The following is a 226,085-nucleotide window of genomic DNA, read 5'->3' on the forward strand; positions in this document are numbered from 1 at the left end:
TCAACCAATTGATAAAACAATCGGTATCAACAAACTTGGCACACTATTGAGTTCTCAAACAACAGGTCACTATTCCAGAGCAGTACCACCAGCCTCAGCTGGATCGCTCCGGAGCAACTTTTCAAACTTACCCGATCAACCAGTCTTATGCAAATCAGCGTTTCCGCGTCCGCAGGCCAATCAATCGCCCCCACCCGACCATGGCGCACTCGGAAGCACACCATATTTTCAGGCTGTTTTGAAGGGGGTTGGCCTCCGCGGCTTCCAGCTCCAGGCTGTCTCACTCGCGGCGACTCAGAAGACATTACACGTCAACGACCCCCCACACAAATCGCCCCAACACCAAGCTCCTCCCCTGCAAACAAAGGCCAAAACCCCCCAAACCGCCTCCCAACCACCAAAAACAACCCCACAACAGAAGAAGTGAAGCCCGTCACAAAAGTCGCCGCCCACCACACCGCACGCCAACAGCGAACCACCCCACCGCCGTCGAACACCAATAGACGTGAAAGAGCATCCGGCCCAAACCGGCGGGACGTGAGAGAGCGTTGCTCGGAAGGGGCCGGGACGTGAGCGAGCGTCCGGCCCAAACCGGCGGGAAGTGAGCGAGCGTTGCTTGGAAGGGGCCGGGAGCTGAGTGAGCGTCGGAAGACGGCGGCGGTTATCCGGCAGCGCGCGTCCAAGGGAGGAACGACCGAGCGCGCCGAGGATCACCGCCACCGTCGTCCCAGCCCCGGCACACGAAAGCACGCTTAAACACAAAAAAGGCCGGCAACCATAACGGTCGCCGGCCCTTTCAGAGCTGGATTACTAAGCGGATCTAGGCCGAAACCTCAATCGTGGCCAGGTTTTTCTTGCCACGTCGGAGCAGCAGGTACCGGCCGTGAAGCAATTGGTCGTGCGCGATGACGGCGTCGGGATCCGAAACCTTGGTGTTGTTCACGTACGCACCACCTTCGCCCACGGTTCGGCGAGCGGCGGACTTGCTGTCGGAAAGACCCGAGGCAACCAGGAGGTCGATGATCCCCAGGCCGTCCGCGCCGATGGTGGCCGAGGGAAGTTCCGCGGTGGCGGCTTCCAGGGTGCGTTCGTCCAGAACGGTCAGGTCACCGTTGCCGAAAAGCGCAGCCGAAGCGGCAATCACTTTTTCGGTGGCCTCAACGCCGTGTACCAGTGAAGTGACTTCGAAGGCGAGCTTCTTCTGTCCTTCCCGGGCAAACGGACGTTCCGCAACGGACTCCCCCAGCGCCTCAATCTCTGCACGCGAAAGGAAAGTAAACACCTTGAGTCGGTCCACGACGTCGGCGTCAGCGGTGTTCAGCCAGAACTGGTAGAACGTGTACGGGCTGCACATTTCGGGATCGAGCCAGATGGCGTTGCCCTCGCTCTTGCCGAACTTGGTGCCATCGGAGTTGGTGATGAGCGGTGTGCCCAGGGCGTGCACGCTCTTGCCCTCCACCTTGCGGATGAGTTCCGTGCCGCTGGTGAGGTTGCCCCACTGGTCCGAGCCGCCGGTCTGCAGTGCGCAACCGTAGTCGCGGAAGAGCTGGAGGTAGTCCATGCCCTGCAGGATCTGGTAGCTGAACTCGGTGTAGCTGATGCCTTCGTCGGAGTTCAGGCGTGAGGCGACAGCGTCCTTGCGGAGCATGGTGCCCACACGGAAGTGCTTTCCAATTTCACGCAGGAAATCGATGGCGCTCAGCGGTGCGGTCCAGTCAAGGTTATTGACCATGCGGGCGGGGTTCTCGCCCTCGAAGCTCAGGAAGCGGCGCACCTGGCCTTGAAGGTAGCCGACCCACTCCGCAACGGTGTCCTTGGTGTTCAAGGTGCGTTCCGCCGTCGGGCGTGGGTCACCGATCAGGCCGGTGGAGCCGCCGACCAGGCCGAGCGGCTTGTGGCCGGCCAACTGTAGGCGGCGCATGACCAACAACTGAACGAGGTTGCCAAGGTGCAGCGACGGTGCGGTGGGATCGAAGCCACAGTAATAGGTGATCGGGTCCCCGGCGAGCAGCTTTTCCAGTTCCGTTTCATCAGTGGAAACGTGGACAAGGCCGCGCCATTTGAGCTCCTGCCAGACGTTGGCAAAGGCGGGATCGTTGTGCTGGGACTCGAGGTTGTTTACGTGTGACACGAGATCTAAGTTAGCAGGATTGCAGGTCGCGTTTTGCCTAGCGTTCGATGCCGGCCGGTACCGGAGCGGCGGCAATGAGGCGCAGCCGCTGCGTGGCCCGTGTCATGGCAACGTACAGGTCACCCACCTTGCCGTGTTCGTGGTTCAGCATGGCTGCCGGTTCCAGGACCACAACGCCGTCGAATTCCAGGCCCTTGGCTTCCTTGGGGCTGATCACAACGATGTCCTGCTCGTAGCTTCCGGCGCCCGTGCCGATACGGCGCCCGTAAACCTTCCGCAGCGCAGCGGTGGCCTGTGGAAGCAGGGGCCCGTCGGCTATGACGGCCAGCAGGCCGCCGTCGATCGCTTCCACTTCCTCCGGCAGGACCTCAACCAGGCGCGAGACGATTCCGTCTGCCTCGACGTGGTCGACGATGGGCGACCATTTGCCCTCGCGGACGGCCTTCGGGGCCGAGACCACAAGGCCTGCCCGGTTGGCCATACGGACGGCGGCCTCCGCGATCTGCGACGGCGTGCGGTAGTTGACGGTGAGTTCTTCCAGCGTCCATCGTTCACCGAACGACGGCGCCAAGGCGCTTTGCCACGAATTGGCGCCAGCCGCGGCGCTTGTCTGGGCGATGTCGCCCACAATGGTGAATGACTTCAGGGGGCAGCGCCGCACCAGGAGACGCCACTGCATCGGCGAGAGTTCCTGGGCTTCGTCAACCACGATGTGGCCGAAAGCCCATGAACGGTCGCTGGTGGCACGCTCGGCTGCCGTCAGGCGTCCCTCGCGCTCCTGGTTTTGCTCGGCAAGCTCCTCGGCGGTCACCAGGACGTCCACGCCCATGGCTTCCATGTTGGCGAGGGTCTGCTTGGCGTTGGCAAGGTCGCGGGCCCGATCTGCTTCCTGTTGGGCCAATCCCCTGCCGGCGGCCGGGTCCAGTTCACCCAGCAGCTCGGCCGCTTCGTCCAGCAACGGAACGTCCGCTTCGGTCCACGGGGCGTCAACGGGCCGCTGCAGGAGTGCGCGCTGCTCCGGCGTAAGGTCCGGAGTGCAAGCCTCCAGGATGGCGGGTTTGCTGAACAGCTCGGAGATGAGTTTCTCCGGCGTCATCGGCATCCAGCAGAGATTCAAGGCGATGCGGACATCGCGTGCGGAGCGGACGTCTTCGGCGAGGTAGGCGCGGTCAGCGTTGTTGCCGATGTTCGATTCTTCGACGAGGTCCGTCAACTGCTCGGTGAGTTCGCGAAGGAGGATCTTGACGAAGGTGAGCCTGGCTTCGTTGTGCGGCTTGCCCGTTGCCCGCGCCTTTTCCCGGGCACGACGGACCTGGCGGACCGTCAGGGTGAGCTTCCGGGAATCAACTTCCAGGATGCGGTCTTCGGCGGGAGTCCGTTGCCGGTTGGCCACAGCATTGGCAACAACTTTGGCCATATCCAGTTTGCCCTTGAGGGCAGCAACATCCGCGTCTTCCTCGGGAACGGCGTTGATGCCTGGCATCAGGCGGCCCAGGCTGGCCATCACCACGCCGGTTTCGCCCAGCGAGGGCAGCACGCGTTCGATGTAGTGCATGAATGACGACGACGGGCCAACCAGCAGGACGCCGGCGCTCTTGAGCCGATCCCGGTGCGTGTAGAGCAGGTAGGCAGCACGGTGCAGGGCGACGGCAGTCTTGCCAGTGCCGGGACCGCCCTGGACCACCAGGGCGCCGGAGATGGAGGAGCGGATGATCCGGTCTTGTTCGGACTGGATGGTACCCACAATGTCCGACATGCGCCCGGTGCGCTTGGAGTTCAGTGCAGCGAGGAGGGCCCCCTCGCCCTGGAGGGAGTCGTTGTCGGCGAGCATGCCGGCGTCCAGGACGTCGTCTTCGATCGCCTTGACGTCCCGGCCCTGCAGGATCAAGTGCCGACGACGGCGCACACCTTGGCGGTCGAAGGCGGTCGCCTGGTAGAAGTGGCCGGCTTCGGGCGCACGCCAGTCAACCATGAGCCGTTGAAGGTCGGCCGTGGACAGGCCAATGCGGCCGATGTACTGGGCCTCCCCGGAGTCCAGATCCAGCCGACCGAACACCAAACGGTCATCGACGGCGTCGAGCTGTGCCAGGCGGTCTTCGTACAGTGCCGCGAAGGCATCACGTTCTGAAACGTTCTGCATGGTTCCCACTGCGCCGGTCTTGCGCACCTGCGCCAGCTGCTCGCGCTTTTCTGCGCGCAGCTCATCGAGCCGGGCGTACAGCCCAGCCACATATTCCTGCTCGTGGACCAAATCAGCGTCGTGCATCGAACCGTAACCCCTATCGCAAAAGACAGACCTACCATTCTACAGCGATTTCGGTAAACGTGTGGGGTCGAAGTCATCTGGCGGATTACGTCAGGTAGCGGGCGTGCGGTTACGAACCTTTGCTGCCTTGTAGCGCGACACTGTGGGATCATCCTCGATCCAAAAACGCCATGGATACTCCGTGCTTCCGCCCGGTCCGGCAACCCCCACCCTGGGCCCGCTGGCCACTGCAGCCGCAGGGGTCCTGGGCAACCAAAGGCTGAACGGTTCCGCGAGCGCGTCACGGCCGGTGTCCGCCGTCGTAAGTCCCAGGGCCGAGGCGAGCCTGGCAGGTCCGCTGGCCAAATCCTTGTGCGCCTTGGAAGCCGGCCTCCGGACGGCGGCGAGGCCCTCGCCTTCCACGATCTCGCCCGCTCGCAGGAGCAGCGCGGACGCAGCGCCGTCGGGACCGCAGACAATGTTGGCGCAGTAATGCATGCCGTAGGTGAAGTAGACGTACAGGAACCCGGCAGGGCCGAACATGGGTGCGTTCCGCGGTGTGGGGCCGCCAAAGGTGTGGGATCCGGGGTCCGGGTGTTCCGAATCCCGCGGTCCCATGTAGGCCTCCACCTCCGTGAGCCGGACCGCCACAGGACCGGCTTCGGAGTGGTGCGTCAGGACAGCCCCGAGGATCAGAGGAGCGATGACGCGGGGATCGCCGGCAAGGAATTCACGGACCTTGTTTGGTTTGAGAACATAGTTCTCCACGGACGGACTCATGCCCAGACACTAGCAAAGTCGCCCCAACGGCCATGTCCGATTTCCGCTAGCAGTTGACGTGGCCCGCTGGCAGGATGGAGCTATGGACTTCTGGCAGCGGTACAGGGCAATTGATGCCCGCGACATCCGGTTCGACGGTCAATTCTTCACCGCCGTCAGCTCCACCGGCATCTATTGCCGGCCGTCGTGCCCCGCCCGCACGCCGAAAGCCGAGAACGTCACGTTCTATGAAACCTCAGCTGCTGCGCACGAGGCCGGTTACCGCGCGTGCAAGCGTTGCCTCCCCGAGGCCGTCCCCGGAACGCCGGCGTGGAATATCCGCTCGGACATCGCCGGCCGGGCAATGCGGCTCATCAACGACGGCGTCATCACCCGCGAGGGCGTCGACGGCCTGGCGCACCGGCTGGGCTACTCCGCCCGGCAGCTCAACCGCATCCTCAGCCACGAGCTGGGCGCCGGTCCCCTCTCGCTTGCACGGGCAAGCAGGGCGCAGACGGCCAGGACGTTGTTGGTCTCAACGGAAATGCTCCTCGCGGATGTTGCCTTCGCTTCCGGATTCAACAGCGTGCGGCAATTCAACGACACTATCGGCGAAGTGTTCGCGATGACCCCGACGGCGTTGCGCGCCGCCGGCGCAAAGTCGATGCAGCGCCGGGGTGCTGGGGCATCAGCGGGCGTAGCTCCCGCAGCACTGACGTTGAACCTGCCCTACAGGGAACCATTCGATCCCGGGATTTTCGATTTCCTCGCAGTTCGCGCCATTCCAGGCATCGAAGATGCAACCACCTCGGAGGACGGCACCAGGACCTATGCGCGGACGCTGCGCCTCCCCCGGGGTACCGCGTCGTTCTCGGTTTCCTACAAGCCCTCCGCACCTGGCGGACTTTTGCAGCTTAACGCCAGCGCCGTGGACCTCCACGACCTCCCAACCCTCTTGAGCCGCGTCCGGAGGCTGTTCGACCTGGACGCTGATCCGCAGGCGATCGATGACGCCCTCGCCGCGGACCCCCGTCTCGCGGCAAGTGTCACAACGATCCCCGGAATCCGGGTGCCCGGAGCTGTGGACCCCCAGGAACTGCTGGTGAGGGCCATGATCGGCCAACAGATCACCGTGGCCGCCGCCCGCACCGCACTGACGCAGCTCTCGGCGGCGGGCTCCAACGCGGAAGGGTCCCGGCCGAGGCTGGAGAGGCTGTTTCCGACGGCGGCGGAACTCGCCGAAAACGGTCGGGCACTGCTTCGCGGGCCCCAACGCCGGATCGACTCGATCATGGCAGCCAGCGAAGCAATGGCCACGGGCAAACTTGATTTCGGCTATGGCGACGACCTTGAAAGCCTCGAACGCAAACTGCTCCCCCTGCCGGGCGTGGGGCCATGGACGGTTGGGTATGTTGCCATGCGCGTGCTTGGCGCCCCCGATGTCTTCCTTGCCAACGACGCCGCCGTGCGGAACGGATTGAAAGTCCTGCCGGCCCTCTCGGGGCTCAGCACCGATTTCAGCGAAGTCAGCCCGTGGCGCTCCTACGCGACCATGCATCTGTGGCGGGCCGCAGCCAAGCGTCCTGTTGCAGCCGCCGGGAAGTGAGAGAGCGTCAGCGGATAGCGGGCGGAACGTGAGAGAGCGTCAGCGGTTAGCGGGCTGCCGGCTGTGCTGCGGGCCAGGGCAGGAGTTGGGGCAGCTCGACTCCGTCGGCCGCTGCGGTGGCACGCAGGCTTCCGAGGCTGGGCTCGCGGCCGGCCAGCCAGGCGGCTATGTCCGTCAGCATGCCGGTGATGGCGATCGAGGTGCTGCCGGTTCCGATGCTCATTTGGGGAAGGCCAGTGGGCTGCAGAACAAATTTGTAGGAATCCGGAACACGTGCTGCCAGGAACCCGATGAGGTGCTCACAGAACGGCCGGCTCCACGTCTCTGGTCCGAAGCCCAAACCGAGGTCCGACGCGTGGATGGTGAGTTCGCGCCACAGCGCCAGGCCGCCGTCGAGCACTGTGCCGTCCCTGTAGGCGATGCGCGCATGCCAATCGTCCGGTCCCAACGCGTCAAAAGCGGTGATCGCCGCTCCCACGGCAGCGGTAACAGCCTCCGTATGTTCCTCGAGGCTGTGTCCGGCGGCAAGTTCGATCGCCTTCGTGCGGCCGTCCATGCCGCCGTCGTACAGTTCAATGGTTTCGCCGCGGGCGGCATACTCGAGTTGGCGCGCCATCGCGTTCGAAATTCCTTCGATGTGGGCCAGCACGTGGCCGCGGGTCCAGCCGGGGAGTTGGGACGGCCCAGCGACCGAGTCATCGTCGAGTTTGGCAAGGAGGCGGGTGACGGTGCCGGCGGCTTTGTGAAGCTCTGCGGGCAACGTCCCAGGGGTGATCTGAGTCATAGCGCCATGCTAACGCACGCTTAAACACCTGTGGGACAGCACGTGATGTGCCGTCCCACAGGAGTGTTCAGTGTCTAGCCTGCGTAAGAACGCGCTGTGTCCAGTTCCGCTTCCAGGGCCGCCAATTGGCGTTCGACGGCGGCTGGGGCGGTACCCCCCTGGGAGTTGCGGCTGTTGAGCGAACCCTCGGTGCTGAGCACGCTGCGGACCTCGGGCGTCAGGTGCTCCGAGATCGCCGCGTATTCCTCGTCCGTGAGGTCCCACAGCTCCACGCCACGGCCTTCGGCCTGCTTGACGGCAGCACCGGACAGCTCGTGGGCTTCACGGAAGGGCACACCCTGGCGGACCAGCCATTCGGCGATGTCGGTTGCCAGAGCAAAGCCCTGCGGAGCCAGCGATTCCATGCGTTCGGTGTTGAACGTGAGCGTGGCGATCATGCCGGACACGGCCGGGAGCAGCAGCTCCAGAGTGTCGGCGGCGTCGAACACCGGCTCTTTGTCTTCCTGAAGGTCACGGTTGTACGCAAGCGGCAGGCCCTTGAGCGTCGCCAGCAACCCGGTCAGGTTGCCGATGAGGCGTCCGGCCTTGCCGCGTGCGAGCTCGGCAACGTCGGGGTTCTTCTTCTGCGGCATGATCGATGACCCCGTGGAGTACGAATCATGCAGCGTGACGAAGGAGAACTCCTTGGTGGCCCAGAAGATGACTTCCTCGGAGATCCGGGAAAGGTCCACGCCGATCATGGAGCACACCCACGCGAACTCGGCGAAGACGTCGCGCGAAGCGGTGCCATCGATCGAGTTGTGGACGGCCGAGAAGAAACCCAGGTCCGCGGCTACAGCTTCAGGGTCCAGGCCCAGCGATGAACCGGCCAGGGCACCCGAACCATACGGCGAAACACCGGCGCGCTTGTCCCAGTCCTGGAGCCGCTGCACGTCGCGCAGCAGCGCCCAGGCGTGGGCCAGCAGGTGGTGGCTTAGCAGCACCGGCTGGGCGTGCTGCAGGTGGGTGCGGCCCGGCATGGCCACACCGTGGTGCGCCTTGGCCTGCTCAATGAGGGCATCGATGGTGGCAACGACACCGCCGGCAATGATGCGGGCGTGATCGCGCAGGAACATGCGACCAAGGGTGGCCACTTGGTCGTTACGGGAACGGCCCGCACGGAGCTTGCCACCCAACTGGGTGCCGGCACGCTCGATCAGTCCACGTTCCAGTGAACCGTGCACGTCCTCGTCGCTCTCAGCCGGCAGGTAGGCGCCGCTCGCGACGTCCTCGTCCAACTGGGTGAGGGCGGCGAGCATGCCTTCAAGCTCAGCGTCATCCAGCAGTCCGGCCTTGGCCAGCACGCGGGCGTGGGCCTTGGAACCGGCGATGTCATAGCGGGCCAGCCGCCAGTCAAAGTGCGTGGACTTGCTCAGCGCGGCCAGCGCATCCGCAGGGCCGCCGGCGAACCGGCCGCCCCACAGTGCGCCTTCGTTTGTTGCGCTGGTCATTCCCCTGCAACCCGGAGGTCGCGGCCCGAAGCAACCTTGGAGGACATGCCCCACAGCTCGATGAAGCCGCGTGCCATGGACTGGTCGAAGGTGTCGCCGGTGTCGTAGGTGGCGAGGTCGAAGTCGTACAGCGAAGTCTCGGAGCGGCGACCGTTGACGATGGCCTGGCCTCCGTGGAGAACCATGCGGATGTCGCCGGAAACGTACTTCTGGGTGTCCTCGATGAACGCATCCAGGGAGCGCTTCAGCGGGGAGAACCACTGGCCGTCGTAGACCAGCTCGGCCCAGCGCTGGCCGACTGTGGCCTTGAAGCGGGCCTGCTCGCGCTCGATGGTGATGTCCTCGAGGTGCTTGTGCGCGGTGATCAGCGCCATGGCACCCGGTGCTTCGTAGATTTCGCGGGACTTGATGCCCACGAGGCGGTCCTCAACGACGTCGATCCGGCCGACGCCCTGGGCGCCCGCACGGCGGTTCAGTTCCTGGATGGCCTGCAGCGGGGTGACCTTCACGCCGTCGATCGCTACCGGCACGCCGGCCTGGAAGGAGATGGTGACCTCATCCGGTGCCGGCGGGAATTCCGGGGTGGCGGTGTAGTCGTAGATGTCCTTGGTGGGTGCGTTCCAGATGTCCTCAAGGTAACCGGTCTCGACGGCGCGTCCCCAGACGTTCTGGTCGATCGAGTACGGGTTCTTCTTGGTGGTCTCGATCGGCAGTCCCTTTTCCTCCGCGAAGGCGATGGCCTTGTCGCGGGTCAGGGCGAGGTCGCGGACGGGTGCGATGCACTTCAGGTCCGGGCCGAGGGTCTGGATGCCCACTTCGAAGCGGACCTGGTCGTTGCCCTTGCCGGTGCAGCCGTGCGCAACGGTGGTGGCGCCGAATTCGCGGGCAGCCTTAACGAGGTGCTTGACGATGACCGGACGCGAGATCGCCGATACCAGCGGGTAGTGGCCCTGGTAAAGGGCGTTGGCCTTCAAAGTAGGCATGGCGTACTCGTTGGCGAACTCGTCACGTGCATCAGCGACGTAAGCCTCGACGGCGCCGCAACCGAGGGCGCGCTGGCGGATGGTCTCCAGGGACTCGCCGCCCTGTCCGACGTCGACGGCCACAGCGATGACCTCGGCGCCGGTGGCTTCACCGATCCAGCCGATGGCTACGGACGTATCAAGGCCACCGGAGTAGGCCAGAACAATGCGCTCAGTCACGAGAGTGCTCCTTTGTTGTTGCTTGGTTCATTCGAATCAATGCTGTGTGAATTAGATGCTTGCTGAATCAATACTGTTAGTTGCCCGGGCCGGCTTCTTCGGCCATCCGCAGGAATCTGGCTGCCAGTTCCGCTCCGCCGTCGGGGTCCCGCGCCACCAGCAACAAAGTGTCGTCGCCTGCGATCGTACCCAATACGGAGGGCATCACGGAGTGGTCGACGGCCAGTGCCAGGAAGTTCGCCGCACCCGGAGGCGTGCGCAACACGACGATGTTTCCCGATGCTTCCGCCGTCACCAGCAGTTCGCCGCAGAGCCTGGAGAGCCGTGCGTCCAGGATTTCCTGGGTGACCCCGCTCTTGGCATTGCGGTCGCCGCCTTCGCCCGGCACGGCGTAAACCAGTGCGCCTTCCTTGCCACGTACCCGCACCGCGCCCAGTTCCACGAGGTCGCGGGACAGGGTGGCCTGGGTGACCTGGACGCCGTCGTCCGCCAACAGGGCTGCAAGCTCTGCCTGGGAACGCACGGACTCACCCGTCAGGATCGCGGTAATACGCGCCTGGCGGGCAGTCTTGGTGGCCGGGCTTGCGCCTGGCACGGACGGATTGGTGGACACTAGAACGTGCTCTCCCCGGTGCCCTCGATGGGGGAAAGCCCCTCCACGAACGCGAGCCCGGACTGGTGCATCAGCCACGCCATCAGCGCTTTCTGGGCGTGGAGGCGGTTCTCGGCCTCGTCCCAGACAATCGACTGCGGGCCGTCAATGACACCGGCGGAAATTTCGTAGCCCCGGTACGCCGGCAGGCAGTGCAGGACCACGGCATCCGGGGCGGCCTGCGCCATGGCGGCTTCATCCACGGAGTAGTCGCGGAAAAGCTGCAACCGGGCTTCCTTTTCGGACTCCTGGCCCATGGAAACCCACGTGTCCGTTGCCACGACGTCTGCACCTTTGAGGGCTTCGGCGGCGTCGCTGGTGATCAGGACGGAACCGCCGGTCTCTGCGGCGCGCTCCTCAGCGGCAGCAACGATTTCCGGCGCCGGCAGGTAGCCTTCAGGGCCTGAGATGCGCACGTGCATGCCGGCGGTCACGCCAGCCAGCAGGTAGGAGTTGGCCATGTTGTTGGCCGCATCCCCCAAGTAAGCCATGGTCAGTCCGGCCAGTTCGCCCTTGTGCTGCTTGACGGCCAGAAGGTCGGCGAGGAGCTGGCACGGGTGGTAATCGTCGCAGAGGGCGTTGATCACGGGGACCTTGGAGTTTTCAGCCATGGCCACGAGGCCCGAGTGCGCGCCGGTGCGCCACACGATGGTGGAGACCATGCGCTCCAGGACCTTCGCGGTGTCTTCCACGGATTCCTTGTGGCCAATCTGCGCTTCGCCCGGGTTGATGATCAGGGCGTTGCCACCCATGTCCGCAATGCCGGTGGCAAAGGAGACACGCGTCCGGGTGGAGGTCTTGTCGAAGATCACGGCGACGGTCTTGCGGCCGTTTCCGTCGGCGGCGAAGGGCTGCACGCTGTACGGGGCGGCTTTCATCCGGACGGCGAGGTCCAGGACTTCGGCTTGCTCGGCCGGGCTCAGGTCCGTGTCCTTGAGGAAGTGACGGGTGGTGGAAGTACTCACTGTGCGTCCTTAGCTGTGTTGGCTGTAGCCGTAGCGATCAGCGTGGGTAGGGCGGCCAGGAAACGGTCCGCCTGCTCGATGGTCAGGATCAGCGGAGGGGCGAGCCGGATGGTCCGCGGCCCCGGGCTGTTGATGATGAAACCAGCGTTCAGGGCTGCGGTGACCATGGCCGGGGCAACGTCGGCATTGACGTCGAAGCCGATCAGCAGGCCCTCACCTCGGACCTCGGTTACGGCCTCGACGGCGGCAAGGCCCTCGCGCAGGTGTGCCCCGACGGCCAGCACGTTCTGCAGGACGCCCTGGCTTTCGATGGCGTGCAGTGTGGCAAGTGCGGCCGCCGTCGCCACCGGGTTCCCGCCGAAAGTGGTGCCGTGCTGTCCTGCGGTGAGCAGGGCCGACGTCGTACTTCCGAAAGTGATCAAGGCTCCCACCGGGAAGCCGCCGCCGAGTCCCTTGGCGAGCGTCACGGCGTCGGGCACAATGCCCGCATCCTCGCTGGCCAGCCACTTGCCGGTGCGGCCGATGCCGGTCTGGACTTCATCCAGGATGAGCAACGCCCCTGCAGCCGTGGTGGCCTCGCGGGCCGCCTGCAGGTAGGCGGCACTGAGGGGACGGACGCCCGCTTCGCCCTGGATGGGTTCCAGGAAAACAGCTGCAGTGGAATCGTCGACGGCGGCACGCAGGGCGTCGATGTCGTCGAACGGAATGTGGACCACGCCGCCGGGCAGTGGTTCGAACGGGGCCCGGTACGCTTCCTTTGCGGTGAGCGCCAACGCGCCCATGGTGCGGCCGTGGAAGGCACCTTCGAGGGCGATGACCTTGGTGCGCTTGCCGTCGGAATTGTTGCGGCGGGCCAGCTTGAACGCGGCTTCGTTGGCCTCCGTGCCCGAGTTTGCAAAGAACACCTTGGAACCAGCGGGAGCCTTGCTGAGGGCCAGGAGCTTTTCCGCCAAGGCAATCTGCGTGGGGCTGGTGAAGAAGTTGGAGACGTGGCCGAGTGTGGCGAGCTGGCTGGAGATGACCGACGTGACGAACGGGTGGGCGTGGCCCAGCGCGTTGACGGCGATGCCGCCCAAGAGGTCAAGATATTCCTTGCCATCGGCGTCCCACACCAGGCAACCCGCACCCCGGACCAGGACCCGCTGCGGAGTGCCGAAGACGCCCATCAGCGAGGAGTTGTAACGGGCAAGCCAATCTGCACCATTACTCACCCCAGTTATGACGGAAGCTTTGGCATCCGATCCGGCGATGGGACCCCGGGTGTGGTCGGGCACCGCGAAGCGGGCGGGGGTTCCATCGCCGGTCGGATGGATGCCAACAGTTTCGCTCATGCGTTCACTTCCTCATCAGGTACTACTTGGGTGCCGATGCCCGCTGTCGTGAAGGTTTCCAGCAGCATCGAGTGCGCGAGGCGCCCGTCCACGATGTGGGCGCGCTGCACGCCTTCGTCGATTGCTTTGAGGCAGGCGGCCATTTTGGGAATCATTCCGGACTCCAGGCGAGGCAGCATTTCACGGAGCTCCGTGGCGGTCAGCGAAGAGATCAGCGAGGACTTGTCCGGCCAGTTGGCGTAAAGGCCCTCGACGTCGGTCAGGATGACGAGCTTGGTGGCGCCCAGGGCAGAAGCAACAGCTGCAGCGGCGGTGTCCGCGTTGACGTTGAGTACCTGGCCGGTGGTGGAGCCGGTTCCGTCCCCCGCGTCCAGGATTTCCGGGGCGACGGTCGAAATCACGGGGATCCGACCGGCGTCGAGAATGTCCTTAATACCTGCGGGATCAACGCCCACAACCTCGCCCACCAGGCCGAGGTCCACTTCCTCGCCGTCAACAACGGTGCCGGTGCGCACGGCGCGCAACAGGCCGCCGTCCTCGCCGGACATGCCCACGGCGTACGGTCCGTGCGAGTTGATAAGGCCTACAAGTTCACGGCCCACCTGGCCGGTGAGGACCATGCGGACCACGTCCATGGCCTCGGGCGTGGTGACCCTGAGGCCTCCCTTGAACTCGGATTCGATGCCGAGGCGGCTGAGCATGGAGTTGATCTGGGGGCCGCCGCCGTGAACCACCACGGGGTGGATGCCCACATGGTGGAGGAACACGATGTCCTCGGCGAAGGCACGGCGAAGGTCATCGTTGACCATGGCGTTGCCGCCGTACTTGATCACCATGGTGGTGCCGGCGAAGCGTTGGATCCATGGCAACGCCTCGATCAGCGTTCCCGCTTTATCCTGGGCTGTTTCGGCTGAGACGTGGCCCCTGGAGGTAGTTTCCCGCGTGTTGGCAGTCATCGTCTTCCGCTCAGCTTGAGTAGGCGCTGTTCTCATGCACGTAATCGTGCGTGAGGTCATTCGTCCAGATGGTCGCCTCGGCGTCGCCGGCCTGCAGGTCGATTTCGACCAGCACTTCGCGCGGCTCAAGGTCCACCAGGTTACGGTCCTCGCCGATGCTGCCGTTGCGGCAGATCTGGACGCCGTTCATGGCGACGTTGAGTTGATCGGCTTCGAACACGGCGTCCGTGGTTCCCACAGCGGAGAGGACACGGCCCCAGTTGGGGTCCTTGCCAAAGATGGCGGCCTTGAAAAGGTTGGACCGGGCAACGGACCGGCTGACGATCTCGGCGTCCCGTTCGCTGGCGGCGTTGAACGTCCGGATGGCGATGTCGTGGCTGGCGCCCTCCGCGTCCCCGATGAGCTTGCGGGCCAGTTCAGCACAGACCCTGGTCACTGCATCGCTCAACTGGTCGGTTGAAGGCAGGGCTTCAGAGGCACCTGATGCCAGCAGCACAACGGTGTCGTTGGTGGACATGCAGCCGTCCGAGTCGGCGCGGTCAAAGGTGACGCGCGTGGCGTCGCGGAGGACGACGTCGAGCTCGTCAGCAGGCACTTCGGCGTCCGTTGTCAGGACCACCAGCATGGTCGCCAGGCCTGGCGCCAGCATGCCGGCACCCTTGGCAATGCCACCCACGGTGAACTGCTTGCCTTCAGCATCGGTTCCCGTGAAGACTGCTTCCTTGGAGACGCTGTCCGTGGTCATGATGGCCGTGGCGGCCGCGGAACCGCCGTCTTCCGAAAGCCCGGCAGCAGCAGCCTCGACGCCGGGGAGGATCTTCTCCATGGGCAGCTGCTCGCCGATCAGGCCAGTAGAGCAAACCACGACGTCGGAAGCTGAGACTCCCAGAACCTCTGCCACCTTCTCGGCGGTGGCGTGGGTGTTCTGGAAACCCTGTGGACCGGTGCAGGCGTTGGCGCCGCCGGAGTTCAGGACCACGGCGTCCACGCGACCGTCGCTGACCACTTGGCGCGACCAATGCACAGGAGCGGCCGCAACGCGGTTGGACGTGAACACTGCAGCGGCGGCCTTGGACGGTCCGTCGTTGACGACCAGGGCGAGGTCCGGGTTGCCTGATGCCTTGATCCCTGCTTTGACGCCTGCGGCGCGGAATCCCTTGGGGGCGGTAATGGTCACGGTGCAACTCCCTGCAGGTTCAGGCCGGCGGTTTCGTCCAGGCCGAGGGCAATATTCATGGACTGCACGGCGCCGCCGGCGGTCCCCTTGGTGAGGTTGTCGATGGCGCAGGTCACGATCACGCGGCCTGTGTGCTGGTCGAATGCCAGCTGCATGACGGCGTGGTTGGATGCCTGGACAGACTTGGTGGTGGGCCACTGGCCTTCCGGCAGCAAGTGCACGAAGGGCTCGTCTTCGTACGCGTCTGCCCACGCCTGCCGAAGTTCGGCTTCGGTCACGCCGTGGGCAACTTTGGCCGTGGCAGTCGTGAGAATGCCGCGGCTCATCGGAACCAACGTGGGCGTGAAGGACACGGTTACCGGCTCCCCCGCAGCATTGGAGAGGCCCTGTTCGATTTCCGGCGTGTGGCGATGACCGCCACCCACACCGTAGGGGCTCATGGAACCCATGACTTCGCTGCCAATCAGGTTGACCTTGGCTGCCTTGCCGGCGCCTGAGGTACCTGAGGCGGCAACAATAACGACGTCGTCCGTCAGGAGGAGATTCTTGGCGAACCCGGGCGTCAAGGCGAGCAGGGCCGACGTCGGGTAGCAGCCGGGGACAGCGATGCGGGTGGCGCCCTTGAGCGCCTCGCGCTGGCCCGGCAGTTCAGGCAGGCCGTAAGGCCAAGTGCCCGCATGGGCTGAGCCGTAGAACTTTTCCCACGCTCCGGCGTCCTGGAGGCGGTGGTCCGCGCCGGCGTCGATCACTACAGTGCCCTCGGGCAACTGGGCAGCGATCTCGGCGGAAGCACCATGGGGCAGGGCCAGGAACACCACATCGTGGCCGGACAGGTTTTCCACCGTGGTGTCTTCAAGAATCCGGCTGGCCAAACCATGGAGATGCGGCTGCAACTCCCCTAGTCTGGAACCGGCGTTGCTGTGCGCCGTGATCGCACCGATGGTGACGTTCGGATGGCCGGCAAGCAGGCGCAGCACTTCTCCCCCGGCATAGCCGCTGGCACCGGAGACGGCAACAGAAATAGTCATGGCTCCAGCATACAGCAAAAATATTCATGTATGCCGATATTTATGCATGCGTTTGTGATGCGTCTCATTATTTTGGAGATTGCCCGTATGCTTAGTGAAGGGTGATCCAGACCGTGCAGTCCGAACGTCGGCTGCAGCGTTGCCCGTTAGCGATACGGGGCACATTAATGTCACCCACGTCCACCGCTGAGCGCCCCAAAGCTCGCGCAATTCAACCAAATCCAGTCGTTCAGAGCTACTCAGAGCTCCTCAAGAGCGTCAAATCAGCCGGACTCCTGGAACGCCGCAGCGGCTTCTACATCTGGGTCTTCGTGGCCCTGGTCCTCCTCATGGCAGGCACGTGGCTCGGGTTCGCCCTCATTGGCGAATCCTGGTACCAGCTCCTCATTGCCGCGGCTGTCGGCATTCTCTGCACGCAGTTGAGCTTCCTGGCCCACGAGGCCGGACACAAGCAGATCTTTGCCTCCCGCCGGGCCAACGACTGGTCGGCGCGTCTCCTGGCCACCGGCATCGCCGGCATCAGCTATTCCTGGTGGGAGCAGAAGCACGGCGCCCACCACAACCACCCCAACGTCATTTCCAAAGACCCTGACATCCGGAACAACGCACTGGTGTTCCACGAGGACGCCGCGGCCGAGCGCAAGGGCCGCCTGGCATTCCTCACCCGCCGGCAGGGCTGGTTCTTCTTCCCGCTCTTGACCTTGCTTGGTCTGAGCCTGCAGTTCGATTCAATCCGCTTTGTCTTCGGCAAGCAGAAGGTCCGACACCGCTGGGTGGAAACCCCCATCCTCGTGGCACGCCTGACGGCATTGCCGGTGCTGGCTTTCACCTTCCTGCCCATCGGAATGGCATTCGCTTTCCTCGGCGTCCAGATCATGGTTTATGGCTTCTACATGGGCGCATCCTTCGCCCCCAACCACAAGGGCATGCCCGTGCTGCCCAAGGACAGCCGCGTGGACTTCCTTAACCGCCAGATCCTGACCTCCCGCAACATCTCCGGCGGTCGCTTCATGGACTTCCTCCTGGGCGGACTGAACCGGCAGGTAGAGCACCACTTGTTCCCGGACATGGCACGTCCGCACCTTCACAAGGCCGCCGGCATCGTGAAGGAATTCTGCGCCAAGCACTCGATCCCCTACACCGAAACCACCCTCATGCAGTCGTACGGGATCGTGGTCAGCTACCTCAACGAGGTGGGCCTCGCAGCAGGCCGCGGCTTCGACTGTCCCGTGGCTTCGACGCACGGACGCCGCTAGCCGTTCGACATGGGAGGCCCCAACCTCCCTAGGATGGATTCTGAAACCGGGCACCGGAAGGACCGCCCCGGAGTGAGGAGCCACCATGACGCACGCCATTGTCGCAAAGCAGCCCGGAGGACCTGAAGTCCTCGAATACGCCTCCGTGGAAGCACCATCCCCCGGCCCCGGCCAGTTGCTGATCAAGGTCGCAGCTGCCGGGGTGAACTTCATCGAAACCTATCAGCGCAACGGAACCTACAAGGTTGACTACCCCTTCACCCCCGGCGCAGAAGCCGCCGGCACGGTGGAGGCGGTGGGTGAGGGCGTGGAGGACATTGCCGTAGGCGACCGCATTGCCACGGCTGAAGGGTCCCGCACCTACGCCGACTACACACTCGTGGATGCAGCCAAAGCGCTTCCGGTTCCGGACGGCGTCGACGACCACACTGCGGCTGCCCTTCCACTGCAGGGCATCACAGCGCACTACCTGATGAATTCATCCTTCCGCGTCGAGCCAGGACACACCGTCCTGCTGCACGCGGGAGCCGGGGGCGTCGGCCTCCTGCTGACCCAGCTCCTGAAGGCCCGCGGGGCACGTGTCATCACCACCGTTTCCTCCGACGAGAAAGCCAAGCTGTCCACGTCGGCCGGAGCTGACGAAGTCCTCCGCTACGAGGGTTTCGCCGACAAGGTCCGGGAACTGACCGACGGCGAAGGCGTCAACGTGGTGTACGACGGCGTCGGCAAGGACACCTTCGACGAATCCCTCCGAAGCCTCCGCATCCGGGGCGCCATGGTGCTCTTCGGTGCCGCCTCCGGCCCGGTGCCACCGTTCGATCCCCAGCGCCTGAACGCCGGTGGCTCCTTGACACTGACCAGGCCCACCATGGCGCACTTTGTGCAGAACACGCACGAACGCCGGTGGCGCTCAGCCGAAATTTTCGACGCCGCCGCCAACGGAACCCTCGCCGTCAGGGTCGGCGCAACCTACCCCCTGGCCGAAGCAGCACAGGCCCACCGTGACCTGGAAGGCCGCCGGACCACCGGCAAAGTCCTGCTTCTGCCGTAACCCCTAAGCCCGGCTCCCGAACAACTGGCGACCTACAGGCAAACAGTGGTGCAAGAAAATGTGACGAACAGGAAACGTCAGACACCTTTTGTTCACCTTTCTGCGCAAAGCTAGGCCTGTGAGCACAGAACATCCCGTGGGGGCCGGGCCGGCGCCTGCCCTGACCACCTACCGCCCCCAGTTGCCGGGCGGCGCTGCGGCACCAGCCGAGCGCACGCTCGTGGACATCCTGGAGGAGACCACAGCATCCTTCCCCGAGGCTTCGGCCTTGGATGACGGGCAAAAATCCCTCAGTTACACCGAACTCCTCACGGCGGTCCGGACCTTCGCCGCACAATTGAACGCTGCGGGCCTGGGACGTGGCGAGAAAATCGGCGTCCGCATCCCCTCCGGAACCAATGAGCTGTACATCGCCATCCTGGGAATCCTCATGGCCGGCGCGGCATACGTTCCGGTCGATGCCGACGATCCCGAGGAGCGGGCACGCCTGGTGTTCGGGGAAGCCAAAGTTGCTGCCGTAATCGGGGCGGGGCTTGATATCCAAGCTGCCGGGGCCCCACGCGAACCTGTCCCCAGCCCCTGCACGCCCGGGCTGGATGATGATTCCTGGATCATCTTCACCTCCGGATCCACTGGCACGCCCAAGGGCGTTGCGGTGAAACACCGTTCCTCCGCCGCGTTCGTTGACGCAGAGGCGAGGATTTTCCTCCAGGCCGAACCCATCGGCCCCCAGGACCGTGTGCTGGCGGGCCTGTCGGTAGCCTTCGATGCTTCCTGCGAAGAGATGTGGCTCGCCTGGCGCCACGGTGCCTGCCTCGTCCCGGCTCCGCGGGCGTTGGTGCGGACCGGCATGGACCTGGGCCCCTGGCTGATCAACCACGGCATCACCGTGGTCTCCACGGTTCCCACCCTTGCAGCGTTGTGGCCGGCAGAGTCCCTCGAGAACGTCCGCCTCCTCATCTTTGGCGGCGAGGCATGCCCGCCGGAGCTGGCCGAACGGCTCGCCGTCGATGGCCGCGAAGTCTGGAACACTTACGGACCCACCGAGGCCACCGTCGTCGCCTGCGCCGCACCGTTGGGCGGACCCGGCCCGGTCCGGATCGGACTGCCGCTGGACGGCTGGGACCTCGCCGTCGTCGATTCTGCTGGTGTCCCGGTCGCGGAAGGCGAAGTCGGTGAACTGATCATCGGCGGCGTCGGACTGGCCCGCTACCTCGATCCCGCCAAGGACGCCGAGAAGTACGCGCCCATGACCACCCTGGCCTGGGAGCGGGCCTACCGCTCGGGCGACCTGGTCCGTTACGAAGCGGAGGGCCTGATCTTCATGGGCCGTGCCGACGAACAGGTCAAGCTGGGTGGACGCCGCATCGAATTGGGCGAGGTGGACGCGGCACTGCAGGCACTCCCCGGCGTGGCGGGCGCGGCCGCCGCAGTTCAGACCACGGCTGCCGGAAACCAGATCCTGGTGGGCTATCTTGCACCCGTTGACGGCTACGAGCTGAACATGGACGAAGCCCGCCGTCTCCTGGGCGAGAGCCTCCCGGCAGCGTTGATCCCCCTGCTGACGGTAGTGGATTCGTTGCCCACCAAGACCAGCGGAAAGGTGGACCGGCATGCCCTGCCTTGGCCGCTGGCGGGAGCCGGTGCCGCTGAGGCCAGCAACGCGCCCCTGAACCTGCCGGACGACGCCCGTTGGGTGGTGGACCAGTGGGAGTCGGTATTGGGCAGTCCTGTCAGTTCCCTCGACGCGGATTTCTTCGCCTACGGCGGCGGGTCCCTGGCCGCGGCGCAGCTCGTTTCTGCCCTCCGGGTCCGGTACCCCACCATCACTGTGGCTGACATTTACGCGACGCCGCGCGTCGGCGCCCTGATCGACGCCGCCCGCCAATCACTGCCCGACGGCGGTACGGCAGGTCCCGCTGCCGAGCGCACCGTTCGTCCCACAGCCTTGAAGTCGCAGATCTTCCAGGTCCTTATGGGCGTGCCGCTGCACATCCTGGTGGGAATGCGTTGGCTCACCTACCTGATGGCCGCCAACAGGTTACTGGCAGACTTTGCCGGATTCGCGGCAGCTCCTGTGGTGTCCTGGTGGTGGATCGCGGCATCCTGGCTGGTCTTCGTCAGCCCGCTGGGCCGAATGACCATTTCGGTGATTGCGGCCCGCGTGCTGCTCGGCAAGATCGAGCCTGGCACCTACCCCAGGTCCGGCAAAACCCATCTTCGGCTGTGGCTCGCCGAACAAATTCAGGACCTCTCCGGGGCCATCGGCCTCGCCAGCGCCCCGTTCGTCCCCTATTACGCGCGCGCCCTCGGCGCCAAGATCGGCCGGGACGTGCACCTGCACTCCTTGCCGCCTGTCACAGGTTTGCTGTCATTGGGCAGTGGCGCCAACATCGAGCCGGAAGTCGATCTTTCCGGATGGTGGGTGGAAGGCGACTCGGTGCATATCGGCCAGATACACGTGGGAGCCGGTGCCGTCGTCGGTGCACGAAGTACCCTCATGCCCGGCGCCACCATTGGCGCGGGCGCACACGTCGACGCCGGATCCGCCGTGCTGGGCAAAGTGAAAGCCGGGCACCTGGTCGCCGGATCCCCCGCCGAACGACGCGGTAAGGCAAAGCACGACTGGCCTGAGTCGTCGGGCCGTCCTTCCGCTGTGGACCGGCTATGGTTCTCAGCCTTCGCCAGCGCTTCGGCGCTTCTGGCCCTGATCCCGTACATCTCCGCATTCGCTGCTGCGCTGGTGGTTCTGGCTTTCATCCAAGGCCACGATTCGTTGGAGACCGCGCTCCCCCAGATAGCCATGGCACTCCCACTGGCGGCGTTGGCGTGGTTCTTCGGAAACCTGGTGCTCATCCTCCTTGTTGCCCGGCTCCTCGGCCTCGGACTCAAAGAGGGGTATTACCGTGTCCGCAGCCGGATTGGCTGGCAGGTGTGGGCCACAGAACGCCTGCTGGACATGGCACGTGACCTCCTTTTCCCCATCTATGCCAGCCTGTTCACGCCTGTTTGGCTGCGCTTGCTCGGCGCCAAGGTGGGGAAGAACGTGGAAGCGTCCACAGTGCTGCTGGTGCCCAGGATGACTACCATCGGCGACGGCGCGTTCCTGGCTGACGACACCATGGTGGCGTCCTACGAACTGGGCGGTGGCTGGATGAAAATCGCGCCGGCCAAGATCGGAAAGCGGTCATTTCTCGGCAACTCCGGCATGACGGCCGCCGGGCGGAATGTGCCCAAGAACTCCCTCGTGGCGGTCCTGTCGGCCACCCCTGCCAAGGCGAAGTCAGGCACATCGTGGCTTGGCAGCCCACCGGTCAGGTTGCGCCGCACCGCCGTCGACGCCGACCAGACGCGGACTTTCCAGCCACCCCTCAAGCTCAAAATTGCGCGTGCGCTGTGGGAGCTGTGCCGCCTGCTACCTGTCATCCTGACTGTTGCCATCGCCGTCGGGGTCATGCTGGTCCTGGATTGGGTAGCCCGTGGTTGGGGCTACTGGATCGCTGCGGTCCTCGGTGGCGTGGTGATGCTGGCGGCCGGAGGCGTGGCTGCCATCAGCTCCATCGTCGCCAAGTGGGTCCTGGTGGGAACCATCCGCGCCGGCGAACACCCGCTATGGAGCTCGTTCATCTGGCGCAACGAGGTTGTGGATACATTCATCGAAATGGTCAGCGCTCCATGGTTTGCCCGGTCCGCTGCAGGAACCCCCGCCTTGGTGTGGTGGTTGCGAGGGCTCGGCGCCAAAATAGGCCGCGGAACCTGGTGCGAAAGCTACTGGCTCCCCGAAGCCGACCTCGTGACCCTGGGCGAGAACTCCACCGTCAACCGTGGCTGCGTTGTCCAGACACACCTGTTCCACGACCGCGTCATGAGCCTGGACACCGTAACGCTCGGGAACGGAGCCACCATGGGCCCCCACGGCGTCATCCTCCCTGCGGCCAGCATCGGCGACGGCGGAACCGTCGGCCCGGCGTCGTTGGTCATGCGTGGCGAAACTGTCCCCGCCGGGACGTACTGGATGGGCAACCCGGTGAGCCCGTGGGTGGGTCCGTCTGCACAAGCGCCCCGTCTCAAGTAGATTGGGCAGATCATGACCGCACCAATCACTACCCCCATGACCGAAGCCGACCCCTACACCCTGGACCACGGCAGCACCAGCTACCGTGTGGACCGGTACGAGTTGGACCTCGATGTCAGGCTGGGCAGCAACAAGCTGATCGGCAAGGCGGTCCTGCGCTGCACGGCTTTGGAACCGACAGCGCAGATTGTCCTGGACCTGGTGGGTTTGCGTGCCAGCAAGGTCCAGCTGGACGGCAAGAAACTCCAGAAATTCAGCCACAGGGCCCAGCACCTGGTATTGACTCCCCCGTCCGCACTCAAGCCCGGCCAACAGTTTTCACTGGAGATCCGCTACGACGGCAACCCTCAGCCCCGCCGTGGACTGTGGGGAGATGTTGGCTGGGAGGAATTGAACGACGGCGTACTGGTCGCCGGCCAGCCCAACGGAGCAGCGTCCTGGTTCCCCTGCAACGACCACCCCCGTTACAAATCGAGCTTCCTCATCTCGGTCACCACCGATGACAACTACCGGCCTGTGTGTAACGGGCGGCTCGTATCGCACTCCCGCAAGTCGAGCAGGGAAACGTGGGTCTACGAACAGGCTGAGCCCATGGCCACGTACCTCGCTACCGTACAGATCGGCCGTTACATCAAGGTCCCGCTGCAGGCCGACGATTCCCACCACAGGGTCCCCCAGTTCGTCGCCGTCACTCCCGAAATGGCAGCAGACGCCCTGCAGGGGCTGGGACGCCAGCCGGACATGATGCGGACCTTCGAGGATTGCTTCGGACCCTACCCCTTCAGCGATTACACGTCCGTGGTCACCGAAGACGAACTGGAAATTCCGTTGGAGGCACAAACGGTCTCCATTTTCGGTCGCAACCATATGCGTGACGCCTGGGACTCGCAGCGGTTGATCGCCCACGAACTCTCGCACCAGTGGTTCGGGAACTCGCTCACCGTCAACAGCTGGAAGGACATCTGGCTGCACGAAGGCTTCGCCTGTTACGCCGAGTGGTTGTGGTCCGAGGAGTCCAGGACCATGACTGTTGCAGCGCGGGCAACGGCCGCGTGGAAGAGGCTCGACGTCGGGCCGCAGGACCTTCTGGTGGGCGACCCCGGCCCGGAGCTGATGTTCGACGACCGGGTTTACAAGCGTGGGGCTTTGGCGGTTCACGCAGTGCGGATGGCGGCCGGTGACGAGGCGTTCTTCGGTTTCCTGCAGCATTGGACGGCCTTGAACCGGCACGGATCAGTGTCCACGGAATCGTTCATCGCAGCTGCGGACGCGTTCATTCCGGGGTTTGATGCTGATGCGATTCTCCGGCCATGGCTGTACGAGGCGGCGCTTCCCGCCCTGCCTTCACCGCGTTAGCCGACGGCCAGGGCGGCCACGAGACCGTCCGGCAGCGCCCGTCCGCCCACGGTGCCCAGGTCCTGTACACCGTGGCGCCCCAGCACATCCAGGTCGCTGGGATCGTTTCGCAGGCCCTCACCGGTCATCTTCAACCACGCCTCCTTGCGTGCCCACAGTCGCGTCCGCTGCTCGTCGCGCAGCGTCGCGGGGGTTGACGCCAGGTAGCGCTTCTCATTCTCGGTCAGGACGACGTCGTCGAAACCCGCGAACGCTGCCCGGTCCGTTGCTTCAAGGTCCACTCCCAGCCGGAGGCCTCCTTGTGGATGCACGACGCCGGCCAGCAGCACCCAGCCCGACGCCCGGGACGCGCTGAGCGCGAGAGGTGCGGGGTCGCCGTCGAGCATGAACCCGGGGCGGCCGTGGTCCTGTCCGGAGCCGCACAGGGGGCAACGATAGTCGGGCACCAGCTGGTGGGGTTCCACGTCGAGGAGGGAAGCAGCGAACTGTTGGAGGGCGAGCCGGCCTGCCACGAAGGCGTCCCGGTCTTGGGCGCGGGCGAACCTGGCTGCACGGTGCTTGGCAGGTTGCCCTATGAGCCCTAAGCGCTCGTCCGGGACCAGCCGGACCTCAAGCTGACGCAACTCCAGTACAGGGGTGTCCATCATGCCCTCGCCCCGCTCTCGATTGCTCCAAGGAACAAGGGAAGCAGCGGGTTGGTGCTCTCGCGAAGCCAGGCAACTCCTATGTCCCAGACCGCGGACTCCAGGTCGATCGCGATAAGCTGCACGCCGTCGGGGAGGATAGCCGAGGTGCTGGCGGGGACCAGAGCCGAGCCCGCTCCCGCGGCTACGAGTGCCACGACAGTCAGCAGGTCGGACGTTTCGTAGACCGTCGTCGGGCTGCATTTCAGGTCCATGAACAGCTGGTTTGTTTGCGCGGCCATGCCCGGTCCGCGGGCCGGGACGAGGCGGACCAAAGCCTGGTTCTGGAGCCAGTCCCGCAGGCCCTTCCGGCCAGGCTCGGGAACCGTCCCGCCGGAAGGGATGGCGAGTGCCAGCTGATCGCGCCGAATGACCTGCGCGGCAATGTCCTGCGGAACAGGCATGCGAACGAATCCCACGCTTAGCGTGCCGTTGCGGAGTGCGGCAAACTGCCGGGCGGAGGACATATCTTCGAGCTTGATGTCGATCCCGGGGTGACTTGCGCGGAAGGCAGCGACAGCCCGCGGGGCTACGTCGATCGCAGACATCCCAAACCCCACATTGAGCACGCCTTCCACACCTGCTGCCACCCGCTCCATACGCTGGGTCAAGGCATCTGCCCGGCGCACAAGGTCGACCGCGTCGACCAACAACGCCTCTCCCGCGGGCGTCAGTGCTGCACCGTGGCGCCCACGCGTGAACAGCGTGCTTGCGGTCTGCCGTTCCAATACCTGGATCTGCTTGGTCAGGGCCGACTGGGTTGTTGACAGCGCCTTGGCAGCAGCTCCGAAGTTCTGGTTCATGGCAACCGCGATAAACGACCGCAAAAGGCGTAGTTCCATTTCCTAACACTATCGAGAGGATCATGCCCGATCACACACACGTTGCTGCGGCTCGCCGCCACCGAGGAGTTTCATTCCCAAAAGGAATCGATTATGCGAAAAAATTCATTAGACAGAATGTTTTTCCGCAACCAGCATTGAAAGAGGTCACTACCAAGGAGAACCAATGCCCCATGATTCACAGCCCACACTTCGCGCCTCGGCCGTGCAGTTCGAAGCGGTACCGGACCGCCCGGACCTTAACCTCGAGACCATTCGCCGGCTGGCGACCGCTGCTGCAGCCGAGGGAACACAATTGATCGCGTTTCCCGAGATGTGCCTGATCGGCTACTGGCACCTTCGAAGGCAAACGCCGAAACGTTTGGCCGAGCTTGCCGAGGCTGAGGGTGGTCCGAGCATCCGTGCCGTCCAGGAACTCGCCCTTGAGCTGGGCGTCGGCATCGGCGTCGGCTACCTCGAGGTGGACGGCGACGGTCGACTCTACAACTCCTACACGGTATGCCTTCCCAACGGGGCCCTCCACACGCACCGCAAAATCCATGCCTTCGAACACGGGTCCATCGAAAGCGGCTCGCAATTCACTGTCTTCGATACGCCTTGGGGCATCAAGATCGGAATCCTGATCTGTTGGGACAACAACCTCGTCGAAAACGTCCGGGCGACAGCCCTCCTGGGTGCAACAGTTCTCCTGGCCCCCCACCAAACCGGCGGCACCAACTCACCGAGCCCACGGGGAATGAAACCGATCCCTGTCGGGCTGTGGGAAAACCGGCGAGCAGATCCCGCGGCACTTGAGGCGGCATTCCGCGGACCCCACGGACGCGAATGGCTGATGCGCTGGCTGCCTTCCCGCGCCCACGACAACGGCCTTTTCATCGTCTTCAGCAACGGCGTGGGCCCAGACGATGACGAGATCCGCACGGGTAACGCAATGATCATCGACCCATATGGCGCCATCATCGCCGAAACCTGGATCGCAGGCGAAACGATCGTTACCGCCGACCTGGACCTCGGCCTTGTGCCTCTATCAACCGGCCGCCGATGGATACGGGGCCGCCGACCAGAGCTCTACACCACTCTGACCCAACGTCAAGGACATGAGCTCGACGCCCGGGCCGCGCGATTCTCAGAACGCCCCGTCGAGACCCCGTAGCGGCCCGCCCGCCAAGACTTCGCTTCCACGGCTTGGCCAGTCCGGACAGCAGTGTTCCCCGCAGCCAGGACCACGCTGCGGGGAACACAGATGCGGATTAACCCAACCGGGCTACTTCACCGAGGTCAGGTAGTTCGCCAGGGTCGGGGTGATGCGGGTACCCGAGTTTGAACTGCCGCCGTTGGTGTGGATGGCAACGATGCTGTTGGAGCTGTTGTACACAGGCGCTCCGCTCTGGCCGCCGAAAGTGTCCATCTTGTAGTAGACCTTTTCGGTTGCGGTGCTCTCAATGGCGCCCGTCATAGACCACATGGTTCCAAATGCCTTGTCCCCCGGGTAGCCGCGGACGGTTGCGCTGGTTCCGTTCAGGCTGGCCGTGGTACCGGCGTAGTTAAGCCACCCGGTGGTGTTCCCGATGGTGCAGTCGAGCTTGATGACACCCCAATCCGCGTTGGTGTTGGCCGAGTCAATCCAACGCTGGTCCGTGAGGAGTTGGGTAGCGCCACAGGTACCGTACGGATCCGTCGATCCATTCCGGCCCGGCGCTACTTTGACCCCCCAGGAGTAATCAGCTGTGGAACCCGTGCCGCCCGTGTGGACACAGTGCCCAGCGGTCAGCACGGTGTCGTCGGAGATGAGGGAGCCGGAACAGATGTAACCGCCATTGAATTCAATCTGCACGATGGAACGGTTGGGCGCCGCCGTGGTGTTGGTGATCCGCACCCGGCCATCAGCGCCGATGACCGAGTCCGTGGAGTATCCACCATTCTTGGTGGGCGCGGCGATTGCATAACGGTCAGCCAAAGGGGATGCAGCGGAGCCGGACGTCTGCGTCTTATCCACCGTGTGGGATACGGGCTGGACCTCGGCGGCCGCGGGCTGGGGCGTCAACTCTGACGCGACTGCGGCTCCGCCAAGCGAGGACGTCAAAGCCATGACTGCAGCCCCGACAAGCAAAGCAACGTTGTGCTTTTTCATGGGTACCTTTCAAGGGACGGCTCCGGGAGAACCGTGCAAGGGATGTGATACACACGTTTCACATGTGCATGACAAAACTGTCATACATGTGTGAATACTCTGTCAAGATGCTGGGAGTGCAATCTCAATAAAAACGAAAATCCCCGGAACCAGGGAGGTTCCGGGGATTGCCGTGTATCTGTTCGATCAGCGCTGGACAGCTCCGAAGCGCTCAGCGGCAACTGCGACGGCGGATGCGCGTGCTTCTGACGCCTCATCGGCAGTCAGCGTGCGGTCGTCGGCGCGGAAACGCAGGCCGAAGGCCAGCGACTTCTTACCATCATCGATGCCGGGCCCCACGTAAACGTCGAACAAGGCGACATCCTCAAGGAGTTCGCCTGCGCCTTCGCGCAGGGCAGCCAGCACCTGATCGGCTGTTACGTCCTCCGGAACCACCAGCGCAACGTCCTGCGTCGCAACAGGGAACCCGGAAATGTGTTTGGCAACAATCACGTCGGCAGCTGCTTCGAACAATGCCTCAACATTGACTTCCAGAGCCACAGACCGGGCAGGCATGTCGTGTGCTGCCAGGAGCTTCGGGTGGAGCTCGCCGGCGTAACCCACCACATCGCCGTTGCGCAGGGAGAGCTCCGCGGCACGCCCTGGGTGGAACGCCTGGTGGCTACCTTGGCTGACTACCAGTTCAACGCCAAGAACGTCGGCAATGAGGCGGGCAATATCCAAAGCGTCAGCCCAGTCCCAGGCACGGGGCTGGTGCGTTGCGGCAGCCGGTGAGTCGTGGCCGGTCAGGACAGCGCCGATGTGCAGCGGCTGGTGCGGGACGCCGTCGTACAGCGCATCCAGCACCTCATCGGAAGGCTTGACGCCCAACGGCGGGATGGATTCCGTGCCGAGCTTTTCACCCGGGAGGAAGACCGAACCTGCTTCGTACAGTGCCAGGTCGCGGAAACCACGCGAGTGGTTGCGGCGGGCTACCTCGATGAGGCCGGGCAGGATGGAGGTACGGAGGTAGCCGTTCTCCTCGCTGATCGGGTTTGCCAGCTTTAGTGCCGGACGTTCCGCGCCTTCCTCCGCAACACCGAAGGTGTCGTTGGCGGCCTTGGAAACGAACGGGTAGGACAGCACCTCGGTGAGCCCTGCATCCGCCAGCGCCTGGACAACACGACGCTTCTGCTGCTGGCTGCGGCTCAAGCCACGGCCCGGAGGCGCCACCGGGAGGGTGGACGGGATGTTGTCGTAGCCCACCAAACGAGCGATTTCCTCGGAGAGGTCTTCCTTGGTTTCGAGGTCATTGCGCCAGCTCGGAGCAGTCACCCGGTAACCGGTAGCGGTCTTCTCCACCATTGCGCCAAGATCCACCAGCGATGTGGTGATCTGCTCTTCCGTGAAGTCGATGCCGATACGCGCAGCGGCGAATTCTGCGGGCAACTCGATGGTCACCGCATCCGGCGCGGTACCGACGTCGGTCCCGGCCTCATCTGCGGTCCCACCGGCAAGTTCCACCAGGAGGTCCACGACGCGCTGCGCGGCGACGTTGGCCACCTGCCAGTCAACGCCACGTTCAAACCGCTTGGAGGCCTCGGACGGCAACTTGTGGCGGCGACGCGACCGCGCAATGGAAACTTCGTCGAAGTGCGCGGCTTCCACCAGGATGTTGGTGGTGGAGTCCGACACCTCCGTGTGGGCGCCACCCATCACGCCGGCAATGCCAATGGCCCCGGAGTCATCGGTGATCAGCAGGTCCTCGACGTCGAGCGTGCGCTCCTTGTCATCGAGAGTGGTGATCTTCTCCCCTGCAACGGCCCTGCGGACCACGATGTCGCCCGAGAGCTTGTCGAGGTCGTAGCAGTGGTTCGGCTGGCCGAGCTCGAGCATGACGTAGTTGGAGATATCAACGGGCAGCGAGATGGAACGCACGCCGGCCAGGCGAAGGCGCGAGGACATCCACGGCGGGGTGGGGCGCGAAGCATCCACACCCCGGACCGCGCGGGCCACAAAGCGGTCGCATCCCGGCTTGCCGTAAATGGGGGCGTCATCGTTGAGCTTGACGCCGTATCCGCCTTGGAGGGTGGCCGGCGCGTTGACCTTTGAAGCCGGGTCCACGAACAAGGTTCCCGTGGCGTGCGCGTACTCGCGGGCAACTCCACGGATGGAGAACGCATATCCGCGGTCCGGGGTGACGTTGATTTCCGCTGCCTGGTCGTACAGGCCCAGCAGCTCCATGGCGTCCGTACCGATTTCCGGGTCCAGGCCAATGCGGGAAAGTACCAGGATGCCGTCATGGTCGTCGCCGATGCCCAGCTCGCGCACCGACGCGATCATGCCGGCAGAGAGGTGACCATAGGTTTTGCGCGCTGAGATCCGGAAGTTCCCGGGCAGGACAGCACCTGGCAGGGTGACAACCACTTTGTCGCCCTCAACAAAGTTGTGGGCGCCGCAGATGATGCCCTGCACGCCGGAAGGGTCGATGCCCTCGCCGGTGAGGGTCTGTTCTTGTCCCTCCGGAACCACGCGGACCTGGCACCAGTTGATGGTCTTGCCGTTGGATTGCGGCTCCTTGACCAGGCTCAGGACCTGGCCTACGACGATCGGGCCGCTGAGTTCGTCCGTGGGACGGTGGACTTCTTCTTCTTCAAAGCCGACCTTGACCAGGTCGGCCATCACGTCTTCGGCCGTAGCATCGGCCGGAACCTGCGCGAATTCACGCAGCCAGGAAAGTGGGATACGCACTGTTAGATCTCCATCCCGAAGTGCTCGCTGAAACGTACATCGCCTTCGATCATGTCGCGCATGTCGCCGACCTCATTACGGAACATGAGGGTCCGCTCGATGCCCATGCCGAACGCAAAACCTGAATAGACATCCGGATCGATGCCGGCTGCCCGGAGGACGTTGGGGTTGACCATGCCGCAGCCGCCCCACTCGATCCAGCGCGGACCGCCCTTGGCGCCCGGGTGCCAGATGTCCAGCTCCGCTGACGGCTCCGTGAACGGGAAGTAGTTGGGGCGCAGGCGGATGGAGGCTTCGTCGCCGAACATCTGCCGGGCGAAGTGCTCCAAAGTGCCGCGAAGGTCCGCCATGCTGAGATTCCTGTCAATCGCCAAGCCCTCGAACTGGTGGAAGACAGGGGTGTGCGTGGCATCGAGTTCATCGGTGCGGAACACCTTGCCGGGGCACAGCACGTAGATGGGCACCTCGCGTTCCAGCATGGAACGGACCTGCACCGGCGAGGTGTGGGTACGCATGAGCAGGTGCGCCTCGGGGGGTTCCACGAAGAAGGTGTCCTGCATTTCGCGGGCCGGGTGGTCCGGCTTGAAGTTTAGGGCATCGAAGTTGAACCACTCCGACTCCACCTCGGGGCCTTCGGCAATTTCCCAGCCCATGCCCACGAAGATGTCCGAGACACGGTCCTGCAGGGTGGACAGGGGGTGGCGGGCACCGGCGCGGCGACGACGCGGCGCGGCAGTGACATCCACGGTTTCCTCGACGAGGATGCGGGCGTCGTTCTCTGCTTCCAGCACCTCGGTACGGGCTGCGAGCGCCTGGTTGACCCGTCCGCGGGAGGAACCCATGAGCTTGCCCGCAGCAGCCTTGTGCTCCTTGGCCAGGCCGCCGATTTCGCGGTTGGCGAGGCTCAGCGGCGACTTCTCGCCGGTGTGGGCGAGGCGGACAGCCTTGAGTTCTTCGAGGGAGGAAGCTGCTGCGATGGCAGCGAGCGCGTCCTCGACGGCGGCGGTGATGGCGGCTTCATCCAGCGGATTCGGGCTGGCAGCGCCTGGCAAAGTGTCAGTCATCTACTGTTCTTAGCTACGAGTAGGGAGCGGCCAGCAATGCCGGCCTGGAAAACGAAAAGGGCAGTGCTCGCCGCGGACGGCAGGCACTACCCTTCAGTCTAGTTGAACGTCACGGACCTGATTTAACGCCTGGGTTCCCAACAACCTCCGCCTGGCCGACGGGTCTAGCATGGCTTCATGACTCCCGCGCAGCGCCTGAGGCAGATGGCAAACGTCATCAACCTGTCCACGCCGCTGGGACTTGCGGTGGCAGTAGCGTCACGCTCCACCCTCTCGCGAGGGCCACGCGGCCTCGTCATAGCCGCCGGGTATCACTGGAAACTGCCCTACGCGGGAGCGTTCACCCTGGGAAATGTGATTCTTTACCGGGCGCCCCAAGGTATGGCGGGCAGTGACGCCACCCTCCTGGGACACGAGGAGCGGCACAGCACCCAGTACGCGTATTGCCTTGGCCTGCCCTTCTTCGCCTTCTACGGCGTCGCCGCCGGGTGGTCGCTGCTGCGCAGCGGGGACCCGGCGTCGAGGAATTTCTTTGAACGCCAAGCCGGCCTCGTCGCCGGTGGCTACGTTGACAACCACAAGCGTCGGCAAGGCGGACCAGCCGACCAACGGATCGAGGCTTAGACATGAAGCGAACCATCACCGTCACCGGCAACGGCAGCGCCAAGGCTGCCCCCGACCTGGTCACGCTGACTCTCGGTGTGGAGACCCGCCGCGAGACTGCGGGAAAAGCATACGACGACGCCGGGAAAGCGGCCGCCGCTGTCGCTTCGGCTCTTCGGGAAGCCGGCGTCGCAGGCGTTGACTTGCGAACGAGTGGCCTGAACCTCCGTGCCGACATCGCATGGGTGGAGGGGCAGGGCCAGAAGGTGACCGCCTACGTCGCTTCCACCACCCTCAATGTGGGCATCCGCTCCCAGGCAGATGCCCCGGCTGCCATCGCTGCCGCGGTTGCGGCCGGTGGTGACGACATCAGAATCAACGGCATCGAGCAGGGCTTCGTGGACACGGCCCCCATCACTGCCCGGGCTCAGGAGGCTGCCTGGCAGGACGCCCTGGCCCGGGCGGAGCACTACGCCACCCTGGCAGGCGCCCGGCTCGGAGCTGTTCGATCCATTGCCCAGCAACCAGTTCCCGGCACCCCCATTCCCGTGGGCGGACTGGTCCGGGCGTCCTTTACCGCCGAAGCGCTTCCGGTGGAGGCCGGGGAATCGTCCGTTCCTGCCTCTGTCACGGTGGAGTGGGAACTTCTTTAGTGGATGGCTCCTGCAGGCAGCCGTATATCCGCCGTCGTTTCCAACGCCGTGCGAACAACCAAGGCAACACCTTCGGCCATCGTTTCCAGGGGCATTGACGGGGTGGCAGTGGCTGGCGGCAGTTGCTCCGGAAGGTACGGGACGTGGATGAACCCGCCGCGGACGCCTGGCCTGGAGGCCAGCGCATGCATGAGCGCGTAGAAGACGTGGTTACAGACGTAGGTACCGGCCGATTGTGAAACTTCGCCCTTGATGCCTGCGATCTGGAGATTCCTGAGTGCTGCTTTGATCGGCAAGCTGGAGAAGTAGGCCGCAGGCCCGCCGTGGACGACTTCCTGGTCGATGGGGCGCTGGCCGGCGTTGTCCGGGATCCTGGCGTCATCGCAATTGATAGCCACGCGTTCCAACGACACGCGCCCACGCCCTCCGGCTAGGCCCACGCAAACCACCACATCAGGGACGATGCGATCCAAGGCCGCGTTGAGGGATGCTGCCGACTCGCCAAAGATGCAAGGGAGCTCGACGGCTTCCACTGCGTAGCCGTCGTTCTGGAGTATCTCCGCGGCACGCTGCACGGCCAGCCACGACGGATTGACCGTGTCGTCGCCAAAGGGTTCGAAGCCAGTCAGGAGAATCATGGGCCAACCCTAGCAACGTCCTTGTCCCCGTGTCCGGGCCTGCCATCGAAGCCTTGACATTTATTCGAACATACCTTCGAATAGAGATCATGAGATGGGACGCACAAGCACTTTCACCGGCACGTGGGTTGGCGTCCGAGAACACCGGCAACACGTTTCCCGGCCCTGCCCCGGCCATGGAGGCGCTGCTGCCGCTTGCCGGGCTTGTGCGTTCCGTCTCGACACCCGAATTCTCCGGAGTCACCTTCCATGAGGTCACCGCAAAGTCAGTGCTCAACAAGGTGCCTTCCGGTTCGGCCATGCCCTTCGAATGGACGGTGAATCCCTACCGCGGCTGCAGCCACGCCTGCGTCTACTGCTTTGCCCGCAAGAGCCACACCTACTTGGAATTCGACGCCGGCCGGGACTTCGACTCGCAGGTGGTGGTCAAGATCAACGCCGCTGAGGTCCTCCGCAAGGAGCTGGCCAAGCCTTCCTGGCAACGACACCAAGTTGCCCTCGGCACCAACACGGACCCCTATCAAAGGGCCGAAGGCCGTTATGCGCTCATGCCGGGGATCATCAGGGCATTGGCGGATTCCGGAACACCTTTCTCGATCCTGACCAAAGGCACACTGCTGGCCCGGGACATCCCCTTGCTCAAGCATGCGGCAACCCAGGTTCCCGTGGACCTCGGCATCTCCCTTGCCATGACCAACGAAGACCTTGCAGGGCTCATTGAACCCGGGACACCCTCCCCCCGTGCGCGGCTGAAACTCATAGCACGCCTCCGCGATGCCGGCCTGGGATGCGGGGTCATGGCGATGCCCATCCTGCCCTGGCTGACGGATTCCGATGCTGCCCTCGATGCCCTGTTCACCGAACTCGCCAAGGCGGGTGCCACGGGAGTCACAGCCGGAGCCCTTTACCTCAAACCGGGGACGCGCGAATGGTACATGAGCTGGCTGGCCGCGCAGCATCCCGAATTGGTGGGTAAATACCGCCGCCTGTACGGCCAGGGTTCCTACGCTTCGAAGGAATACCGCAGCTGGCTGGCAGGCAGGATCAATTTCTTCAAGGCCAAGCACGGCTTCAGTGGAAGCTCGGGATTCAGCCACCGGAATGCCCGCCCCGCCGACGGTTCGGCAGCTCCTTCCGAGGCCACTGCTGCCTCGCCGTTGCCAGGACAAGAGGCGCTTTTCTGAGAAGGCCCGCTGGTGGCGCTGCTGAAGGGGCCGCGGCGCAGATCTCCTACGCTGCGGCGGAGACCCGATCAAGCAGTGCCTGGACAATCGGCAGGTCCGCCGGAATCCATGGAAGTCCCAGAACGTCGTCAAAGCCATTCAAGGACATCCACCGCAGCTCGTCGTGATCTTCCAGCGGGCGAGGCTCCCCCGCGGTCAGCTCCGCGAACCAAACCCGCATGACCGCACGCTCGTTGAGGGTCCACCCGGCGCTGTTTCCGGATTCAAGCTCCTGGCCCAAACGAACCTCAACCCCGAGCTCTTCGGCGAGTTCCCGGTGCAGTGCGGCCTCTGCCGTCTCTCCCACTTCCACTTTGCCGCCGGGGAACTCCCACATCCCTGCGAACTGGGGAGGAGCGGTGCGGCGTGCGGCGAGAAGACGGGTGGGGGCTTCCAGGGAGTCGACGACGGCGGCGCCAACGACGTTTATGAGTCCAGTCACCGGAACAGTCTATGGCCGTAGCGTCCATGGGAGTCGTCACATGCTGACGCCAAGTCGCCCGAGCACGACTAAACTTGTTATCGGATTTTCTCCGCGTTTCCCGGCCGATCAGGCGCCCCTCAAGAAGCAGGCATATGACTACCACCGTGTCCCCGTCCGCCACAGCGAAAGCAAGCAAACGCCACCTCGGCATGGCCATCCTGGCCCTGGCCATGGGCGGGTTCGCCATCGGTACCACCGAGTTCGCCATGATGGGCCTCCTGAAGGAAATCGAGGAAGGGCTGGGCATCAGCACTCCGCAAGCGGGCAGCCTCATTTCCGCCTACGCGTTGGGCGTCGTCATCGGTGCGCCCATTTTCGCGGCCTTCGGCGCGAAACTTCCCAAGAAGCACCTTGCCTTGGGCCTCATGCTTTTTCTGTCCGTGGCAAACCTGACATCGTTCATCGCTCCCGATTACGGTTTCATGCTGCTCTCCCGCTTCGCTTCGGGCCTCCCCCACGGCGCCTTCTTCGGAGTGGCAGCTGTCATCGCGGCGGGCCTGGTGGCTCCCACCAAACGCGGTTGGGCGATTTCCATGGTGATGGCCGGCCTTACGGTGTCGAACGTCATCGGCGTGCCGCTCGCCACCTGGGTGGGTCAAACCTTCGGTTGGCGGCTGCTGTTCATCATTGTCGGCGCCATAGGGCTCCTTACCGTTGCCATGGTGTGGAAGTTCGTCCCGTTCGAAGCGGCCCACCCGGACGCGAGCATCCGGCGTGAGCTGGGAGCCCTCAAGCGCCTCCAGGTGTGGCTTGCGCTGTTGATCGGCATCATCGGCTTCGGCGGTTTCTTTGCCGTCTACACCTACATCGCCCACACGATGACGTCGGTGGCAGGTATCCCCGAAAGCCTTATCCCTGCCGTCGTGGCCCTCTATGGCCTTGGCATGGTGGCAGGCAACATCATCGGCGGACGAATCGCGGACAAGTCCGTCATGGGGACCATTTACTGGGTCATGCCGGGAATCGCCGTAGCCCTGGTGGTTTACGCCGTCGCCGCGCACTGGGCGTGGGCGGCCTTCATCATGGCATTCGTCGTTGGCGGCGTGGGATCCATGCTCACCCCCGCCCTGCAGACACGGCTCCTGGACGCCGCTCCCGGTGCCGCGTCCCTGGCCTCTTCCTTGAACCACTCTGCCCTGAACATCGCCAACGCACTGGGTGCCTTCCTCGGCGGCACCGTCATCGCCTGGGGTTGGGGCTACGTCGCTCCGGCACTCGTGGGCGCGGTCCTGGCCATCCTCGGCCTCGGCGTTGCCGTGGTGAGCGGCCTGCTGGAACGGAAGAAGCCGCTGGCAAGCTGATAGCCGCTGGCCAGCGCGTACAGCGCCCAGCCAGCTAACGAAGGGTCCTTAAACGACGAACGGCTCCGCCGGTGCGGAGCCATTCGTCGTTTAAGCCCTAGGCCTGCTGCGCCTGAACCCGCTCGATGTCCGGTTCGAGGTAGATGACCCGAGCGATCGGAACGGCCGCGCGGATCCGCTGCTCGGCGTCGTCGATCCCCTTTGCGATCTCCTGGCCGGTCTCGGAGGCACCCATGGAAATCTTGGCGGCCACCAGCAGTTCCTCCGGGCCCAGGTGCATCGTCTTGAGGTGGATGATGTGGGTTCCGTCGGCCTCCAGGGCTTCGGTGATCCGCTGCACGTCCTCCTTGGTTGCGGACTCCCCCAGCAACAGGGACTTGGTTTCCATTGCCAGCACAATGGCGATGGCTACCAGCAGCAAACCGATCATCGCGGTGCCGAAGGCATCCCAGATACCGTCGCCGGTAACCAAAGTCATGCTCACGCCAAACAGGGCGAACACCAAGCCCAGCAGCGCACCGAAGTCCTCCAGGAGGATCACCGGCAGCTCGGGCTGCTTGGCATTACGGACGAACTTGACCCAGGTCTGCTTACCGCGGATGTGGTTTGACTCGATGATTGCGGTCCGGAAGGAGAACCCCTCGGCGATGATGGCGCCAACGAGGACAGCCAGCGGAACCCACCAGAAGTCGCCTTCGATGCCGTGCGGGTGCTGGAACTTCTCAAAGGCTTCGTACAGGGCGAACAGGCCACCGACACTGAAGAGGACGATCGACACGATGAAGGCGTAGATGTACCGCTCACGGCCGTAGCCGAACGGGTGTTCCGGGCTGGCCGCCCGTTTTGCGCGCTTGCCGCCCACCAGGAGCAGGAGCTGGTTGCCGGAGTCGGCAACGGAGTGAATGGCCTCTGCGAGCATTGACGATGACGCCGTCAGGAAGAACGCAATGAACTTCAATACAGCGATGGTCAGATTGGCTGCGAGAGCCGCCACGATCGCTTTGGTACCGCCACCTGCAGCCACGAAAGCTTCACCTCTTCGGGTTGGGGAAAGTTTGGAATGGGTCAAGAAGAGTCGTCATCGCCTGCCCTTGCAAGCAATACCGTACCCGGCCAGGCGTTGTTTACGCATTCCCCACTCGGACGCCCTGCTGGGAGCGTGCACTGGCGTACAGGCAGACCGTGGCCGCCGTGCCGAGGTTGAGGCTCTCTGCGGCCCCGTAAACAGGCACAGCCACGCGGTGGTCAGCAAGGGCCAGTTCCGCATCGGACAAGCCTTGGGCCTCGTTGCCGAACAACCACGCTGTGGGCTCCTCAAGGGCGTATTCGGAGGCCACCGACTCGTTGCCGAGCCTGCGCGCCGCGTTTTCGTCCTGGAGCTTGTCCAAATTGACCGTTCCATACCCGTCGGCGGCCAGGACACCAATGCCCAGCTCCCGGCAACGGGCTACCAGTTCGTCAACGTCCACACCCAGGACCACGGGCAGGTGGAATAAGGAACCAGCGGTGGACCGGACTGCTTTGGGATTGTAGATGTCCACACTCGATCCCGTCAGAACCACAGCATCGGCGCCTGCGGCATCAGCGGCACGCAGCACCGTTCCGGCATTACCGGGGTCCCGCACCTGGCACATCACGGCAATAAGGCGGGGACCGGCGTCGAGTACTGACTCCAGGCTAACGTCGACAAAACTGCAGACCGCCACAATCCCCTGCGGATTGACGGTGTCCGCCATCGCGGACAGGACCTCGTCGCTGGCGAGCCTGAGCTGCGTGCCCTGCGCGAGGTCGGCGAGTTCGGGAAGCCGCTCCAGGCACGCTTCACTAGCGAAAACTTCATGCACGACGGCGCCGCCGCCTGCCGCTGTCCGCTCACGGTGCAGGCTCAACGCCTCGCGTACGGCCTGTGGCCCCTCGGCCAGGAAGCGTCCGCGCTTTAAACGCGCCGGGCGCCCGGCAAGCTTGGCGACGTCCCTCACCCGATCAGCTCGGGGGTTGGTCATCGAAAAGTCTTGCGGGCGCCCGGTTTCGTTCATATAAGAACTTTAGTGGCAGTTGCGACTAGTTCTTGATCTGCTGGCGAGCTTCGCCGCCGGCCGGCTCAAAGCCGGCAGCCTTTGCAGCCTCAACCGTGGAGAACCAGTATTCGGCAGCAGTGGTGTTGTACCAGGTGGAACCCGGCACGTGGTACTTCTTGGACTCGGCGTTGCCCTTGATGGCGTAGCCTTCCGGAGCTTCGTCGCCATCAGCAGCAATTGCGCCGTCGATGGCCGGCTTCTCGGAAACGACAGCCTTGACAGCCGTAGCCGTGGCGGCAGCCGGAGCAACCTTTGCAGCCTTGGGAGCAGCTTCGGCCTTTGCAGCCGGAGCAGACGTGTCAGCCGGCAGTGCAGCCTTGGCAACGTTCACCAGTGCGGCGAAGGCGTTGGCGTCGGAAACGGCCAGTTCGGCCAGCATGCGGCGGTCAACCTCGACCTCAGCGGCCTTCAGGCCCTGGATCAGACGGTTGTAGGTGAGGCCGTTGGCGCGGGATGCAGCGTTGATGCGCTGGATCCAGAGGCGACGGAAGTCACCCTTCTTCTTGCGGCGGTCACCGTAGCTGTACACAAACGAGTGCAGCAGCTGCTCTTTTGCCTTGCGGTACAGGCGCGAACGCTGACCGCGGTAACCCTTGGCGCGTTCGAGAACAACCCGGCGCTTCTTGTGGGCGTTTACCGCCCGCTTCACACGTGCCACGTGCGTACTCCTTCAGAAATCTTTATCCCAAGCTGCTACTGCCGGAAGTCCGGCGGGCCTGAGAAGGCTTTTGGTGTAGTCGGTTCCTGCCGGTTGGCAGACCCCAGAGAACTTGGAACTTAGACGCCGAGCATCTTCTTGATGACCTTGGCATCGCCCTTGAAGACGATCTTGTCGCCGGCAAGGCGACGGGTCAACGTGGAGGACTTGTGCTCCAGGTAGTGGCGGCGGTTGGCCTGCTGGCGCTTCAGCTTGCCGGTACCGGTCAGCTTGAAGCGCTTCTTAGCACCGCTGTGGGTCTTCATCTTCGGCATGGGAACCGATCTCCTTACGTATCCACGGACGAGTCCGCGATTCTTTCGCGCAGCCGGCCTACAGGGGCCAGCGTGCTGGTTGCTTGCCAATGGAGGACAGGCCTCCGCGGCGTTGAACTAGTTGGTCTTGCGTGCAGCAGGCTTCGGCGTGGCCTTGGGGGCCGCGGGACGAGCTGCCGGCTTGGGAGCTGCCGGCTTGGCGACGGGCTTCGGAGCCGCAGGAACTGCGGGCTTCGGAGCCGCTGCCGGTACAACCGGCTTCGGAGCTGCCGGAGCAGGTGCCGATTCCGTCTTGGCCGGGGCGGCCTTGGCCGATTCCGTCTTGGCTGGGGCGGCCTTTGCTGCCGGGGCCTTCTCGGCCACAGCTTCCTTGGCTGCCGGCGCGGGAACGTCCTCGACTACGGGAGCTTCCTCAACAACAGGGGCTTCCTCAACAACCTCGGGCTCGCTGGCTGCCGGGGCTTCTTCAGCTACGGGAGCCTCGACCTCGGGAGCTTCCACAGTTTCCTGCGTGGGCTCTGCTTCGCTTACCTGGAAGCCCTCGGGAAGAAGGTCAGCCAGGCTCTGCGTGAGCGGCGCCTGCTCCCCCGTGGTGTCCACGCGTCCTGCCGCCTTGGCCTCGTTCTGGGCCTTGGCTTCTGCACGCTGGGTTGCACGGCGGGCTTCAGCCTTGGCTTCGGCCTTGTTCTTCAGCGGACCGATCACCATGACCATGTTGCGGCCATCGATGCGCGGGCTGGACTCAATGATGCCAACCTCGGCAACATCTTCCGCGAAGCGCTGCAGCAAGCGGATGCCCATTTCGGGACGCTGCTGCTCGCGGCCACGGAACTGGATCATGGCCTTGACTTTGTCGCCGGCACCGAGGAAGCGAAGTGCATGTCCGCGCTTGGTCTCGTAATCGTGCTTGTCGATCTTGAGGCGGAAGCGGATTTCCTTCAGAACCGTGTTGGTCTGGTTCTTGCGCGCTTCACGGGCCTTGACGGCTGCCTCGTACTTGTACTTGCCGAAGTCCATCAGCTTGCAAACAGGGGGCTTGGCCTGCGGCGCAACTTCAACGAGATCGAGATCGGATTCGGCAGCAAGACGCAGGGCGTCCTCAATGCGGACAATTCCTACCTGTTCGCCGGCAGGGCCGACCAACCGCACCTCGGGGACGCGGATACGCTCATTGATTCTTGGCTCGCTAATGTTAAAGCTCCTGTGGTTGTGGTGATGTCACCGGCAAATAGAGAAGGCCCCCAATTGCTGGCGCAATCGAAGGCCTCGAAGATCGGGGGCACTCCCCTAAGGGAAGTACGCACCTCGGGGTTTTCACCCTCAAAGTGTCCGACCAGGTACCCGGCAACCTCTTGTCCTGTGAAGGAATCCTGTCCCCTAAGGGAAACGGCTGACGCGGGTGGGAGAGAACTCCGCTTGCTAACTGAAAGTCAATTCTACAGAAACAACCCGCCAAGCGCACATTGCGGGCGGCGGGATCATTGACTGCAAATAACGACTTCCAGTCGGTCTGTGACAAGCTTACCAGTATGAGCACTGAAGACAGCAATTCCCGCAACTCCTTTGGCGAAGACGCCGTCCCGGCCGTTGATGCCGGCGTTTCCCAGCAGATCCGCGACATCGCGGAAGTACCGGCCGTGGAGGTCATCACCACCGGCGCCGTCCATCTGATGAGCGCAGCCGCCGTGAAGGTCGGCCTCGCCGACGATCCCCATGCCGAGGACCTCAAGGACCTCGACGAAGCCCGCAAGCTGATCACGGCCCTCGCCGGACTGGTATCCGCTGCTGCCCCGGAGATCGGCTCCCAGCACGCAGGTCCGTTGCGCGACGGCCTTCGTTCGCTGCAACTGGCCTTCCGTGAGGCCTCCCTCATTCCCGACGCCCCGGGCAAGGGCCCGGGCGAGAAGTTCACCGGACCCGTGAACTAGCCCCCAACAGTCTCAAGATTCGACGACGGCGACCCAACCACATCAGGTTGGGTCGCCGTCGTCGTTTCCGTCTTTTTCGGTAAGTCTCAGACGCGAGCGGATCTCCGACGCATCGACATCAGTGCCAGGCCGGCAACGCACAGAACGACTCCCGCCGCACCGATCGCCGCGAAGCCGGCTGAAGGGCCCACGTTATCGATGAAGATACCTGCCAGCGGCGCGCCGAGCGCTACCCCGGCCGTGAGGGCCGACCCATACCAGCCCATGGCCTCGCCGCGACGTTCCTCATCCACGAGGTCGGCCACCTTCTCCGACGATGCCGACAACACAGGAGCACAGAGCAATCCCGGAAGAAGCGACAGGAAGGCAAGGCTCCAGGTGTCCTGGGCAAAACCCATCGGAATGGTCAAGGCAGCCATGCCCAGCAGCAACAGCATGGGTGAGATCTGCCGCTTCATGGAACCGTAGATCAGCCCGCCAACAACTGACGCGGCGCACCAGAAGAAGAACACAATGCCGATCTGGTTCTGGTGGCCGCCCCGCTCCAGCAGGCCCACGATACTCACGTCCGAGCCGCTCAGGACCATGCCGGATCCGGCCGCCACGGCGAAGAGGGCAACAACGGAGACCGTAAACCAACTGAAGTTCCGGGCCACCTTGCTGCGGATAGCCGCCGTCCGGGAGGTGGCAGGCGCCATCTCCGAGGCCGCCTCCTGGACGTGGGCCGGAGCGGACGCCACCATGGCAGCCTCGGCGGCCGCCAGGTCTGCTGCAGCCCGATCGGCCGACTCCTTCGGTGTGCAGGCGACATCGCTTCGTGTTGGCGGGTTGAACCACATGAGGAAAAGCCCCGCCACGGAAACCGAGATGCCCACCGCGGTCAGCCCCAGCGCCGAAAAGCCGGCAGTGGCCACGACGGCGCCGACGGCCGGGCCGATCATGAAGACCAATTCGGTGGCGATGGAATCGAGGGCGAAGGCCGAACGGCGCTGCTCACCATCCACCATGACGCCCAACGACTGACGGACCACGCTGAAGATGGGGAGGGTGAAGAGCCCGCCAACAAAAACCAGGGGCAACAACCACTCATAGGAGACGTGCGGAACAATCGTCCAAATGACCGTTTCGGACACAACAGAAGGAATCAACGCCCGGCGCAGGCCCACGGTATCCACCCGGCGGCCACGCCACGGTGCGCCCACCGCAATGCCGATCGTCATGACGGCGGCAGCAGCGCCCGCTGCGGCGTATCCCTGCCCCAGGGTCAGGACAATGTGCAAGGTCAGGAGCACGCCGGCCGCCGAATGCGGAATGCGGGCAATCATGCCCACCACCAGCAAGCGCCGGACAGGGCGGATGGACAGCATCTCTTTATAGAGAGCGAAATTCACTGGCAAATCCTCTTGTTCCCCCGGGGCAGCCCGGAGGGACCGGTACTGCCGTTAGTGCCGCCCAGGCTCCTGTGCTGCACGCTGCAATTTCACTTCAACGGAGTCAACGCTTTCGGCAAACAACTCCATCCGCGCCCACGCTTCGTGCAGGCCACCAACCAGCGACTGGACGGCCGCGGCGTCAAGTCCATCCTCAAGGAAGAGCACCACCTGGAGTTCCGGGCCGGGGCCTCCGCCGGCGACTACGCTGCCATCCGCCGCCAACGAGGACACGCCACCGCCGGGCCGCGTCTCAAGACCGCGCACGGCCGGAAATTCCAGGGCTACTGAAGCGAGAGCAGACTCCAGTTGATCATCAAGGTATGACGGCGTCCAGTCCCGTTGCTGGGCCAAAGCCCACATTGCCGGCCGCCGCACCACGAACGTGTACGCCGAGCCGGGGTCCAGTACCAGCAGTTGGGCATCTTCCGATACCGCGGACAGGGCTGCCCGCGCCGCATAGACAGCTACCGGACGGGCTTCGGAATGCCACGCTTCCAGGGCCGCCGTGGACGTAAAGACGGGCATCGCAGTTCGGCCATCAGGGGCCTTGAGTGTGATCAAAGCCATATCGGCCTGCTTGTCCGCGTGCAAGCCTTCGACACCCTCAGCTTCCTCAGCGAGTTGCGCGACAACCGGAACAAAAACCCTGGCCGTGGCCAGTGATGCCACCACGTCGGCCTCGGTGCCGGTACCACTGACGAGCGCTGCAATAGCCGCGGTATAGCCGGGATCGGCCGTGCCGTCGTCGTCCTCGAAGTTGTGGATCTTGGCGTCATCCCCGCTGAGGCTTCGGCCGGCCCAAGGGCGGCCCGCTGAATCGCCCGCTCCTCCGGCACCTTTCAGAGCGGCCGCGATGTGCCCAGGAAGCTGACGCCCACCGTGGCCATGTTCATCGTGCTGGGGTCCTGCGTCGTGCGGCATCAGCGGCGACCGGCGACGTCCAGGGCCTCAGGCAACGTGAAAGCACCGGCATACAGGGCCTTGCCCACAATGGCCCCTTCGACGCCCAGCGGCACGAGTTCCCGCAGCACGCGGAGATCTTCGAGGCTCGAAATACCACCCGAGGCCACCACGGGCTTGCCCGTCTTCTCCACCATCTGGCGCAGCAACTCGACATTGGGGCCCTGCAATGTTCCGTCCTTGGTGACATCCGTGACCACGTAGCGGGCGCACCCGGCGTCCTCGAGGCGCGCCAGCACCTCCCAGAGGTCGCCACCCTCCTTGGTCCAGCCACGACCGGCGAGGGTGGTGCCACGGACATCAAGTCCGACGGCGATGTGGTCACCAAAGCGCTCGATGGCGCGACGGGTCCATTCCGGATTCTCCAGCGCGGCCGTGCCAAGGTTTACCCGCGCAACACCCAAATCCAGGGCCCGCTCCAACGACTCGTCGTCCCGCAAACCGCCGGACAACTCCACCTTGACGTTAAGCTGCGACACCACCTCGCTGATGAGTGCGGCGTTGTTTCCCCGACCGAAGGCGGCGTCCAGGTCCACCATGTGTACCCATTCAGCACCTGCCTCCTGCCAGTTCAAGGCAGCTTCGAGGGGCGTTCCATAGCTGGTTTCCGAACCCGCTTCGCCCTGCAGGAGGCGAACCGCCTGGCCATCGACAATATCGACGGCGGGAAGGAGTTCCAGAACGGACTGGGTGGAGGTGCTCATGAGTGTCCTTGAAATTGTGGGGGCGCGGATTAGTTACCGGGCAGCGTCAGGAGATAGGCAGCCAGCAGGGACATCCCTGCCAACACGTAGAAAGAAACTGAAACCCAGGTGGGCTTCTTCTGCTGATGGAAGGAAATTCCCCCTCCCACCAGCACACCGGCGAGGCCCATGAGGACAACCGACCACATCTAGGCGGCACCGCTTTCAGCGGTTTCCACCGTGGAGGCAGGCTTGCGGAGGCTGTCCACCCAGTTCCGGAGGAGCCGCGCTCCGGCGTCACCGGACTTTTCGGGGTGGAATTGGGTAGCGCAGAGGGGCCCGTTCTCGACGGCGGCGATGAAGCGGGCGCCGTGCTCGGACCACGTGACCATGGGAGGGGCCATGCGAGGCTGCACGACGTCGAAGTTCCACTCCTGGACACCGTAAGAGTGCACGAAGTAGAAGCGCTCCTGTTCAACGCCGGCGAAGAGCTTGGAGCCCTCCGGGACGTCCACAGTGTTCCACCCCATGTGCGGAACAACGGCCGCGGGAAGCAACTCCACCTTGCCGGGCCATTCGGCCATGCCCTCGGACTCCGTGCCGTGTTCAACACCGGCTTCGAAAAGGACCTGCAGGCCCACGCAGATGGCAAGCACGGGCCGGCCACCGGCCACCCGGCGACCAATCATGCGGATGGCATCGACGGCCTTGAGTTCCTTCATGACAGTCTCGTAGGCGCCAACACCGGGAACTACCAGGCCATCGGCGTTGAGAACGTCCTCGGGCTTGGCGCTCAACAGGACGTGGGCACCGGCGCGTTCCAGTGCGCGGACAGCGGAACGGACGTTGCCCGAGCCATAGTCCAGCACCGTTACGGTGGGCTTGCCTTCCGGTGATTCCGGCTTGATGGCGGCCACGGTGTCGGTGACAGCCCCGTCCTTCAGGACCTGGCCGCTCATAGCGCTCCCTTCGTGGAGGGGATTCCCTCGACCCTCGGATCAGATTCCACAGCAGCGCGCAGCGCCCGCGCGAACGCCTTGAACTGGGCCTCCACGATGTGGTGCGGGTCGCGCCCCGCCAGAACCCGCATGTGCAGGCAAATACCGGCGTGCAGGGTGATGGCTTCAAAAACGTGACGGGTCAGCGAACCCGTGAAGTGTCCGCCAATGAGGTGGTATTCCTGGCCCGCAGGCTCGCCGCCGTGCACCAGGTAAGGACGTCCCGAAACATCCACTACCGCGTGGGCCAGGGCTTCGTCCAAGGGAATGGTTGCCTCGCCGAAGCGACGGATTCCGGCCTTGTTGCCCAGCGCTGTCCGCAGGACCTCGCCGAAGGTGATTGCCACGTCCTCCACCGTGTGGTGGGCGTCGATGTGGGTATCCCCCGTAGCCTTGACGGTCATGTCAATCAGCGAATGCTTGCACAGCGCCGTCAACATGTGGTCGTAGAAGGGAACCGAGGTGCTGATGTCCGAGACACCGGAGCCGTCCAGGTTGATTTCCACCAGGACGGAAGATTCGCTGGTGGTGCGCTCCATGCGCGCGGTGCGGGCAGCGTTCGGCGTGGCGCCGGTTTCGCTCATTGGGACGTCCTTATACACGGAGGATGGGTTGGGTCTATTGACAAGTTTAGGCGGGCTGTGAAGCTTGGCCGTCCAAAAGGGCTTCCAAGGCAACCAAGAAGGCTGTGGTTTCCGGCTCGGTCCCAGCCGTCACCCGCAAGTGGCCCGGGATCCCTACGTCGCGGATCAGCACTCCGGCATCGAGCAAACCCTGCCAGATGGCGTGCGGGTCCTCGAGACCGCCGAAGAAGACGTAATTGGAGTCCGATGCGGCAGGCTTGAGCCCCATCCGGAGCAACTCGGTGACAATGCGGTCGCGTTGCACTTTGATGTCCTCGACATCGGCCATCAGCGCTTCCCTGTGGCTCAGCGCCGCGAGGGCGGTTGCCTGGGTAATCGCCGAGAGGTGGTACGGAAGCCGGACCAGCCTGATCGCGTCCGTAACCTCCGGGGCAGCAGCCATGTAACCCAGCCGGGCGCCGGCCAAGGCAAAAGCCTTGCTCATGGTGCGCGAGACGATCAGCCGTTCACGGCCGGGCAGCAGCGTCAGCGCGCTGGGCGTGTTGTCGTGCGCAAACTCGTGGTAGGCCTCATCAACGATCACGATCGCTTGGCTCGCTTCACCGGCTTCGTAGACCGCCTCAACGACGTCCAGTCCGAGCCCCGTCCCGGTGGGGTTGTTCGGAGAGCACAGGAAGACGATGTTGGCGCCGGTCTCCCGGACCTGGGCGGCGGCCGATTGCGCGTCCAGTCCGTAGTCGTCGGCCCGGACTCCGCGCAGGTACTCAGTATCCGTGCCGCTGGCCAGCAGCGGGTACATGGAATACGTGGGAGGGAAACCCAGCGCCTTACGGCCGGGTCCACCAAATGCCTGGAGTATCTGCTGCAGGACTTCGTTTGATCCGTTGGCCGCCCAAATGTTGTCCCGGGAAAGGCCGTGGCCCAGGTACTCGGCCAGGGACTCGCGGAGTTCCGTGAACTCGCGGTCGGGGTAGCGGTTCAAACCAGTGGCGGCGGCGGCAACGGCCTCGGTGATGGCGGCCTGCACATCCGCGGGGACTCCATGGGTGTTCTCGTTGACGTTCAGCAAAACGGGGACTTCAAGCTGCGGTGCGCCGTAGGGGCTCAATCCACGCAGGTTGGTCCGGAGGGGAAGTCGGTCAAGTCGTTCAAGCTGCTCACTCACTACGTCAGTTTAAGGGGCCGCTGCGACTGCAAACTAACTGTGACGCCGCGCCACCTCCGTTTCGGGGCGGCAGCCGACACTTAGTTGGCGGGTACGTAAAGCTGCTGACCGGGCTGGATACGGCCGCCACGAAGATCATTGAGCTGGATGATTTCCGAAATGACGTCGCGGGGATCCCGTTCAGGAGCTGCCGCACCGGCGATACCCCACAGGGACTGGCCGGGCTGGACTGTGACAGTGACCGCGACCGGCGGCCGAAGCTCGGCCTGTGAGTCGGAGGCCTTCGCAGGGGAGGTAATGAAACCGGCAAGGCTCAACAGCGCAGCCGCCAGCAGCATGGCGGGAATGCCGAAGAAAACGATCCGCCCCCGCCGGGTCAGACGCAGGCGGGCGGGTGCCTGGGTGGTGCGGAAATCAGCGAACGTAGTGATTGCGGACATGAGCTGAGCCCTTCTGAGCTATTGCCACCGAGCCGGATTCCCGGTACGTGGCTGCCAATTCTTGGTGTTCCCTTCCGCCAACCCCCGGCGTTCGAACACTTTCTTCGAACATCGGGCCCCAGCGTCAGGTTTATAGAACACATATTCGAACCTTGCTAAGACATTTTTAGCACTTATCAACGAACGGTGTCGAGACTCGCTAGAACAAATGTTTGATAAACGCCTTTGGCTGCCCTACGTTTGAGTGAAGAAACAGCACTGTTTCAGTGGAACAGGAGGGTCTGACATTTTTGCAGGCCCGACATCCCCGGACACGCTCCGGGGACGGAATGGAAAGGCATTGGCGAACATGGCAGCGAAAGCCACAGGCGGCGGGGTACCCCTGCGGAGCCAACAGCCTCAAAAGAGCCCCAAGAGCCTGACCGTCCGTCAGAAGAAGATCCTGGAGACCATCCAGAGGTCCGTGAACGACAACGGCTATCCGCCCAGCATGCGCGAGATCGGCGACACCGTCGGCCTTGCCAGCCTCTCGAGCGTCACCCACCAGCTGTCCCAATTGGAAAAGCTCGGGTACCTCCGCCGCGATCCGAAGCGGCCGCGTGCCATGGAAGTCCTGATGCCCTTGACCCTCGACGGCGGTCCCATCCCCGGGGTCGAGGCGCCCACGGCACTCCGCAGCACTGGCGGACTCGCTGTGACGGAACTGGCCAGCGCCAGCGACACCGCCATGGTTCCGTTGGTAGGCCGCATCGCTGCAGGTGGTCCCATCCTGGCCGACCAGACCGTGGAGGACGTACTCCCCCTCCCGCGGCAGCTCGTGGGGCATGGCGAATTGTTCATGCTGAAGGTCGCCGGCGACTCCATGATTGACGCGGCCATCTGCGACGGTGACTGGGTGGTGGTGCGGCGCCAGAACGACGCCATCAACGGAGACATCGTGGCCGCGCTCCTGGACGACGAGGCAACCGTCAAAACGTTCCGGCAGCGCGACGGCCACACGTGGCTGCTCCCCCAGAACACCCAGTACGAGCCCATCCTTGGCGATCAAGCCACCATCATGGGCAAGGTCGTCTCGGTCCTGCGCTCCCTCTAGCCTCCTGAGGCCTTTAGGAGGCCTTCGCGGACCCCAGCCGCTCAAGGACGCCGCGTACTACCTTGCGGTCGGTTGTAGCCCAGAAGGGCGGCAGCGCGGCCCTGAGGAACCCACCGTAACGTTCTGTGGAAAGCCTGGAATCCAGTACCGCCACCACACCCTTGTCACCCGTTGAACGGATGAGGCGTCCGGCCCCCTGCGCCAGCCGAATGGCTGCGTGGGTGGCCGATACGGCCATGAAGCCGTTTCCGCCGGACTGGGCGACTGCCCGTGAACGGGCGGTCATCAGGGGATCGTCGGGGCGCGGGAACGGAATACGGTCTATGACAACCAGCCGGCAGGAACCGCCTGGAACGTCCACACCTTGCCACAGGGACATGGTGCCGAAAAGGCAGGTGTCCGGTTCGTCTGCGAACTGCTTGACCAACGCCGCCATGGTGGACTCCCCCTGGCAAAGGATGTCCACGTCGAGGCGGAGCCGCATGGCATCGGCTGCTTCCTCGGCGGCCCTCCGTGAGGAAAACAGGCATAGCGCTCCCCCACCCGAGGCCCGGATCAGGTCTTCCAGCTCGTCGAGGGCCTCTGGTGATGTTCCGCGGCCTGGCTTGGGCAGGTGCTTGGCCACATAGAGCACGCCCTGCTTGGGATAGTCGAACGGCGACCCAACATCGATCCCCGTCCAGCTCGGGGCCCCGTCCCCGATCAACCCCAACCCGCCGGCGGCCGGTTCAAAGGCCGAGCCTATGGCCAGCGTCGCGGAGGTGAGGACCACTGTGTGGCCGGCAAAAAGTCCGTCACGCAAACGGCCCGCGACGCTCAACGGTGCAATGTTAATGAGAGCGGGTGCTGTTTCATCAGGCTGCGAGTAGCCCTGTTGGGGGTCGAAGTTGCTGTTTCGCGAGAACCACACAACTTCCCGGTTCTCCTTGGCGGCGAGCATGCGTTCGCACAATTCCAGGATGAGCATGAGCCGTGAGCGCGCCAGCTGCCGTCCGCCGTCGACCGCGTTTGAAGAGTCGGTCTTCGAATCGGACAGTGCCGCGCGCGTGGCATCCCGCAACTGGTCCAGGCAGTCGAGCTGTTCGTCGTTGAGCCCGTTGGGCAACAGGCCGTTGGGCACGCCTGCGATGGCCATATCCAGCCGGTCCGCCGCGGCGTTGAGGGCATCCACCGTGATGGCCGTGTGCTTGCGCGCACTGGACGCTGCGGCATGGACCATGGCCACTGAGAGCTGGCCGGATACCGCTCCGGTGACACGGTCCTGTAGTTCGTGGGCTTCGTCGACGACCACGACGTCGTACTCGGGGAGCACGGCCAAGCCCTCAAAGGCACTCACGGCCAGCATCGCGTGATTGGTGACGACGACGTCGGCCTCAGCCGCCCGGGACCGCGCCAGTTCGCTGAAGCATTCCTCAGCCAACGGGCATTTCTGCGCGCCGAGGCACTCCATGGACGTGACCGAAACCTGCCGCCACGCACGGTCGGTGACTCCCGGCATGAGTTCGTCGCGATCACCGGTGGATGTCTTTTCGGCCCACTCGCGAAGCCGGACCACTTCCTTGCCGAGCTGCGATTGCGGCCCGCCCATGGAGGCAGTGAAGTGCGGAACGCTTGTGTCCTCACCCAGGGAGAACAGTTGCCCTTCGGAGGGCTCCTCGCTGGGGAAGCCGCCCTCAAGTTTCTGCCGGCAGACATAGTTTGCCCGGCCCTTCACCAAGGCCACGTTGACGGGGCGTTCAAGGGCGGGGTTAAGGCTCTCCAACAGCCGGGGAAGGTCGCGGCCGACAATCTGGGTTTGCAATGCCAAGGTGGCGGTGGACACGAGGGTTGGTTTGTTGCTGTCCATCGAATGCGCGATCAACGGAATCAGGTACGCCAACGACTTACCTGTTCCGGTCCCCGCTTGGACGAGCAAATGCTCCCCGGTCTCGATCGCCCGGGCAACGTGTTTTGCCATCTCGTGCTGGCCGGCACGGCTTTGTCCGCCCATGCCGGCAACAGCCCGGTCCAACAATTCGAGAGTGGCCTTTTCGCCCACCGACTCAACGGCGTCCGCCGCCACCTTCTCAACCATTGCTGACGAATGACTCCAGTTCGGCTGCGAGTCCTTCGCGGACCATGACAACCACACGCGTCCCGGATTCCTCGTGGTCAAGGCTCAGGATTTCCGAGTCGGAGCTGTGCAGCTTGCTGATCATGTCGCCGCGGTCGTAGGGAATGAGCAACTCAAGGCGCACACCCGGCCGCGGAATGGACCGGCTGATGTCCTCCAGCAATTCCGCGATGCCCTGGCCTGTACGGGTGGAAACCACGGCATGGCGGGGCTCCTTCTGCTTCAGGCGCTCCACGACGAAGGGATCGGCTACATCCACCTTGTTCAGGACGATGATCTCCGGGACCTTGCGCGCATCCACTTCGGTGAAGACTGCCCGCACCGCGGCGATCTGTCCCTCGGGATCCGGGTGGGAAGCGTCGACGACATGCAGGATCAGGTCCGCATCCGCCACTTCCTCCAGCGTGGACCTGAAGGCCTCGATCAGCTGGGTGGGCAGCGAACGGACAAACCCCACGGTGTCGGCGAGGGTGTACCCGATGCCATCCGGAGTCTGCGCCTTGCGGACGGTGGGATCCAGCGTGGCGAACAGGGCGTTCTCCACCAGGACACCGGCGTCGGTCAGGCGGTTCAGCAGCGAGGACTTACCTGCGTTGGTGTACCCGGCGATAGCGACGGACGGAACGGCATTACGACGGCGGTTGGCACGTTTGGTCTCGCGCGCCGGCTTCATCGCGGCGATTTCACGCCGAAGCTTGGCCATTCGCGTGCGGATTCGACGACGGTCCAGCTCGATCTTGGTTTCACCAGGACCACGTGAACCCATGCCTGCTCCGGCACCACCCACCTGGCCACCTGCCTGGCGGGACATGGAATCGCCCCAACCACGAAGACGCGGAAGGAGGTATTCCAGCTGGGCCAACTCAACCTGGGCCTTGCCTTCGCGGCTCTTGGCATGCTGGGCGAAGATGTCCAGGATCAGTGTGGTGCGATCCACCACCTTGACCTTGACGATGTCTTCCAGGCCGCGTCGCTGCGAAGGTGCCAGTTCCGTGTCAACCACCACGGTGTCGGCGCCCGTCGCTGCCACGATGTCCTTTAGCTCCTGGGCCTTGCCTGATCCAAGGAAAGTCCCTGGGTCCGGCTTGGTGCGGCGCTGTACCAAGCCATCCAGCACCTCCGAGCCTGCGGTCTCAGCCAAAGCAGCGAGTTCGCGCAGCGAGTTCTCTGCATCGGCGAGCGTTCCCTCGGTCCAGAGGCCGGCGAGCACGACGCGCTCAAGGCGCAACTGCCGGTACTCAACCTCAGTGACGTCTTCGAGTTCCGTGGAAAGCCCGGCGGTACGACGCAGGGCACGGCGTTCAGCCAGATCTTCCTGGTCGCCGTCGTAAATGCTGTGTTCCTGGTCCAGCGTGGAGATCGCCTGCGCCTTGCCAAACACACTGTTGGCATCGTTGTCGCTGGATGCCTGCGCAGGTACATCCTTGGAAAGAATCCGGTCGATGACGGCCTGGATTTGTTCAGGACTCATGTCCTGGGCGTCGGAATCGGATCCGGAGTGCTTCTGGGTGGTCATGGTCTCCTTAGACTGTTCGGCTATTCCAGAATAGTGCTGTTTGCTGTTTGATGGGGCGCTATTCGCGCTGGGCTGACGGGCTTGGGCCAAAGGGGCCTCCTGTGTGCTGGGCGGCCACGCCTCAAAGGCAGTGGTGGCCGCTGCGATTCAACGGAAAAGGATCCGCAGGAAGGTCCAGGGCAACCAAGGAAAGGGACATCCGTTCTTCTGGCCAGCCGGCGTCAGCGGTGGCGGAGAGTAACGGGTGGTGTGATCTTCGGAGCGCCGGTCGACTGCGTCATGCAGTGGACTGACATTGCCATGTGGGACCTGCCGGGCGGAAAGGCCATGCGGTTGGCTCGGAGCCAAGCTGGCCTGCGTCGCGGGCGGTACCGGGTTTCGGCAGATTACTCGAAGATCAGGAACATGACTTCCACATTAGCAGCCAGTGTCAACCCACCTGTGGGATGCGGCAGTTTCCCATGACGCCGTCAGCCCACTAATCTGGCAAATTATGGAGTCTGCACACTATTTCACTGCCCAGCCAGCTGGACCCTTCACCCGCAAACCCCTCACGGTGGAGCTCGCCGGCGCTACACGCCAACTGCAGACCTCCTCTGGCATCTTCAGCCCCGACGGCGTGGACAAGGGCACGGCGATCCTCTTTTCCGAGGTTCCGCCGCCGTCACCGCAAGGCAACCTGCTGGATATCGGCTGCGGATGGGGTCCCATAGCCCTGACCCTCGGCTTGAAGGCCCCGCATGCACGTGTTTACGCCGTGGACGTGAATGAGCGATGCGTGACGTTGACCAACGAGAATGCTGCGGCGCTGGGTCTCGGCAACGTCACTGCCAGCCTTCCCGACCAGGTGGATCCTGCCGTCGAGTTCGACACCATATGGTCGAATCCGCCGATTCGCATCGGCAAAGAAGAACTTCACTCGCTGCTTTTGACGTGGCTCCCGCGCCTCGCACCAGGCGGAAACGCCTGGCTGGTGGTCCAGAAGAACCTGGGGTCGGACTCGCTCCAACGCTGGCTTGCCAACGAGCTGGACGGCACCTTCACAGTTTCCCGCGAGAGCACGTCCAAGTCCTTCAGGGTCATCAGGGTCAGGAAAGCGTCCCAGTAGCTACGATCACGGCGGGGCCGCTGAGCTCTACGTGCTCGCGGCCGCCGGCGCCTGGGAAGAACTTCACCCCGACGACGCCGCCCGGTACGTTGACATGCCAATCGTTCGGTGCCGTGCTTCCTGCCCAGTGACGAATGGCCACAGCTGCGGCGCAGGCGCCCGTGCCGCACGACTGGGTCTCCCCCACGCCACGTTCGTGGACGCGCATGGTGATGGTTCCCACGCCGTCTTCAACCAGGGGCTCGGCGGGAACGACGAATTCTACGTTGGTTCCGTTGGCAGGCTTGGGATCCACCACCGGAGGCTTGAACAGTTGCGTGGCCGCCAGCTCGCTGAGCTCCGCCAGGGCTACCACTGTGTGCGGATTTCCCATGCTGACGGACAGGCCCGGCCGGGCGACTTCAAGGCCGTCGGCGCTGACCAGCGCATCCATGGCTTTGCTGGTTGCTTCCCGCGGGAAAATGAACTCCCAGGGCCCCATGTCCACGGCGTAACCCGTGGCAGTGCGCACCACCTTCTTGACGCCGCCACGGGTGCCAATGGTCAGGGTCTCGCCTGGGCCCAGTTCCACCAGTTTTTCGGCGATGAGGAAATGAACGAAGACACGCACCCCGTTGCCGCACATCTCTGACAGGGAACCGTCGCCGTTGCGGTAGTCCATGAACCACTCTGCGGCCGGGTCCTGCTCTAGCATGGCGCGGCCCTCGGGAAGGAACCGTGAGGGCACCGCACGGATGAGGCCATCTCCCCCGACACCAAGGTGCCGGTCGCATAGCTGGGCAACCTGTTCCGGAGTGATCTCGTGGGCGTCGCCCGGGTCAGCGATAAGGACGAAGTCATTACCCGTTCCGTGGCCCTTGGAAAACGCCAGCCCGGACAGGCTGGGGGCGGTCACAGCGGCGCCGGCAGCTGCTGGCTGCTGGGCGGAAAGGGAAGCGGTTTCATCCATGGGTCTAGGCTACCTGCCACGGCTCGTCGGCCCGAAATTGCGGGAGTCAGGCCGCAGCTGCCGCCTTGGCTACGAGCTGGGGGTCCTGCCAGTCCAACCAGGTGATCCGCGGATCCGCGCGGAACCAGGTCAGCTGGCGCCTGGCGAACTGCCGCGTAGCGACGATGGTCTCTTCAGCGGCAGCGGCGACATCAGCCTCGCCGTCGAGCACTTTCAGGAACTGTGCGTACCCCAGTGCCCGGGAAGCCGTCTTGCCCTTCCGCAGCCCGGCGGCGTCGAGGCGTGCAACTTCTTCCTGCAGCCCGGATTCAACCATTCGATGCACCCTTTGGGCGAGCCGTTCCCGGAGGACCTCCCGGTCCACTGAGAGGCCGATTTGGATGGCAGGCCGGAAGTACTCGCGTTGGGGCATGAAGGAGCTGAAAGGCCGGCCGGTTATCTGGTGGACCTCAAGTGCGCGGATCACGCGTCGGGCATCGCCCAGCCGGGCCGCAGAAACGGGATCAACTTCTTCCAGCCTGGTCCGCAGCGGCGCCAACCCGTGGGTTTCGCATTCCTGCTCGAGTTCCTTCCGAACCAGTGGATCGGTCCCTGGGAATTCCAGGACGTCCAGCGCCGCCCGGACGTAGAGTCCGGAACCGCCCACGAGGATGGCGCGTTTGCCCCGGGAATGGATCTCCTGGATGGCAGCGCGGCACTCCGCCTGGAAGTCCGCAACGCTGGCCTCCTCGGTGACATCCATGGTGTCAAGAAGGTGATGGGGAACGCCTTTGCGTTCTTCCACAGTGATCTTGGCCGTTCCGATGTCCATGCCCCGATAGAACTGCAGGGCATCTGCGTTGATCACTTCACCGTCCAAGGCCAACGCAAGATTGACCCCGAGATCCGATTTGCCGGAGCCGGTGGGGCCAACGACGGCGATGACGGGAGGGTGCGGTTCAGCGCTGGAGGTGGACACGTCGCGTTGCCCGGCGCTAGGAGCGGCGCACGGGCAGCGTGGGCATGCCCAGCGATACGCCGCCCTTGCCGGGAGCTGCCCCGGGTGCCGGGACGCCGCAGGAATCTGCCTGTGCCCTGTCCCAGGCATCGCCCGCACGGGACCGGCGCAGAAGGTAGTCTCCCGCGGTGGCTGGGTCCGCCACGAGGTGGAAGGCCGCGGCTTCGGTGATAGTCACAGTGACGAAGTCACCGGGACGCGGGGTTTCAGCACCCGCTGGGACAGAGAAGTGGACCAGCCGCTGATCCTTGGAACGACCCGACAAACGATGCGTTTCCCCGGCTTTGCGACCGGACTGGGCCGTCACCAGAATTTCGACCTGACGGCCGAGTTGGCTTGCGTTCTCTTCTGCCGCAATGCGGTCCTGGAGGGCGGTGAGGCGTTCGAACCGCTCCTGGACAACCGCCTTGGGGAGCTGGTCCGGCAAATCGGCAGCAGGTGTACCGGGGCGCTTGGAGTACTGGAAGGTGAACGCCGACGAAAAGCGTGACTTTTCCACGACATCCAGCGTCGCCTGGAAGTCTTCTTCCGTTTCGCCGGGGAAGCCAACGATGATGTCGGTGGTGATCGCGGCGTTCGGGATGCGCTCCCTGACCTTGTCCAGGATTCCGAGGAATTTGCTGGAACGATAGGAACGGCGCATGTCCTTGAGGACCTTGTCCGAGCCGGATTGCAGCGGCATGTGCAGCTGCGGCATGACGTTAGGTGTCTCAGCCATGGCGTCAATGACGTCGTCGGTGAAAGCAGCGGGGTGGGGGCTGGTGAAACGGACGCGCTCCAGCCCTTCAATGTCGCCGCAGGCCCTGAGCAGTTTGGAGAACGCCTGCCGGTCGCCGAACTCCACCCCGTACGAGTTCACATTCTGCCCAAGCAACGTCACTTCAACTGCGCCATCGTCCACCAGTGCCTGGATCTCGGCGAGGATCTCGCCGGGACGGCGGTCCTTTTCCTTGCCTCGGAGTGAGGGAACGATGCAGAACGTGCAGGTGTTGTTGCAACCGACGGAGATGGACACCCAGCCGGAGTACACCGAGTCCCTCTTGGTGGGGAGCGTCGAAGGGAACACATCCAACGATTCGAGGATCTCGAGCTGTGCCTCATTGTTATGACGAGCACGGTTCAGCAGTGCCGGAAGGGCACCAACGTTGTGGGTGCCGAAGACAGCGTCCACCCATGGCGCCTTCTTGACGATGGTTTCGCGGTCCTTCTGGGCCAGGCAACCACCAACGGCGATCTGCATCCCCGGGTGCGCTTCCTTGACCTGCCGCAGCTGGCCCAGGTTGCCGTAAAGCTTGTTATCCGCGTTTTCCCGCACAGCGCAGGTGTTGAAAACCACGACGTCGGCTATGTCACCGTCCGCTGGTACATAGCCCGCGTCTTCGAGGAGCCCTGCCATCCGCTCGGAATCGTGGACGTTCATCTGGCAGCCAAAAGTCCGGACCTGGTATGTCCGTGGCATGGCAGAAGGAGTGGCGGAAGCTGTTGGGGAAGGAATGGTCAAACTCACTACTCAAGGGTACCGGCTTCTGCCAGCACCTCACCGACGATCCTGAAAGCCAGGGAAGGCGCGTAGCCCTTGCGTGCGAGCATCGAGGCCAGGCGGCGTGTGTACTTGTCCCGTTCCGCGCGATCGGCCAGGTCCATGCCAGGCCGGAGCTTGCGTTGAACGAGCTCACGGGCTGCCAGTTCCTCATCCTGATCGCTCAGCTGGGACAGTGCTTCCTCTGCGTCCTCCAGCTCAATGCCTTTGTCCGAAAGTTCACGACGAAGTGCACCCTTGGCCAGCTTCTTGCTTTGCGATCGGCTGCGGACCCACATCCGGGCGAACTCCGCGTCGTCGATCAGCTGAACCTCTTCGAACCGATCCAGGACTGCCTCCGCCACATCCTCAGGAACGTTGCGCTCGGCGAGCTTCCGGGACAGCTGCAGCCGGCTCCGCGGCGCCATCGTCAATTGCCTCAGGACGATGGCACGCGCCACGGATTCAGGATCTGGTTCGGGATCAGCCGCAACGGAGGAGTCCGGGTCCGGCCCTCTCCTAACCGTCAACGGCCTTCAGCTTCGGGGAGTCTTCCTCCGGCTTGACACCCACGCCGAGCTTTTCCTTGATCAGGCGCTCCAGCTCCTGCGCCAGTTCAGGGTTGTCCCGCAGGAATCGTCGGGAGTTCTCCATGCCCTGGCCAAGCTGGTCCCCGTCATAGGTGAACCACGAGCCGGACTTCTTGATGATGCCGTGTTCGACACCCATGTCGATGATGCCGCCCTCGCGGGAGATGCCCTGACCGTAGATGATGTCGAACTCGGCGATCTTGAACGGCGGTGCCATCTTGTTCTTGACGATCTTTGCCTTGGTGCGGTTACCTACGGAATCCGCACCTTCCTTCAGGGTCTGGATACGCCGGACATCGATACGCACGGAAGCGTAGAACTTCAGGGCCTTACCACCGGTGGTGGTTTCCGGGGAGCCGAAGAAGACACCGATCTTTTCACGGAGCTGGTTGATGAAAATGGCGGTGGTCTTGGTCTGGCTCAAGCGGCCTGTGATCTTACGCAGGGCCTGGCTCATGAGGCGGGCTTGGAGACCCACGTGGGAGTCGCCCATTTCGCCCTCAATTTCGGCGCGCGGAACCAAAGCAGCAACGGAGTCGATGACGACGATGTCGAGCGAGCCGGAGCCGACCAGCATGTCCATGATTTCCAGGGCCTGTTCACCGGTATCCGGCTGCGAGACCAGCAGGGCGTCCGTGTCGACGCCGAGTTTTGCGGCGTAGTCAGGATCAAGCGCGTGTTCGGCGTCGATGAAGGCCGCAATGCCGCCGGCGCGTTGCGCGTTGGCTACGGCGTGGAGGGCAACGGTGGTCTTACCCGAGGATTCCGGGCCATAGATCTCAACGACACGCCCGCGGGGCAGGCCGCCAATTCCCAGGGCCACGTCCAAGGCAATGGAACCGGTAGGAATGACCTCGATGGGCGCACGGGTGTCGTCACCCAGGCGCATGATAGAGCCTTTGCCGAACTGCTTGTCGATCTGGGCAAGCGCTGCTTCGAGCGCCTTCTCACGATCCGGGGCTGCCGCCATGGTTCACACCTCTGATGCTTTCTCGCTGTGGAGTGGCCCGAAGGGCCGCTTTCCTGTCATGACTGACGCTATTACGGTGCCCGGACATTTTTACCGGCCGACCCCGGCTATGTGGATAAACGGGACTGCAGGATGCCGTGGATGCGTCTTTCAGGATCAATTTTCCTCTTTCAGGAGCATATCCCCATCCGAACAGATATTCGAACAACGGTTCGGCGTGTCACGCTGCCGACACCTCAAAGCACTCAGCTTGAAGCCGGCTTAATGTCCCTGCCCAGCCTGCGCTCGAGGGGAACGTCCTGGACTTCGCACATGGCAAGCCAGACGTCGCGGGGCTGGTAGCCGGCCGCGAGGGCCTCCACCGCGGTGCGTCCACCGACACCGGCGAGCACCAGGGAGTTGGCCAGGACCCGGGAGTAACCTGCCCCGAATTCGTCGTCCATCAATCGCCAAAAGTCACTTGCCCTCACGGATAGAGTCTCTCATGCCGCCGGACTCTAGAATGGTTGCCATGAGCAATCCTCTCCAGAGCGCGCCCGATACGGTCCCGCTAGGCGACACCGTGGACGACGCCGTGGACGACGCCCTCCAGCAGGTGGAACACCAGCTGAGCCTGCTCTGGCGCCGCGCCCGTTCGATCTCCCACCAATTGTCGCGGCAGGTCCATCCGGACATGGAGCCGGCCGCGTACGGGCTCCTCACCGTCATCCGCAGGGAAGGCCCCATTCGGCTCACAGAGCTCGCTACCTGCATCGGCGTGGGCAAGCCGTCGGTCAGCCGGCAGATCGCTTTCCTGGAAAGTATCGGCCTCGTTTACAAGGAAGCGGATCCGCAGGACGGTCGCGCGCAGTCCATCCGACTGACGGACAAGGGCGAGGAGAAGATGCACCAGGTCCAGGACGCCCGCAGGCAAGTGTTCCGTGAACGGCTCGGTGAATGGCCCCTGGAGGACGTCCAGACGCTCGCCGACTACATGGGCAGGCTCAACGCCATCTACGGCGATGGGGTACTGAAGGATGTCACCCTGAAGGAAACGAGCCCGGCCGACCCAGCCTAGTACCCACCAGGGCGCACTAGGACCCACCAGCGCGTACCACCGCACTCCCCTTAAGGAACCCGGTGCCCACACCAAAGAAGGGTCCCCAGCCGATGGCTGGGGACCCTTCCTTTAATTCCTGCGTAACGGTTACCGGGCTCCGGAGAGCATTCCCTGCGGGAAGTCGTCCGTGAGGTCCAGGTCGCGACCGTAGCGCTGCGAAAATTCCTGCGGAACGGTGTCCGGCACGGACACGCCTTCAGCAACGGCTACGCGGTCGCTGACTTCGCGGAGCATGTGGGACAACGGAACATCCAGGGCTGTGCAGATTGAAGACAGGAGCTCGGAGGAAGCCTCCTTCTGGCCGCGTTCAACTTCACTCAAGTAACCGAGTGAAACACGGGCGCTGTGCGAAACCTCGCGGAGGGTACGGCCCTGACGCTGGCGGACATCGCGCAGTACATCACCGATCTCGTGGCGTAGTACAACCATTTTGCGCTCCTTCTGTTCGCTCTGTGTCTGATCAGCCAAGCCCACATCCTTCCAGCGGACAACGCCGTTCACGGATACGGGCTGCTTTACCATCTGTATCGCCTTGCTCCCTCGTTCATCCGGTTCGCTGGCTGGCGGACCGGGTTGGTTTCTACATCCTAGGCGCCCCGGCTCTTCCGAAGCGACACAATGACACAACTATTGGCAATCAGTTTTTGTTCCCGGCTACTTTACGAACGGTAACCAACGTCACTCAACGCGGCAAGGAGACGCGCCATCGCGGCCTCGCAGGCCTGCTCGCGGATGGCTTGCCGGTCCCCCGAAAACCGGTACTCGAATGAGGAAACCGCCGCTGGCGTAGCCACGCCAATGAAGACCGTTCCCACTGCTTTGCCGTCATGGGGCTCCGGCCCGGCTACTCCAGTGGTAGAGATCCCGACGTCGGATCCGCAAGCCCGCCGCGCGCCGTCGGCCATTGCTCCGGCGACTCCCCCGTCAACGGATCCGACGGCAGCAAGCAAGTCGGCCGGTACCCCCAGGACGTCTGCTTTGACTGAGTTCTGGTAGGCCACCACACCGCCTTGGAGCATCCCGGACGCTCCGGGGGTATTTGCCAGGGTGGCAGCTACCAAACCGGCCGTGAGCGACTCCGCCGTGGCCACCGTCAGGTGCCGTTCGATCGCCAACGCAACTACCGTCGTCGCGGCCTGGGCGCTGCCGGGGGCGGGCGTACTCACGCGCGGCGTCCGGCTGCCCGAAGCCTCATGGCCTGGATGACGTATTCCACGCCGGTCCACAGCGTGATGGCAAGTGCCAGCATCATGACCCAGAAAGCAACGTCTCCCAGCCACGGCGCGATCGCCTTCAGAGGCAGGATGTACAGGAAAATGGCTACGGTCTGGATGACTGTCTTGAGTTTGCCGCCCCGGGAAGCCGGCATGACTCCGTACCGGATCACGACGAATCGGAGGGCGGTGATGCCCCACTCCCGGACAAGGATCAGGATGGTGACCCACCAGGGCAGTTCGCCCAGGATGGACAGCAGAACCAGCGCGGAACCGATGAGGAGCTTGTCGGCTATGGGATCGGCAATCTTGCCGAAGTTGGTGATGAGGCCCCGTGCCCTGGCGATGTCGCCGTCGAGCTTGTCTGTGTAGATGGCCACCCCGAAAGCAACCACTGCGGCCCAACGCCAGATCCCATAGTCGCCGTCGTCCGCCACAAGGAACCAGACGAAGAACGGCACCAAAACGATGCGAAGCATCGTGAGGATGTTGGGCAGGTTCCAGATGTCGGAACTGCTGGAAGTCGCGTTATCACCCTCGGCTGTAGTCACCCCTCTAGGCTACCGTCTTTGGCACCGGCGCCCGGGGCGTTACCGTCCGGTGAGGGACCAGGCGTCTTCGCCGCCTTCGTCGTCATCGGGACCGTCAGCGCCGTCGTAGTACTCAATGGCCTGCGTCCGGTTGTCCAGGTCCGCCTGTACCAGGTCTTCGGCATAACCGCCGACGGCGATGTTTGAGTTCGCGTTGTCGCTCAGGGCCGCGGTGTGTGCGTCGGGCGCGGCCGGCGACTCCTGGCCCTTCATGGCTGCCAGGACGGCGGCGAGGTCGTCGGGCTTGACCAGGACATCGCGTGCCTTCGAACCCTCGGAAGGGCCCACCACGCCGCGGGACTCCAGGAGGTCCATGAGGCGACCGGCCTTGGCGAAGCCCACCCGAAGCTTGCGCTGCAGCATGGAGGTCGAACCGAACTGCGTCGTCACCACGAGCTCGGTGGCCTGCAGCAGTACGTCGAGGTCGTCTCCGATGTCGTCGTCGATCTGCTTCTTCGGCGCCTCGGCAGCAACGTCGTCACGGTAGACGGCTTGCAACTGACCCTTGACGTGCTCCACTACCTTGTGGATCTCGGATTCGGTCACCCAGGCACCCTGGACACGCATCGCCTTGGAAGCACCCATCGGCAGGAACAGCGCGTCACCTTGGCCGATGAGCTTCTCGGCGCCCGGCTGGTCCAGGACCACGCGGGAGTCTGTCACGGAGGACGTAGCGAACGCCATGCGGGATGGGACGTTCGCCTTGATCAGGCCCGTGACGACATCCACCGACGGCCGCTGCGTGGCCAATACAAGGTGGATACCGGCGGCACGGGCCAGCTGGGTGATCCGGACAATCGAGTCTTCAACATCACGTGGGGCCACCATCATGAGGTCGGCGAGCTCATCGACGATCACCAACAGGTACGGGTACGGCTTGATGACCCTCTTGGAGTCGACCGGGGGTACCACCTTGCCGGCCCGCACAGCCTTATTGAAGTCGTCAATGTGCTTGTAGCCGTAGTTGGCGAGGTCGTCGTAGCGTGCGTCCATCTCACGGACCACCCACTGCAGGGCCTCCGCGGCCTTCTTGGGGTTGGTGATGATGGGCGTGATGAGGTGCGGGACGCCTTCATAGGCCGTGAGTTCAACGCGCTTGGGGTCAACCATGACCATGCGCACTTCGTCCGGCGTGGCTCGCATGAGGATGGAGGTGATCATCGAGTTCACGAAGCTGGACTTACCGGCACCGGTGGCACCCGCTACGAGCAAGTGCGGCATCTTGGCCAGGTTCGCCACCACGTAGCCGCCCTCGACGTCCTTGCCGACGCCCATGACCATGGGGTGGTCCGTGCGCCGTGCGTTCTGGCTTCGCAGCACATCGCCCAAGGAGACCGTTTCGCGGTCCGTGTTGGGAATTTCGATGCCGATGGCTGACTTGCCGGGAATCGGGCTCAGGATCCGCACGTCACTGGACGCAACGGCATAGGAAATGTTCTTCGACAGGGCGGTTACCCGCTCCACCTTGGTTCCCGGCGAGAGCTCGATTTCATAGCGCGTCACGGTCGGACCACGGCTGAAGCCTGTGACCGCCGCGTCAACATTGAACTGCGTGAGGGTATCGGTCAGCGCAGCGACGACGGCATCGTTGGCTTCCGTGCGCTCCTTCGGGATGGAACCCGGCGTCAGGTAGTCCGAAGCCGGCAGCGTATAAGTGACATCGCCTGCCAAGGACAACTGCTCCGTGCGCTGCGGAATAGGTGTTTGGGGAAGCGGCGCTCCTGCCGGTTTCGCCGGTACCTGGGCGATCGCGGGTGCAGGCGCAGTCATTTCCGGAGTCAGGACGGGAATGGCTTCGGTGGGGTTCTCGATGCCCGGCGTTGCCCCCGCCAGTCCTTGGGCGGCCTTGATTTTCCCGACGGCGATCTCGGCCTGGGTAGGGCGGCGTACGCCCGGCGGTACGCGCGGTTCTGACGGACGGGGAGTTTCGTCGTCGTCCACTATGGCGTGCTCGAAGGCCTCGTCCCCGACGTAACCTTCCAGGCCGGCGTCGTTCTCCTCGTCCTTGCCGAAGAGGCGCATGCGCTTCTTCTTCCGGGGCTTGGGCGCCTCATTCTCGTACAAGTAGCTGCGGTCGTGGTCGTCCTTGCCGGAGCCATCCATGAGGTCGACGCCCATGAGGTGGTTGTAGGCCCCGCGGACCCGGGTCGGGATGGCACCAAAGGGCGTCGCTGTGACGATCAGCAGCGACACGAACGCCAGCAGGCTGTAGAGAATCACGGGGATAGCCACGTGGATTGCCGCGAAAGGTGCGGCCGCCAGGAAGCCGAGCATCCCGCCCGCCTTGCGCAGGCCATCGAAGCCGTCCCCCACAGTGGGCAGGCCGCCGATGACGTGGGCCAGCGCCGATCCTGCAAGGGTCATGATCATGAAGCCGATGCCTACGCGGTTGTTGCCGCGGCCATCCTGCGGCTTGCGGAACAGGCGGAAAGCGCAGATGAACAGCATGAACGGCAGGATCAGGGACATCCAGCCGAACGTCCCGTTGACCACGCTGTAGACGATGTCAGGCAGCCAACCGGTGAGGCCCCACCACGCGAAAGTGGCAATCGCCACGCCCAACACCAGGTTGAACAACGCGGCACCGTCCCGACGGTCCTCGGGTTCGAGGTCGCTGACGTCATGGCCGATACGCCGGACGCCGGCACCGACCACGTGCCCGATGCCCTGCCACGCTCCTGCCAGGAGGCGCAATGGGAGCGGAGCCTGGGGCTCGACGGCGGCAGCTTGCTTGGTGCGCGCAGTGCTGCCCCGGCCGCTTTTGGCCGCCGTTGCACTGCTTTTGGGGGCAGCCGCGCCTCGGCCTGTGCCGCCGGATTTACTGCTGGAGCTGCCTCGTGGCGTGGAGGTAGTACGGGTCGCCATAAGTGCCACGCTACCCCAAGGGGGCCTGAAATCCGCGGATTTCAGGCCCCCTTGGGCATGCATGTTGCTGGCTGGCGAAGCTTACGCTTCCAGGACCACCGGGATGATCATGGGCCGGCGGCGAAGCTTGCGGTTGACCCACGTGCCAATAATCCTCCGCACCACCTGTTGCAGCTGGTGGGTGGTGTGGTCCGCGTGGTTCAGCACGGCCTCTTCCAGGGCGGCATTGATCTTGGGAATGATCTCGTCGAAGACCGAGTCGTCCTCGGCCACGCCGCGGGCATGGATTTCCGGACCTGAGACAATCTTGCCCGTGGTGCGGTTGATGACCGTGATGATGGAAATGAACCCCTCATCGCCCAGGATGCGGCGGTCCTTCAAGTCGGCATCGGTGATTTCACCGACGCTGGAGCCATCCACGTAGACGAACCCGACCTCCACCTGGCCGACGATGTTCGCCTTGTGGTCCCTGAGGTCGATGACCGTTCCGTTGTCGCTCAGGATGATGCCCTCGGAGGGCACACCGGATTCCAGGGCAATGTTGCCGTTGGCGATCAAGTGCCGGGTCTCGCCGTGCACCGGCATGGCATTGAGCGGCTCGAGGATGTTGTAGCAGTACAGCAGTTCGCCGGCGGCGGCATGCCCCGAGACGTGGACTTTTGCGGTGCCCTTGTGGATGACATCGGCTCCGAGCTTAAGGAGGCCGTTGATGATGCGGAAAACGGCGTTCTCGTTGCCCGGGATGAGGCTCGACGCCAGAATAACGGTGTCACCCTTGCCGACGATCACGCGGTGATCACCGTTGGCCATGCGGGAAAGTGCCGCCATCGGCTCACCCTGTGAACCTGTGGACATCAGGACCACGCGGTCATCGGGCATGTTATCGATGTTCTTGATGTCAACCAGAATGTTGTCCGGCACATCAAGGTACCCAAGCTTCGCGGCGATGGCCATGTTGCGGACCATGGACCGGCCAACGAACGCCACCTTGCGGCCATGCTTGGCCGCAGCGTCGAGAACCTGCTGCACGCGGTGGACATGCGAGGAGAAGGAAGCCACGATGATGCGCTTCTTGGCCTGGCCGAACAGCCGGTCAAGGGTAGGGCCGATTTCCTTCTCAGCCGTAGTGAACCCCGGGACGTCCGCGTTGGTGGAATCTGCCATGAACAGATCCACGCCTTCTTCGCCCAGGCGCGCGAAGTGCCTGAGGTCGGTGATGCGGCCGTCCAGCGGCAACTGGTCCATCTTGAAGTCACCGGTGTGGAGGACGTTGCCGCCCTCGGTTCGGATGAAGACTGCAAGGGCATCCGGGATGGAGTGGTTGACGGCCACGAACTCACACTCGAACGGACCGAACTGCTCCACCTGGCCCTCGGTGACCGTGAGGGTGTATGGCTTGATGCGGTGTTCCTGGAGCTTTGCTTCCACCAGGGCAAGCGTGAGCTGGGAACCGATCAGCGGGATGTCGGCTTTGAGGCGCAGCAGGTAGGGAACGGCACCAATGTGGTCCTCGTGACCGTGGGTCAGTACGACACCCACGACGTCCTGGAGCCGGTCCTCAATGTAGGAGAAATCGGGCAGGATCAGATCAACGCCGGGCTGGGTCTCCTCGGGGAAGAGCACGCCGCAGTCAACGACCAGCAGCTTGCCGTCGATTTCGAAGACGGCCATGTTACGGCCGATCTCTCCCAGTCCACCGAGCGGAACAATCCGCAGCGTGCCATTGGGCAGTTTAGGCGGAGTAACCAGTCCGGGAAGGGCGGTTTGGGTCATATTTTGCTACTTTCCGGCGGAACCGTCCTGGACGTCGAAGTCCATTCCGGCTTCCGCCAAATCCCCGCGGATGATTTCGATCTCGGCCGCGTCCGGCTCCACGAGGGGCAAACGGACAACCGAGTTGGGCAGGACTCCCTGCCACTTGAGAATCTGCTTGGCGGCTACTGCGCCTTGGACCCGCGTCATGGTTCCACGAACCACGGGTTCCAGTTCAAAATTGATGGCCCTTGCCGTGGCGAGGTCGTTGGCGTTGACGGCGTCGATCAGCTCGCGGAAGCGGCGCGTGGCCACATGCGTGGTGACACCCACCAGCCCGACGGCGCCCAGCGCCATCCACTGAAGGGTTAGTCCGTCGTCGCCCGAGTAGAAGACCAGGTCTGTTTCTGCCATGACGCGCGTCGCGGCAGCAAAATCGGCCTTGGCGTCCTTGACGGCCACGATGTTCTGGTGCTTGGCCAGGCCGATCATGGTCTCGGGGGCGATCGCGATGGAGGAGCGGCCCGGGATGTCATAGAGCATGACGGGCAGGTCCGTGGAGGAGGCAATCGTCTCGAAGTGGGCGCGGACGCCCGCCTGGCTGGGCTTGTTGTAGTACGGGGTGACGATCAGCAGGCCGTCAACGCCTACCTCTGCGGCACGCTGTGAAAGGTGCACGGAGTGGGCGGTGTCGTTGGTGCCGGTCCCTGCAATGATGGCTGCCTTGCCACCGACGGCTTCTTTGACGGCACGGAACATGCCAAGGTTTTCATCGTCTGTGAGGGTGGAGGTCTCGCCGGTGGTACCGGTGACGACGAGGCCGTCGCAACCGTCCTGGACGAGCTTCTCTGCCAACGCTGCGGCTTGGTCGTAGTCAACCTTGCCGTCCTCGGTGAACGGGGTGACCATGGCGGTCAGCAGGGTACCAAGGGCGGGAGTGTGGGCGCGCAAGTCAGACATAAGAAAAACGTTACCCTGTCAAAGGCTTGTTACAAGAATGCGTTCCGCGTGATGGCCCTCATGCACCGCGGCCGGACCTGTATCCATCCAGGCTGGATCGGACCAGGTTCACCATGACAGTTTCGGTTCCCGTGCCGGCTGCCTTGGCCAAAGCTGCACCTTCCGGACCCCACCCACCGCTGAGGCCGCAGGAGGCGCCCAGCGGGGTCTTTCCGCCAAGGTTGGCCAGGAGCCCGAACATCCGGTGGTCCATGGACCGGGAACCCAGGTGCAGTCCGAGGCGCAATTCCTCGCCGGACACGTACAGGGCTGAAACAGCATAGACGTCGGCCCCTGACTCTGCGGCAGCCGCGGCGTGGGACGGCTGGGCGGCGTCGGCGCATACGGCAAGAGCCACGCGCCATCCGTCCACCACCAGGATTTCGGGGCCCTTCCCAGCGACGAACAGCTCACGCTCTTCGCCATGAAGATGGGTCTTGAAGGCCGGTCGCAGGGAGCCATCCGGGCCGACGATGAGTGATGCCAACCGGGGAGTGCCGTCAGCTTCCCGCCAGCCTGCACCGATCACCGCTGTGGTCCGGGTGCGGGCACAGGCATCCCGAAGAGGCTGGAGCCTTGGATCGCCGTCCGTCAACCAGGCGGAAGGTTGGCTTTCCTGCTCCGGGGTGTTGAATGAGCCCAGCTCATACCCCGTCAAGGAGAGCTCTGGAAACAACACCAGCCGTGCGCCGTCAGCGTGGGCCTTTTCCACAAGCTCCACGTGGGCGGCGACGTTCCTGGCGACAGCCGCTCCCCCACTGCCGGCTCCCAGCGCTTCGTACTGAACGACGGCGGCCAGCAGTGTTGCTGACACCGGCGCAGGCCCGGAGGGTCGCGGCATGGTCAACAAGGATTGTGATTGCGGGTGCGGTTGGGTCACCCGGCCATCCTATTCCGGCGCACGGCGGAACCAACAACGTCAGGCGGATCCGGGCGTCCGGGCCGGCTGCTCCGAACAGTACTGCGCCACGGCCCGCTCCTTGAGTTGCTCCGCCCACGCCACCAGCCGCTGGGAGGCGCGCACGTACTCGAAGAGTTCGATCGGCGTGAGCGAATCAAGGTCGGTATCCGCCAGCCTGCGGGCGAGTTCAGCTCCCGGTACCTGCTCGGACAGCACGGTACCCTCGCTCCGCCACTGGGTGTCCTCCGGGGGTGCGCCGGTTACAAGTTGCCTGAAGAGGAAGTCGACCACACCAGGACTCATTGCTTTCATGGGTCCACAGAGGGGGTTCGGCGGCTTTGGAACATCGTTCATGACGCAATGCTATTCGAACATATATTCGAAGACAAGGAGCGCCCCGCAAGCCGGTCCGGGACGGGTTGCCGCGCAGCAGCTATGAGACGATCGCTGCATGACTTCGCACGGGACGGCCCCTCAGCAGGAGGCCGCAGGGGCCGGCCCGGTTTCAGCCCGGCTCAAGGGGATCGATGCCGCCCGGGGCGCGGCCTTGCTGGGCATGATGTCCACCCACCTGATGCCGACATTCGGGCCTTCTCCGCAATGGGAGCCGACATTCGTGGGATTGGTTTTTTCCGGTCGGTCTTCGGCCCTTTTCGCCGTACTTGCCGGCGTCGGATTGGCCCTCAGTACAGGCAAGCAGGAGCCCCGGAGCGGTGCCGGGCTGCGGGCCGCAAGGGTCGGAGTGGCCCTGCGCGCCCTGGTGATTGCCGTCGTCGGATTCGTCCTGGGCGGGCTTGATGTCAACGTCGCAGTGATTCTGGTCCACTACGCTCTCTTGTTCCTCTGCGTCCTGCCGTTCCTTGGCCTGCGCCTGAAAGCGCTCTGCTTCCTGGCACTCGGCTGGATCCTGGCCTCGCCGGTCCTGGCGTACCTGGTGCGGCCATTGCTGCTGGACGCGACCCCTCCCCTGCAGTTGGGCCACAACCCGAAGGCCGAAGACCTGGAGACACCTGGAAGGCTCCTGGCCGACCTCTTCTTCACCGGCTACTACCCCGTGTTCCAGTGGATTTCCTACCTTCTGGTGGGGCTCGCCATAGGCCGCCTGGCCCTTACGACGGCGAAGGTACAGCTCCTGCTGTTGGCTGGCGGAACCGTTGTGGCCGTCGTCGCGAAAGCCGCTGGCTTCCTGGCCATGGAATCGTGGGGCGGGAGGGCGGCCCTGGAAGCGCTCCCCGGTACCCGCGGATACCCGTTGGAAAGCATGCTGCAGGTCAACCTCACCGGCCTTCAACAAGTCGATTCATGGTGGTGGCTGGCCACCGCAGCGCCGCACGCCGGCACCACCCTGGACTTGCTGCACACCGGGGGCACGGCTGCCGCCGTCGTGGGGTTGTTCCTGCTGCTTGGCATCGTGGCTGAACGGACTAAGGTCAACTTCCTGATCCTGCTCAGCGGTCCGGGCGCCATGACACTGAGCCTCTACTCGGCACACGTGTGGGTGGTATCCGGTTTCACCAATAAGCCCCTGCCGGCCGGCTGGACCCCGGAAGGGATGTACTGGGCCCAGGCCATTGCCGCGATCATCATCGGGGCCTGTTTCGCCGTGCTCCGACGGCGGGGACCACTGGAGTGGGTGGCCCACCAGGCGTCCAGGCTCGGCAGTTACCGTCCAGCGGCGGTTGGCTGAGAACGGAAGAGCTTCACCGCGTCCCGCATGGAAGCGCGGGCCCGCTTGCGGTCACCGGAGGCGTCATAGGCGCAGCTCAGCCGGAACCAGGAGCGCCAATCTTCCGGGGCGGCCTCGGCTTCCGCCCGGTACTTTTCGAACTCTGCGTCGGCAGCGGACCGGACAATCCTGCCGCCGGGTGTTCGGGGAAGCGTGTCCTCCGGCAGCCCGCCTTCGGCTTCCAGGACTTTGGCCATCTGTTCGGTGCGGGCACCAAAAAGGAGTTCGCGGATGAGTGCCCACGCGCCCACTACCGGCAGGACCAGGTAGGCGGCACCTATGCCCTTGGCCACCAGGTTGGGGTCGCCGAGCAGGAGGAAGGAGCGTTGAACGGACACCACCAGGTACAGCACCAACAACAAGGTGATGGCACCAACCCAGATTTTGGTGCGGTTCTTCTTCAGTGCTGTCCAGAAATTCCCCATGTCCTAGAGCCCCAGATCCAGGTAGCCGTCCAAGCCGACCGTCAGGCCGGGGTTGGCTGCTACCTTGCGCAGTCCAAGGAGGACGCCGGGCATGAAGGAGGCGCGGTCGAAGGAATCGTGGCGCAACGTCAGCTGTTCACCGGGGCCGCCAAAGAGGACTTCCTGGTGGGCAACAAGGCCGCGGAGGCGGACACTGTGCACCCGGACCCCGTCCACGTCACAGCCGCGCGCGCCCTCCAATGACGTCTCGGTGGCGTCCGGGCTGGCCGGGACCCCTGCTTCCTGGCGGGCTTCGGCGATCAACTGAGCCGTGCGCACGGCCGTGCCGGAGGGCGCATCCACCTTGTTGGGGTGGTGCAGCTCGATGATTTCAACCGACTCGAAGTACTGCGAGGCCTTGGCAGCGAAGGCGGACGCCAGCACCGAGCCCAGGGCGAAGTTGGGCGCAATGAGCACGCCTGTTTCCGGCTTCGACTCCAGCAGTCCGCGCAGGGATTCCAGCCTGTCGGCGTTCCAGCCTGTGGTACCCACGACGGCGTGGATACCGTGCTCGACGGCGAACCGGACGTTGGTCTCGGTGATGTCCGGGACGGTGAGGTCAACAACGTACTGCGCACCGGCGTCGAGCAGTTTCTCCAGGGAATCACCGCGGCCCAAGGTGGCCACCAGCTTCATGTCTTCGGCTGCTTCAACAGCCTTAACGGCTTCAATTCCCATGCGCCCGTTGGCGCCCAGCACTGCAACAGCAAGTTGTTCGGTCATGCCTTTAACCCTACCGCCGGGCCGGGCACGGGCAGGAAACGTTACCTGCGCCTACTCCCCTGCCCCGACCCATTCCACGGTGCCGTCACTGAAGAACTGCTCTTTCCAAATGGGGACCTGCTCTTTGACCCGGTCCACCAATTCGGAGCAAACGGCGAAGGCTTGGCCCCGGTGCGCGGCTGCAACGGCGCAGACCAGCGCGGGATCACCGATTTCCAGGGTGCCGATCCGGTGCGCGGCCCAGATGCGCACGGGTTGGTTGGCTTCACCGGAGTGCTCCGCGACCAACTGTGCCACCACGTCGGACATGACCTGGTGGGCGGTGGGGTGTGCGCTGTAGCTCAACCGATCAACAGCTTTGCCGCCGTCGTGGTTACGCACCACCCCACTGAAGCTGACCACCGCACCGGCTGTGTCCGATTCCACTGCCCTGATGGCCTGGTCCACCGAAATCGACTCGGCGCTGAGGACAGCGCTGACAACTTCGAAATCTGTTTCAATGCCCATGGTTGCCTTCCAATTGCTCACAGAGATGCCCGATCACAGGGTCCAGGACTGCCAGTCCATCCATGACCCCTTTGGGGGAACCGGGAAGATTGATGATGAATGACTTGCCCGCCGCACCTGCATGGCCGCGGCTCAACATTGCCATGGGGGTCTTCGTAGCTCCTGCGCGCCGGATGCCCTCCATGATTCCCGGTATTTCGCGATCAAGGAGCGGCAGCGTCATCTCCGGCGTGCGGTCATCGGGGCTAAGGCCGGTTCCGCCGCTGGTGATGACAACTGCGGGTTCCTGCGTCAGGAGCGCCCTCAGCGCAGCGCCTACAGGTTCACCGTCCGGCACCACCATGGTGGGAAAAGTGTCGAATCCGTGCTCGTTCAGCCAGTCAAGGATGATGGGGCCGGTCTCGTCGGCGTAGATCCCGGCCGCAGCCCGGGTGGAAGCAATCACGACGCCGGCCTTCCGCGGTCCATGCGCGCTGGGCTCGCAGGCGCTCATGCTCCAGCCTCCCCATGCCGTGGTTCGGCGGAAACGTCCCAGTCGCCGCTTTTTCCGCCGCTTTTGGCGAGCACGCGGATATTGTCCAGGACGGCATGCTTGTCCACGGCCTTGATCATGTCGTAGACGCTGAGCGCCGCAACCGAAGCGGCAGTCAGGGCTTCCATTTCGACGCCGGTGACGCCCCGGGTCTTGACCGTCGCCAGGACTCCCACCGAGTCCGCGCCCAGTTCAAAGTCCACAGTGACCTTGGAGATGGGCAAGGGATGGCACAGCGGAATCAGATCCGGGGTCTTCTTGGCCGCCATGATCCCCGCTACCCTCGCCACGGCGAGCGCGTCGCCCTTGGGAAGTTCGCCGGCACCCAACAGGGCCAGGACTTCGGCGGTGCTGCGGACAGTAGCCGTGGCGGTGGCCTCACGCGTGGTTACGGCTTTCTCGGAGACATCCACCATCTGTGCGGTGCCGTCTTGCCTGAGATGCGTCAGGCCTGCTGGGTTTTCGGGAGTGTGGTTCACAGCATCCATACTTCCACTTCGTCCCCTTTGGCGAGTTCCGTGACGTCGCTGGGAATCTGGACCAGGGCGTTGGCGCGGGCCAGGGCGTGCACCAGGTGGGAGCCAGCCCCGCCTTCCATGCGCAGTATGCCGTCCATGACCACGCTTCCGCGGCGGACCTGGTGTTTGCCGTCCGGTGAGGTCAGTGGCTCAGCGAGGCGGGCTTTCTGCACGGGCCGGGGCGCAGGTGTTCCCTGGACCTGGGAAAGTGCGGGCCTGAGGAACATCTCGAAGGACACGAGGCAGCTGACGGGGTTTCCGGGGAAGCCCAGGAAGGGTGTTCCCTCGAAGGTTCCCAGGCCCTGTGGACCGCCCGGCTGCATGGCGACCGGCAGGAAATCCACTGGCTGGCCGGACATCGCTTGGCGGACTACCTCGTAGGCGCCTTTGCTCACGCCACCGGTGGTGACGATGATGTCCACCGGGTTCCGGGGATCCTGGGTGTAGTGGTGGAGGACTGACAGGAGGGTGTCGGGGTTGTCGTCGGAGATGCCTGTCCGCATCACCTCCATGCCGGCTTGGAGCATGGAGGCTTCAAGGAGCGTTCCGTTGGAATCGTAGATCTTGCCGGGCGCCAGTTCCTGCCCTGGCTCCACCACTTCGTCGCCCGTAGTGACCAGCAGGACGCGGAATGGTTCGCGGACCTCTACGGTGTCCAGGCCCAATGCGGCCAGCAAGCCAAGTTGGGCGGGCCCCAGGAGCGTACCGGCGGCCAGCGCCAAGTCGCCTGTTTCGATGTCGCTGCCGCTGTGTCGAACATAGGTTCCAGCAGCGACCGGCGGCAGCCGGACCATGGCGTCTTCGGCTGCCGGCTCGGGAAAGGTGTTTGGCGTCGCCTTTTCAATTGGCACGACGGCGTCGGCCCCTTCCGGGATCATGGCGCCGGTCATGATGGGGGCGGCGAAGCCGGCCTTCAGTGTTGCTGGTGAGGCACCTGCCGGGACTGGCGCCGCGACCCTGAGCTCCGCACCGCCGTCGGGAATCCCTGCGGAACGAACGGCGAACCCGTCCATTTGGGAATTGGGGAACGGCGGCAAGGAGAGCGGCGCGTAGACGTCGCCGGCGAGCGCCTTTCCCAGCGCTTCGAGCAACGGCAGGCGGAGGTTGCCCTTGGCAGCCCTCGCAGTGGTCAGCAGTTCCACCACGGCCTGGCGATGGGCTGCAACAGATCGGGGCACGGACATCCTCCTGTGGATACGTTGGCGTGCGGGAATTACCCGGACGTACCCAGACTAGGTCCTCAGGCGACCTTGACGCTGATGGTGTGGTAGCCGGTGGCACCATCGGGAGCTACTGGGGCCTTGTCTTCTGTCTGGGGTTCGCCGGTGGAATCGGTAGCCCGCACCTGGATTTCGTAGTCGCCCGACGTGAGGTCGATGCCGAGCTGCCACTGGTACCAGGTGTCGGTGGAAATGCCGTTTGCGAGGGTGGCCTGTTGCCAGGGGCCCCGGTTGACGCGAAGCTCTACCCGTTTGATGCCGCGGTGCTGGGCCCAGGCCACGCCGCCGAATTGGATCTTGCCTGCCTTAACTGTCCGGCCATTGCGGGGTACGTCGATGCGGGACTGGGTTTTGATGGGCCCGTGGTCGCTCCAGCCGCGGGGTGTCCAATACCCGATGTCGTCGGCGAAACGGGTGACTTTCAGTTCCGTCAGCCATTTGGTCGCGGACACAAATCCGTAGAGTCCGGGCACGATCATGCGCACGGGGAACCCGTGTTCCAGGGGCAACGGTTCACCGTTCATGCCGATAGCGAGCAGTGCATCCCTGTCGTCCGTGAGTGCTTCCAGGGGCGTACCGGCAGTCCAGCCGTCGTTGCTGGTGGAGAGCACCATGTCCGCGCCCGCTTTGGGGCCTGCCATGGCGAGCAGTTCGCGGACCGGCCAGCCCAGCCAGAGTGCGTTGCCAATGAGGTCGCCGCCGACGTTGTTGGACACGCAGGCGATGGTGATGTGCCGCTCCGTCATGGGCTTGGCGAGGAGTGTCGCGAAATCCAGTTCGACTTCCCGCTCCACCATTCCGGTGACCTTCAGCTTCCAACCAGGCGGGTCGATGGCAGGTACCGTCAAAGCGGTGTCGATCCTGTAGAAGTCCGCATTGGGGGTCACCAAGGGGCTGATCCCGTCCACAGCAAGAGTTGCGCCCGCAGGGATGGCTTGGCTGGGCGTCGTGGGTTGCGGCAGCGCCAACGATTTCCGGAAACCCGACGCTGCCGCTGTTGCACGCGTCAGGACGGCGGTGACCGTTCCGGCCACGACGGCGGCGATGGAGGTCCCCGCAAGGGCGTTGAGGAAGCTCCGCCGGGCCAGGGGTGCGGGCTCGCCTTCGTCCTGCCCGGGTGTTCCCCGGGAAGGAGCCCAGGTGGCCAGCCTCCGGATCAGGGTGCGCAGCAGCAGCATCGTGACCACAGCCGCGACGATGGGAGCGAGGGCGGCTTGCGGTCCCGCCTGCGCGCGGGTCACGACGGCGGTCAGCCCGGCCACGCCGGCCAGCCCGGCCAGCACCAGGCCCCATCCGGTCCGGCGGTGCTCCAAGACCCCAGCCAAAGCGGCAAGTATCCCCGCGACGAGCCCGATGGAGGCGATCAGCACGATCTTGTCGGCCGTGCCGAACAGTTCCACGGCCAGGTCCTTGACGCCAGGTGGCACGGCATCGATGACAGCTCCGCCCAAGGCAGTCACCGGCGAGACCAACGGGCTTGCGAGTCCAGCGGTGAGTTCCCCCGCAGCTATCCCGGCTGCCCCAGCGGCAACCCCGGCCGCCGCGGCCCAGAGGCGCGGGTGGATGCTGCTGCGGCGTAGAAGGGACATTTCGGGGTCCGGCGGGTCCACGTGCGGACTGGGTTTGTTCATGCTGCTGGGCATGCTCATGATGCGCCTCCTGGGCGATTGTCAGCTGAAGTAAGGGTGGCGGCCGACGGGCTGCCATCGCGGGTGGATCCGGCGGGGAGTGACAGCGCGAAGCGGCAGCCGCCGTCGAGGTTGGTGACGCCGACTGTTCCCCCGTGGGCCTTGACGATGCCTGCCACCATGCTCAGGCCGATGCCGGCACCGCTGTAGCTGCCCTGCAACTCGGCGGGTGTTCCGCGCGCCGGGTTCTTCTGCCAGCCGGTTTCAAACAAGTGGGGTAGGTCGTCTTCGGGGATGCCACCGCACTGGTCCTGCACAGCGACCACGGCGTTCCCGTTGTCCCGGCCGACGCTAACGTGCACTTCGCTGTCCGGCCGGCTGTAGATGATGGCGTTGAGCAGGATGTTCCGTACGGCCCTCGCGAGGCTGGGCCCATCGGCGACGGCCATGCATTCGCGGTCCCCACCGCCGTCGAGCTTGATACCCCGCTTCGCCGCCAACGGGGCCAGGTCAGAGAGGGCATCGCTGACCAGGTCGTAAAGGTCCAGTGGTTCGGCGCGGAGGCGGAGGCTGCCCGCCTGGATCTTGGACAGTTCCAGCAGGTCGTTGACCATCGCAGTCATCTGTTCGGTCTGCCCAATGATTTTCCGGTAGTAGCCGGGGACATCGGACGCCATGCCGTCCTCGAGCGCTTCGGTCATGGCGCGCATGCTGGCCAGTGGTGTGCGCAGGTCATGCGAAATCCAGGACACGAGTTCACGCCTGGCTGTCTCGATGGCGGCTTCGCGTTCCCTGGACTCGGCAAGGCTACGGCTGCTCGCTTCAAGTTCCTGGGCAAGTTCGGCTAGCTCGGAGGTCATGGCGGGAGCGCTTCCCCGGCGGGACTCCATGGTGTTGTCCAGGGTCTCGCCCCGCCCCAGCCGGCGGGCCGCGTCCACTAATCGGGCCGCGTTACGGGAGACACCCGCACCGAGCATCAGGGAAAGCGCAACGGCAACAGCGGAGGCGGTGGCCAGGATGTACCACATCACCTCGAGGTCCCTGGCGGAGATGAACATGGCGTTGAAGGCACTGACCATCCCGGCCACCAGGACAGCCACCGTAGCCACCACCACCAGGCAGATCTGCGCGAGCACAGAGGCGCGGCGGAGCAACCGCAGGAGCACCAACGTGGTGGCACCGATGAGGACGGCCCAAAACAGGACCCAGGCGAGGATGGTCCACAGTTCACTGCCTTCCATGTCCACCTCCCGTGTCATCGAAACGGTAACCAACGCCCCAGACCGTCTTGATCAGCTCCGGCGTCGTGGGATTGGCTTCGATCTTTTCCCGCAAGCGCCGGACATGCACGGTGACGGTGGACAGGTCACCGAAGTCCCAGCCCCAGACGGCCTTGATCAGTTCCTCCCGGCTGAATACCTGGTTTGGCCGGCGCATCAGGAACGCCAGGAGGTCGAATTCGCGGACCGTCAGCGCCAAGGGAGTGCCGTTGTGGGTGACCGTCCTGGACGCGGGATCGAGTTCGAGTCCGGCGGCCTCCACCGATGGTTCCGGCGCAAACTCCTTGACGCTGCGGCGGAGGACCGACTTGACCCGAAGGACCAGTTCCCGGGGCGAGAAGGGCTTGGTGACGTAGTCGTCCGCGCCCATCTCCAAGCCGAGGATCCGGTCGTCTTCGGTTCCCAGGGCCGTGACCATGATGACCGGCACGCTCATGGTCTGGCGCAGCCGCCTGCAGACCTCAACACCGTCCAGCCCGGGCAGCATGCGGTCCAGGATCACCAGGTCCGGTTGCCGGGACGCTGCAACCTTGAGCGCGGTGAAGCCATCCGCAGCCATGTCCACCTGGAAGCCTGCCTTCAGCAGGTAGTCGCGGACGACATCGGCGATGGTCTGTTCGTCCTCGACCAGGAGGACGCGGCGGTTCCCTGGTTCCGCTGCTGATGCCGTATTTATGGTCACGCTTTCAGCATAGGTTTGCCGGCGTCACCCGGCACCCGATCGTGGCGTCGGCCGGGGAAGCGTATTGAATCCGTAAGAACTCTGTGACTGTAACTGGTGTCACTGATCCGGCTGGGGTGGCGTAGCCTGAATTTATGACTGTTCAGCTGGGCATGCCGGTGCCCCCGTCGGGTGCCGCCGCAGGCAGCAAGGAAAGTGGCGTGGGGGTTCCGCCGCCGCGTCCCGCGGGCACGCCCGCAGGGTTGTGGGACCGTTACGGGCGGCGCGCCACGGACATGCGCCTGTCACTGACGGACAAGTGCAACCTGCGCTGCACCTACTGCATGCCCGCCGAGGGCCTGGAGTGGTTGTCCAAGCAGGCCGTGATGACCAAGGATGAAATCATCCGCATTGTGCGCGTCGGGGTTACGGCCCTGGGTGTGCGGGAACTCCGCCTTACCGGCGGCGAGCCCTTGGTGCGCGCCGACCTGGTGGACATTATCTCCGGCATTCGTAGCAATCATCCCGACCTCCCCATCTCCATGACCACCAACGGCGTCGGGTTGGACAAGAAAGCCGCAACGTTGAAGGCCGCCGGGCTCACCCGGATCAACGTCTCGCTGGATTCCCTGCACGAAGAAACGTTCACCAAGCTCACCCGCCGCCCGTTCCTGGATCGCGTCCTGGCCGGCGTCGATGCTGCCTGGGCGGCCGGCCTGGGCCCCGTAAAGCTGAACGCCGTGCTGATGCGCGGCATCAACGACGCCGAATCGCCGGACCTCCTGGCCTGGGCCTTGGGCCGCGGTTACGAACTTCGCTTCATCGAGCAGATGCCCTTGGATGCCGATCACGGCTGGACCCGGCGCAACATGATCACGGCCGCCGAGATCCGCACGCTGCTGTCACGCGACTACGTCCTGGACCACGACCCCCGTGAACGGGACGGCGCCCCAGCGGAACGCTTTGAAGTACGACGCCGGGACACGGCTTCCGGCCTTGCCACCGGTCCGGTCCTCGGTACCGTCGGCATCATCGCCTCGGTCACCGAGCCGTTCTGCTCCGACTGCCGCCGCACGCGGATCACAGCGGAAGGCAAAATCATGAGCTGCCTCTTCTCCCGCGAGGAATTCGACCTCCTCGGCATCCTTCGCGAGGGAGCCACGGACGAGGAACTTGCGCAGCGATGGCAGGACGCCATGTGGGTCAAGCCCAAGGCCCACGGAATGGACCACACCGGTCTCGGCGCAGCGGACTTCGTCCAGCCGGACCGCAGCATGAGCGCAATCGGAGGCTGAAACCTTGCTTGTCCGTTACTTCGCTGCCGCACGCTCGGCCGCAGGAGTCGAAGAAGAATTCCATCACCTTCCGGAAGGGACCAGCCTGGAGGCGCTGCTGGAAGCCGCCCTCGCCGTCGAACGTCCAGTGCCCCCGGAAGGCACGCCGACCCTGGCGCGTGTCGTCGCACGCAGTAGCTTCCTGCGCAACGAAGTGGCTGTCCGCGACCGTTCGGCTCCGCTGAGCCCGCATGACGTCATCGACGTCCTGCCGCCTTTTGCCGGGGGCTAGGCGCCGGGCGTTGCAACCCTCCGGAAGACGCTTTTCAGCAACGGACTGAAGCCGGATGTTCCTTCGAGCCGCAGATCGGCTGTGTGCACCAGCACCCCGTCCTCGACCCGGAACGTGTGCCTGGCAACGCCGTCGGCCGTCCGCCGGTCGAGCGTCAGAATGCCTGCGCTCCACGAACCCCTGACGGGACTCGCCGGCGGCCTTCCCATGCTGTCCACGTAGTACCAGAGCGTGTCACCGTGTTCGCGGTCAACAGTGAACATGCCATGACCCTCGAAGTGTGTCCCATCCGCTTCACGGTGCCGGTAGCTCTGCACGACGGCGTAGCCGCTGGCGGCCCTGCTGAACACCACCTCGGCCTCGGCAGTCCGGGCACTCCCCCACGGCGATGGGGCGATCTCCGTGATGCCACGCCAATGGCCGATGAAGTCCTGCAGCATCTCCGCGGCGTGGCCGCGTGGGGGCAGTTCCATCACATCTCCAACGTCAACAGGGCAGCATCATCACTGTGTGATCATGCTGCCCTGCCGGGAGTGCGCTAGTCCAGAGTCAGAGACAGTCCAGAGTCAGAAGCGGTCCAGAGTCAGAGACCGAACGTCTCGGTTTCCTCAAACGGACCCACAACGGTGATGGTGCGCGGAGCTGCTGCGAGTTCGCGGGCGAGCTCCTGGACGTCGTCCACGGTGACGGCCTGGATCCGGGCCAAGGTCTCGTCGATGTCCTGGAACTCTCCGGAGACCAGTTCAGCCCGGCCCAGCCGGGACATCCGCGAACCGGTGTCCTCAAGGGCCAACACGATGCCACCGCTGAGCTGGCCCACGGCCTTCCTGAGCTCTTCCTCGGTAATGCCGTCCTTGGCGAGCTTGTCCAGCTCCACGCCAAGGAGTTCCAGCACCTGGCGGACCTTGGACGGGGTGCAGCCTGCATACATGCCGAAGTACCCGGCGTCCGCGTAAGCGGCGGTGAAGGAGTACGTGGAGTACACCAGGCCCCGCTTCTCGCGGATCTCCTGGAAGAGCCTGGAGGACATGCCCCCACCCAGGACTGCGTTGAGCACGCTCATGACGAAGCGGCGATCATCCGTGGCGACGATCGTGGGGCAGCCCATGATGATGTTCGCCTGCTCCACGGGACGCTTCACGACGTGGAGGCCGGAGGTGCCGGTGATGACAGCCCTCTCTGTCCCACGGCGCTCCACGGGCGCCGCACCGGGATCCAGTTGCCAACCGGCAGCCTTCAGCGCATCAAGGACAAGTTCACAGACGACGTCGTGGTCCAGGCCGCCTGCTGCGGTGATGACCAGTTCCTCGGGACGGTAGTAGCGCTGGTAGTGCTCCCACACCGAGTCCCTTGCCACAGCCTTGATCGCATCCGGTGTTCCGCCGATCGGCCGGGCCAGCGGGTGGCTGCCGAGCACTGCTGCGACGAATTTCTCGTGGGCCACATCGGTGGGGTCGTCGCTGTCCATGGCGATTTCCTCGAGGATGACGTCGCGTTCCTGCTCCAGTTCGGCAGGGTCAAGGACGGCGCCGGTGATCATGTCGGCGATGACATCAATGGCCATGGGAAGGTCCGTATCGAGGACCCGGGCGAAGTAGCAGGTGCTTTCCTTGGCGGTGGCTGCGTTGGATTCGCCGCCCACCTCGTCGAACGCCGACGCAATCTCCAGTGCTGTGCGCCTCTTGGTGCCCTTGAACAGCAGGTGTTCAAGGAAGTGTGTGGAACCATGCTGGCCGTCCGCTTCGTCGCGCGAACCCACTGCCACCCAGAAACCTATGGTGGCCGAACGCTGCCCGGGCATCGCCTCGGTCAGGACGCGTACGCCGCCGGGAAGGACGGAGCGCCGCACGACGGAACCGCCCTCGGCACCATGGATCAGTTCGCCGCCGGGAAGGGTTTGCTCCAGCGGCAAGGGTACGACAGTCATTAAGGCCTTTCAGGGTTAAGGCCGGAAGGGCCGGTGGAGCTTTTTCAAGCCCACCGGCCCCGCCGGGTGTACTGCTTACAGACTACTCTGCGGACTCTTCAACGACCTCGGCCGAAGCGTCCTCGGAAGCTGCGCCTTCTTCGTCGGCAACAACCGGGGAGAGGGAGAGCTTTCCGCGGTCGTCGATCTTGGTGATCTCGACCTGGACCTTCTGGCCCACGGAGACGACGTCATCAACGTTGTCCACGCGCTTGCCGTTGGCCAGCTTGCGGAGCTCGGAGATGTGCAGCAGGCCGTCCTTGCCCGGGGTCAGGGAAACGAAGGCGCCGAAGGTGGTGGTCTTGACGACCGTACCCAGGTAACGCTCGCCGATTTCCGGAACCTGCGGGTTGGCGATGGCGTTGATGGCGGAACGTGCTGCGTCAGCAGACGGGCCGTTGGTGGCGCCAATGTAGACCGTGCCGTCATCTTCGATGGAGATGTCCGCGCCCGTGTCTTCCTGGATCTGGTTGATCATCTTGCCCTTGGGGCCAATGACCTCGCCGATCTTGTCAACGGGGATCTTGACGGCGATGACGCGCGGTGCGAACTCGGAGAGCTCATCCGGGGTGTCGATCGCTGCGTTGATGACCTCGAGGATGTGGAGGCGGGCTTCGCGGGCCTGCTTCAGTGCTGCTGCCAGCACGGAAGCGGGGATGCCGTCGAGCTTGGTGTCCAGCTGGATGGCCGTGACGAACTCGGACGTACCGGCAACCTTGAAGTCCATGTCGCCGAAAGCGTCTTCGGCGCCGAGGATGTCGGTCAGCGCTGCGTAGCGGGTCTGGCCGTCAACCTGGTCGGAAACCAGGCCCATGGCGATACCGGCAACAGCTGCCTTCAGCGGCACGCCAGCGTTGAGCATGGAGAGCGTTGAGGCACAGACCGAACCCATGGACGTCGAACCGTTGGAACCGAGTGCCTCGGATACCTGGCGGATGGCGTACGGGAATTCTTCACGGCTGGGCAGAACCGGAACCAGGGCGCGCTCTGCGAGGGCACCGTGGCCGATTTCGCGGCGCTTCGGGGAACCGACGCGGCCGGTCTCACCGGTGGAGTACGGCGGGAAGTTGTAGTTGTGCATGTAGCGCTTGCGCGTAACCGGCGACAACGAGTCGATCTGCTGCTCCATCTTGAGCATGTTCAGCGTGGTGACACCCATGATCTGGGTCTCGCCGCGCTCGAAGATGGCCGAACCGTGAACGCGGGGCAGAACCTCTACCTCTGCGGTCAGCTGGCGGATGTCCGTCAGGCCACGGCCGTCGATGCGGACCTGGTCCTTGAGGATGCGCTGGCGCACGACGTGCTTGGTGACCGAGCGGAACGCTGCGGAGAGTTCCTTCTCGCGGCCTTCGAAGTCGCCTGCAAGTGAGCCAAGGACTTCGTCCTTGAGTGCGTCGGAGGCGTTGTCGCGCTCCTGCTTGTCGGCGATCTGGAAGACAGCAGCAAGCTTGTCAGCGGCAGCGGCTTCGACAGCTGCGTAGACGTCGTCCTGGTAGTCAAGGAAGACCGGGAACTCGACGGTCGGCTTGGCGGCGCGTGCCGCCAGGTCTGCCTGTGCTTCGCAGAGTGCCTTGATGAACGGCTTGGCAGCCTCGAGGCCCTCGGAAACAACCTCTTCGGTGGGAGCTGTTGCGCCCTGTTCCTTGATGAGGTTCCAGGAGTTGTCGGTGGCTTCGGCTTCCACCATCATGATGGCGACGTCGTCACCGGCAATGCGGCCGGCAACAACCATGTTGAAGACGGCGTTCTCAAGCTGGGAGTGCTTGGGGAAAGCGACCCACTGCGAACCGTGTTCGTCGGCGATGAGGGCGACGCGGACGCCACCGATCGGGCCGGAGAACGGGAGGCCGGAAAGCTGCGTGGACATCGAGGACGCGTTGATGGCGACGACGTCGTAGAGCTCGTCCGGGTTGATCGCCAGGACAGTGACGACGATCTGGACTTCGTTGCGCAGGCCCTTGACGAACGCGGGGCGCAGCGGACGGTCCATGAGGCGGCAGGCCAGGATGGCTTCCGTGGACGGGCGGCCTTCGCGGCGGAAGAACGAACCCGGGATACGGCCGGCTGCGTACATGCGCTCTTCAACGTCAACCGTCAGGGGGAAGAAGTCGAAACCTTCGCGCGGCTGCTTGCCTGCGGTGGTTGCGGAGAGCAGTGCGGTGTCTTCGTCGATGTAGACCATCGAGGCGCCGGCTGCCTGCTTGGCAAGGCGGCCGGTTTCGAAGCGAATGACGCGCTTGCCAAAACGGCCGTTGTCGATAATGGCTTCGGAGAACTGGATTTCGGGACCCTCCATAGAGAGTCACCTCCGTTTCTGTTAGCGGAAGTCCGCCGCATCAACCCAGGCCTCTTCTTTTTTCCTGGCCTGTACGACACCCGGTCATCGATCGAGATCCACGGGCCTCATCACCACAGATGAGCTTCCCGGGAATCACTACCGAGGACCGCGAATGCGCGATGCGGTTGATTCCTGTTTTTAGTTGTTGGTGAAGAAGGCGGCCCGTTCCGGAATGGAGCGGGCCGCCCCTAAAGGCAGACTAGCGGCGCAGGCCGAGGCGCTCGATGAGCGAACGGTAGCGGGCGATGTCGGTGTTCTTCAGGTAGGAAAGCATGCGCTTGCGACGACCAACCATGGCCAGCAAACCGCGCTGGGTGTGGAAGTCGTGCTTGTGCTCCTTCATGTGCTCAGTCAGATCCTTGATCCGCTGGGTCAGAACTGCAACCTGGACCTCGGGCGAACCGGTGTCGCCTTCAGAGGTTGCGTATTCCTTGATGATGGACTGCTTTACAGCGGCGTCAAGTGCCACGTGAACTCCTAGAGTTGTGCCGTGCGTCCCGGTGCAGCGCCTCGCTGACGGGTTGCCCTTGGTGCATTGCCGCACACAAAAACAGGTCCAGCTGCCACGGACTGCGGCCGGATCCATTCACCAGTTTACCGGCAGGTCAGCAGTGTTGTCGAAATCCGCCTAGCGCCGGGTCAGCAGCTCGTGCGCCTGGGCTACGTCCAGGCACATTTGCTCCACCAAGGCCTCAGGCCCACGGTAGGCAACCATACCGCGCAGGCGCTGCGTGAATTCGACAGCCACGGTCTGCCCGTAAAGGTCGAAGTCCTCCACTTTTTCCTCGGGCCGATCGATCACGTGGGCCTCCACCTGGCGGCTCACACCGTCGAAGGTGGGGTTGGAACCAACGGAAATGGCGGCCGGCCACCGCGTCCCGGACTGGTCGATCAACCAACCCGCATAGATGCCATCCGCGGGAACGTACCCTGTGGAATCGTGGGCAAGGTTGGCTGTGGGGAAGCCGAGATCGCGTCCGCGGGCAGCTCCGTGCACCACTTCGCCGCGCATGCGGTGCGGGCGGCCAAGCACAGCGGCGGCGGTCACGACGTCGCCTTCGGACAAGGCTTCCCGCACCCAAGTGGAGGAACAGCGGCGGTCAGTGTCGCCGTCGTCGTGGACGGGAAAGCCTCCCGCCCCGTACTCGTTGACAACCTGCACGCCGAACCCGAGCTCCTCACCAAGTTCCTGCATGGTGACCACGTCGCCGACGTTCCCGGCACCAAAGCGGAGGTCATGGCCGACAACGACGTGTGCTGCGTGAAGTCCGTCAAGGATGACTTCGCGGACGAACTCGATGGGAGTCATCGCCGCCAGGTCCAAGGTGTACTTCATGACCAGCACGGCATCGACGCCGGTTTCCCCGAGGGCATCGAGCTTGTCCTGGAGCCCCATGATCAGCTCGGGAGCGGAATCCGGCCTGTGGACCTGGGCCGGGTGGGGATCGAAAGTCACGGCAACCGATGGAATGTCATGCCGCTTGGCGGTGCCGGTCAGTTGGGAAAGGACATGCTGGTGCCCGCGATGGACGCCGTCAAAGTTCCCGATGGTAACGACAGTAGGTCCGAAGTCCTTGGGGACTTCAGTGGGATCGTTCCAGATGTGGACCATCAACCTCGCCTTTTACTGCAGATGTTCGGTGCGCCCGGCAACCTCCCGGCGCCGGAACATTCTAAGGTTACCCGCAAGGGCGGTTGGCTCAGGACGGGCGGCGCTTGTTCAGCCACAGGAGGCCAAGGATGGGCAGGACAAGCGGGACGAACCCGTATCCGCGGCCGAACAGCGACCACACGGTATCGTGCGGGAACGCTACGGGGTCGAAAAGGCTGATGGCGCCCACCACCAGCACGCCGATGAGCTCCGTGAGCACGGCGGCCACTGAGACCTTGAACCACGTGCGGCCCGGCTTGGCCAGAGAGATGGTCGCCACGATATAGACGACGGCGGCAAAGGCCGAGAGGATATGCGCCAGCGGTGCTTCGGCGAACTTCGTAGCGATCTGATAGCCGGCGCGCGCGGTCGCCGAGAGGGCGAAAACGGCGTACACCGCGATCAGGAGGCGGCCAGGCCCTGTGTTCCGGGTATCCTTCTTCGGCTGCGGGGTTGCCGGATTGGTCTCAGTTCCAGTCACGATGGGTTCTTCTTTCAAGGTCAGTACCAAATCTGGTTCATGCGCGCGCCCATGACGAGGACCGTGACGCCTACCGCAGCGAGGACGAAGTTGCTCCAGCGGGTGCGTTCAAGGATGGCCCAGTACACAGCACCCAGCGGGATCATCAGGGCCGTTATCAAGTAGCCCCAGAATTCCCATGCTTCCCCGGCAATCTGCTCGCCCATGGCAACCCGGATGATGGAACCCACCAGGTACACCACCAGCACCACTTCAACGGCAAGTACCGAGTAGATGGTGGGGTCGTTGGGGGCCTTCTTCATCAGCCCGGCCACCACGCACATGATGGTGGACACCAGTCCGATCACCAGGAGGGCGTAAAAGTATCCGTCCATGACTACTTCGCCTCCCCTGAACCGGTTCCCGGGGCGAACACCAGCACGGGCTTGGCGAAGCTCCCGGTGTCAGCCAGCAATGCCACGAGTTCACCCGAGGGCGCGAAGGCTGCTGCGGGGTTTTCGGCCGTGGCAGCCTCGGCGGTGCCTGCTCCCGGCCCGGCCGCAATCCGGCGGCCGAACGAGATCTCCGTTGTTTCGTCCTCGGTGAGCTCACGGTTTGGCATGAGGGACCGGGCAGCGAGGGACATGTCCAGGACGTTGAGCTCTTGCGCCAGTTCCTCCAGGGTCCTGGCCTGCTCGAGGGTATAGGGACCCACCTGGGTCCGGCGCAGGGCCGTGAGGTGGCCGCCGACGCCCAGGTCGTTTCCAAGGTCCCGGGCCAGCGCCCGAATGTAAGTTCCTGAAGAACATTCCACGGTGACGTCCACGTCAACTACCCTGCCGCCGTCGAGCCTGTTGATGGCGTGCACGTCAAAGCGGTGGATCGTCACCGGGCGCGCTGCGAGCTTCACTTCTTCACCGGAGCGGACGCGTGCGTAGGAGCGTTCGCCGTTGACCTTGATGGCACTCACGCTGCTGGGCACCTGCTGGATAGGGCCCGTGAGCGCGGCAACTCCGGCCGCTATGGCTTCATCGGTGACGTCCGCGGCGCTGCGGGCCTCCGTGACGTCGCCCTCGGCGTCGTCCGTGATGGTGGTTTCGCCGAGCCTGATAGTGGCTGTATAGGTCTTGGAGGTCCCCACGATGTAAGTCAGCAGGCGCGTCGCCTTATTGATGCCAAGCACCAGGACGCCGGTGGCCATGGGATCGAGCGTCCCCGCATGCCCCACTTTCCGGGTACCAGCCAGCCGCCGCATCCGGCCAACCACATCGTGGCTGGTCCATCCCTGCGGTTTGTCAACGATTACCAGTCCAGAAAGCACGCTTACCAGTATATGGGTGGCTAGGATGGCTCCCATGCCTGAGCTTGCCTTGCACGTCCGTGACGTCCCCGTGAACCAGATCCGCGAAATCACCGAGGCCGCATGGGCCACCCCCGGTGCGATCATCCTGAGCATCGGCGAACCGGGGTTTGCGCTGCCACGGCACGTCCTCGACGCCGGCATTGCCTGCCTGGACCGGGATGAGACCAACTACACACCCAACGCGGGGATACCCGCTCTCCGGGAAGCGTTCGCAGCCCGCTTCCGCGAACAGCAGGGCGTTGAAATAGGTGCTGAACGGGTTTATGTGGTGGACGGCGCCCAACAAGGGCTGCATTTCGCCATGAGCCTTCTCCTCTCCCCCGGCGACGAGATCCTCATCCCGAACCCGGGCTACCCCACGTTTGCCATGACCAGCCGACTGCTTCACGCCGTGCCTGTGCAGTATCCGCTGTATCCCAAGAACGACTTCCAGCCGCACATCGAGGACATCGAAGCACTTATCACGGCGCGGACCCGTGTCCTGGTGCTGAATTCTCCGTCCAACCCGTTGGGGGCGGTCATCAGCGCAGAAGCCACCCGGGAATTGGTGGACCTGGCCGTCCGGCACGACCTCTGGATCATCTCGGACGAATGCTACGAAGCCTTCACCTTCGACGTCCCGCACGTCAGCCCGGCGCGCTTCGACAGCAACGTCCCGGGGGAAGCCCGCGTGTTCACCTCGCTGACGCTGTCCAAGACGTACGGACTGACAGGCCTGCGCATCGGGGCTCTGATCTGCCCTCCGGGGATTGAGCAGAAGATGAACAACGTCATGGAATCGATCGTCTCCTGCGTCGCGTCTCCGTCGCAGTACGCTGCGTTGGCCGCATTGACCGGGCCGCAGGACTACGTTTCCCAGGCCCGCGATCATTACCGGAACAACCGCGACGCAGCCTCGGCCGTTCTGGAAGCCAAGGGTATTCCGTTCCTCGGGGCACAAGGCGCGTTCTACCTCTGGGCCGACGTATCGCACGTAAGCGGCGGGGACGTCCGCACGTGGGTGCGCAAGTTCCTGGCGGAATCGGGAGTCTCGTTCGCGCCGGGCACGGCGTTCGGGTCGATCGGCGAGGGCTGGATCAGGATCGCCCTCTGTGGCGGTCACCAGGACCTGCTCGACGGCGTCAATCGCCTTCCAGCGAAGGTTTAGCTGCCGCCGGACCTAGTACCTAGTACCTAGTCCGGCGCGTATGGTGCTTCCATGCCTCGAACGGGTCCTCCGCCGCGGCCAACTGGGCGTGCTCCACGGGGAGCAGCTCCGGCCTGCTGCCGGCGAAGTACTCATAGAACACCGCGTCGTCGAAGCCGGCCCGCGCCGCGCCGTGCCTGTCCGCGGCAAAGTAGACACGTCCGATCCTGGCCCAAAGCGTCGCCGACAGGCACAACGGACAAGGCTCACAGCTTGCGTAGAGAACGGAACCGGTGAGGTCGAACTTCCTCAGCTCGGCAGCCGCTCGACGAATGGCCACCACTTCTGCATGCGCCGTGGGATCGTGGTCGCGTGTGACCCGGTTGACCCCCTCATGGACGGTTCCGTCCGCGGTGACCACGACGGCGCCGAAAGGGCCGCCGCCGTCGGAAACGTTTTGCACCGCCAACCGAATGGCCCGGTTCAAATATTCATCCCGCTGCTGAGCATCGTGCGCCGACATGCTCCGATCCTAACCAGTTTGTAAACGGATAATGCCCCTAAGAGCGTCTCTTAGGGGCATTATCTGAACAAAAAACTCTGAGGTCTTAGCGGTTGGCGTCTTCGTCGAGTTCGTCGTCGCCGGAGAGGTCGATGTCCTCTTCGTCGAAGTCGTCTTCGTCGATGTCGGCCGGGGAGTCGCTCTTGTACGGGTCGGCCTCGCCTGCCGGCTTGGCACCGGCAGCCAAAGCAGCTACCTCAGCGTCGCGACGCTTGGCCTCGCGCAACAGTTCCTCAAGGTTCGAGGCGTTAACCGGAATCTGGTCGGCGACGAACTCCAAGGTTGGGGTCAACCGGACGGTGATGTTGCGGCCAACTTCCTGGCGCAGCACACCCTTGGCCTTCTCCAGCGCCTTGGCGGCGTCGGTGTGGGCCACTTCATCGCCAAAGACGGTGTAGTAGATGGTTGCGTGCTGAAGGTCGTTGGTGACGCGGGCGTCGGTGACCGTAATGGACTCGACGCGCGGATCCTTGACCCGACGTCCGAGGGCCTCAGCAACGACGACCTTTATCCGCTGTGCCAACTTGGCAGCGCGTGCGGGATCAGCCATGACTTCCTCCTGGAAAGTAGAAAAGGGTACGGAACGGGTCCGCCGGGGCTACCCGACGGACCCGCTCCACAGGGAACCTAGACGCGCGGCTTTTCGCGCATCTCGAAGGTCTCGATGATGTCGCCTTCGCTGATGTCGTTGAAGGAACCAAGACCGATACCACACTCGAAGTCGGTGCGGACTTCGGTGGCGTCATCCTTGAAGCGCTTGAGCGTCTCAACGGTGAGGTTGTCACCGATGACCTTGCCGTCGCGGCTGACACGTGCCTTGGAGTTACGGCGGATGATGCCCGTGCGGACGATCGAGCCTGCGATGTTGCCGAACTTGGAGGAACGGAAGACTTCCCGGACCTCGGCGGTGCCGAGCTGGACTTCTTCGTACTCCGGCTTGAGCATGCCCTTGAGGGCCATCTCGATGTCGTCGATCGCAGCGTAGATGACCGAGTAGAAGCGCATATCCACGCCTTCACGGTCAGCCAGTTCCGCAACGCGCTCGGCAGGCTTGACGTTGAAGCCGATGATGATGGCGTTGTCCACCGTGGCGAGGTTGACGTCGTTCTGCGTGATGGCACCCACACCGCGGTGGATGACACGGAGCTGAACGTCGTCGTCTCCGACGTCGATCTTGAGCAAGGCGTCTTCGAGGGCTTCCACGGCACCGGACACGTCACCCTTGAGGATGAGGTTGAGGGTGTCGATCTTGCCTTCGGCGACGGCCTGGTCGAAGTCTTCCAGGCTGATGCGCTTGCGACGCTTGGCCAGCGCGGCGTTGCGGTCTGCTGCTTCACGCTTTTCGGCGATCTGGCGGGCCGTACGCTCGTCAGGAGTCACCAGGAAGGTGTCACCTGCACGCGGGACGTTGGACAGGCCCAGGACCTGGACCGGACGGGACGGCAGGGCGACATCGAGTGCCTCGCCGTTCTCGTCGAACATGGCGCGGACGCGGCCGTGGGCCGTACCGGCCACGATCGTGTCGCCAACGGCCAAGGTACCGGACTGGACCAGGACGGTAGCAACAGCACCGCGGCCCTTGTCCAGGTTCGCTTCGATGGCAATGCCTCGAGCGTCCTTGTCCGGGTTGGCACGCAGGTCCAGTGCAGCATCGGCCGTCAACAGGACAGCGTCGATCAGTTCGTCGATGTTGAGGTTCTGGCGGGCAGAGACCTCAACGAACATGGTGTCGCCACCGTATTCCTCGGGAACCAGGCCGTACTCGGTCAGCTGGCCCTTGACCTTGTCAGGGTTGGCGCCTTCCTTGTCGATCTTGTTCACTGCGACAACGATCGGCACGTTGGCTGCCTGTGCGTGGTTGAGTGCTTCTACCGTCTGCGGCATAACGCCGTCGTCGGCTGCGACAACCAGGATCGCGATGTCAGTGACCTTGGCACCACGTGCACGCATGGCCGTGAAGGCCTCGTGACCGGGGGTGTCAATGAAGGTGATGTCGCGGGCGTTGCCCTCGTGGACGTGGCTGATCTGGTAAGCACCGATGTGCTGGGTGATTCCACCATGCTCGCCGGCCACAACGTTGGAGTTGCGGATAGCGTCGAGCAAGCGGGTCTTACCGTGGTCAACGTGACCCATGACGGTGACAACCGGTGCGCGGGCCTCAAGGACGTCATCGCCTTCGGCGTCCAGTTCGTCCTGGATGTTGATGTCGAACTGGTCGAGGAGTTCGCGCTCTTCGTCTTCCGGCGAAACAACCTGGAGCTTGTAGCCAAGTTCGGCGCCAAGCAGGCCAAAGGTGTCTTCGTCGAGGGACTGCGTAGCCGTGGCCATTTCACCGAGGTGGAACAGAACGGTCACCAGCGACGCGGGGTTCGCATCGATCTTCTCGGCAAAGTCCGTGATGGACGAGCCACGACGCAAGCGGATGATGGTCTCGCCATCGCCGCGGGGTACCGATACGCCACCCAGCGACGGAGCACTCATCTGCTCCAGTTCCTGGCGCTTTGCACGCTTCGACTTGCGCTGCTTGCCACGACCGGCGCCGCCCTTGCCGAAGGCACCCTGGGTACCACCGCGACCGCGCCCACCCTTGCCGAAGCCACCGCCGGCGGGAGCTCCGCCACCGGTACCTGCACCGGGTGCGCCACCGGGACGACCCGGTCCGCCACCCGGACGGCCTGCGCCACCGGGACGGCCTGCGCCACCCGGAGCCGGACGCTCAGTGCGGTTGGGCATCATGCCCGGAGTAGGACGGTTTCCGCCACCGGGACCACCGGCGGGACGCGGAGCGCCCGGACGGGGTGCACCCGGACGCGGGGCGCCCGGACGGGGACCGCCAGTGCCTGCTGCCGGACGGGGTCCACCGGCACCAGCTGCGGGACGGGGACCACCGGGACGTTCGCCGTCGTTGCGACGCTCGCCACGGGGCATGCCCTGCGACGGAGCAAACGGGTTGTTACCCGGACGCGGCGGACGGTCTCCATCGCCACCACGGCCACGGGGCATGCCCTGGGACGTAGCAAACGGGTTGTTGCCCGGGCGGGGACCGCCGGGACGAGGAGCCTGGCCGCCTTGGCGTGCCGGAGCCGGAGTCTCTGCCTTGGGGGCAGGACGGGCACCGGGCTTGGCCGAAACCGGGTTGGAAGCAGCGGGCGCTGCCGGGGCTGCCGGAGCAGGTGCCGCGGGAGCCGGAGCGGCCGGTGCCGGGGTTGCTGACGACGGGGTTGCCGACGACGGAGCAGCAGGCGCCGGGGCCGGAGCCTTCGGTGCTGCCGGGCCCGGTGCCGGAGCGGCCGGGCGGGATGCTGCGGGACGGGTTGCCGCGGGAGCGGCTGCGGGGGCGGCGGACTTTGCAGCGCCGGCACCCGGGTAGGCGTCGCGAAGCTTCTTCACGACGGGGGCCTCAATGGTGGAAGAGGCGGAGCGAACGAATTCGCCCAATTCCTGCAGTTTTGTCACTGCATCTTTGGAAGTAATACCGAGCTCTTTGGCGAGCTCATGTACGCGGACCTTGGCCACATTTCTCCTGTCTCGGTCCGCACCGAGCCAGGCACGAACCGTCTACTTCTTTATGCGGGCCTCAGCCGTTTGCACGGCGGAAAGGCCCATTGCAGAGCGCAACAAAGTTGTCATCGTTACGCACTCATCGCTGGGAACTCATCGGGTTTCCATCAGTTTTCTGACCCGCTTTCAGGTTTGGACGGTTTGCCAGTGGAAGCGTGGGCCTCCACGAGTGGCGCGCCCGGCATCAGGTAGCGTTCGACGGCGGTTGTCTCGGTAGCGCCCGCAAGGGCCCTTCCGAAAGCGCGCCGCTTGATCGCCAATGCCAAGCACTTTTCGCTGGGGTGCAGCCACGCACCCCTGCCGGCCATCCGGCGTCGTTCATCCACCACGACGGTGGACGAACTGGCGCCTTGGGCGACCAGCCGGACAAGCTCGGACCGGGAGCCTTGCTTCCGGCATCCGATACACGTGCGAACAGGCCCATGGCCGTGCTCAAGCAGTTCAGCCACGACGTGTCCAACCTGCCTTACGCTACTGGCACCCGACGGGCCCCGGTCCTGCGAATGCAGCTGAGGCACGCCAAGGCGCGCGGATACCGGACGTAAGCCCGGTTCCATCTAGTCTAGCCCCCGGCTCCGGACTCCCGAAACCGGGCACACCGCCAGCGCGGCGTTAAGCCGACCCCGACTGGGACGCTATTCGGCCTTGGCCGGCGCTGCGTCGGAGACGATGTCGATCCGCCAACCAGTCAGCTTGGCTGCAAGGCGTGCGTTCTGGCCTTCCTTGCCGATCGCCAGGGAGAGCTGGTAATCCGGTACCACTACGCGTGCCGAGCGGGTCGACTCGTCGGTGATAGTGACGGAATTCACTCGCGACGGCGACAACGAGTTGGCAATGAACGTCGCGGGGTCGTCGCTGAAGTCGACGATGTCAATCTTTTCGTCGTTCAGTTCGGTCATGACTGCACGGACACGCGAACCCATTTCACCGATGCAAGCACCCTTGGCATTGACGCCGGGAGTGTTTGCCTTGACGGCGATCTTGGTACGGTGGCCGGCTTCGCGGGCAAGCGCAACGATCTCCACGGAGTGGTCCGCGATCTCCGGGACTTCCATTTCGAAGAGTTTACGGACCAGGCCCGGGTGTGAACGGGACAGCGTGATGGACGGGCCCTTGGCGCCACGGTGGACGTCCACCACGAAGGCACGCAGGCGGCTTCCGTGCAGGTACTTCTCACCGGGAACCTGCTCGGGCGGCGGCAACAGGGCCTCAACAGCTCCAAGGTTGACCTGGATCATGTGAGGGTTGTTTCCCTGCTGGATCATGCCGGCGACGAGTTCGCCTTCACGGCCCTTGAATTCGCCCAGCACGTTGTCATCCTCGACGTCGCGAAGGCGCTGCAGGATGATCTGCCGTGCCGTGCTCGCTGCGATACGGCCGAAACCGGCAGGGGTGTCCTCGAATTCGCCGATCGGCTCGCCGTCGTCGTCGATTTCCGTGGCCCAGATGGTCACGTGGCCGCTCTTGCGATCCAGCTCAGCGCGGGCCTTTTCAAAGGCGCCGGGCGTCTTGTGGTACGCCACCAGCAAGGCCTGCTCGATGGTGGGAATCAGGAGATCCAGCGGGATTTCACGCTCACGCTCCAGGAGTCTCAGTGCGCTCATGTCAATATCCATTAGGCCTCCTCGGAAGGTCCATTGTGTTCGTCTTCCAGCGCAGCCTCGTGGAGGTGGCTGAATTCAATCTCGACTTTTCCTTGGCGGATCCTGTCGAAAGGAATAGTGATGGGGTCGCCCTGCTTGGGCTTCATGCCCTTCTTGACCTCGTGCTCCGGGATCAGCGTCACGGCGTCGTCGCCCACTGAGGCGATCCGGCCCAGGAGGTTGTCGCCCTGGATGACGTTGACCCTGACCATGCGGCCCCGGGCGCGATGCCAATGCCGCGGTTCCGTCAGGGGACGTCCAACGCCGGGCGAGGAGACCTCGAGGTCGTACGGGCGGCCGTCGTCCTGGGGATCGTTGTCCAGAATATCGGACAGTCCGCGCGAGACGTCGGCTATGGCGTCAAGGCTGACGCCGCCGGTCTCCTCTTGCGGCAGGTCCACGACGACGTGGACCGTCCGGTGTGAGCCGGCAACGTGGATGGAAACATCCTCGAGGTAGAGCCTGCTGGCAAGGACGGCCGGTTCGAGCAGTGCTTTAAGCCTGCTCTCTTCCGGGTTGTGGATGGTGGCCGTTGAGTTCGATTCAGAACGGTCCGGTGAAGTCGTGGCTTCCGAGTCACTCACGTTGCCCGCCGCCTCCCGATAGATGTTGTTGTGACTACTAGCCTAACGATTTTCGCGGGAACTTGCGTGCACGGACTTCGCCGCCCACATGACACCATGGTGTGTTGTGGACGAGCAGAGAACCAAAAAGCAACGAGTACCGGCGTGGGGCAGGCTCGTGCTCGTTTCCGTGGTGGCTCTGCTGGTAGTCGGCACCGGCATGGTGCTTATTCCGCGTGATTCCGGGACTCCCCCAGCCCGGTCCTTCTCCGAAAACGCACGGATTGCGGCTCTGGAAGACACCCTGCTGCTCCGTGATACGGCCGCTGCGCTGGCTGACGCCGCCGGACTGGATGCCGCGAAGCCTGCCTCCGCCGATGCTGTGACTTTGCTGACAACCCACGCCCGGGCCCTGCTGGACCCGGCCGGCCTGCTGCCCACGTCCCCTGCCGCGGCATCACCAACGGACCCCGTTTCGTCTGCTTCGTCCGCGAAGGCGTCCTTGTTCGTCACGGAGTTGTCACGGAGCGGGCAGCAACGCTTGGACGACGCCCGCGCGTCCGACGGCGGCATGGCGCGCCTGCTGGCCGCAGTCGGATCCGCCCAGCTGCTGTCCGCCGAAAAGTTGGCCGACGCGTGGAAGCTGCCGGAACCTTCCCGCCCCAGCACCAGCGGGGTTCCCGTTTCTCCGCCGGCCGCCGGATCCTGCCCCTCCGCCAGCCCCACGCCGGACCCGGATTCAGCAACCACGGACACGGCCTTGGCGTCGCTGGTGCGCGCCCAGCACGAAGCGGTCTATGTCTACCAGGTCGCGGTCAAACGGCTCGGCGCTTCCAGTGTTTCTGCGGCTGCCCGTGACCTCGAGGTGCACGAGGTGTTGCTCCGGCAGGCCGAGGACCTGACCCGCGTGAACTGCGGAGATGTCCCGGCCGGTGAGGCGGGATACCGGCTCCCGGCGAAGTTCGCCAAAGACCCGGCCGCGGCATTGGCTGACCTCGAATCATCCTCGTTGCCGCGCTTCGGTGATCTTGTGGCCATGTCCGCCGACGGGACCCGCGATTGGGCCATCGACGGCCTGCTGGCCGCTTCCCGGCGGAGCGCCGCGTGGGGCGCCGGTTTGCCGGCGCTCCCGGGCTTGGAGCTCGACGCCGGCGACCTGCCTTCGCTGCCGACGCCCAGTGTCGCCTCCTCCCCCACTTCCAGCAGCAGATAGGGCAGCCTAGCCATGCTGGTCAAGGCCGTCCCGCGGTGCTTGGCTTGGTCTATGGCTTCCACAGAAACTGCGACCATGCATGAGAACGAACCCCACCGGGACGATCTGGCGCACCGCCTGAACTGGTTGCGGGCCGGGGTCCTGGGCGCCAACGACGGAATTGTCTCCGTCGCGGCGATCGTGGTGGGCGTGGCGGGAGCTACCACCAGCTCCGGGAGTATCCTCGCCGCGGGCATGGCCGGCCTGGTGGGCGGTGCCATCTCCATGGCGTTGGGTGAGTACGTATCCGTGAGCAGCCAGAGCGACACGCAGAGGGCCCTGATTGAAAAGGAACGCCGCGAGCTTGCCGAGGAACCCGAGGAAGAACTCAACGAGTTGGTCGCCATTTATGAGTCAAAGGGGCTCAGCCCCAAGACTGCCCGGACGGTGGCCGAAGAACTGACGGAGCACGACGCACTGGCCGCCCATCTTTCCGCCGAGCTGAACATCCACGAGGACGACATCGTCAGCCCGTGGAATGCCGCACTCGCCTCGGCGGTGGCGTTCACGCTGGGCGCCGTCCTTCCCATGCTGGCCATCCTGCTTCCGCCGCCGGAAATGCGCGTGCCGCTCACCTTCGCAGCGGTCTTGCTGGCCCTGGCGATCACCGGCGCAGTGGGCGCCTGGATCGGTGGCGCTCCCCGGTTCCGCGCAGCAGCACGCGTGGTTGTTGGCGGCGCACTTGCCTTGGCGGCAACGTTCTCCATCGGAACCCTCTTGGGTGCCAGCGGCGTTTTCTAGGAGGCTGGCGTTGCAGCGGCGTTAGGCTGATCGCGTGACCCTTCACGCGATGATTCCGATGCCAGGCGACCTCCACGCCCGGTACAACCGTGACTCAGCGGGCCGGGACTGGTTGGCCAGCCTCCCCGGGCTTATTTCCGATGCCCTGGACCGCTGGCAGCTGACGGTGGACCTCGCTCCGGGCGCCGAGCCTTGGAACGGCCACGGAGCCTTGGTGGTACCTGTGTTGCGGCACGGGCAGCCCGCAGCCCTGAAGATCGCGTTTCCGCACGACGAAGCACGGGTGGAACGCCACGCTCTCACGCTGTGGGGAGGACGGGGAGCGGTCCGGCTCCTGGAAGCCGATGCCCTGAGTTGCTCCATGCTGCTGGAACGGCTGGACGCTACCCGCTGGCTCCAGGACGCTCCGCTGGTGGAGGCGCGGGATGCGTGGGGAAACGTCATGCGTGAACTGTCCATCACGCCTGACGACAGGCCTGAATGGCGGGACCTGGACCATATTGCCGCCACCGCCGAACGGTGGAGCGACGAGCTACCTGCCGAATGGGAGCGGCTGGACCGGCCCTTCCCCCGATGGCTGCTGGAGGCTGCACTGGAGGTGTGCCAAACACGGGGTGCCGTGGGGCGTCGCGCCGGAAAAGACGTCCTGGTCCACACAGACCTGCATTTCATGAACATCCTGGCCACCCTGGACGCAAGCGAGGCCGGACGCGGCGCCTACCTGGCCATCGACCCGCAGCCCCAGATTGGTGAGGCCGAATTCGCCGTCGCACCGATCCTCTGGAACCGCATTGGCGATCTTTCACGGACTGACCCGGAGGCCGCGTTGCGCGACCGCTGCCACGAATTCAGCCTCGCTGGCGGGCTCGATCCCGAGGCCGCCCGGCAATGGAGTATCGCCCGTGAGGTGGAGAATGCTTTGTGGTACGCCGGCAAACCCGCGCACGGCGGGGATCTGGCCCGTTCCCTCTGGGTTGCAAGCACCCTGGCTGGCCGGACATTGAATGGCCTTCCCGCCGCGCACGATCTCCCCGGTCCAGGGGAATCGGCTTAGGGACGGGGCTACCCTGCGAAGTTGTCGTTCCAGACGTCCATGCCGAGCTTGATGATGAGGGCGGCCACCACGATAAGGAAGACAACGCGCACGAAGCCACTCCCCCTGGCTACTGCCGTGCGGGCGCCCAGGTAGCCACCTGCCATGTTCGCCAGGCCGAGGACCAGGCCCACGCCCCAGAGCAGGGAGCCATGCGGGAGGAAGAAGATCAAGGCTCCGGCGTTGGTGGCCATGTTGACGATCTTCGCTTTGGCGCTGGCTTCGAGGAAGGCGTAGCCCATGGCCGAGACCAGGGCGATGATCAGGAACGAGCCAGTGCCAGGGCCGATCAAGCCATCGTAGAAGCCGATCACGGCGCCGATCAGGCACGCAACGACGTAGTGCTTATGGCCATCGTGGCGGAGTGCTGTCAGCTCGCCGGCGGTGGGACGCAAGGCGGTGAAAATAGCGACGGCGATGAGGGCCGCCACGATGATGGGCTTGAAAACACTGGCCGGAAGCGACGCTGCCAGGATCGCCCCGCCGAAACTCCCGGCTAAAGCGATGACGGCCATGGGTACGGCCGTTTTCAAGTCGGGACGGACCCGGCGATAGTACGTGACGGCACTGGTGGTAGTTCCGAAAATGGAACCCATCTTGTTGGTCGCCAAAGCCTGGACGGGCGTGATGCCGGGCACCAGCAGCAGGGCGGGGAGCTGGATCAGTCCCCCGCCCCCAACCACTGCATCCACCCAGCCGGCTGCGAATCCAGCCACCACAATCAGGATGAGAGTGGTGAGCTGGATCGACTCGAAGCCGGAGATCACCGGTTTCGTACGGCGTTGACCACGTAATCCACGGCTTTGTCCACCGTGACGTTCTCGGCTTCGCCGCTACGGCGGTCCTTGATTTCCACGACGCCGTCCACCAGTCCGCGGCCAACGGCCAGGATGGTGGGTACGCCTACGAGCTCGGCGTCGCCGAACTTGACGCCCGGGGAGACCTTGGGGCGGTCATCCAGGATGACGTCCAGGCCGGCAGCCTCCAGCTCCGCGGCGAGCTTCTCGGCGGCCTCGGAAATTTCGTCACCACGGCCAACAGCCACTACGTGGACGTCAGCGGGAGCAACGGAGCGCGGCCACACAATTCCGCGGTCATCATGATTCGCTTCAGCCAGGGCTGCCACGGCGCGCGTGACACCCACGCCATAGGAGCCCATGGTGACCACTACCTGCTTGCCGTTCTGGTCCAGGACCTTCAGGTCCAATGCAGCAGCGTACTTGCGGCCGAGCTGGAAAATGTGTCCCATTTCGATGCCGCGCGCTGTTTCCAGCGGGCCGGAACCGTCCGGAGCGGGATCGCCCGCACGCACTTCGGTGCTTTCGATGACGCCGTCCCAGGTGAAGTCGCGACCGGCAACCAGCCCGAAGACGTGCTTTCCCTCGGCATTGGCGCCGGTGACCCAGCTGGTACCCGAAACGACCCGGGGGTCCACCAGGAAGAGGACCTTGGACGATCCTTCGAGCCCCAGGACCGGCTCGTCGAGTGACAGGCCGGGGCCAATGTAGCCCTTGACCAGCCACGGCAGCTTCTTGAGGTCTTCCTCGTTGGCGGCCTCGAGTCCGATTTCGCCGGCGATCGGCAGGAACGCGCCGATGTTCGCTTCCACGCGCTTGAGGTCCACTGCACGGTCGCCTGGTACGCCGATCACCACGATCTGGCGTTCACCGGTGGGCAGCGTTACGGCGAGCACCACGTTCTTGAGCGTGTCAGCGGCGGCCCATGCGCCGCCGTCGGACTCGCTGCGGGGTGCCAGCTGGTTGGCTGCGTCCACCAAAGTATCGATGGTGGGGGTGTTCGGCGTGTCCAGGACCCGGGCAGCGGGTGCGTTGGTGAAGTCGATGTCGTCCGGGACCACGGTGGTGACGGCCTCGACGTTGGCGTAGTAGCCACCTGCCGAGCGCACGAAGGTGTCCTCGCCGATCTCGGTGGGGAACAGGAACTCTTCGCTCTTGGAGCCGCCCATGGCGCCGGCGGTCGCCGCAACGGGAATGACTTCCAGGCCGAGACGGGCAAAGATCTTCAGGTACGCGGCGCGGTGGGCAGCGTAGCTGGCATCCAAGCCGGCGTCGTCGACGTCGAAGGAGTAGGAATCCTTCATGATGAACTCGCGGCCGCGGAGGAGGCCTGCCCGGGGACGGGCTTCATCGCGGTACTTGTTCTGGATCTGGTACAGGCTCAACGGCAGGTCCTTGTACGAGGAGTACAGGTCCTTGACCAGCAGCGTAAACATTTCCTCGTGCGTCGGCGCGAGAAGGTAGTCCGCGCCCTTGCGGTCCTGGAGTCGGAACAGGCCCTCGCCGTACTCGGTCCAGCGGTTGGTGGCCTCGTACGGTTCACGCGGCAGCAACGCCGGGAAGTGGACTTCCTGGGCCCCGATCGCGGACATTTCCTGGCGGATGATCTCTTCGACCTTGCGCAGGACGCTCAGGCCAAGCGGAAGCCACGTGTAGATACCGGGTGCCGCGCGGCGGATGTAACCGGCACGCACCAGCAGCTTGTGGCTGGCGACCTCGGCGTCGACGGGATCTTCACGCAGGGTGCGCAGGAACAACTGGGAAAGGCGAAGGACCACGGGTACGTATCCGTTTCTATGGCAGATGTGGCAAAAACAACTGCCTACTAATCTACCGGCTCACCGGACTGCGCCTTGAACATGCGCGGCCGCCACCCCGGCGGAAACAGAAGAGCCACGCCGTCGCGTTGTGGAAGCCCCTGGCCGCTGTGGGCTGGTCATCCTGCGATGGCGTGGCTCAGCGGCCGGCTGGCCGCAGACTCTGTCCGGGGACTACTTCCCCGTTCCCTCCAGCGGAACGGGATCGCCTGCGGCTGGGAGGTAATGGTCATTGCCGAACACACGGATGATGCGGGCGCACACGGCACCCTTCAAGGTCATTGTCACGATTCCCCCTCAACCACCCGCACCCCAACGACACGGCTTGGGAAGAACTTATGTGATAGCCGACACGTTTTCAAGGATTTTCAGTCCTTGACCTTTTCGCTCCACCCCTTGACCGGCCAACTGGAGCGTTCTACTTTTATTTCATCACCTGATGAATTATTAGCATCGCCGGAGGCCATCATGTCCCCTGCTCCAGCGGCCATCGAGGCCACGGAACTACACATCTTCCGCGGGCAGACAAAAATACTCCGCGGCCTGGACTTCACCGTTGACTCCGGCCGGATCACCGGACTACTGGGCCCTTCCGGCAGCGGCAAGACCACGCTCATGCGTGCCATCGTGGGCGTCCAGCGGATCACCCGCGGTGCCGTCGCCGTCATGGGCCGCCCGGCGGGCAGCGCCTCGCTAAGGCACGACGTCGGATATGTCACCCAAGGTGCCAGCGTCTACGGGGACCTCAGCGTCGAAGCGAACGTCAGGTACTTCGGAGCCATGCACGGCGCGACGGCGGCCGACGTCACGGAGGCGATCGACGCCGTCGGGCTCGCCCCGCTGGCACGGCAGAAAGCCGCGGACCTTTCGGGGGGACAATTCAGCCGGGTTTCGCTGGCGTGTGCGCTGGTGGCCCACCCCAAGCTGCTCATCCTGGACGAGCCCACCGTGGGCCTGGACCCGGTGCTGCGCGCCGAATTGTGGGAGCGCTTCGCGGCGATGGCAGCGTCGGGCACAACGTTGCTGGTGTCCAGCCACGTCATGGAAGAAGCGTCCCACTGCTCCTCGCTCCTGCTGCTGCGGGAAGGGCTCCTGCTGGCGCAACTCACTCCGGCCGAGTTGGCGGCACGCGGAGGCAGCGACGACCTGGAGCGGGCGTTCCTGACCATCATCAAGGCCGCTGACCGCGGCCAGGCAGAAAGCGAGGTGGCATCATGAACGTGCGCATGACCATCGCAACCACCCGGCGGGTCCTTGAACAACTGCGGCACGACCACCGCAGCGTCGCGCTGATCCTGGTGGTCCCCGCCTTGCTGCTGGCAGCAGTCTATTTCCTGTTCGAAAACGAAACGCTTCCACCCGGATTCCCGCGGACGTTCGACCGTGTAGGCCTCATGATGCTGGCCATCTTCCCCTTCGTGGTGATGTTCCTGGTCACCTCGATCACCATGCTGCGGGAACGGACATCCGGGACCCTGGAACGACTCCTCACAACGCCCATCCACAAAGCCGACCTGCTGTTCGGTTACGCGCTGGCCTTCTCCATCATGGCCGCCCTGCAATCCCTGGTGGCCACCGCCGTGGCGTACTGGATCTTCAACCTCGACATCAAGGGAAGCCCCGGCTTCGTGGTGATGATCGCCGTCATCAACGCTGTCCTGGGAGTGGCCTTGGGGTTGCTGTGTTCCGCGTTTGCCCGAACCGAGTTCCAGGCCGTGCAGTTCATGCCCGTCGTGGTGGTGCCACAGATCCTGCTGTGTGGCCTATTCGTGGCAAGGGATGACATGAACCAGGTCCTCGAAGCCATCTCAGGCGTCCTGCCATTGACGTTCTCCGTGGATGCACTCAAGGAGATAGCCGGGAACGCCGAAGCCACAGCAGCACTCTGGCAGGACACGCTGATCATGGGCGGGATCGTGGTGGGCGTCCTTGTCCTGGCATCGTTGACCCTCCGGAGGCAGACCCGGTGAGCCTCCCCCAGGTGCGGCGCGGCCGTCGAAACGCCGGCGACCATTCACGCGAAGCCATCCTCGCTGCGGCCCGCCAGCTCTTCGCCGAGCGGGGTTTCGAGGGGACAAGCCTCCGCCAGGTCGCCCGTGACGCGGGAGTGGACCCGGCCATGGTCCACCACTTCTTCCGTGGCAAGGACCAACTGTTTGCCGCCAGCGTTGAGTTGCCCGCCGATCCTGCCGAGGTGCTGGCCGGCGTCGAGGTCCTGGACCCGGCGGCGCGGGCTGAGGCGATCGTCCGTGCGGTACTTCGCCTCTGGGAAGGGCCGGCACAGCACGGCCTGATGGCCTTTGTCCGCGGAACCATCGGGTCCACAGCCAAGACGGCGCTGATGCGGGAAATGGTGAAACGCACCATTCTTTCCAGGATCATGGCCGACGTTCCGGGAACCGCCGAGGAGGTCCGGATGCGGGGCAACCTGGTGGCAACACAGGTGGTGGGACTGATGCTGGTCCGCTACGTGATCCGGCTTGAGCCCCTGGCTTCGGCGAGCCGGGAGGACGTCGTCCGGCTGGTCTCGCCAAATATCCAGCGCTACCTCACCGGCGACCTGGGTGGCGAAAAGCAGCCGGCAGTCGCGGACGTCGCCCCGGCGGCAACGGCCACGACTGCCGGCTGACCTGCTGCTACTTGATGAGCTCAGAGGCTTGGTCAAGCAGCCCCGTAACGCTCGCCAATGCCGCTTCCTCGGACTTGCCGCCCATGCCCGTGACGGAGATCAGTACGTTCTGGTCAACCGCTTGGGAAAGGATGACCGAAGTCTTGCCGCCGGTCGAAAGCTCAGTGTCCATGCGGTAGGCAAACAGTGCGTTTGCCGGCTTCTTGGCTTCCAGATCCGTTACGGTGATGGTGCCGCTGACTGTGGGGCCCGTCATGGTCATGGTGCCGCACTGGGCTACCTGGTTCTTGGCCTCCTGCGCCCTGGCGGCTATCCGGTCGCCGAGGCCCGTACCAAGCGAAATCGTGCTGATGACCCCGGAAGCAGCATTCTGGCTGACGCCGATAGCTGCTTTGACGCCTTCAATTGGCTGCGCCGTGGAACCCATAGCCATCTCTTTGCAGGCCGCGGGCTGGATGTCCATTTGTGCCATGACGGCCTTTGACTGTTCCATGGCACCGCTCAAGTCGGCGCTGGACATAACGCTGAGCTTTGCGCCCTGCTGATCCTTGATCTGGCCGAGGACGGCTGTGAGTTCCTCGAGTGTGTAAGCCTTGGTGGGTGTGGCAGTGGGCGTCGCTGATTCGCTGGCCGGTTCCGACGCTGCGTCGGTGGAGGTAGCTGCGCCGCCACAGCCTGTGAGGCCCGCAACCAGCAAACCTGCTGCGGCAAATCCACGCAGAGCATTCTTATTCATTTGTTCCCCAGGGAATTCGAGTGATGAGCTGACAGGCGTCAGCCGAGACAAGAGTACAAGTCCCGAGCGCCGGAACGGGTAGCGGACTTAGAAAAGAACGGTTGCGAACGTGCCCACTTGTTCGAAGCCCACCCGCTCGTAAGTGGCGCGGGCTTTGGCGTTGTAGTCGTTCACATACAGGCTGGTCACCGGTGCGAAGGTGCGGGAAAGATTCACGACGGCGGCCATGTACCCGGCGCTCTGGCCGCGTCCACGCAGTTCCGGATTCATCCACACGCCCTGGACCTGCGTAACGTCCTGGGTCACGGCGCCCAGTTCGGCTTTGAAGACCACCGTGCCTGTGGCATCGATGTGGACCAGTGAGTGTCCCTGGCGGATGAGCCCGGCCACCCGCCTGCTGTAAAACTCCTGGCCGCCCAGGAACGGCGAATAGCCAACCTCTTCCTCGAACATCGCCGCGCAGGCGGGCAGGATGCGGTCGAAGTCCTGCATGCTGCCGAAAGTCAGCGAAGGATTGGGGCTTGTGGCCGGTTTGCCGGAAATCGTAAGGAGCGGCTGCTGGGAGCGGACTTCATGGGCGGCGTGCCCCAATTGCTCGAAACGGGAGTACAGCGCGTGCACCGTGTCGGCCGGGCCAAAGATGGACGCGTAACGTCGACCCGTCTGGTGGGCAGCGTTGGCTACGTACCCAGCCAGTCCGGGATCGAGTTGCACGGGCACCAGGTTGGCTCCCGCCCAACAGGCCCCCAGGAGGGTCCCGTCGTCGAACACTCCTAAGACACTGGCGCCCCCGCTGGTGGGCGCCGCCGTGCCGGTACTGTCCAAGTGCGAAAGAATGAAGACGTTGGCTACGACGTCCTCGCTCGCAAGCTCGCGAAGAGCCAGGGTGTCGGCACTGCCGAGCACCCTGACTCCCAAGCCGGTCCCGTTACGAGACGCTAACCACGGGGCTACCCTTGACAGCATCTTCGCCATCGGCCTCCCCCATCTCTTCGGCGATGCGCATGGCCTCTTCGATCAGTGTCTCAACAATTTCGCTCTCAGGCACAGTCTTGATGACTTCGCCCTTCACGAAAATCTGGCCCTTGCCGTTGCCGGAGGCCACGCCGAGGTCCGCTTCGCGTGCTTCGCCGGGTCCGTTGACGACGCAACCCATGACGGCGACGCGCAGCGGGATCTCCATGCCCTCAAGGCCGGCCGTGACCTGTTCGGCCAGCGTGTAGACGTCAACCTGGGCGCGGCCACACGATGGGCAGGACACGATCTCGAGCTTGCGGGGGCGCAGATTCAAGGACTGCAGGATCTGGTTGCCAACCTTGATCTCTTCCACCGGCGGTGCCGAGAGGGAGACGCGGATGGTGTCACCGATGCCGCGGGACAGGAGCGCACCAAAGGCTGTTGCCGATTTGATGGTGCCCTGGAACGCGGGCCCGGCCTCGGTTACCCCGAGGTGCAGGGGCCAGTCGCCCTTCTCGGCGAGCATCTCGTAGGCGGCCACCATTATGACGGGGTCGTTGTGCTTGACCGAGATCTTGAAGTCGTGGAATCCGTGCTCTTCGAAGAGGGAGGCTTCCCAGACAGCGGACTCAACCAGTGCTTCCGGTGTGGCCTTGCCGTACTTCTTCATGATGCCGGGCTCGAGGGAGCCAGCATTGACGCCGATGCGGATGGACGTGCCGTGGTCCCGGGCGGCCGCGGCGATTTCCTTGACCTGGTCATCGAACTTACGGATATTTCCGGGGTTCACGCGGACTGCTGCGCAGCCAGCCTCAATGGCGGCGAAGACGTACTTCGGCTGGAAGTGAATGTCTGCGATCACGGGGATCTGGGACTTGCGGGCAATGATGGGCAACGCTTCGGCATCATCGGCGGACGGGCAGGCGACGCGGACAATGTCACAGCCCGATGCTGTGAGCTCCGCGATCTGCTGCAGCGTGGCGTTGATGTCCGTGGTGGGCGTGGTGGTCATTGACTGAACGCTGATGGGCGAATCAGAACCAACGCCCACTGAACCCACTTTGATCTGCCGCGTCTTACGTCGCGGGGCAAGAACGGGTGGTGGGGCTGCTGGCATTCCCAGGCTGACCGAGGTCACGTGGACTCCTTGGGTTGGGGTGGGGCGATGTAGTGGAGGACGGCCGTGTCAGGACGTGTGGGCGGCCAGGACACCGATGATCGGGGACCATTCCGTGGTTCGGATGCCGGCGATAACGCCGGCGGCAGCGAACGGATCCTCCTTGAGGAGGTCGTTGAGCTGGGTTTCACCCGCAGACTTGAAGATCAACAGGGCACCGGCGCCGTCACCGTACGGGCCGCTGGCAAGCAACGTGTTTTCCTCAGCCAGTCCGCCGAGCCAGGCACGGTGCGCAGGCCGGGCTTCATCACGAAGGGCATCGGAATCGGCGACGTATACGTACTCAACAGCGAAAACAGTCATGGAGCTAGCCTATCCCGCCCGCTCAGCCAAAGATGTTCACGGGCTTGACGATGTCTGCGTAGATCAAGAGCGCACCCATGGCCATGAGCAACGCGGCCACAACGTAGGTGGCAGGCAACAGTTTGGCGATGTCGAAGGCCCCGGGGTCCGGTTTCCCCCTCAGCCTGGCCACCTGGCGGCGTGCGCCCTCGTACAGGGCGCCGGCAACGTGGCCGCCGTCCAAGGGCAGGAGCGGGATGAGGTTGAAGATGGCCAGCGCGAAGTTAAGCCCCGCCAACAACCCCACCAGGGTTCCAATACGCGCCTGCATGGGCACCTGTTCCATGGCTGCGACTTCGCCGGCCACCCTGCCGACACCCACCACGCTGATGGGACCGTTGGGGTCCCGGGGCTCCTCGCTGAAGGCCGCTTTTGCGACGCCCACCACCCTGGCGGGCAGGTTGAAGATCACACCGGCGATCTGCTTGATGTTCTCGCCTGCCATGGGAAGGACCGCCGACGCCGGTTGGGGAACCAGGGCGCTTTGCGCACCGATCCCCAGGAATCCGACTTCCTGGTATTTGAGGACACCGTTGGCGTCCTGCTCGGCACGTCCATCAGCTCCAACTACTGGCCGGGAGGAGAGCACCGGTGTCACAGTGGTCTCCACTGACTCGCCGTTGCGTTGCACCGTGATGGGAACGTCCTTGCCAGCAGATGCCCGGATCCAGCTGGTCAGCTCGTCCCAACTGGTCACGGCCTTGCCGTCGAAGGAGGTGATGGTGTCGTTCGGTTGGAGTCCTGCGGCCGCTGCAGGGGTGAGCTTGCAATCCGCGGAATCGGGGTCAACGGTTTGGCCTGCAGCTACCTGGCATTTGGAAACGTCGGCAATGGTGGTGGTTGATTGGGCCACACCGAATCCCATCAGCAGCACTGCCAGGAGGATGAGGCCGATGATCATGTTCATTGCGGGACCGCCGAGCATGATGATGATCTTTTTCCAGACAGGCAGCTTGTAGAACACGCGCTTTTCGTCGCCGGGACCCACTTCTTCGTGCGCCATCGAACGCGCCTCGGTGGCGAGTGTCTGGAACATCCCCGTACTGGAGGGCCGGACGGCGCCGTCGTCCTTGTTGGGCGGGTACATGCCGATCATGGCCACATAGCCTCCCAGGGGAAGGGCCTTGAAGCCGTACTCCGTTTCGCCCTTTTTCCGGGACCAGAGGGTAGGCCCGAAGCCGATCATGTACTTGGTGACGCGCACCTTGAAGAGCTTCGCGGGCACCAGGTGGCCTACCTCGTGCAACGCGATGGAGACAGCAACGCCAATAGCGACGAAAACGACTCCGAGAATGAAGAGAAGGACGGGACTCATGCCGGTGGGACTGCTTCCGTAGGGGTTTGTAGGCTACAGGGCGCTGCTGCTGGCTAAACGATCGTGGGTTCGGGCGCGTGCCCACTTCTCAGCATCCAGCACTGACTCCACCGTTAGCTCCGAAGAGCCTGAATGTTCGCTGAGGACGGACTCCACCGTGTCCACAATGTCGGTGAACCTGATACGTCCGGCATGGAAAGCCTCAACGGCCTCTTCATTGGCTGCGTTGAACACGGCAGGGAACGTACTTCCTTGCTTCGCGGCATCCTTGGCGAGGTCCACGGCGGGGAAAGCCACGGTATCAAGGGGCTCGAACGTCCAGCTGGTGGCTTGGCTCCAGTCGCAGGCCTTCGCGGCGTGCGGGACTCGATCAGGCCATCCCAGGCCCAGCGCAATGGGCAACCTCATGTCCGGAGGTGATGCCTGGGCAATGATGGAGCCGTCCACGAACTGGACCATCGAGTGCACCACCGACTGGGGGTGGACCACCACCTCAATCCTGTCCAAGGGAACATCAAAGAGCAGGTGGGCCTCGATCACTTCCAAGCCTTTATTGACGAGGCTGGCTGAATTGGTGGTGACCATCAGGCCCATGTCCCAGGTGGGGTGGGCAAGGGCTTCCTGCGGCGTGACGCCATGGAGCTGTTCACGCGTGCGGCCACGGAACGGGCCTCCCGAAGCGGTCAGGATCAGTTTTTCGACTTCCTGCTCAGTGCCTGAGCGCAGGCATTGGGCGATGGCCGAATGCTCGGAGTCAACAGGGACAATCTGTCTGGGGCGGGCTGCGGCCTTGACCAGCGCGCCGCCGACGATCAGTGATTCCTTGTTCGCCAGGGCCAGCGTGGCTCCCGTGCCGAGCGCGGCCAGCGTTGGTGCCAACCCTATGGAACCTGTGATGCCGTTCAGGACCACGTCGCAAGCGATGGCTGCGATCCGGGTGGACGCGTCCGGGCCAACGAAAATTTCCGGCGCGAATCCCCTGACACCTTCGGAGGAGGCCGCGGCATCAATCAGCTGCCGGAGCATCGCCGGGTCCCCGTGGGCAATGCCCACCGCCTGGGCCCGGGTGTGGACGGCCTGCTGCGCTATGAGTCCAAGGTTTCCGCCGCCGGCACTCAGCGCCACCACCTCAAAACGATGAGGGGCGGCATCGACGACGTCAAGCGCCTGTGTGCCGATGGAACCGGTGGACCCGAGGATGACGATCTTGCGCGGCTGCATTCCTTAAGTATCCCAGCCACCGAGGAGGGCAGCGACCGGACCCGGACGTATGTGGAGAACCTCCGGCCGGGCGTACCGTGGAACCGTGGAGTGGCTGTCCTGGTTTGATGCTCGGGACTACGAGTTCGCGCGGCAGGTCCTGCAGCGCGGCACGGCCGCGCTGTACCTGGTTGCTTTCCTGTCCACGCTGAACCAGTTTCCGGCCCTTCTCGGCGAGCGCGGGTTGCTTCCCGTGCCGGCGTTTCTGGACATGGCGCGCCGGCTGGCCCGGCCCACCCTTTTTCGCTGGCGCTACTCGGATGGGCTCCTGCGGATGGTGTGCTGGGCGGGCATGGCCGTAGCAGCGTTGTTGGTTTGGGGCCTCCCCCAGGCCGGGCCGCCGTGGCTGCCGTTGCTGGCATTCCTTGCCCTGTGGCTGCTCTACATGTCCATTGTCAACGTCGGCCAGACGTTCTACGGATTCGGCTGGGAGATCCTGCTCCTGGAAGCCGGGTTCACCGTGGCTTTCCTGGGCTCGGACCAGACGCCCCCGCCCACAACCGTCCTGCTCATGATCGTGTGGCTGGTCTTCCGGCTCGAGTTCGGCGCGGGGATGATCAAGATCCGTGGCGGCCGTGAATGGCGGGACCTGACCGCGATGTTCTACCACCACGAGACCCAGCCGATGCCCGGCCCGCTCAGCAGGCAGGCGCACCTCCTGCCGCGTCCCCTGCACAAAGTCGAGGTGTTGGGCAACCACTTTGCGCAGCTCGTGGTCCCGTTCTTCCTGTTCGCTCCGCAGCCCCTGGCCAGCGTCGCGGCCGGCATCATCATCGTGACCCAGCTCTGGCTGGTGGCAAGCGGGAACTTCGCGTGGCTGAACTGGGTGGCGATCGTTTTGGCCTTTGCGGCCGTGAGCGATCCTGTGGCACACGCCGTCTTTCCGTCCATCCCGCTGGAGTGGCACCCAGGTGCCGAAACCGCGCCGTGGTGGCTCGCCGTCGTCGTGCTTGTTACGGCGCTGCTGCTGGTGCTGAGCTACCGCCCCCTGCTCAACCTGTTCTCCCGCCGCCAACTGATGAATGCCAGCTTCAACCGCTGGCGGCTGGTTAACGCCTATGGCGCGTTCGGTACGGTCACGAAGCAGCGGATCGAGATCGTGGTGGAAGGCACCACGGCCACGGAGCCCGACGCTCCTGATGACCGCTGGCTGGAGTACGGTTTCAAGGGCAAGCCAGGGGATGTCCGGCGGCTTCCGCGGCAATGGGCCCCCTACCACCTTCGATTGGACTGGCTGATGTGGTTCCTGCCGCTGCGGACCGTCCACGAGGACTGGTTCTACGCCTTCCTGGACAAACTGCTGGAGGCCGACAAGCCGACCCTTGGGCTGCTTCGCCGGGACCCGTTCGACGGCGGGCGCCCGCGGTGGGTCCGCGCGCGAAGCTACCTGTACCGCTTCGCGAGTCGGGCGGAGTTCCGCGAAACCGGGGACCGATGGGTGCGGGTGCTGCTGTATGAGGCCATCCCGCCACAGCAGCTGAACCCACGACGGCGGGACCTACCGTAGCGCTGTGGCCCGTGGCGGCGCAGTGGACTCGCGGACAACGAGGTGGGTTGCCAGTTCCACCCTTCGGGAGTCGATTTCTTCGCCTTGCATTTGGCGAAGGATGAAGTTCAACGCGGATCGGCCTATTTCCTGCAGCGGCTGGCTCACCGACGTCAGTGGTGGAATGGACTCTTCTGCTTGGTAGGTCCCGTCGAAGCCCACCAGGCTCATCTCTTCGGGAATCCGCACGTCCTGTCGCCGCGCCTCAGCCAGGACGCCCAGGGCGATACTGTCGCTGCCTGCGAAGATCGCCGTGGGTGGGTCCTCCAAAGCCAGCAGCGCCTTGAAGGCAGCGGCACCATTCTCCGGCCGGAACTTGCCGGCCGAGACGTACTCGTGTTCCACCGTGATGCCTTCGGCCATGAGGGCAGCCATGTAGCCATGCAGGCGGGCCTGGCTGCACTCTGCCGTGTCCGGACCGCCGATGAACGCAATCCGGCGGTGGCCAAGTTCGAGGAGGTGCATGGCAGCTGCTTTGCCGCCGGCCCAGTTGCTCGCACCCACGCTGAACAGGTTCGAAGGTGGCGGATTGAGGGGGTCGATCACCACGATGGGAATCTGACGTCGCTGGAATGCTTCGAGCTGCGTCGCCCCGAAAGCCGAGGTGACCACGATCATTCCGCTGCGACCTTCATCAATCATGCGCTGCGCCCGTTCCTCGGGCCCCAGGGACGGCGGAGCCTGCAGGCCTGTCACAGAGAGGACCACTTCCATGCCGGAGAGATTGGCCTGCTCCATGACACCGTTGAGGATCTCCATGTTGTAGGCGGAATTCAACGAGTCGAATACCGCTTCCACCGTCCTTTGCACGGGTTTGCCCTTGCGTTGGAGCGGCGTCTTATAGCCCGTCCGCTGGAGCGCTTCCAGGACCCGCGTACGGGTTCCCTGGGCCACGTCGGCACGCCCGTTGACCACCTTGGAGACCGTGGGGACCGACACTCCGACCTCTTGGGCCACGGCGGACAGTGTCATTTTTGAGGGTCGGTCGTCGGGGACCACGGCAGCCTGCTTTCGAAAAGTTTCGGATGTGTTTAGTGTGCAGCAGCGTCCTCCACGGCGTCAATCTCGAAAGCATGGCGGGAAATATCCGCAAAAACACCCTTGACGGTGACGTGCCTCACGGCTAAATTTGGTGGGCACTTTCGAAAGGACTTCCGAAACATTTCGAAAAAGCTTTCAGGGTACTGGCGATCGAAGTTGATCCCTACCCGCAGAGTGCGGCTTTTTATACGAGCAGCCGGGCCATCAGCGTCGAGCCCGTAGGACGAATGGAAACAGCACATGAATAATCTGAAGTTGCGCACCGCCGGAATGGCGGTCTCGGCAGCCGTCTTGTCAATCTCGCTCGCAGCCTGCGGCTCCTCGGGCCCTGCCGGAAGCGGAGCCTCCGCGGATTCGGCCACCATGTGGGGGCTGACAGGCGGTGACCAACCAGTCTTCCAGGCCTCCGTGGACTCCTGGAACAAGGCACACCCCGATTCCTCCATCAAGCTCGATTTCTTCGCAAACGATGCCTACAAGACCAAGGTGCGCACGGCCGTCGGCGCCGGGCAGGGTCCCACGCTGGTCTACGGCTGGGGAGGCGGCGTCCTCAAGTCCTACGTCGACGCCGGACAAGTGGATGACCTAACCGGATTCCTCAAAGAGAACCCTGATGTCCAGAGCCGCTACCTCCCGTCGATCCTGGAAAGTGGCGTCATCGATGGCAAGACCTACGCCCTGCCCAACAACAAAGTGCAGCCGGTGGTCCTCTATTACAACAAGGAAGTCTTCGACAAGATCGGCGCCGAAGCACCCAAGACCTGGGATGAACTCATGGCACTGGTGCCCAAGTTCAAGGCCGCAGGCGTAGCTCCATTCTCGCTGGGCGGGCAGTCGAAATGGCCGGACCTCATGTGGCTCGAGTACCTCGTAGACCGCATCGGCGGACCCGAAGTCTTCGCCAAGATCGCAGCCAACAAGCCGGATGCCTGGTCCGATCCCGCAGTCATCGAGGCGCTGACCAAGATCCAGGAGCTGGTGGACGCTGGCGGCTTCATCAACGGGTTCTCCTCGATTGCGGCGGACAGCAACGCAGACCAGGCCCTCCTTTACACCGGCAAGGCGGCCATGATCCTGCAGGGCAGCTGGATCTACCAGGGAATGAAGAAGGACGCCGCCGACTTCGTCAAGAGCGGCAAGCTCGGTTACACCCCCTTCCCCACCATCGAAGGCGGCAAGGGAGATCCGGCAAACGTCGTGGGAAATCCTTCCAACTTCTGGTCGGTTTCCTCCAAGGCCACCGAGGAACAAAAGAAGACAGCACTGGACTACGTCAAGGACGGGATGTTCAATGACGAGAACGTCAAGGCCTTGATCGACTCCGGAGCCGTGCCGGTGGTCACGGGCATCGAAGACAAACTTGCCGCATCCCCGGACAAGGACTTCCTGACGTACGTCTACGGCATGGCCAAGGACGCCCCCGATTTCACCCTGTCCTGGGACCAGGCCCTCAGCCCGGCACAGGGCGACGCGATGCTGGCTAACCTTGACCAGATTTTCCTGAAGAAGATCACGCCCGAGCAGTTCGCCTCAACCATGAACGCGATGATCGGGAAGTAATCCGTGTCGACCATTACTGCAACTACCCGGGAGCAGACCTCCCGGCGGGAGCAGCCGTCCCGACGGACCCTCGAAAAGGGTCCGTCGGGGTGGCTGGCAGTCCCGGCCCTCGCTTTCTTCACGCTTTTTGCGATTCTTCCCCTGCTGGGCGTCCTGTTCCTGAGCTTCACCCGCTGGGACGGGCTCGGCGAAATTAAGCTCGATGGACTCTCCAGCTGGCAAACCGTCCTGGCTGACCCCGTTACGGGTAACGCCCTGCTGGTAACGGCCAAGATCATGTTCTTCTCGTTCATCGTCCAGGCCCCCATCAGCCTCCTGCTGGGTGTCTTCACCGCTGCCAGCCAGAAGTACCGTGCCGCTTTGGCAGTTCTCTACTTTGTGCCGCTGCTTCTGTCCTCCGCGGCCGTGGCCATTGCCTTCAAAGCGCTCCTGGATCCGAACTTCGGCCTCGGTCCTGGCCTGGGCCTGCCAGTCCTGGCCCAGGACTGGCTGGGCAACTCGGACCTCGTGCTGTTCGTGGTGGTCTTCGTGATCGCCTGGCAGTTCGTTCCGTTCCACACCCTGATCTATCAAGGCGGAGTCAGGCAAATACCCACTTCGCTGTATGAAGCCGCGCAGATCGACGGTGCCGGGAGGGTCCAGCAGTTCTTCAACATCACCCTCCCCCAGTTGAAGTACACGATCATTACCTCGTCCACCCTGATGGTGGTTGGTTCCCTGGCCTACTTCGACCTGGTCTTCGTCCTCACTGCCGGCGGCCCGGGGTATTCCACCCGCTTGCTGCCACTGCACATGTACCTCACCGGATTCAAAGCCAACGACATGGGAGCGGCGAGCGCCCTGGGAGTGATCCTCGTGGTCATCGGCCTGGCGTTGGCCCTGTTCCTCCAACGACTCGGCGGCAAGAACCGCAATGCCAGCCAATTGGAAGGTGCGTAATGGCTTCCACCACACAACTCCCCACGTCACCGGCAGCACCGCCAACGCCAGCCGCCACCCGCCGTCGGACTCCGCCGCCCGGCAGGTCGCGGCCCAACATCCTGGGCGGCCTGGGCGGTTGGGCCTGGCTCGCGGTGATCATAGTGCCGGTCTACTACGTGGTCATTACCAGCGTGAAGAACCAAGCAGGCTTCTTCACGTCCAACCCCATGCTGCCGCCCGCCGAACCGACGTTGGACAACTACAAACTGGTTCTGGAAAACGACTTCGCCAAGTACTTTGCCAACAGCCTGATCGTCACGTTGGGCAGTGTGGTTCCGGCTTTGCTGGTCTCCTTCATGGCGGCGTACGCGATCGTCCGCGGCAAGGGCAAATTCCTCGGCTTGACCAACAACATCTTCCTGCTGGGCCTGGCCATTCCGCTTCACGCCACGATCATCCCGATCTACTGGATGATCACCAAAGCCCACATGTACGACACCTTGCTGGCTTTGATCCTGCCGTCCATTGCCTTCGCCATTCCCATTTCGGTGCTGATCCTCTCCAACTTCCTGCGGGACGTTCCCAACGAGTTGTTCGAGTCGATGCGCTTGGATGGCTGCTCGGACTGGGCCATGCTGTGGCGGCTCGCCTTGCCGATGACCAAGCCGGCCGTCATCACCGTGGGGATTTACAACGCACTCAACGTCTGGAACGGCTTCCTGTTTCCGCTGATCCTCACCCAGAGCCCCGATACCCGGGTCCTCCCCCTGTCGCTGTGGACGTTCCAAGGTGAGTTCAGCGTCAACATTCCAGCGGTGCTCGCCTCCGTTGTCCTCGCTACCCTGCCGTTGCTGGTGGTCTACGTGGTGGCACGCCGCCAGCTGCTCAGCGGTCTGACCGCAGGCTTCAGCAAGTGACTGGCACCTGCCAGCAGAAAGGAATCCGTCATGACTGAAACGAAACCGCTGCGGGTCGGCATGGTCGGCTACGCGTTCATGGGTGCCGCGCATTCCCACGCCTGGCGTACGGCGCCGCGGTTCTTCGACTTGCCCCTCGTCCCTGAACTCACGGCAGTGGCCGGCAGGAATGCCGACGGCGTCCGGGCAGCAGCCAGCAAATACGGTTGGAACAGCGTGGAGACCGATTGGCGCAAGTTGATCGAACGGGACGACATCGACCTCATCGATATCTGCACCCCCGGCAACACCCACGCCGAGATCGCCATCGCCGCGCTTGAGGCCGGCAAGCACGTCCTCTGCGAAAAGCCCCTCGCCAACACCGTGGAAGAGGCGGAGAAGATGACGGCGGTGGCCCAGGCCGCAGCCGAGCGCGGTGTGCTGTCCATGTGCGGCTTCAGCTACCGCCGCACACCTGCACTGGCCCTCGCCAAGCGGATGGTGGATGACGGCCGTTTAGGCGAGATCAGGCACGTCCGCGCGCAATACCTGCAGGACTGGCTCAGCGACGCGGACGCCCCGTTGACCTGGAGGTTGGACAAGTCGAAGTCCGGGTCCGGTTCGCTGGGTGACATCGGTGCGCACAGCATCGACGCCGCACAATGGATTACCGGGCTCAACATCACCGGGGTCTCCGCACTTTTGGAGACGTTCGTGAAGGAGCGCCCAGTGGGCGGCGACTTTGTTGGCCTCGGCGGCCACGGTGGCGCGGACGGCCCCAAGGGCCCGGTCACCGTGGACGACGCAGCGCTGTTCACCGCCCGCTTCGAATCAACCCACGACGACGGTGCTGCCGCCGGCCCTGTCGGTATCTTTGAGGCCACCCGGTTCGCCTTGGGACGCAAGAACGCCATGCGCCTGGAGCTCAACGGCACCAAGGGATCAGTAGCCTTCGACTTCGAGGATATGAACTCGCTGCAGTTCTACGACGCTGCACTGGAACCCGATGCGGGTTTCCGGAAGATCATGGTCACCGAACCCTCCCATCCCTACACCGCCAACTGGTGGCCCACCGGCCATGGGTTGGGTTATGAGCACGGGTTTACCCACCAGGTAGTGGACCTCGTGACGGCCATCGGCGCGGGCGAGCAGCCGTCGCCGTCGTTCGCGGATGCCTTGCAGGTACAAAAGGTGCTGGCCGCCGTCGAGGCTAGCGCTGACAACGCAAGCCGCTGGCAGAACGTCTGAAAGGAACATCATGACCCGACCCATCACCCTCTTCACCGGACAGTGGGCCGACCTGCCTTTCGAGGAAGTGGCGAGGCTGGCTGGAGAGTGGGGCTTTGACGGTTTGGAGATCGCCTGCTGGGGCGACCATCTGGATCCACAGCGCATTGTCGAGGACGACGCCTACCTCCAGGCAAAACTGGACGTCCTGGATAAGCACCATCTCAGCGTGCACGCCATCGCCAACCACCTGACCGGACAAGCAGTGTGCGATGACCCGATCGATGAGCGGCACCGGGATATCCTTGCGCCAGCGGTGTGGGGCGACGGCGAGGCGGAAGGCGTGCGGGAGCGGGCCGCCGAAAGCATGAAGACCACGGCCCACGCTGCCGCCAGGCTGGGAGTCAAGACGGTCACAGGGTTCACGGGCTCGTCCATCTGGAAATGCGTGGCGATGTTCCCGCCGGCATCGGACGCCATGATCGAGCGCGGCTACCAGGATTTTGCCGACCGCTGGAATCCCATCATGGACGTGTTTGATGAGGTAGGCGTCCGTTTTGCGCTGGAAGTCCATCCATCCGAGATTGCCTACGACTACTGGACGGCGAAGCGCGCCCTCGAAGCGATCGGACACAGGGAAGGTTTTGGCCTGAACTTCGATCCCTCCCATTTCCTGTGGCAGGACCTGGACCCCGTGATGTTCCTCCAGGACTTCGCGGACAAGATCTTCCATGTCCACGTCAAGGAATCCGTCCGACAACTCAACGGCCGCAACGGACGCCTTGGATCCCACCTGCCGTGGGCTGATCCCCGCCGCGGATGGGACTTCGTCACTGCCGGGCACGGGGATGTGAACTGGGAGCCGATCTTCCGCACACTGAACGCCATTGGCTACGAAGGACCCACCAGCATCGAATGGGAGGACGCTGGCATGGACCGGCTGGTCGGCGCTCCCCAGGCGCTGGACATGGTTCGGGGGCTCGCCGCCATACGTCCCCAAGCGGCAGCTTTCGATGCTGCGTTTGCGACGCGCTGACAGCAACAAACCCGACTCCAACGACACAACGCCCCGAAACGAAGGAAACCATGAAAAGCAACAATAAGACAGCGCTGGTGGTTCGCGGCGGCTGGGACGGACACCAGCCGGTGGAAGCCACCGAACTGTTCATCCCCTACCTGCGGGACAACGGCTACGACGTCCGGGTGGAGGAATCCCCCAAGATCTACGCCGATCCGGACTACATGGCGGGCGTCGACCTGATCGTGCAGTGCATGACGATGACAACCATCGAGAAGGACGAGTTCGAGGGTCTCCGCACCGCCGTCGAGAATGGCACGGGACTCGCGGGCTGGCACGGTGGCATCGCCGATTCCTACCGCAACAACTCGGATTATTTGCACCTGGTCGGCGGCCAGTTTGCCTGCCACCCGGGCAAGCACCCTGACGAACAAACGGGAGAACAGTCCGACAATTACGTCCCGTACACGGTGAACATGCTTCCAGCGGCCGCCGAACACCCCATCACCCAGGGCATCGGAGACTTCGACCTCGTCACCGAGCAGTACTGGGTCCTGTCCGACGACTACATCGATGTCCTGGCAACCACCACCCAGAAAGTCCGGGAATGGGATCCGTGGAACCGTGAAGTCACCTCTCCGGCTCTCTGGACCCGCCAGTGGGGCAAGGGCAGGATCTTCGTCTGCACCCCCGGCCACCGCGTGGAAATCCTCCAGGACAGCAACGTCCGCACCATCATCGAAAGGGGCATGCTGTGGGCAAGCCGCTAAATGTAGGAATCATCGGCTGCGGTGCCATCATCGCGCAGTACCTGAGCAACTTCCGTCGGCTGGATGCCATTAATTTGGTAGCCGTTGCCGACCTCGATCCTGCCCGTGCGCAGGCCGTCGCCGAATCCTACGACGGCGTCCGGGCCCTCACGGTGGACGAGCTCCTGGCCGCGAATGACGTTGAGCTCGTCCTCAACCTGACCATTCCCGCCGCCCACGCCGACATTGCCTTGAAGGCCATTGCCGCGGGCAAGTCCGTCTACGGCGAAAAGCCGCTGGCAGCAACGACGGCGGAGGCCCGTGAAGTACTCGATGCGGCAGCAGCTGCCGGGGTGGTGGTTGGCTGCGCGCCGGACACCGTGCTGGGAACCGGCATCCAGACTGCCCGCAAGGCGATCGACGACGGCCTGATCGGCGCACCCATCTCAGCCACGGCGACCATGGCGACTCCCGGGCACGAGCGGTGGCATCCCAACCCCGATTTCTATTACCAGCCCGGCGGTGGGCCGCTCCTCGACATGGGCCCGTACTACGTCTCGGCGCTGGTCACACTGCTCGGCCCCGTGGTTTCGGTGGTCGGCGCGGCCAGCCATACCCGCGACGAACGGATCATCGGCTCAGGGCCGCGGGAAGGCCAAAAAGTGCCCGTTGCCATTGACTCGCACGTCACGGGAGTCCTGGTCCACGCCTCCGGCGCCCTGTCCACCCTCTTCATGAGCTTCGACGCGGTCAAAACCAAGAGCCCCAACATCGAAATCCACGGCGAAAAAGGTTCGTTGGTTGTGCCCGACCCCAACTACTTCGACGGCGATGTACAGCTTTTCGCGCTTGGCGCCGAGGACTGGGAGACGCTCCCGGTATCGGCAGGCTATGTGGACTCGGGACGCGGCTTTGGCATTGCCGACCTCGCGGCCACACCGGCCGGACAGGAACCGCGTGCCGGTGGACAGTTGGCGTTCCATGCCTTGGACGTCATGGAATCGGTGCTGGAATCTGCCCGCAGTGGGCAAGCAGTAGCCATCAAGAGCACGGCCGCGCGGCCTGCCACGGTGGAACTGGCGGAACTCTCGACGGCAGTACGCGCCTAGCGACACACGGCGCCTACGCGCACACGAAAGCTGAGTCCCACCATTCCGGCCCTTGTTTGCCCACCCCGCCGTTCCACGGCGGGTGTGGCGAACAGGGGCCGGCTCAGTGGTTAGCGTCCGGCCCGGCGAAGGGTGGCTTCGGCGTGCTTGAGGATGGGGCCGTCGATCATCTTGCCCTTGAACTGGAACACACCAGTGCCGGCCGCTGCGGCTGCGTCGAGCAGCTCAGATGCCGCCTCGACTGCTTCGGGAGTGGGGGCATACGCCTCCCGGACCACGGCCACTTGGTTGGGGTGGATGCAGGCCTTCGCCCCGAAGCCACTGGCCACAGCGTCCTGCGACTCAACCGCGAGACCGTCAAGATCCGGGATGTTGACATACACCGAATCAATGGCTTCCTTGCCCGCAGCCTTAGCGGCAAGCAGCACAGCGGAACGTGAGTGCAGCGCGACAGCCCGGTACCCGCCGTCGTCGTTCCTGCTGGACAGGCCACCCAAGGAGGCCAGCAGGTCTTCGGCACCCCACATCAGGCCGACGACGTTCGGTTGCGCCGCGATCGCGGCAGCGTTCACGATGCCTGCAGCCGTTTCACACAGCGCTATGACCTGGTACCCCGCCAACGCCGCAAGCTGCGCAGCGCTTTCCGCTTTGGCCAGCATCACGGTGCGGTACGGGGTTGCGGCCAAGGCTTCCAGATCTGCCTCAAACCCGGGCGTGCCCACCGGGTTGACGCGGACGATGGTTCTCGCGGGATCCAAACGCTCCCCGTCCGGCTGCCCGATGATAGCGTCGCGGGCCCGGGGCTTGTCCGCTGGAGCCACCGCGTCCTCCAGGTCCAGGATCACGGCATCGGACCGGTCGGCGGCCTTCCCGAAACGTTCCGGCCGGTCGGCTGGGCAGAACAGGAGTGCCGGGCCCATTGTGAAAGGCGCTGCAGCTTGGTGGGGAGACGAATCGGGAGAAGGCATGCGGATTCCTAGGTGGTGGCGGGCTGACACGGACGGAGGGCGACTAGGATTGCGCGGCGTGCGCTTCCTTGGTCCACATGAGGCAGGTACGGGTGGCCGATGCCACCACGGTCCCGTCCTGGTTGCGGCCGGTGTGCTGCATGGTCACCACGCCCTGTCCGGGGCGGGAGGACGACAACCTTTTTCCGATAATCATCGTCTCCGTGTACAGCGTATCCCCGTGGTACAGCGGGTGCGGAAAGGTGACATCGGTCAGCCCCAGTTGCGCGATGATGGTGCCCTGGGTCAGCTGCGTGACGGACTGCCCCACCATGGTGGAGAGCGTGAACATCGAATTCATGAGCCGCTGCCCGAAGGGCTGCCCTTCGCTCCACGCGGCATCCAAATGCAGGGCCTGCGTGTTCATGGTCATGGTGGTGAAGAGGACGTTGTCCGTTTCGGTGACGGTGCGGCCGGGCCTGTGCGCATAGACCACGTCCTCTTCAAGCTCATCAAAGTAGAGCCCCCGCTGCTCGACTACCCGGGTCATACGGTCAGTTCCTGGTCTTCTTCGAACAGCTCGGCCCCGGTAGCGGCAACGACGTCGTCGAGGGTGACATTGGGGGCCAGTTCGCGCAGGACCAGACGCGGGTCGCCTTCGTCCTTGACGACGTCGATCACCGCGAGGTCCGTAATGATGCGGTCCACGCAGCCCTTGCCTGTCAGCGGAAGGGTACAGTTTTGGACGATCTTCGGCCTGCCGCTCCGGTCCACGTGCTCCATCATCACGATGACCTTCTTGGCGCCGAACACCAGGTCCATGGCGCCGCCCATCCCCTTCACCATCTTGCCCGGAATCATCCAGTTGGCGAGGTCACCGTTGGCAGCCACCTCCATGGCGCCCAGGACAGCGACGTCCACATGCCCGCCGCGGATCATGCCGAAGGACGACGCCGAATCGAAAAACGCCGCACCCGCGTTGGTGGTGACGGTCTCCTTGCCGGCGTTGATGAGGTCCGGGTCCACTTTGTCCTCTGCAGGGTAGGGACCGACGCCCAGGATGCCGTTCTCGGAATGCAGGATGACTTCCACACCGTCCGGGATGTAGTTGGGGATCAAGGTTGGCATCCCGATTCCCAGGTTCACGTACTGGCCGTTGGTCAGCTCCTGGGCGACGCGCGCTGCCAGTTCGTTGCGGGTCCAGCCTTTGGCTTCGTGATGTTCGACGTCGGCGCGCCGGTACTCGTGGCGCACGGCTTCCGGGCGGGGCGGGATGTCCTGGAGGCTGTTCGATTCCATAGCTAGGCTCCTGCCTGTTCGCTCGTGCCGTTGGCCGCTGGTGCCGCCAAAGCCACGGTCCGCTTCTCGATCCGCTTCTCCGTTTCCGGCGCCACCACCACGCGCTGCACGAAGATGCCCGGTGTGTGGATGTGTTCCGGATCCAGTTCGCCGGGTTCCACGAGCTCCTCCACCTCGGCGATGGTGGTCCTGGCCGCCATCGCGCACAGGGGATTGAAGTTCATGGCCGTCGCATGGAACACAAGATTGCCGTGCCGGTCGCCCTTCCAGGCATGGACCAGGCCGAAATCGGGAGTCAGCGATTCCTCCAGGACGTAGTCGGCGTCGTTGAAGGTGCGCACCTCCTTCGGCGAGGAGGCGATCGCGACGTTCCCGTCGGCGTCGTACTTTTGCGGGAGACCGCCTTCGGACACCTGGGTTCCCACGCCGGCCTTGGTGAAGAAAGCCGGGATGCCCGCACCGCCGGCGCGAAGCTTCTCAGCCAGCGTGCCCTGCGGGGTGAGAACCACTTCCAACTCCCCCGCAAGGTATTGCCGAGCGAACTCCTTGTTCTCGCCAACATATGAGCTGATGGTGCGGCGGATGCGGCCGTCCTTGAGGAGGATACCCAAGCCCCAGTCGTCCACCCCGCAGTTATTGCTGACGGTCTCCAGGTCCGTGGTGCCCTGGCTGTGGAGCGCATCGATCAACGCGACGGGAATACCGCACAGGCCAAAACCGCCGACGGCGAGCGAGGCGCCGTCCGGGATGTCCCTCACCGCTTCAGCGGCGCTGGCAACAACCTTGTCAATCATCCTTGATCCTTCCCGTACGGTTACAGACCCAGCTCGCGGGCGATGAGCATCAACTGGACCTCGGTGGTGCCTTCCCCGATTTCAAGGATCTTGGAGTCGCGGTAATGGCGTGCCACCGTGAATTCGTTGATGAAGCCATAGCCGCCGAACACCTGGGTGGCGTCCCGCGCGTTGTCCATGGCTGCCTCGCCTGCGACCATCTTAGCGATGGCCGCTTCGGTCTTGAACGGCTTGCCAGCCAGCATCCGTGAGGCCGCGTCGTAGTACGCCAGGCGGGCTGTGTGGGCCCTCGCCTGCATGCGCGCGATCTTGAACTGGATGGCCTGGTACTTCCCGATGTTCTGCCCAAAAGCGCTGCGTTCCTTGGCATATTTCACGGACAGGTCCACGCAACCCTGGGCTGCGCCGGTGGCCAAGGCAGCAATGGCGATGCGTCCCTCGTCAAGGATGGAGAGGAAGTTCGCGTAGCCGCGGCCGCGCTCCCCCAGCAGGTTCGCTTCCGGGACGCGGACGTTGTCCAGGGTGAGCGGGTGGGTGTCGGACGCGTTCCAGCCCACCTTGTTATACGGCTTTTCGGCGGTGAAACCGGGCGTGTCGGTGGGCACAAGGATGGTGGAGATTTCCTTCTTGGTGCTGCCGTCCGCGTTCTCTTTTTGGCCGGTGACGGCGGTGACTGTGACCAGCGTAGTGATGTCCGTACCGGAGTTGGTGATGAACTCCTTGTTGCCGTTGATGACCCACTCGCCGTTCTCCGTGTGCGCGTGGGTCTTGGTGCCCCCGGCATCGGAACCGGCCTCACGCTCCGTCAAGCCAAAACCAGCCAATGAGCGCCCGGATGCCAGCTCCGGGAGCCACTGTTCCTTTTGCGCATCCGTGCCGAAGCGGTAGACGGGCATGGCCCCCAAGGAAACACCCGCTTCCAGGGTGATGGCGACGGATTGGTCCACTCGGCCCAGCTGCTCCAAAGCCAACGCCAGGGCGAAGTAGTCTCCGCCCATGCCACCGAACTCTTCCGGGAACGGCAGCCCGAAGAGCCCCATCTCCCCCATCTGCTTGACCACTTCATAGGGAAAGCTGTGTTCTTCATCGTGCTTTGCGGAGACAGGAGCTACCACCTCATCCGCGAACTCGCGGACGGAGTCGCTGAGGTCCTGGTATTCCTCGTTGAGTTCAAAGGTGCTCATGGCTGGACTTCCTTGTCTGTGCTGGTCTGGTCTGTGCCGGCCTGGTCGGTAGCGGCTACGTGGATGGTGGCGAGTACCTGGTCTGCTTTGACCAGGTCCCCGGGTTTACTGGTGAGGTGGACGGTTCCGGCGACCGAGGCCACCAGTTGGTGTTCCATCTTCATGGCTTCGACGGCCAGGAGCACTTGGCCCTCTTCCACGGTGTCGCCATCAGCCACGGACACGGACACCACGGTTCCGGGCATCGGCGAGCGCACCTCCGGGTCGGCGGCACCCTCTTCGCGCTGGATGCCGGCGAGTACCCGACGCAGCCGTTCGGCACGGTTAAGGACCTCAAACCGACACGACCAGCCGTCGTTGCCCACGAACAGCTCCGGGGCTACGCCCGGCGCCATGCCCACCACGTAGGTGAGGACACCGCCGTCGAGCTCCAGGACGATACTGTCGCCGCTGCGGTCCACCACTGCGACATTGACGGGGTCGCCGCCGTCGAGCTTTGCCGAGAGGACACCGTCGTGTTCGGTGATCGACACCGTCGCCATGGCGCCACCCGGAACGCCCAACGTCGCGGTCCAGGCGGCGGGAGCCCCGACGCGCCAGGAGTCAGGAGTCTTCCAGGCGTTGCCTGCGAGCGCCGGCCCGGTGCGATCCAGCCACAGCGTGAGCGCGGCAGCGATGAGTTCGCTCGGCCCGGCGTGCCTGAACGTCATGGACGGGAGTTTCCGCTCGATCAGCCCCGTATCCAAGTGCCCGGCGCGGACTTCGGAATCGTTGATCAGCAGCCGCAGATACTCGACGTTCGTATCCACACCCAGCAGCGTGTAACGCTCCAGCGCCGCATTGAGGGTGTTCAGCGCCGTCGCGCGGTCTTCGCCCCACGCAATGACTTTGGCAAGCATGGGATCGTAGTCGCCGGTGATCTCCAAGCCCTCACGCATGGCAGAGTCGATCCGGACGTTGGCATGCCCCTTCTGCCGCCCGGACACGGCGGCGTCGTCAGCACCCTGCTCGGCCAGCGCGACGATGCGGCCCATCGATGGCATGAAGTTCCGCTCGGGCACCTCGGCGTAGACACGCGCCTCAACGGCGTGACCCTTAAGCACGACGTCGGACTGCCCGACGGTGAGCACCTCACCGGCGGCGATCCTCACCTGCCATTCAACGAGGTCGACGCCGGTGACCATTTCCGTGACGGGGTGCTCCACTTGCAGCCGGGTGTTCATTTCCATGAAGAAGAACTCGTCCGGGTGCTCATCCGAGACCAGGAACTCCACCGTGCCTGCGCCGCTGTAGTTGACACTCCGCGCCGCCTGGCATGCTGCCTCGCCGATCCGTGCCCGCTGCGCCTGGCCATCAGGCAGCGCTTCGAAGAGGGCCGATGGGGCTTCCTCTATGACCTTTTGATGCCGGCGTTGCAACGAGCACTCGCGCTCGCCGAGGTGGATGACATTGCCGTGGTTGTCGGCCAGGACCTGCACCTCAATGTGCCTGGGAGCCCGGATGAGGCGTTCCAGGAAGAGGGTGTCGTCCCCGAAGGCAGATGCAGCCACACGCCTCGCCGTGAGGAGGGTGGAGGGCATGTCCTCCAGCCGTTCCACCACGTGCATACCCTTGCCGCCACCGCCCGCTGACGGCTTGATCAGGAGGGGAAACCCCACTCCCGGAGCAGCGTCAATGAGTTCCTGGTCCGCGAGTCCGGGTTTGGCGATCCCGGGCACGCACGGGACGTCGTAGGCCATCACGTGGTTCTTCGAGCGGATTTTGTCGCCCATCACCTCGATGGCACCGATCCCGGGGCCGATGAACGTGATGCCCGCGGCGTCCAGCGCTTTGGCGAACTCCACGTTCTCTGACAGGAAGCCGTAACCGGGGTGGACTGCATCGGCCCCACTGCGACGGCACGCATCGATGATGGCGTCAATCCGGAGGTAGCTTTCTGCGGGCGCGGTGCCGCCGATGCCGACGGCAGTGTCAGCGAGCGTTACATGCTTTGCATCTTTGTCGGCGTCCGAATACACGGCGACGGAGCGGATGCCCATCTCCTTCAGCGTACGGATGACCCGGCAGGCAATCTCCCCCCGGTTGGCCACCAAGACGGCGTTGAAGGTGCGGGGTGCGGTTGTTGACGGGGTTGGGCTTGTTGACTGGGTTGGGCTTGCGTTCACGGTTTTGGTTGGTGTCGGGAAGGTCATGGTCACATCCTGAAGAGACCGAAGGAGGTCTCGGGCAGTTGTTGGCGGGAGACGACGTCCAGTGCCATGCCCAGGACACGGCGGGTGTCAGCGGGATCAATGATGCCGTCATCCCACAGCCGGGCGGTGGAGTAGTACGGACTCCCCTGGTCTTCGTACTGTTGCTTGATGGGCGCCTTGAAGGCCTCTTCGTCCTCGGCGGACCATTCCTGGCCTGCCGCCTCGTACTGGTCCCTTTTGACCGTCGCGAGGACACTGGAGGCCTGGTTGCCGCCCATGACGGAGATTCGGGCGGCCGGCCACATCCAGAGGAACCGTGGCGAGTACGCCCGGCCGCACATGGAGTAATTGCCGGCGCCAAAGGATCCGCCGATAACCACCGTCAGTTTCGGTACGCGGGCTGTTGCCACCGCCGTGACCATCTTGGCGCCATTCTTGGCGATGCCACCTTGCTCATAGTCCTTGCCCACCATGAATCCGGAGAGGTTCTGCAGGAAGATCAGGGGGGTTCCCCGCTGATCGCAGAGCTCAATGAAGTGGGCGCCTTTGAGCGAGGACTCACTGAACAGGACACCATTATTGGCTACGATGCCCACCGGATGCCCATGCAGATGCGCGAATCCGGTGACCAGGGTGGTCCCGTAGTTCTTCTTGAATTCGTGGAACTCAGAACCGTCCACGAGCCGGGCGATCACTTCGCGGACGTCGTACTGGGCGTTGACGTCCGTTGGAACCACACCGTAAAGCTCCGCCGGTTCCACCAAAGGCGGCAGGACGACGTCGAGCACGTCCCACGCCGGCTGCGCCGGCTTCGGCAACGTCGCAACGATATCCCGAACGATTTCCAGCGCATGCTGGTCGTTCTCCGCCAAGTGGTCGGTGACCCCGGAAATCCTGGAGTGCACGTCACCGCCGCCGAGCTCTTCCGCTGTGACGATCTCGCCGATGGCTGCCTTAACCAGGGGCGGCCCGCCCAGGAAGATGGTCCCTTGGTTTCGGACAATCACCGTCTCGTCACTCATTGCAGGGACGTAGGCCCCACCCGCGGTGCACGAACCCATCACGGAAGCGATCTGTGGGATCTTCGCCGCGGACATCCGGGCCTGGTTGTAGAAGATCCGGCCGAAATGCTCCTTGTCGGGGAAGACCTCATCCTGCTTGGGCAGGAACGCTCCGCCTGAATCCACCAGGTAGATACACGGGAGCTTGTTCTCCAACGCGATCTCCTGGGCCCGAAGGTGCTTTTTCACAGTCATCGGGTAGTAGGTCCCGCCCTTGACCGTCGCGTCGTTGGAAATGACCAGGACGTGGCGGCCATGAACGAGTCCAATGCCTGCAATGACACCTGCCCCAGGCGAATCGTCGTTGTACATCCCGTTTGCGGCCAAAGGTGCGATCTCCAGGAACGGGCTTCCTTCGTCCAACAAGTAGTCGATGCGTTCCCTCGGGAGAAGCTTGCCCCTCTTGATATGGCGTTCGCGGGACGCTGCGGGCCCGCCCAATGCCGCTGTTGCCAAGCGGTTCTTCAACTCCTCAACCAGGGCGCGCTGCGCCTCCTGGTTGGCCTCGAACGTGCCGCTGGCGGTTCCCGTCAAGCTGGCGATTGTCTCCATCGACCCCTGTTCCATTCCCGGCCACAGGCCATTTCGGTTAGTGCCACGTAACTGAAATTTAGGTTAGTCTTTATTAACTGTGATGTCCAGCACAGCAACGCCCGCCCTGCCGGCGTGGGCGCCAAGGAGGAGAACGTGACCGTAGGCCCGGAAACAAGCACCGACGGTAGCCGTACTGCCATGACGCAACGCAGCCACGCAAAGGAGCTTCGCAGGTTGGCTTTGCTGTCCGCCGCCGCAGGGCTCTTCGCGGAAAACGGCTTCAGCAGGGTATCCCTTGAGGACCTCGGCGCGGCAGCAGGTGTCAGCGGACCCGCGGTGTACCGCCATTTTCCCGGCAAACAGGCCGTGCTTGGCGAACTGCTCCTCAGCGTTAGCCGGGACCTCCTCGACGGCGGACTGCGGGTGGTCTCGGACGCTGGAACTCCCACGGAAGCCCTGCAGGGATTGATCCGGTTCCAAGTGGACTTTGCCCTGAGCAACCCTGACGTCATCCGTGTCCAGGACCGGGATTTCAGCAGCCTCGGCGATGCCGACCAGGCCGAAGTACGGCAGTTGCAGCGCTCCTACGTCGAAACCTGGGTTGGAGTCCTCGCCCGCATTCATACGGATGAAGATGTTCCCGGCCTACGGGTGCGGGCCCATGCGGCCTTCGGCTTGATCAACTCCACCCCACATTCGGTGCGCCACCACGGGAGGAAGATCGCCGCGAAATCAGCCCGGCCCATCCTCGAACAGATGGCATTTGCAGCGCTGACCGCGTAGGTAGGTGGCCGCACCAACCTGGACTTGCCGTTTGGGGCTGTGTCTCCCGCGCGCTGCTGGGCACGGCGTGGGATACGCCGGCAGCGATGGGGGTTTTCCACATACGCGAATCAGGGGCTGATCTGTGGGAGCCCGGCGTGACAGGGTTTTCGTATGGAAAGCGATGGGCAGGTATTGGAGCGGCGGCCGGGTTCGTCGGGCGCCGGTACGCTGCTTGTTGCCCCCGATGAAGGCCCTGCAACGATGCGGCTCGAAGGTCCGGCCGGAAGAGCCACAGCCTCCGCTAGCAAAGGGACATCGGATAGGCCAGACACCATCGCTCCGCTTGGCTGCCTTTCAGAAGCGTTGGAGGACAGCGCCACGGCTTTGGAAGAGCTGCGCGCCTCCGCGATGGCAGAGTCCGGGCTGCTGGGATTGGTGGAGGCGGCGGATTTTGCTGGGCGGGTCGATGAGCTTTCGCGGTCGTTGGAGTATTTGCAGGTGGTCGCGGCACAGGCTGTGGAGCGGACCAGGAATGAAGCTCGAGGTGCCCCGTCCTCCGCCGACCACGACTGGCGCACCGGATGGACCGCCGCCCCGGGAAACACACCGGACCGGGCTGCCACCAGCCAGGCCAGTGCTGCTGCCCAGGTTGCCCGGGCCGGGGACGCGGCCCTGCTCGATGACGGCTACCGGAACACGGCACAGTTCCTCCGCGCCCGATTGCGGATCAGTATCAGCGAAGCCCGCCGCAGACTCGCCCTCGCCGCCGAGGTCCTCCCCCAGCCCGGAATAGCCGGATAGCCCCTCCCCGCGCGACGGGAAGCCCTCGCCGACGCGATCGGATCAGCCCAAATACCCTCCCGCTCAGCCACGATCATCAGCACCGCCCTGGATAAAGTCCGGCACCTCACCGACACCGAAACCATCACCCGCATGGAACACGCCCTGACCAGAACCGCAACCGAAAGCGACCCCGACTTCCTCACCAAAACGGCCCAACGCTGGACCGACAGGATCGACCAAGACGGAACCGAACCCTCCGAAGAAGCCCTCCACCAACTCCAAGGCACCTTCCTCCGCCGCAGACGCCGCTACGGACTGCACCACCTCGAAATCTTCGCCACCACCGAACAATACGAAACCCTCACCACCGTCATGAACACCGCCACCAACCCCCGACACACCACCCAACCCACCAACCCGGACCTGGACCGACGCTCCCGGGCACAAAAACTCCTCGACGGCCTCGTCGGCGCCTGCAACCTCGCAATGACCACCGGCAAACTCCCCACCAACGGCGGCCTCCGACCCCAACTCACCGTCACCATCAGCCACCAAGACCTCCTCGACCAACTCACCCAACCCACCGGAAACGACCAACCAGCCCCGCACACCCAACCCCGTGGGACCGGCCCCCTGCCCTGCCTCCGCTCAACACCAGCACCAGCACACCATCGCTCGGCACCGGCACCGGGATAGCGACGTTCACCGGCCCCCTCCACCCCAACACCATCCGCAAAATCGCCTGCGACGCCGACATCATCCCCGTCCTGCTCGGCACCGACTCCCGCGTCCTGGACATCGGCCGCACCACCCGGATCTTCCCACCCCACATCCGCAAAGCCATCACCGCCCGCGACGGCGGCTGCGCCTTCCCCGACTGCACCATGCCCGCACCCTGGTGCGAAACCCACCACATCACCTACTGGTCCCACGGCGGAACCACAGGAACAGAAAACGGAACCCTCCTCTGCTCCCACCACCACCACCTCATCCACAAAGAACAATGGACCATCACCAACACCAACGGCACCCCCTGGTTCATCCCCCCACCCCACATCGACCCCACACAAACACCCCGCCGCAACCACCACCACACACCCCTCAGAACATAAAAACACCTCCCCAAGCGGCAGGGACAAGGACAACGGCCCGAGCAGGTGGACAATCAAACAGCGCTGCCTTGGTCCCGGAGTGAAGGTTTCATCCCGGAGCCAAAGTCTCATCCCGGGGACTGGTTTAAGCCGTTGAGGGCCGAATTGAACGCGCCCGGACGGTTCTCCGAACCAGACGATGGCCTCAGGCTGGATGACATTGCCGAACCGGGTGACCTTGGGCTGAATGACCTTGCCACGCCGGGCGCCCATGCCAAGCCGGGTGACCTAGCCAAGCCGTTTGACCTTGCAGGACCTGCGTCTGGGGGGACCTGGTGTCCATGCAGGCCCCGGCGCCTGGGTGGGAACGGGAGACCTAGGTTCCACAGGGCCAGCCCCGGGGCTGGGCAGCCAACCACCCGCCACATACGCTGGGAGCAGTCCCATCCACCTACTGACATCGACCAGGAGCTCACTATGAAGATTGCCGTCACGGGCGGAAGCGGAAAGCTGGGCAGGAGCGTGGTCCGGCGGCTGACGCAGGATGGTCACCAAGTCCTTAACATGGACAGAGTTGGCGCTCGTGGCCGCGGCTATGTCAATGTAGACCTCCGCAATTATGGGCAGGTCGTTGACGTCATCATGGGCTTGGACGATCAACACAGCGGCTTGGACGCAATCGTCCACTTGGCTGCTATCCCGGCACCGGGTTTGGCACCGGACGCCGCTATATTCGAGAACAACATGGTCTCGACGTACAACGTCTTCCAAGCCGCTCGTAGAGCCGGGATCAAGAAGGTCGTCTACGCCTCAAGCGAGACGGTGCTTGGCCTGCCCTTTGACGTCGACCCACCCTACATTCCAGTCGATGAAGAGTATGCGGCGCGCCCCGAAAGCACGTACTCGTTGGTCAAGCACCTCGAGGAGCAAATGGCCATCCAACTCACCCGCTGGGACCCGGACTTGAGCATTACGGCGCTGCGCTTTTCCAACGTCATGGACCCGGAAGACTACGAGGCGTTCCCGTCTTTCGACTCCGATGCATCCTTGCGTAAATGGAACCTCTGGGGCTACATCGATGCCCGGGATGGCGCCCTCGCGGTGGTCCGGGCCCTGGAACATGCGCAACCGGGCTTTGAGACCTTCATAATCGCCGCCGCCGATACCGTGATGGGTCGGAGCAGCGCCGAGCTGGCCGCGGAAGTCTTCCCCGGCGTCGAGGTTTTGAAGGATCTTGGCGAGCACGAAACGATGCTCTCCATCGACAAGGCCCGCAAACTCTTGGGATTCGAACCCGAGCACAGTTGGCGTGACGTGCACTCGAACCGGACCACACCCACCGAAGACTGAAGCGTCCTAAAGAGGCCCGACGCGCGACGGCCCACCCCTTGGCTGCAGTTTCCTGCAAGCACTCGTAAAGGGATGGGCCGGCGCAGCTTCAGGGGCTTCAGATCATGGTCATGACCATGGCCGGGTCGGACAGGATGGCACCAAGATCTGCGAGGAACCGCGAGCCCTGTTCGCCGTCCACCAGTCGGTGGTCGAAGGACAGGCTAAGCGACATGACCTGGCGGATCGCAAGTTCGTCGTTCACAACCCACGGAGCCTTCCGCACAGCCCCGAGGGCGACAATGGCGGCCTCCCCCGGATTCAGAATGGGCGTTCCGGCATCGATCCCGAACACTCCAATGTTGGTGATGGAAATGGTCCCTCCTGAAAGATCCGACGGAGACGTCTTGCCTGCACGTGCGGTGTCCGTCAGTTCAGTCAGCGCGGTTGACAGCTCACGCAGTGTCAACCGGTCCGCATCCTTGATGTTCGGGACGGTCAGGCCGCGTGGCGTTGCGGCGGCGATGCCCAGGTTCACGTAGTTGAACTGCACAATCTCCTGACTGGCCTCATCCCACCGCGAGTTCAACGTGGGATTGTTCCGGAGCGCTACGAGCACGGCCTTGGATGCGATGGTCAGCGGCGTCAGCTTGTAGCCCTCGAATGCCTTGTTGCCCTTGAGCCGGGCCAGAAGGTCCATGGTCGCTGTGACATCAACCGTGAGGAATTCGGTCACATGGGGTGCGGTGAAGGCGCTTTGAACCATCGCAGCGGCAGTGAACTTCCGAACCCCCTTGATTGGCGTCCGGGTTTCCCTTTCCCCCTGCGCTGCTGGAGCGCCGACAGTCGGTTCCGGTGCACCCAGGAAGTTCTGGACATCCTCCCTGGTAATGAGTCCCCCGGGCCCGGTCCCGGGAACCGACTCAAGGTCCACACCCAGGTCGCGGGCCAGCTTGCGGACAGGCGGAGTGGAGCGGGGCCGCTCAGCGATGACCGCCCCAACTTCCGGCGCGGCGACGGGCACCGCTCGCGGCTGCTGGGGAACTGCAGGTTTGGACACGGCTTCACGAATTACGCCGCGGGCGCGACGGGTGGGACGGCCCGTATGTTCGACGACGGCCCCATACCCCACCAGGTTGGGCTCGCGTTTCGCCGGGCTCACCTCCGTGCCGGCAGTTTCCGTCGGGGCACCACTTCCGGCAGCTTCACCACGTCCGACGGCGGCCGCGCCACTGCCGCCGGTGACGGCGCCACCGGTGGAGGACCCGACGTCGTCCACCTCGAAGGACACGATCGGCTTGCCGACTTCCACCACAGTGCCGGGCTGCTCATGAAGGGCGGCCACGGTTCCGGCGAAGGGCGAGGGCAACTCCACCACAGCCTTGGCTGTTTCCACCTCGGCGATGACCTGGTTCAGCGTGACGGTGTCCCCCACGGCCACCTTCCAGCTCAGGATTTCCGATTCGGTCAGGCCTTCGCCAAGGTCCGGTAGCCTGAATTCCTTGATCATGGTGGCGGTCATCCTTCCAGTCCACTCAGGGAGTTGGGGCGGCCCAGGGCCCGGTCTACACCGTCGAGGATCCTGTCAAGGTCGGGCAGGTGGTGCATTTCGAGCTTTGAGTACGGGTATGGAACGTCGAAACCGGTGATCCGAACCGGGGCCGACTCCAGGTAGTGGAAGCAGCGCTCGGTGATACTTGCAGCGATCTCTGCGCCGAGACCACCGGATTGGCCGGCTTCATGCGTAATGACCAGGCGGCCCGTCTTGCGGACTGATGCCTCCACCACGGGATAGTCCACGGGGGCCAGGGAACGGAGGTCGATGACTTCCACGGAAAGACCGTCGTCGGCGGCGGCCATGGCGGCGTCCTTGGCCGTCTTGACCAGAGGACCGTAGGCCACCAAGGTCACGTCCGATCCGGAGCTGACCACGGCAGCCTTGTCCAGGGGAAGCGCAGTGGAGAGATCGATGGTCTCGTCCACGTCACCTTTGTCGTGGTAGCGGCGCTTGGGCTCGAAATAGAGGACGGGGTCGTCAGAGGCGATGGCCTGCTGGATCATCGTGTAGGCATCCTGCGGATTGGAGACCGCCACTACCCGCAAACCGGAGGTGTGGGTGAAGTATGCTTCGGGCGATTCGGAGTGGTGCTCCGGAGAACCGATGCCGCCGCCGAAGGGAACGCGGATGGTGATGGGCATCTTCACCCGCCCCTGGGTGCGGTAGTGCATCTTTGCTACCTGGCTGACGATCTGGTCGAAGGCGGGGTAGATGAAGCCGTCGAATTGGATCTCGCAAACCGGCCGGTAACCGCGGTAGGCCAGGCCCACCGCGGTGCCGATAATGCCCGATTCGGCCAGTGGCGAATCGATGACCCGGTGCTTTCCGAAGTCTTTCTGCAGTCCGTCCGTGACGCGGAAGACACCGCCAAGGGAACCAATGTCCTCGCCCATGAGGATCACCTTGGGATCGTTTTCGAGGGACTTCCGGAGGCCGGCGTTGATGGCACGGGCAAAAGTGAGCTTGGACATCAGAGTGCACCTTCCTCGACGGGTTCGTTAAAGCTGTTCAGGTACCGCGAGTAGTGGTCCTTCTGGCGTTCTATCCAGGGATTGGGCGTGCTGTAGACGTGGTTGAAGACGTCCAGCGGCTGCGGATCGGCCATCCCGATGCAGCTGGAGCGAAGTTCCGCAGCCACAGCGTCGGCCTTCGCCTTGACGCGGGCTTCCACGTCGTCGGTCAGCAGTCCCTTGGCTTCCAGGAGCTTTCGCAACCTGAGGATGGGGTCCTTGGCGGCCCAGTCCTCCAGCTCGATGGGGTCGCGATAGCGGGTGGGGTCATCGGCTGTGGTGTGCGGGCCCATACGGTACGTAACGGCCTCGATGAAGGCGGGGCCGCCGCCGGAACGTGCCCGGTCCAAAGCGACGCGCGTTGCAGCCATGACGGCGAGCACATCGTTGCCGTCAACCCGCATGCTCGGGATTCCGAAACCCGTGGGCCTGTCAGCCAACTGGACGTGCGACTGGATCCGGACCGGCTCTGAAATGGCCCAGTGGTTGTTTTGGCAGAAGAACACCACGGGTGCTTGGTAGCTGGCCGCAAAGACCATGGCTTCGTTGACGTCGCCTTCACTGGTTGCACCATCGCCGAAGTAGGCAAGGACCGCCGTGTTTGCGCCGTCCAGCTGTACACCCATGGCGTAACCAGTGGCGTGCAGGCTCTGGGAACCGATGATGATCTGGGGTGTCGCCAGGTTGATGCGCTGGGGGTCCCACCCGTAGGAGGCGTTGCCGCGCCATACCCTGGCGATTTCGGAGAGGTGGGCTCCACGCACGTAGGCTACTCCGCTTTCGCGGTAGCTAGGGAAGACGAAGTCGTCGTCGCGCAACGATCGGCTCGACCCTATCTGGGATGCTTCCTGTCCAAGCAGAGGGGGCCACAGTGCCAGCTCTCCTTGTCGCTGGAGCGCCGTTGCCTCGGCATCTATGCGGCGGATGACCGTCATGTCCTCATACAAGGAGCACAATTGCTCATCACCGACGTCCTTGACCCAGACATCGAACTCGGGATGGCTGATCCGCTCGCCTTCCGGAGAAACCAGCTGGAGCAGATCGCCGCCAGTCCTCAGGGGATTTTGTGCACTTTGTCCCGGGCCCGGAGTGTCGTGGTGCACTCCCTTGCCCGCCTGATCCGTCAACACAGGTGATCGCAACCTTCCGGCTCGTTTTTGTCGGCGCTGGCTGGACTTGTGGTCCTGCCGCAGACCGGCCCTCCGGCACCTTCGCCGGAGTTAATTGTGACCCTACTCACAAGTTACATGGGGTACAACTACCCTCGCCAAAGTTGAGCAATGTGCCCTATTTTGGGATCCGGTGCCGTGCTAATCTTGCGCATTATGCAACCTTTGGATGGCACTGACACCCGGCTCCTTTCTGCCATGGCGAAGGATCCCCGCGGGACCGTCGTGGCCCTCGCACAAAAATTGGGGTTGTCCCGCAATACGGTTCAGGCCCGCATGGCCCAGCTTGAAAAGAAGCATGCGTTCCTCTCCTTCGAGAGGCGCATCAATCCGGTCGCGCTCGGCTATCCACTGACGGCGTTCATCACCGTCCATGTGCAACAGCAGAAGCTCGCGTCCCTTGCCCAGGACCTGGCCGACATCCCGGAAATCCTTGAAGGATTCGGCTTGACGGGATCAGCTGACCTCCTGCTCCGGGTCGTTGCCTTGGATGCCGAAGACCTCTACCGCATCAACGGCAAAATCCTGGGTTGTGACGGTGTGGACCGGACGGATACAGCGCTGGCAATGCGGGAGATGATCCCCTACCGCGTCCAACCATTGCTGGGGCGTCGCTCCGAGTCGTGAAAGCGGGTTAGCTGTACACAAACTGCCGGATGCGCTTTGATTCAAGTGGACGAACCGGGGGCCGTCCAGAGGTCCCCGGTCAGGTGGTGGCGTTGAAGAGGCTGCCGAAAGGGGCACTACCGTGAGCAACCCGCAAGAACCGAACCTAAACCAGCCCGGACAGGCACAGCCGCCGGTTCCCCCGAGCCCGGGCTACCCACCACAGACCGGTGCTTCGCCGCAGTGGCAACAGCCGCCGTCGTCCGCCCAGCCGCCGTCGTCCGCCCAGCCGCAAGGCAACACCCCACCGTACGCGGCACCCGGCGAACAGTACGGCCAGAACCCGTACCCGCAAGGCCAGAACCCCTATCCGCAGGGCCAGTACTCCCCTGGTCAATATCCCGGTCAATACCCCGGGGGTCCCTACGGCCAGCTGCCGCCAAAAAAGAGCCGGAACGTCTTGTGGATCGTCCTTGGCATCGTTGCCGGCGTCATCGTCCTGGCAGTTGTTGGCATCCTGATTTTCGTGAACCTCGTGGGCAACGCTACGTCCAAGGCACGGTCCCTGGCGGACGAGTTCACCAGCCTCGTGGTGTCCGGCCAAACGGAGCAGGCCTACGACAACTACCTCAGCCAACCGCTGAAGGACGAGTTGGACAAGCAATCTTTCATTGACGGCATAGCAAGCCTGCGGCTGGACAGCTCCTGCAAGCCGAACTACAACTCCGTGAACGTGAAATCCACCAACGGCAACAACACGGCAGACCTCGCAGGCAAGCTGCAATGCGATGGCAAGACCATCGACCTCCAGTACGTTTTCGAGGGCAGCAACGACCTCAAAATGAGCAGTATCCGGCTGCGCCCATAGCTGCTTGAAGTTTTTTCCAACCGCCACCCATCCGAACAGGCACATGGTCCGAATCACTGCTTGAGATCCCCACTTGGGGATCAGCAGGACGGCCGGGGTTTCCCGGCCATCATCGGAAGGTTCGGACCAATGCGTACTTCGCCCAATCGCTTGATCGCCACCATCTTCGGAGCCGTTTACCTCTTGGTAGGCGTACTCGGATTCTTTGTCACCTCGGGAATCGGCTTCTTCGCCACCGAGGGCGCCAACCTGATCATCTTCGCTGTGAACCCGCTTCACAACATCATCCACCTGGCCATCGGCGCCGCGTTGCTCTACGCAGGCATGAACGGTGTCACCCTCTCCAAGTCGGTCAACACCACGGTTGGTGGCGTCTACTTGCTGGTGGGTATCGTTGGCCTCTTCCTGGTCGGCAGCTCGCTGAACATCATCGCCCTCAACGGCGCAGATAACGTGCTGCACCTCGCCAGCGCCGTGGTTCTGCTCGGCGTAGCCCTCTCCCAGGACAAGGCCGCCGTAGCCTCCGCCCGCGCCTAGGCACCAACACTCACGAGCTGATGACCGAGCAGCTGATCACCGACTCCGGAGCGAGAGGACCCATGACCATGGAGAGCAAAAACCACCCCACGCTAAGCGCGGCAACCCTGTTGTTCGTGTATTTCGCCGCCATGGCAGCGGGAATGGTCGAACTCTCCCTGGCCGCCGGGTACCTCACCGGAGCCGGATCCGCGGCACCGGGACTTATGGTCTCCGGTGCCGCGACCCTCGCGGCCGGCTTGGCCTTCCTGGCTTGGTCGCTGTGGGGCCTGCACCGCAACTCCCTGGTGTTCACCCGCTATGCGCTTCCGGCCTTGGCCGCAGCCGCCCTTGCGCACGTCGCGGTCGTGGCGAGCGGAATCAGCATCCAACGCTCGTTGGACGTGAGCCACTTTGCCGCCCTCGGCCTGACCCTCATGGCACTCGCCGGAGCGGGCTGGCTGAGGCGGCAACACAAGACCAACGACGGCGGCGCCCACGGCCAGCCAAGGACCGGGCGGCTTCTGGCAGCCGCGTTCGGAGCCGCCGTCGTTGTTGCAACAGTTGCTACTCCGGGACTGGCGGCGTCGATGGCGGGACAGCACGCCGTGCCTCACGGTGAGCATAGCCAGGGCTCCAATCCCGCCCTGGAGCAGGGTCACCACCACTAGGCGGTGACCGGACCGGCGCACCATCGACACTGCCCACTGTTGATGGTGCGCTTGGTTCGTGGATCATGGAGCCATGGATCCCATCGAGGCGCTCGACGAAATTTCCTTTTGGCTCGAACGCAGCCAAGCACCCACCTTCAAGGTCCAGGCCTTCCGCAAAGCGGCCGACGCCGTTCGGCAGTTACCGCCCGACGATCTCGCAAAGCTGGTGGCCGCCGGCCGGATCACCAGCCTTAAAGGCGTAGGCAGCCGCAGCGCGGAGGTCATAACCCAGTCGCTGGAAGACAAAGTCCCCGAGTATCTGGCAGATCTTCGGGAGCGTGGCACCGAACCACTGGCCCAAGGCGGCGACACACTCCGGGCAGCGTTGCGTGGCGATCTTCACAGTCACAGCAACTGGTCCGACGGCGGATCCCCCATCGAAGCGATGGTGGCCGCAGCACGCACCCTTGGCCGCGAATACCTGGCCCTCACGGACCACTCCCCCAACCTCACCATAGCCAACGGCCTGAGCATCGAACGTCTCGAGGATCAGTTGCGCATAGTGGAGGACATCAATGCCTCCCACGACGGGTTCCAATTGCTCAAGGGCATCGAGGTGGACATCCTGGAAGACGGAACCCTGGACCAGGCACCGCACATGCTGGACCGGCTGGACGTGGTGGTGGCCAGCGTCCATTCGAAGCTTCGCTCGGATAAGAAGACCATGACCGCGAGAATGCTCGGCGGCATCAGCGACCCGCACACCAACGTCCTGGGCCACTGCACGGGACGGCTCGTCCAGGGGTCCCGGGGCACCCGGCCCGAGTCCGAGTTCGATGCGGCCAAGGTCTTCAGCGAGTGCGCGGAGTGGGGAGTGGCAGTGGAAATCAATTCCCGCCCTGAACGCCAGGACCCGCCGGACAACCTCATCAAAATGGCCCTCGACGCGGGATGCCTGTTCAGCATCGACAGCGACGCACACGCACCCGGCCAGCTCGACTTCCTGCAATACGGGGCTGCGCGCGCCGAAGCGCTCGGAGTACCGAAGGAACGCATCGTCACCACCTGGCCACTGGAACAACTGACTGAGTGGCTCAGCCTCAAGAAGTGACCCGTGCACAAGGGCCCCTCCTGTTACGACAGGAGGGGCCCTTGATGTTTTCCGACGAAGTGGGCCTAGTGGTCCACTGCCTTCTCAGCTCCGATTCCGGTTAGCGAGCGCACCTCCATCTCTGCCTGCTTGGCCGGGTCTTCGCGCCGCTTGTCCAAGACCGTTCCGAGCCAGCCCAGGAAGAAGGCCAACGGGATGGAAACAATGCCCGGGTTGCTGAGCGGGAAGATCGCGAAGTTAGCGCCCTGGATCATCGATGTCTTGGCACCCGAGACTACGGGCGAGAACGCGATGAGCAGGATCGCCGCGGCGAGCCCGCCATACATGCTCCATACGGCGCCCTGGGTGGTGAACTTCTTCCAGAACAGCGAGTAGACAATGGTGGGCAGGTTGGCGGAGGCCGCGACCGCGAAGGCCAGCGCCACCAGGAAGGCCACGTTCTGGCCGTTGGCGAAGATGCCACCGAGGATGGCGAGGACGCCGATCACCACAACAGTGCGCCGGGCAACCTTCACCTCGGCAGTAGCGTCGGCTTTGCCCTTCGAAATGACGTTCGCGTAGATGTCGTGGGCGAAGGACGCGGCTGCGGTGATGGTCAAGCCGGCGACGACGGCGAGGATCGTGGCGAAAGCGACCGCTGAGATGAAGCCAAGAAGCAGCGGGCCGCCGAGGTGGAAGGCCAGCAGCGGTGCAGCGGAGTTGACGCCACCGGGTGCCGACTTGATGGTTTCTGCACCTACCAGGGCGGCTGCACCGTAGCCCAGCACCAGGGTGAAGAGGTAGAACAGGCCGATCAGCCAGATGGCCCACACCACGGACTTGCGGGCTTCTTTGGCGGTGGGAACCGTGTAGAAGCGCATCAGGACGTGCGGCAGGGCTGCTGTTCCGAGGACCAATGCCAGGCCCAATGACATGAAGTCGAGCTTGGATGTTTCGGTTTTGCCGTACTGCAGGCCCGGGTTGAGGACGGCCGGGTTTTTGGCAGCCTCTGCGGCCGATCCCAGCAGGCTGGAGAGGTTGAATCCGTAGATCGCAAGCACCATGGCCGTCATGACTGCGGCGCCGGCGATGAGCAGGATCGCCTTGATGATCTGTACCCAGGTGGTGCCCTTCATGCCGCCGATGAGCACATACATGATCATCAACGCGCCGACGACGATGATCACCAGCGCTTGCCCGCCCCAGCCGCTGATTCCCAGCAGGAGCGAGATGAGGCTGCCTGCGCCGGCCATCTGGGCCAGGAGGTAGAAGAAGCAGACTGCGAGCGTGGACAGTGCAGCGGCGATGCGGACAGGCCGCTGGCGCAACCGGAAGGAGAGGACGTCGGCCATGGTGAACTTGCCGGTGTTGCGGAGCAGTTCGGCGACGAGCAGCAGGGCCACCAGCCAGGCGACCAGGAAGCCGATGGAGTACAGGAAGCCGTCGTACCCGTTGATGGCGATTGCACCGGTAATGCCGAGGAACGACGCCGCCGACAGGTAGTCGCCTGCGATGGCAGTTCCGTTCTGGGAGCCCGTGAAAGAGCGGCCTGCGGCGTAGTAGTCGGCGGCTGTCTTGTTGTTCCGGCTGGCCCGAAAAACGATGACCATGGTGACCGCGACGAACAAGGCAAAGATGCCCATGTTCAACAGGGTGGTGTCCTTGAGGGCAGCGACCTCGACTGCCGGGACCATGGTGGCGTTCATTTGGCCTCCCCTTGGATCATGTTGCCGTCCTTATCGAATTGGTGGCCTTCGATCCCGTTGCGGATCTCGGCCGCGATGGGGTCCAGCTTCCGGTTGGAGTAGCTCACGTACCAGGCCGTGATGCCGAACGTGGTGACGAACTGGAGCAGCCCAAGGATCAGGCCGATGTTGATGTTGCCCCAGACCTTGGTGGACATGAAGTCGACGGCGTAGGCGGCCAACAGGACATACGCGAAATACCAAAGCAGGAATATGACGGCCATGGGGAAGACAAAGCTGCGGTGCCGCTTGCGCAGTGTCTTGAACCGTTCCGTTTGTTGGACTTCCTGGAAGTCCACGGACGCCGCAGCGTCGTGGGGGTGGGCCTCATTACCCATTGGTTCCTCCTGGTTGTTATGTGCCCACATCAGCTCCGCCCTCGGCGCCGATGTGACTGCAATCACTATCGAATGCGCTACGCTGCCTGTTCCAGTGGTTCGCCCGGGGGTGTCGCTCAACGGTCGCACCCCTGCGCCGAACGGCAGGATGCAAGCACGTTCATTGGCTACGCTGGCTGTATGCCCGACTCCCCGCTTTTCAGTGCCGCAGCCATCGCCGTGATCGTGCTGGCTGTCGCCGTCGTCGTGGGTGTTGGCTTGAAGGTCATCCGATCATTCCGCGACCTTGGCACCGACGCCGAACGTGCCACCTACAACACACTGCATGCAGCGTCCAGGGCCGGGCAGCACCTTCGCGGCGGCCTCCAACCCGCCGGGGCAGCCAAGGCCAGCAAGCAATTGCGGGTACTGCTGGGCTGTGATGCCCTGGCCATCACGGATACCGACGCCGTACTCGCCTGGGACGGTGCCGGGGAGGAGCTCCGGCCATCGTTGATGCACCTCGCGGCGGATGTGCTGGGTACCGGCCGAACCGTGGTGGTCCCCCACGCCGGGGCCCACGGCGCCGACAAGGCGGCACACGACTTCAGCGCCGTAATTGCGCCTATCCGGGCCGGGTCCCGGGTGGTCGGATCGGTGGCAGCCTTGGCACCTGCCGCGGGGGCGGGCCTGGTCCGCGCCACGAGCGAAGTGGCTGACTGGATTGCCGCCCAACTGGAACTGGCGGAACTCGAAGCGTCCCGGACCCTCCTGATGGAGGCTGAGGTCAGGGCCCTCAGGGCACAGATCAGCCCGCACTTTATCTATAACTCACTGAACGCCATTGCCTCGTTCATCAACACCGATCCGGCCAGGGCCAGGGAGCTCGTGGTTGAGTTCGCCGACTTCACCCGGTACTCGTTCCGACGGCACGGCGATTTCACCACTGTGGCGGAGGAACTGCGCTGCATCGACCGCTACTTGCTCTTGGAAAGGGCCCGCTTCGGCGAGCGGGTCCAGGTAAGCCTGCGGATCGCGCCGGAGGTATTGAGCACGGTCATCCCGTTCCTCAGCCTCCAGCCGTTGGTGGAAAATGCGGTTCGCCATGGCTTGGAAGCCAAGGAAGGCCCGGGCCACATCACTATCTGCGCCAATGACTCCGGCGCGTTCGCCGAAGTCACCATCGAGGACGACGGCGTTGGCATGGACCCGGAACACCTGCGGTCGGTGCTGGCCGGGCACACGGACGGCGACCACGTGGGCTTGCGCAACGTCGACGCCCGGCTGCGGCAGGTTTATGGGGACGAGCACGGGCTGATTATCGATACGGCACCTGGCGAAGGGACCCTGATCACCCTTCGGGTACCCAAGTCGCAGCCGGGCCACGACGCCTGAACCGCGGGCTAATCTATAAGCATGATCAACGTGCTCGTCGCCGATGACGAACTGCCCGCCGTCGAAGAACTCGCCTTCCTCCTGGGACGGGACGAGCGGATTGGGGCCATCCACCGCGCATCATCGGGGGCCGAGGCCCTAAGGACCCTGGAAACGGAACCTGTAGACGCAGTTTTCCTCGACATCCACATGCCCGCCCTGTCGGGACTGGACATCGCCCGCGCCATATCGCGCACCAGCAACCCGCCCGCCGTCGTGTTCGTCACCGCGGACGAGGACTGTGCCCTTGAGGCCTTCGACCTGGCCGCCGTCGACTACCTGCTGAAGCCATTGCGGGCCGAACGGCTGGCGCGATCCGTGGACCGGATCAGCGAGTTGATCAAGGACGGTACACCGGCGCCTGAGATGATCACCGTGGATCTTGGCAGCACCACGCGCATGATCCGGCGTGACGACGTCACCTACGTGCAGGCCCAAGGCGATTACGCGCGCCTGCACACCGCCGAGGCAAGCTACCTCATCCGGGTGCCCCTCAGCGACCTGGAGCAGAAATGGGCGGAAGCCGGTTTCATCCGGATCCATCGTTCGTACCTCATCGCCCTCAACCACGTCCAGCACCTGCGGCTTTCCGCCACAGGCCCCAGCGTGGCTGTGTCCGGGGCAGAGTTGCCCATCAGCCGGCGCCATCTTCCCTCGGTCAGGGACAAACTGCACTCCACGCGCATCCGGCCCCAAGGATGACCAGGGTCCGCGTCACGGCGCCGCGACAGTCCGCTCCCCTCGCCCCCGGACGGTTGCCGAGCCACCGTGAGATCCCGGAAGATTCCGACTCCGGCCGCCTTTTTGTTCGCTCGCTCATCCGGTCGCAGCTGCGCCTCGCGTTGGTGGTGGCCTGCGGGTTCCTGGTCATCCTGAGTGTGTTCGCACTGATCCTTGTCTACGGCCCGGGTGTGGCTGAAATCCGCATTGTGGGCATCCCCCTTGATTGGCTGGCACTCGGGGTGGGCGTCTACCCGGTGATCGGGCTCAGTGCCTGGCTTTATAACCGCGCCGCGGCCCGCAATGAGGCCCGCTACCGGGACCTTGTGGAGGACAAGTGAACCCTGTCGTCAGCCTCGTCGCGTTCCTCGCCGTATCCATTACGACGGCGGTCATCGGCTTCTACGGGCTGCGCATCTCCCGTACAACAGGCGACTTCTACGTCGCCTCCCGTACCGTCCCACCATGGTGGAACGCCTCGGCGATCGGGGGCGAATACCTTTCCGCGGCAAGCTTCCTGGGTGTGGCCGGGCTGATCCTGCTCTCAGGCACCGATGCTTTGTGGTTCCCGGTGGGCTACACCGCCGGCTACCTGATGCTGTTGCTCTTCGTGGCCGCTCCCCTCAGGCGTTCCGGCGCCTACACCATCCCGGACTTCACCCAAGCCCGCCTGGATTCGGCGCTGGTCCGACGCGTGACGAGCCTGGTGGTGGTAGCCGTCGGGTGGCTGTACATCGTCCCGCAACTCCACGGGGCGGCCCTCACCATCAGGATCACCACTGGCCTGCCGTCCTGGGTAGGTTCGACGGCGGTCGTAGTGGTGGTGTGCCTCACGGTGGTGGCAGGCGGGATGCGTTCCATCACGTTCGTCCAGGCGTTCCAATACTGGTTGAAGCTGACAGCGCTGGCAGTGCCCGTAGTGTTCGTCCTGCTGGTGCTGGCCGGCAAAGGCACTGCGCCACAGGCACCGCTCACCCTCAACCCCACCAGCCAAGCACCCGCAGGTGCTTACCAACACATCTCCCTGTTGGTGGCCCTGCTGTTCGGAACCCTTGGGCTGCCGCACGTGCTGGTCAGGTTCTATACCAACCCGGATGGCCAGTCCGCGCGGCGGACCACCTTGATCGTGCTGGGACTACTCTCCGTTTTCTACCTTTTCCCCACACTCTCCGGCGCACTCGGGCGGATGTTCGCTCCCGAACTGGCACAGTCCGGGCAAGCTGATGCCCTGGTCCTGCTGCTGCCAGGAAGGCTGATCGGTGGAACGGCGGGTGATGTCCTCTCGGCCCTGGTCGTGGCAGGAGCCTTCGCAGCCTTCCTGTCCACAACCTCGGGCCTGGTGGTGTCCTTATCGGGCGTCATCAGCCAGGACGTCTTTGGCGGCAGCGTCAGGGGTTTCCGGTTCGCGGCGGTGCTCGCCGCCGTCGTGCCTTTGGGCTTTGCCTTCATGACCGACACCCTGGCCCTGGCCGGAAGCGTTGGCCTGGTCTTTGCCTTCACGGCCTCCACCATTTGTCCGGTGCTCTTGCTGGGAATCTGGTGGCGTGGCCTCACCGATGCCGGGGCTATCGCGGGGATGCTGACCGGCGCGTTGCTCTGCGGCGGCGCCATGGTGGCCAGCACGTTGATGGGCGGCGGGAACGCTCCTGCGTGGCTGGCCCAGCCCGCGGCATGGAGTGTTCCGGCGGCATTCGCGGTAACCGTGGCCGTGTCCATCATGACCAAGGGCCGCGTTCCGTCCTCCGTTGACCGCGTCATGTCCCGGCTGCACGTGCCCGAACGCCCGGTCGCGACCGAACGCTAAGGCGGCCCCGCCCTGTTGTTCGCGCATCATTCAGGGTGGACAATGACGCCATGTCCGAGGAACCACTGCCGGCCAGCCCCGATCCACCGGCTACAACGGCGGATTTGCCGCCCGGCGTCCGGGCGCAGTTGTTGGCCACCGAGCATTGGAGCCTGCTCGCTTCCAGGAGCACCACCCAAGGCGAGGTCCTCACCCGCATCAGCATGTTCCTGACCTTCACCTCAGCCAGCCTGCTCAGCGTGGCACTGGTGGGAAACGCCACCCAGTTTTCGGATGCGTTCAGGGCCTTCGCGCTCACCATACTCAGCATCGACGTAGTGGTTGGGCTGCTCACGCACATACGCGTGATGAGCGTGGGTATGGAAGACCTGATGTACGTCATCGCCATGAATCGACTCCGCGCCGCGTACGTGGACCTCGACCCAGGGGTGGCGCCGTACCTCATGGCCAGCTTTCACGACGACGAAGAAGGGGCCAAACGGACCTACTACTTTTTTGGTGGCCGCCGCGACTTCAGCCAAGTGGCCGGGAGCAGCATGGTGTTCATGGGGACGGTCAACTCCGCCCTCATCGCACTGCTTCTGGGGTCCGCGATGCTGGTGGGAGGCTTGCCGGTGGCCCTGTCCGTAGGGTCTGCAGTAATAGCCGCCCTGGCCTTCTTCGTGATCTCACTCGCCAGGGGACATCGCAGGTACCTTGAGGTCTGGAAAAACAACCCGCCGATCTCGCGATCTCCCGAAAAAAGGGCCTAGTCGATCGCAGCCATGAGTTCCACGACACGCGCCAGGAACGCGTCCACCTGCGCTTCTTCATAACCTTCGTCGCCCTTGGCTGCACGAAAGACCGCCCGGCGGACAGTGTCCACGCTGAGCGTCTGGTCGTGCTCGAGGTAACCAATGAGTTCAGCGCACAGGGCGTCGACGTCCTGGACGTTGTAGCTGCGGGCCCGCTTTTTGGACGGGCGGCGGAACCGCTCGCCGTCGGGCCGGTGCAGCCTGCCCCGGAGGATGCCGGAGAGCTTGCCAATCTGGCGGAGCCAGGCTTCCTCGCCCTCCTGGTTGATGAGGTCGTCACGCTCGCGGCGGGCGAAAGCGTCCTCCAGCCGATCCAGTGCGGCGTCGACGCTGTGCGCGTCGTATCCGCCCTTGACGGGGTCGAAAGCCACGTCACGGACGTCGCCACTGGCTATCTGGTCAGCAGCTCCTACAGGACTCTCGAACGACCTCTTGGCGCGCTGGAGGAACTCATCCACCTGCTTGGCGTTGTAGCCGTACTTGCTGCGCTCCACACGGTCGAACGTGGCGGGAATCTGGCGTCGTATATCCACTGACACTACTTTTCCTTCATTGGTTTGTCAGACGCCGCTCAGCAGCGCGAACAGAACATAGGCTACAGGGGCCGCGAACACGATGGAGTCCAAACGGTCCATGACGCCGCCGTGGCCGGGCAGGATGCTGCTCATATCCTTGACGCCAAGCTCACGCTTGACCATGGATTCGGCGAGGTCTCCCGCGGTAGCTGCGGCCACCATGCCGAGAGCCAGGATGAGCCCCACCCACCACGGCCTGTCAAGGATGAAGATGCAGGCCAGGACACCGATCACCATGGCCCCGCCAACCGATCCGGCGAAGCCTTCCCAGGATTTCTTGGGGCTGATTTTCGGGGCCATGGGGTGCTTCCCAAAGGATGCCCCGACGATGTAGCCGAACGTGTCATTGGAGACGACCAACAGCAGCATCGAAGCGATCTGCCACGCCCCGTCCGGAATGCCGTCCGGCCAGAAACCCACCGGGGTTGCCCCGCCGGTTGCGTGCAACGGCAGCGCCGCGAAGCTGATCAGGAACGGAATCCAGGCAAGGGTGAAAACGCCGGCGAACACGCTCCGGGGCGCCCCCGCCGCGCTCTCGATGGAACGCCACAGCAGGACGGCCACGGAGCTCGCCGTCATGGTGAACAGCAGCCCTTCAAGGCCGCCGAAATAGGCAGAGACCGGCATCACCAGGCTGCCGACCATCACGGGGATGATCGGCATCCGGGTGCCCTGTGCCTCGAGCGCCCGGAAAACTTCCCAGACCCCCAGGACCGCAAACGCGGTGGTCAGGAGGACGAATCCCAGCGGGAGGAACAGCAGGCCACCCAAAACGGCCAACAGCATGGAAAGCCCGACGCCGATGGCCGCCGGAAGGTTGCGTCCCGCCTTGGGGGTGGGGTTTGCCCGCACACGCCTGGCGCGTTTGGGGGTGTCGCGTGTCGGGACCCGCTCAGCGGGCGCCGGCTCTGCCTGGTTCATCAGACCTCGAGCAGCTCGGCTTCCTTGCGCTTGAGCAGTTCGTCGATGCTGTCGACGTGCTGCTTGGTCAGGGCGTCGAGCTCCTTCTCAGCGCGGGCGCCCTCGTCTTCGCCGGCTTCGCCGTCCTTGACGAGCTTGTCCAGGCTGTCCTTCGCCTTGCGGCGGATGCTGCGGATGGAGACCTTGGCGTCCTCACCCTTGCCCTTGACGATCTTCACGTATTCCTTGCGGCGCTCCTTGGTGAGCTCCGGGATGGTCACGCGGATAACGTTGCCGTCGTTGGAGGGGTTGGCGCCCACCTCTGAGTCGCTCAGTGCCTTTTCGATGTCACGCAGTGCGGTCTTGTCGTAAGGCGTGATGAGGATGGTGCGGGCGTCGGGCACACCGAAGGAAGCCAACTGCTGGAGCGGAGTGGGTGTGCCGTAGTACTCGACGATCACCTTGTTGTACAGACCGGGGTTGGCCCGGCCCGTGCGGATCGTGGCGAAATCGTCCTTGGCTACCTCAACCGCCTTGTCCATCTTCTCGCCGGCTTCGAGCAAGGTCTCTTCGATCACGGGTTTCTCCTCAGAAAGTAGTTGCTGCCCAACATCAGGCGGCAATGCACGGTAAAGAAATGCATAGTAAAGATCCGCCACGTGGGGCGGACGGTCCTAGAAATATCCTAGCCCTTGCTAGGGAGTAACCAGGGTTCCCAGCGTTTCGCCGAGGATGGCGCGGGTAACGTTGCCTTCGCCTTCCATGCCGAAGACCACCATGGAGAGCTGGTTGTCCTTGCACATGGTCATGGCTGTCTGGTCCATGACCCGGATGTCGCGGCGCAGGGCATCGTCATAGCTGAGGACGTCAAGCTTTTCCGCTGTGGGGTCCTTCTTGGGATCGGCGGTGTAGACGCCGTCCACGCCGCTCTTGGCCATGAGGACCACGTCCGCGTGAACCTCCAGGGCCCGCTGGGCAGCGACAGTATCGGTGGAGAAGTACGGCAGGCCTGCGCCGGCACCGAAGATGACCACACGGCCCTTTTCCATGTGGCGGATGGCCCGGCGCGGAATGTAGGCCTCCGCTACCTGGCCCATGGTGATGGCGCTCTGGACGCGGGTCTCAACGCCGGCCTGTTCCAGGAAGTCCTGGAGGGCGAGGCAGTTCATGACCGTGCCCAGCATGCCCATGTAGTCGGCACGGGAGCGGTCCATGCCGCTCTGGGACAGTTCGGCGCCCCGGAAGAAGTTGCCGCCGCCCACGACGATCGCAACTTCGACGTCGGACACGGCTGCCGCGATCTGCTTGGCGATGGCCCGGACGGTCTCAGGATCGACGCCGAGCTTGCCTCCGCCGATGACCTCGCCGGAAAGTTTCAGAAGTACACGTCGGCGGGTCTTCTCGGGCTGGATTGCAGTGTTGACGGTTTCCATGGTGCCTTCCCGTTGGTGGACTCTGGCTAGATTATCGTGCTGTGGGTCCGCGCAGGTACTACCCGGACGGGTGCATGAAAAAGGGGCGGCCACCGAAGTGACCACCCCTTTTCATGAATTACTAGTTTCCTACGCGGAAACGCGTTACTGCGGTTGCCTTGACGCCGGCTTCTTCGAGGACCTGTGCAACGGTCTTCTTGGAATCCTTGGCGAATGCCTGGTCAACCAGAACTTCACCCTTGTAGAAGCCCGTCACGCGGCCTTCCACGATCTTCGAAAGAGCAGCTTCGGGCTTGCCTTCAGCCTTGGCGGTCTCTTCGGCGATGCGACGCTCGGACTCGACCAGTTCGGCCGGGACGTCTTCGCGGGTCAGGTAGTTCGGAGCCATGGCTGCAACGTGGACAGCGATGTCGTGAGCTGCGGTGGCAGCGGCTTCGCCTTCACCGTCAACAGCGAACAGGACGCCGACCTGGGCCGGGAGGTCCTTGGACGTCTTGTGCAGGTAGGCGTCAACCGTGGTTCCCTCAACGCGGGAGATGCGGCGGACAACAACCTTTTCGCCGAGGACAGCGCCCTCTTCGACGACAACCTCGGACAACGGCTTGCCGTCGACCTCGGTGGCCAGCAGGGTTTCGAGGTCGGCTGCGCCGGACTCGACTGCAACGTTGAGGACCTTGTCAGCCAGCTGGATGAACTTGTCAGACTTGGCAACGAAGTCGGTCTCGCAGTTGACCTCGATCATTACGCCAACGCCACCGTTGACCTTGGCAGCAACCAGGCCTTCAGCGGTGGAGCGGCCTTCGCGCTTGGTAGCGCCCTTGAGGCCCTTGATGCGGATGATCTCGATGGCCTTTTCGGCGTCACCGTTGGCTTCGTCAAGAGCCTTCTTGACGTCCATCATGCCGGCGCCGGTGCGCTCGCGCAGGGCCTTGATGTCAGCAGCAGTGTAGTTCGCCATGTGAACCCCTCTGTCTAGAAATTTGTGTGTTTACGGACTGACAGGACGGCAGCCCACGCGGTGGGCTGCCATCCTGTCAGTTGCCCCCGAGGCTGTTTCCAACATCAGGGAAGGTCCAGATTTACTTGGCTGCTTCGGCTTCGCCGTCTGCAGCTTCAGTTGCTGCGGGAGCCTCGGCTGCCGGAGCTTCTTCAGCGGGAGCCTCTGCTGCTGCAGCTTCTTCGGCCTTGCTGCCTTCGAGGAGCTCGCGCTCCCACTCGGCGAGCGGCTCTTCCGGAGCTTCGGTGGTGCCCGTTGCGCGCTGGTTGCGGGCGATGAGGCCCTCAGCTACGGCATCGGCAACAACGCGGGTGAGCAGGTTGACGGAGCGGATGGCGTCGTCGTTACCCGGGATCGGGAAGTCGACTTCGTCGGGATCGCAGTTGGTGTCCAGGATGGCAACAACCGGGATGTTCAGCTTCTTGGCTTCGTCAACAGCAAGGTGTTCCTTCTTGGTGTCAACAACCCACAGGACCGAGGGAGCCTTGGTCAGGTTGCGGATACCACCGAGGTTGGACTCGAGCTTGGTGAGTTCACGCTTGAGGAGCAGGAGCTCCTTCTTGGTGTAGGCCGAGCCTGCGACGTCGTCGAAGTTGATCTCTTCGAGTTCCTTCATGCGCTGGATACGCTTGGCGACGGTCTGGAAGTTGGTGAGCATACCGCCCAACCAACGCTGGTTGACGTACGGCTGGCCAACACGGGTAGCCTGCTCGGCAATTGCTTCCTGAGCCTGCTTCTTGGTGCCGACGAACAGGACGGTGCCGCCGTGGGCGACAGTAGCCTTGACGAACTCGTAGGCGCGGTCGATGTAGGACAGCGACTGCTGGAGGTCGATGATGTAGATGCCGTTGCGCTCCGTGAAGATGAAGCGCTTCATCTTCGGGTTCCAACGACGGGTCTGGTGTCCAAAGTGGACGCCGCTGTCAAGCAGCTGGCGCATAGTTACGACGGGCATGCCGACGCTCCTTCCGGCAGGTCATTCATGAGAGAGCCCATGGGGCTGCTCTTACCCTGCCAATAGTTGACGGTTGTTTAGCCTGTGGCCCGGACGGGCCTGGCTCCTGGCATCCATTGCGCTTCTCATCCGGCTCAAGCCAACAGGCTTCAGCGGACCGCAAGAGGCACAATCCTCCACAGCCTGAAGCCATGAGGCTTCGCTGGTGGAGGGCTGGATACGCGTAGTCAGCCTGGGACCCCCACATATCTGAATGAGACATGCTCCTGAACAAGCTTGAGGGCACAGCAAACTGCTCCAATAAGTGTACTACAGCGACCCTGCAGCTTTGACCGCGGATCACATCCGTTGTCCACATAGGACAGCCCGGGGATCGACCCATCCAGGTTGCCACGGAAGGCTGGATCCATGACCCTTTTGAAGCTCACACTGTCCGCGATCCTGGCCCTCGCACTTTCGGGCGGAGCCGCGGATGCCACGCCCTCGGCCCAAGGGCACTGGAGTTGGCCGCTCTCCCCCAAACCGTCCGTCCTGCGGACGTTCGACCCGCCGGACAAGCCGTGGATGAGCGGGCATCGCGGCGTGGATCTAGGACCAGCGCCCGACGGCGGACAGGTCACCTCGCCGGCGGACGGCGTGGTGACCTTTGCCGGCGTCGTGGTCGACCGGCCGGTCCTGACAATTGATCACGGCGACGGATTGCGGAGCAGCTTCGAGCCACTGACCAGCGGACTGAAGCCTGGCGATGCCGTGCGCAAGGGGCAGGCCCTTGGCACCATTGAGCCTGGCCATTGCGGCAGCGTCACTTGCCTGCACTGGGGAGTGCGGCGCGGCGAGGACTACGTCAATCCGCTGGACTTCGTGCAGGACATGCGGCCATCCGTCCTGCTGCCACTGGAATGAGCCCCCGCCGCTTCGTTGGGGTAGCTAGACGATCGCCGATACTCCGGTGATTGCCCTGCCGGTCACCAGGGTGTTGATTTCGTGCGTGCCCTCATAGGAGTAGATGGCCTCGGCGTCAGAGAAGATCTTGGCCATGCCGTAGTCAGTGACGATGCCGTTGCCGCCCAGGATGCTGCGCCCCAAAGCGACGCTTTCACGCATGCGGGCAGTGGCGAAGGCCTTCGCCAAAGCGGATTGCTCGTCCTTGGCCACTCCCGCGTCCTCAAGCTGGGCCAGCCGGACCATCATGCCCATGGAGGCCACAGTGTTTCCGAGGATCTGGACCAACTGGTTCTGCACCAGCTGGAACGCAGCCAGCGGGCGGCCGAACTGCTGGCGCTCCACGGCGTAGCTCCGCGCGACGTCAAAAGCCGCCATCTGGAGTCCGACTGCCTGCCACGCGACGGCCAACCGGGTGACCTTCAGGACCTTGTTGGTGTCGCGGAAGCTGTTACCGTTGGCCAGCTTGAAGAAGTCCGGAACCACTACATTGTCCAGCGTGATATCCGCGTTCTGCACGGTGCGCAGCGAGATTTTGTTCTCGATCTTGCTGGCGGAGTAGCCGGGCAGCGTGGTGTCCACCAGGAACGCCTTGACTTGGTTGTCGGCTACGTCCTTGGCGTAGATGACTACCCAATCAGAGAAGGTGGCATTGCCGATCCAGCGCTTGGCACCGTTGAGGATCCAGTGATCGCCGTCGCGCCGGGCGGTAGTGCGGGTTCCACCGGCTACATCCGAACCGCCGAGGGGCTCAGTCAGGCCGAAGGCACCAATCTTCTTGAGGGAATAGATATCCGGCAGCCAAGCATCCTTCTGCTCCTGCGAGGCCAGCGCCTCAATGGACCCGGTGAAGAGCCCGTCGTGGACACCCATGAACGTGGCAATGGAGGCGTCCGCACGTGTCACCTCCGCGTGGAGCATGCCTGCGAACAGATTGGAGTAGCCCTGCCGCCGTACCGGGCTCACCAGGTCGAGTTCGCCAAGCTTCGGGATGAGGTCCATAGGGAATTCGCCGCGGTTCCAGCAGTCAACCGCAATGGGCTTCACCTCGCGGGCCAGGAAATCGCGGACCTCCGCGAGGCGGTCCTGCTCCTTGGCCGTCAGCATTTGCTCGAAGGCGTAGAAGTCACCATCGGCATACGGGAGGGTGGTGGCATCGAATGCAGCGTTGGACATGTGGGCTCCTTCAAGGTGGTCACCTGCGACCACGTCTGGATTCCGGAGAGGCCGCACGATCCAGGGGTCAGCTGGGCGGCCATGTTACCGGCGGGTAATAAGTTACTGAGCAGTAACTTACCGCAGGTGCTCCGGTTCCCGCAATGCTCGGGCTACTTTGCGTGACGGGCTGTGCTACAGGAGTCGGCTGCGCGGAACCACGGGCCACGCGACGGGACACTGCTGCGCAGAACCACGGGCCACGCGACGGGACACTGCTGCGCAGAACCACGGGCCACGCGACGGGAGTCGGCTGCGCGGAACCACGGGCTAGAAGGCCTTAAGCATGAAAAAGCCGCAGCCCACAATCCAGGATTGTGAGCCACGGCTTCAGTGCTAAATGTAGGGCTACTCGGACTTGAACCGAGGACCTTAGGATTATGAGTCCCGCGCTCTAACCAGCTGAGCTATAGCCCCGTGAAACCCGGACCATCCGCCAATAAACGGCTGTTCCGGGCAAAGCACTCCAGCAATTCTAATAGGTGCCAGGGTGTGCTTTGGTCACACCACCATGTCCTCGTACGAAGCACCCCGGTAGAGGTCCTCGAACGTCTGGAGGGTGCCGTTGATGCTGTGGGGCTCCACCATCTCGCGGCTGAGCTTGCCCATGGCCTTCAGTTGGTCCTCGGGCAGTTGCAGGAGCTTGGTGATCTTGGCTGCGAGCTCACCGCTGTCGTTGGGCGTGAACAGGTACCCGTTTTCACCGTCGCGGACCAGGTGCGGCAGCGCCATGGCGTTGGCCAGCAGCACGGGCGTGGAGGCGGACATGGCCTCGAGCGTCACCAGCGACTGGAGTTCGGCAGTTCCGGGCATGCAGAAGATGTCGGCCTTGATGTAGGCCTCGCGCAGGTCTTCGTCGCTGGCGAGCCCAAGGAACTTCACCCTGTCCCCCAGCCCAAGCTTGGCCACCTGCGCCTCGAGCGCCGGACGGACCTCACCGCCGCCAACGATCTCCAGGTGCACATTGAGCTCACGGGGCGTCTTTGCTACGGCGTCGATCAGTACATCAACGTGCTTTTCCTCGGCCAGGCGACCCGCGAAAAGGACCGTGGGGTAGCTGTTCGGTTCAATCGATTCGCCCGGCTGGAGTTCGTAGGCGGCCGAGTCGATGCCGTTGGACAGCGGCAGGACCTTGCGCAGGAAGGCGTGCTGGTGCATGGCCTTGGCAGCAAGCGGCGTGGGCGTGGTGACGACGTCGGCCTGGCCCATGACCTTGCCCATGTCCTTCCACGAAATGCGGCCCACGATGTCCTTGAACCACTGCGGGAACGGCAGGAAGGGGTTCAGGTTTTCGGGCATGAAGTGGTTGGTTGCCACGATGCGGATGCCGCGCTTCACGGCCTCGTACAGGACGTGCTCACCAATCATGTAGTGGCTTTGGATGTGGACCACGTCCGGCTGCACCTTGTCGAACAGCAGGCTGATTTCCTTCTTGATTTCCCACGGGAAGCAAATACGGAAGTACTCGTGCGTGAAGACGCCGTGGGAGCGAAGGCGGTGGACCGTGGCTTCGTCGCGGAACTCCGTGTAGCTCTTGCCCTTGTCCTGCCGGCAGGCCAACACGTGTACGTTGTGTCCTCGTGCCGTCATTCCCTTGGCCAAGCGGTAGCCGAACTGGGCGGCGCCGTTGACGTGCGGCGGATAGGTGTCTGCCGCGATCAAGATGGTGAGGGGTTTGTTGGTGTCGGGAATGGTCACGTGGAGAACTCCTGATGGTCACGGTGCGGACAGCGTTGCTTGTGGCAATGCTGCGGTGTCGCCGGGTTGCCGCCCGCAAAAGCGGTGGCGCAAGGGCAAGACTTTGCCCTAAGCCTTCCGGTTGGCCGCTGCCTTCGCGTCCTTCTTGCGTTTGGTGACTTCCGGATGGTGCCTGCTCAGGGCAATAACCCCAACGATAGCAAGCGTTGCCGCTGCAGCCATGGCTATCGCCATCACGGCGTGCACATCGGGACGAAGCTCACCCAGGATCACAATGCCGATGGCGATGCCCACCATGGGGTCGATAACTGTCAGTCCTGCGATCACCAGGTCCGGCGGCCCTCCGGAGTAGGCACTTTGGACAAACCAGGAGCCCAGGCCACCGGCGGCAACGATGGCAATCAATGTGTACCACTGGACGTTGAGCAGGAAGAGCCCGTTGGGGTCCAGCAGGTGCTTGCCGATGATGCGGGTCAGCACCGCCACGAACCCGAAGAGGACGCCGGCGCCCAGGATATAGACGAACGCGTTCATGCGGTGCTTGAACAACACGGCGAGCGTTCCAAAGATGCCCACAGCCAGTGCGAGCAGCAGCACGATGGTGAGCTCGTCCTCAGCGTTCACATGATGGTTTTCCTGGGTCACGAATACTGCAAGCAGCACGAAGAGCGCGGAACCGGTCACGCATGCGCTGATGGCCACCACGGTGGCACGGTTGATGGTGAGGCCCTGGTCCTTTGCATTGACCACGGTGGTGATAACCAGCGCGATGGCCCCGATCGGCTGCACCACTGTCAACGGGGCCGACACCAGCGCTATAGCGTTCATGACCATGCCGAGGGCAAGGAACAGCAGCCCCAACATCCAGCGTGGGTTGCGCAGGAGCCGCAGGAAACCGTTGGAACTAAGGGCCAGCCCGCCGGTATCCGCCTTGACCGCGCTGCCCTGCCGTTGGGCACCAATGGCCAGGAAGAATGCGCCAAGTACCGCCAGGAAAACGGCTAGCCACACCATCAGCCGTGTCCGCCGTCGTTGGTTTTCAGTTCTTTACCCTTACGCAAGATGGCCCAGAAATAGTTGTAAGCAGCAATCCAGTGGCCTACCAGTCCGAGGCCGAGGAAAGTCCACGCCCCCACGAAGTAGACCTCTGTGAACGGGACAGGGAGCTTGGACAGGACCAGCAACGGCGTACCCACCAGCAACAAAGCCGTTCGGATCTTTCCGATGATGCTGACCGGCAGGTCGGGGTGGCTGCGGAAGTAGATCAGCGACGCGATTGCCAGGATAGCGTCCGGCACCAGCAATGCCGCGAGGTACCACCACTGCACGACGCCGGCGATCGCCAAGGTGAAAGCGACGGCCAGGAGCGCGGCCCGGTCCGCCATGGGGTCAAGGATCCTGCCAAGCTTGGACGTCTGGTCGAAGCGCCGGGCGATGTACCCATCCACCCAGTCCGTGCTGCCCATGATGATCAGCACCAGGACAGCGAAGCCATACTCCTGTTCGGAGAGCACGAGCCACACGAACAGGGGCACACCCATGAAACGCAGGACGGTGAGGATGTTGGGGACGGTGACGATGGAATCATGGTCCACCTGCGGCCGATCCGGGTGCGAGCCGGCACCGATCAATTTCATCTTGTCCCCCTTTCCTCATGTCCAGTGTTCGGTGCTGCCGGCTGCTGCTACTTCTGCAGCAACTTCCTCAATGCAACAACGAAGACGACTGCAGCCGTGGCGAATGCTGCGAGGTCCTTCCAGCGGGCGGCGAGCCGCTCGCCCAGGCTCTGCGGTACGGAAGCGTTGATGTCCGCGAGCTTGGCAGCAGCGAATTCCCTGCCCTCCTGGAACTTGCCGTTGGCGCTTTCCAGCAAAGCCTGGCCTTGCTTCTTGACGTCCAACTGCTCGCCCAACTCGTCGCGTACACCCGTAAGGTGCTGGCGGCGCTTCTTCAGGCGGGACCGAAGTTCGGCTTCCGTGGGAGCCTTGACGGCGTCGGCTTCCTTGGCAGCTTCCTTCGCTGCCTTCTCTGCCTTGGCCTTCTGCGCGGCGGCTTCCTTCTCGGCCTTGGCAGCCTTTGCTGCCGGGGAGTTCGGATCCAGGATGGACTCGTCGAAGGCCGAGCCTTCCTTGGCGATGCCGAGATCATGCTTGAAGCCGCGGATGGTGTCTTCAGGTACCAACGGCATGGCCTTCTTGAACTTGGCGATGCCTATCAGCGCAGCGATGGCAACCACCACCAGGAAGAACGCCGCAACGATCAGTGCGGCGAGCCAGCCGGGCATGATGGTGGCCAGGCCAAGAATCGCGGCAACTACCAGCGCGATCACCAAAAGTGCCAGGAAAACCAGTGCCACGCCAAAGAAGGCGCCTGCGACGCCAACTTGCGTTGCCTTGCGTTTGAGTTCCACCTTGGCCAAGGCAATTTCGTCGTTGATTTGCCTGGGGGCCAACCGCGCAACGAGCTTGAGGGTCTTCGGCAAAGTACGAATGGCTGGTCCTTGACTGGTCCGGCCGGTGTGACGTCCACTCATGGGTTCCGCCTAACTGCTTCCTCTGGGCATCGTGAGGGCGAACGCGGCCGGATAGGGATCGCCGCGCGCACCTGTCCACAAAACTATCATTCAGGTTCCTTCTCAACTTTCGGAGCACGCTCCGGCGCGCCCGTCATAGGCCCAATAAATATGATCTAGGCCATAGGATTGATGATCGTGACCTCTCCAACAGCTCCGGGCGATTCCCTGAGCCGACGCGAAAAACTTGTCTACATCCTCCTGCTGGGGGCCCTGACTGCTTTGGGTCCTTTCACGATCGATCTCTACCTCCCGGCTTTCCCTGCCTTGGAAAAGAGTTTCGACGTCTCAGCAGCTGCTATCCAGCTCACCCTGACCGGGACTACCGTTGGTTTTGGTCTGGGCCAGTTGGTAGTGGGACCTTTCAGCGACAAGGTGGGTCGCCGACTGCCGCTGATCCTGGCCACGGCCGTCCACATCGGTTCCTCCCTGGGCGCCGCCCTGTCGACGGACATCGGCATGCTGTCCCTGTTCCGGGTGCTCATGGGCATTGGTGCCGCCGGTGGTGGCGTGGTGGCCATGGCGATGGTCCGGGACCTTTTCCACGGCTATTCAATGGTCAAGATGTTCTCCCGGATGTCACTGGTCAACGGCCTGGCCCCCATCCTCGCGCCCGTTATCGGCTCCCAGTTGTTGTTGGCGTTTCCCTGGCCGGGCATTTTCTACTTCCTGGCGTGTTACGGCCTACTGGTGATCCTGGCATCGATCTTCTTCATCCGTGAGACGCTTCCGGCTGACCAGCGGGGCAAGTCCAGCAGCACTGTGGTCCAGCGCTACAAATCGGTCCTGGGTGACAGGATCTTCGTTGGCATGGTGATGGTGGGAAGCCTGAACTTTGGTGGACTCTTCGCGTACCTTTCGGCCTCCACTTTCCTGTTCCAAAAGGTCTACGGCTTCTCCCCCCAGGAGTATGGCCTGCTCTTCGGCATCAACTCGCTGGGCATTGTTGCAGGTGTCCAGATCAGCTCACGACTCATTCGACGCGTGGCTCCCCAGTGGATCGTGGCCGGAGCAACCCTCTTCATGGTGCTGATGGCCGCCCTGATCATCGTCCTTGATCTGTCCCATGTTGGATTGTGGGGCATCCTGATTCCGCTGTGGTTCTACATTTGCGCAACTGGTTTCATGTTCCCCTGCGTCCAGGTGCTGTCCTTGGCGAAACACGGTGCACAGGCCGGCACCGCGGCGTCCCTCTTGGGCGCTTCCCAGTTCATGATGGCCGGCATTGTCCCTCCCATCGTCGGCTGGCTCGGCGTCGGCTCCGCAGTGCCCATGGGATCAGTGATGGCTGTGTGCCTCAGCGGGTCCATCGCGGCCCTGTGGCTGGTGGTCCGTCCCCGGACGGTCCCCTCCATCCACTAGCAGCGAGCCCGTAGGCTGTGAACATGACCAAGAAACCGCACCGCAACGGCCGTGGCCTCTTCCTCGGCGCCATGCTCGGTGCTGTCGCCGGTGCCCTGATCGGCCGCGCCGCCGGGAGCGCACTGTTCGGTGCCATTCTCGGCGCAGTCATCGGCGCTGCCGTGCTGTACCGCGTCAATCCGGGCCCCTGGAAGCGGGACTAGGCCGACAACCGAAGGCCGCGACACCCCCGACCTCTCCCCCTGCGGCTTCCCGCAAGGCAGAATGGTGGCCAACCGGGCTAACCGGTGCCTGACCGGTGAAGGGGACATCACATGAGCACGGCTGTGGCATTCAGGGGTACCCTTCGCGGCGTGGCCGCCTTGCGGAGGTTGCCACTGACGTTGGCTCTGGCCGCCCTGCTGTGGCTCCTGGGTATTGCCACGGGGAGCCTGCTCAACGGCCCCAGCGTTGACCTCCTGGATCAGGTGGGCCTCGGCCTGGCCGTGGAGCCCGGGCCTTGGTGGTCCGTTTTCACTTCCGGGTTCTTTGCCTCTTCCCTGCTTGACTACGTTGCCTGCACGGCGGCGATCTTGCTGGGCGTGGGAATCGCCGAGCGCGTCATGGGCCCCTGGCTTGCCCTTGCAGCTTTCGTCGCGGGCTCAGCCCTCAGCGCCTTGGTGCTGGTGGGGCTGGTGACCTTCGGAACCGATGCCAGCGACCAATGGCTCAGCTTCCTCGGCGGCGAATACGCGGTTGGCGCCTATGGCGGGGCTGCCGCCGCCTTGGGATGTTCGACGGCGGCCCTCGACTCCCTGTGGCGTCGGCGGCTGCGGACGTGGTTGCTGGCCGCCACGCTGATGTTCGCGCTTTTTGTCGGCGTCGCCCAGACCCTCCAGGCTCTTGCCGGTGCCGTGATCGGTATCCTGGCTGGCTGGGCCATCCAGTCCCTGGCACTCCGCCGCAGGGAAGGATCCTTTCATTCGTCCAGCCTTCGGGAGACCAGGTTCCTGATCGGCACTGTGGTGGGGGTCTTCGCCGTCGGGCCTTTGCTGACGCAACTGACCGGCACGTGGGAGGTCGGGCCGCTCTCGGTGGTCTCCGAAGTCATGCTCCAGGCAAGCCCGGACGCGGACGAAGTCCAGGAAGCCTGTGGCAACGACAGGAACTGCGTGACCCTGCAGGGGATCGTGGGTGTCCAAAGTTTCGGCGCGGCCATACTGACCCTGATCCCGGTCCTGCTTCTGCTGGTCTGCGCTGAAGGGCTCAGGCGTGGCCGTCGGCTCGCCTACCGCCTGACGTTGGTCATCCAGGCGTACTTGGCCGCTGTTACCGTCCTGTCGATTCTTCAATACGTGACAGATCCCGAGGTCACCATGGGTGATGACGACTTCGGCTACCTGCTGCTGTACGCAGTACCGGCAGTCCTGGCCCCGGTCATCATCCTGACGCTGCTCCTGGGAAACCGGCACAAGTTCCGGGTGGAGTCCAGCGATGCCGGATACCGCACCCTGGGGCGGACCACGCTCGCCCTGGCCGTCGCCGCCGTCGTGCTGTACATCGTTTTTTGGTTCCTGGAGGGCAACCCGGGACGGTCCACCCTGCTGGACCTGGCCGGGCAACTGACCCATATCCTGGTTCCGTTTCCCGTGCCCTTCGTTGTCGCCCTGCCCCAGGGGCTGCTGAGCACCGTCCTTTACGGCTTGGGCGGAGACATTATTTGGCTGTGCATCCTGGTGCTGGTTCTGAACAACTTCAGGCGGTTCCGGGCAATAGCCACCGATCCTGCCGCGGACCTGGGACATGCCCGCGAACTGCTGCATGACGGTGGCGGCACCCTGTCGTGGATGACCCTGTGGGACAACAACCAGTACTGGTTCACTCCGGACCGGCGCGCCGGCGTGGCCTACCAGGTCCACAACGGGGTCGCTTTGACGGTAGCCGGGCCGATTGGGACCAAGGAACATCACGGGGAGGCAGCCACGGGATTCCTTGGCCATTGCTCCCGGCTGGGGCTGATCCCCTGCTTCTACTCGGCGACGGATGAGCTGGATGCAGCGCTTCTCCCGCAGGGCTTCAGGAAACTTGAAGTGGCGGAGGAGACACTACTGAACGTGCAAGCGATGACCTTCAAAGGCAAAGAGTGGCAAAACGTCCGCACGGCATTGAACCGTGCGGACAAGCTGTCCATCAAGGATTACTGGTACCACTACCGGGACATGCCTCCCGGGATCAGGGCGCAACTGGCGGAGATCTCCGAGGAATGGGTCGCAGACAAAGCCCTCCCCGAGATGGGGTTCACCCTTGGCGGCCTGAACGAACTCAAGGATCCGGAGGTCCTTTGTTGCGTGGCGGTGGACGACGACGGACTGGTCCATGGAGTGACCAGCTGGCTGCCGGTCTTCAGCAACGGCTCCATCACCGGGTGGACCCTGGACTTCATGCGGCGCCGCACCACGGGATTCAAGGGCGTCATGGAGTTCCTCATCGCCTCTGCAGTCACCCATGTCAAGGAGAACGTCCCCAGCATTTCGCTGTCCGGGTCGCCCCTCGCCAACAGCGGCGCGGGCACGGACGACGGCGACCACAGCGCGTTGGACCGGGTCCTGGCGCTGCTGGGCAATGCGCTGGAACCCATGTACGGCTTCAAGTCCTTGGCCGCCTTCAAGTCCAGGTTCCAGCCCGAACACCGGACGTTGTACATGTACTACCCGGACCCGCTGGCCCTGCCCGCCATCGGCATCGCCGTAGGCTCGGCCTACCTGCCGGGCCTCTCCCCCTCCCAAAGCGCGGGACTTCTCCGCCAGATGGTTGCCAGGGAGCCAGCAGCATGACATGGAGGAGGGTAGGACGACGATGAATACCATCCTGAAGATCGAGATCAGCGGCCCTGCCGTGATGACAATCGCCGCGGTGATCGGAATGGCCTTCTTCCTGGTGCTTTTCCTTAAGCCATCGGCCCGGTGGGCCCTCACTGCGGTGCTCGCCGTCGCCGTCGCCGTCCTGGTGGGCTGGTTGACGGTGTGGATCGTAGAGGACGTCATGGACGTGTTCCACGTTGGACTCACGCCACGGGTATGGTTCTGGGCACTGGCCTGCTTCGGTGGGCTGGGTCTGGCCGTGGTGAGCTTCCGGCGCAGCCGACCCTGGCGAAAAGTAGTGGCAGCGGTATCCATTCCCGTGTTTGCCTTGGTGGCCGCCCTCGGCATCAACACCGAGTTCGGACTGAACAAGACGTTGGGTTCGGCGCTGGGCATCTCCACTGAGGGCACCATCCATCTCAGCAAACCTGACCCTAACGCCTCCAATCCGGCCGGTCCCCTGTGGCAAAACTGGAAACCGCCGGCCAACATGCCTGCCCACGGTAAAGCCGGAACCCAGGTCATCCCTGCCACGTCTTCAGGATTCAATGCACGTCCTGCGGGGATCTACCTGCCTCCCGCAGCCCTGACGGAGAATCCGCCCAAATTGCCCCTGTTTGTGCTGATGATGGGCCAACCAGGGCTCCCCGACCCGCAATACGTCTCTGCGGCCCTGGACGAGTTCGCTGCAAAAAACAACGGACTGGCCCCCATCGCGATCGTCGCGGACCAAATCGGCCCGGATCAGGATGACACGCTCTGCCTGGACACCGCCAAGTATGGGAACGTCCAGAAGTACATCAACGAGGACGTCGTCAACTGGGCCAAGGCCAACCTGAACATCCTGACCGACCGCGACCACTGGACCATCGCCGGGTACTCCAACGGAGGGCAGTGCGCAATCTCGTTCGCGGTCAAGTACCCCGATTTGTGGGGCAACGTGGTGGACATCTCGGGCGAGGAATTCCCCGGGGCAGAGGATCCTGCCGGCAACCTGGCCGAGATCTTCGGAGGCAACCAGGCCGCCTATGACGCACAGAAGCCCATCAACATCATGAGTGGCAAGCAATTTCCGCATACAACGGCGGTCTTCACGGCCGGCTCCGACGACATCGCCTACGTGGCGGCGGCCAAGGCCGTCTCCGCTGCGGCCCAGGCTTCCGGCATGGCGGTCACCTACTATGAGGTACCTAATGGCGGACACGTGGGAATCGCGCTGAACGATGGCCTCACCAAGGGCTTCGAGGTCCTCTATCCCCGGCTGGGGCTGTCCCGGTAGCGTCTGCCCTTTTCCGGGCATCGCCCTGGCGATAAAGTTAAGGTGTGCCACATTGGCAAGAACTGCAGCCGCTTCCGGCACCGTGGCAGCGGCGGGATGAGCGCATCCTGCCCCTGTGGTGGGACCGGCTGTGCTCGGTCACCAGTGCGCAGTCGGCAGCCCTTTACGCGGCGGGACTCTTCACGGACGACCGCCGGAGACCCATAGCCCAGTGGTACAACCCGGAAACCGACGCCGCGTTGCTGGTTGCCCCCGAAACCTCGCCCGAGTGGCCTGTCCAAAGGTTCGGCATCTTCTACGCGCCACCGGGGGGCGGCTTCACCCGCGTGTACTCCGCCCCGCACGAATGGCATCCCCGTGAACCCAGGACACCGCCCACCGAGCAGGAATCGTTTGCGGCGGCTGTCACCGAGGCTGCGCGCTTCCTGCAGGTGGAAATGGATTTCGTCTGAAAAAAGCGGACCCCGCACCAGCGGTAAGCCGGTACGGGGTCCTGATGCTCCTCCGACTGGACTTGAACCAGTAACCCTTCGATTAACAGTCGAATGCTCTGCCAATTGAGCTACGGAGGAATGAAGCGCCTATGACTTTAGCAAAGGTTTTACCCGAATGCGAAATCGGCTCCCGATACCCTCCCGGGGTATGAAAAATACCCCCGTTCCGGCTAACCGGAACGGGGGTATTGCGCGCTCCTCCGACTGGACTTGAACCAGTAACCCTTCGATTAACAGTCGAATGCTCTGCCAATTGAGCTACGGAGGAATGAAGCGGTTACTAGCTTAACAGGGCCTCGCTGGAAAACGAAATCGAGCCCTCAGCCGTCCGCCCGGAGCGCCCGGCGCTCCATTTCCAGCTGCATCAGCTCCCGGTTCAGGCGCTGGAAGTCCTCGGGGTTGGAAGCAGCATCGAGCCGCTGGAGCTGGCCCATCTTGTCCGCTTTAATCCGCGTGATCTGCAGTTCGAAGAGCCTGGCCAGGATATCCCGGCAGTACCGCTGCATGGCCTCCGGAGTGCTGGCCGGCAACGGCGTTACAGCGAGTTCCGAGACCAACGAGCGCAGCGGCTCGGGAACTTCCTGGCGGATCTGCTCCACCCACGCCACAGGATCCCCCGCGTGCGCGAGGCCGGTGGCCCTGATGGCCGCATGGACCGCACCGTACGCAGGGGTGGAGAAGTGCGATGCCTCGAAACGTTCCCACGCACCGCCGCCCAGCACGGATGGATCCTGGAGGACAACCTCCAGGGCCTGGCGCTCCATGCCAGCCACGGGGTCCCGCGGGTCGGGACGCTGGAAAACGGGACCGGACGACGGCGGTGCTGCCGCCGTCGCCTGCTGTTCAGTTCCGGCTGTTGGGCTACCGCCGGGTGCTCCCCGTTTGGCGGCCGCCCCAACGTACCGGCTGACCTCCTCAATGGGCATCCCGAGCCAGCCTGCGAGTTCGCGGGTGTAGCCGGGCCTCGTGGCGGAGTCGCGGATCTGTGCGACCACTGGAGCGGCCTCGCGCAGGGCTGCCACGCGACCCTCCACGGTGTCCAGGTTATGCCGGCGGAGCGATGCCTTGATGGCGAACTCGAAGAGTGGCTTGCGGCTGAGGATGAGGTCACGGACAGCAGCGTCACCCTTGAGCTGGCGCAGGTCGCAGGGGTCGGCCCCACTGGGCTCGACAGCCACGTAAGTCTGGGCCTGGAACCGCTGGTCCTCTTCGAAGGCCCGCAGGGCAGCTTTCTGTCCGGCAGCGTCGCCGTCGAAGGTGAACACCACTTCCCCTCCGGTGCCGTCGTCGGAAATGAGGCGTCGCGCGATCTTGATGTGCTCGGTGCCGAAAGCAGTACCGCAGGTTGCCACCGCCGTCGAGACTCCCGAGAGGTGGCAGGCCATGACGTCTGTGTAGCCTTCCACCACCACCAGTTGCCGTTCCTTGGCAACGTTCTTCTTGGCAATGTCGATGCCATAAAGGACCTGGGACTTCTTGTAGAGCACGGTTTCGGGGGTGTTCAGGTACTTGGGGCCCTGATCGTCTTCGTAGAGCTTGCGCGCGCCAAAGCCGATGGTGTCCCCCGCGATGTCGCGGATTGGCCAGATCAGTCGGCCACGGAAGCGGTCATAAATCCCCCGGTTGCCTTCGGAAAACATGCCGGTCAGTTTGAGCTCCGCATCGGTGAAGCCGCGGCCACGTAAGTGTTTCAGCAGCGCGTCCCAGCCCTGCGGGGCGTACCCGACACCGAAGTGTTCAGCAGCGGCACGGTCAAAGCCGCGGCCGTCCAGGAAGTTTCGGCCCTCCGCCGCCCCGGGCGTCAACAGTTGGGCACGGAAGAATTCGTCAGCGATTTTGTGGGCGTCCAGCAGCCGTTGACGCTTGCCGACTTCCTCACGGCTGGGTCCGGTTCCGCCGTCCTCGTACCGCAGCTCGTAGCCAATCCTGGCGGCCAGTTTCTCCACGGCCTCATGGAAGGAGCTGTGGTCCATTTTCTGGATGAAGGAGATGGCATCGCCGTCCTCGCCGCAACCGAAGCAGTGGTACCGGCCCACTTGCGGGCGGACGGTGAAGGAGGGCGAGCGTTCATCGTGGAAGGGGCACAGTCCCTTGAAACTGCCCAGTCCCGCGCCCTTCAGGGTGACGTAACCGTCAACGACTTCCTTGATATCCGTGCGCTGGCGTACTTCGTCGATATCTTCACGTTTGATCAGGCCAGCCACGTCACCATCCTAGTCGCTCGGGCGTGGGCTCCCGGCTTCACCAGAGTGACGGCAGGCTGCCCACCAGGCGCTCGTACATGGCCAAGGCAGAGGCGTCGGTCAGCGAGGCCACCTGGTCGATCACCACGCGCAGCCGGGCACCGTCGTCGACGGCGTCACGCCAGTCGGACGCGAACATCGGCTCCAGGTGCCGGTCGCCGGTCGCGTTCAGGACGCCCACCAGCGCGTGCAGCACTTCCCGTTGACGCTCGTACACCGGCTGGCGGTGGTCCGTGGAAATGACGAAAGTGGTGGCGAGGCCCTTGAGGACTGCGATCTCCGCGACTGTTTCGTCTGGGACCATGAGTTCGGCGTCGTACCTGGTGAGGTTGGCGGGCCCGAAATGTCCCCTGGTTGTCTCCATGGCGCTCTGGCAGAACCGGCCAATCAGCTGGCTGGTCATGTCCTTCAGCGCGGCCATGGACTTCCGGCTGCCGTCGGCTTCACGGACCCACACCTTGGTGGCTTCTAGCCGGGCCAGGGCAGCGTCGATCTCCGCGGGATCGTGGTGCGGCAGGTACCACTGCTTGGTGTAGCCCACCACCCGTGCACGGTGGTCGGGGTTCTCCATCCATTTCAACTGGAAGTGGCCGGCAACGATCGCGTCCTCCACGTCGTGGACCGAGTAGGAGATGTCATCCGCGAGGTCCATGACCTGCGCTTCGATGCAGGAACGGTTTCCGGGCGCACCTTCGCGCAGCCACTCGAACACGGGAAGGTCGTCCTCGTAGGCTCCAAACTTGCTGGTGCGGTGTCCGTGGATGACAGGGGCGTCCACGGCTGACCACGGGTACTTGGATGCAGCATCCAGGCTGGCCCGGGTGAGGTTCAGCCCCGCCGGACGGCCGTCCTCAGACAGCACCTTGGGCTCCAAGCGGGTCAGCAACCGCAAGGTTTGCGCATTGCCTTCGAACCCACCGATGGTGTGCGCCACTTCGTTGAGCGCGGACTCGCCATTGTGGCCGAAGGGCGGGTGGCCGAGGTCGTGGCTGAGGCACGCTGTGTCCACGACATCGGGATCGCAGCCCAGGGAGCGCCCAAGCTCACGGCCTACCTGGGCCACTTCGAGGCTGTGCGTCAGCCTGGTTCGCACAAAGTCGTCGGTGTCAGGAGCCACTACCTGGGTCTTCGCACCGAGCCTGCGCAGGGCCGAGGAATGCAGGACCCTGGCCCGGTCCCGTTCGAAGTCCGAGCGGTAGTTGCTCTTGCGGGGTTCTTCGACCCAACGCGCGGAATCAGCGTCGACGTAGCCGGGAATTGCCTGCACGTAATCGTGTGCGGTTCCGTTGTGGCCAATCATCGCTTCGGTTCCCATGGGTATCTGCCTCCTTCAAGCGCCGGGTGTGGTGCTTCTTGAGCCAGTCTTACACGTGTGAGGCTAGCCGCCCGACACGTCCAGCTCCGCGGCCGAGATATCGGCGCTCTGTTCAGCGTTCAGCTGACGGCTTTCCAGCCAATCCTTGGGGAGGGCAGGCTTCTTGGGCGAGCCGGCCCGGCCTCGGGGGCCTTCTGAATCGACGCCCGGGTAGGGCGAGTCCATGTCCAGTTCGTCAAGGTATCCGCGGAGGACTTCCAGGGTGGGGACGGTGGCGAGTTTAGTGCGCAGTTCGCTGCCAACCACATATCCCTTGAAGTACCAGGCCATGTGCTTGCGGATCTCGCGCAGCGCCTTGTATTCGTCGTTACCGAACGTCTCAACCATCAGCTCGGCGTGGCGGTAGACGCCCTCAGCCACTTCCCGGAGTCCGGGGCGGTGCCTTTGGTCGCTGCCCTCGAACGCTGCCTGGAGGTCTCCGAACAGCCAAGGGCGGCCCTGGCAACCACGGCCCACCACTACGCCGTCCACACCGGTTTCACGGACCATGCGCACTGCGTCCTCGGCCGACCAGATATCGCCGTTGCCCAGCACCGGGATATCGGGCAGGGCTTCACGGAGGCGGGCGATGGCGGACCAGTCGGCCTGGCCGGAGTAGAACTGCGCGGCTGTCCGACCGTGAAGGGCGACGGCGGCCACGCCCGCGTCACGGGCGATGCGGCCGGCGTCGAGGTAGGTCAGGTGGTCCTCGTCGATGCCCTTGCGCATCTTGATGGTCAGCGGAATGCCGCCTTTGGACGCTTCCTTGACCGCTGTGTTGACGATGGACGTGAAGAGGTCGATTTTCCACGGCAGCGCGGACCCGCCACCGCGGCGGGTCACCTTGGGCACCGGGCAGCCGAAGTTGAGGTCGATGTGATCGGCGCGGTCTTCCTCGACCAGCATCCGCACTGCGGCGCCCACTGTTACCGGATCCACGCCGTAGAGCTGCACGGAGCGGACCTTTTCGTCGTCGTCGTGCGAGATGATGCGCAACGATTCCGGCGTCCGCTCCACCAGGGCACGCGATGTCACCATCTCGGCCACATACATGCCGCCGCCGTATTCACGGCAGAGCCTGCGGAAGGCAGAGTTGGTGATTCCGGCCATCGGGGCAAGGATCACCGGGGTGTCCACGGTGATCCCGCCGAGCTTCAATGGCGGGAGCTCGAGCTTTGGTGCGGGGGGCGTTGCTACTACAGTCACCCATCCATTGTTGCAAACGCGGGCAAATCGGGTACCCGGGCCCTCACAGAAGCCACCCGTTCTCGTGGGCCAACCGCACGGCTTCGGCCCGCGTCCGCCCACCGGTCTTGGCCATGGCCGCCGAGAGGTAGTTCCGGACGGTGCCTTCGGAAAGCATCGCGGCCCTGGAAATGTCCGCCACCGTGCCGCCGTCGGACGCCGCCTTCAGCACCTCCGCCTCACGTTCGGTCAACGGACTGTCTCCTGACATCAACGACTCAGCTGCGAGCGAGGGGTCCACCACACGCAGTCCGTGGTGCACCCGCCGAACGGCCTCTGCCAGCTGCCGCGCCGGGGTGTCCTTGACCACGAAACCTGACGCACCGGCCTGCATGGCCCTCCTGAGATATCCCGGCCTGCCAAACGTCGTGACCATCAGGACATGGCACGACGGCGCCGCATGGCGAACGGCGGCCGCCGCGGAAATACCATCCAGGCCTGGCATTTCGACATCCAGCATGGCCACGTCAGCCGCATGCTCCACCACGGCCGCAACAACACCGGTCCCATCCCCCAGCTCAGCCACTACTTCGATGTCCGCTTCAAGCCCCAACAAGGCAGCGAGGGCACCCCGGACCAAGGCCTGGTCGTCCGCGATCACTAACCGGATGGTCATACGTCTACAGCCAATCTGAACCCTCCCAGGTCGCTCGCACCAATACTTACCGTTCCGCCGGCGGTGGCCGCCCGCTCCCGGATCCCGGCCAGCCCGCTGCCGGGTACGCCCGGCCCCGGCCCCACGCCGTCGTCCTCCACCAGAACGGTCGACGCCGTCAACCGGACCCGGCACTGGACGGCGCCTGAATGCCGCACAACGTTTGTGACGCCCTCCCGCAGCACCCAGCCGAACAGTTCCCGGTACTTGGCCGGCACCTGCTCCACTGTCAAGGGAAGGTCGGCTTGGATACCGGCCGATTCCAAAGCCGTCCTCGCTGCCGCAAGCTCGGCAAGGACATTGACCCCGCGGTAGCCGGCCACCGTGGCCCGGACGTCGGCGAGCGCACCACGGGCCAGCTCCTGGACCTCACTGATCTCCCCCACTGCCCTGTCCCTGGCCGGGCTGTCGGGGGTTGCTTCCATCATGCGGCCCGCCAACTCCGCTTTGACGGCTATGACGGTCAGGGAATGTCCCAGGATGTCGTGCATGTCCCGGGCCACCCGGCTGCGTTCGGCTGCCACAGCGGCATCTGCCAGTTCTGTTTGGGCGGCCCGCAACTCCGTTGTTTGGCGGATCAGCCGCGCGAAGGACGACATCATGAATCCGAGGGACATGATGAGCGCCGGCTGGAAGAATGCCTGCTCCGGGTTTCCCTCAGCCAACTCCGAGGCCAGGGAAATACCGGAGAGCGCCATGATCAGGGCGAAGTCAACGCGGGGCGGCAGCGTGGTCATTCCTATGGCGCACGCAAGGAATGGCCAGGTCCACAGCGCTTCCTTGCCCACCAGAAGAATCACCAGGCCGTTGAGTGCCAGAAGCACAGCGACGCACGCCAAACCCGTCCGGACGTCCCGGCGTCGGCTGAACATCGGCAGGATGGCATATGCCGCAAAGAACGCCACCAACGACGCCGAGGCCAGAACCTTCCAACTCACGGGCTCGTCCACGGACCATACGAGGTTCCAGGTGGGCCAGGCCCACAACACAATGGAGAACGCTGCGCCGATGAACCACTTGCGGGGTCCGGGACCGCGGAGTGTCTCCCACAAGGACGGGCTGCTCATGGATCCCACCTTAGTCACGGGCGGGCAGCTCAGACACGGTTGGTGTCACGACGGAAGGCCATGGCAGCCCCACCCACGAAAATCGCCAGCCAGACCAGGACATTCACGATCCACAGGGCATCGAACTCCCCGGTGATGGGGCTTCGTGCCAGCTGCCCGATCCCGTAGGCCGGCGTGAATTTGGCGATGGCACCAAACGTTTCGCCCATGATCTCAATCGGCATGAAGAGCCCTCCGAGCATGGCCAGGATCGCCAGTGCCGGGCCCAGGATCTGCATGACGTTCTGGCTTGGCATGAGGTATCCCACGAAAAGACCCAGGGCTGCGAACACCAGGGAACCCACCCAGGCCACCAGTCCGGCAGTCAGCCATGTCTGGGCGTCCATGGTCACCCCGGCGAGGGCACCGATCACGAACTGGGCGATCACAGCCACCAAAGAGAGAGTCAGCGCGGCGGCGGCCTTGACGGCAATGTACGCACCGGGCAACAGGGGCGTGAGGCGCAACTGCCTGCTCCAGCCCTGGGCGCGTTCCACGGCCACCTGGCTGCCCGCACCCGTTGCTGCTGTCATGGCCGCATAAACGGTGAGGCTGATCAGGATGTATTGCCCGTAGCTGTGTCCGTTGGGCAATTGCTGGTTCTTGTTGGACAGGCCGAAGATGAAAAAGAAGATCGCCGGCATGAGCACCGTGAACATGATGGTTCGCCGGTTGCGGAGCATCCTCTTGATCTCAATCCAGAGGAAAGTGGGGTTGACGCCGCCCGCGGAGGGCCTGCGGTCCTGCATTGCTGTTTCCTGGCTCATGTCCGGTTCCCTTCCATGGCCGTGGGGGCCGTGGGGGCCGCGACCGGTCCGGCCTCGTCTGCGGTGAGGGCCACGAAAGCTTCCTCAAGGTTGTTCGCAACGACCTCAAGATCATGGGCGCCGGTGTTGGTGAGCAGGAAACGGACCACGGAATCCGAGTCGGCAGAGCGGACGGTGACGCGACCGCCGTCGAACTCCACGTGGTCGGCCGGCGGCAGTCCTGCCAGCAGGGCACGGTCATTGGGAGGAAGTGACGCCCGGACGGTCCTTCCGGAAGCCAGGTTCTTGATCTGGGCTGCGGTGCCGTCGGCAACCACTGTCCCCTGGCGCACCAGCACGATCCGGTCTGCGTAGGCGTCGGCTTCTTCCAGGTAATGGGTAGCGAAAATAACGGTGCGCCCCTTCGATGCATCGGCGCGGATGGCGGACCAGAAGTCGCGGCGTCCGGCGACGTCCATTCCCGTGGTCGGCTCATCCAGGATCAGCAGTCCGGGGTCCGAGACCAGCGCCATGGCGAAGCGGAGTCGTTGCTGTTGCCCGCCGGAGCACTTTTCAACCCGGCGATCGGCGATGTCCAGGATACCTGCGCGGGTCAGGACCTCGTCCACCGGCCGGGCCGAATCGAACATGGCCGCCGTTAGCTGCACTGTTTCCCTGACGCTGATGTCCCGCAGCAGGCCTCCGGTCTGCATGACGGCCGCTACCTGCCCGCGGGCTATGGCTCCCCTGGGCGCGTGCCCGAAGATGGAAACCTCGCCGGCATCCGGCGTGCTGAGGCCCAGGATCATGTCGATGGTGGTGGTCTTGCCGGCCCCGTTCGGCCCAAGGAACGCCACCACTTCCCCTTGCTCCACGGTGAGGTCCAGGCCGCGTACCGCCTGGACCTTGCCAAATCTCTTATGCAGTCCGGCGGCGCGAACGGCCGGCACTCCGGGTGTTGTCATTGCTCTCCCTGGAATAGGTCTTGTACACCCATTCAAGCCGGGGAACCGTCCGTGCACCCGTAGCGGGTGTCATCGGTTCGACATGACAAATGTCATCCGGTCAATCGCTGCTCCGGCGCTCCGCTTCGCGCTGGGCCCGACGACTCCCTGGCCGGGCCGGCCTGATCCCGGCGGCCGGTTCAGGGTTGGCACTTTGCCGGTCACCGGCGTCGTTCGTTCCGTCCTGCCCGGAACCCACGACGACGGCGGCCGCGGCCAGCGCGCCGGTATCCTCAAGGTCGTCGGCACTCACGGCCGGTCCGCCGGCGGCGGCAAGGCGCTTCATGCCGGTGGCCTTGACCACCAGGACGGCGATGAGGGTAGTGACCGGGATCGCGAGGACCAACCCGATGGAACCCACCAGGGTGCGGATGACTTCCTCCGACAATTCGGCGCTGGTGAGGGCCTCTGCCAAGGGGCGGTCGTACAGCATCACAATGATCAGAATGGGAAGTGCCGCACCTGCGTAGGCAAACGCGATGGTGTACACCGTGGAGGCGATATGGTCCCGCCCAATCCTCATGGCAGAAGAAAACAGCTTCCGGGCGCTGGTGTTCGGTGCGAGCTCGTACAGCTCCCACACCGCCGACGATTGGGTGATGGTGACGTCGTTGAGGACGCCCAGGCCGGAAATGATGAGGCCGCAGAGGATGATCCCCGAAATGGATATCTGCGGTGACATGTTGACCAGCGTGGAAGCATCGTGGCTGCCCACACCGGCCAGGTTGGCTGCGTCAGTGGCCCACGCCGCCAGGAGCGCCGTGATGGCCAGCCCAAAAATGGTTCCCAGCAACGCCGTGGACGTTCTCGCAGAGAATCCATGGGCAAAGTAGAGGACGCCGATCATGATCACTGTGGACCCTACCAATGCCAGCAAGAGTGGCGGCTTGCCCTCCACCAGACCGGGCAGGATGAAACTGACCAGGACGAAGTAGGCTCCCACCAGGCCCAGGAGCGCACGGAAGCCGCGCCACCGGGCCACCGCAATCACCACGACGGCGTACAACACTGCCAGGGCCGCAATGGGGATGTTGCGCACAAAGTCGACGAAGACGTACGACGGCGCCCCGCTGCCCGCGCTGTTGCCCTGCACGCCGGAGAGATTCAGGTACCGGATGGAGTCACCAACGTCTACGCCATGGGACATCGCCACATCGGGGTTGATGACCACTTTGACGGCCTCCCCACCCTTGTCCGGCACGGTGAAGGCGAAGGTGCACTGTGAGCCGCCGGCCTGGTTCTGGCCTGTGGTGGGCTGGCTCGTGTCTGACTGGCTGGTGCTCTGCTGACCCGTCTGGCTGCAGCTTTCCACCACGACACTTTGTATTTTGCCGGTGTCGAACGTGACCCCCGGGGCAGCCTGGTAGGGACTTGAAAAGTTGATCCCTTCCCGGCTGCCTGAGGGCCACATGAGCAACATCGCCACAAGGGTGAGCACGCCCAGGGGAACCAGGACTGCCGCCAGCAGCCAATTGGCCCTTTTACGGGAAGCGACCGCCTGCGGGGTTGGTTCCGAACCTTCAGGATGACCGTGGGAGTGACTGTGGCCCATCAGCTGCAAAACCTCATGGGCTTAAGCCTACGTGGACCCGGAGGACTCCCGGCTCATCGTGGAGGGATGTTCTGGTTGACGCGGAAGAGGTTGTCGGGATCGTACTTGGCTTTGACCGCTACCAGCTTCTCCCAGTTGGGTCCGTAGTTGTCCGCGACCCGGTTTTGGTCTTCCGAGTCCATGAAGTTGATGTAGCCACCGGCTTCCGAGTGTGGTGCCAACGCGGCTGCGTACCCGCGGGCCCAGGCGATGTTGGCTTCGTTATCAGCAGGATCGGGCCATTGGGTCGCGATGACCGGAGAGAACTTCATGTCGCGGTGGGCGAAGGCTGTGTCCTCTACGGCTACCCGGGACACGGCGCCATCGATGGGATAGACGTGGACGGCGGTGTTCATGCTGGTCACGGTGGCCCCGAACTGGGCGTGGGCAGCGATGGCGCCATCGTTGAGTTCGCGCAGGAAGTTGGCCTTCCAATAGCCCTGCATGCCCTTTGGGTTGAGTCCGTCAAAGGCGACGTTCAGTGCCGGATATGGCATGGGCCCCACCATGGATCCCGCCACCGGTGCGGCCTCCAGGAACGGCTGCCAGCGTGCGTCCCCTTCAGCGGGGTCTCCCGTCCACATTCCTACTACCACGCACACTGCCTTGCCGTGCCACTCTTCGGGGAGGAAAGGCACGGGCGGTCCTTGGTGGAAGCCCAAGAACGCACCGAACTCTTCAGGCGCCGAGGCTATGTAGTCACGGTAGAACCGGGCGACGGCAGGGATGTTCTCAGCGCCGTAAATGATGATTCCCGCATGGACCATATCCACGGGATGGAGTTCGAACTCCAAGGATGTCACCACCCCAAAGTTGCCTCCACCGCCCCGGATCGCCCAAAACAAGTCTTCGTTCTGTTCGTCGCTGGCGATCAGGAACTGGCCGTCTGCCGTCACGACATCTGCCGAGACAAGGTTGTCGCAGGAGAGTCCGTACTTCCTGGCGAGGTACCCTATCCCGCCGCCCAAGGTCAGGCCCGCCACGCCAGTGGATCCAACGATTCCACCGGTGGTCGCAAGCCCGAAAGCGTGCGTGGCGTGGTTGAAGTCAGCCCAGGTGGCTCCGGCTTCGGCCCGGGCCCTGGAATTTTGGGGATCCACCCTGACCCCGGTGCGACTAACGAAGTCCAGCACCAGTGCGTCGTCCCACGTCCCGAATCCAGGAGCGCTGTGCCCACCGCCCCTGATGGCCAAGGGCATGGAGTTGTCGCGGGCGAAGCTGACGCCGGCGATGACGTCGGAGACCTGCGCTACACGGATGACACCGGCAGGACGCTTGTCCACCATCGCGTTGAAAACGGCGCGTGCTGCGTCGTAGTCAGGATCTTCAGGAGTGACGAGTTGCCCGCGCAACTGTTCCCGCAGCCCGTCGAGGGCGATCTTGTTCATAGTGCATACCATCGATTCAGACGTGAGACCGGACTTTCCACACGCTTCTCCCCCCGGATGTGATGGCGTGGGGGCTTACTTCGATAGGACTACTCCTGAGCCTGGGCCGCGTCAAGAACCTCTGATAAGGACCCGAAAACAACGAATCCTGCCTGGCCCGTGAAAGAGGGCCAGACAGGATTCGCAGCGATTTAACGACGTCCGTGGGTTCCGGTCAGTCGCTCACGATCAACGTATCAGCACCACGCACGTGGGCTTTTCCGGACTCCAGCAGTGGTCCAAGGACCGCGCGCAGGGCCGTCATCGATTCGTCGACTTCCAGCAGGACCGGGTGCTGGTAAGCGATCAGTGCCAGGAGGTCACGTACCGCCGCTTCAGCGTCTTCGGACGAAAGGCTGGGGTCGTGTCCCAGGAAGACATCCGACGGTTCATCGGAGTTGCCTTGCGCGTAGCTGATGGCGAACGCCTGGATCTTGCCCTTGCGGCTCGCCGGAACGCCTTGGCCGAAGGCACTGGCTTTCGGTGCCCGCAGGACGATCGCACCATGGGCGCCTGTCAGGTCATGCAGGAACAATCGCTGAACGGTGGCGATGCTGAGTTCACCCGGGCTGTCCCAGTGGTGGACGTGTGAGTAGTACTTACCCACCACGTCACTCAGCTCGACGGACCCTGTTGCCAAGTCTTCCACTCGCTCAGCGGCGGCTTCCTCGGAACCATCCCCGAAACGCGGCAGTTTCAGCGGCTCGGGTTCCACCACAACCAGTTGTGAACGCTGGATGGGGGAAAGTCCCGCTGCAGCGGCAAACGCAGCGCCGGCGGTGTCCGGTTCCACTTTGCTGCGGAGCTTTGAAACGCCCGACGGCGAGTCCCCGGCTTCGCGGCGCAGCATGGCCAGGAGGGTGGAACCGACCCCGCTGCGACGATGGTCCTTGGCGACCTCGATGTAGGCCCACAGGCGTTCCGGGTGCAGCGACGCTTCATGGACGACGCCAGCGGCAACGGGAATGCGCCCACCGTCCACGACGTCCTCGGCCACGATGCAACGGCGCCACGGCTGGTTGCTGGACGGTGCCAGGGCAGCACGGAACTGCTCAGCGGGAAGGGTTTCCGGGCCACCCCAGATCTCCAGGAGGGCGAGGTCGTCGCCTTCCTTCCATTCGCGGTACTCCAAAGCCACGGTCAGGCGCCGATCAGGCGTGCGGCAAGGTAGCCCTCAACCTTGTCCAAGGACACACGTTCCTGGCTCATGGTGTCGCGCTCACGGATGGTGACGGCCTGGTCCTCGAGGGTGTCGAAGTCAACGGTGATGCAGAACGGAGTTCCGATCTCGTCCTGGCGACGGTAACGGCGGCCGATGGCACCGGCGTCGTCGAAGTCGATGTTCCAGTTCCGGCGCAACTGGGCACCCAAGGCCTTCGCCTTCGGGGAAAGGTCCTCGTTGCGGCTCAGCGGCAGGACAGCGGCCTTGACGGGGGCCAGGCGGGGGTCGAGCTTCAGCACAGTGCGGACATCGACGCCGCCCTTGGCGTTGGGGGCCTCGTCTTCGGTGTACGCGTCAATCAGGAAGGCCATGAACGAGCGGGTCAAACCGGCGGCGGGCTCGATCACGTACGGGGTGTAGCGCTCGTTGGTGGCCTGGTTGAAGTAGCTCAGGTCCGTGCCGGAAGCCTTGGCATGGGTGGAGAGGTCAAAGTCGGTGCGGTTGGCAATACCCTCAAGCTCGCCCCACTCCGAGCCTTGGAAACCGAAGCGGTACTCAATGTCCGTTGTGCCCTTGGAGTAGTGGCTGAGCTTCTCCAGCGGGTGCTCGAAGAAGCGCAGGTTGTCCTCACGGATGCCCAGGCCCGTATACCAGGACATGCGTTCCTTCATCCAGTACTGGTGCCACTCTTCATCCGTGCCGGGCTCGACGAAGAATTCCATCTCCATCTGCTCGAACTCGCGGGTGCGGAAAATGAAGTTGCCCGGCGTGATCTCGTTACGGAAGGACTTGCCGATCTGGCCGATGCCGAACGGGGGCTTCTTCCGGGACGTGGTCAGCACGTTGTTGAAGTTCACGAAAATGCCCTGCGCGGTTTCCGGACGCAGGTAGTGCATGCCTTCCTCGCTGGCCACCGGGCCCAGGAAGGTCTTCAGCAGACCGGAGAATTCCTGGGGTTCGGTCCACTGGCCGCGGGTGCCGCAGTTGGCGCAGACGATGTCGGCGAGGCCGTTTTCTGCCGGACGGCCCTTCTTTTCCTCGTACTCTTCTTCAAGGTGGTCTGCACGGTAGCGCTTGTGGCAGGACAGGCATTCAACCAAAGGGTCGGAGAACACTTCGACGTGGCCGGAAGCTTCCCATACCTGGCGGGGCAGGATAACCGAAGAATCCAGGCCAACGACATCTTCGCGGCCGCGGACCATGCTCTGCCACCACTGGCGCTTGATGTTTTCCTTCAGTTCCGCACCGAGGGGGCCGTAGTCCCATGCAGATCGGGAGCCACCATAGATTTCACCGGCCTGGAAGACAAAGCCCCTCCGCTTGGAGAGGGAAATGACCTGGTCAAGGACGGATTTTGCTGCCATGGGTAACTCCATTTGTTCTACAGGGCCGCTGGGTGCGGTCCGCGGTGGTTAGCCCCGGATTCCGGACGAGGTTGTCCGCGGGGTGCTGGGGGAAATTGCTGTCTCCTACCCTACCGGCCTTTAGCCGCACCCCTTCGTGCGAAAGCCCCTCTGGGCCATGGCAGGGTGCCCACGATGATCGCGGCGAGCGTCAGGACGGTACCCAGCACCGTGGGCAAGGCGACCACCGCGCCGGGACTGGGGATCACGACGTCGAGCACCAACGACCCCACCAGCTGGCCCGCAATCATGCCCAGGCCGGTGATCAGTACCCCGAGGCTGCGGACCAGCAGCGCCGCCAGGCCGATGAAGAGGCAGCCCATGGGACCGCCCAGGTAGTACCACCACTCGGACGGAAGCGGATTGCCGGGCCCTGCCACGGCGAGCTTGATGAGCCAGGCGATCCACAGGATGGTGGAGCCGGCGATGAAGTTGACCAGCGTGGCAGCGACGGGTGTCCCGTAATGCACGGTGGCGGTTCCGTTCATGGCCTGCTGGAAGCTCATCAGGAATCCTGCGGCGAGCGGCAGGAGCACGGGCAACAGCAGCGAAGCGACGTCTGCGTCACCGCCGAACCGGGGCGAAACAGCCCACGCGACGGCGGCAACCGTCAGCACACTGCCCAGGACGCGAACGCCCGTGATGGCCCGTTTCCCTCCGGGGCCGATGCCCATGCGGTCCACGAGCAGTCCGCTGAGGGTCTGCCCCGTCACTGCGGCGACCGTAAACAGTGCCACGCCAAGGAGTGCCACGGTGAACGACTGGGCAAAGACGAACAGCGCGCCAATAGCGCCCGCCATCACGTAATAACGGGGGAAGCTGCGGTTCCGGACAGCAGGCATGATGCGTTGAAGGCCGGCCCTGCCTTTGGGCGTCGCCAGCGAAATGGCACTGATGAGCAGCAGGCCTGTGGTGAAGCTCACCACGGCAGCTGCTATGCCGTCGTTCAATCTGGCACCGAGGGCCCCATTGATCCTTCCTTGAAGCGGAATGACCAAGCCCGTTGCTACTGCAATCGGGAGCCCAAGGGCAAGCGGGAAGGCGGAACGGGAGGAAGGCTGCGGCACTGTCACCACACTACTTCAGGCATCATTGCTGTATGAGCAACCCGGAAATCGAAGAAATCCCCATCCGCGACGACATGATCCGCCTGGGCCAGCTGCTGAAGCTCGCCAACCTGGTGGAGGACGGTGTGGAGGCCGCGGAGCTCATCAAGAACGGCCTGGTCAAGGTCAACGACGAGATCGACGAACGCCGCGGACGCCAACTCCACCCCGGCGATACTGTGACGGTCAACGGTCAGACCGTGAAGATCACCGCCGCCTAGCCTTGGAGCTCAATCGGTGAGCACTTTGTGGGTGAGGAACTCCCCCACATGCCCGATCTCCTGCTGGTTGATACCGTGCCACATCCCGGTGTACAGCACCTTGGTGAGGTCCACGTGCTTGCGCACCCAACCCATGGTGTATTCGATCTTGTCCGGGGTGATGACCGGATCCTGCTGGTCACGGCCCCAGAACATCGGCATGGTGCCATCCAGTTCGTCGTCGCGGAAGGCGGCGTCAGCGCCGGCGTCGATCACAAAACCGGAAAGCCCGACGACGGCGGCAAAGTCCGCGGGCCGGTACCGGAGCATGGTGGTGGCTATGGCCATGCCCATGGAGAACCCAAGGAGCGTCACTGAGGAGTGGTTGGCCTTGACGGTGTCGAGCCACTCCAGCGCGTACTCGGCAGCGAGTTTGACGGCCTCGACGGAGTAGTCGATGGACGCCGTGAGCGGGAACCACGTGTAGCCGGGACCCATCGGCATGGGCGCGCGGAGGGCAGCCACCACAAAACCGTCCGGCAGCATCCCGGCAAGGCTGAAGAGGTCCTCCTCGTTGGAACCGTAACCATGCAGCAGGACCAGCAGGGGCTTGCCTGCACGCTCGGCTTCGTCGTGGGACCACAGGACAACGGGCGCGGGGAATGCGGGAGCTTCTGTCATGGTTCTATTCTTGCAGTTACCCACAGGTAACAACTTACGGTCGCGTAGGGTCGCAGACACGAGGCAGGATATGAGCGTGAGTGACAACAATCCTTTGCTGAAGCCGGGAGCCCCGGTACAAAAACACCCCTGGAGCCGGTATGTGGCGCTGGGTGATTCCTTCACCGAGGGCATCGGCGACCCCGAGCCCCTCAACCCCGGAGGCTACCGCGGCTGGGCGGACCGTGTGGCCGAAGAACTGGGCCGCGGGCACGACGACTTCGCTTACGCCAACCTCGCCATCAGGGGCCGGCTGCTGCAGCAGATCGTCGACGAACAAGTAGGCCCGTGCCTTGAGCTCCAGCCCGATCTCGTCTCGATTTCCGCCGGCGGCAACGACCTCATCCGACCGGGCGGCGACCCCGACCTGCTCGCCGAAAAGCTTGACGCCGCCGTGGCTGAGCTCGGCTCCGGTGGTGCCACGGTGGTTCTTTTCAACGGCCCCGACACTGCGTCCTCTGTCTTGGGCCGCATCCGCGGAAAGGTAGCCATCTACAACGAGAACCTCCGGACCGTGGCCGCACGGCACGACGCGATCATCGCCGATATGTGGTCCCTTCGGCAGTTATCGGATTCCCAGATGTGGAACGTGGACCGGCTGCACTTTTCACCCCTGGGCCACCACACCATCGCGATGATGGTCCTGGAGGCCCTCAACGTCGAGCACACCCTTGAGCCTTTGGTGCCCAAGGCCCTTCCGCCGCGGACCTGGCGTGAAGCCCGCTCTTCGGACCTCGTCTGGGCGCGCGAGTATTTTGTTCCCTGGGTCCTGCGGCGGCTTCGGCACCAGTCCTCTGGCGACGGCATTACGCCAAAGCGCCCGACGCCGGGTCCCGTCTTCGGCGCCAACGGCACCTTGCTGCCGCGCAGCTAGGATGCGGCTCACCCCCGGGGAGGGACACCATGCCGGATGACGGTTCCCTCCTGGCCGGGAAGGTCCGGCAGGTTCGCATGAAGCGCCAGCAGTTACGCGCCCCTCATGCGGCCTCCGCGGCCGAAGCCCTCAGCAACCTGCTGGCAGTCCAGTCACAGGAATTTCCGTACGCGCGATGGACGCTTGCACAGAGGTGCCAGTCCCTGCCCATGGTCACCGCTGCCGACGTCGAACAAGCCGTGGCGGACGGCACCATCCTGCGCACCCACATCCTCCGTCCCACGTGGCATTTTGTTCACCGGGACGATCTCGGCTGGCTGATGGGGTTGTCCGCCGGCAGGCTCCATCAGGGAAACAAAGGCATGTACCGGCAAACCGGCATCAACCAGGAAACCGCAGTCCGAAGCGGACACGTCCTGGAGCGTGCCGTGGAGGGCGGGGCGCACAAGACCCGGGAAGAGCTCGCCGCGATCCTCGGCGCGGCCGGTTTGCCCAGCAAGGGTTTGGCGTTCATTTACCAACTCATGCACGCGGAAATCAGTCGGATACTGGTCAGCGGCACCCCCGTCCGGTCCGCGGGTGGTGCACTGAAGCAGACCTATGCCCTGTTCGACGAACGGGTCACGGGCACCGCGGGTGGGCCGCTGACAGGCACGGACCGTGAACAAGCCCTTGGCCGGCTGGCCCTGCGGTACTTCGCCAGCCGTGGACCTGCCACAGTCAAGGACTGTGCAGCCTGGTCGGGCCTCACCATGAAGGACGTGAAGCTGGGTCTGACCGTTGCCCACGAGGTCTCCCCCGGGACGCTTGACTCGGTTTCTTTCGATGGCCTGGAATTTCACCTCGCATCCGAAGATGTCGAAGCGCTGTCCGGGCTGGCCCAGCACGAGGCACTCCCCCGGGTGGACCTCATCCAGTGCTACGACGAGTACGTGATGGGCTACTCCCAGTCCCGGCACTATCTCGGCGGAACGGCACCGCACTTCCCCGAGGACAACAGCCCGCTGCACGTTGTCCTGGTGGACGGGCGCCTGGCAGGGTGGTGGCGGCACGCATTCACCAACGGCGTCTGCGAACTCGACATCAGGATGAACCGGCCCACGACCCCGGATGAAGACATCGCACTGGACGCCGAGGTGCACCGTTACGGGAGTTTCGTTGGCCTCCAGACCAAACTGGTGTGATTCAGCAGACCAAAACTGGCGTGATTTATCGGGTCTAAGCTGGGAGGAGACCTAGGAGGCCTGCACTTTGAACAATCTGATCTTCTGGATCATCGTCTGCTCGTGGCTGATTCCGCTCGGAATCCGCATGTACAACCGCTCGCGCGCCCGCCGGCTCCAGGACAACAACTTCCCCGGCCCGGGCTACCCACCGCAGAATCTTCCCGGCCCCGGATACCCGCAGCAGGGGTACCCTCCCCGCAACTACCCTGCCCCGAACTACCCGGGCCAGGACTACCCCGGATACCCCACTGACCCAGCCGACATCCGCCCGGCTGATCCGGCACCGCAGGCGGCTCCGCCGTCGAGCCCTTCATCCCCCATCCAAACTCCCGCCGCCAACGTTTCGGAGCCGCAGGGCTACCGGGCGCGGAAGCTGGCCGAGCTTGACGCGAAGTTCAGCAACGGCGAGATCGCCATGGAGGACTATATGAAGCAGCGCGGCGACATCATGAATGGCTGAGCAAGCGCTCCACGCTGTGGCTTACGAGAAGAACGCCTGCCGGAGCTGTGCCGACAGTTGGCCGATTTCGGTCAGGAAGCCGTCATGGCCAATCGGTGCTTCGATGACGTGGACCGGCACGTCCCCCGGAAGCGCGGCCGCTAGTTCCCGCGACTGCGCGGGGAAGTAGAGCCTGTCGCTGTCCACCGCCGCTACGAAGAACTCTGCCGTGGTCCGGGACAGCGCGTCTTCGAGTGAGCCGCGGCCCCTGGTCACGTCGTGGGACATCAGCGCTTCGGTGATGGCGACGTAGCTGTTCGCGTCGAAGCGTCGGACGAGCTTGTTCCCTTGGTGGTCAAGGTAGCTCTCCACTTGGTAGCGGCCCCGCTCCGCGAGCACGGCGGCAGCAAGTGGCGTCTCCTGGTGCTGCGGCTCCCGTCCGAAACGGTAATCCAGTTCCAGGGCCGAGCGGTAAGTGATATGCGCGATCCGGCGGGCCAATGCCAGGCCGTCTTCAGGGGCTGCGCCACCGTAGTAGTCGCCATTGTTGAAGTTCGGGTCCTGCCGGATGGCGAGTGTTTGGGCCTGTGCGAACGCGATCTGTTCGGCCGTGCTGTACGCACCCACCGAGATCACGGCGCATCGTTTCACGCGCCCGGGAAACGTCACAGCCCATTCCAGGGCCCTGGCACCTCCCATGGAACCGCCGAGTACGGCATGCCACGCCTTGATTCCCAGGGCGTCCGCGAGCCTCGCTTCAGCCTCAGTGCTGTCGCGCAGGGTGATCAGGGGGAAACGCGATCCCCAGGGTTTGCCGTCAGGCGCTTCGGAGGACGGGCCCGTGCTCCCGTAACAGCCGCCCACGATGTTGATGGAGACCACGAAATACCTGGTGGTATCGATGGTGCCGCCAGGTCCAACGAGTTGCTCCCACCACCCTTCCTCGTCGGTCGCCCCGCGTGCCACATGCGTGCTGCCCGTGAGCGCATGCTCGATGAGCACGGCGTTGGAGGCATCCGCGTTGAGCCGCCCCCACGTTTCATAAGCCAGGACGACGTCCGGGAGGAATCCACCTCCCTCGAGTTCGAGCGAACCGATGCTGACGTACTTGACCGTGCCGTCTGCTTCTTCGGATGTGGGTACGGCTGTTGCAGTGATGGTCATTCCTTTGACACCTATCCTCGCGCTTGCCCGTCGCCTTGCGCGCGAACGGGCCAGGTCTTCACCCGGGGCACCCCACCGCGGAGGAGGGTTGCCGGCCAGCAAGCCGGGGCTACATGCTGGCACTCGTGACCTATAGGAAGAGTGTAGGAAAAACAGGGCCGATCTGGCGAAGAATATGACACCACTGTGACGGTTTGGGGTCACATCCTTCGAGAATGAGCACTTTGTAGCACCGCCCTGCGAATATCCTGCGGCGCGGGGCGGTGCTCCAAAATGTTGGTGGAGATGAGATCCGGCAGCTCGCTAGGCGCCCTTGGCTGCCCGGAAGCCCGCTTCAAGGTCGGCGATGATGTCGTCCACGTGCTCGATGCCCACGGACAGGCGCACCAGGCCCGGATTGACGCCGGCAACCTCCTGCTGCTCGGCGGTCAACTGGCTGTGCGTGGTGGAGGCGGGGTGGATGACCAGCGAACGGACGTCGCCGATATTGGCCACGTGGGAGTGAAGCTCCAGCCCGTCCACAAAGCGCTTGCCGGCCTCAACGCCACCCTTGATGTTGAATGCGACGATGGCGCCGGTGCCGTTGGGGCCGTACTTCTTGCCGCGCTGGTACCACGGACTGGACGGCAGTCCTGCGTAGGCGACCGATTCGACGTCGTCGTGGGCTTCAAGCCACTCGGCCACCTTGGTGGCGTTGGCGACGTGGCGTTCCACGCGCAGGCTCAAGGTCTCCAGGCCCTGGGCGATCAGGAAGGCGTTGAAAGGCGCGACGGCGGAGCCCAGGTCCCGGAGCAACTGGACACGGGCCTTGAGGATGTAGGAGAGGTTTGCGCCGAGCGCACCGTCCTTGCCGAGGTCGCGGGCATAGACCAGGCCGTTGTAGCTGGGATCGGGGGTGTTGAAGCCCGGGAAGCGTTCAGGGTCCTTGCCGAAGTCGAAGTTGCCTGAGTCGACGATCACCCCGGCAATTGCCGAGCCGTGTCCGCCGAGGTATTTGGTGGCGGAGTGCACCACGATGTCGGCGCCCCATTCGATGGGACGGATCAGGTAGGGCGTGGACAGCGTGTTGTCGACGATCAGGGGCACACCGGCCTGGTGCGCAACCCCTGCGATACCTTCGATGTCCAGCACGTCCTGGCGCGGGTTGGAGACGACTTCACCGAAGAGGAGCTTGGTGTTCGGCTGCACGGCGTCACGCCACTGGTCAAGGTTGTCCGGGTCCGCCACGAAGGTGACCGAAATGCCGAACTTCTTCAGCGTGTGCGCGAGCAGGTTGTAGGTACCGCCGTACAGGCTTGGGCTAGCCACAATGTGGTCGCCGGCCTCCGCGATGTTCAGGATGGCGAAGGTCTCCGCCGCTTGCCCGGAGCTGAGCAGGAGTGCTCCGAGGCCACCTTCAAGGCTGGCGACCCGCTGCTCCACTGCGTCCTGCGTGGGATTGCCGATTCGGGTGTAGATCGGTGCGAGCTCGGCCAGCGCGAAGCGGTTGGCTGCGCTCTCGGCACTGGGGAACACGAAGGACGTGGTCTGGTAGATCGGCAGCGAGCGCGCTCCCGTAGCGGCGTCAGGCTCCTGGCCTGCGTGGATCTGGCGGGTTTCGAAAGACCATCCTTGGGACATGGAGTTCTCCTGTTCGTGGCACATGGGTTCAAGCGAATGTATGGAGTGGTGTGAACTGGGGCCAGTCTAGGAACACCCTGCGGGCCTTGGACAGCTTTGTGACGCTGGCGGAATGATTCGGTCCCACTGCGTACGTTTGTGACGCTGCCGCACCCCTGCCAGTAACATCCCATGTTAGTTAGGCATGGCTTAGCTGAGACACCGATCACAAAGTGCCAAGATGATGCCATGCGCATGGATCACGTCTCTTACGCCTGTGAACGAGATGGCCTTCTGGCCACTACCGAACGAATTTCCGCGGCATTGGGAGTGGACGCAGTCCGGGGCGGAGTGCACCCGCGCTTCGGCACCCGGAATATGATCATTCCCCTCGCGGATAACAAGTACCTGGAGGTTGTGGAGGTCCTGGACCACCCGGCTTCCGATAAAGCCCCCTTTGGCCAGGCAGTCCGTGCACGCTCGGCTGCCGGTGGTGGCTGGATGGGCTGGTGCGTCGCCGTTGACGACCTCGCCCCCTTCGAAGAGCGCCTTGGCCGCGCGGCCGTACCCGGCAACCGGAAGTTCCCCGACGGCCGCGAACTGGTGTGGCAGCAGATCGGAATTCTTGGCCTGATCGCCGATCCCCAGGTGCCCTACCTCCTCAAGTGGGAGGGCGACCCTACCCTGCATCCTTCAAAGGTCTACGAGAGTGACGTGAAGATGTCCAGCCTCACCATTGCGGGCTCGGCGGAACGCGTGACCGAGTGGTTGGGCGAACCGGTGGAAAAGCCGCTGGAGGATGTAGCAGTCCAGTGGATCGCACCGCGGGGTACTCCGGGAATCATGGCTGTTACTTTCGAAACAGCCTCCGGAGCCGTCACCATCTGACCGTTCCACAAAGCTTCGGCCGCCATCAGCGGGTGCCAATGACGTCACCCACCGATGGCGGCCGGATATTTTTAAGGGCCGCCTACCCCAGGCCCACTGCCTTCCCGAACAGGCTGAAACCAACGAAAGCCACGATGTCCAGCAACGCGTGGGCTATCACCAGGGGCATCACCCGCTTGGTTTTGGTGTAGATCCAGGCAAAGACCAAGCCCATCACGACGTTGCCAATGAATGGCCCAAAGCCTTGGTACAGGTGGTAACTCCCCCGCAGTACTGCACTGACACCGATGGCCACTGGGGTGCTCCACCCGAATTTACCGAAGCGGTCCATCAGGTACCCCACCACAATCACTTCCTCCACGATCCCGTGCCGGATCGCGGACAGGATCAGCACGGGGACCGTCCACCAGTACGCGTCCAGGCCACTGGGCACGATCGCCGTCGTGATGCCCAGGGCCCTGCCGGCCGCGTAAAGGCCCAATGATGGGATGCCGATGGCTGCTGCCAGTCCCAGGCCGTGGAGCAGGTCCTTGCCCGGTCGGGCGAAATTGAACCCCAGCCGGGCGAACGCCGATCCGTTGTCGCCGTTCCGGTTTGCCTGGACCTGCGTGGACAGGAAGTAGAACACCAGGGCCACGGGCACCAGGGCGAACACGATGTCCAGCAACTGGTACGTGAGGTCGAAGTATTCGCGGGTGCTTTGGGATCTGTTCAGCGTCGACGTCGCATCCGCCAACGGCGCCCGCGTCATCTTGTCCAGCAGTTGGACCACCGAATAGACGGCCGACTGGCCCAGGGACAGACCAAGGACGATCAGCACTTCGGCGCGAAGCCGGCGTCGGGAAGCAAGGAACATGTACCTATTTTGCCTGCAGTTCCTGCCACTTTGCCGGGAACCGCCGCCCTATGCTTGGTGGGATGGGTGCCCCTGAGCGAATTTTCATGATCCGGCACGGCCAATCCGCCGCGAATGCCGACACGTCCATTTACAACCGCGTACCGGACTATCGGATCCCCTTGACGGACCAAGGGGTGGAGCAGGCACGGATTGCCGGTGACGATCTTCGCCGGAAGCTCGACGGAGAGCAGGTCTGCGTGTACGTGTCACCGTATTTGCGCGCCTACCAGACACTCGAGGCGATGAACCTTGGGTCCCTGGTGGAGCGCGTGATCGAGGAGCCACGGCTGCGCGAACAGGACTGGGCCAACTTCCAGATAGCCGGGGACATCGAGGACCAAAAGGAACTGCGCAACCTCTATGGCCATTTCTTTTATCGCTTCCGCGAGGGCGAGTCAGGCTCGGACGTGTACGACCGCGTGTCCTCGTTCATGGAGACGCTCTACCGCCACTGGCAAAAGCCCACATATGTACCGAACACGCTGCTGGTGACACACGGCCTGACCATGCGCCTGTTCTGCATGCGCTGGTTCCACTGGACGGTGGAGTACTTCGAGTCGCTAAACAACCCGGAAAACGCCGCGTTACGCACGCTGATCAAGGACGACGGCGACCAGTACCGTTTGGACCTGCCGTTCACCCAGTGGGTGCCCAGGGACGTGGACGATTCAGTGCTCCACGCGCCGAGGATGCGGTTCTAGGAGCAAACCCTAGCTGGCAGGCGCAACGATGACTTCGGTGCCCTTGGCCTCGAATGCGGCCTTGTCCTCGGCGCTGATGCCCGAGTCGGTGATGAGGTGCCGGAAGTCGTAGCCGGACATGGCGGCAAAGGAGCGCCGGCCCACTTTGGAGGAGTCTGCCACGACGTAAGACTCCGTGGCCCGGCGTGCCATCACTGTGTTGACCATGGCTTCGCCTTCGTCGGTGATAGTGGGGCCGAGGTCCGGGTCCACGCCGTTGACGCCGATGAAGGCTATGTCCAGGGCGACTTTCTGCATGATGACATCCGTGTAGGGGCCCACGAGTTCGTAGGACCGGGGATTCAGGATGCCTCCGGTGACCATGATCTTGATGTTGGGCCGGACGGCCAGTTGCGAGGCGATGTTGATGGCGTTGGTCACCACGGTCAACGTAGGCCTGTTTGACGGCGCGTTGAGGTCCTCGCGGGTGGAGAGAAGCTGGGCCAGGGCCGTGTTGGTGGTACCGCCGCTGAGCCCGATCACGGCACCGGGTCGGATCAACGACGACGCGGCCACCGCGATTTCCTGCTTCGCCTCGGCGTGGTCGTCCCGGTTGTATCGCCCGGGGAGGTCGTAGGCAACGGACCCGGTGGTGGCGCCGCCCCTGGTCCGGCTGAGCAACCTTTGCTTGGCGAGGCTGTCGAGATCCCGGCGGGCCGTGGCAGGCGACACGCCCAAACGCGTCACGATGTCCTCGACTTCCACATGGCCGGACTCGGCCAGGAGGTCAAGGATGGCGGTCAGCCGATCGGTGCGGGTCATGACGAGCCTTTCGCGGGTTCCTTGCTATTTCGCTTTGGCGAACAGCGTCAGCATACGTGCGGACTCCAGCACCAGGGCATCCCGGCCGGCCTTGATGTACTTCCGGGAATCCACCACTGCAGGGTTGGCATCGAGGTACTCACGGACGGCGCGGGTAAAGAACCCGTTCAAATGTGTGGATACGTTGATTTTAGTCATACCTGCGGCGATAGCAGCTACGAGCACCTCGTCTGTGACGCCGGAGGAGCCGTGGAGGACCAGTGGTTTGCCCACCGCGGACTTCAATCGGGAGATCAGGTGCAGGTCCAGGGCGGCACTGCGTTCGGTCATGGCGTGGGATGAGCCAACAGCCACCGCGAGGGCGTCCACGCCCGTAGCTTCGACGAAAGCCTGGGCTTCTGCGGGGTCCGTTCGGACGCCAGGGGCGTGGGCTCCGTCCTTGCCTCCCACCTTGCCGAGCTCGGCCTCAACGTAGACGCCCTGTTCGTGGGCGTATTTGGCCACCCGCTGAGTGACTTCGACGTTCCACTCGTAGGGCAGGTGCGCGCCGTCGTACATCACCGAACCGAAGCCAAGATCGACGGCGGCGAGCGCGAGGTCCTCGGACTCGGCGTGGTCCAGGTGGAGGGCAACGGGAACAGCGGCGGAACGGGCGATCGCGAGGGCGGCCGAGGCGATGGGCTCCAACCCACCGTGATACTTCGCACAGTTTTCGGAAATCTGCAGGATGAGCGGGACGCCTGCGGCTTCGGCGCCGGCAACCAGGCCCTCGGCTGTCTCTATGTGGATGATGTTGAACGCGCCTTGGCCCGTGCCGTTGGCTGCGGCTGTGTCCATCAGCTCCCGTGTGTTGACCAGGGTCACCGGGTCTCCTTCCATGTCACGATCAGTTGGTCTTGAAGTTCCTGGTAGCGCGGCGAAATTTCGCCCGCTGCGGGCATGAGCACCGCCGCGGCGGACCAGGCGGTGGCCCGCCGGAGGATTTCGCGTGGTTCGGTGACGCCTTCGGCGAGTGCGACGGCGGCAGCTGCCACACCGGCGTCGCCCGCCCCTGTGGGGTTGCCGCTGAGCGCCTCCGGCAAGCGGGCGCTCCAGTAGCCGCCCGGGGCGGCGTGGTCGAAGGCGAGCATGCCGTCCGCGCCGGCACTGACCAGCACCGTGCGGGCCCCCATGGCAATCAGTGACAGCGCAGCTGCCTCGAGGCTGGACTCGCCGGTGGCCTCGGCAAGTTCATGGTGATTCGGTTTGAGGATGTCGGCGCCTGCTTTGGCGGCGGCGATGATCCCGGGACCGGAAGTGTCGATGATGGCTGGTATGCCGGCGTCGTGGGCCAACCGCACCAGTTCCGGGTAGAAATCCGCAGGTGCGCCCGGCGGCAAGCTGCCCGAGCCGACCAGGACGGAGGCCGGAAGGTTTCGGTTACCGCTCACGGCTTCCACCACGGCGATCCGGAGCGAGCGCCAATCGTCGGGCAGCAGCGCCTGCCCTTCCTCATTGAAGATGGACGTTTCTCCGGCGACGGTGTCCACCAGTGCAATGCTTCGCCGCGTCTCAGCGGCAACTCCCACCAGGGTGTGCGGTACCCCGCTGGTCCATAGTTCGGCGGCGAGGGTCTGCCCCGCCGCACCCCCGGTCGGGGCAATCGCGAGCACCGGATATCCCAGCTGGTGGGTGACGCGGGCGACGTTGATGCCCTTGCCTCCGGCCCGGCTCAAGGGGGTTGGGACGCGGTGGCTGGAACCTTCGGTGATCCCCTGGACGGTGTAGGTCATGTCGATGGCCGGGTTGGGGGTGACGGTAATAATGCGGTTCACGGCAGCGCGATTCACTGTTTGCCTCCCAAGAGCGCCCGGGCGTTCAAAGCCGCACCCAACAGGCCCGCGTCCTGTCCCAATTGGGCACGGATCAGTTGTGGACGTCGCTGGAAATCGAGGATGTGGTCAACCCTGGCGCGGAGGGGCTCCAGGAGCTCCTCACCGGCTTCCGCGAGCCCACCGCCGATCACGACGGCTTCGGTACCAATGATGTTGACGCATTGACAGATGGTGAAGGCGAGGGCGTCCACGGCGTCGGCCCAGATACGGGCTGCGAGCGCGTCGCCCGCGTTCGCCCGGAGCAGTACACCGTGTGCCCCGTTCACCCTGTTTCCCGAGGCGCGGTGGTAACGCTTGGCGATGGCCCCGGCCGAGCCGACGGCTTCGAGGATAGTGGAGCCCGCGCCGCCGGCGGAGGCGTCAGGGTCCGGGACCTGGGCATGGCCCAGCTCTCCTGCGAAGCCGCCCGCTGTCACGGGCTTTCCCCCCGAGAAGACGGCAGCGGCGATGCCTGTGCCTACCACCATCACCACAACGTCGTTGAACTCCCTGGACCCACCCAGGCTGTGTTCCACGGCAGCGGCGGATCGGACATCGTGGTCGAATGCAACGGGGATGCCCAGCCGCTTCTCCGCTTCGGCAGTGAAGGGGAAGTCGCGCCAGCCAAGGTTGGCGGAGTAGACACCAACCCCGGCCACGGAGTCGACGATGCCCGGAACGATGATCCCGGCGGCCCGCGCGGGCGATCCCGGGAACTCGGAAGCCAACTCGGCAGCAAGCTCCGCGAGCCGGTCCAGCACTGCCTCCCCCGGCCGGGAAGAGTCCAACGGCGTAGGGACACGGCGCATGCCCAGGACATTTCCCCGGGCATCCACCAAACCCGCTTTGATATCGGTTCCGCCAACGTCAAAGGACAGGACGGGTGATTCTGCGGCTCCGAGAACCATGACGGGTGCCTAGGCTGAGGCGTCGAGAATGACGGAGCGTGTCAGGTTGCGGGGCAGATCCGGATTGAGTCCACGGACGCGTGCACGCTCAAGGGTTACTTTGTGTACGCGGGCCAGTTCGGCCAGGGGGTGCTTGCCTGTGTGGACGTAAAGGGCGCCGGTCACTGCCATGTCGTTGTCGAGACCTTCAGGCTGGGCACCGAACAACCAGGTGACGCGGCCGGGTGCAGCAATGGAAATGGGGCCGTGGCGGTATTCCATGGCGGGGTAGGACTCGGTCCAGCCCTGGACTGCCTCGCGCATTTTCAAGCCTGCCTCGTGGGCAAGGCCCACCGTCCAGCCGGTGCCAAGGAAGGTGAACTGCTCCGCGTCCAGCAGTTCCTGGGAGACGGGGGCGCTGACTGCGTCCCGGGCGTCCTCGATGGCCTGCTGCACGTTGATTTCGAGGCTGCTGAGCAGGTAGACCAAAGCCGTGGTGGCGAACCGGGTCTGGACGACGGAACGCTCATCGGCGTATTGCAGGCCAATCACAGCGTCTGCCAGCTCGATGATCGGAGACGTGGTGTCACCAATGATCGCGACGGTGGGGACGATCCCCTTCAACTCGGCCAGGATCTCAAGTACCTCGGTGGTGGTGCCGGAGCGCGTAATGGCCACAACGGCGTCGTACTGGCGATCTGCGCTGTTGTGGTTCAGGAAAGCCTCGGAGGCGGCGAATGCATCGGTGACGCCTTTACCGGCGGATTCGCGGGCGGCCGCGTAGCTCTGGGCCATGAACCAGGACGTTCCACAGCCGATGACGGCGATGCGCTTGCCATCGGCGGGGAGCAGCTGCTCCGACCCCGCCTGCTCAACAGCGCGCTGCCAAACGTCCGGCTGGGAAACCAGCTCTTCCTCCATGAAGGCGCCCAGTGTGTTCTCGCTCATCGTTGTTCCCGTTCCCGCTCAAGTTAATGACGTTTTCTGATCTATAGAAACACTAAACGATCATTTTCGATCTCACAAGGATCATCAAGCAGAGAAGACTGCGCATTATCCGCGCATGACTACGATGCGCGCGGAACGAACAAAACCGTGTGCCTTGATGTGCTTTTTAGTTAACTACCTGTTAACTCTTGTCAACTTCTGTCCGATGAAGCAGTCTTATTGTGGTCCGCAAGAACATGACTGTTACTAGCTCGGAATAATCAAGAAGGAGCATCATGCCCCGCTTGTCATCCCCCAGACGGCTCGCCTCGCTGAGCTTGGCGTGCGTCGTCGCCTCATCATCGCTGGGCCTGCTGGCCCTCCCACCCGCAGCGGCCTCCTCCGCCACCCAACCCGCGGAGACCATCAGCCCCACCGACACCACCACCATCTCCTCCGGGCAGCTCCGGGTGGACGTTGCCACCAATTTCCCGCAGGTCCTCGCCTACACCGACACCACTACCCGGGCCCGGCTGGACGGGACCACCGCCCGGCTCACCACCGTCACTATCAACGGCACGGAATACACGGTCACTGGTACGTCCGCCGCCTCGGGGAAAGATGCGCGGGACTACGTCCTCACCGTTCCGGAATTCGGCAACGCTGTCATCAAGGCGCGACTCTCGGTGAAGAAGAACGTGGTCTCGTTCAACGTCACGGAGATCAAGGACACGGCGGAGTACCAAGTGAAAACCCTGCAACTCCCCCGATTGAACCTGGTGACCGTCGGCTCCACGCAGCCGGGCGCCCAGGTGTCCACGGCCAACCTCTCCGTGGACCGGAGCACCACGGGCGACGAGTTCACCCCGATCACCGCCTCGACGCCCCTGGATGCTGTTGCCAAGAGCTCCGCCTACGCACTGGCCAACACCGCGTCCCTGGGCGCCGCGGTTGAATCCAACGCCCTCTACGACACATCCTCCGGGCCGGGCGCCAAAGATCGCGGACGCTTCTGGCGCCAAGCTGTGAGCGACGGTGCCGGCGGGGTTTCCATGGGCTTGGCGAGTGGCCAATGGCTCTACCGGGCCGAAGGCTCCGACAGTACCGAGGAACTCCCGTGGACCCGGGTGGCGATCACAGCCGACGCCAACGCGGACGGTGGCGTGGACTGGCAGGACGCGGCCATCGCCATGAGGTCCATCCAAGTCAGTCCCAACAAAGGCGAACAGACGCCGGACAACGTGATCACCCACATCCCCTTCAACTTTGCCTCCCAGGCGACCCACCCGTTCCTCCGCACCCTCGACGACGTCAAACGCATCTCCCTGGCAACGGACGGGCTGGGGCAGGTGGCGATGCTCAAGGGCTACACCAGCGAGGGCCACGACTCGGCCAACACGGACTACGGCAACAACTTCAACACCCGCGCCGGTGGGCTCGAAGACCTCAACAAGCTGGTCAAGGAAGGCAAGGACTGGAACGCCAGCTTCGGTGTCCACATCAATGCCACTGAGATCTACCCCGAAGCGAAGTCCTTCAGCGAAGACCTCCTGAGGGCGGACAAGGGCCTCGGCTGGAACTGGCTGGACCAGTCGTACTACATCAACCAGCGCCAGGACATCAACTCCGGCAAGCTCGCCCAACGCATCAAGGAACTGCGCGAAGCCACCGATAAGAACCTGGACTTCGTGTACGTGGACGTCTATTACGAGTTCGGCTGGCTCGCCGAACGCCTGCAGCAGGAGCTCGTCAAGAACGGCTTCCGGGTGGGCTCCGAATGGGCAGACCACCTCTCCAGGAACAACACCTGGTCCCACTGGGCCAACGACGAAAAGTACGGCGGTTCCACCAACAAGGGAATCAACTCCCAAATCCTGCGCTTCATCAACAACACCCAATCAGATGTCTGGAACCCGGACCCCAAGCTTGGGGTCAGCCACATTGTGGAGTTCGAAGGGTGGACCGGCCAGAACGACTTCAATGCGTTCAGCGAGAACGTGTGGACGGCTAACCTGCCGGCCAAATTCCTGCAGCACCACCCGATCACCAAGTGGACGGCCGACCGGATCGACCTTGCCGATGGCGTGGCCGTGACCGGAAACACCGCTGCCGAGCGCAACATCACCGTCGGTGGGGCATCGGTCCTCCAGGGCGGAACGTACCTGCTTCCGTGGTCCTCCAAGGAAGACGGCAAGGCTGACAAGCTGTACCACTACAACCCGGCCGGCGGGGCCAGCACGTGGACCCTGACCAAGGAGTTCGCCAAGTCCGGCACGCTTGAACTGTTCAAACTGACCGACAACGGCCGCGTCAAAGTGTCTGACGTGCCAGTGGTCAACGGCCAAGTCACCATCACCTCCGCAGCCAAGCAGCCCTACGTCCTCACAGCCAAGGACAACGCACTCCCCAAGAAGGCGGACTTCGGCGAAGGCACGGCTTTCAACGATCCCGGTTTCAACAGCACGGACCTCACACCGTGGAAGCCCACCGGCAACGTCACGCAGGTCCGCGACGACAAAGGGCGCCGCTACGCCCAACTGGGTGCGACGCCGTCGTCGATCAGCCAGGAAGTGAAGCTCGACGCCGGAACCCAGTCCGTCAGCGCATGGGTGGAAATCCAACCCGGTAAGGCCCGGCCCACCACTCTCACCGTAGACATCGACGGTACAAGCGAAAGCGTCACCATCGACTCGTCGAACGCCGAAAACTATGTGGCCGGGGACGAAAAGCACGGGACGGCATTCCAGCGCGTCCGGGTCTTGGTTGATGTGCCGCGGAACGACACCAAAGCCACCGTCAGCGTCAAGGCGGCCGACGGCGATGCCACAGTGCGCGTCGACGACTTCCGGGCGGTGAAAACCACCCGGGTGGCCACAACAGGCGTGCTCAGCGAGGACTTCGAAAACGTAGACCAAGGCTGGGGACCGTTCGTGAAGGGCGACGCCGGCGGCTCCACGGACCCGCGCACGCACATCACCGAACGCCGCGAACCCTTCACCCAAAAGGGCTGGAACACGAACGTGATCGACGAAGTGCTGGGCGGTAACTGGTCACTGATTGCCCATGACGAAAACCTTGGCCCGAACGGCGGACCGGGCATGGTGTACCGCACCACCGAGGCAACCCAGCCGTTCCAGGCCGGCCACAAGTACAAGGTGTCGTTCGACTACCAGAACTCCAAGGCCGGACAGTACGCCTGGGTTTCGGGCTACGACTCGCAGGCCGGCCCGGCAGTGACGGGAGGCCAGGCGATCGACGCCGCCACGTCCACCACCCGGTTCGAGCAAACCCTGGACACCGGCTTCTGCGGGGACTACTTCGTCGGCCTGCAGCGAACGGGCAGCTCCAACGGTTCGGACTTCACACTGGACAACCTCCTGGTGGAGGACCTCGGCGCTTCCGAAGCCGTCCCGGCCTGCGCGCAACTCTCGGCGGCACTTCAAGGCGATGTTGTCCAGCAAGGCAAGGCCCAGGACTTCGTCACCACCTTCGCCTCCGACGAACCAGCTCCCGTCAGCGGGGTGGCCGTCTCGCTCGTGCTGCCCGCCGGGTGGACGGCAACCCCGACCACTCCCGCAACGGCGGCAACCCTGCCCGCTGGCGGTACGCTGACCACCACCTGGAAGGTCACAGCACCGGCTTCGGCGGACGGCGACTACCCCATCACCGCGAGCGCCACGTATTCAACCACCACAGAGCCGGCGGGGAGCCGAACCCTCAGCACCACCACCACGGTCCGGACCTTGCCCAAACCTCCCCAGGCCACGGTGTACGCCAGCGACCATCCCTGGGTCAGCGCCACCAACGGTTGGGGCCCCGTGGAGAAGGACCAGTCCAACGGCGGCACCGGCACGGGCGACGGAACACCGCTTACGCTGAACGGCACCGTTTACGCCAAGGGGCTGGGTGCCCACGCCAACGGGAACGTCCGGTACTACCTTGGCGGATACTGCACTGCCTTCACGGCGACCGTAGGCATCGATGATGCACAAGCGACGCGGGGCAGCGTGAAGTTCTCCGTGGTGGCTGACGGCACCACCAAGGTCACTACCCCGGTGCTGGGAGCCACAAGTGCTCCCCTGCCGCTCACCGTGGACGTGACCGGCGCCCAGTACGTGGAACTGGTGGCCGACGACGCCGGCGATTCCAACGGCAACGACCATGCGGACTGGGCGGATGCCAAGTTCACCTGCTCCGCTACGGCGCAAGAACCGCCAGCCCCGGTCCTGACGGGCACCGTGTTCGCCTCCGACCTCCCCTGGATTGGCAGCAGCAACGGTTGGGGACCCGCGGAACGTGACCGGGCCAACGGTGAGCAGAACGCCGGTGACGGACCGGCACTGCGGCTCGACGGCGTCGTCTATCCCAAGGGCATTGGCGTCCACGCCGACTCGAAGATCAGCATCGCCACGGAGGCCAAATGCACCGTGTTCAAAGCCCTCGTGGGAGTGGACGACGCGAAGCTGAACAAGGGCCTGCACGGTTCGGTGGTCTTCATCGTCAAGGGTGATGGCCGCGAACTGCTCCGAACACCGGTCCTTAGCGCCGACTCGGCCGCACTTCCCCTCAACGTGGACATCACCGGTGTCCGGAACGTCGAGCTGATCGCCGACAGGAACGGCGACGATGCCGGAGACGACTGGGGTGACTGGGCGGACGCGAAGTTCAGCTGCGCCTAATCAGACGGCGCGTACGCCCGCCCGCCACACCGAGTGTGTCAGCGGGATACCGGGACGGTAGGCCAGGTGCGTGGCCGACGGCGCCTTGAGCATGTGCAGGTCGGCGCGATGACCGACGGCGAGGGAACCCACCGCCCGTTCGCCGTCGGCGTCGTTCCCTGACTCCCTGCCCAACGCCAAGGCGCCACCGTACGTCGCCGCACGGACGGCTTCGTGAACGCTCAGGTGCATCTGGAGCACGGCCGTGGTGACGCAGAACGCCATGGAGCTGGTGTAAGAGGTGCCGGGATTGCAGTTGGCCGCCAGCGCGATCTGCACGCCGGCGTCGATCAGCTCGCGACCGGGCGCCAAAGGTTGGCGGGTGGACAGGTCGCAGGCGGGCAGGCAGGTTGCCACGGTGCCCTTCGTCCCGCTCCCCGTCGCCGGATCCCAGCCGGCCCACGTTTCCGCGAGCGCCCTCACGTCCTTGTCGGAAAGGTAGTTGACGTGGTCGACGCTCGCAGCCGCGAACTCGACGGCCAAGGCAACACCGGGACCCTCGCCAAGCTGGTTGCCGTGCACTCGGAGCCCCAGACCGGCATCGCGGGCGGCAGTGAGGACACGGCGAGACTGGTCCTCGGTGAAGGCACCCCGCTCACAGAAAACATCGGCCCAGCGGACATACGGCAGGACGGCGTCGAGCATTGGACCGCAGACCAGGTCCGTGTACTCCTCAGGGTCGGAGCCTTTCGGGACCAAGTGCGCACCAAGATAGGTGACTTCATCCACTTCCGCTTTGGCGATGCGGGCACTCCGGGCCTCGTTTTCCACGTCCAGCCCGTAACCGGTCTTGCTTTCAAGGTAGGTGGTGCCTTGGGAGACTGCCTCGGCCACGCGGTCCCGCACGAGGCGGGTCAGTTCGTCGTCGCTGGCTGCTCGGGTGGCCCCGGTGGTGACGGCAATTCCGCCGGCGCTGTAGCTTTCGCCGGCCATGCGGGCCTCGAACTCGGCAGTGCGATCACCTGCGAAGACCAGGTGCGAGTGCGAATCCACCCAGCCGGGCAAGACGGCCCGGCCCTCGGCGTCGATTTTTTCATCGGCAGATGGGGCGTCTGCGCTGGACCCCATCCATGCGATGCGCTCACCTTCGAAGACGATGGCCGCGTCTTTGAGGACCCGGTGCTCAAGGTCCTGGGTCATCAGCTCGCCGATGTTGGTGATGAGTGTGCTGCCGGTGTTCCCGTTCCTGATTCCGCTCATGACCCTATTGTTCAGCGCCGGATGGACCAGCGTACTGCTGCGAGCTGCTCCGCTGTCCGGGATTCCGGACTGTCGGCTTCGATTTCGCCGAGGATCAGGGCCGCTGCCAGCTCGGCAATGGCTGACGATGTCTGGAAACCGTAGCCGCCCTGTCCGGCCAGCCAGAAGAAGCCCGGCGCTTCGGCGTCGAATCCCACTACCGGAATTCCGTCCGCGGCTTCGGTCCTCAGCCCTGTCCAGGCGCGGTCCACGGAACGGATTCCCAGTGACGTCACAGCGTTGAGCTTGCTGATCAGCGCCTCAACGTCGCCCGGGTACGGCTTGGCATCTTCGGCGCCGCTCGGCACCGTTTCCGACGGCGAAATCAGCACCTGATTGCCTTCGGCGCGGAAGTAGAACGTGTCGTCAGCGGCGCAGACCATCGGCGTTTCGGGCGTCAGCGGATTCTCGACGTTCACGATTGCCGCGGTCCGACGGTACGGCTGAAGACCCAGCTTCTCCACACCGCTGATGACGGCCAACTCGTCCGCCCACGCACCGGCCGCATTAACCACGACGCCGGACTGGAACCCTTCGGTGCCTGCCCCCACTTGCCAGCCGCTCCCCAACCGCTGGGCCGAGTGCACCTTGGCTCCGGTGATGATGTCCACACCCGCCGCTTCCGCCGTCCGGCGGTGCTCCTCGAGCAGCAGGGGCGCGTTGCAGCCGAACGAGCCGTCATCCAGTCCCGCCGCAGTGAAGGAATCCGGAATGAGGGCCGGGCAGAGCTGCATGGCCTGATCGTGCGAAATCGGGTGCATGTTTCCGCTGGCTTCAGCCCGCACGGTCTCCCCGTCACCCACCAGCATGAAGCCTCGCGGCGTGAGGATCGGTTCGACTGCCTGCGCGTCCCGCTCAGCCAGCATCGCCAGTGTCCGGACGGTGAGGTCCTGCACCACGGCCGGGCCATAGCTGGGGATGAGTTGCCTGGCAGAACGCGAGGACGTGTGGAAAGCCAAGGACTGCTCTGCCTCAACCAGCGCCACAGTGCACTTGCCTGCGAGGGCCGCCGCCAAGGAAAGTCCCCCGATGCCGCCGCCAACGATTACCACGTCATAATTCGAAGCCATGGCTCCATCCTGTCAGACGGGATCCTCTCTCACATCCCACCCCCAAAACCCCAACGCTCTCTCACATCCCACCCCCCAAACCCCAACGCTCTCTCCTCTCTCATTCCTTAAGGACGCGAAAGAGGTGCGGGACGAACGGGTGCGACATGAGAGAGCATCGGCCCGAAGGGGGCGGGACGTGAGAGAGCATCGGCCCGAAGGGGGCGGAACGTGAGAGAGCATCGGCCCGAAGGGGGCGGAACGTGAGAGAGCATCGGCCCGAAGGGGGCGGGACGTGAGAGAGGGTTTTAGGCGACCGCAGCGCGACTCTTGACGAACGCCTGAACGCAAGCTTCGACGTCGTCCGCGCTGTGCGCAGCGGAAAGCTGCACGCGGATCCGGGCCACGCCCTTCGGCACTACGGGGAAGCTGAAAGCCGTGACGAACACTCCGTTGTTGAGCATCTCGTCAGCGACGCGGGCTGCAACCACGGCGTCGCCGAACATCACGGGGATGATGGCGTGTTCGCCGTCGAGGAGCTCGAAGCCTTCCTCGCTCATGCGGCGACGGAACAGGGCAGCGTTCTCGAAGAGGCGGGTGCGGAGTTCGCCGGATTCCTGGACCAGTTCGATCGCCTTGATGGTGGCCGCAACGATGGCCGGGGCAAGGGAGTTGGAGAACAGGTAGGGGCGCGCCTTCTGGCGGAGCATGGCGACGATCTCGCCGCGGCCGGAAACGTAGCCACCCGAGGCGCCGCCGAGGGCCTTGCCGAAAGTACCGGTGTAGATGTCAACGCGGGAGGAAACCCCTGCGTGCTCGGGGGTACCGGCGCCGGTAGGGCCCATGAAGCCAACTGCGTGGGAGTCGTCCACCATGACCAGGGCATCGTGCTTTTCGGCGAGGTCGCAGATGGCTTCGAGCGGTGCCAGGTAGCCGTCCATGGAGAAGACACCGTCGGTGACGATGATCTTGCGTCGCGATCCCGAAGCCTCAAGGAGCTTGGCCTCGAGGTCTGCCATGTCCTGGTTGGCGTAGCGGAAGCGCTTGGCCTTGCTCAGGCGGATGCCGTCGATGATGGAGGCGTGGTTCAGGGAGTCGGAGATGATGGCGTCCTCGGCACCGAACAGGGACTCGAACACGCCACCGTTGGCGTCGAAGCAGCTGGAGAACAGGATGGTGTCCTCGGTGCCCAGGAATGCGGAGACACGGGTTTCGAGTTCCAGGTGGAGGTCCTGGGTACCGCAAATGAAACGCACGGAAGCCATGCCGAAGCCGCGTTCGTCCATGGCGGATTTGGCGGCGGCGATGATGTCCGGGTGGTCGGCCAGGCCCAGGTAGTTGTTGGCGCAGAAGTTCAGGACCTTGTTGGCCGGCTTGCCGAGCTGGCCTGCGGCGATGTGGCTTGCCTGTGGGGAGTCGATGTGGCGTTCGGTTTTGAAGAGGCCGGCGCTGCGGATCTCGTCGAGTTCGCCCTGCAGTTGGTCTTTGATGGCTGAGTACATGGGTGCTCCTAAAGTTGAGGGGGTCCGGTGGGAGTTACAGTTCGGTCCAGTCGAGGACCACTTTGCCACCGGTGCCGTTGCGGGCAATTTCGAAGCCCTTTTCCCAGTCGGCTGCGGACAGCTTGTCGGTGACGACGGCGGAGATGCTGCGGTGCAGCACGGGGTTGGAGGACAGCATGGCGCTCATGGCGTACCAGGTTTCGAACATCTCGCGGCCGTAGATGCCCTTGAGGGTGAGCATGTGGGTGACAACCTTGCCCCAGTCGATGTCGATGGACTGGCTGGGAAGGCCGAGCATGGCGATGCGTCCGCCGTGGTTCATGTTGTCGATCATCTCAGGCAGTGCCGTGGGGTGTCCGGACATTTCCAGTCCAATGTCGAAGCCTTCACGCATGCCCAGTTCCTGCTGTGCGTCGCGGACCCGCATTTTGGACACGTCAACCGCGAGGTCCACGCCCATCTGCCGGGCGAGCTCCAGGCGGGGCGCGGAAACGTCGGTGATGGCGATCTTGCGTGCACCTGCGTGGCGGGCGACGGCGATGGCCATCAGTCCGATGGGTCCGGCGCCGGTGATGAGCACGTCTTCGCCGACCAGCGGGAAGCTCAGCGCGGTGTGCACGGCGTTGCCGAAGGGGTCGAAGATGGCGCCGAGTTCCGGGGTGACGGATTCGTCGTGGTGGACCCAAACGTTCGTTTCCGGAATGACGACGTACTCAGCAAACGCGCCATCGCGCTGCACGCCAACGGAGACGGTGTGGATGCACATCTGACGACGTCCTGCACGGCAGTTGCGGCAGATTCCGCAGACCACGTGGCCTTCGCCGGAAACCCTGTCCCCTACCTTAACGTCGCGGACGTCTTCGCCGATTTCGACCACTTCACCGTAGAACTCGTGACCGGCGATGAGCGGCGCCTCGATGATGCCCTGCGCCCAGGCGTCCCAGCTCTGGATATGGAGGTCGGTGCCGCAGATTCCGGTGGTCATGACCCGAATTTTCACGTCGCTGGGGCCAGCTTGGGGCTCGGGACGGTCGACGAGTTCAAACCCTGCATGGGGTCCGGATTTGTAGAGAGCCTTCATGGGATTCCTCACTGGCTTAGGGCTGCTTCGCTGCTGCTGAGTCCATTGAATCCCCGCCAACGATTTAGCACAACTAGATTCTTCTCAATCAACGATTTAGGATTTGCTAATGGAAATTCATCAGCTGCAGATGCTTCGCGAACTTGGGGACCTCGGCAGCGTCAAGGCCGTGGCCGAGACCCTCATGGTCACCCCCTCCGCCGTATCCCAACAGCTCGCGCTCCTCCAGAAATCGGTGGATGTCCCCTTGACCCGCAAGGAGGGCCGGGCCCTGGTGCTGACCGACGCCGGACGCGTGCTCGCCGAGGCGGGCGCCGCCGTCGTCAATGCCATGGCAGATGCGCGGGCCGCCATCGGCGCATACCACGACGCTCCGGACGCGCCTGTCAGCGTGAGCGCCTTTCACAGCGCGGGGCAGGCGCTGTTCGCGCCTCTGGCGGCGCTGCTGTCTACAGACAAAGCGTCCAATGGCGGTATCTCGCCGCGCCTGCGGCTGTCCGACGAGGACGTGGCCCAGGAGGATTTCCCGGGGTTGGCCGCGCGGTACGACCTGGTCCTGGCGCACCGGATGGACAACAGCCCGCAATGGCCCGAAGACAAGGTTGCGGTGATTCCGCTGGCGGATGAGCCGTTGGACATCGCGCTCCCGGCGCATCACCCCTTGGCGGCCCGGACCGAGTTGGAGCCCTCCGACGTCGTCGATGAAACCTGGGTGACCAGCCGCGATGGCTACTCCCCGGCGGACGTTTTGGCCGCCGTCGTGGCCGTGAGTGGTCGGCCCGCGGAGGTGCTGCACCGCATCAACGACTATTCGACCGTTGCAGCGCTGGTCTCGGCGGGTGGTGCGATCGGGCTGCTGCCGAGGTTCACGGCACGCCGCGTGCTGGACGCCGGCGTGGTGCTGCGCCCCCTGGCCGGAGTGAATTCCGTACGCAAGATCGACATCCTGGCCCGGCCTGAGGCACTCAAGCGAAAATCGGTCATGACGGTTTGCGAGTCACTTCAAACCGTCATGACCGAGCTCATCGAGCTATCCAGCCCCCACTAGGTCAGTCGCGGACCAAAGCGGGCTGACCGGCGTCGAAATACTCCACCAGTTCGGCAGGAAGCGGCGGCACCTCGCGCGCTGAACCGTCGCCGCGCAGGGATTCCGCAGCGAGGATTCCAGCCACAACGGCTTGCCGCGCGGCAATCGGACTGGTCTGTGTCTGCCCACCCTCGGAGGCAAACCGCAGGAATTCCTCGATCAGGCGCGGATCGGCACCACCGTGGCCGCCTTCGCCGTCCTTGATGGTGATGACCTCGTCCGGGGCCGCGTAACCGGAAGTCCTGCTGGTCCAGACGTTGATGGTCTCCCCCGGCCCATCGCCCAGGTTCTCGATCCGGCCCTTGGTGCCGATCACCGTGTAGTTCCGCCAGTAGTCGGGCGTGAAGTGGCACTGCTGGTAGGAGGCCAGCACGCCGTTGTCCAGCACCATGTTCATCATGGAAATGTCCTCGACGTCGATCACCTCCGCCAGGTCCTTCTGCTCCGTGGGCGGCCAGTTATCCATGGAGAACCAGTCGCCCATGCGCTTTCCGGCGTTGTCGCTCCGATTGGCCACGCCTCCGTAGACCGCAAGATCGCCGACGGCGGCAACCCGCTTGGTGTACCCGCCGGCCAGCCAGTGGATCACGTCAATGTCGTGCGCACCTTTTTGGAGCAACAGCGAAGTGACGTTGGTACGCTGCGCGTGCCAGTCCTTGAAGTAGTAGTCACCGCCGTGGCCCACGAAGTGCCGGCACCACACAGCCTTGACGTCACCGATCCTGCCGTCTTCAATGAGCTGGCGCATCTGGACCACCACCGGCATGTGGCGCATGTTGTGGCCGACGTAGAGCCGGGTGCCGGTGTCGTAAGCGGTCTTCAGAATCAGGTCCGCGGCCTCCACGGTGATGTCCAGCGGCTTCTCGCAGAAGGTGGGGATACCCGCCTTGAGCGTACGGACGGCGACGGCGGCGTGCTGGTTATCGGGGGTCAGGACCAGCACGGCGTCCAAGCCGCTGGCCAGCAGCTCCTCAAGATCATCCGTGATCCGTGCCGTGGGGATGCGCTCAGCAGCGTCTGCACGGCCGCGTTCGGAGAGGTCGCAAACGATGGTGACCTCAGAGCCTTGGCCCGGCTTGTGGGCATGCTTCCAAAGCCCCGACCGCAGGCCAAAACCTACGATGCCGACCTTCAAATCCTTTTCCATGGTGTGACATTTCCTTCTGCTGATTCTTAGTAAAGTCTGGTTGCGGCGCTGCGATGCGGCGCCGATTCACGCACGAACAAGTGCCAGGGGAAGTCCAGGACGCCCGGTCCTGTTGGGACGCCTCCGGCAGCGTCCCCGGACTGCGCTGTGGCGCGTCGTAGGAGCAGCCGGGCGAGCTTGTCGAAAAAGTCCACGGGACCAACAGTGCTCAGCGAGGGCGACATCCGCTCACCTTCCACCGTGTTGCCGACACCGATGATGTCAACGTCAGTGCCCACTGCCAGGCCCAGGCGTTGTGCGGCATTGATGGCGCTGACTGCGGCGTAATCCGTGGTGGCATAGATAGCCGTGGGCCGGTCCGGCAGGCTGAGCACCCGCGTTGCCGCAGCGTAGGCCCCGGCACTGGTGCCGTCGAACAGGCCCACGTAGTCTTCACGTTCAGCAATTCCGGCCGCTGTGAGCGCTTCGGCGTAAGCCCGGTACCGCGCCCCACCCGAGGTTCCCGCTGCCGTTGCTGGGGTCAGGCAGGCGATCTTCCGGTGGCCGTGGAGCAGGTGCTCCACGGCCATGCGGCAGCCGGGCCCCGCAATGGAACGGATAACGTCGAAGCCTTCCGCTTCCAATCCTTCGTCGAACACCACCAGGGTGGTCCCGTGCTCGGCGAGCTTACGAAGTTCATCCCGTTGGCCCTTGCTGACGGCGTCAACGAACACGGCGTCGGCGTTGTGCGTGCCAAGGACCTTCACCCAGTCCGCATCTCCGAGGATCATCGGGGTGATGCCCAGCGGGGCGGCTGCCTTCTGGACGGACTCAATGACGGACAGGGACCAAGGATCGGACAACATGGTCAGCGACAGGATCACCGTGTTGGTGCGGCCCGTCCGGATGGCACGGGCCGCCTGGTTGGGACGGTAGCCGAGCCGCTCCGCAGCGGCCTTGACCTTTTCCGCCGTCGGGTCCGAAACGCCTGGTCCGCCATCGCCGCGGCGACCGGACAGGACATAGGAAACCGTGGCCGTTGAGACGCCCGCCAATTCGGCCACCATACGGATGGTGGGTCGGACTCCGGTGCTGCTCGTTTTTGCCATGGTTCCCCCTGCTGGTGCGTGCTTGATTTCTTCGTTTATTGGTCTGAGGCTAGCTCCTGAACACCGGGGCGTTTGGGTCCAACGCGGCCTGGTACTCATCGCGCATCTTGTCACCGCCCTCGCTCTTCCAGCGCTTTACCGCGTCCTTGAGTTCATCGATCTTGGCGCGGCCGGTGATGATGTCCACCACTTTGTCGCGCAGTTGCTTGGTGATCTTGGCACCCACCTCGGCGTTGGTGTCCGAGTAGGAACCGTTGGTGGGGTTGCGCCACGCGAACTCGAGGAGCTTTTCTTCCTGCTTGCTGACGTACCGTGTGTCGTCGTCGAAGCCCGGGTTGAAGATGACGTTTTCCGGGCTGGACATGATATTCAATGCCGAAACCAGGCCGGGGGCGTTAGTGGTGCCGATTTCGGTGCGCGCCGGGTTGCCGGAGGCATCGATGGTGTAGTCCTGGCCGAGCTCGCCGAAGTTCTTTTGCATGTACTCCACGGTGCCGAACGGCGCCGACAGGTAGTTGATCAGCGCGAGGAGCTCGCGGATCTTGCCCTCCTCCGCCTTCTTGAACGGCGTGAAACCGACTGTTCCGTAGCCCATGTCGTAGACGGGCTTGACCTTGCCGTCGGCACTGAAGGGGATCAAGATGTCGAACTGGGCGTCCTTGTTCAGCGAGCGGTAGCTGCGGATGTCGTGCGGGCCCACCACAACCTGGGCTGCGACGCTTCCGTTGGCGACGCGCGAACGGATGTCGGTGGCTTTGGAGTCCGGGTAGAAGACGCCGGCGGCGAACATCTTGGCGGTGAACTCCACCCCGGCCAGGTATTCGTCGGTTTCGTAAAGGTGCGTGAGCGTACGGTCCTTGTTCACTGCCCAGCTATTCGGGGCGCCGAACCACTCCGTAACCATGTGGAGGGCGTTGATGTAGGCCGGCTCCAACGCGTACTTCTGCTCGCTTGGACGCGTCAGTTCCTTGGCCTTGTCCAGGAACTCATCAGCGCTGCCAGCCTCAAAGCCGCCCACCTGCTCCCACACAGCGTGGTTGCCCACGTAGACCTGGCCGAACGGGGTACTCGGGATGGGAGCTCCCCAGATCTTGCCATTCACGACGGCGGTCTTCCAGGAATCGGGCTTCAGGGCCGCGAGGTTGGGGTACTCAAGGACGGCGTCACCGGAGAGGTACGGCGTCAGGTCCTGGAACTTGGCTTCGAGCATGGGCCCGACGTTGGGGATGCCCTGGTTCGGCGGAACCCACATCATGTCGGGGAGGTCGTTGCTGGCAAGGACGGTGGCGAACTTCGCCGGGTAGCCGTCGCCGATGTCCTCGGCGATCTGCAGCTCCAGGTCGCCGCCTAGCTTGGCGTTGAGCCTTTGCCAGAACGGGTTGTCCTTCAGGCCCGGGCTCATGGTGTCGAACGTTTCGGTCAGCCCGGTCACTTTGCCCTTGAGTGGCGGCGTCTTCACGGACTGCACGGCGGTGGGCAGTTTGAAGTAGCCGGCCTGTAGGCCCTTGGCGTTGCCCGCAATATCCGGGGTGACGCCAGTAAATTCCTTATACGTGGGCAGTTTGACCGAAGCCGAGGCGGCGGCGCCTCCATTGCTCGCGGACCCGCCACCACCGCAGGCGGACAGGCCGACGGCGGTCACGGCCAGGCCTGCGAGGCCAAGGAAACCGCGGCGGCTGAATCCAGCCTGTGAGGTAGTGCTCGTCATGGCATAACCCTTTCTGGTTACTTGCTTCATGGTGTGTTGTGTCAGTTTTTTGGCGGGTCCGCGGGTGCGGTCAGCCCTTCACGGCGCCAGTGATGACGCCCTTGGCAAAGTGCTTTTGGAGGAACGGGTAAACCATCAGGATGGGGACCAGGGCAACCACCACCACGGCCATCTGGATGGACTGCGGTGGAGGCGTGGTGGTAATTCCGAGCTGATCTGCGGCACCACTGCCCTGGACCACGAAGTTGCGGAGCAACAACTGGATGGGCCACTTGGAGTGGTCGTTGATGTAGAGCAATGCGTTGAAGAAGGAGTTCCAGAAACCGACCGCGTAGAACAGCCCGACGACGGCAATCACGGCTTTGGACAGCGGCATGACGATCCGCCACAGGATCTGCCAGTCGTTGGCGCCGTCGATCCTGGCGCTTTCAATCAGTTCCCCGGGAATGTTCATGAAGAAGGACCGCATCACCACAAAGTTGAAGGCACCGAAGATGCCGGGAAGGATCAGGGACCACAGGGAGTCCAGCAATCCCAGCTGACGGATCATGAGGAAGGACGGAATCAGGCCCGGCGCGAAGAGCAGAGTGAACAGGACCGCGAGGATCACCGGCCGGCCGAAGAGGACAGTGCGGCTGGTGGCGTAGGCCATGGTGATGGTCACGAACAGCGCCAGGATGGTGCCCACTGCCGTGATCAGCATGCTCACACCCAGGGACTGCAGGACCATGGGGCCCTTGAAGATGGTGGCGTAGGCCTCCAATGTGGGCCGTTCGGGCCAGAGGACGAAGCCGCCTGCCTTGACGAGCTGTTCCGTATCCGCAAGGGACGTCGAAACCACCAACAAGATGGGGGTCAGGATGGAGATACTGAAGACGATCAGGACTACTGCTTTGACCGTTTGGTAGAGCGCGGAAGGCTTTTCCTTCCACACCGGGCGTTTGGGGTTGTACGTCAGTTCCCGGGGTTTCCTGGTGAAAAGTGTTGTTGCCATGGGTTCTCCTTGTGCGGCAGCTGCGCGGGCCAGTGGGCTCTCAGCGCGCTTGTTTTGCGAAGATTCCGTCTTCTCCGAAACGGTGGGCAAGTTTGTTGGCGCCGTAGATCAACAAGGCGCTGACCACACCCTTGGCGAGCCCGGCTGCTGCACCTGAGCTCCAGCCCCCGCCCACTACGCCGGTGTAGTAGGTAAAGGTGTCCAGCACTTCCGCAGCTCCGGCCCCGACGGCGTCCCGTTGCAGGATGAACTGCTCAAATCCGACGGACAGGATGTCGCCGATTCGCAGGATCAGGAGCAGGACGATCACGGGCCGGAGGCCGGGAAGGGTAATGTGCCACATCCGGCGCCAGCGGCCAGCACCATCTGCTGCGGCTGCTTCGTAGAGCGAGGCATCAATGCTGGCAAGGGCTGCCAGGAAGATGATCATGGCCCAGCCGGCGTCTTTCCAGATCATCTGGACCACCACCATGACCGGAAAAGTCTCGGGGTTGGTCATGAACGGAATCGGGTCAATGCCCCAGTCGCGGAGCAGGTTGTTGACGAATCCTGCACCACCGAGCATCTGTTGGAAGAACGCGATCACCAGCACCCAGGACAGGAAGTGCGGGAGGTAGGCGATGCTCTGGAAGATCTTGCGGACGCGGGTGCTGATCAGCGAGTCGACAATCAGCGCCAGTACCAAGGGCACCGGGAACAGGAAGACCAGTTGCCACGCCGCCAGATACAGGGTGTTCCAGAAGGCGTGGAGGAAGTCCGGGTTTCCGAACAGCTCCACGAAGTTCTGCCAGCCAACCCACAAGCTGTCACCGATGCCCAAGTAGGGCTGGTAGTCCTGGAACGCGATGACGTTGCCAAGGATGGGAATGTAGAAGAAGAGCAGCAGAAAGGCTACGCCCGGCACCATCATGAGGAGCATCTGCTTATCGCGTCGCAGGCGTGACCGGAAGCTTTGCTGCGGGGCCTTGGCCTTCCGCTTCTTTGGACCGGACCCCGGCGGCTTGCTGCCCGCCCTGGCCGGGACTCGGCGAGCTTCGGGCAATGCCGGAGCCTGTTCCGTCGTCGAGTTCATGCTGTCTCCTCAAGTGCTGAGCCAAAATCATCAGTGTGATTCAGGCCACGCTCGTTAACCGTTTAACAAACGATAAGTGACGCTTTGCCCTTTTGCAAGATCATGATCGAAACTGAGCGCAGAAATCAGTTTTCATCACTTTGTCGCGGCGGTGGCGGTTCCTCGGTGTGGCCTCGCACCCGCACACGCCGAGCGCCCCCGTAAGGACTGGCGCGTACGGCGGAAACGGGTGCGGGCCCCGGACGCGAGGGGTGCGCATGACGGAAAGGGGTGCGGTCCCCGGGCTCGATGGGTGCGCACTGCGGAAGGGGTGCGACCCCCCGGGCGCTAGGGGTGCGCATGACGGAAACCGGTGCGGCCCCCGGGCGCGAGGGGTGTGCACGGCGGAAACGGGGGTGCAGGGCGGGGGGCGGTGCCGCGATGGGGCTTCGCACCGGCATACGCCGAGCGCCCCCGTAAGGACGGGTGCGCACGGCGGAAAGGGGTGCGGTCCCCGGGCATAACGGGTGCGCAGGGCGGAAACGCGTTCGAACCCCCGCGCACGAGGGGCGCGCATGGCGGCAACGGGGGCGTGTGGCACAGCACCGCCCCGCTAAAGTACTAGCAAGCGGAGTTCAGACAGAAGGTTCACATGGCAGATTGCTGTAGCCCAGGCACGGGCGCCCGAGCGCATTCCGATCAGGGCCGGCACCTCGAGCCGGGACGGCCCCTCCCCCTGCCAACGATCCGTGATCACCCAGTGGCGAGTACCGCCGTCGAAAACGCAGCGTCCTTAACGGCGGACGCCGACGTCGAGGTTCCCGCCGGCACCTTCGCGATGGGCGATCCGTTCGGCGAAGGCTATGACGGGGACGGCGAATCTCCCGTGCACCAGGTGCGGGTATCTGCGTTCCGAATCAGCGCCACCACCGTAACCAATGAGGCATTTGCCGGCTTTGTCGACGCCACCGGGCACCGCACCGAGTCCGAGCTGTACGGAACCTCGGCGGTGTTTCGCCTGGCCGTGAAAGCCAGGCCGGAGGACATCCTGAACCGGGTGGACGCCGTCCCCTGGTGGCTCAACGTCCGCGGAGCGGACTGGGCACACCCGGCGGGGCCCCACTCTCACTGGACCGACATCCCGGACCACCCGGTGACCCATGTGTCCTACAACGATGCGCTGGCGTACTGTGCGTGGGCCGGTCGACGGCTCCCCACGGAAGCGGAATGGGAGTACGCCGCGCGCGGCGGCTTGGCCGGGCAACGCTACCCGTGGGGCAACGAACTCCTCAACGGTACTCCTGGCGAAGCCGCCCACAACTGCAACATATGGCAAGGCGAATTCCCGGTCCGCAACGACCTCGACGACGGCTACCTCACCACCGCACCTGCCCGGTCATACAACCCCAACGGCTACGGGCTGTACCAAACCAGCGGCAACGTCGGGGAGTGGTGCAGCGACTGGTTCCTGCCCAAGTACTACAGGACGTGCCTGGCCCGCGGCACGGTGGAGGACCCACCCGGCCCCACGATCGGAAGCGGACGGGTCATGCGCGGAGGCTCGTACCTTTGCCACGACTCCTACTGCAACCGATACCGGCTGGCAGCACGAAGTTCCAACACGCCCGATTCAGCCGGGGCCAACCTGGGTTTCAGGACAGTGGCACTCTGACTCAGGCGGTGCCGTGAGGACTCAGGCGGTGCCGTGACCCCTGTGCCCGTGGCCGGCTTTGGGTCCTGCGGGGAGTTCGCCCGACACGATCCGCGTCGCGGTGACCGTATTGCCGTCCTTGACCCCGCTGGCGTGGACTGTGTCACCGGTTTTCAGCTCAGCAACCGTGGCCGACGGCAGCGTGGGCTTGCCTTTCCCGTTCCGGAGCTGCGACAGGTCCATCGGGATCTTCGCGATGCGCGTTTCGGCGTTGATCGCATACCGCTGGGTGAAGCCGTCTTCGCTCTTGACCGTGACCTCGGAGTCGCTCACCGCTTCAATGGTTCCAGCCTGGGTGACCACCGTGCGATAACTGCCATCCTGCTGCTTCACGACATGTTCGCCGTGGATAGCCTTCCCGCGGGCCTCCGTGGGCTTGGTGTCCGCAGAGGCGGACGGGCTGGGTGAGGCAGTGGTGCTCGACGGCGAAGGGCTGGGTTGGGTGCCCGCCCACACGGCGGCGGCCCCGCCGCCGGTCAACGCAACGGCGATCCCGCCGGCAAGAAGGACCTTGCGAAAACCTGGTGTGATGGTGCCCATGCATCCATTGTGCGCGCGTCCGGACAAAAAGTAGCCCGCCGTTCAAGCCAAGGGATCAGCCCTCGACGCCGAGCCTCTCCAGGATCAGTTCGCGGACACGGCCTGCGTCAGCCTGCCCACGGGTGGCCTTCATGACTCCACCCACAATGGCGCCAACGGCCTGGACCTTGCCGCCACGGATCTTGTCCGCGACGTCGGGCTGTGCTGCCAGTGCGGCGTCGATGGCTTCCAGAAGTGGACCGTCGTCGGAGACAACTGCCAGACCGCGCTTCTCGACGATCTCAGCCGGGGCACCTTCGCCGGCGAGAACGCCGTCCAGGACCTGGGTGGCCATCTTGTTGTTGATCTTGCCGTCTTCTACGAGCTTGTTGAGCTCAACGATCACCTGCGGGGTGACCCCGAGTTCAGAGGGTTCGACGTCGGCGACCTTGGCGCGGCCAACGATCTCGCCCATCCACCACTTGCGGGCCACGTCAGCGGAGGCACCAGCTGCGATGGTTTCCTCGATGGAGTCCATGACGCCCGCGTTGACGACGTCGCGGAATTCGAGGTCGGAGTAGCCCCAGGCTTCCTTGAGGCGCTTGCGGCGCTCGGCCGGCGGCTCGGGCAAGGTGGCGCGGAGCTCCTCCACCCATTCACGGGAAGCGACAACGGGAACCAGGTCGGGCTCCGGGAAGTAGCGGTAATCGTCAGCGTCGGACTTGGGCCGGCCCGACGTCGTCGAACGCGTATCCTCGTGCCAGTGGCGCGTCTCCTGGATGACCGGCTCGCCGGAATCCAGAACGGCGGCGTGCCGCTGGATCTCGTAGCGGACGGCGTGTTCGACGGCGCGCAGCGAGTTCACGTTCTTGGTTTCCGAACGGATACCGAAGCGTTCCCGGCCGTGCGGGCGCAAGGAGACGTTGGCGTCGCAGCGGACGTTGCCGCGTTCCATCTTGGCGTCGGAAACCCCAAGGTTCTTGACGATTTCGCGAACAGCCGCAACGTACGCCTTGGCCAGTTCGGGTGCGCGGCTTCCGGCGCCCTCGATCGGCTTGGTGACGATTTCCACCAGGGGAACACCCGACCGGTTGTAGTCCACCAGTGAGTAGTCGGCGCCCTGGATGCGGCCGGCGGCGCCACCCATGTGGGTCAGCTTTCCGGCGTCCTCCTCCATGTGTGCGCGTTCGATCTCCACGCGGAAGACAGTGCCGTCCTCCAGCTCGATGTCGAGGTACCCGTCATACGCGATCGGCTCATCGTACTGGGAGGTCTGGAAGTTCTTGGGGGTGTCCGGGTAGAAGTAGTTCTTCCGGGCGAAACGGCATGATTCGGCGATCTTGCAGTTCAGCGCGAGGCCGATCTTGATGGATGACTCCACTGCGGTCTTGTTGACCACCGGGAGGACACCGGGCATGCCGAGGTCTACTTCGTTGACGTTGGTGTTCGGCTCGTCACCGAAGACGTTCGGGGCGGAGGAGAACATTTTGGTCTTGGTGTTGAGCTCCACGTGGACCTCGAACCCCAGGACGGGATCGTACTTCTCCATGGCCTCTTCGAAGCTCAGGGTTGCGTCGACGGACATTAGTTGGAACCTCCGGCGGTGTTGGATACGGCGCCCAGATCCGGTGCTTGCGCGAGCATCGGGCCGCCCCACTTCTCTTCAAGGATGGATTCAAGGACCGCACCCACGCGGTACAGGCGGGCATCCTCGCGGGCCGGGGCCAGCAACTGGATGCCAACAGGCAGGCCGTCTTCGTCGGCGAGGCCGCCCGGCAACGACAGACCCGGGATGCCGGCCAGGTTGGCCGGAATCGTCGCAACGTCGTTCAGGTACATCGCCAGCGGATCGTCCAGCTTCTCGCCCAGCTTGAACGCCGTGGTGGGCGCCGTCGGAGAGATCAGGACATCGGCCTGGGCAAACGCGGCGTCGAAGTCACGTTGGATAAGGGTACGGACCTTCTGGGCCGAACCGTAGTAGGCGTCGTAGTAGCCCGCGCTCAGCGCGTACGTGCCAAGGATGATGCGGCGCTTGGCCTCGTCACCAAAACCTGCGGCGCGGGTGGCAGCCATGACCCGCTCGATGGTCATCGGACCATCCTTGGGCAGAGCCCGCAAACCGAAGCGCACGCCGTCGAACTTGGCCAGGTTGCTGGACACTTCGGAGGGCATGATCAGGTAGTAGGCGCCCAAGGCGTACTTCAGGTTGGGGCAGGAAACCTCAACGATTTCCGCGCCGGCATCCTTGAGGAACTGGAGGGACTCGTTGAAACGGTTCTCGACGCCGGCCTGGTAGCCCTCGCCGTGAAGTTCCTTCACAATGCCGATCTTCATGCCTGCAACGTTGCCAATGCGGGCAGCAGCAACCAGGTTGGTGAACGGGTCGGTCAGGGACGTGGAGTCGAACGGGTCGTGTCCGCCAATGACTTCCTGCAGCAAGGCGGAGTCCAGGACGGTGCGTGATACCGGCCCGATCTGGTCCAGCGACGACGCCATGGCAATCGCGCCGTAACGGGAAACAGCGCCATACGTCGGCTTCACGCCAACAGTTCCAGTGACGGCGCCGGGCTGGCGGATGGAGCCACCCGTGTCCGTGCCGAGTGCCAGCGGGGCCTCAAAAGCGGCGACGGCGGCCGCTGAGCCACCGCCCGAACCGCCCGGAATGCGGTCAAGGTCCCACGGGTTGCGGGTAGGGCCGAAAGCCGAGTGCTCCGTGGAGGAACCCATGGCGAATTCGTCCAGGTTGGTCTTGCCCAGGATCGGCATTTTGGCTGCGCGCAGCTTCTTCACCACGGTGGCGTCGTACGGGCTGTGCCAGCCCTCGAGGATCTTCGAACCAGCGGTGGTGGGCTGGCCGATGGTGACAATCAGGTCCTTGACCGCGATGGGCACGCCGGCGAGGGCATGGAGTTCCTCAGCAGCGGCACCGCCGGCAGCGCGGGCGGCGTCAACCTCGGCGGCAACTGCCAGGGCTTCCTCGGTGTTGACGTGCAGGAAGGCATGTACCTGGCCATCGACGTCGGCAATCCGGTCGAGGTGCGCCTGCGTCACCTCAACAGCGGATACCTCGCGGGAGGCCAGCTTGGCTGCGAGATCGGCAGCGGAGTGGCGGATGAGTTCGTTCTTCAGCTCAGTCATCAGTAATTAGTCCTCATCCAGGATTGCCGGGACCTTGAAACGGTTCTCGAACGCATCCGGAGCACCGGACAGCGCCTGCTCAGCCGTGAACGTGTGGCCCACAACGTCCTCACGGAACACGTTGGTCAACGGAATCGGGTGCGACGTGGCCGGCACGTCCTCCCCCGCGGCTTCGCTGACGGACTTCACTGAATCGACGATGACAGCGAGCTCGCCGGCCATCCTGTCCAGTTCTTCGGCACTCATTTCAATGTGAGCCAGACGCGCAAGATGCGCGACGTCGTCACGGTTGATCGCAGCCATGGATCTCCCCTGCAAAGTTCAAATGGTTTTCCGAACCAGTCTACTTGGCCGGGCACGCGGCTCGGTCAGCCCTCTGCCGCAACTGCTTCAGCGTCCGGTCCTGGTTCAGGTTCCTGCTTGGGTTCCGGCTCGGACAGCGTCTTGTAGACGGTCCATCCGACGGCGGTGACGGGAACGGCGAGCAGTGCACCCACGATTCCGGCGATCATGGTGCCGGCAGCAAGGGCCAGCAGGATCGCCAGGCCGTGAATGCTGAGGACCCTGCCCATCAGGATGGGTTGCAGGAGGTGGTGTTCCAGCTGGTTTGCACCGATAACGACGGCCAGCACAATCAGGGCCGTCACAGGACCGTTGGAGATCAGGGCGACGGCGACCGCCAAGGTTCCCGCGGTTGTGGCGCCGATGATGGGGATAAACCCTCCAATGAAGACAAAGGCGCCCAGCGGCAACGCCAAGGGAACGCCCAGGATGGCCAAGGCCACCCCAACGATGATCCCGTCCGTTGCGGCAACGATGGCCGTTCCGCGGACGTATCCGCCCAGGACGACTGCGCTGCGTTCGATGGCCATGTGCGCTTTGGGGCGGCGTTCGGCCGGCAGGAAGCCGATGAGGAAGTTACGGATCTTGTGCCCGTCCTTGAGGAAGAAGAACAGGATCACAGCCATCAGCACCATTCCGGCCAGGATTTCCCCCAACGTCCGTGCCCCGGTCAGCGCCTCCGTGCCAAACGAGCTGGAGGTAAAGAACCGCTGTACCGATTCGCGGGTGTCGTTGATTTGGGCGTCGCTCACCGGGATTGGTCCGGAGGTCAGGAATTCGTGGAGGTGGTCGAGGCCGGCAACCGCCTTCGCTGTCAGATCCTTCGACTGTGCCCGGATGAGGAACACGATCCCCGTAACAATCCCGCCGAACACCACAAGGATTCCCACGAACGAGGCCAGCACGGCTAGGGCGCGTGGCCAACCGTGCCGGGCAAGCCAGCGCACCAGCGGCGCGATCGCAGCGGCCAGGATCAGCGCGATCGTGAGCGGGATCAACACCAATGGCACCCGGGTCAGCGCCCAGATAACGGCCCAGGCCAATGCCCCTACCGTCAGGGCCTGGACGGAGCGGATGCTGGCCCGTCCCAGACCGTCGGCCCATATCGCAGGTAGGCCGGTGCGAAGGTCAGGCATGACGATCTCCTTTTCAGCGCCCTCGAAGGTGTTGGGCGTTCAGTTCTTCCAGTTGCTCGTCGGTCAGGTCGTCGAAGCCCCGGGCCTCACGCTTGTCGCTGCGCGAAAACCGGATGAACATCAGGATGATGAGCGGCAGGTCCACGATTTCACAGATAAACCACAAAGCATCCCCCGCCAACTGCTGGTCACGCAAGGGATCCGGGAACCAGCCCAACGCCGCCTGCGTCGTCATGACATGGTCGAGCACCTGCCCGTTGAGGCGGAGCAGGATGCCGGGGACCGCATCAACCAGGAGCTCGATGAAGACAAAGACGAACTCCAGGGTGATGTAGGCGCTGGACCGCTGGAAGTCGGCTTCCTCAATGATGGGCAGCGCCATGAGAAGGCCCAGCAACGGAATCAGGAAGGTCAGGAGAGCCTGGGCCAAAGGATCGGCCCGCAGGGTGTGGAAGGCAGGGGTCAGGAATGTGGAGAACAGCGCCAAACCCAGGAGCGGCGCGGCAAGCGAGTTGCTGACGAAACGCACGGCGGGATGGGCCAGGACGATGTTCAGCCTCTCAATGCCGGAGGCAGGCAGGGCGGCACGGGCCAGTGAGATCGGCCTGCCCAATCCGATCAGCAGTGGTACGACGAACAGGAGCACGGAGACCTTGACCGTGAAGGCCCACCGCAGCTCTGAGCCATAGACTCCCAGGAACCCGCAGGTAAGTACAGCCAAGGATCCAAGCCCCAGGAAATAGAACGCGACGGTACGCCAGAGGGGCCAGCGGTGGCCATTGGCGGCGGCAGACTTCAGTCCAAGACCGTAGAGCACGCCGAAAGAACTGATCATGATCACAGCTGCCCAGTCGATCTGCCAGGCGCTGACGAGGACATCAAAGGGCGGCACAGAGAAATGATAGGCGCCTATGGGCGCGCTTGGGTATTTCCCAGAATCGCTCAGTAGCATAGGGCCGCCCCCGCCCAGAGGAAAGGCCAGTGCCGTGATCGGTCGCCACGAACGCCCCGCCCCCAACTCACCGGATGGTGACTCTCCCCGCTACCCCGGACAAGGAAGCCTCGTCGAGGAAAGTACCGGTGTAGCGCGCCGCAGACGCCCCCGCTGGCTCCGGATTGGGGTCATTGTGGTTGCTGCTGCAGTCGGTAAGAACAGCCAGTACGGAACTGCGGACCAGTCCTCCGGCTATGGGCAGTCGGATGTCATGATGCTGGTGGACATCTCCGCGGACAACAACCACGTGAACGTCATCAGCTTTCCCCGGGACCTCCTGGTGGACGTCCCCGCATGCAAGGACCAGGCAAGCAACGAGCAGCACGACGCACGCCCGGGCGTGATGATCAACAGCGCCATGGCCGAAGCCGGAATCGGCTGCGCCGTTGACACCGTCAACAAGCTCACCGGGCTGGAAGTGGACCATTTCATGATGGCCGACTTCAACGCAGTCAAAGAGCTGACCACCACGGTGGGTGGGGTGGACGTGTGCGTCAATTCCGCCGTCGACGATTCCGATTCAGGCCTTCACCTCCCCAAGGGGACCTCCCAAGTGCAAGGCGACCAGGCCTTGGCTTTCCTCCGGACGCGCCACGCTTTTGCCGACGGCGGAGACCTAGGCCGCATCAAGGCCCAGCAGTCCTTCCTGGGCTCCCTCACCAGGAAACTGAAGTCCGAGGGGACGCTCGGGGACCCCCAGAAGCTGCTGAGCATTGCCGATACGATGACCAAGAACCTGACGGTGGACACGGGCCTGGCCTCGGTTCGTGCCTTACTGACTATTGGCGACCGGCTCAAGAACATCGACCCCGCCAAGGTGGACTTCATCACGGTGCCCACTGTCCCGGCCCCGTCCGATCCCAACAGGCTCGGACTGGATGAACCCGCGGCGTCGAATCTCTTTGCTGCACTCAGGAACAGTGCGGACCTGGCACAAGCCGGAACTCCCTCCCCCGCGCCGTCAAGCTCCGCAGCGAAACCTGCCTTTGACAAAGCACTCCAGCCCATCAGCATTGCCAACGGAACCGGTGTTTCAGGCAGAAGCAACGCAATCGCGGCCTTGGTCACGGCTGCTGGCTACACCAAGACCGTCCGGCTGCAGGGCCAACCCCGCGCCCAGACCATGGTGTACTACCAGGCCGGCTTCGCCGACGTCGCGGCGGACATCGCCGGGATGTTCGGCCTCCCGGCAGCAAGCGTCCAGCAGGTGACAGGTATCCAAGGCGTGCAGCTCTACGCCGGTGCAGACTTCGTTTCCGGCGACAAGCCGACCCAAAGCACCACGCAAGGCAACATCCCCACACAAACGGCAAATGACCAGACCTGCCAGGCTACGAACCCGGCAGGCTGATCATTTACCGTCAACGTGGTGGCCGGGCACTCCTGCCACCACGTCGGTCAGCCGACGCCGATGGCTCCGGTCAGGACTCCGACAGCCAGCATCACGATCGAGATGACTGCCGTCCGCCACAGGACCTTCTTGTGGTGGTCACCCAGTTCCACCTTTGCCAGCGACACCAGCAGGAGGATCGCGGGGACCAGCGGGCTCTGCAGGTGGAAGGGCTGGCCGGTGATGGAGGCGCGGGCCATGTCCGCTGCGCCCACACCGTAGTGCGCTGCGGTTTCGCTGAGAACAGGCAGGACACCGAAGTAGAACGCATCGTTGCTCATGAAGAACGTCATCGGGATGCTCAGGACGCCTGTGATGATGGCCATGAACGGGCCCATCTCGGCGGGGATGATCTGGACCAGCCACTCGGACATCGCCTTGACCATGCCCGTGCCGTTCAGGACACCGGTGAGGACGGCAGCCGCCATGACCATGCTGACGACGGCGACGATCGACGGTGCGTGGGCGATCAGCTGGGCGCCCTGGTCCTTGACCTTGGGGAAGTTGACCAGCAGTGCGATTGCGGAGCCGACCATGAAGACGAACGGCAGGGGAACGATGTTGGCTACCAGCGTGACCATGACGGCCACGGTGAGTACCAGGTTGAACCAGAACAGCTTGGGGCGCAGGGTCTTGCGGTTGGGGTCCAGCGCGGTGTCGGCCATGGCGGCGTCGTGGTCGTCCACCAGTACTTCGGTGCGTTCCAGGACTGCGACGCCGGAACCTCCGCCGGTGCCCGGCTTGCCAACGGGGGCAGTTGAGCCGGTGCGGCCGAATCCGAAGCGGCCCTTACCGGAGCCCGAGCCGCCGGCGACAGAACCGCCGCGGCCCGTGCCGCCGTCGAACGCGTCAGCAGGATCGGCGACGTCGCCCCAGATCTCCGGAGCGACCGAGCGGAGGCGGTTGCGTTCCTGCAGGCCGAGCAGCCAGGAGAAGACCATCACAACGATCAGCCCAACAATGAGCGAGGGGACCATCGGAACGAAGACGTCGTTGACGTCGAGCTTGAGCGCAGTGGCAGCGCGGGCAGTGGGGCCACCCCACGGCAGGATGTTCATGGTTCCGTTGGCGAGGCCGGCTACGCAGGTGAGGACCACGGGGCTCATCTTGAGTCGCAGGTAGACGGGGAGCATCGCGGCGGTGGTGAGGATGAAGGTGGTGGAACCGTCACCATCGAGGGAGACCGCTGCGGCCAGGATCGCAGTGCCCAGGACAACCTTTGCCGGGTCGTTCCCGAGCTTGCGGAGGATGAACTTGACCAAAGGGTCGAAGAGCCCGACGTCGATCATCAATCCGAAGTAGATGATGGCGAACATCAGGAGCGCGGCCGTTGACGTCATGGACTTCATCGAATCCATGACCATGGGCCCGATGCCCAAGCCTGCCCCTGCGAAGAGACCAAAGATGGTGGGGACGATGATCAGCGCCAGAACCGGCGTCAACTTTTTGGTCATGATCAGGACCATGAATACCGCAATCATTGCGAATCCAAGCAAAACCAGCATGGCCGGCTCCTTTACTACTGTGAAGGGCACCACATCGATGTGATGCGCACTACAGACAATAGGGTGGCGCCGATCACGGACCGGGGTTTCGGAGAATTGTTCAGGATAGTGCTCATTGCGCACGTTTTGCGCATTGTGCTCAGTGCTTCAATGGAGCAGGAGGAAAGGAGCAAAGGTGCCGGTTTTCAGCAAGGTGGGTATGCGGTTCTCCACCCAAACCCTCCTCCTCCAACTCGGCGTGGTCCTGCTGGTGGTCCTGCTCAGCGGCGCCGTCCATGCCTGGTTGGTTTACGGACGGATCGGCGACGAAGCCGAAAACCAGGCCCTCACCCTCGCCAGGACTGTAGCGGCGGATCCGGACATCAGGACCACCGTCCAGGAGATCAGCAAGGAAGAAGGCACTCCGCCGGCAGGTGTGCTGGCAGTCGGGCCGCTCCAGGCTGCGGCCGAAGCGGTGCGGGTGCGCACCGGAGCCCTTTTCGTCGTCATCACGGACGAAACAGGCCTGCGCCTGGCCCACCCCGACCTCGCCCGGCTGGGTGAACGCGTGAGCACCGACCCCTCCGTTGCCCTCGCAGGGAAGGAAATCACCACCCGCAATACGGGCACGCTGGGCCCCTCGGCCGGGGCCAAAGTACCCGTCTACTCGCCCGACACTGCCGGCACCATCGTGGGCGAAGTCAGCGTCGGCTATTCCATGGAGTCCCTCAGCAACAGCCTGGGACGGGACATCCTGCCCATCGCGTTAACCGCTGGCGGAGCTCTCCTTGCCGGCGTCCTTGCCTCATTCCTCCTTCGCCGCAGGCTCCAAAGACTCACCCTGGGCCTGGAACCCGAAGAAATCAGCACCCTGGTCCACGATCAGGTGGCTGTCCTGCAGGGTGTGGATGACGGCGTGATCGGCATAGCCGCCGACGGGCGGATCTCCGTCTTCAACGCAGCCGCCTCCCGCCTCCTGGACCTCCCCGACGCCACCGGCCAGGACTGGGCCACCGCGGACGTTCCCGAACAGCTCAAGCAGCTGACGCAACCTGCAGCGCGGGATGCCGAACCCGTAGAGATCGTGGCGGGCGGCAGGGTTCTGGTGGCCAGTGCGCGCAAGGCATGGCATCGGAAAGAGGACCTCGGCTGGGTGGTCATGCTCCGCGACCGTACCGAGCTGCAGCAACTGACACGCCAGCTGGACGCCGTTGGGACCATGTCCGCGGCCCTCCGCGCCCAACGCCACGAGTTCGCCAACCAACTCCACACCATCGCCGGTTTCATGAGCATCGGACAACACGATTCCGCAAAGGAATACCTTGAAAGGATCTCCGCCACCGGTCCCCTGAAATTTCCCGTTGAGCAGGCCGAACTCCTGCAGGACGCCTACCTGCAGGCCTTTATCGGCGCCAAGGGAGTGGAGGCGTCCGAACGCGGAGTGACCCTGCGCGTCGGGCCGGAGACATTGGTCCGCGGACACGTCGCCGATCCACAGGACGTGACCACGGTGCTCGGCAACCTGATAGACAATGCGGTGAGTGCCGCCGTCGCCGGTTCCGCCGCGGAACGTTGGGTGGAAGTGGAACTGCTGGACGACCCGGCCGCGGCCGGCGGCACCCTGCACCTTGTCGTGGGCGACTCCGGCGACGGTTTGGGGAACCTGGACCCCGAGGAAGTCTTCGCCGAAGGATTCACGACGTCGGCACAACCGGTACGCTCGGGGGCTGGACAAGGATTGGGGCTGGCTTTGGTGCGGCAACTCGCGCGGAGGCGCGGAGGCGATGTCCGCGTCCTGGATCACGGCAGCGAGGGTGGCCCGGGCGCGGTCTTCATGGCCACCATTCCCGGGGTCATGGATGCCGAAGGCCCCACAGGCTCAACGGAAAGGGAGGACCTCAGTGGTTGAGGATCTGAGGGTGCTAATCGTTGATGACGACTTCCACGTCGCAAGGCTCCACGCGGCGTACGTCGATTCGGTTGCGGGCTTCATGGCCCTGGCGCCGGCGGGATCGGTATCCCAGGCTCTGCAGGCGATCCATAGCCTTCGTCCGGACCTGGTGCTGCTGGACGTGTACCTGCCCGACGGTTCCGGCCTCGACCTGCTGGGGCAACTGGACGTTGACGCCGTGATGCTGACTGCCGCCTCGGACGCACAGTCCGTCCGGGTTGCCCTGCGGCGCGGCGCCTTGGGCTACATGCTCAAGCCCTTTACCGCCGAAACCCTGTCCCAACAGCTTCGGTCCTACGCCCGCTACCGCAGGATCCTCGGACAACAGCCCAGCATAGACCAGGGCACCATCGAACGGGCCAAACGCTCCCTCATACCAGGGGACGTAGCGCCGTCGGCCAAACCCCGATCCGCCACCGAAGCCGCGGTCCTGGAATCCTTGCTTCCCGGCGAACAGTACTCCGCTGCGGAAGTCGCGGAGCGCGTCGGCGTTTCCCGCGCCACGGCCCAAAGGTACCTGTCATCGCTCGCCGATGATGGCGCCGTCGAGATCCAACTGCGCTACGGAACCACGGGCCGCCCGGAACACCGGTACGGCGTCCCGGGCTGACCCAGGCGGGTACGTTTTTTACGCCTCAGATGGGCGCGCTACGCGGACTTCTGCGCTACGAGCTCGATCTCCACCAACATTTTCGGGTCCAGGAACGGCAGCACGTGGACAAGGGACAGCGTGGGACGGATCTCGCCGAAGACCTCGCCGTGCGCTCGGCCGGCGTCTTCCCACTTGCTGATGTCCGTCAGGTACAGCTTGGACTGGACGACGTCCTCGTAGGAGAAGCCGGCGTCCTGGAGCACCGAGCCAAGCTTTTCGAGGATGAACGTGGTCTGCGAGTAAAAATCATCGCCAACAATGCCGTTTTCGCCGGATGCTGCCGTAGCGGAAATGAAGAGGGTGTTGTCCACCTGGACCGCGCGGGAGTAGCCAAGGGTCTGTTCCCAGACCGAACCCGTGCCGAATGTCTTGCGCATGCCGCGCCTTCCTGTCGTTGCGCCCGGCCCGGTGACCGGCGCTTCGAAGGAAACTTTATGACTGCCCGAGCTCGAGCCTGTAAACGAACAGTTTTATGTCGGTGCCGGGCACGAACCAGTCCCGGTGCGGGGCACGGTCAAAGCCGGTCCGGGCGTAAAGGGCATTGGCACTCTCCCACGTCGCACCCGTGGTCAGGGATACCGCGTTGATCCCGTCCATGGCCTTGGCCTGGTCCACGACAGCCTGGACCAGCGCACGGCCTGCCCCGGAACGCTGGACCGCCGGGTCCACCACGAGAGTGCGCAGTTCCAGTTCGTCCTCCAGCCCGATGTCCGAGAAGCCGCCACCGGCCGGAGCCGCGGTCACGGACCCGATAACCTCTCCGTCACGCTCAGCCACCAGCACGTCGGCGTGCTCTGCCCGGCCCGCCACGTCCTGGAGTTTCTGCAGGTACGGGTGTTCGGCGTCACCGTAGTACCCCGCGGTGACGTAGGAGTCCTGCGTAATGCGGGCAACGGCGTCGTAGTCTTCGGGCAGGGCGGGACGGACGGTAATCGGCGAAAGCACCTACCAATGGTAGTCGGGCAGCATGCATGCCACGCACCAAACAGCGCTTTCCGTGACGGAACTATCAGTCATGAACAGAAGGCACGACGCCGGTTGCCCGGGTTGCGTCCGCTCCAGCAACTGGCTTTTTGTGTTGCCTTCCGTGGCGTCGAATTGAGCCGGATTGCGCGCGGTGAACCCCGGTTTCGTGCTGTTGCGGGCACATGTCGGAGCGCTGGCGGAGTCCGTTGGGGGCGTGCTTGAGTTGCCACACACCACAGCCTGCCTCCCCCATCCGGTATGAACCGAGGAGAACCCCATGACTGAACCACAGCGCCACCTTCACCTCAACGCCTTCCTCATGAGCACTGGCCACCACGAAGCGTCCTGGCGCCTGCCTGAGAGCGATCCACTGGCCGTCACCAAGGTTGAGCATTACCAGCACCTGGCCCGAACAGCCGAACGCGGAAAGCTGGACTCCATCTTCTTCGCCGATTCCCCGGTCCTGTTTGGGGAAGTGGGCCGCCGTCCCGCCGGCAAATTGGAGCCCACGGTTTTGCTGACCGCCATTGCGGCGGTCACGCAGAAGATCGGGCTCATCGCCACAGCTTCCACCACCTACAACGACCCCTTCAACCTGGCACGCCGCTTCGCGTCCGTGGACTGGGTCAGCGGTGGCCGGGCAGGCTGGAACGTGGTCACCACTGCCGGACCTGACGCCGCACGCAACTTCGGTGTAGACGATCAACCCGCCCATGCTGTCCGCTACGAACGGGCCGCCGAATTCATCGAGGTGGCCCGGAAACTCTGGGACAGCTGGGAAGACGACGCCGTACTCGCGGACAAAGCCGAGGGCGTGTGGGGCGACGACACGAAAATCCGGGTCATCGACCACGAAGGGAAGCATTTCCGGGTCCGGGGTCCGCTTAACGTCCCGCGCTCCCCCCAAGGCCACCCCCTGATTGTGCAGGCGGGATCATCGGAGAACGGCAAAACCCTCGCAGCACAGTACGCGGAAGCAGTCTTCACCGCCCACCAAACCCTCGCCGACGCGCAGGCGTTCTATTCGGACCTGAAAGCACGCACCGCTGCCGTGGGTCGTGACCCCGAGGGCATCAAGATCCTGCCCGGCATCGTCCCGGTGATTGGCTCCACAGAGGCCGAAGCGCTGAAGCTGGAGCGCGAACTCGACGAACTGATCAAGCCCGAATACGCGCGGGAACAACTCGCCAAGACCCTCCGGCTGTCCCCAGAAGACCTTCCGCTGGACCGTCAGTTGCCCGCGAACCTTCCCTCCGAAGATGAAATCGAGGGAGCCAAAAGCCGGTACACGTTGATCGTGGAACTGGCCCGCCGCGAGAAACTCACCGTCCGGCAACTGATCGGCCGTCTGGGTGGTGGCCGTGGACACCGCACCTTCTCCGGCACCCCCGAGCAGGTGGCGGACGCCCTCCAGGACTGGTTCTTCGCAGGAGCTGCGGACGGTTTCAACATCATGCCGCCCGTCCTTCCCTCCGGACTGGAGGTCTTCGTGGACCAGGTGGTGCCGATCCTTCAGCAGCGCGGCCTCTTCCGCACCGAATACACGGCCTCCACGTTGCGTGGACACTACGGACTGGCGCGGCCGGAAAGCCAGTACGCCCACGCCGAAGCCCAGGCGCTCACCTCCATCGGATCAGCTTTCTAGAGCGGCCAGGGGCACCTTAGCGCTTGGGCCAGCTCCACAGCGGACCCTCCAGGGAACCCAAACCCTTGATCCTGGTTTCGCCCAGGTCCTTATACAGCTCATGCTCGTGCGCAGCGCCGCTGTCGCGAAGGGCCTTGAGGAGCGCCTCGGAATGGGTCACGACGATCATCTGGCTGCTGGCACTGGCTTGGACAATCAATCCAGCCAGTGCCGGCATCAGGTCCACGTGGAGGCTTGTCTCCGGTTCGTTCAGGACCATCAGTTCCGGCGGCCTCGGCGTCAGGAGCGCTGCCGTGAGCAACAGGAAGCGCAACGTACCGTCTGAAAGTTCGGCGGCTTTCATGGGCCTCAGCATCCCGGGTTGGCGAAGCTCCACGCTGAACCTGCCGTCGTTGACGGCGATCTCCAGGCGGCTTCCGGGAAAGGCGTGGTCGACGGCGGCATCCAGCTGACGCTCGAAGCCCACCTCCCGCAGCGTCTGGAGAGCGGCCGCCAGGTCCCGTCCACTATGGTGCAACACAGGTGTTCGCGTGCCGATCTGGGCTTGCCGGGCGGGAGCATCTGCGTCGGTGCGGAAATGGTCGTAAAACCGCCAGGATCGAACCGAGTCCCGGACACGCAACACTTCCGGGGCCCGGTCCTGGTCCGAGACTTCTGTCAGCATGCTCTGGAAGGTATCGAGCCGCCGTGAAAGCTCGGTCCATTCCCCGCCGGGTTCCCGCAGTTTGGCGAGGCTTCCCTTGCGATCAACCAACAGCGAACCCGGGCGTGCCACGGGTCCCGAAAAGATCTGCTCCCTTTTGATCTCGGGGTCCAGGCTGAACGCCGAGGGCCGGGGCCTGCCAGTGGCTTCATCAAAACCGGAGCCGCTGGCAACCGGCATGCCGAGGTCCACCAAATATCCGAAGTCGTCACCGGAGTAGCCCAGTTTCAGGTTCACGGATTCCCGGCGGACCGTTCCCTGGACGGGAACTTCGCCGCGCCGCATGGCTTCGCTGATGGACTCCGGCCCGGCCCACAACGTGGACGACAAACCGCCGTCCCTGGCCAGGGAACCCACCACGTTTCCGGAATCCCCGCCGGCGCATTCGGCCAACAGCCGCAAGGCACGGTACAGCGAGGACTTGCCGCTGCCGTTGGCTCCAGTCACGACATCCAGGCCGTGCAACTCCATGGCAAGGTCCCGGATGGAACGGTAGTTGGCGATGGCGAGAGTAGTGATCACAGGGCGGTGGTCACAAAGGGAATTTGCCGGACAGTTCCAACGCCCCGGCGCACATCCACGCCGCCAAGCGGTCCTCGGTGCTGGGTCCGCCGTCGAGCGGGCTTCGAAGCCGGGGCCGTCGCACCCAGCAGCCTGCCTCTTCAGCGATCAGCGCACCCGCCGAGAAGTCGTGCTCGTTGAGCCCACGTTCCCCGTAGGCGTCAAAGGTGCCATCCGCCACCATGCAAAGATCCAGTGCCGCGGACCCCAGGCGCCGGACATCGGCGAAACCGTCCATCACCGCGCCCAGTCCCTCCACCTGGCTTGCGCGCGTGGCGGGATCGTAACTGAAACCCGTGGCCAGGATCAGCCCCTTCCGCCCAGGTACCGGACCTTCGAGCCGTGTTGAGTGACCACCAGCTTCCACCCAGGCCCCGTGTCCGCGGGCAGCCGAATAGACCCGGCCCAGTGCCGGCGCGTGCACCACTCCGGCCAGCCACACGCCGTCGGAGTCCGCCACGGCAACGGACGTTGCGTAGTAGACGATGTTGCGGATGAAGTTGGTGGTTCCGTCCAGAGGATCAATGGACCACCGATACCCTGAATGGTCCTGGGGCCGGGTGGTTCCGTGCTCCTCCCCCGTCAGCGCATCACGGGGGCGTTCGGCCAGGATAGCGTCGCGGACCGCGTTCTCCGCCGCGACGTCGAAAGCGGTGACCCAGTCGCCTGCTTCCCCTTTGTTGGTGGTTTCCAGGCCTTCCCCGCCGGTCCCGGTGACGGACCGACGGGCAAGGACAGCTGCGCCGGCAGCAGCGGCGCGTTTGGCCACAGCGAGCAGCTCCAATGCATCGGTCATTCGGATGCTGCCTCCGCTATCGGGTCAGGAACCGCGGCCTCCGCGTTGTCCGGTTCCACGTCCGTCGTCGCCGGCCCGTTGGCCAGCAGCTCGCGGAAGCCGTCCTCGTCCAGCACGGGAACCCCCAGCTGTTCGGCCTTGTCCAGCTTGGTCCCTGCACTTTCGCCGGCCACGAGGTAGCTGGTGTTCTTGGAGACGGATCCCGACGCCTTGCCACCGCGGATGATGATGGCTTCCTTGGCCTCGTCCCTGCTGAAGTTCGGAAGCGTTCCGGTGACCACCACGGTGAGGCCTTCAAGTGTCCGCGGCATTGAAGAGTCGCGCTCATCCTCCATCCGGACTCCCGCAGCAGCCCAGCTGTCCACGATTTCGTTGTGCCAGTCCACGGCGAACCACTCCTTGAGGGCCACGGCTATGGTGGGGCCCACTCCGTCCACGTGCGCCATTTGCTCCTCGGTGGCGTTACGGATGGCGTGCATGCTGCCGAACGCTGTGGCCAGTGCACGGGAAGCGGTAGGGCCGACGTGGCGGATGGAGAGTGCCACCAGCACGCGCCACAAGGGCTGCTTCTTGGCTTTCTCCAGTTCCACAAAGAGTTTCTCGGTGGTCGCCGTCGGCTTGGACGGGGACTTGGCGGTTCCCTTGGTGTAGAAATACGGGACGAGTTCGAACTCCCCCGTGCCCACGCCCTTGGAACGCTTTTCCCTGCGGATCAGGACATCGGCAAGGTCCTCGCGCGTCAAGCTGAACAGTCCGGCCTCGCTGGTCAGCGGCGGGGTTTCCGGCTCAGCAGGCTGGGTCAGTGCAACGGCCGCCTCCCAGCCCAGCGCTTCAATGTCGAACGCACCCCTGCTGGCGACGTGGAACACGCGCTCCCGCAACTGGGACGGGCACGACTTGGCGTTGGGGCAGCGGATGTCCACGTCCCCTTCCTTGGACGGCGCCAGTGGCGTACCGCAGGAAGGGCATTCGGTGGGCATCACGAACTCGCGGACGGGCGGGTCCTGCTTGTCCCGCAAGGCCAGGACGGGGCCAACGATTTCGGGGATGACGTCGCCGGCCTTTCGCAGGATCACGATGTCCCCGATCATGACGCCCTTGGCCTTGACGACGTCCTGGTTGTGCAGGGTGGCCATGCCCACTGTGGAACCGGCGACCTTCACGGGCTCCATCAGGCCGAACGGCGTGACCCGCCCGGTCCGGCCGACGTTGACCATGATGTCCAGGAGCTTGGTGTGCACTTCTTCCGGCGGGTATTTGTACGCCGCCGCCCACCTGGGCACCCTGGAGGTGTAGCCGAGGGCGCGCTGGGTGGCGAAATCGTCAATCTTGACCACGATGCCGTCGATCTCGTGAAGGAGGTCGTGGCGGTGCTCGCCGTAGTGCGCAATGAATTCGAGGACGCCTTCGTAAGTGTCCAGCACTTTCGAGTAGGGACTGACCGGCAGCCCCCATTCGGCGAGCAATTGGTACGTTTCCGACTGGCTGGTCGCATCCAGTCCCTCACGGGCGCCGA

General features: G+C 64.0%; 208 protein-coding genes, 3 tRNA genes, 1 pseudogene and 1 riboswitch (1 of these 213 running past the window's edge). Of the genes and pseudogenes, 64 read left to right on the forward strand and 148 right to left on the reverse strand.

Translation table 11 applies throughout. The features are described 5' to 3' along the window. Window positions 1–820: 820 nt before the first annotated feature. From tyrS to AC5RU9_RS12060, 3 genes are all read right to left on the reverse strand, one after another. Complete coding sequence (gene tyrS, locus AC5RU9_RS12050) at window positions 821–2,131, reverse strand: tyrosine--tRNA ligase (RefSeq protein WP_494016641.1); 1,311 nt, start codon at window positions 2,129–2,131, stop codon at window positions 821–823. A gap of 37 nt (window positions 2,132–2,168) precedes the next feature. Beyond that, window positions 2,169–4,397 carry a HelD family protein gene (locus tag AC5RU9_RS12055; protein WP_494016642.1) on the reverse strand — a complete coding sequence of 743 codons (2,229 nt, stop codon included), beginning with the start codon at window positions 4,395–4,397 and terminating at the stop codon, window positions 2,169–2,171. A gap of 90 nt (window positions 4,398–4,487) precedes the next feature. Then, on the reverse strand, window positions 4,488–5,156 hold the full coding sequence (locus AC5RU9_RS12060; RefSeq protein WP_494016643.1) for a DNA-3-methyladenine glycosylase: 669 nt from the start codon (window positions 5,154–5,156) through the stop codon (window positions 4,488–4,490). Between the two features lie 82 nt (window positions 5,157–5,238). Here AC5RU9_RS12060 and AC5RU9_RS12065 point away from each other — a divergent pair, with 82 nt between their 5' ends. Further along, entirely contained in the window at window positions 5,239–6,741 is a 1,503-nt protein-coding gene (locus tag AC5RU9_RS12065) for an AlkA N-terminal domain-containing protein (protein WP_494016644.1), read from the forward strand. A 46-nt stretch (window positions 6,742–6,787) separates the two neighbouring features. On the opposite strand, the gene AC5RU9_RS12070 is transcribed toward AC5RU9_RS12065, so the two are convergent. The 9 genes from AC5RU9_RS12070 to argC form a co-directional block, all read right to left on the reverse strand. Then, window positions 6,788–7,525, reverse strand: coding sequence for a maleylpyruvate isomerase family mycothiol-dependent enzyme (locus tag AC5RU9_RS12070; protein WP_494016645.1), 738 nt, complete (start codon window positions 7,523–7,525; stop codon window positions 6,788–6,790). Window positions 7,526–7,599: 74 nt separating this feature from the next. Then, on the reverse strand, window positions 7,600–9,015 hold the full coding sequence (gene argH / locus AC5RU9_RS12075; RefSeq protein ID WP_494016646.1) for an argininosuccinate lyase: 1,416 nt from the start codon (window positions 9,013–9,015) through the stop codon (window positions 7,600–7,602). Beyond that, window positions 9,012–10,217, reverse strand: a complete 1,206-nt coding sequence (locus AC5RU9_RS12080; RefSeq protein WP_211711897.1) for an argininosuccinate synthase — start codon at window positions 10,215–10,217, stop codon at window positions 9,012–9,014. Before AC5RU9_RS12080 ends, argH begins: the two co-directional genes overlap by 4 nt. Before the next feature lie 76 nt (window positions 10,218–10,293). Continuing rightward, entirely contained in the window at window positions 10,294–10,830 is a 537-nt protein-coding gene (locus AC5RU9_RS12085) for an arginine repressor (protein WP_090822559.1), read from the reverse strand. After that, a complete protein-coding gene (argF, locus tag AC5RU9_RS12090; RefSeq protein WP_494016647.1) occupies window positions 10,830–11,834 on the reverse strand; it encodes an ornithine carbamoyltransferase in 1,005 nt (334 codons plus the stop codon). Before argF ends, AC5RU9_RS12085 begins: the two co-directional genes overlap by 1 nt. After that, a complete protein-coding gene (locus AC5RU9_RS12095) occupies window positions 11,831–13,165 on the reverse strand; it encodes an acetylornithine transaminase (protein WP_494016648.1) in 1,335 nt (444 codons plus the stop codon). The genes argF and AC5RU9_RS12095 overlap by 4 nt, the downstream gene beginning before the upstream one ends. Then, window positions 13,162–14,121 (reverse strand): acetylglutamate kinase, encoded by a 960-nt coding sequence (argB, locus tag AC5RU9_RS12100; protein WP_211711894.1) that lies wholly within the window; start codon window positions 14,119–14,121, stop codon window positions 13,162–13,164. Before argB ends, AC5RU9_RS12095 begins: the two co-directional genes overlap by 4 nt. Before the next feature lie 10 nt (window positions 14,122–14,131). Then, window positions 14,132–15,298, reverse strand: coding sequence for a bifunctional glutamate N-acetyltransferase/amino-acid acetyltransferase ArgJ (gene argJ / locus AC5RU9_RS12105; RefSeq protein WP_211711893.1), 1,167 nt, complete (start codon window positions 15,296–15,298; stop codon window positions 14,132–14,134). Next, window positions 15,295–16,326 (reverse strand): N-acetyl-gamma-glutamyl-phosphate reductase, encoded by a 1,032-nt coding sequence (gene argC, locus AC5RU9_RS12110; RefSeq protein WP_494016649.1) that lies wholly within the window; start codon window positions 16,324–16,326, stop codon window positions 15,295–15,297. Before argC ends, argJ begins: the two co-directional genes overlap by 4 nt. Before the next feature lie 167 nt (window positions 16,327–16,493). Between argC and AC5RU9_RS12115 the strand changes: the two genes are divergently transcribed. From AC5RU9_RS12115 to AC5RU9_RS12130, 4 genes are all read left to right on the forward strand, one after another. Further along, a complete protein-coding gene (locus AC5RU9_RS12115; RefSeq protein WP_211711891.1) occupies window positions 16,494–17,582 on the forward strand; it encodes a fatty acid desaturase family protein in 1,089 nt (362 codons plus the stop codon). Between the two features lie 85 nt (window positions 17,583–17,667). Next, entirely contained in the window at window positions 17,668–18,633 is a 966-nt protein-coding gene (locus AC5RU9_RS12120; protein WP_211711890.1) for a quinone oxidoreductase family protein, read from the forward strand. A 118-nt stretch (window positions 18,634–18,751) separates the two neighbouring features. After that, a complete protein-coding gene (locus tag AC5RU9_RS12125; protein ID WP_494016650.1) occupies window positions 18,752–22,708 on the forward strand; it encodes a Pls/PosA family non-ribosomal peptide synthetase in 3,957 nt (1,318 codons plus the stop codon). A 12-nt stretch (window positions 22,709–22,720) separates the two neighbouring features. After that, a complete protein-coding gene (locus tag AC5RU9_RS12130; protein ID WP_494016651.1) occupies window positions 22,721–24,064 on the forward strand; it encodes a M1 family metallopeptidase in 1,344 nt (447 codons plus the stop codon). Here AC5RU9_RS12130 and AC5RU9_RS12135 read toward each other — a convergent pair. Continuing rightward, window positions 24,061–24,711 (reverse strand): 4'-phosphopantetheinyl transferase family protein, encoded by a 651-nt coding sequence (locus AC5RU9_RS12135; protein WP_494016652.1) that lies wholly within the window; start codon window positions 24,709–24,711, stop codon window positions 24,061–24,063. The two genes, AC5RU9_RS12130 and AC5RU9_RS12135, sit on opposite strands and share 4 nt — an antisense overlap. Continuing rightward, window positions 24,708–25,589, reverse strand: a complete 882-nt coding sequence (locus tag AC5RU9_RS12140; protein WP_494016653.1) for a LysR family transcriptional regulator — start codon at window positions 25,587–25,589, stop codon at window positions 24,708–24,710. The genes AC5RU9_RS12135 and AC5RU9_RS12140 overlap by 4 nt, the downstream gene beginning before the upstream one ends. Before the next feature lie 166 nt (window positions 25,590–25,755). Between AC5RU9_RS12140 and AC5RU9_RS12145 the strand changes: the two genes are divergently transcribed. After that, window positions 25,756–26,742: a nitrilase family protein gene (locus AC5RU9_RS12145; RefSeq protein ID WP_494016654.1), complete on the forward strand. Its 987-nt coding sequence runs from the start codon at window positions 25,756–25,758 to the stop codon at window positions 26,740–26,742. Window positions 26,743–26,853: 111 nt separating this feature from the next. On the opposite strand, the gene AC5RU9_RS12150 is transcribed toward AC5RU9_RS12145, so the two are convergent. From AC5RU9_RS12150 to pheS, 3 genes are all read right to left on the reverse strand, one after another. Further along, the gene (locus tag AC5RU9_RS12150) at window positions 26,854–27,720 is read right to left on the reverse strand and encodes a trypsin-like serine peptidase (RefSeq protein ID WP_494016655.1); all 867 of its coding nucleotides are present in this window, start codon (window positions 27,718–27,720) and stop codon (window positions 26,854–26,856) included. A gap of 186 nt (window positions 27,721–27,906) precedes the next feature. Continuing rightward, window positions 27,907–30,450 carry a phenylalanine--tRNA ligase subunit beta gene (gene pheT, locus AC5RU9_RS12155; protein ID WP_494016656.1) on the reverse strand — a complete coding sequence of 848 codons (2,544 nt, stop codon included), beginning with the start codon at window positions 30,448–30,450 and terminating at the stop codon, window positions 27,907–27,909. Between the two features lie 2 nt (window positions 30,451–30,452). Further along, window positions 30,453–31,514: a phenylalanine--tRNA ligase subunit alpha gene (gene pheS / locus AC5RU9_RS12160; RefSeq protein WP_211711882.1), complete on the reverse strand. Its 1,062-nt coding sequence runs from the start codon at window positions 31,512–31,514 to the stop codon at window positions 30,453–30,455. A 177-nt stretch (window positions 31,515–31,691) separates the two neighbouring features. On the opposite strand from pheS, the gene AC5RU9_RS12165 reads away from it, so the two are divergent. Continuing rightward, window positions 31,692–32,138: a hypothetical protein gene (locus AC5RU9_RS12165; protein ID WP_494016657.1), complete on the forward strand. Its 447-nt coding sequence runs from the start codon at window positions 31,692–31,694 to the stop codon at window positions 32,136–32,138. Between the two features lie 2 nt (window positions 32,139–32,140). Next, window positions 32,141–32,770: an SIMPL domain-containing protein gene (locus AC5RU9_RS12170; protein WP_494016658.1), complete on the forward strand. Its 630-nt coding sequence runs from the start codon at window positions 32,141–32,143 to the stop codon at window positions 32,768–32,770. On the opposite strand, the gene pcp is transcribed toward AC5RU9_RS12170, so the two are convergent. Then, window positions 32,767–33,408: a pyroglutamyl-peptidase I gene (pcp, locus tag AC5RU9_RS12175; RefSeq protein WP_494016659.1), complete on the reverse strand. Its 642-nt coding sequence runs from the start codon at window positions 33,406–33,408 to the stop codon at window positions 32,767–32,769. The genes AC5RU9_RS12170 and pcp overlap by 4 nt on opposite strands. An 89-nt stretch (window positions 33,409–33,497) precedes the next feature. On the opposite strand from pcp, the gene AC5RU9_RS12180 reads away from it, so the two are divergent. After that, complete coding sequence (locus AC5RU9_RS12180) at window positions 33,498–34,592, forward strand: Rv2578c family radical SAM protein (protein WP_494016660.1); 1,095 nt, start codon at window positions 33,498–33,500, stop codon at window positions 34,590–34,592. Between the two features lie 46 nt (window positions 34,593–34,638). On the opposite strand, the gene AC5RU9_RS12185 is transcribed toward AC5RU9_RS12180, so the two are convergent. Next, a complete protein-coding gene (locus tag AC5RU9_RS12185) occupies window positions 34,639–35,073 on the reverse strand; it encodes a (deoxy)nucleoside triphosphate pyrophosphohydrolase (protein WP_494016661.1) in 435 nt (144 codons plus the stop codon). 134 nt (window positions 35,074–35,207) lie between these two features. Here AC5RU9_RS12185 and AC5RU9_RS12190 point away from each other — a divergent pair, with 134 nt between their 5' ends. Continuing rightward, window positions 35,208–36,416: an MFS transporter gene (locus tag AC5RU9_RS12190; protein WP_494016662.1), complete on the forward strand. Its 1,209-nt coding sequence runs from the start codon at window positions 35,208–35,210 to the stop codon at window positions 36,414–36,416. Window positions 36,417–36,513: 97 nt separating this feature from the next. Here AC5RU9_RS12190 and AC5RU9_RS12195 read toward each other — a convergent pair whose 3' ends face one another. The 5 genes from AC5RU9_RS12195 to infC form a co-directional block, all read right to left on the reverse strand. Then, the gene (locus AC5RU9_RS12195; RefSeq protein WP_211711875.1) at window positions 36,514–37,440 is read right to left on the reverse strand and encodes a cation diffusion facilitator family transporter; all 927 of its coding nucleotides are present in this window, start codon (window positions 37,438–37,440) and stop codon (window positions 36,514–36,516) included. Window positions 37,441–37,540: 100 nt separating this feature from the next. Then, the gene (locus AC5RU9_RS12200) at window positions 37,541–38,452 is read right to left on the reverse strand and encodes a TrmH family RNA methyltransferase (RefSeq protein WP_494016663.1); all 912 of its coding nucleotides are present in this window, start codon (window positions 38,450–38,452) and stop codon (window positions 37,541–37,543) included. A 25-nt stretch (window positions 38,453–38,477) separates the two neighbouring features. After that, window positions 38,478–39,152: a 50S ribosomal protein L20, sunset domain variant gene (rplT, locus tag AC5RU9_RS12205; protein ID WP_494016664.1), complete on the reverse strand. Its 675-nt coding sequence runs from the start codon at window positions 39,150–39,152 to the stop codon at window positions 38,478–38,480. Window positions 39,153–39,271: 119 nt separating this feature from the next. Then, window positions 39,272–39,466, reverse strand: a complete 195-nt coding sequence (rpmI, locus tag AC5RU9_RS12210) for a 50S ribosomal protein L35 (protein WP_059387794.1) — start codon at window positions 39,464–39,466, stop codon at window positions 39,272–39,274. Window positions 39,467–39,583: 117 nt separating this feature from the next. After that, the gene (gene infC, locus AC5RU9_RS12215) at window positions 39,584–40,615 is read right to left on the reverse strand and encodes a translation initiation factor IF-3 (protein ID WP_494016665.1); all 1,032 of its coding nucleotides are present in this window, start codon (window positions 40,613–40,615) and stop codon (window positions 39,584–39,586) included. A gap of 380 nt (window positions 40,616–40,995) precedes the next feature. Between infC and AC5RU9_RS12220 the strand changes: the two genes are divergently transcribed. Next, the gene (locus AC5RU9_RS12220) at window positions 40,996–41,394 is read left to right on the forward strand and encodes a DUF1844 domain-containing protein (protein ID WP_309991528.1); all 399 of its coding nucleotides are present in this window, start codon (window positions 40,996–40,998) and stop codon (window positions 41,392–41,394) included. 86 nt (window positions 41,395–41,480) lie between these two features. Here AC5RU9_RS12220 and AC5RU9_RS12225 read toward each other — a convergent pair whose 3' ends face one another. The 8 genes from AC5RU9_RS12225 to AC5RU9_RS12260 form a co-directional block, all read right to left on the reverse strand. Further along, window positions 41,481–42,785 (reverse strand): MFS transporter, encoded by a 1,305-nt coding sequence (locus AC5RU9_RS12225; RefSeq protein ID WP_494016666.1) that lies wholly within the window; start codon window positions 42,783–42,785, stop codon window positions 41,481–41,483. Between the two features lie 51 nt (window positions 42,786–42,836). Beyond that, complete coding sequence (locus AC5RU9_RS12230; RefSeq protein ID WP_494016667.1) at window positions 42,837–43,748, reverse strand: SseB family protein; 912 nt, start codon at window positions 43,746–43,748, stop codon at window positions 42,837–42,839. Next, the gene (gene priA, locus AC5RU9_RS12235; RefSeq protein ID WP_494016668.1) at window positions 43,748–44,491 is read right to left on the reverse strand and encodes a bifunctional 1-(5-phosphoribosyl)-5-((5-phosphoribosylamino)methylideneamino)imidazole-4-carboxamide isomerase/phosphoribosylanthranilate isomerase PriA; all 744 of its coding nucleotides are present in this window, start codon (window positions 44,489–44,491) and stop codon (window positions 43,748–43,750) included. The genes AC5RU9_RS12230 and priA overlap by 1 nt, the downstream gene beginning before the upstream one ends. Before the next feature lie 29 nt (window positions 44,492–44,520). After that, window positions 44,521–44,661 carry a hypothetical protein gene (locus AC5RU9_RS12240; RefSeq protein WP_211711912.1) on the reverse strand — a complete coding sequence of 47 codons (141 nt, stop codon included), beginning with the start codon at window positions 44,659–44,661 and terminating at the stop codon, window positions 44,521–44,523. Window positions 44,662–44,679: 18 nt separating this feature from the next. Beyond that, window positions 44,680–45,429: an imidazole glycerol phosphate synthase subunit HisH gene (hisH, locus tag AC5RU9_RS12245; protein WP_494016669.1), complete on the reverse strand. Its 750-nt coding sequence runs from the start codon at window positions 45,427–45,429 to the stop codon at window positions 44,680–44,682. Then, on the reverse strand, window positions 45,426–46,052 hold the full coding sequence (gene hisB / locus AC5RU9_RS12250) for an imidazoleglycerol-phosphate dehydratase HisB (RefSeq protein WP_494016670.1): 627 nt from the start codon (window positions 46,050–46,052) through the stop codon (window positions 45,426–45,428). Before hisB ends, hisH begins: the two co-directional genes overlap by 4 nt. A gap of 46 nt (window positions 46,053–46,098) precedes the next feature. Continuing rightward, window positions 46,099–47,217, reverse strand: a complete 1,119-nt coding sequence (locus AC5RU9_RS12255; RefSeq protein ID WP_494016671.1) for a histidinol-phosphate transaminase — start codon at window positions 47,215–47,217, stop codon at window positions 46,099–46,101. Window positions 47,218–47,297: 80 nt separating this feature from the next. Beyond that, window positions 47,298–47,657, reverse strand: coding sequence for a LysM peptidoglycan-binding domain-containing protein (locus tag AC5RU9_RS12260; RefSeq protein WP_494016672.1), 360 nt, complete (start codon window positions 47,655–47,657; stop codon window positions 47,298–47,300). 349 nt (window positions 47,658–48,006) lie between these two features. On the opposite strand from AC5RU9_RS12260, the gene lexA reads away from it, so the two are divergent. After that, a complete protein-coding gene (lexA, locus tag AC5RU9_RS12265) occupies window positions 48,007–48,750 on the forward strand; it encodes a transcriptional repressor LexA (protein ID WP_211711865.1) in 744 nt (247 codons plus the stop codon). Window positions 48,751–48,763: 13 nt separating this feature from the next. Here the strand turns inward: lexA and AC5RU9_RS12270 are convergent, their stop codons facing one another. Both AC5RU9_RS12270 and hflX read right to left on the reverse strand, forming a co-directional pair. Continuing rightward, a complete protein-coding gene (locus AC5RU9_RS12270) occupies window positions 48,764–50,824 on the reverse strand; it encodes an ATP-dependent DNA helicase (protein WP_494016673.1) in 2,061 nt (686 codons plus the stop codon). Next, window positions 50,817–52,379: a GTPase HflX gene (gene hflX, locus AC5RU9_RS12275; protein ID WP_494016674.1), complete on the reverse strand. Its 1,563-nt coding sequence runs from the start codon at window positions 52,377–52,379 to the stop codon at window positions 50,817–50,819. The genes AC5RU9_RS12270 and hflX overlap by 8 nt, the downstream gene beginning before the upstream one ends. 493 nt (window positions 52,380–52,872) lie before the next feature. On the opposite strand from hflX, the gene AC5RU9_RS12280 reads away from it, so the two are divergent. Further along, complete coding sequence (locus AC5RU9_RS12280; RefSeq protein ID WP_494016675.1) at window positions 52,873–53,487, forward strand: class I SAM-dependent methyltransferase; 615 nt, start codon at window positions 52,873–52,875, stop codon at window positions 53,485–53,487. Here AC5RU9_RS12280 and dapF read toward each other — a convergent pair. The 6 genes from dapF to AC5RU9_RS12310 form a co-directional block, all read right to left on the reverse strand. Next, the gene (gene dapF / locus AC5RU9_RS12285; protein WP_211711861.1) at window positions 53,468–54,436 is read right to left on the reverse strand and encodes a diaminopimelate epimerase; all 969 of its coding nucleotides are present in this window, start codon (window positions 54,434–54,436) and stop codon (window positions 53,468–53,470) included. The genes AC5RU9_RS12280 and dapF overlap by 20 nt on opposite strands. Window positions 54,437–54,482: 46 nt before the next feature. After that, a complete protein-coding gene (miaA, locus tag AC5RU9_RS12290; RefSeq protein ID WP_494016676.1) occupies window positions 54,483–55,394 on the reverse strand; it encodes a tRNA (adenosine(37)-N6)-dimethylallyltransferase MiaA in 912 nt (303 codons plus the stop codon). Between the two features lie 16 nt (window positions 55,395–55,410). Further along, window positions 55,411–56,940: a tRNA (N6-isopentenyl adenosine(37)-C2)-methylthiotransferase MiaB gene (gene miaB / locus AC5RU9_RS12295; RefSeq protein ID WP_494016677.1), complete on the reverse strand. Its 1,530-nt coding sequence runs from the start codon at window positions 56,938–56,940 to the stop codon at window positions 55,411–55,413. Then, the gene (locus AC5RU9_RS12300; RefSeq protein WP_397334684.1) at window positions 56,940–57,413 is read right to left on the reverse strand and encodes a regulatory protein RecX; all 474 of its coding nucleotides are present in this window, start codon (window positions 57,411–57,413) and stop codon (window positions 56,940–56,942) included. Before AC5RU9_RS12300 ends, miaB begins: the two co-directional genes overlap by 1 nt. Before the next feature lie 58 nt (window positions 57,414–57,471). Continuing rightward, window positions 57,472–58,512: a recombinase RecA gene (recA, locus tag AC5RU9_RS12305; protein ID WP_211711857.1), complete on the reverse strand. Its 1,041-nt coding sequence runs from the start codon at window positions 58,510–58,512 to the stop codon at window positions 57,472–57,474. A 245-nt stretch (window positions 58,513–58,757) separates the two neighbouring features. Beyond that, the gene (locus AC5RU9_RS12310) at window positions 58,758–58,982 is read right to left on the reverse strand and encodes a DUF3046 domain-containing protein (RefSeq protein ID WP_211711856.1); all 225 of its coding nucleotides are present in this window, start codon (window positions 58,980–58,982) and stop codon (window positions 58,758–58,760) included. 41 nt (window positions 58,983–59,023) lie between these two features. Between AC5RU9_RS12310 and AC5RU9_RS12315 the strand changes: the two genes are divergently transcribed. Then, entirely contained in the window at window positions 59,024–59,569 is a 546-nt protein-coding gene (locus AC5RU9_RS12315) for a MarR family winged helix-turn-helix transcriptional regulator (RefSeq protein WP_494016678.1), read from the forward strand. A 129-nt stretch (window positions 59,570–59,698) separates the two neighbouring features. Here AC5RU9_RS12315 and AC5RU9_RS12320 read toward each other — a convergent pair whose 3' ends face one another. The 8 genes from AC5RU9_RS12320 to AC5RU9_RS12355 all read right to left on the reverse strand — a co-directional run bounded on the left by AC5RU9_RS12320 (window position 59,699) and on the right by AC5RU9_RS12355 (window position 68,286). After that, the gene (locus AC5RU9_RS12320) at window positions 59,699–60,133 is read right to left on the reverse strand and encodes a helix-turn-helix domain-containing protein (protein ID WP_211711854.1); all 435 of its coding nucleotides are present in this window, start codon (window positions 60,131–60,133) and stop codon (window positions 59,699–59,701) included. Window positions 60,134–60,270: 137 nt separating this feature from the next. After that, on the reverse strand, window positions 60,271–60,777 hold the full coding sequence (locus AC5RU9_RS12325) for a CinA family protein (RefSeq protein WP_494016679.1): 507 nt from the start codon (window positions 60,775–60,777) through the stop codon (window positions 60,271–60,273). Then, complete coding sequence (gene pgsA / locus AC5RU9_RS12330) at window positions 60,774–61,376, reverse strand: CDP-diacylglycerol--glycerol-3-phosphate 3-phosphatidyltransferase (RefSeq protein WP_211711852.1); 603 nt, start codon at window positions 61,374–61,376, stop codon at window positions 60,774–60,776. The genes AC5RU9_RS12325 and pgsA overlap by 4 nt, the downstream gene beginning before the upstream one ends. Window positions 61,377–61,415: 39 nt before the next feature. Continuing rightward, a complete protein-coding gene (locus AC5RU9_RS12335; RefSeq protein ID WP_494016680.1) occupies window positions 61,416–64,280 on the reverse strand; it encodes an FtsK/SpoIIIE family DNA translocase in 2,865 nt (954 codons plus the stop codon). 81 nt (window positions 64,281–64,361) lie between these two features. Next, window positions 64,362–66,053 (reverse strand): ribonuclease J, encoded by a 1,692-nt coding sequence (locus AC5RU9_RS12340; RefSeq protein ID WP_494016681.1) that lies wholly within the window; start codon window positions 66,051–66,053, stop codon window positions 64,362–64,364. Between the two features lie 6 nt (window positions 66,054–66,059). Then, complete coding sequence (gene dapA, locus AC5RU9_RS12345) at window positions 66,060–66,992, reverse strand: 4-hydroxy-tetrahydrodipicolinate synthase (protein ID WP_211711849.1); 933 nt, start codon at window positions 66,990–66,992, stop codon at window positions 66,060–66,062. A 58-nt stretch (window positions 66,993–67,050) separates the two neighbouring features. Next, window positions 67,051–67,911 (reverse strand): carbon-nitrogen hydrolase family protein, encoded by an 861-nt coding sequence (locus tag AC5RU9_RS12350; protein WP_494016682.1) that lies wholly within the window; start codon window positions 67,909–67,911, stop codon window positions 67,051–67,053. A gap of 39 nt (window positions 67,912–67,950) precedes the next feature. Continuing rightward, complete coding sequence (locus tag AC5RU9_RS12355) at window positions 67,951–68,286, reverse strand: hypothetical protein (RefSeq protein ID WP_494016683.1); 336 nt, start codon at window positions 68,284–68,286, stop codon at window positions 67,951–67,953. A gap of 97 nt (window positions 68,287–68,383) precedes the next feature. On the opposite strand from AC5RU9_RS12355, the gene AC5RU9_RS12360 reads away from it, so the two are divergent. Then, on the forward strand, window positions 68,384–69,619 hold the full coding sequence (locus AC5RU9_RS12360; protein WP_494016684.1) for a heparan-alpha-glucosaminide N-acetyltransferase domain-containing protein: 1,236 nt from the start codon (window positions 68,384–68,386) through the stop codon (window positions 69,617–69,619). Here AC5RU9_RS12360 and AC5RU9_RS12365 read toward each other — a convergent pair. Genes AC5RU9_RS12365 through AC5RU9_RS12405 form a run of 9 tightly spaced genes read right to left on the reverse strand, consistent with a single transcriptional unit; the run spans window position 69,595 to window position 77,212 of the window. Further along, on the reverse strand, window positions 69,595–70,083 hold the full coding sequence (locus AC5RU9_RS12365) for a hypothetical protein (protein ID WP_235521820.1): 489 nt from the start codon (window positions 70,081–70,083) through the stop codon (window positions 69,595–69,597). The two genes, AC5RU9_RS12360 and AC5RU9_RS12365, sit on opposite strands and share 25 nt — an antisense overlap. A gap of 3 nt (window positions 70,084–70,086) precedes the next feature. Further along, window positions 70,087–70,845, reverse strand: a complete 759-nt coding sequence (gene dapB / locus AC5RU9_RS12370; RefSeq protein WP_494016685.1) for a 4-hydroxy-tetrahydrodipicolinate reductase — start codon at window positions 70,843–70,845, stop codon at window positions 70,087–70,089. 51 nt (window positions 70,846–70,896) lie between these two features. Further along, window positions 70,897–71,352 carry a molybdenum cofactor biosynthesis protein MoaE gene (locus AC5RU9_RS12375; protein WP_494016686.1) on the reverse strand — a complete coding sequence of 152 codons (456 nt, stop codon included), beginning with the start codon at window positions 71,350–71,352 and terminating at the stop codon, window positions 70,897–70,899. After that, window positions 71,342–71,845 carry a MogA/MoaB family molybdenum cofactor biosynthesis protein gene (locus tag AC5RU9_RS12380; protein ID WP_211711843.1) on the reverse strand — a complete coding sequence of 168 codons (504 nt, stop codon included), beginning with the start codon at window positions 71,843–71,845 and terminating at the stop codon, window positions 71,342–71,344. The genes AC5RU9_RS12375 and AC5RU9_RS12380 overlap by 11 nt, the downstream gene beginning before the upstream one ends. After that, entirely contained in the window at window positions 71,842–72,372 is a 531-nt protein-coding gene (gene moaC / locus AC5RU9_RS12385) for a cyclic pyranopterin monophosphate synthase MoaC (protein ID WP_211711842.1), read from the reverse strand. Before moaC ends, AC5RU9_RS12380 begins: the two co-directional genes overlap by 4 nt. Then, window positions 72,360–73,586, reverse strand: a complete 1,227-nt coding sequence (locus tag AC5RU9_RS12390; protein WP_494016687.1) for a molybdopterin molybdotransferase MoeA — start codon at window positions 73,584–73,586, stop codon at window positions 72,360–72,362. Before AC5RU9_RS12390 ends, moaC begins: the two co-directional genes overlap by 13 nt. A 56-nt stretch (window positions 73,587–73,642) precedes the next feature. Further along, window positions 73,643–75,211, reverse strand: coding sequence for a molybdopterin-dependent oxidoreductase (locus AC5RU9_RS12395; protein ID WP_494017125.1), 1,569 nt, complete (start codon window positions 75,209–75,211; stop codon window positions 73,643–73,645). 56 nt (window positions 75,212–75,267) lie between these two features. Continuing rightward, a complete protein-coding gene (locus AC5RU9_RS12400; protein WP_494016688.1) occupies window positions 75,268–76,491 on the reverse strand; it encodes a sensor histidine kinase in 1,224 nt (407 codons plus the stop codon). Next, complete coding sequence (locus tag AC5RU9_RS12405; protein ID WP_211711840.1) at window positions 76,478–77,212, reverse strand: response regulator transcription factor; 735 nt, start codon at window positions 77,210–77,212, stop codon at window positions 76,478–76,480. The genes AC5RU9_RS12400 and AC5RU9_RS12405 overlap by 14 nt, the downstream gene beginning before the upstream one ends. A gap of 134 nt (window positions 77,213–77,346) precedes the next feature. Between AC5RU9_RS12405 and moaA the strand changes: the two genes are divergently transcribed. Next, window positions 77,347–78,486 (forward strand): GTP 3',8-cyclase MoaA, encoded by a 1,140-nt coding sequence (gene moaA / locus AC5RU9_RS12410; protein ID WP_211711839.1) that lies wholly within the window; start codon window positions 77,347–77,349, stop codon window positions 78,484–78,486. A gap of 4 nt (window positions 78,487–78,490) precedes the next feature. Beyond that, window positions 78,491–78,757 carry a MoaD/ThiS family protein gene (locus AC5RU9_RS12415; RefSeq protein ID WP_211711838.1) on the forward strand — a complete coding sequence of 89 codons (267 nt, stop codon included), beginning with the start codon at window positions 78,491–78,493 and terminating at the stop codon, window positions 78,755–78,757. Here the strand turns inward: AC5RU9_RS12415 and AC5RU9_RS12420 are convergent. From AC5RU9_RS12420 to truB, 8 genes are all read right to left on the reverse strand, one after another. Then, window positions 78,754–79,230 carry a DUF1579 domain-containing protein gene (locus AC5RU9_RS12420; protein WP_494016689.1) on the reverse strand — a complete coding sequence of 159 codons (477 nt, stop codon included), beginning with the start codon at window positions 79,228–79,230 and terminating at the stop codon, window positions 78,754–78,756. The two genes, AC5RU9_RS12415 and AC5RU9_RS12420, sit on opposite strands and share 4 nt — an antisense overlap. A 110-nt stretch (window positions 79,231–79,340) precedes the next feature. Beyond that, complete coding sequence (locus tag AC5RU9_RS12425) at window positions 79,341–80,684, reverse strand: M16 family metallopeptidase (RefSeq protein ID WP_494016690.1); 1,344 nt, start codon at window positions 80,682–80,684, stop codon at window positions 79,341–79,343. An 82-nt stretch (window positions 80,685–80,766) separates the two neighbouring features. Further along, on the reverse strand, window positions 80,767–83,019 hold the full coding sequence (locus tag AC5RU9_RS12430; protein WP_494016691.1) for a polyribonucleotide nucleotidyltransferase: 2,253 nt from the start codon (window positions 83,017–83,019) through the stop codon (window positions 80,767–80,769). A gap of 241 nt (window positions 83,020–83,260) precedes the next feature. Continuing rightward, entirely contained in the window at window positions 83,261–83,530 is a 270-nt protein-coding gene (gene rpsO, locus AC5RU9_RS12435) for a 30S ribosomal protein S15 (protein ID WP_144652206.1), read from the reverse strand. Between the two features lie 159 nt (window positions 83,531–83,689). Continuing rightward, a complete protein-coding gene (locus tag AC5RU9_RS12440; protein ID WP_211711834.1) occupies window positions 83,690–84,673 on the reverse strand; it encodes a bifunctional riboflavin kinase/FAD synthetase in 984 nt (327 codons plus the stop codon). 88 nt (window positions 84,674–84,761) lie between these two features. Next, window positions 84,762–85,211: a hypothetical protein gene (locus AC5RU9_RS12445; RefSeq protein ID WP_306673144.1), complete on the reverse strand. Its 450-nt coding sequence runs from the start codon at window positions 85,209–85,211 to the stop codon at window positions 84,762–84,764. Between the two features lie 2 nt (window positions 85,212–85,213). Beyond that, window positions 85,214–85,567: a hypothetical protein gene (locus AC5RU9_RS12450; RefSeq protein ID WP_211711832.1), complete on the reverse strand. Its 354-nt coding sequence runs from the start codon at window positions 85,565–85,567 to the stop codon at window positions 85,214–85,216. Window positions 85,568–85,569: 2 nt separating this feature from the next. Next, window positions 85,570–86,493: a tRNA pseudouridine(55) synthase TruB gene (truB, locus tag AC5RU9_RS12455; protein WP_494016692.1), complete on the reverse strand. Its 924-nt coding sequence runs from the start codon at window positions 86,491–86,493 to the stop codon at window positions 85,570–85,572. 34 nt (window positions 86,494–86,527) lie between these two features. Here truB and AC5RU9_RS12460 point away from each other — a divergent pair, with 34 nt between their 5' ends. After that, entirely contained in the window at window positions 86,528–87,682 is a 1,155-nt protein-coding gene (locus AC5RU9_RS12460) for a pyridoxal phosphate-dependent aminotransferase (protein WP_494016693.1), read from the forward strand. A gap of 19 nt (window positions 87,683–87,701) precedes the next feature. Here the strand turns inward: AC5RU9_RS12460 and AC5RU9_RS12465 are convergent, their stop codons facing one another. The 6 genes from AC5RU9_RS12465 to rimP form a co-directional block, all read right to left on the reverse strand. After that, complete coding sequence (locus AC5RU9_RS12465) at window positions 87,702–88,184, reverse strand: nucleoside deaminase (protein WP_211711829.1); 483 nt, start codon at window positions 88,182–88,184, stop codon at window positions 87,702–87,704. A gap of 85 nt (window positions 88,185–88,269) precedes the next feature. Beyond that, window positions 88,270–88,773, reverse strand: coding sequence for a 30S ribosome-binding factor RbfA (gene rbfA, locus AC5RU9_RS12470; RefSeq protein WP_494016694.1), 504 nt, complete (start codon window positions 88,771–88,773; stop codon window positions 88,270–88,272). A 77-nt stretch (window positions 88,774–88,850) separates the two neighbouring features. Then, window positions 88,851–91,739: a translation initiation factor IF-2 gene (gene infB, locus AC5RU9_RS12475; protein WP_494016695.1), complete on the reverse strand. Its 2,889-nt coding sequence runs from the start codon at window positions 91,737–91,739 to the stop codon at window positions 88,851–88,853. Between the two features lie 152 nt (window positions 91,740–91,891). Beyond that, the gene (locus tag AC5RU9_RS12480; protein WP_309991415.1) at window positions 91,892–92,233 is read right to left on the reverse strand and encodes a YlxR family protein; all 342 of its coding nucleotides are present in this window, start codon (window positions 92,231–92,233) and stop codon (window positions 91,892–91,894) included. A gap of 186 nt (window positions 92,234–92,419) precedes the next feature. Further along, window positions 92,420–93,400, reverse strand: a complete 981-nt coding sequence (nusA, locus tag AC5RU9_RS12485; RefSeq protein WP_211711825.1) for a transcription termination factor NusA — start codon at window positions 93,398–93,400, stop codon at window positions 92,420–92,422. Beyond that, window positions 93,400–94,011: a ribosome maturation factor RimP gene (rimP, locus tag AC5RU9_RS12490; RefSeq protein ID WP_235521797.1), complete on the reverse strand. Its 612-nt coding sequence runs from the start codon at window positions 94,009–94,011 to the stop codon at window positions 93,400–93,402. The genes nusA and rimP overlap by 1 nt, the downstream gene beginning before the upstream one ends. Before the next feature lie 106 nt (window positions 94,012–94,117). Here rimP and AC5RU9_RS12495 point away from each other — a divergent pair, with 106 nt between their 5' ends. The 3 genes from AC5RU9_RS12495 to AC5RU9_RS12505 are packed head-to-tail and all read left to right on the forward strand — an operon-like array spanning window position 94,118 to window position 97,037. Next, on the forward strand, window positions 94,118–95,203 hold the full coding sequence (locus AC5RU9_RS12495) for a DUF4439 domain-containing protein (RefSeq protein WP_494016696.1): 1,086 nt from the start codon (window positions 94,118–94,120) through the stop codon (window positions 95,201–95,203). Window positions 95,204–95,254: 51 nt separating this feature from the next. Then, window positions 95,255–95,983: a VIT1/CCC1 transporter family protein gene (locus AC5RU9_RS12500; RefSeq protein WP_211711823.1), complete on the forward strand. Its 729-nt coding sequence runs from the start codon at window positions 95,255–95,257 to the stop codon at window positions 95,981–95,983. Between the two features lie 49 nt (window positions 95,984–96,032). Continuing rightward, window positions 96,033–97,037 (forward strand): aminoglycoside phosphotransferase family protein, encoded by a 1,005-nt coding sequence (locus AC5RU9_RS12505; RefSeq protein WP_494017126.1) that lies wholly within the window; start codon window positions 96,033–96,035, stop codon window positions 97,035–97,037. Window positions 97,038–97,045: 8 nt separating this feature from the next. On the opposite strand, the gene AC5RU9_RS12510 is transcribed toward AC5RU9_RS12505, so the two are convergent. After that, window positions 97,046–97,843, reverse strand: coding sequence for a sulfite exporter TauE/SafE family protein (locus tag AC5RU9_RS12510; protein WP_494016697.1), 798 nt, complete (start codon window positions 97,841–97,843; stop codon window positions 97,046–97,048). Then, window positions 97,840–99,651: a proline--tRNA ligase gene (locus AC5RU9_RS12515; protein ID WP_494016698.1), complete on the reverse strand. Its 1,812-nt coding sequence runs from the start codon at window positions 99,649–99,651 to the stop codon at window positions 97,840–97,842. Before AC5RU9_RS12515 ends, AC5RU9_RS12510 begins: the two co-directional genes overlap by 4 nt. A gap of 507 nt (window positions 99,652–100,158) precedes the next feature. Here AC5RU9_RS12515 and AC5RU9_RS12520 point away from each other — a divergent pair. Genes AC5RU9_RS12520 through AC5RU9_RS12530 form a run of 3 tightly spaced genes read left to right on the forward strand, consistent with a single transcriptional unit; the run spans window position 100,159 to window position 102,319 of the window. After that, window positions 100,159–100,908, forward strand: a complete 750-nt coding sequence (locus AC5RU9_RS12520; protein ID WP_494016699.1) for an ABC transporter ATP-binding protein — start codon at window positions 100,159–100,161, stop codon at window positions 100,906–100,908. A gap of 8 nt (window positions 100,909–100,916) precedes the next feature. Next, window positions 100,917–101,660 (forward strand): ABC transporter permease, encoded by a 744-nt coding sequence (locus AC5RU9_RS12525; RefSeq protein WP_494016700.1) that lies wholly within the window; start codon window positions 100,917–100,919, stop codon window positions 101,658–101,660. Further along, window positions 101,657–102,319: a TetR/AcrR family transcriptional regulator gene (locus AC5RU9_RS12530; protein WP_494016701.1), complete on the forward strand. Its 663-nt coding sequence runs from the start codon at window positions 101,657–101,659 to the stop codon at window positions 102,317–102,319. The genes AC5RU9_RS12525 and AC5RU9_RS12530 overlap by 4 nt, the downstream gene beginning before the upstream one ends. A gap of 7 nt (window positions 102,320–102,326) precedes the next feature. Here AC5RU9_RS12530 and AC5RU9_RS12535 read toward each other — a convergent pair whose 3' ends face one another. The 6 genes from AC5RU9_RS12535 to dxr all read right to left on the reverse strand — a co-directional run bounded on the left by AC5RU9_RS12535 (window position 102,327) and on the right by dxr (window position 108,067). Further along, window positions 102,327–103,055 carry a hypothetical protein gene (locus tag AC5RU9_RS12535; RefSeq protein ID WP_211711817.1) on the reverse strand — a complete coding sequence of 243 codons (729 nt, stop codon included), beginning with the start codon at window positions 103,053–103,055 and terminating at the stop codon, window positions 102,327–102,329. An 87-nt stretch (window positions 103,056–103,142) separates the two neighbouring features. Beyond that, complete coding sequence (locus tag AC5RU9_RS12540; protein WP_494017127.1) at window positions 103,143–104,021, reverse strand: GNAT family N-acetyltransferase; 879 nt, start codon at window positions 104,019–104,021, stop codon at window positions 103,143–103,145. Continuing rightward, complete coding sequence (gene ispG, locus AC5RU9_RS12545; RefSeq protein ID WP_011774258.1) at window positions 103,984–105,150, reverse strand: flavodoxin-dependent (E)-4-hydroxy-3-methylbut-2-enyl-diphosphate synthase; 1,167 nt, start codon at window positions 105,148–105,150, stop codon at window positions 103,984–103,986. Before ispG ends, AC5RU9_RS12540 begins: the two co-directional genes overlap by 38 nt. 48 nt (window positions 105,151–105,198) lie before the next feature. After that, on the reverse strand, window positions 105,199–105,492 hold the full coding sequence (locus tag AC5RU9_RS12550) for a YciI family protein (RefSeq protein ID WP_494016702.1): 294 nt from the start codon (window positions 105,490–105,492) through the stop codon (window positions 105,199–105,201). 22 nt (window positions 105,493–105,514) lie between these two features. Then, the gene (locus AC5RU9_RS12555; protein ID WP_494016703.1) at window positions 105,515–106,846 is read right to left on the reverse strand and encodes a M50 family metallopeptidase; all 1,332 of its coding nucleotides are present in this window, start codon (window positions 106,844–106,846) and stop codon (window positions 105,515–105,517) included. A gap of 33 nt (window positions 106,847–106,879) precedes the next feature. Next, on the reverse strand, window positions 106,880–108,067 hold the full coding sequence (gene dxr / locus AC5RU9_RS12560; RefSeq protein WP_494016704.1) for a 1-deoxy-D-xylulose-5-phosphate reductoisomerase: 1,188 nt from the start codon (window positions 108,065–108,067) through the stop codon (window positions 106,880–106,882). A gap of 85 nt (window positions 108,068–108,152) precedes the next feature. Between dxr and AC5RU9_RS12565 the strand changes: the two genes are divergently transcribed. Beyond that, window positions 108,153–109,613, forward strand: a complete 1,461-nt coding sequence (locus AC5RU9_RS12565) for a lipase maturation factor family protein (RefSeq protein ID WP_494016705.1) — start codon at window positions 108,153–108,155, stop codon at window positions 109,611–109,613. On the opposite strand, the gene AC5RU9_RS12570 is transcribed toward AC5RU9_RS12565, so the two are convergent. Continuing rightward, window positions 109,605–110,624, reverse strand: a complete 1,020-nt coding sequence (locus tag AC5RU9_RS12570; protein ID WP_249184202.1) for a LacI family DNA-binding transcriptional regulator — start codon at window positions 110,622–110,624, stop codon at window positions 109,605–109,607. The two genes, AC5RU9_RS12565 and AC5RU9_RS12570, sit on opposite strands and share 9 nt — an antisense overlap. Before the next feature lie 309 nt (window positions 110,625–110,933). Here AC5RU9_RS12570 and AC5RU9_RS12575 point away from each other — a divergent pair, with 309 nt between their 5' ends. Genes AC5RU9_RS12575 through AC5RU9_RS12605 form a run of 7 tightly spaced genes read left to right on the forward strand, consistent with a single transcriptional unit; the run spans window position 110,934 to window position 118,173 of the window. Further along, entirely contained in the window at window positions 110,934–112,253 is a 1,320-nt protein-coding gene (locus tag AC5RU9_RS12575) for an extracellular solute-binding protein (RefSeq protein WP_494016706.1), read from the forward strand. Window positions 112,254–112,256: 3 nt separating this feature from the next. Then, a complete protein-coding gene (locus tag AC5RU9_RS12580; protein WP_494016707.1) occupies window positions 112,257–113,192 on the forward strand; it encodes a carbohydrate ABC transporter permease in 936 nt (311 codons plus the stop codon). Beyond that, entirely contained in the window at window positions 113,192–114,091 is a 900-nt protein-coding gene (locus tag AC5RU9_RS12585; RefSeq protein ID WP_494016708.1) for a carbohydrate ABC transporter permease, read from the forward strand. Before AC5RU9_RS12580 ends, AC5RU9_RS12585 begins: the two co-directional genes overlap by 1 nt. Window positions 114,092–114,121: 30 nt before the next feature. Then, the gene (locus tag AC5RU9_RS12590) at window positions 114,122–115,318 is read left to right on the forward strand and encodes a Gfo/Idh/MocA family protein (RefSeq protein WP_494016709.1); all 1,197 of its coding nucleotides are present in this window, start codon (window positions 114,122–114,124) and stop codon (window positions 115,316–115,318) included. Window positions 115,319–115,328: 10 nt separating this feature from the next. Further along, window positions 115,329–116,333 carry a sugar phosphate isomerase/epimerase family protein gene (locus AC5RU9_RS12595; protein WP_494016710.1) on the forward strand — a complete coding sequence of 335 codons (1,005 nt, stop codon included), beginning with the start codon at window positions 115,329–115,331 and terminating at the stop codon, window positions 116,331–116,333. A gap of 50 nt (window positions 116,334–116,383) precedes the next feature. Then, window positions 116,384–117,085: a ThuA domain-containing protein gene (locus tag AC5RU9_RS12600; RefSeq protein WP_494016711.1), complete on the forward strand. Its 702-nt coding sequence runs from the start codon at window positions 116,384–116,386 to the stop codon at window positions 117,083–117,085. Continuing rightward, on the forward strand, window positions 117,070–118,173 hold the full coding sequence (locus AC5RU9_RS12605; protein ID WP_494016712.1) for a Gfo/Idh/MocA family protein: 1,104 nt from the start codon (window positions 117,070–117,072) through the stop codon (window positions 118,171–118,173). Before AC5RU9_RS12600 ends, AC5RU9_RS12605 begins: the two co-directional genes overlap by 16 nt. Before the next feature lie 110 nt (window positions 118,174–118,283). Here AC5RU9_RS12605 and AC5RU9_RS12610 read toward each other — a convergent pair whose 3' ends face one another. Genes AC5RU9_RS12610 through AC5RU9_RS12640 form a run of 7 tightly spaced genes read right to left on the reverse strand, consistent with a single transcriptional unit; the run spans window position 118,284 to window position 126,202 of the window. Next, entirely contained in the window at window positions 118,284–119,141 is an 858-nt protein-coding gene (locus AC5RU9_RS12610; RefSeq protein ID WP_494016713.1) for an HpcH/HpaI aldolase/citrate lyase family protein, read from the reverse strand. Between the two features lie 43 nt (window positions 119,142–119,184). Beyond that, window positions 119,185–119,670, reverse strand: coding sequence for a MaoC family dehydratase (locus tag AC5RU9_RS12615; RefSeq protein WP_494016714.1), 486 nt, complete (start codon window positions 119,668–119,670; stop codon window positions 119,185–119,187). Then, a complete protein-coding gene (locus tag AC5RU9_RS12620; protein ID WP_211711804.1) occupies window positions 119,667–120,419 on the reverse strand; it encodes a CoA transferase subunit B in 753 nt (250 codons plus the stop codon). Before AC5RU9_RS12620 ends, AC5RU9_RS12615 begins: the two co-directional genes overlap by 4 nt. 2 nt (window positions 120,420–120,421) lie before the next feature. Continuing rightward, a complete protein-coding gene (locus AC5RU9_RS12625) occupies window positions 120,422–121,213 on the reverse strand; it encodes a CoA transferase subunit A (RefSeq protein WP_494016715.1) in 792 nt (263 codons plus the stop codon). A gap of 20 nt (window positions 121,214–121,233) precedes the next feature. Further along, on the reverse strand, window positions 121,234–122,397 hold the full coding sequence (locus AC5RU9_RS12630; protein WP_211711802.1) for an acyl-CoA dehydrogenase family protein: 1,164 nt from the start codon (window positions 122,395–122,397) through the stop codon (window positions 121,234–121,236). Then, a complete protein-coding gene (locus tag AC5RU9_RS12635) occupies window positions 122,394–124,589 on the reverse strand; it encodes an acetyl/propionyl/methylcrotonyl-CoA carboxylase subunit alpha (protein WP_494016716.1) in 2,196 nt (731 codons plus the stop codon). The genes AC5RU9_RS12630 and AC5RU9_RS12635 overlap by 4 nt, the downstream gene beginning before the upstream one ends. A gap of 2 nt (window positions 124,590–124,591) precedes the next feature. Then, entirely contained in the window at window positions 124,592–126,202 is a 1,611-nt protein-coding gene (locus AC5RU9_RS12640) for a carboxyl transferase domain-containing protein (protein WP_494016717.1), read from the reverse strand. 180 nt (window positions 126,203–126,382) lie between these two features. On the opposite strand from AC5RU9_RS12640, the gene AC5RU9_RS12645 reads away from it, so the two are divergent. The 3 genes and pseudogenes from AC5RU9_RS12645 to AC5RU9_RS12655 all read left to right on the forward strand — a co-directional run bounded on the left by AC5RU9_RS12645 (window position 126,383) and on the right by AC5RU9_RS12655 (window position 130,173). Further along, the gene (locus AC5RU9_RS12645) at window positions 126,383–126,967 is read left to right on the forward strand and encodes an SACE_7040 family transcriptional regulator (protein ID WP_494017128.1); all 585 of its coding nucleotides are present in this window, start codon (window positions 126,383–126,385) and stop codon (window positions 126,965–126,967) included. Between the two features lie 243 nt (window positions 126,968–127,210). Beyond that, window positions 127,211–128,844: pseudogene (locus tag AC5RU9_RS12650) on the forward strand (HNH endonuclease signature motif containing protein). Between the two features lie 456 nt (window positions 128,845–129,300). After that, window positions 129,301–130,173 carry an NAD-dependent epimerase/dehydratase family protein gene (locus tag AC5RU9_RS12655; protein WP_494016718.1) on the forward strand — a complete coding sequence of 291 codons (873 nt, stop codon included), beginning with the start codon at window positions 129,301–129,303 and terminating at the stop codon, window positions 130,171–130,173. Window positions 130,174–130,270: 97 nt separating this feature from the next. Here the strand turns inward: AC5RU9_RS12655 and AC5RU9_RS12660 are convergent, their stop codons facing one another. The 3 genes from AC5RU9_RS12660 to pdhA are packed head-to-tail and all read right to left on the reverse strand — an operon-like array spanning window position 130,271 to window position 133,850. Then, window positions 130,271–131,674 (reverse strand): dihydrolipoamide acetyltransferase family protein, encoded by a 1,404-nt coding sequence (locus tag AC5RU9_RS12660; protein WP_494016719.1) that lies wholly within the window; start codon window positions 131,672–131,674, stop codon window positions 130,271–130,273. Then, window positions 131,671–132,681: an alpha-ketoacid dehydrogenase subunit beta gene (locus AC5RU9_RS12665; protein WP_211711744.1), complete on the reverse strand. Its 1,011-nt coding sequence runs from the start codon at window positions 132,679–132,681 to the stop codon at window positions 131,671–131,673. The genes AC5RU9_RS12660 and AC5RU9_RS12665 overlap by 4 nt, the downstream gene beginning before the upstream one ends. Further along, the gene (gene pdhA, locus AC5RU9_RS12670; RefSeq protein ID WP_494016720.1) at window positions 132,681–133,850 is read right to left on the reverse strand and encodes a pyruvate dehydrogenase (acetyl-transferring) E1 component subunit alpha; all 1,170 of its coding nucleotides are present in this window, start codon (window positions 133,848–133,850) and stop codon (window positions 132,681–132,683) included. The genes AC5RU9_RS12665 and pdhA overlap by 1 nt, the downstream gene beginning before the upstream one ends. 195 nt (window positions 133,851–134,045) lie before the next feature. Here pdhA and AC5RU9_RS12675 point away from each other — a divergent pair, with 195 nt between their 5' ends. The 5 genes from AC5RU9_RS12675 (at window position 134,046) to AC5RU9_RS12695 (ending at window position 137,643) form a co-directional block, all read left to right on the forward strand. Continuing rightward, window positions 134,046–134,516, forward strand: coding sequence for an Lrp/AsnC family transcriptional regulator (locus tag AC5RU9_RS12675; RefSeq protein WP_211711742.1), 471 nt, complete (start codon window positions 134,046–134,048; stop codon window positions 134,514–134,516). A gap of 121 nt (window positions 134,517–134,637) precedes the next feature. Continuing rightward, window positions 134,638–135,363, forward strand: coding sequence for a hypothetical protein (locus tag AC5RU9_RS12680; RefSeq protein ID WP_494016721.1), 726 nt, complete (start codon window positions 134,638–134,640; stop codon window positions 135,361–135,363). A 129-nt stretch (window positions 135,364–135,492) separates the two neighbouring features. Continuing rightward, window positions 135,493–135,900: a DUF4383 domain-containing protein gene (locus AC5RU9_RS12685; protein WP_211711740.1), complete on the forward strand. Its 408-nt coding sequence runs from the start codon at window positions 135,493–135,495 to the stop codon at window positions 135,898–135,900. 20 nt (window positions 135,901–135,920) lie between these two features. After that, window positions 135,921–136,550: a hypothetical protein gene (locus AC5RU9_RS12690; RefSeq protein ID WP_249184161.1), complete on the forward strand. Its 630-nt coding sequence runs from the start codon at window positions 135,921–135,923 to the stop codon at window positions 136,548–136,550. Window positions 136,551–136,623: 73 nt separating this feature from the next. Further along, window positions 136,624–137,643, forward strand: coding sequence for a PHP domain-containing protein (locus AC5RU9_RS12695; protein ID WP_494016722.1), 1,020 nt, complete (start codon window positions 136,624–136,626; stop codon window positions 137,641–137,643). Between the two features lie 65 nt (window positions 137,644–137,708). Here the strand turns inward: AC5RU9_RS12695 and AC5RU9_RS12700 are convergent, their stop codons facing one another. Together AC5RU9_RS12700 and AC5RU9_RS12705 are read right to left on the reverse strand one after the other, a co-directional pair. Continuing rightward, window positions 137,709–139,328, reverse strand: a complete 1,620-nt coding sequence (locus tag AC5RU9_RS12700; protein ID WP_494016723.1) for a monocarboxylic acid transporter — start codon at window positions 139,326–139,328, stop codon at window positions 137,709–137,711. Next, window positions 139,325–139,705, reverse strand: coding sequence for a DUF485 domain-containing protein (locus AC5RU9_RS12705; RefSeq protein WP_211711737.1), 381 nt, complete (start codon window positions 139,703–139,705; stop codon window positions 139,325–139,327). The genes AC5RU9_RS12700 and AC5RU9_RS12705 overlap by 4 nt, the downstream gene beginning before the upstream one ends. Window positions 139,706–139,885: 180 nt before the next feature. On the opposite strand from AC5RU9_RS12705, the gene AC5RU9_RS12710 reads away from it, so the two are divergent. Genes AC5RU9_RS12710 through AC5RU9_RS12730 form a run of 5 tightly spaced genes read left to right on the forward strand, consistent with a single transcriptional unit; the run spans window position 139,886 to window position 144,394 of the window. Beyond that, complete coding sequence (locus tag AC5RU9_RS12710) at window positions 139,886–141,079, forward strand: sensor histidine kinase (RefSeq protein WP_494016724.1); 1,194 nt, start codon at window positions 139,886–139,888, stop codon at window positions 141,077–141,079. 21 nt (window positions 141,080–141,100) lie between these two features. Beyond that, a complete protein-coding gene (locus AC5RU9_RS12715; RefSeq protein ID WP_494016725.1) occupies window positions 141,101–141,820 on the forward strand; it encodes a LytR/AlgR family response regulator transcription factor in 720 nt (239 codons plus the stop codon). Further along, a complete protein-coding gene (locus AC5RU9_RS12720) occupies window positions 141,817–142,179 on the forward strand; it encodes a DUF485 domain-containing protein (protein WP_494016726.1) in 363 nt (120 codons plus the stop codon). Before AC5RU9_RS12715 ends, AC5RU9_RS12720 begins: the two co-directional genes overlap by 4 nt. Next, window positions 142,176–143,642, forward strand: a complete 1,467-nt coding sequence (locus tag AC5RU9_RS12725; RefSeq protein WP_494016727.1) for a sodium/solute symporter — start codon at window positions 142,176–142,178, stop codon at window positions 143,640–143,642. The genes AC5RU9_RS12720 and AC5RU9_RS12725 overlap by 4 nt, the downstream gene beginning before the upstream one ends. 50 nt (window positions 143,643–143,692) lie before the next feature. After that, window positions 143,693–144,394, forward strand: coding sequence for a hypothetical protein (locus AC5RU9_RS12730; RefSeq protein ID WP_494016728.1), 702 nt, complete (start codon window positions 143,693–143,695; stop codon window positions 144,392–144,394). Here the strand turns inward: AC5RU9_RS12730 and AC5RU9_RS12735 are convergent. The 6 genes from AC5RU9_RS12735 to rpsB form a co-directional block, all read right to left on the reverse strand. Beyond that, entirely contained in the window at window positions 144,391–144,975 is a 585-nt protein-coding gene (locus AC5RU9_RS12735) for a DivIVA domain-containing protein (protein ID WP_494016729.1), read from the reverse strand. The genes AC5RU9_RS12730 and AC5RU9_RS12735 overlap by 4 nt on opposite strands. A 21-nt stretch (window positions 144,976–144,996) precedes the next feature. After that, the gene (locus AC5RU9_RS12740; RefSeq protein ID WP_211711730.1) at window positions 144,997–145,932 is read right to left on the reverse strand and encodes a phosphatidate cytidylyltransferase; all 936 of its coding nucleotides are present in this window, start codon (window positions 145,930–145,932) and stop codon (window positions 144,997–144,999) included. After that, window positions 145,932–146,489, reverse strand: a complete 558-nt coding sequence (frr, locus tag AC5RU9_RS12745; protein WP_090819256.1) for a ribosome recycling factor — start codon at window positions 146,487–146,489, stop codon at window positions 145,932–145,934. Before frr ends, AC5RU9_RS12740 begins: the two co-directional genes overlap by 1 nt. A gap of 117 nt (window positions 146,490–146,606) precedes the next feature. After that, window positions 146,607–147,344, reverse strand: a complete 738-nt coding sequence (gene pyrH, locus AC5RU9_RS12750) for a UMP kinase (RefSeq protein ID WP_211711729.1) — start codon at window positions 147,342–147,344, stop codon at window positions 146,607–146,609. Between the two features lie 121 nt (window positions 147,345–147,465). Next, on the reverse strand, window positions 147,466–148,302 hold the full coding sequence (gene tsf / locus AC5RU9_RS12755) for a translation elongation factor Ts (protein ID WP_211711728.1): 837 nt from the start codon (window positions 148,300–148,302) through the stop codon (window positions 147,466–147,468). Window positions 148,303–148,423: 121 nt separating this feature from the next. Continuing rightward, window positions 148,424–149,296, reverse strand: coding sequence for a 30S ribosomal protein S2 (rpsB, locus tag AC5RU9_RS12760; protein WP_211711727.1), 873 nt, complete (start codon window positions 149,294–149,296; stop codon window positions 148,424–148,426). A gap of 408 nt (window positions 149,297–149,704) precedes the next feature. On the opposite strand from rpsB, the gene AC5RU9_RS12765 reads away from it, so the two are divergent. After that, window positions 149,705–150,199 carry a M23 family metallopeptidase gene (locus AC5RU9_RS12765; protein ID WP_494016730.1) on the forward strand — a complete coding sequence of 165 codons (495 nt, stop codon included), beginning with the start codon at window positions 149,705–149,707 and terminating at the stop codon, window positions 150,197–150,199. A gap of 24 nt (window positions 150,200–150,223) precedes the next feature. Here AC5RU9_RS12765 and AC5RU9_RS12770 read toward each other — a convergent pair whose 3' ends face one another. The 6 genes from AC5RU9_RS12770 to AC5RU9_RS12795 form a co-directional block, all read right to left on the reverse strand. Continuing rightward, window positions 150,224–151,414 carry an acyl-CoA dehydrogenase family protein gene (locus AC5RU9_RS12770; protein WP_211711725.1) on the reverse strand — a complete coding sequence of 397 codons (1,191 nt, stop codon included), beginning with the start codon at window positions 151,412–151,414 and terminating at the stop codon, window positions 150,224–150,226. Window positions 151,415–151,796: 382 nt separating this feature from the next. Continuing rightward, window positions 151,797–151,870, reverse strand: a tRNA-Ile gene (locus AC5RU9_RS12775). 84 nt (window positions 151,871–151,954) lie between these two features. Continuing rightward, the gene (locus tag AC5RU9_RS12780; RefSeq protein WP_211711660.1) at window positions 151,955–153,151 is read right to left on the reverse strand and encodes a glycosyltransferase; all 1,197 of its coding nucleotides are present in this window, start codon (window positions 153,149–153,151) and stop codon (window positions 151,955–151,957) included. Between the two features lie 108 nt (window positions 153,152–153,259). Next, on the reverse strand, window positions 153,260–154,165 hold the full coding sequence (locus AC5RU9_RS12785) for a DMT family transporter (protein WP_494016731.1): 906 nt from the start codon (window positions 154,163–154,165) through the stop codon (window positions 153,260–153,262). Further along, the gene (locus tag AC5RU9_RS12790) at window positions 154,165–154,788 is read right to left on the reverse strand and encodes a CDP-alcohol phosphatidyltransferase family protein (protein WP_211711658.1); all 624 of its coding nucleotides are present in this window, start codon (window positions 154,786–154,788) and stop codon (window positions 154,165–154,167) included. The genes AC5RU9_RS12785 and AC5RU9_RS12790 overlap by 1 nt, the downstream gene beginning before the upstream one ends. A 47-nt stretch (window positions 154,789–154,835) precedes the next feature. After that, window positions 154,836–155,684 carry a phage holin family protein gene (locus tag AC5RU9_RS12795; protein WP_211711657.1) on the reverse strand — a complete coding sequence of 283 codons (849 nt, stop codon included), beginning with the start codon at window positions 155,682–155,684 and terminating at the stop codon, window positions 154,836–154,838. A gap of 171 nt (window positions 155,685–155,855) precedes the next feature. Here AC5RU9_RS12795 and AC5RU9_RS12800 point away from each other — a divergent pair, with 171 nt between their 5' ends. The 5 genes from AC5RU9_RS12800 (at window position 155,856) to AC5RU9_RS12820 (ending at window position 161,656) form a co-directional block, all read left to right on the forward strand. Next, the gene (locus tag AC5RU9_RS12800) at window positions 155,856–157,085 is read left to right on the forward strand and encodes a multidrug effflux MFS transporter (protein WP_494016732.1); all 1,230 of its coding nucleotides are present in this window, start codon (window positions 155,856–155,858) and stop codon (window positions 157,083–157,085) included. A 23-nt stretch (window positions 157,086–157,108) separates the two neighbouring features. Further along, entirely contained in the window at window positions 157,109–157,288 is a 180-nt protein-coding gene (locus AC5RU9_RS12805) for a YMGG-like glycine zipper-containing protein (protein WP_211711655.1), read from the forward strand. A gap of 111 nt (window positions 157,289–157,399) precedes the next feature. Next, entirely contained in the window at window positions 157,400–159,898 is a 2,499-nt protein-coding gene (locus tag AC5RU9_RS12810; RefSeq protein WP_494016733.1) for a bifunctional lysylphosphatidylglycerol flippase/synthetase MprF, read from the forward strand. Window positions 159,899–159,920: 22 nt separating this feature from the next. Beyond that, window positions 159,921–161,204 (forward strand): alpha/beta hydrolase, encoded by a 1,284-nt coding sequence (locus AC5RU9_RS12815; protein WP_494016734.1) that lies wholly within the window; start codon window positions 159,921–159,923, stop codon window positions 161,202–161,204. Window positions 161,205–161,248: 44 nt separating this feature from the next. Then, window positions 161,249–161,656 (forward strand): hypothetical protein, encoded by a 408-nt coding sequence (locus AC5RU9_RS12820; protein WP_211711652.1) that lies wholly within the window; start codon window positions 161,249–161,251, stop codon window positions 161,654–161,656. A gap of 47 nt (window positions 161,657–161,703) precedes the next feature. Here the strand turns inward: AC5RU9_RS12820 and AC5RU9_RS12825 are convergent. The 14 genes from AC5RU9_RS12825 to AC5RU9_RS12890 all read right to left on the reverse strand — a co-directional run bounded on the left by AC5RU9_RS12825 (window position 161,704) and on the right by AC5RU9_RS12890 (window position 176,710). Beyond that, window positions 161,704–161,776: transfer RNA gene (locus tag AC5RU9_RS12825), tRNA-Asn, on the reverse strand. Window positions 161,777–161,893: 117 nt separating this feature from the next. Next, window positions 161,894–161,966, reverse strand: a tRNA-Asn gene (locus tag AC5RU9_RS12830). 52 nt (window positions 161,967–162,018) lie between these two features. Beyond that, on the reverse strand, window positions 162,019–163,902 hold the full coding sequence (dnaG, locus tag AC5RU9_RS12835) for a DNA primase (protein WP_494016735.1): 1,884 nt from the start codon (window positions 163,900–163,902) through the stop codon (window positions 162,019–162,021). A gap of 37 nt (window positions 163,903–163,939) precedes the next feature. Further along, complete coding sequence (locus AC5RU9_RS12840; RefSeq protein ID WP_494016736.1) at window positions 163,940–165,256, reverse strand: deoxyguanosinetriphosphate triphosphohydrolase; 1,317 nt, start codon at window positions 165,254–165,256, stop codon at window positions 163,940–163,942. 63 nt (window positions 165,257–165,319) lie between these two features. Next, window positions 165,320–166,501 (reverse strand): tRNA dihydrouridine synthase DusB, encoded by a 1,182-nt coding sequence (dusB, locus tag AC5RU9_RS12845; RefSeq protein ID WP_211711649.1) that lies wholly within the window; start codon window positions 166,499–166,501, stop codon window positions 165,320–165,322. Window positions 166,502–166,544: 43 nt separating this feature from the next. After that, window positions 166,545–167,156, reverse strand: a complete 612-nt coding sequence (locus AC5RU9_RS12850) for a response regulator transcription factor (protein WP_494016737.1) — start codon at window positions 167,154–167,156, stop codon at window positions 166,545–166,547. Then, entirely contained in the window at window positions 167,153–168,262 is a 1,110-nt protein-coding gene (locus AC5RU9_RS12855; protein WP_494016738.1) for a sensor histidine kinase, read from the reverse strand. Before AC5RU9_RS12855 ends, AC5RU9_RS12850 begins: the two co-directional genes overlap by 4 nt. A gap of 29 nt (window positions 168,263–168,291) precedes the next feature. Continuing rightward, window positions 168,292–169,068, reverse strand: a complete 777-nt coding sequence (locus AC5RU9_RS12860) for an ABC transporter permease (RefSeq protein WP_494016739.1) — start codon at window positions 169,066–169,068, stop codon at window positions 168,292–168,294. Continuing rightward, window positions 169,065–170,012, reverse strand: a complete 948-nt coding sequence (locus AC5RU9_RS12865; RefSeq protein WP_494016740.1) for an ABC transporter ATP-binding protein — start codon at window positions 170,010–170,012, stop codon at window positions 169,065–169,067. Before AC5RU9_RS12865 ends, AC5RU9_RS12860 begins: the two co-directional genes overlap by 4 nt. 100 nt (window positions 170,013–170,112) lie before the next feature. Further along, complete coding sequence (locus AC5RU9_RS12870) at window positions 170,113–171,603, reverse strand: YibE/F family protein (RefSeq protein ID WP_494016741.1); 1,491 nt, start codon at window positions 171,601–171,603, stop codon at window positions 170,113–170,115. A gap of 53 nt (window positions 171,604–171,656) precedes the next feature. Continuing rightward, entirely contained in the window at window positions 171,657–173,030 is a 1,374-nt protein-coding gene (locus AC5RU9_RS12875) for an FAD-binding oxidoreductase (RefSeq protein WP_494016742.1), read from the reverse strand. Window positions 173,031–173,244: 214 nt separating this feature from the next. Next, window positions 173,245–174,207, reverse strand: a complete 963-nt coding sequence (locus tag AC5RU9_RS12880) for a GNAT family N-acetyltransferase (RefSeq protein WP_494016743.1) — start codon at window positions 174,205–174,207, stop codon at window positions 173,245–173,247. Between the two features lie 2 nt (window positions 174,208–174,209). Further along, window positions 174,210–175,595, reverse strand: a complete 1,386-nt coding sequence (locus AC5RU9_RS12885) for a glycine--tRNA ligase (RefSeq protein WP_494016744.1) — start codon at window positions 175,593–175,595, stop codon at window positions 174,210–174,212. Window positions 175,596–175,705: 110 nt separating this feature from the next. Then, complete coding sequence (locus AC5RU9_RS12890) at window positions 175,706–176,710, reverse strand: DMT family transporter (protein WP_494016745.1); 1,005 nt, start codon at window positions 176,708–176,710, stop codon at window positions 175,706–175,708. 23 nt (window positions 176,711–176,733) lie between these two features. Between AC5RU9_RS12890 and AC5RU9_RS12895 the strand changes: the two genes are divergently transcribed. Beyond that, a complete protein-coding gene (locus AC5RU9_RS12895; protein WP_211711640.1) occupies window positions 176,734–176,961 on the forward strand; it encodes an RNA-binding S4 domain-containing protein in 228 nt (75 codons plus the stop codon). A 9-nt stretch (window positions 176,962–176,970) separates the two neighbouring features. Here AC5RU9_RS12895 and AC5RU9_RS12900 read toward each other — a convergent pair whose 3' ends face one another. Then, entirely contained in the window at window positions 176,971–177,621 is a 651-nt protein-coding gene (locus tag AC5RU9_RS12900) for an alpha/beta hydrolase (protein ID WP_494016746.1), read from the reverse strand. Window positions 177,622–177,691: 70 nt separating this feature from the next. On the opposite strand from AC5RU9_RS12900, the gene AC5RU9_RS12905 reads away from it, so the two are divergent. The 3 genes from AC5RU9_RS12905 (at window position 177,692) to AC5RU9_RS12915 (ending at window position 180,220) form a co-directional block, all read left to right on the forward strand. After that, entirely contained in the window at window positions 177,692–178,534 is an 843-nt protein-coding gene (locus AC5RU9_RS12905) for an SGNH/GDSL hydrolase family protein (protein ID WP_494016747.1), read from the forward strand. 29 nt (window positions 178,535–178,563) lie between these two features. After that, window positions 178,564–179,718: a winged helix DNA-binding domain-containing protein gene (locus tag AC5RU9_RS12910; RefSeq protein WP_494016748.1), complete on the forward strand. Its 1,155-nt coding sequence runs from the start codon at window positions 178,564–178,566 to the stop codon at window positions 179,716–179,718. Between the two features lie 67 nt (window positions 179,719–179,785). Then, window positions 179,786–180,220 carry a hypothetical protein gene (locus tag AC5RU9_RS12915; RefSeq protein ID WP_494016749.1) on the forward strand — a complete coding sequence of 145 codons (435 nt, stop codon included), beginning with the start codon at window positions 179,786–179,788 and terminating at the stop codon, window positions 180,218–180,220. A gap of 21 nt (window positions 180,221–180,241) precedes the next feature. Here the strand turns inward: AC5RU9_RS12915 and metX are convergent, their stop codons facing one another. After that, entirely contained in the window at window positions 180,242–181,363 is a 1,122-nt protein-coding gene (gene metX, locus AC5RU9_RS12920) for a homoserine O-acetyltransferase MetX (RefSeq protein ID WP_494016750.1), read from the reverse strand. A 14-nt stretch (window positions 181,364–181,377) separates the two neighbouring features. After that, a riboswitch (SAM riboswitch) is annotated at window positions 181,378–181,494 on the reverse strand. 172 nt (window positions 181,495–181,666) lie between these two features. Continuing rightward, window positions 181,667–183,007 carry a bifunctional o-acetylhomoserine/o-acetylserine sulfhydrylase gene (locus tag AC5RU9_RS12925; RefSeq protein ID WP_494016751.1) on the reverse strand — a complete coding sequence of 447 codons (1,341 nt, stop codon included), beginning with the start codon at window positions 183,005–183,007 and terminating at the stop codon, window positions 181,667–181,669. A gap of 204 nt (window positions 183,008–183,211) precedes the next feature. Here AC5RU9_RS12925 and AC5RU9_RS12930 point away from each other — a divergent pair, with 204 nt between their 5' ends. Next, entirely contained in the window at window positions 183,212–183,850 is a 639-nt protein-coding gene (locus AC5RU9_RS12930; RefSeq protein ID WP_211711634.1) for a VOC family protein, read from the forward strand. Between the two features lie 82 nt (window positions 183,851–183,932). Here AC5RU9_RS12930 and AC5RU9_RS12935 read toward each other — a convergent pair whose 3' ends face one another. After that, window positions 183,933–184,706, reverse strand: coding sequence for a CPBP family intramembrane glutamic endopeptidase (locus AC5RU9_RS12935; RefSeq protein WP_494016752.1), 774 nt, complete (start codon window positions 184,704–184,706; stop codon window positions 183,933–183,935). 62 nt (window positions 184,707–184,768) lie between these two features. On the opposite strand from AC5RU9_RS12935, the gene AC5RU9_RS12940 reads away from it, so the two are divergent. Then, entirely contained in the window at window positions 184,769–185,449 is a 681-nt protein-coding gene (locus AC5RU9_RS12940; RefSeq protein WP_494016753.1) for a histidine phosphatase family protein, read from the forward strand. Window positions 185,450–185,458: 9 nt separating this feature from the next. Here the strand turns inward: AC5RU9_RS12940 and AC5RU9_RS12945 are convergent, their stop codons facing one another. Genes AC5RU9_RS12945 through AC5RU9_RS12965 form a run of 5 tightly spaced genes read right to left on the reverse strand, consistent with a single transcriptional unit; the run spans window position 185,459 to window position 189,938 of the window. Then, window positions 185,459–186,250 (reverse strand): DeoR/GlpR family DNA-binding transcription regulator, encoded by a 792-nt coding sequence (locus tag AC5RU9_RS12945; RefSeq protein WP_211711631.1) that lies wholly within the window; start codon window positions 186,248–186,250, stop codon window positions 185,459–185,461. A gap of 24 nt (window positions 186,251–186,274) precedes the next feature. After that, window positions 186,275–187,129 carry a class II fructose-bisphosphate aldolase gene (locus AC5RU9_RS12950; RefSeq protein WP_211711630.1) on the reverse strand — a complete coding sequence of 285 codons (855 nt, stop codon included), beginning with the start codon at window positions 187,127–187,129 and terminating at the stop codon, window positions 186,275–186,277. Next, window positions 187,111–188,079, reverse strand: a complete 969-nt coding sequence (locus AC5RU9_RS12955) for a 1-phosphofructokinase family hexose kinase (RefSeq protein ID WP_494016754.1) — start codon at window positions 188,077–188,079, stop codon at window positions 187,111–187,113. Before AC5RU9_RS12955 ends, AC5RU9_RS12950 begins: the two co-directional genes overlap by 19 nt. Continuing rightward, entirely contained in the window at window positions 188,076–189,011 is a 936-nt protein-coding gene (locus AC5RU9_RS12960) for an ROK family protein (protein WP_494016755.1), read from the reverse strand. The genes AC5RU9_RS12955 and AC5RU9_RS12960 overlap by 4 nt, the downstream gene beginning before the upstream one ends. A gap of 9 nt (window positions 189,012–189,020) precedes the next feature. Continuing rightward, entirely contained in the window at window positions 189,021–189,938 is a 918-nt protein-coding gene (locus tag AC5RU9_RS12965; protein ID WP_494016756.1) for an SIS domain-containing protein, read from the reverse strand. Between the two features lie 275 nt (window positions 189,939–190,213). Here AC5RU9_RS12965 and AC5RU9_RS12970 point away from each other — a divergent pair, with 275 nt between their 5' ends. Next, the gene (locus tag AC5RU9_RS12970) at window positions 190,214–194,596 is read left to right on the forward strand and encodes an endo-alpha-N-acetylgalactosaminidase family protein (RefSeq protein WP_494016757.1); all 4,383 of its coding nucleotides are present in this window, start codon (window positions 190,214–190,216) and stop codon (window positions 194,594–194,596) included. Here the strand turns inward: AC5RU9_RS12970 and hutI are convergent, their stop codons facing one another. The 4 genes from hutI to tdh form a co-directional block, all read right to left on the reverse strand. Continuing rightward, on the reverse strand, window positions 194,597–195,835 hold the full coding sequence (gene hutI, locus AC5RU9_RS12975) for an imidazolonepropionase (RefSeq protein WP_494016758.1): 1,239 nt from the start codon (window positions 195,833–195,835) through the stop codon (window positions 194,597–194,599). A gap of 11 nt (window positions 195,836–195,846) precedes the next feature. Continuing rightward, window positions 195,847–196,944, reverse strand: a complete 1,098-nt coding sequence (locus AC5RU9_RS12980; RefSeq protein WP_494016759.1) for an NAD(P)/FAD-dependent oxidoreductase — start codon at window positions 196,942–196,944, stop codon at window positions 195,847–195,849. A 287-nt stretch (window positions 196,945–197,231) separates the two neighbouring features. Further along, window positions 197,232–198,425, reverse strand: a complete 1,194-nt coding sequence (locus tag AC5RU9_RS12985) for a glycine C-acetyltransferase (RefSeq protein WP_494016760.1) — start codon at window positions 198,423–198,425, stop codon at window positions 197,232–197,234. Between the two features lie 34 nt (window positions 198,426–198,459). Then, window positions 198,460–199,506, reverse strand: coding sequence for an L-threonine 3-dehydrogenase (tdh, locus tag AC5RU9_RS12990; RefSeq protein WP_211711119.1), 1,047 nt, complete (start codon window positions 199,504–199,506; stop codon window positions 198,460–198,462). Window positions 199,507–199,615: 109 nt separating this feature from the next. Between tdh and AC5RU9_RS12995 the strand changes: the two genes are divergently transcribed. Then, entirely contained in the window at window positions 199,616–200,554 is a 939-nt protein-coding gene (locus AC5RU9_RS12995) for a LysR family transcriptional regulator (protein WP_494016761.1), read from the forward strand. Between the two features lies 1 nt (window position 200,555). Here AC5RU9_RS12995 and AC5RU9_RS13000 read toward each other — a convergent pair whose 3' ends face one another. From AC5RU9_RS13000 to AC5RU9_RS13020, 5 genes are all read right to left on the reverse strand, one after another. Next, complete coding sequence (locus AC5RU9_RS13000; protein ID WP_494016762.1) at window positions 200,556–201,740, reverse strand: Gfo/Idh/MocA family protein; 1,185 nt, start codon at window positions 201,738–201,740, stop codon at window positions 200,556–200,558. Window positions 201,741–201,766: 26 nt separating this feature from the next. Next, window positions 201,767–202,828: a LacI family DNA-binding transcriptional regulator gene (locus AC5RU9_RS13005; RefSeq protein WP_494016763.1), complete on the reverse strand. Its 1,062-nt coding sequence runs from the start codon at window positions 202,826–202,828 to the stop codon at window positions 201,767–201,769. 49 nt (window positions 202,829–202,877) lie between these two features. After that, complete coding sequence (locus AC5RU9_RS13010; RefSeq protein ID WP_494016764.1) at window positions 202,878–204,536, reverse strand: type 2 periplasmic-binding domain-containing protein; 1,659 nt, start codon at window positions 204,534–204,536, stop codon at window positions 202,878–202,880. A 70-nt stretch (window positions 204,537–204,606) separates the two neighbouring features. After that, complete coding sequence (locus AC5RU9_RS13015) at window positions 204,607–205,530, reverse strand: carbohydrate ABC transporter permease (RefSeq protein WP_211711124.1); 924 nt, start codon at window positions 205,528–205,530, stop codon at window positions 204,607–204,609. 40 nt (window positions 205,531–205,570) lie between these two features. After that, window positions 205,571–206,602 (reverse strand): ABC transporter permease, encoded by a 1,032-nt coding sequence (locus tag AC5RU9_RS13020; protein ID WP_494016765.1) that lies wholly within the window; start codon window positions 206,600–206,602, stop codon window positions 205,571–205,573. Window positions 206,603–207,233: 631 nt separating this feature from the next. Here AC5RU9_RS13020 and AC5RU9_RS13025 point away from each other — a divergent pair. Then, entirely contained in the window at window positions 207,234–208,253 is a 1,020-nt protein-coding gene (locus tag AC5RU9_RS13025) for a formylglycine-generating enzyme family protein (RefSeq protein WP_494016766.1), read from the forward strand. A gap of 21 nt (window positions 208,254–208,274) precedes the next feature. On the opposite strand, the gene AC5RU9_RS13030 is transcribed toward AC5RU9_RS13025, so the two are convergent. The 6 genes from AC5RU9_RS13030 to AC5RU9_RS13055 all read right to left on the reverse strand — a co-directional run bounded on the left by AC5RU9_RS13030 (window position 208,275) and on the right by AC5RU9_RS13055 (window position 214,319). Then, a complete protein-coding gene (locus AC5RU9_RS13030) occupies window positions 208,275–208,832 on the reverse strand; it encodes a DUF5666 domain-containing protein (protein WP_494016767.1) in 558 nt (185 codons plus the stop codon). Between the two features lie 55 nt (window positions 208,833–208,887). Beyond that, window positions 208,888–210,396 (reverse strand): Asp-tRNA(Asn)/Glu-tRNA(Gln) amidotransferase subunit GatB, encoded by a 1,509-nt coding sequence (gene gatB, locus AC5RU9_RS13035; RefSeq protein ID WP_211711128.1) that lies wholly within the window; start codon window positions 210,394–210,396, stop codon window positions 208,888–208,890. Further along, on the reverse strand, window positions 210,396–211,949 hold the full coding sequence (gatA, locus tag AC5RU9_RS13040) for an Asp-tRNA(Asn)/Glu-tRNA(Gln) amidotransferase subunit GatA (protein WP_494016768.1): 1,554 nt from the start codon (window positions 211,947–211,949) through the stop codon (window positions 210,396–210,398). The genes gatB and gatA overlap by 1 nt, the downstream gene beginning before the upstream one ends. A 6-nt stretch (window positions 211,950–211,955) precedes the next feature. Then, a complete protein-coding gene (gene gatC, locus AC5RU9_RS13045) occupies window positions 211,956–212,252 on the reverse strand; it encodes an Asp-tRNA(Asn)/Glu-tRNA(Gln) amidotransferase subunit GatC (RefSeq protein WP_211711130.1) in 297 nt (98 codons plus the stop codon). Window positions 212,253–212,317: 65 nt separating this feature from the next. Then, window positions 212,318–213,427: an AI-2E family transporter gene (locus tag AC5RU9_RS13050; protein WP_211711131.1), complete on the reverse strand. Its 1,110-nt coding sequence runs from the start codon at window positions 213,425–213,427 to the stop codon at window positions 212,318–212,320. A 13-nt stretch (window positions 213,428–213,440) separates the two neighbouring features. Further along, window positions 213,441–214,319 carry a cytochrome c oxidase assembly protein gene (locus AC5RU9_RS13055; RefSeq protein ID WP_494016769.1) on the reverse strand — a complete coding sequence of 293 codons (879 nt, stop codon included), beginning with the start codon at window positions 214,317–214,319 and terminating at the stop codon, window positions 213,441–213,443. A 94-nt stretch (window positions 214,320–214,413) separates the two neighbouring features. On the opposite strand from AC5RU9_RS13055, the gene AC5RU9_RS13060 reads away from it, so the two are divergent. Continuing rightward, window positions 214,414–215,772, forward strand: coding sequence for an LCP family protein (locus tag AC5RU9_RS13060; RefSeq protein WP_494016770.1), 1,359 nt, complete (start codon window positions 214,414–214,416; stop codon window positions 215,770–215,772). A gap of 47 nt (window positions 215,773–215,819) precedes the next feature. Here the strand turns inward: AC5RU9_RS13060 and AC5RU9_RS13065 are convergent, their stop codons facing one another. Further along, a complete protein-coding gene (locus tag AC5RU9_RS13065; RefSeq protein ID WP_494016771.1) occupies window positions 215,820–217,316 on the reverse strand; it encodes a CitMHS family transporter in 1,497 nt (498 codons plus the stop codon). A gap of 199 nt (window positions 217,317–217,515) precedes the next feature. Here AC5RU9_RS13065 and AC5RU9_RS13070 point away from each other — a divergent pair, with 199 nt between their 5' ends. Then, on the forward strand, window positions 217,516–219,204 hold the full coding sequence (locus AC5RU9_RS13070) for a sensor histidine kinase (protein WP_494017129.1): 1,689 nt from the start codon (window positions 217,516–217,518) through the stop codon (window positions 219,202–219,204). Beyond that, complete coding sequence (locus AC5RU9_RS13075) at window positions 219,197–219,856, forward strand: response regulator (protein ID WP_211711134.1); 660 nt, start codon at window positions 219,197–219,199, stop codon at window positions 219,854–219,856. The genes AC5RU9_RS13070 and AC5RU9_RS13075 overlap by 8 nt, the downstream gene beginning before the upstream one ends. Before the next feature lie 38 nt (window positions 219,857–219,894). Here AC5RU9_RS13075 and AC5RU9_RS13080 read toward each other — a convergent pair whose 3' ends face one another. Then, the gene (locus tag AC5RU9_RS13080; protein ID WP_211711135.1) at window positions 219,895–220,275 is read right to left on the reverse strand and encodes a RidA family protein; all 381 of its coding nucleotides are present in this window, start codon (window positions 220,273–220,275) and stop codon (window positions 219,895–219,897) included. 55 nt (window positions 220,276–220,330) lie between these two features. Next, complete coding sequence (locus AC5RU9_RS13085; RefSeq protein WP_211711136.1) at window positions 220,331–220,843, reverse strand: GNAT family N-acetyltransferase; 513 nt, start codon at window positions 220,841–220,843, stop codon at window positions 220,331–220,333. Between the two features lie 298 nt (window positions 220,844–221,141). On the opposite strand from AC5RU9_RS13085, the gene AC5RU9_RS13090 reads away from it, so the two are divergent. Beyond that, window positions 221,142–222,509 (forward strand): LLM class flavin-dependent oxidoreductase, encoded by a 1,368-nt coding sequence (locus AC5RU9_RS13090; RefSeq protein WP_494016772.1) that lies wholly within the window; start codon window positions 221,142–221,144, stop codon window positions 222,507–222,509. Window positions 222,510–222,525: 16 nt separating this feature from the next. On the opposite strand, the gene AC5RU9_RS13095 is transcribed toward AC5RU9_RS13090, so the two are convergent. The 3 genes in view from AC5RU9_RS13095 to ligA are tightly spaced (at most 10 nt apart) and all read right to left on the reverse strand, a layout consistent with a single transcriptional unit that may run on beyond the window. After that, window positions 222,526–223,734, reverse strand: a complete 1,209-nt coding sequence (locus AC5RU9_RS13095; protein ID WP_211711138.1) for an AAA family ATPase — start codon at window positions 223,732–223,734, stop codon at window positions 222,526–222,528. A 10-nt stretch (window positions 223,735–223,744) separates the two neighbouring features. Next, complete coding sequence (locus AC5RU9_RS13100) at window positions 223,745–224,569, reverse strand: inositol monophosphatase family protein (protein WP_494016773.1); 825 nt, start codon at window positions 224,567–224,569, stop codon at window positions 223,745–223,747. After that, window positions 224,566–226,085: the 3' portion of an NAD-dependent DNA ligase LigA gene (gene ligA / locus AC5RU9_RS13105; protein ID WP_494016774.1), read on the reverse strand. 778 nt of this gene lie beyond the right edge of the window; only the last 1,520 of its 2,298 coding nucleotides appear in the window; the start codon falls outside the window, past its right edge; its stop codon occupies window positions 224,566–224,568. Before ligA ends, AC5RU9_RS13100 begins: the two co-directional genes overlap by 4 nt.

It is taken from the genome of Arthrobacter sp. B0316-5-4, from assembly GCF_059090325.1.

What these genes read in the sequence shown, in the direction of transcription:
- AC5RU9_RS12055 (WP_494016642.1), bottom strand. Translation starts at nt 4,397, where the DNA reads ATGCACGACGCTGATTTGGTCCACGAGCAGGAATATGTGGCTGGGCTG.
- AC5RU9_RS12060 (WP_494016643.1), bottom strand. Translation starts at nt 5,156, where the DNA reads ATGAGTCCGTCCGTGGAGAACTATGTTCTCAAACCAAACAAGGTCCGT.
- AC5RU9_RS12065 (WP_494016644.1), top strand. Translation starts at nt 5,239, where the DNA reads ATGGACTTCTGGCAGCGGTACAGGGCAATTGATGCCCGCGACATCCGG.
- AC5RU9_RS12070 (WP_494016645.1), bottom strand. Translation starts at nt 7,525, where the DNA reads ATGACTCAGATCACCCCTGGGACGTTGCCCGCAGAGCTTCACAAAGCC.
- argH (WP_494016646.1), bottom strand. Translation starts at nt 9,015, where the DNA reads ATGACCAGCGCAACAAACGAAGGCGCACTGTGGGGCGGCCGGTTCGCC.
- AC5RU9_RS12095 (WP_494016648.1), bottom strand. Translation starts at nt 13,165, where the DNA reads ATGAGCGAAACTGTTGGCATCCATCCGACCGGCGATGGAACCCCCGCC.
- argB (WP_211711894.1), bottom strand. Translation starts at nt 14,121, where the DNA reads ATGACTGCCAACACGCGGGAAACTACCTCCAGGGGCCACGTCTCAGCC.
- argC (WP_494016649.1), bottom strand. Translation starts at nt 16,326, where the DNA reads ATGACTATTTCTGTTGCCGTCTCCGGTGCCAGCGGCTATGCCGGGGGA.
- AC5RU9_RS12115 (WP_211711891.1), top strand. Translation starts at nt 16,494, where the DNA reads ATGTCACCCACGTCCACCGCTGAGCGCCCCAAAGCTCGCGCAATTCAA.
- AC5RU9_RS12120 (WP_211711890.1), top strand. Translation starts at nt 17,668, where the DNA reads ATGACGCACGCCATTGTCGCAAAGCAGCCCGGAGGACCTGAAGTCCTC.
- AC5RU9_RS12130 (WP_494016651.1), top strand. Translation starts at nt 22,721, where the DNA reads ATGACCGCACCAATCACTACCCCCATGACCGAAGCCGACCCCTACACC.
- AC5RU9_RS12135 (WP_494016652.1), bottom strand. Translation starts at nt 24,711, where the DNA reads ATGATGGACACCCCTGTACTGGAGTTGCGTCAGCTTGAGGTCCGGCTG.
- AC5RU9_RS12140 (WP_494016653.1), bottom strand. Translation starts at nt 25,589, where the DNA reads ATGGAACTACGCCTTTTGCGGTCGTTTATCGCGGTTGCCATGAACCAG.
- AC5RU9_RS12145 (WP_494016654.1), top strand. Translation starts at nt 25,756, where the DNA reads ATGCCCCATGATTCACAGCCCACACTTCGCGCCTCGGCCGTGCAGTTC.
- AC5RU9_RS12150 (WP_494016655.1), bottom strand. Translation starts at nt 27,720, where the DNA reads ATGAAAAAGCACAACGTTGCTTTGCTTGTCGGGGCTGCAGTCATGGCT.
- pheS (WP_211711882.1), bottom strand. Translation starts at nt 31,514, where the DNA reads ATGACTGACACTTTGCCAGGCGCTGCCAGCCCGAATCCGCTGGATGAA.
- AC5RU9_RS12165 (WP_494016657.1), top strand. Translation starts at nt 31,692, where the DNA reads ATGACTCCCGCGCAGCGCCTGAGGCAGATGGCAAACGTCATCAACCTG.
- AC5RU9_RS12170 (WP_494016658.1), top strand. Translation starts at nt 32,141, where the DNA reads ATGAAGCGAACCATCACCGTCACCGGCAACGGCAGCGCCAAGGCTGCC.
- pcp (WP_494016659.1), bottom strand. Translation starts at nt 33,408, where the DNA reads ATGATTCTCCTGACTGGCTTCGAACCCTTTGGCGACGACACGGTCAAT.
- AC5RU9_RS12180 (WP_494016660.1), top strand. Translation starts at nt 33,498, where the DNA reads ATGAGATGGGACGCACAAGCACTTTCACCGGCACGTGGGTTGGCGTCC.
- AC5RU9_RS12190 (WP_494016662.1), top strand. Translation starts at nt 35,208, where the DNA reads ATGACTACCACCGTGTCCCCGTCCGCCACAGCGAAAGCAAGCAAACGC.
- AC5RU9_RS12200 (WP_494016663.1), bottom strand. Translation starts at nt 38,452, where the DNA reads ATGAACGAAACCGGGCGCCCGCAAGACTTTTCGATGACCAACCCCCGA.
- rpmI (WP_059387794.1), bottom strand. Translation starts at nt 39,466, where the DNA reads ATGCCGAAGATGAAGACCCACAGCGGTGCTAAGAAGCGCTTCAAGCTG.
- AC5RU9_RS12220 (WP_309991528.1), top strand. Translation starts at nt 40,996, where the DNA reads ATGAGCACTGAAGACAGCAATTCCCGCAACTCCTTTGGCGAAGACGCC.
- AC5RU9_RS12230 (WP_494016667.1), bottom strand. Translation starts at nt 43,748, where the DNA reads ATGCCGCACGACGCAGGACCCCAGCACGATGAACATGGCCACGGTGGG.
- priA (WP_494016668.1), bottom strand. Translation starts at nt 44,491, where the DNA reads ATGAGCACCTCCACCCAGTCCGTTCTGGAACTCCTTCCCGCCGTCGAT.
- AC5RU9_RS12240 (WP_211711912.1), bottom strand. Translation starts at nt 44,661, where the DNA reads ATGGGCCTCGCCGGTGTGCTGGTGGGAGGGGGAATTTCCTTCCATCAG.
- hisH (WP_494016669.1), bottom strand. Translation starts at nt 45,429, where the DNA reads ATGAGCGGCCAGGTCCTGAAGGACGGGGCTGTCACCGACACCGTGGCC.
- hisB (WP_494016670.1), bottom strand. Translation starts at nt 46,052, where the DNA reads ATGAGCGAAACCGGCGCCACGCCGAACGCTGCCCGCACCGCGCGCATG.
- AC5RU9_RS12260 (WP_494016672.1), bottom strand. Translation starts at nt 47,657, where the DNA reads ATGTCCGCAATCACTACGTTCGCTGATTTCCGCACCACCCAGGCACCC.
- lexA (WP_211711865.1), top strand. Translation starts at nt 48,007, where the DNA reads ATGGCAGCGAAAGCCACAGGCGGCGGGGTACCCCTGCGGAGCCAACAG.
- AC5RU9_RS12270 (WP_494016673.1), bottom strand. Translation starts at nt 50,824, where the DNA reads ATGGTTGAGAAGGTGGCGGCGGACGCCGTTGAGTCGGTGGGCGAAAAG.
- hflX (WP_494016674.1), bottom strand. Translation starts at nt 52,379, where the DNA reads ATGACCACCCAGAAGCACTCCGGATCCGATTCCGACGCCCAGGACATG.
- AC5RU9_RS12280 (WP_494016675.1), top strand. Translation starts at nt 52,873, where the DNA reads ATGGAGTCTGCACACTATTTCACTGCCCAGCCAGCTGGACCCTTCACC.
- dapF (WP_211711861.1), bottom strand. Translation starts at nt 54,436, where the DNA reads ATGGATGAAACCGCTTCCCTTTCCGCCCAGCAGCCAGCAGCTGCCGGC.
- recA (WP_211711857.1), bottom strand. Translation starts at nt 58,512, where the DNA reads ATGGCGGCAGCCCCGGATCGTGAGAAGGCGCTCGAAGCAGCGCTTGCC.
- AC5RU9_RS12315 (WP_494016678.1), top strand. Translation starts at nt 59,024, where the DNA reads ATGAGCAATCCTCTCCAGAGCGCGCCCGATACGGTCCCGCTAGGCGAC.
- AC5RU9_RS12320 (WP_211711854.1), bottom strand. Translation starts at nt 60,133, where the DNA reads ATGGTAAAGCAGCCCGTATCCGTGAACGGCGTTGTCCGCTGGAAGGAT.
- AC5RU9_RS12335 (WP_494016680.1), bottom strand. Translation starts at nt 64,280, where the DNA reads ATGGCGACCCGTACTACCTCCACGCCACGAGGCAGCTCCAGCAGTAAA.
- AC5RU9_RS12340 (WP_494016681.1), bottom strand. Translation starts at nt 66,053, where the DNA reads ATGACCCAAACCGCCCTTCCCGGACTGGTTACTCCGCCTAAACTGCCC.
- dapA (WP_211711849.1), bottom strand. Translation starts at nt 66,992, where the DNA reads ATGTCTGACTTGCGCGCCCACACTCCCGCCCTTGGTACCCTGCTGACC.
- AC5RU9_RS12355 (WP_494016683.1), bottom strand. Translation starts at nt 68,286, where the DNA reads ATGAACGATGTTCCAAAGCCGCCGAACCCCCTCTGTGGACCCATGAAA.
- AC5RU9_RS12360 (WP_494016684.1), top strand. Translation starts at nt 68,384, where the DNA reads ATGACTTCGCACGGGACGGCCCCTCAGCAGGAGGCCGCAGGGGCCGGC.
- AC5RU9_RS12365 (WP_235521820.1), bottom strand. Translation starts at nt 70,083, where the DNA reads ATGGGGAATTTCTGGACAGCACTGAAGAAGAACCGCACCAAAATCTGG.
- dapB (WP_494016685.1), bottom strand. Translation starts at nt 70,845, where the DNA reads ATGACCGAACAACTTGCTGTTGCAGTGCTGGGCGCCAACGGGCGCATG.
- AC5RU9_RS12375 (WP_494016686.1), bottom strand. Translation starts at nt 71,352, where the DNA reads ATGGGCATTGAAACAGATTTCGAAGTTGTCAGCGCTGTCCTCAGCGCC.
- AC5RU9_RS12380 (WP_211711843.1), bottom strand. Translation starts at nt 71,845, where the DNA reads ATGAGCGCCTGCGAGCCCAGCGCGCATGGACCGCGGAAGGCCGGCGTC.
- moaC (WP_211711842.1), bottom strand. Translation starts at nt 72,372, where the DNA reads ATGGATGCTGTGAACCACACTCCCGAAAACCCAGCAGGCCTGACGCAT.
- AC5RU9_RS12390 (WP_494016687.1), bottom strand. Translation starts at nt 73,586, where the DNA reads ATGTCCGTGCCCCGATCTGTTGCAGCCCATCGCCAGGCCGTGGTGGAA.
- AC5RU9_RS12395 (WP_494017125.1), bottom strand. Translation starts at nt 75,211, where the DNA reads ATGTCCCTTCTACGCCGCAGCAGCATCCACCCGCGCCTCTGGGCCGCG.
- AC5RU9_RS12400 (WP_494016688.1), bottom strand. Translation starts at nt 76,491, where the DNA reads ATGGAAGGCAGTGAACTGTGGACCATCCTCGCCTGGGTCCTGTTTTGG.
- moaA (WP_211711839.1), top strand. Translation starts at nt 77,347, where the DNA reads ATGACTGTTCAGCTGGGCATGCCGGTGCCCCCGTCGGGTGCCGCCGCA.
- AC5RU9_RS12420 (WP_494016689.1), bottom strand. Translation starts at nt 79,230, where the DNA reads ATGGAACTGCCCCCACGCGGCCACGCCGCGGAGATGCTGCAGGACTTC.
- AC5RU9_RS12425 (WP_494016690.1), bottom strand. Translation starts at nt 80,684, where the DNA reads ATGACTGTCGTACCCTTGCCGCTGGAGCAAACCCTTCCCGGCGGCGAA.
- AC5RU9_RS12430 (WP_494016691.1), bottom strand. Translation starts at nt 83,019, where the DNA reads ATGGAGGGTCCCGAAATCCAGTTCTCCGAAGCCATTATCGACAACGGC.
- AC5RU9_RS12440 (WP_211711834.1), bottom strand. Translation starts at nt 84,673, where the DNA reads ATGGTCCACATCTGGAACGATCCCACTGAAGTCCCCAAGGACTTCGGA.
- AC5RU9_RS12450 (WP_211711832.1), bottom strand. Translation starts at nt 85,567, where the DNA reads ATGGACGGATACTTTTACGCCCTCCTGGTGATCGGACTGGTGTCCACC.
- AC5RU9_RS12460 (WP_494016693.1), top strand. Translation starts at nt 86,528, where the DNA reads ATGCCTGAGCTTGCCTTGCACGTCCGTGACGTCCCCGTGAACCAGATC.
- AC5RU9_RS12465 (WP_211711829.1), bottom strand. Translation starts at nt 88,184, where the DNA reads ATGTCGGCGCACGATGCTCAGCAGCGGGATGAATATTTGAACCGGGCC.
- rbfA (WP_494016694.1), bottom strand. Translation starts at nt 88,773, where the DNA reads ATGGCTGATCCCGCACGCGCTGCCAAGTTGGCACAGCGGATAAAGGTC.
- nusA (WP_211711825.1), bottom strand. Translation starts at nt 93,400, where the DNA reads ATGGATATTGACATGAGCGCACTGAGACTCCTGGAGCGTGAGCGTGAA.
- AC5RU9_RS12500 (WP_211711823.1), top strand. Translation starts at nt 95,255, where the DNA reads ATGGCTTCCACAGAAACTGCGACCATGCATGAGAACGAACCCCACCGG.
- AC5RU9_RS12505 (WP_494017126.1), top strand. Translation starts at nt 96,033, where the DNA reads ATGATTCCGATGCCAGGCGACCTCCACGCCCGGTACAACCGTGACTCA.
- AC5RU9_RS12520 (WP_494016699.1), top strand. Translation starts at nt 100,159, where the DNA reads ATGTCCCCTGCTCCAGCGGCCATCGAGGCCACGGAACTACACATCTTC.
- AC5RU9_RS12525 (WP_494016700.1), top strand. Translation starts at nt 100,917, where the DNA reads ATGACCATCGCAACCACCCGGCGGGTCCTTGAACAACTGCGGCACGAC.
- AC5RU9_RS12535 (WP_211711817.1), bottom strand. Translation starts at nt 103,055, where the DNA reads ATGAATAAGAATGCTCTGCGTGGATTTGCCGCAGCAGGTTTGCTGGTT.
- AC5RU9_RS12540 (WP_494017127.1), bottom strand. Translation starts at nt 104,021, where the DNA reads ATGCTGTCAAGGGTAGCCCCGTGGTTAGCGTCTCGTAACGGGACCGGC.
- AC5RU9_RS12550 (WP_494016702.1), bottom strand. Translation starts at nt 105,492, where the DNA reads ATGACTGTTTTCGCTGTTGAGTACGTATACGTCGCCGATTCCGATGCC.
- AC5RU9_RS12555 (WP_494016703.1), bottom strand. Translation starts at nt 106,846, where the DNA reads ATGAGTCCCGTCCTTCTCTTCATTCTCGGAGTCGTTTTCGTCGCTATT.
- dxr (WP_494016704.1), bottom strand. Translation starts at nt 108,067, where the DNA reads ATGCAGCCGCGCAAGATCGTCATCCTCGGGTCCACCGGTTCCATCGGC.
- AC5RU9_RS12570 (WP_249184202.1), bottom strand. Translation starts at nt 110,624, where the DNA reads ATGACACTGTCCGCCGTGGCCCAAGAGGTCGGAGTGTCGGTCCCCACG.
- AC5RU9_RS12575 (WP_494016706.1), top strand. Translation starts at nt 110,934, where the DNA reads ATGAATAATCTGAAGTTGCGCACCGCCGGAATGGCGGTCTCGGCAGCC.
- AC5RU9_RS12585 (WP_494016708.1), top strand. Translation starts at nt 113,192, where the DNA reads ATGGCTTCCACCACACAACTCCCCACGTCACCGGCAGCACCGCCAACG.
- AC5RU9_RS12590 (WP_494016709.1), top strand. Translation starts at nt 114,122, where the DNA reads ATGACTGAAACGAAACCGCTGCGGGTCGGCATGGTCGGCTACGCGTTC.
- AC5RU9_RS12595 (WP_494016710.1), top strand. Translation starts at nt 115,329, where the DNA reads ATGACCCGACCCATCACCCTCTTCACCGGACAGTGGGCCGACCTGCCT.
- AC5RU9_RS12600 (WP_494016711.1), top strand. Translation starts at nt 116,384, where the DNA reads ATGAAAAGCAACAATAAGACAGCGCTGGTGGTTCGCGGCGGCTGGGAC.
- AC5RU9_RS12610 (WP_494016713.1), bottom strand. Translation starts at nt 119,141, where the DNA reads ATGCCTTCTCCCGATTCGTCTCCCCACCAAGCTGCAGCGCCTTTCACA.
- AC5RU9_RS12615 (WP_494016714.1), bottom strand. Translation starts at nt 119,670, where the DNA reads ATGACCCGGGTAGTCGAGCAGCGGGGGCTCTACTTTGATGAGCTTGAA.
- AC5RU9_RS12620 (WP_211711804.1), bottom strand. Translation starts at nt 120,419, where the DNA reads ATGGAATCGAACAGCCTCCAGGACATCCCGCCCCGCCCGGAAGCCGTG.
- AC5RU9_RS12625 (WP_494016715.1), bottom strand. Translation starts at nt 121,213, where the DNA reads ATGATTGACAAGGTTGTTGCCAGCGCCGCTGAAGCGGTGAGGGACATC.
- AC5RU9_RS12630 (WP_211711802.1), bottom strand. Translation starts at nt 122,397, where the DNA reads ATGAGCACCTTTGAACTCAACGAGGAATACCAGGACCTCAGCGACTCC.
- AC5RU9_RS12635 (WP_494016716.1), bottom strand. Translation starts at nt 124,589, where the DNA reads ATGACCTTCCCGACACCAACCAAAACCGTGAACGCAAGCCCAACCCAG.
- AC5RU9_RS12640 (WP_494016717.1), bottom strand. Translation starts at nt 126,202, where the DNA reads ATGGAGACAATCGCCAGCTTGACGGGAACCGCCAGCGGCACGTTCGAG.
- AC5RU9_RS12645 (WP_494017128.1), top strand. Translation starts at nt 126,383, where the DNA reads ATGACGCAACGCAGCCACGCAAAGGAGCTTCGCAGGTTGGCTTTGCTG.
- AC5RU9_RS12655 (WP_494016718.1), top strand. Translation starts at nt 129,301, where the DNA reads ATGAAGATTGCCGTCACGGGCGGAAGCGGAAAGCTGGGCAGGAGCGTG.
- AC5RU9_RS12660 (WP_494016719.1), bottom strand. Translation starts at nt 131,674, where the DNA reads ATGACCGCCACCATGATCAAGGAATTCAGGCTACCGGACCTTGGCGAA.
- AC5RU9_RS12665 (WP_211711744.1), bottom strand. Translation starts at nt 132,681, where the DNA reads ATGTCCAAGCTCACTTTTGCCCGTGCCATCAACGCCGGCCTCCGGAAG.
- AC5RU9_RS12675 (WP_211711742.1), top strand. Translation starts at nt 134,046, where the DNA reads ATGCAACCTTTGGATGGCACTGACACCCGGCTCCTTTCTGCCATGGCG.
- AC5RU9_RS12685 (WP_211711740.1), top strand. Translation starts at nt 135,493, where the DNA reads ATGCGTACTTCGCCCAATCGCTTGATCGCCACCATCTTCGGAGCCGTT.
- AC5RU9_RS12690 (WP_249184161.1), top strand. Translation starts at nt 135,921, where the DNA reads ATGACCGAGCAGCTGATCACCGACTCCGGAGCGAGAGGACCCATGACC.
- AC5RU9_RS12695 (WP_494016722.1), top strand. Translation starts at nt 136,624, where the DNA reads ATGGATCCCATCGAGGCGCTCGACGAAATTTCCTTTTGGCTCGAACGC.
- AC5RU9_RS12700 (WP_494016723.1), bottom strand. Translation starts at nt 139,328, where the DNA reads ATGAACGCCACCATGGTCCCGGCAGTCGAGGTCGCTGCCCTCAAGGAC.
- AC5RU9_RS12705 (WP_211711737.1), bottom strand. Translation starts at nt 139,705, where the DNA reads ATGGGTAATGAGGCCCACCCCCACGACGCTGCGGCGTCCGTGGACTTC.
- AC5RU9_RS12710 (WP_494016724.1), top strand. Translation starts at nt 139,886, where the DNA reads ATGCCCGACTCCCCGCTTTTCAGTGCCGCAGCCATCGCCGTGATCGTG.
- AC5RU9_RS12715 (WP_494016725.1), top strand. Translation starts at nt 141,101, where the DNA reads ATGATCAACGTGCTCGTCGCCGATGACGAACTGCCCGCCGTCGAAGAA.
- AC5RU9_RS12720 (WP_494016726.1), top strand. Translation starts at nt 141,817, where the DNA reads ATGACCAGGGTCCGCGTCACGGCGCCGCGACAGTCCGCTCCCCTCGCC.
- AC5RU9_RS12730 (WP_494016728.1), top strand. Translation starts at nt 143,693, where the DNA reads ATGTCCGAGGAACCACTGCCGGCCAGCCCCGATCCACCGGCTACAACG.
- AC5RU9_RS12740 (WP_211711730.1), bottom strand. Translation starts at nt 145,932, where the DNA reads ATGAACCAGGCAGAGCCGGCGCCCGCTGAGCGGGTCCCGACACGCGAC.
- pyrH (WP_211711729.1), bottom strand. Translation starts at nt 147,344, where the DNA reads ATGGAAACCGTCAACACTGCAATCCAGCCCGAGAAGACCCGCCGACGT.
- tsf (WP_211711728.1), bottom strand. Translation starts at nt 148,302, where the DNA reads ATGGCGAACTACACTGCTGCTGACATCAAGGCCCTGCGCGAGCGCACC.
- rpsB (WP_211711727.1), bottom strand. Translation starts at nt 149,296, where the DNA reads ATGCCCGTCGTAACTATGCGCCAGCTGCTTGACAGCGGCGTCCACTTT.
- AC5RU9_RS12765 (WP_494016730.1), top strand. Translation starts at nt 149,705, where the DNA reads ATGACCCTTTTGAAGCTCACACTGTCCGCGATCCTGGCCCTCGCACTT.
- AC5RU9_RS12770 (WP_211711725.1), bottom strand. Translation starts at nt 151,414, where the DNA reads ATGTCCAACGCTGCATTCGATGCCACCACCCTCCCGTATGCCGATGGT.
- AC5RU9_RS12785 (WP_494016731.1), bottom strand. Translation starts at nt 154,165, where the DNA reads ATGGTGTGGCTAGCCGTTTTCCTGGCGGTACTTGGCGCATTCTTCCTG.
- AC5RU9_RS12790 (WP_211711658.1), bottom strand. Translation starts at nt 154,788, where the DNA reads ATGAAATTGATCGGTGCCGGCTCGCACCCGGATCGGCCGCAGGTGGAC.
- AC5RU9_RS12795 (WP_211711657.1), bottom strand. Translation starts at nt 155,684, where the DNA reads ATGAGTGGACGTCACACCGGCCGGACCAGTCAAGGACCAGCCATTCGT.
- AC5RU9_RS12800 (WP_494016732.1), top strand. Translation starts at nt 155,856, where the DNA reads ATGATCGTGACCTCTCCAACAGCTCCGGGCGATTCCCTGAGCCGACGC.
- AC5RU9_RS12805 (WP_211711655.1), top strand. Translation starts at nt 157,109, where the DNA reads ATGACCAAGAAACCGCACCGCAACGGCCGTGGCCTCTTCCTCGGCGCC.
- AC5RU9_RS12810 (WP_494016733.1), top strand. Translation starts at nt 157,400, where the DNA reads ATGAGCACGGCTGTGGCATTCAGGGGTACCCTTCGCGGCGTGGCCGCC.
- AC5RU9_RS12815 (WP_494016734.1), top strand. Translation starts at nt 159,921, where the DNA reads ATGAATACCATCCTGAAGATCGAGATCAGCGGCCCTGCCGTGATGACA.
- AC5RU9_RS12840 (WP_494016736.1), bottom strand. Translation starts at nt 165,256, where the DNA reads ATGGGAACCGAAGCGATGATTGGCCACAACGGAACCGCACACGATTAC.
- AC5RU9_RS12850 (WP_494016737.1), bottom strand. Translation starts at nt 167,156, where the DNA reads ATGACCATCCGGTTAGTGATCGCGGACGACCAGGCCTTGGTCCGGGGT.
- AC5RU9_RS12855 (WP_494016738.1), bottom strand. Translation starts at nt 168,262, where the DNA reads ATGAGCAGCCCGTCCTTGTGGGAGACACTCCGCGGTCCCGGACCCCGC.
- AC5RU9_RS12860 (WP_494016739.1), bottom strand. Translation starts at nt 169,068, where the DNA reads ATGAGCCAGGAAACAGCAATGCAGGACCGCAGGCCCTCCGCGGGCGGC.
- AC5RU9_RS12865 (WP_494016740.1), bottom strand. Translation starts at nt 170,012, where the DNA reads ATGACAACACCCGGAGTGCCGGCCGTTCGCGCCGCCGGACTGCATAAG.
- AC5RU9_RS12870 (WP_494016741.1), bottom strand. Translation starts at nt 171,603, where the DNA reads ATGGGCCACAGTCACTCCCACGGTCATCCTGAAGGTTCGGAACCAACC.
- AC5RU9_RS12875 (WP_494016742.1), bottom strand. Translation starts at nt 173,030, where the DNA reads ATGAACAAGATCGCCCTCGACGGGCTGCGGGAACAGTTGCGCGGGCAA.
- AC5RU9_RS12885 (WP_494016744.1), bottom strand. Translation starts at nt 175,595, where the DNA reads ATGGCAGCAAAATCCGTCCTTGACCAGGTCATTTCCCTCTCCAAGCGG.
- AC5RU9_RS12895 (WP_211711640.1), top strand. Translation starts at nt 176,734, where the DNA reads ATGAGCAACCCGGAAATCGAAGAAATCCCCATCCGCGACGACATGATC.
- AC5RU9_RS12900 (WP_494016746.1), bottom strand. Translation starts at nt 177,621, where the DNA reads ATGACAGAAGCTCCCGCATTCCCCGCGCCCGTTGTCCTGTGGTCCCAC.
- AC5RU9_RS12905 (WP_494016747.1), top strand. Translation starts at nt 177,692, where the DNA reads ATGAGCGTGAGTGACAACAATCCTTTGCTGAAGCCGGGAGCCCCGGTA.
- AC5RU9_RS12910 (WP_494016748.1), top strand. Translation starts at nt 178,564, where the DNA reads ATGCCGGATGACGGTTCCCTCCTGGCCGGGAAGGTCCGGCAGGTTCGC.
- metX (WP_494016750.1), bottom strand. Translation starts at nt 181,363, where the DNA reads ATGACCATCACTGCAACAGCCGTACCCACATCCGAAGAAGCAGACGGC.
- AC5RU9_RS12925 (WP_494016751.1), bottom strand. Translation starts at nt 183,007, where the DNA reads ATGTGCCACGAACAGGAGAACTCCATGTCCCAAGGATGGTCTTTCGAA.
- AC5RU9_RS12930 (WP_211711634.1), top strand. Translation starts at nt 183,212, where the DNA reads ATGCGCATGGATCACGTCTCTTACGCCTGTGAACGAGATGGCCTTCTG.
- AC5RU9_RS12935 (WP_494016752.1), bottom strand. Translation starts at nt 184,706, where the DNA reads ATGTTCCTTGCTTCCCGACGCCGGCTTCGCGCCGAAGTGCTGATCGTC.
- AC5RU9_RS12940 (WP_494016753.1), top strand. Translation starts at nt 184,769, where the DNA reads ATGGGTGCCCCTGAGCGAATTTTCATGATCCGGCACGGCCAATCCGCC.
- AC5RU9_RS12945 (WP_211711631.1), bottom strand. Translation starts at nt 186,250, where the DNA reads ATGACCCGCACCGATCGGCTGACCGCCATCCTTGACCTCCTGGCCGAG.
- AC5RU9_RS12950 (WP_211711630.1), bottom strand. Translation starts at nt 187,129, where the DNA reads ATGGAAGGAGACCCGGTGACCCTGGTCAACACACGGGAGCTGATGGAC.
- AC5RU9_RS12960 (WP_494016755.1), bottom strand. Translation starts at nt 189,011, where the DNA reads ATGGTTCTCGGAGCCGCAGAATCACCCGTCCTGTCCTTTGACGTTGGC.
- AC5RU9_RS12965 (WP_494016756.1), bottom strand. Translation starts at nt 189,938, where the DNA reads ATGAGCGAGAACACACTGGGCGCCTTCATGGAGGAAGAGCTGGTTTCC.
- AC5RU9_RS12970 (WP_494016757.1), top strand. Translation starts at nt 190,214, where the DNA reads ATGCCCCGCTTGTCATCCCCCAGACGGCTCGCCTCGCTGAGCTTGGCG.
- hutI (WP_494016758.1), bottom strand. Translation starts at nt 195,835, where the DNA reads ATGAGCGGAATCAGGAACGGGAACACCGGCAGCACACTCATCACCAAC.
- AC5RU9_RS12980 (WP_494016759.1), bottom strand. Translation starts at nt 196,944, where the DNA reads ATGGCTTCGAATTATGACGTGGTAATCGTTGGCGGCGGCATCGGGGGA.
- AC5RU9_RS12985 (WP_494016760.1), bottom strand. Translation starts at nt 198,425, where the DNA reads ATGTACTCAGCCATCAAAGACCAACTGCAGGGCGAACTCGACGAGATC.
- tdh (WP_211711119.1), bottom strand. Translation starts at nt 199,506, where the DNA reads ATGAAGGCTCTCTACAAATCCGGACCCCATGCAGGGTTTGAACTCGTC.
- AC5RU9_RS12995 (WP_494016761.1), top strand. Translation starts at nt 199,616, where the DNA reads ATGGAAATTCATCAGCTGCAGATGCTTCGCGAACTTGGGGACCTCGGC.
- AC5RU9_RS13000 (WP_494016762.1), bottom strand. Translation starts at nt 201,740, where the DNA reads ATGGAAAAGGATTTGAAGGTCGGCATCGTAGGTTTTGGCCTGCGGTCG.
- AC5RU9_RS13005 (WP_494016763.1), bottom strand. Translation starts at nt 202,828, where the DNA reads ATGGCAAAAACGAGCAGCACCGGAGTCCGACCCACCATCCGTATGGTG.
- AC5RU9_RS13010 (WP_494016764.1), bottom strand. Translation starts at nt 204,536, where the DNA reads ATGACGAGCACTACCTCACAGGCTGGATTCAGCCGCCGCGGTTTCCTT.
- AC5RU9_RS13015 (WP_211711124.1), bottom strand. Translation starts at nt 205,530, where the DNA reads ATGGCAACAACACTTTTCACCAGGAAACCCCGGGAACTGACGTACAAC.
- AC5RU9_RS13020 (WP_494016765.1), bottom strand. Translation starts at nt 206,602, where the DNA reads ATGAACTCGACGACGGAACAGGCTCCGGCATTGCCCGAAGCTCGCCGA.
- AC5RU9_RS13025 (WP_494016766.1), top strand. Translation starts at nt 207,234, where the DNA reads ATGGCAGATTGCTGTAGCCCAGGCACGGGCGCCCGAGCGCATTCCGAT.
- AC5RU9_RS13030 (WP_494016767.1), bottom strand. Translation starts at nt 208,832, where the DNA reads ATGGGCACCATCACACCAGGTTTTCGCAAGGTCCTTCTTGCCGGCGGG.
- gatB (WP_211711128.1), bottom strand. Translation starts at nt 210,396, where the DNA reads ATGTCCGTCGACGCAACCCTGAGCTTCGAAGAGGCCATGGAGAAGTAC.
- gatA (WP_494016768.1), bottom strand. Translation starts at nt 211,949, where the DNA reads ATGACTGAGCTGAAGAACGAACTCATCCGCCACTCCGCTGCCGATCTC.
- gatC (WP_211711130.1), bottom strand. Translation starts at nt 212,252, where the DNA reads ATGGCTGCGATCAACCGTGACGACGTCGCGCATCTTGCGCGTCTGGCT.
- AC5RU9_RS13050 (WP_211711131.1), bottom strand. Translation starts at nt 213,427, where the DNA reads ATGCCTGACCTTCGCACCGGCCTACCTGCGATATGGGCCGACGGTCTG.
- AC5RU9_RS13065 (WP_494016771.1), bottom strand. Translation starts at nt 217,316, where the DNA reads ATGCTGGTTTTGCTTGGATTCGCAATGATTGCGGTATTCATGGTCCTG.
- AC5RU9_RS13070 (WP_494017129.1), top strand. Translation starts at nt 217,516, where the DNA reads ATGCGGTTCTCCACCCAAACCCTCCTCCTCCAACTCGGCGTGGTCCTG.
- AC5RU9_RS13080 (WP_211711135.1), bottom strand. Translation starts at nt 220,275, where the DNA reads ATGCGCAAGACATTCGGCACGGGTTCGGTCTGGGAACAGACCCTTGGC.
- AC5RU9_RS13090 (WP_494016772.1), top strand. Translation starts at nt 221,142, where the DNA reads ATGACTGAACCACAGCGCCACCTTCACCTCAACGCCTTCCTCATGAGC.
- AC5RU9_RS13100 (WP_494016773.1), bottom strand. Translation starts at nt 224,569, where the DNA reads ATGACCGATGCATTGGAGCTGCTCGCTGTGGCCAAACGCGCCGCTGCT.